Source organism: Andreprevotia lacus DSM 23236 (assembly GCF_900176275.1).
Classification (GTDB): Bacteria; Pseudomonadota; Gammaproteobacteria; order Burkholderiales; family Chitinibacteraceae; genus Andreprevotia; species Andreprevotia lacus.
This window is the reverse complement of the sequence record NZ_FWXD01000005.1, coordinates 1-211,542: the sequence shown is the minus strand read 5'-3', so window position 1 is coordinate 211,542 and position 211,542 is coordinate 1. Positions and strand designations below refer to the sequence as shown.

At 63.2% G+C, this 211,542-nt stretch carries 189 protein-coding genes, 2 other RNA genes and 2 riboswitches; of the genes, 70 read left to right on the top strand and 121 right to left on the bottom strand.

The genetic code is table 11. The features are described 5' to 3' along the window. The 7 genes from B9A19_RS06115 to B9A19_RS06085 form a co-directional block, all read right to left on the bottom strand. Window positions 1-2,960 (bottom strand): retention module-containing protein (locus B9A19_RS06115; protein ID WP_139798683.1); only part of this gene is annotated, 2,960 nt, incomplete at its 3' end. Between the two features lie 140 nt (window positions 2,961-3,100). Then, window positions 3,101-3,700, bottom strand: coding sequence for a response regulator transcription factor (locus tag B9A19_RS06110; protein WP_084089880.1), 600 nt, complete (start codon window positions 3,698-3,700; stop codon window positions 3,101-3,103). After that, window positions 3,697-5,115 carry an HlyD family type I secretion periplasmic adaptor subunit gene (locus tag B9A19_RS06105; RefSeq protein WP_308418220.1) on the bottom strand — a complete coding sequence of 473 codons (1,419 nt, stop codon included), beginning with the start codon at window positions 5,113-5,115 and terminating at the stop codon, window positions 3,697-3,699. Before B9A19_RS06105 ends, B9A19_RS06110 begins: the two co-directional genes overlap by 4 nt. A gap of 2 nt (window positions 5,116-5,117) precedes the next feature. Next, entirely contained in the window at window positions 5,118-7,265 is a 2,148-nt protein-coding gene (locus B9A19_RS06100; protein WP_245804285.1) for a type I secretion system permease/ATPase, read from the bottom strand. 674 nt (window positions 7,266-7,939) lie between these two features. Then, window positions 7,940-9,325 carry an FAD-binding oxidoreductase gene (locus B9A19_RS06095; protein ID WP_084089879.1) on the bottom strand — a complete coding sequence of 462 codons (1,386 nt, stop codon included), beginning with the start codon at window positions 9,323-9,325 and terminating at the stop codon, window positions 7,940-7,942. Between the two features lie 88 nt (window positions 9,326-9,413). Beyond that, complete coding sequence (locus B9A19_RS06090; protein ID WP_084089878.1) at window positions 9,414-10,355, bottom strand: homoserine kinase; 942 nt, start codon at window positions 10,353-10,355, stop codon at window positions 9,414-9,416. 379 nt (window positions 10,356-10,734) lie between these two features. After that, complete coding sequence (locus B9A19_RS06085; RefSeq protein WP_084089877.1) at window positions 10,735-11,082, bottom strand: DUF2782 domain-containing protein; 348 nt, start codon at window positions 11,080-11,082, stop codon at window positions 10,735-10,737. Window positions 11,083-11,242: 160 nt separating this feature from the next. Here B9A19_RS06085 and polA point away from each other — a divergent pair, with 160 nt between their 5' ends. The 6 genes from polA to B9A19_RS06055 all read left to right on the top strand — a co-directional run bounded on the left by polA (window position 11,243) and on the right by B9A19_RS06055 (window position 20,115). Beyond that, complete coding sequence (polA, locus tag B9A19_RS06080; protein ID WP_084089876.1) at window positions 11,243-14,026, top strand: DNA polymerase I; 2,784 nt, start codon at window positions 11,243-11,245, stop codon at window positions 14,024-14,026. Between the two features lie 285 nt (window positions 14,027-14,311). Next, entirely contained in the window at window positions 14,312-16,015 is a 1,704-nt protein-coding gene (locus tag B9A19_RS22500) for a type IV pilus assembly protein FimV (RefSeq protein ID WP_176216811.1), read from the top strand. Between the two features lie 143 nt (window positions 16,016-16,158). Next, window positions 16,159-17,100 (top strand): hydroxymethylbilane synthase, encoded by a 942-nt coding sequence (gene hemC, locus B9A19_RS06070; RefSeq protein WP_084089874.1) that lies wholly within the window; start codon window positions 16,159-16,161, stop codon window positions 17,098-17,100. A gap of 5 nt (window positions 17,101-17,105) precedes the next feature. Next, window positions 17,106-17,873 carry a uroporphyrinogen-III synthase gene (locus B9A19_RS06065; protein ID WP_084089873.1) on the top strand — a complete coding sequence of 256 codons (768 nt, stop codon included), beginning with the start codon at window positions 17,106-17,108 and terminating at the stop codon, window positions 17,871-17,873. Further along, complete coding sequence (locus B9A19_RS06060) at window positions 17,870-18,898, top strand: uroporphyrinogen-III C-methyltransferase (protein WP_084089872.1); 1,029 nt, start codon at window positions 17,870-17,872, stop codon at window positions 18,896-18,898. Before B9A19_RS06065 ends, B9A19_RS06060 begins: the two co-directional genes overlap by 4 nt. Then, complete coding sequence (locus tag B9A19_RS06055; protein ID WP_084089871.1) at window positions 18,895-20,115, top strand: heme biosynthesis HemY N-terminal domain-containing protein; 1,221 nt, start codon at window positions 18,895-18,897, stop codon at window positions 20,113-20,115. Before B9A19_RS06060 ends, B9A19_RS06055 begins: the two co-directional genes overlap by 4 nt. A 97-nt stretch (window positions 20,116-20,212) precedes the next feature. Here B9A19_RS06055 and B9A19_RS22495 read toward each other — a convergent pair whose 3' ends face one another. The 4 genes from B9A19_RS22495 to B9A19_RS06040 all read right to left on the bottom strand — a co-directional run bounded on the left by B9A19_RS22495 (window position 20,213) and on the right by B9A19_RS06040 (window position 23,832). Next, complete coding sequence (locus B9A19_RS22495; RefSeq protein WP_176216810.1) at window positions 20,213-20,380, bottom strand: hypothetical protein; 168 nt, start codon at window positions 20,378-20,380, stop codon at window positions 20,213-20,215. 208 nt (window positions 20,381-20,588) lie between these two features. Next, on the bottom strand, window positions 20,589-21,050 hold the full coding sequence (locus tag B9A19_RS06050; RefSeq protein ID WP_084089870.1) for a SixA phosphatase family protein: 462 nt from the start codon (window positions 21,048-21,050) through the stop codon (window positions 20,589-20,591). 301 nt (window positions 21,051-21,351) lie between these two features. Then, window positions 21,352-23,430: a polyphosphate kinase 1 gene (ppk1, locus tag B9A19_RS06045; protein WP_084089869.1), complete on the bottom strand. Its 2,079-nt coding sequence runs from the start codon at window positions 23,428-23,430 to the stop codon at window positions 21,352-21,354. Window positions 23,431-23,565: 135 nt separating this feature from the next. After that, complete coding sequence (locus B9A19_RS06040) at window positions 23,566-23,832, bottom strand: oxidative damage protection protein (RefSeq protein ID WP_084089868.1); 267 nt, start codon at window positions 23,830-23,832, stop codon at window positions 23,566-23,568. Window positions 23,833-24,250: 418 nt separating this feature from the next. On the opposite strand from B9A19_RS06040, the gene B9A19_RS23255 reads away from it, so the two are divergent. Then, window positions 24,251-26,758, top strand: a complete 2,508-nt coding sequence (locus tag B9A19_RS23255) for a pectate lyase-like domain-containing protein (protein ID WP_176216809.1) — start codon at window positions 24,251-24,253, stop codon at window positions 26,756-26,758. 818 nt (window positions 26,759-27,576) lie between these two features. Here the strand turns inward: B9A19_RS23255 and B9A19_RS06030 are convergent. The 3 genes from B9A19_RS06030 to B9A19_RS06020 all read right to left on the bottom strand — a co-directional run bounded on the left by B9A19_RS06030 (window position 27,577) and on the right by B9A19_RS06020 (window position 32,646). Continuing rightward, entirely contained in the window at window positions 27,577-28,266 is a 690-nt protein-coding gene (locus B9A19_RS06030) for a YiaD family glycine zipper/OmpA-like lipoprotein (protein ID WP_084089866.1), read from the bottom strand. A 102-nt stretch (window positions 28,267-28,368) separates the two neighbouring features. Next, the gene (locus tag B9A19_RS06025; RefSeq protein WP_176216808.1) at window positions 28,369-30,204 is read right to left on the bottom strand and encodes a M48 family metalloprotease; all 1,836 of its coding nucleotides are present in this window, start codon (window positions 30,202-30,204) and stop codon (window positions 28,369-28,371) included. Window positions 30,205-30,561: 357 nt separating this feature from the next. After that, window positions 30,562-32,646 carry a DUF4034 domain-containing protein gene (locus B9A19_RS06020; RefSeq protein ID WP_084089864.1) on the bottom strand — a complete coding sequence of 695 codons (2,085 nt, stop codon included), beginning with the start codon at window positions 32,644-32,646 and terminating at the stop codon, window positions 30,562-30,564. Window positions 32,647-33,141: 495 nt separating this feature from the next. Between B9A19_RS06020 and B9A19_RS06015 the strand changes: the two genes are divergently transcribed. Further along, window positions 33,142-35,310 carry an acyltransferase family protein gene (locus B9A19_RS06015; protein WP_176216807.1) on the top strand — a complete coding sequence of 723 codons (2,169 nt, stop codon included), beginning with the start codon at window positions 33,142-33,144 and terminating at the stop codon, window positions 35,308-35,310. A gap of 76 nt (window positions 35,311-35,386) precedes the next feature. Next, window positions 35,387-36,649, top strand: coding sequence for an endo-1,4-beta-xylanase (locus B9A19_RS06010; RefSeq protein ID WP_176216806.1), 1,263 nt, complete (start codon window positions 35,387-35,389; stop codon window positions 36,647-36,649). 264 nt (window positions 36,650-36,913) lie between these two features. On the opposite strand, the gene B9A19_RS06005 is transcribed toward B9A19_RS06010, so the two are convergent. The 9 genes from B9A19_RS06005 to ychF all read right to left on the bottom strand — a co-directional run bounded on the left by B9A19_RS06005 (window position 36,914) and on the right by ychF (window position 49,540). Beyond that, window positions 36,914-38,998: a DUF4034 domain-containing protein gene (locus B9A19_RS06005; RefSeq protein WP_084089861.1), complete on the bottom strand. Its 2,085-nt coding sequence runs from the start codon at window positions 38,996-38,998 to the stop codon at window positions 36,914-36,916. A 143-nt stretch (window positions 38,999-39,141) separates the two neighbouring features. Continuing rightward, a complete protein-coding gene (locus B9A19_RS06000) occupies window positions 39,142-39,690 on the bottom strand; it encodes an HD domain-containing protein (protein WP_084089860.1) in 549 nt (182 codons plus the stop codon). Window positions 39,691-39,734: 44 nt separating this feature from the next. Continuing rightward, complete coding sequence (locus B9A19_RS05995; RefSeq protein WP_084089859.1) at window positions 39,735-40,022, bottom strand: YciI family protein; 288 nt, start codon at window positions 40,020-40,022, stop codon at window positions 39,735-39,737. Between the two features lie 49 nt (window positions 40,023-40,071). Continuing rightward, on the bottom strand, window positions 40,072-40,656 hold the full coding sequence (locus B9A19_RS05990) for a TetR/AcrR family transcriptional regulator (protein WP_084089858.1): 585 nt from the start codon (window positions 40,654-40,656) through the stop codon (window positions 40,072-40,074). 381 nt (window positions 40,657-41,037) lie between these two features. Then, complete coding sequence (locus tag B9A19_RS05985) at window positions 41,038-42,207, bottom strand: restriction endonuclease subunit S (RefSeq protein WP_084089857.1); 1,170 nt, start codon at window positions 42,205-42,207, stop codon at window positions 41,038-41,040. Continuing rightward, entirely contained in the window at window positions 42,204-43,394 is a 1,191-nt protein-coding gene (locus tag B9A19_RS05980) for a PDDEXK nuclease domain-containing protein (protein ID WP_084089856.1), read from the bottom strand. Before B9A19_RS05980 ends, B9A19_RS05985 begins: the two co-directional genes overlap by 4 nt. Then, the gene (locus B9A19_RS05975) at window positions 43,391-45,223 is read right to left on the bottom strand and encodes a class I SAM-dependent DNA methyltransferase (RefSeq protein WP_084089855.1); all 1,833 of its coding nucleotides are present in this window, start codon (window positions 45,221-45,223) and stop codon (window positions 43,391-43,393) included. Before B9A19_RS05975 ends, B9A19_RS05980 begins: the two co-directional genes overlap by 4 nt. Before the next feature lie 15 nt (window positions 45,224-45,238). Beyond that, window positions 45,239-47,638, bottom strand: a complete 2,400-nt coding sequence (gene hsdR, locus B9A19_RS05970) for an EcoAI/FtnUII family type I restriction enzme subunit R (RefSeq protein WP_176216805.1) — start codon at window positions 47,636-47,638, stop codon at window positions 45,239-45,241. Between the two features lie 810 nt (window positions 47,639-48,448). Further along, complete coding sequence (gene ychF, locus B9A19_RS05965) at window positions 48,449-49,540, bottom strand: redox-regulated ATPase YchF (protein ID WP_084089852.1); 1,092 nt, start codon at window positions 49,538-49,540, stop codon at window positions 48,449-48,451. A 248-nt stretch (window positions 49,541-49,788) separates the two neighbouring features. Between ychF and B9A19_RS05960 the strand changes: the two genes are divergently transcribed. Further along, on the top strand, window positions 49,789-50,577 hold the full coding sequence (locus B9A19_RS05960) for a YdcF family protein (protein WP_084089850.1): 789 nt from the start codon (window positions 49,789-49,791) through the stop codon (window positions 50,575-50,577). A 210-nt stretch (window positions 50,578-50,787) separates the two neighbouring features. On the opposite strand, the gene B9A19_RS05955 is transcribed toward B9A19_RS05960, so the two are convergent. From B9A19_RS05955 to B9A19_RS05915, 9 genes are all read right to left on the bottom strand, one after another. Continuing rightward, window positions 50,788-51,297 (bottom strand): glycine cleavage system transcriptional repressor, encoded by a 510-nt coding sequence (locus B9A19_RS05955; RefSeq protein WP_084089848.1) that lies wholly within the window; start codon window positions 51,295-51,297, stop codon window positions 50,788-50,790. A 43-nt stretch (window positions 51,298-51,340) separates the two neighbouring features. Then, entirely contained in the window at window positions 51,341-51,730 is a 390-nt protein-coding gene (locus B9A19_RS05950) for a VOC family protein (protein WP_217806995.1), read from the bottom strand. 7 nt (window positions 51,731-51,737) lie between these two features. After that, window positions 51,738-52,694: a glutathione S-transferase family protein gene (locus B9A19_RS05945; RefSeq protein WP_176216804.1), complete on the bottom strand. Its 957-nt coding sequence runs from the start codon at window positions 52,692-52,694 to the stop codon at window positions 51,738-51,740. Continuing rightward, complete coding sequence (gene gcvP, locus B9A19_RS05940; RefSeq protein WP_084089845.1) at window positions 52,691-55,561, bottom strand: aminomethyl-transferring glycine dehydrogenase; 2,871 nt, start codon at window positions 55,559-55,561, stop codon at window positions 52,691-52,693. Before gcvP ends, B9A19_RS05945 begins: the two co-directional genes overlap by 4 nt. A 60-nt stretch (window positions 55,562-55,621) precedes the next feature. Further along, window positions 55,622-55,960: a hypothetical protein gene (locus B9A19_RS05935; RefSeq protein WP_084089844.1), complete on the bottom strand. Its 339-nt coding sequence runs from the start codon at window positions 55,958-55,960 to the stop codon at window positions 55,622-55,624. A gap of 4 nt (window positions 55,961-55,964) precedes the next feature. Then, complete coding sequence (gcvH, locus tag B9A19_RS05930; protein ID WP_084089842.1) at window positions 55,965-56,351, bottom strand: glycine cleavage system protein GcvH; 387 nt, start codon at window positions 56,349-56,351, stop codon at window positions 55,965-55,967. A 31-nt stretch (window positions 56,352-56,382) separates the two neighbouring features. Continuing rightward, window positions 56,383-57,468, bottom strand: a complete 1,086-nt coding sequence (gene gcvT, locus B9A19_RS05925) for a glycine cleavage system aminomethyltransferase GcvT (RefSeq protein ID WP_084089840.1) — start codon at window positions 57,466-57,468, stop codon at window positions 56,383-56,385. Between the two features lie 40 nt (window positions 57,469-57,508). After that, window positions 57,509-57,627: riboswitch (glycine riboswitch) on the bottom strand. A 6-nt stretch (window positions 57,628-57,633) separates the two neighbouring features. Then, window positions 57,634-57,734: riboswitch (glycine riboswitch) on the bottom strand. Window positions 57,735-57,989: 255 nt separating this feature from the next. Continuing rightward, window positions 57,990-58,991, bottom strand: a complete 1,002-nt coding sequence (locus tag B9A19_RS05920) for a sulfotransferase family protein (RefSeq protein ID WP_245804284.1) — start codon at window positions 58,989-58,991, stop codon at window positions 57,990-57,992. Then, window positions 58,988-59,800: an aspartyl/asparaginyl beta-hydroxylase domain-containing protein gene (locus tag B9A19_RS05915; protein WP_084089838.1), complete on the bottom strand. Its 813-nt coding sequence runs from the start codon at window positions 59,798-59,800 to the stop codon at window positions 58,988-58,990. Before B9A19_RS05915 ends, B9A19_RS05920 begins: the two co-directional genes overlap by 4 nt. A 146-nt stretch (window positions 59,801-59,946) precedes the next feature. Here B9A19_RS05915 and B9A19_RS05910 point away from each other — a divergent pair, with 146 nt between their 5' ends. From B9A19_RS05910 to B9A19_RS05900, 3 genes are all read left to right on the top strand, one after another. Further along, a complete protein-coding gene (locus tag B9A19_RS05910) occupies window positions 59,947-60,972 on the top strand; it encodes a threonine aldolase family protein (RefSeq protein ID WP_084089837.1) in 1,026 nt (341 codons plus the stop codon). Window positions 60,973-61,242: 270 nt separating this feature from the next. Beyond that, the gene (locus B9A19_RS05905) at window positions 61,243-62,175 is read left to right on the top strand and encodes a pseudouridine synthase (RefSeq protein ID WP_245804283.1); all 933 of its coding nucleotides are present in this window, start codon (window positions 61,243-61,245) and stop codon (window positions 62,173-62,175) included. 367 nt (window positions 62,176-62,542) lie between these two features. After that, window positions 62,543-64,213, top strand: coding sequence for a right-handed parallel beta-helix repeat-containing protein (locus B9A19_RS05900; protein WP_139798679.1), 1,671 nt, complete (start codon window positions 62,543-62,545; stop codon window positions 64,211-64,213). 312 nt (window positions 64,214-64,525) lie between these two features. Here B9A19_RS05900 and B9A19_RS05895 read toward each other — a convergent pair whose 3' ends face one another. After that, the gene (locus B9A19_RS05895) at window positions 64,526-66,160 is read right to left on the bottom strand and encodes a carbohydrate-binding protein (RefSeq protein WP_176216803.1); all 1,635 of its coding nucleotides are present in this window, start codon (window positions 66,158-66,160) and stop codon (window positions 64,526-64,528) included. Window positions 66,161-66,449: 289 nt separating this feature from the next. Between B9A19_RS05895 and B9A19_RS05890 the strand changes: the two genes are divergently transcribed. Further along, window positions 66,450-67,337, top strand: a complete 888-nt coding sequence (locus tag B9A19_RS05890; protein ID WP_084089831.1) for a helix-turn-helix transcriptional regulator — start codon at window positions 66,450-66,452, stop codon at window positions 67,335-67,337. Window positions 67,338-67,355: 18 nt separating this feature from the next. Here B9A19_RS05890 and B9A19_RS05885 read toward each other — a convergent pair whose 3' ends face one another. Both B9A19_RS05885 and glmU read right to left on the bottom strand, forming a co-directional pair. Beyond that, window positions 67,356-68,258 carry a 5'-nucleotidase gene (locus tag B9A19_RS05885; RefSeq protein ID WP_084089829.1) on the bottom strand — a complete coding sequence of 301 codons (903 nt, stop codon included), beginning with the start codon at window positions 68,256-68,258 and terminating at the stop codon, window positions 67,356-67,358. Between the two features lie 3 nt (window positions 68,259-68,261). Further along, window positions 68,262-69,635 carry a bifunctional UDP-N-acetylglucosamine diphosphorylase/glucosamine-1-phosphate N-acetyltransferase GlmU gene (glmU, locus tag B9A19_RS05880; protein WP_084089827.1) on the bottom strand — a complete coding sequence of 458 codons (1,374 nt, stop codon included), beginning with the start codon at window positions 69,633-69,635 and terminating at the stop codon, window positions 68,262-68,264. Window positions 69,636-70,009: 374 nt separating this feature from the next. On the opposite strand from glmU, the gene B9A19_RS05875 reads away from it, so the two are divergent. Next, window positions 70,010-71,377: an L-serine ammonia-lyase gene (locus B9A19_RS05875; protein WP_084089826.1), complete on the top strand. Its 1,368-nt coding sequence runs from the start codon at window positions 70,010-70,012 to the stop codon at window positions 71,375-71,377. Window positions 71,378-71,842: 465 nt separating this feature from the next. On the opposite strand, the gene B9A19_RS05870 is transcribed toward B9A19_RS05875, so the two are convergent. From B9A19_RS05870 to pyrE, 18 genes are all read right to left on the bottom strand, one after another. After that, window positions 71,843-72,289, bottom strand: a complete 447-nt coding sequence (locus B9A19_RS05870; RefSeq protein ID WP_084089824.1) for a DUF3828 domain-containing protein — start codon at window positions 72,287-72,289, stop codon at window positions 71,843-71,845. Further along, complete coding sequence (locus B9A19_RS05865; protein WP_084089822.1) at window positions 72,286-72,660, bottom strand: CHAP domain-containing protein; 375 nt, start codon at window positions 72,658-72,660, stop codon at window positions 72,286-72,288. Before B9A19_RS05865 ends, B9A19_RS05870 begins: the two co-directional genes overlap by 4 nt. Window positions 72,661-73,369: 709 nt before the next feature. Continuing rightward, window positions 73,370-73,792 carry a F0F1 ATP synthase subunit epsilon gene (locus tag B9A19_RS05860; RefSeq protein WP_245804282.1) on the bottom strand — a complete coding sequence of 141 codons (423 nt, stop codon included), beginning with the start codon at window positions 73,790-73,792 and terminating at the stop codon, window positions 73,370-73,372. Window positions 73,793-73,809: 17 nt separating this feature from the next. After that, on the bottom strand, window positions 73,810-75,189 hold the full coding sequence (gene atpD, locus B9A19_RS05855; protein ID WP_084089819.1) for a F0F1 ATP synthase subunit beta: 1,380 nt from the start codon (window positions 75,187-75,189) through the stop codon (window positions 73,810-73,812). Between the two features lie 39 nt (window positions 75,190-75,228). Beyond that, window positions 75,229-76,101, bottom strand: a complete 873-nt coding sequence (gene atpG / locus B9A19_RS05850) for a F0F1 ATP synthase subunit gamma (RefSeq protein ID WP_084089818.1) — start codon at window positions 76,099-76,101, stop codon at window positions 75,229-75,231. A gap of 27 nt (window positions 76,102-76,128) precedes the next feature. Next, entirely contained in the window at window positions 76,129-77,670 is a 1,542-nt protein-coding gene (atpA, locus tag B9A19_RS05845; RefSeq protein WP_084089816.1) for a F0F1 ATP synthase subunit alpha, read from the bottom strand. Window positions 77,671-77,679: 9 nt separating this feature from the next. After that, window positions 77,680-78,216, bottom strand: a complete 537-nt coding sequence (locus B9A19_RS05840; protein ID WP_084089814.1) for a F0F1 ATP synthase subunit delta — start codon at window positions 78,214-78,216, stop codon at window positions 77,680-77,682. A gap of 7 nt (window positions 78,217-78,223) precedes the next feature. After that, entirely contained in the window at window positions 78,224-78,694 is a 471-nt protein-coding gene (locus B9A19_RS05835) for a F0F1 ATP synthase subunit B (RefSeq protein ID WP_084089812.1), read from the bottom strand. A 35-nt stretch (window positions 78,695-78,729) separates the two neighbouring features. Beyond that, a complete protein-coding gene (gene atpE, locus B9A19_RS05830) occupies window positions 78,730-79,011 on the bottom strand; it encodes a F0F1 ATP synthase subunit C (RefSeq protein ID WP_035054841.1) in 282 nt (93 codons plus the stop codon). Between the two features lie 90 nt (window positions 79,012-79,101). Further along, entirely contained in the window at window positions 79,102-79,905 is an 804-nt protein-coding gene (gene atpB / locus B9A19_RS05825) for a F0F1 ATP synthase subunit A (RefSeq protein WP_084089811.1), read from the bottom strand. A gap of 2 nt (window positions 79,906-79,907) precedes the next feature. Next, window positions 79,908-80,279 carry an ATP synthase subunit I gene (locus tag B9A19_RS05820; RefSeq protein ID WP_084089809.1) on the bottom strand — a complete coding sequence of 124 codons (372 nt, stop codon included), beginning with the start codon at window positions 80,277-80,279 and terminating at the stop codon, window positions 79,908-79,910. Between the two features lie 433 nt (window positions 80,280-80,712). Next, the gene (locus tag B9A19_RS05815; RefSeq protein WP_084089808.1) at window positions 80,713-81,549 is read right to left on the bottom strand and encodes a ParB/RepB/Spo0J family partition protein; all 837 of its coding nucleotides are present in this window, start codon (window positions 81,547-81,549) and stop codon (window positions 80,713-80,715) included. A 74-nt stretch (window positions 81,550-81,623) separates the two neighbouring features. Further along, window positions 81,624-82,409: a ParA family protein gene (locus B9A19_RS05810; protein WP_084089806.1), complete on the bottom strand. Its 786-nt coding sequence runs from the start codon at window positions 82,407-82,409 to the stop codon at window positions 81,624-81,626. After that, a complete protein-coding gene (gene rsmG, locus B9A19_RS05805) occupies window positions 82,409-83,059 on the bottom strand; it encodes a 16S rRNA (guanine(527)-N(7))-methyltransferase RsmG (protein WP_084089804.1) in 651 nt (216 codons plus the stop codon). The genes B9A19_RS05810 and rsmG overlap by 1 nt, the downstream gene beginning before the upstream one ends. After that, window positions 83,060-84,979, bottom strand: coding sequence for a tRNA uridine-5-carboxymethylaminomethyl(34) synthesis enzyme MnmG (gene mnmG / locus B9A19_RS05800; RefSeq protein WP_084089802.1), 1,920 nt, complete (start codon window positions 84,977-84,979; stop codon window positions 83,060-83,062). Between the two features lie 306 nt (window positions 84,980-85,285). Beyond that, entirely contained in the window at window positions 85,286-86,056 is a 771-nt protein-coding gene (gene ppgK, locus B9A19_RS05795) for a polyphosphate--glucose phosphotransferase (RefSeq protein WP_084089800.1), read from the bottom strand. Between the two features lie 170 nt (window positions 86,057-86,226). Then, window positions 86,227-86,829: a DUF4124 domain-containing protein gene (locus B9A19_RS05790; RefSeq protein ID WP_084089799.1), complete on the bottom strand. Its 603-nt coding sequence runs from the start codon at window positions 86,827-86,829 to the stop codon at window positions 86,227-86,229. Between the two features lie 48 nt (window positions 86,830-86,877). After that, window positions 86,878-87,519 carry an orotate phosphoribosyltransferase gene (gene pyrE, locus B9A19_RS05785; RefSeq protein WP_084089798.1) on the bottom strand — a complete coding sequence of 214 codons (642 nt, stop codon included), beginning with the start codon at window positions 87,517-87,519 and terminating at the stop codon, window positions 86,878-86,880. A gap of 175 nt (window positions 87,520-87,694) precedes the next feature. Here pyrE and B9A19_RS05780 point away from each other — a divergent pair, with 175 nt between their 5' ends. Further along, window positions 87,695-88,468, top strand: a complete 774-nt coding sequence (locus tag B9A19_RS05780) for an exodeoxyribonuclease III (protein ID WP_084089796.1) — start codon at window positions 87,695-87,697, stop codon at window positions 88,466-88,468. A gap of 1,286 nt (window positions 88,469-89,754) precedes the next feature. On the opposite strand, the gene B9A19_RS05775 is transcribed toward B9A19_RS05780, so the two are convergent. Then, window positions 89,755-90,570 carry an inositol monophosphatase family protein gene (locus B9A19_RS05775; RefSeq protein ID WP_176216802.1) on the bottom strand — a complete coding sequence of 272 codons (816 nt, stop codon included), beginning with the start codon at window positions 90,568-90,570 and terminating at the stop codon, window positions 89,755-89,757. Window positions 90,571-90,665: 95 nt separating this feature from the next. Between B9A19_RS05775 and B9A19_RS05770 the strand changes: the two genes are divergently transcribed. After that, window positions 90,666-91,391 carry an AraC family transcriptional regulator gene (locus B9A19_RS05770; protein ID WP_217806994.1) on the top strand — a complete coding sequence of 242 codons (726 nt, stop codon included), beginning with the start codon at window positions 90,666-90,668 and terminating at the stop codon, window positions 91,389-91,391. 319 nt (window positions 91,392-91,710) lie between these two features. Here B9A19_RS05770 and glpK read toward each other — a convergent pair whose 3' ends face one another. Beyond that, window positions 91,711-93,210, bottom strand: coding sequence for a glycerol kinase GlpK (gene glpK / locus B9A19_RS05765; RefSeq protein WP_084089792.1), 1,500 nt, complete (start codon window positions 93,208-93,210; stop codon window positions 91,711-91,713). Further along, window positions 93,182-94,708 (bottom strand): glycerol-3-phosphate dehydrogenase, encoded by a 1,527-nt coding sequence (gene glpD / locus B9A19_RS05760; RefSeq protein ID WP_084089790.1) that lies wholly within the window; start codon window positions 94,706-94,708, stop codon window positions 93,182-93,184. The genes glpK and glpD overlap by 29 nt, the downstream gene beginning before the upstream one ends. Window positions 94,709-95,045: 337 nt before the next feature. On the opposite strand from glpD, the gene B9A19_RS05755 reads away from it, so the two are divergent. After that, entirely contained in the window at window positions 95,046-96,740 is a 1,695-nt protein-coding gene (locus tag B9A19_RS05755; RefSeq protein WP_084089788.1) for an AmpG family muropeptide MFS transporter, read from the top strand. Window positions 96,741-96,782: 42 nt separating this feature from the next. Here B9A19_RS05755 and B9A19_RS05750 read toward each other — a convergent pair whose 3' ends face one another. From B9A19_RS05750 to ylqF, 9 genes are all read right to left on the bottom strand, one after another. After that, a complete protein-coding gene (locus B9A19_RS05750; RefSeq protein WP_084089787.1) occupies window positions 96,783-97,442 on the bottom strand; it encodes a glutathione S-transferase family protein in 660 nt (219 codons plus the stop codon). Between the two features lie 134 nt (window positions 97,443-97,576). After that, window positions 97,577-98,467: a DMT family transporter gene (locus B9A19_RS05745; RefSeq protein WP_084089786.1), complete on the bottom strand. Its 891-nt coding sequence runs from the start codon at window positions 98,465-98,467 to the stop codon at window positions 97,577-97,579. Between the two features lie 298 nt (window positions 98,468-98,765). Beyond that, window positions 98,766-101,306, bottom strand: coding sequence for a phosphoenolpyruvate--protein phosphotransferase (gene ptsP / locus B9A19_RS05740; RefSeq protein ID WP_084089784.1), 2,541 nt, complete (start codon window positions 101,304-101,306; stop codon window positions 98,766-98,768). 137 nt (window positions 101,307-101,443) lie between these two features. Continuing rightward, the gene (locus B9A19_RS05735; protein WP_084089782.1) at window positions 101,444-102,046 is read right to left on the bottom strand and encodes a 5-formyltetrahydrofolate cyclo-ligase; all 603 of its coding nucleotides are present in this window, start codon (window positions 102,044-102,046) and stop codon (window positions 101,444-101,446) included. 303 nt (window positions 102,047-102,349) lie between these two features. Then, a non-coding RNA gene (ssrS, locus tag B9A19_RS05730) (6S RNA) lies at window positions 102,350-102,533 on the bottom strand. 35 nt (window positions 102,534-102,568) lie between these two features. After that, on the bottom strand, window positions 102,569-102,874 hold the full coding sequence (locus B9A19_RS05725) for a cell division protein ZapA (RefSeq protein ID WP_084089780.1): 306 nt from the start codon (window positions 102,872-102,874) through the stop codon (window positions 102,569-102,571). Beyond that, the gene (locus B9A19_RS05720; protein ID WP_084089778.1) at window positions 102,871-103,071 is read right to left on the bottom strand and encodes a hypothetical protein; all 201 of its coding nucleotides are present in this window, start codon (window positions 103,069-103,071) and stop codon (window positions 102,871-102,873) included. Before B9A19_RS05720 ends, B9A19_RS05725 begins: the two co-directional genes overlap by 4 nt. Window positions 103,072-103,110: 39 nt before the next feature. Then, window positions 103,111-103,992 carry a helical backbone metal receptor gene (locus tag B9A19_RS05715; protein WP_176216801.1) on the bottom strand — a complete coding sequence of 294 codons (882 nt, stop codon included), beginning with the start codon at window positions 103,990-103,992 and terminating at the stop codon, window positions 103,111-103,113. Beyond that, window positions 103,982-104,881 carry a ribosome biogenesis GTPase YlqF gene (gene ylqF, locus B9A19_RS05710; RefSeq protein WP_084089775.1) on the bottom strand — a complete coding sequence of 300 codons (900 nt, stop codon included), beginning with the start codon at window positions 104,879-104,881 and terminating at the stop codon, window positions 103,982-103,984. Before ylqF ends, B9A19_RS05715 begins: the two co-directional genes overlap by 11 nt. Window positions 104,882-105,044: 163 nt before the next feature. Between ylqF and B9A19_RS05705 the strand changes: the two genes are divergently transcribed. Continuing rightward, entirely contained in the window at window positions 105,045-105,710 is a 666-nt protein-coding gene (locus B9A19_RS05705) for a TlpA disulfide reductase family protein (protein WP_084089774.1), read from the top strand. 65 nt (window positions 105,711-105,775) lie between these two features. Here the strand turns inward: B9A19_RS05705 and B9A19_RS22490 are convergent, their stop codons facing one another. From B9A19_RS22490 to B9A19_RS05640, 13 genes are all read right to left on the bottom strand, one after another. Beyond that, window positions 105,776-106,096: an energy transducer TonB gene (locus B9A19_RS22490; protein ID WP_176216800.1), complete on the bottom strand. Its 321-nt coding sequence runs from the start codon at window positions 106,094-106,096 to the stop codon at window positions 105,776-105,778. A 310-nt stretch (window positions 106,097-106,406) separates the two neighbouring features. Beyond that, window positions 106,407-109,784 carry a pilus assembly protein gene (locus B9A19_RS05695; RefSeq protein ID WP_176216799.1) on the bottom strand — a complete coding sequence of 1,126 codons (3,378 nt, stop codon included), beginning with the start codon at window positions 109,782-109,784 and terminating at the stop codon, window positions 106,407-106,409. A 19-nt stretch (window positions 109,785-109,803) separates the two neighbouring features. Further along, window positions 109,804-110,457, bottom strand: coding sequence for a pilus assembly PilX family protein (locus B9A19_RS05690; RefSeq protein ID WP_139798677.1), 654 nt, complete (start codon window positions 110,455-110,457; stop codon window positions 109,804-109,806). 2 nt (window positions 110,458-110,459) lie between these two features. Continuing rightward, window positions 110,460-111,548, bottom strand: a complete 1,089-nt coding sequence (locus tag B9A19_RS05685; protein WP_084089768.1) for a PilW family protein — start codon at window positions 111,546-111,548, stop codon at window positions 110,460-110,462. An 8-nt stretch (window positions 111,549-111,556) separates the two neighbouring features. Then, window positions 111,557-111,985, bottom strand: coding sequence for a type IV pilus modification PilV family protein (locus B9A19_RS05680; protein WP_084089766.1), 429 nt, complete (start codon window positions 111,983-111,985; stop codon window positions 111,557-111,559). Window positions 111,986-111,998: 13 nt separating this feature from the next. Then, on the bottom strand, window positions 111,999-112,616 hold the full coding sequence (locus B9A19_RS05675) for a GspH/FimT family pseudopilin (RefSeq protein ID WP_084089892.1): 618 nt from the start codon (window positions 112,614-112,616) through the stop codon (window positions 111,999-112,001). Beyond that, a complete protein-coding gene (locus tag B9A19_RS05670) occupies window positions 112,610-113,053 on the bottom strand; it encodes a type IV pilin protein (RefSeq protein WP_084089764.1) in 444 nt (147 codons plus the stop codon). Before B9A19_RS05670 ends, B9A19_RS05675 begins: the two co-directional genes overlap by 7 nt. A 420-nt stretch (window positions 113,054-113,473) precedes the next feature. Continuing rightward, complete coding sequence (gene hemL / locus B9A19_RS05665) at window positions 113,474-114,751, bottom strand: glutamate-1-semialdehyde 2,1-aminomutase (RefSeq protein ID WP_084089763.1); 1,278 nt, start codon at window positions 114,749-114,751, stop codon at window positions 113,474-113,476. A 2-nt stretch (window positions 114,752-114,753) separates the two neighbouring features. Next, on the bottom strand, window positions 114,754-115,218 hold the full coding sequence (locus B9A19_RS05660; RefSeq protein WP_084089761.1) for a CYTH domain-containing protein: 465 nt from the start codon (window positions 115,216-115,218) through the stop codon (window positions 114,754-114,756). After that, window positions 115,218-116,354 carry a hypothetical protein gene (locus B9A19_RS05655; RefSeq protein WP_084089760.1) on the bottom strand — a complete coding sequence of 379 codons (1,137 nt, stop codon included), beginning with the start codon at window positions 116,352-116,354 and terminating at the stop codon, window positions 115,218-115,220. The genes B9A19_RS05660 and B9A19_RS05655 overlap by 1 nt, the downstream gene beginning before the upstream one ends. Next, window positions 116,351-116,773, bottom strand: coding sequence for a CopD family protein (locus B9A19_RS05650; RefSeq protein ID WP_084089758.1), 423 nt, complete (start codon window positions 116,771-116,773; stop codon window positions 116,351-116,353). The genes B9A19_RS05655 and B9A19_RS05650 overlap by 4 nt, the downstream gene beginning before the upstream one ends. Before the next feature lie 2 nt (window positions 116,774-116,775). Then, window positions 116,776-117,645 (bottom strand): M48 family metallopeptidase, encoded by an 870-nt coding sequence (locus B9A19_RS05645; protein ID WP_084089756.1) that lies wholly within the window; start codon window positions 117,643-117,645, stop codon window positions 116,776-116,778. 41 nt (window positions 117,646-117,686) lie between these two features. Continuing rightward, on the bottom strand, window positions 117,687-117,851 hold the full coding sequence (locus B9A19_RS05640; protein WP_084089754.1) for a rubredoxin: 165 nt from the start codon (window positions 117,849-117,851) through the stop codon (window positions 117,687-117,689). 66 nt (window positions 117,852-117,917) lie between these two features. Here B9A19_RS05640 and thiD point away from each other — a divergent pair, with 66 nt between their 5' ends. The 3 genes from thiD to B9A19_RS05625 are packed head-to-tail and all read left to right on the top strand — an operon-like array spanning window position 117,918 to window position 120,015. After that, window positions 117,918-118,817: a bifunctional hydroxymethylpyrimidine kinase/phosphomethylpyrimidine kinase gene (gene thiD, locus B9A19_RS05635; protein ID WP_084089753.1), complete on the top strand. Its 900-nt coding sequence runs from the start codon at window positions 117,918-117,920 to the stop codon at window positions 118,815-118,817. Next, window positions 118,817-119,443, top strand: a complete 627-nt coding sequence (gene thiE, locus B9A19_RS05630; RefSeq protein ID WP_084089751.1) for a thiamine phosphate synthase — start codon at window positions 118,817-118,819, stop codon at window positions 119,441-119,443. The genes thiD and thiE overlap by 1 nt, the downstream gene beginning before the upstream one ends. After that, window positions 119,440-120,015, top strand: coding sequence for a chloramphenicol phosphotransferase CPT family protein (locus B9A19_RS05625; protein ID WP_084089750.1), 576 nt, complete (start codon window positions 119,440-119,442; stop codon window positions 120,013-120,015). The genes thiE and B9A19_RS05625 overlap by 4 nt, the downstream gene beginning before the upstream one ends. A gap of 76 nt (window positions 120,016-120,091) precedes the next feature. On the opposite strand, the gene B9A19_RS22485 is transcribed toward B9A19_RS05625, so the two are convergent. Beyond that, a complete protein-coding gene (locus B9A19_RS22485; protein WP_176216798.1) occupies window positions 120,092-120,268 on the bottom strand; it encodes a hypothetical protein in 177 nt (58 codons plus the stop codon). Window positions 120,269-120,467: 199 nt separating this feature from the next. Here B9A19_RS22485 and B9A19_RS05615 point away from each other — a divergent pair, with 199 nt between their 5' ends. Beyond that, complete coding sequence (locus tag B9A19_RS05615; protein ID WP_084089747.1) at window positions 120,468-120,971, top strand: DUF1993 domain-containing protein; 504 nt, start codon at window positions 120,468-120,470, stop codon at window positions 120,969-120,971. A gap of 568 nt (window positions 120,972-121,539) precedes the next feature. Here the strand turns inward: B9A19_RS05615 and B9A19_RS05610 are convergent. The 3 genes from B9A19_RS05610 to B9A19_RS05600 all read right to left on the bottom strand — a co-directional run bounded on the left by B9A19_RS05610 (window position 121,540) and on the right by B9A19_RS05600 (window position 125,208). Continuing rightward, window positions 121,540-122,073 carry a M15 family metallopeptidase gene (locus tag B9A19_RS05610; protein WP_139798676.1) on the bottom strand — a complete coding sequence of 178 codons (534 nt, stop codon included), beginning with the start codon at window positions 122,071-122,073 and terminating at the stop codon, window positions 121,540-121,542. Window positions 122,074-122,254: 181 nt separating this feature from the next. Then, complete coding sequence (gene parC / locus B9A19_RS05605; protein WP_084089745.1) at window positions 122,255-124,654, bottom strand: DNA topoisomerase IV subunit A; 2,400 nt, start codon at window positions 124,652-124,654, stop codon at window positions 122,255-122,257. Window positions 124,655-124,659: 5 nt separating this feature from the next. After that, window positions 124,660-125,208 (bottom strand): nucleoside 2-deoxyribosyltransferase, encoded by a 549-nt coding sequence (locus B9A19_RS05600; RefSeq protein ID WP_245804281.1) that lies wholly within the window; start codon window positions 125,206-125,208, stop codon window positions 124,660-124,662. Here B9A19_RS05600 and B9A19_RS05595 point away from each other — a divergent pair. Continuing rightward, window positions 125,207-126,415, top strand: a complete 1,209-nt coding sequence (locus B9A19_RS05595) for a methyl-accepting chemotaxis protein (protein ID WP_084089744.1) — start codon at window positions 125,207-125,209, stop codon at window positions 126,413-126,415. The genes B9A19_RS05600 and B9A19_RS05595 overlap by 2 nt on opposite strands. Window positions 126,416-126,476: 61 nt before the next feature. Then, the gene (locus B9A19_RS05590; protein ID WP_084089742.1) at window positions 126,477-126,878 is read left to right on the top strand and encodes a hypothetical protein; all 402 of its coding nucleotides are present in this window, start codon (window positions 126,477-126,479) and stop codon (window positions 126,876-126,878) included. Between the two features lie 33 nt (window positions 126,879-126,911). On the opposite strand, the gene B9A19_RS05585 is transcribed toward B9A19_RS05590, so the two are convergent. Continuing rightward, the gene (locus tag B9A19_RS05585) at window positions 126,912-127,688 is read right to left on the bottom strand and encodes a substrate-binding periplasmic protein (RefSeq protein ID WP_176216797.1); all 777 of its coding nucleotides are present in this window, start codon (window positions 127,686-127,688) and stop codon (window positions 126,912-126,914) included. Between the two features lie 122 nt (window positions 127,689-127,810). Next, entirely contained in the window at window positions 127,811-129,079 is a 1,269-nt protein-coding gene (locus B9A19_RS05580) for a hypothetical protein (protein WP_084089738.1), read from the bottom strand. A 293-nt stretch (window positions 129,080-129,372) separates the two neighbouring features. Here B9A19_RS05580 and B9A19_RS05575 point away from each other — a divergent pair, with 293 nt between their 5' ends. The 3 genes from B9A19_RS05575 (at window position 129,373) to B9A19_RS22015 (ending at window position 131,738) form a co-directional block, all read left to right on the top strand. Further along, window positions 129,373-130,386, top strand: a complete 1,014-nt coding sequence (locus tag B9A19_RS05575) for a sulfate ABC transporter substrate-binding protein (protein WP_084089736.1) — start codon at window positions 129,373-129,375, stop codon at window positions 130,384-130,386. A gap of 12 nt (window positions 130,387-130,398) precedes the next feature. Then, window positions 130,399-131,193, top strand: coding sequence for a type IV pili methyl-accepting chemotaxis transducer N-terminal domain-containing protein (locus tag B9A19_RS05570; protein ID WP_084089735.1), 795 nt, complete (start codon window positions 130,399-130,401; stop codon window positions 131,191-131,193). 134 nt (window positions 131,194-131,327) lie between these two features. Next, window positions 131,328-131,738, top strand: a complete 411-nt coding sequence (locus B9A19_RS22015; protein ID WP_139798674.1) for a hypothetical protein — start codon at window positions 131,328-131,330, stop codon at window positions 131,736-131,738. Between the two features lie 52 nt (window positions 131,739-131,790). On the opposite strand, the gene B9A19_RS05565 is transcribed toward B9A19_RS22015, so the two are convergent. From B9A19_RS05565 to parE, 3 genes are all read right to left on the bottom strand, one after another. Further along, on the bottom strand, window positions 131,791-132,711 hold the full coding sequence (locus B9A19_RS05565; protein WP_084089733.1) for a phosphotransferase: 921 nt from the start codon (window positions 132,709-132,711) through the stop codon (window positions 131,791-131,793). A gap of 1,039 nt (window positions 132,712-133,750) precedes the next feature. Next, window positions 133,751-135,229 carry an AAA family ATPase gene (locus tag B9A19_RS05560; RefSeq protein ID WP_139798673.1) on the bottom strand — a complete coding sequence of 493 codons (1,479 nt, stop codon included), beginning with the start codon at window positions 135,227-135,229 and terminating at the stop codon, window positions 133,751-133,753. Further along, window positions 135,229-137,202, bottom strand: a complete 1,974-nt coding sequence (parE, locus tag B9A19_RS05555) for a DNA topoisomerase IV subunit B (protein WP_084089732.1) — start codon at window positions 137,200-137,202, stop codon at window positions 135,229-135,231. Before parE ends, B9A19_RS05560 begins: the two co-directional genes overlap by 1 nt. 198 nt (window positions 137,203-137,400) lie before the next feature. Between parE and B9A19_RS05550 the strand changes: the two genes are divergently transcribed. The 7 genes from B9A19_RS05550 to B9A19_RS05520 all read left to right on the top strand — a co-directional run bounded on the left by B9A19_RS05550 (window position 137,401) and on the right by B9A19_RS05520 (window position 143,685). Continuing rightward, window positions 137,401-138,759 carry a DUF2252 domain-containing protein gene (locus B9A19_RS05550; protein WP_084089730.1) on the top strand — a complete coding sequence of 453 codons (1,359 nt, stop codon included), beginning with the start codon at window positions 137,401-137,403 and terminating at the stop codon, window positions 138,757-138,759. A gap of 381 nt (window positions 138,760-139,140) precedes the next feature. Beyond that, window positions 139,141-139,539: a tautomerase family protein gene (locus B9A19_RS05545; RefSeq protein ID WP_084089888.1), complete on the top strand. Its 399-nt coding sequence runs from the start codon at window positions 139,141-139,143 to the stop codon at window positions 139,537-139,539. Between the two features lie 12 nt (window positions 139,540-139,551). Then, the gene (locus B9A19_RS05540; protein WP_084089729.1) at window positions 139,552-140,745 is read left to right on the top strand and encodes an MFS transporter; all 1,194 of its coding nucleotides are present in this window, start codon (window positions 139,552-139,554) and stop codon (window positions 140,743-140,745) included. Then, window positions 140,739-141,071: a cupin domain-containing protein gene (locus tag B9A19_RS05535; protein WP_084089727.1), complete on the top strand. Its 333-nt coding sequence runs from the start codon at window positions 140,739-140,741 to the stop codon at window positions 141,069-141,071. Before B9A19_RS05540 ends, B9A19_RS05535 begins: the two co-directional genes overlap by 7 nt. Window positions 141,072-141,241: 170 nt before the next feature. Next, window positions 141,242-142,210 carry a GlxA family transcriptional regulator gene (locus tag B9A19_RS05530; RefSeq protein WP_084089726.1) on the top strand — a complete coding sequence of 323 codons (969 nt, stop codon included), beginning with the start codon at window positions 141,242-141,244 and terminating at the stop codon, window positions 142,208-142,210. A gap of 284 nt (window positions 142,211-142,494) precedes the next feature. Further along, window positions 142,495-142,869, top strand: a complete 375-nt coding sequence (locus B9A19_RS05525; protein ID WP_084089724.1) for a globin family protein — start codon at window positions 142,495-142,497, stop codon at window positions 142,867-142,869. 114 nt (window positions 142,870-142,983) lie between these two features. Beyond that, on the top strand, window positions 142,984-143,685 hold the full coding sequence (locus B9A19_RS05520; RefSeq protein ID WP_084089722.1) for an aspartate/glutamate racemase family protein: 702 nt from the start codon (window positions 142,984-142,986) through the stop codon (window positions 143,683-143,685). A gap of 236 nt (window positions 143,686-143,921) precedes the next feature. On the opposite strand, the gene B9A19_RS22010 is transcribed toward B9A19_RS05520, so the two are convergent. From B9A19_RS22010 to B9A19_RS05515, 3 genes are all read right to left on the bottom strand, one after another. Further along, window positions 143,922-144,305 carry a hypothetical protein gene (locus tag B9A19_RS22010; RefSeq protein WP_139798672.1) on the bottom strand — a complete coding sequence of 128 codons (384 nt, stop codon included), beginning with the start codon at window positions 144,303-144,305 and terminating at the stop codon, window positions 143,922-143,924. 106 nt (window positions 144,306-144,411) lie between these two features. After that, a complete protein-coding gene (locus B9A19_RS22005) occupies window positions 144,412-145,290 on the bottom strand; it encodes a hypothetical protein (RefSeq protein ID WP_139798671.1) in 879 nt (292 codons plus the stop codon). A gap of 173 nt (window positions 145,291-145,463) precedes the next feature. Further along, window positions 145,464-146,954, bottom strand: coding sequence for a YifB family Mg chelatase-like AAA ATPase (locus B9A19_RS05515; RefSeq protein ID WP_084089721.1), 1,491 nt, complete (start codon window positions 146,952-146,954; stop codon window positions 145,464-145,466). 74 nt (window positions 146,955-147,028) lie between these two features. On the opposite strand from B9A19_RS05515, the gene B9A19_RS05510 reads away from it, so the two are divergent. The 3 genes from B9A19_RS05510 (at window position 147,029) to B9A19_RS05500 (ending at window position 149,475) form a co-directional block, all read left to right on the top strand. Further along, the gene (locus tag B9A19_RS05510; RefSeq protein ID WP_245804280.1) at window positions 147,029-148,066 is read left to right on the top strand and encodes a sensor histidine kinase; all 1,038 of its coding nucleotides are present in this window, start codon (window positions 147,029-147,031) and stop codon (window positions 148,064-148,066) included. Continuing rightward, window positions 148,032-148,787 (top strand): LytR/AlgR family response regulator transcription factor, encoded by a 756-nt coding sequence (locus B9A19_RS05505; RefSeq protein ID WP_084089719.1) that lies wholly within the window; start codon window positions 148,032-148,034, stop codon window positions 148,785-148,787. Before B9A19_RS05510 ends, B9A19_RS05505 begins: the two co-directional genes overlap by 35 nt. Window positions 148,788-149,025: 238 nt before the next feature. After that, on the top strand, window positions 149,026-149,475 hold the full coding sequence (locus B9A19_RS05500) for a DUF2721 domain-containing protein (RefSeq protein ID WP_084089718.1): 450 nt from the start codon (window positions 149,026-149,028) through the stop codon (window positions 149,473-149,475). A 72-nt stretch (window positions 149,476-149,547) separates the two neighbouring features. Here B9A19_RS05500 and rnpB read toward each other — a convergent pair. The 4 genes from rnpB to B9A19_RS05480 all read right to left on the bottom strand — a co-directional run bounded on the left by rnpB (window position 149,548) and on the right by B9A19_RS05480 (window position 151,765). Further along, an RNA gene (gene rnpB, locus B9A19_RS05495) (RNase P RNA component class A) lies at window positions 149,548-149,994 on the bottom strand. Between the two features lie 10 nt (window positions 149,995-150,004). Continuing rightward, window positions 150,005-150,505: a hypothetical protein gene (locus B9A19_RS05490; protein ID WP_084089716.1), complete on the bottom strand. Its 501-nt coding sequence runs from the start codon at window positions 150,503-150,505 to the stop codon at window positions 150,005-150,007. Next, window positions 150,502-151,536 (bottom strand): dihydroorotase, encoded by a 1,035-nt coding sequence (gene pyrC, locus B9A19_RS05485; RefSeq protein WP_084089714.1) that lies wholly within the window; start codon window positions 151,534-151,536, stop codon window positions 150,502-150,504. The genes B9A19_RS05490 and pyrC overlap by 4 nt, the downstream gene beginning before the upstream one ends. Before the next feature lies 1 nt (window position 151,537). Then, the gene (locus B9A19_RS05480) at window positions 151,538-151,765 is read right to left on the bottom strand and encodes a sulfurtransferase TusA family protein (protein WP_084089712.1); all 228 of its coding nucleotides are present in this window, start codon (window positions 151,763-151,765) and stop codon (window positions 151,538-151,540) included. Window positions 151,766-152,185: 420 nt separating this feature from the next. Here B9A19_RS05480 and B9A19_RS05475 point away from each other — a divergent pair, with 420 nt between their 5' ends. Genes B9A19_RS05475 through B9A19_RS05450 form a run of 6 tightly spaced genes read left to right on the top strand, consistent with a single transcriptional unit; the run spans window position 152,186 to window position 156,648 of the window. Next, window positions 152,186-152,452, top strand: coding sequence for a PepSY domain-containing protein (locus B9A19_RS05475; protein ID WP_084089710.1), 267 nt, complete (start codon window positions 152,186-152,188; stop codon window positions 152,450-152,452). Between the two features lie 50 nt (window positions 152,453-152,502). Then, on the top strand, window positions 152,503-153,027 hold the full coding sequence (locus B9A19_RS05470; RefSeq protein WP_084089708.1) for a cytochrome b/b6 domain-containing protein: 525 nt from the start codon (window positions 152,503-152,505) through the stop codon (window positions 153,025-153,027). Window positions 153,028-153,051: 24 nt separating this feature from the next. Then, complete coding sequence (locus tag B9A19_RS05465; RefSeq protein WP_084089707.1) at window positions 153,052-153,717, top strand: response regulator transcription factor; 666 nt, start codon at window positions 153,052-153,054, stop codon at window positions 153,715-153,717. Then, window positions 153,714-155,015 (top strand): ATP-binding protein, encoded by a 1,302-nt coding sequence (locus tag B9A19_RS05460; RefSeq protein ID WP_084089705.1) that lies wholly within the window; start codon window positions 153,714-153,716, stop codon window positions 155,013-155,015. Before B9A19_RS05465 ends, B9A19_RS05460 begins: the two co-directional genes overlap by 4 nt. After that, entirely contained in the window at window positions 154,990-156,024 is a 1,035-nt protein-coding gene (locus B9A19_RS05455; protein WP_084089704.1) for a cation diffusion facilitator family transporter, read from the top strand. The genes B9A19_RS05460 and B9A19_RS05455 overlap by 26 nt, the downstream gene beginning before the upstream one ends. A 36-nt stretch (window positions 156,025-156,060) precedes the next feature. Continuing rightward, entirely contained in the window at window positions 156,061-156,648 is a 588-nt protein-coding gene (locus B9A19_RS05450; protein WP_084089702.1) for a CNP1-like family protein, read from the top strand. Window positions 156,649-156,799: 151 nt separating this feature from the next. Here the strand turns inward: B9A19_RS05450 and B9A19_RS05445 are convergent, their stop codons facing one another. Then, window positions 156,800-157,687, bottom strand: a complete 888-nt coding sequence (locus B9A19_RS05445; protein WP_176216796.1) for a carcinine hydrolase/isopenicillin-N N-acyltransferase family protein — start codon at window positions 157,685-157,687, stop codon at window positions 156,800-156,802. Between the two features lie 970 nt (window positions 157,688-158,657). Here B9A19_RS05445 and B9A19_RS23250 point away from each other — a divergent pair. Beyond that, complete coding sequence (locus B9A19_RS23250; RefSeq protein ID WP_084089698.1) at window positions 158,658-161,378, top strand: amino acid adenylation domain-containing protein; 2,721 nt, start codon at window positions 158,658-158,660, stop codon at window positions 161,376-161,378. A 338-nt stretch (window positions 161,379-161,716) separates the two neighbouring features. On the opposite strand, the gene B9A19_RS05435 is transcribed toward B9A19_RS23250, so the two are convergent. Beyond that, window positions 161,717-162,490, bottom strand: coding sequence for an SDR family NAD(P)-dependent oxidoreductase (locus B9A19_RS05435; RefSeq protein WP_084089696.1), 774 nt, complete (start codon window positions 162,488-162,490; stop codon window positions 161,717-161,719). A 243-nt stretch (window positions 162,491-162,733) separates the two neighbouring features. Between B9A19_RS05435 and gcvA the strand changes: the two genes are divergently transcribed. Further along, window positions 162,734-163,645: a transcriptional regulator GcvA gene (gene gcvA, locus B9A19_RS05430; protein WP_084089695.1), complete on the top strand. Its 912-nt coding sequence runs from the start codon at window positions 162,734-162,736 to the stop codon at window positions 163,643-163,645. Between the two features lie 237 nt (window positions 163,646-163,882). Beyond that, window positions 163,883-164,188 (top strand): cupin domain-containing protein, encoded by a 306-nt coding sequence (locus B9A19_RS05425; RefSeq protein ID WP_084089693.1) that lies wholly within the window; start codon window positions 163,883-163,885, stop codon window positions 164,186-164,188. A 138-nt stretch (window positions 164,189-164,326) separates the two neighbouring features. Here the strand turns inward: B9A19_RS05425 and B9A19_RS05420 are convergent, their stop codons facing one another. Genes B9A19_RS05420 through B9A19_RS05410 form a run of 3 tightly spaced genes read right to left on the bottom strand, consistent with a single transcriptional unit; the run spans window position 164,327 to window position 166,735 of the window. Beyond that, on the bottom strand, window positions 164,327-165,061 hold the full coding sequence (locus B9A19_RS05420) for a LytR/AlgR family response regulator transcription factor (RefSeq protein WP_084089691.1): 735 nt from the start codon (window positions 165,059-165,061) through the stop codon (window positions 164,327-164,329). A gap of 1 nt (window position 165,062) precedes the next feature. Beyond that, entirely contained in the window at window positions 165,063-166,130 is a 1,068-nt protein-coding gene (locus B9A19_RS05415; RefSeq protein ID WP_084089689.1) for a sensor histidine kinase, read from the bottom strand. Beyond that, entirely contained in the window at window positions 166,127-166,735 is a 609-nt protein-coding gene (locus tag B9A19_RS05410) for a hypothetical protein (protein ID WP_084089687.1), read from the bottom strand. The genes B9A19_RS05415 and B9A19_RS05410 overlap by 4 nt, the downstream gene beginning before the upstream one ends. Before the next feature lie 159 nt (window positions 166,736-166,894). Between B9A19_RS05410 and B9A19_RS05405 the strand changes: the two genes are divergently transcribed. Then, window positions 166,895-167,722: a class I SAM-dependent methyltransferase gene (locus B9A19_RS05405; RefSeq protein ID WP_084089686.1), complete on the top strand. Its 828-nt coding sequence runs from the start codon at window positions 166,895-166,897 to the stop codon at window positions 167,720-167,722. A 156-nt stretch (window positions 167,723-167,878) separates the two neighbouring features. Here the strand turns inward: B9A19_RS05405 and B9A19_RS05400 are convergent, their stop codons facing one another. Next, complete coding sequence (locus tag B9A19_RS05400) at window positions 167,879-169,549, bottom strand: hypothetical protein (RefSeq protein ID WP_084089684.1); 1,671 nt, start codon at window positions 169,547-169,549, stop codon at window positions 167,879-167,881. Between the two features lie 341 nt (window positions 169,550-169,890). On the opposite strand from B9A19_RS05400, the gene B9A19_RS05395 reads away from it, so the two are divergent. Beyond that, the gene (locus B9A19_RS05395) at window positions 169,891-170,283 is read left to right on the top strand and encodes a DUF4124 domain-containing protein (protein ID WP_084089682.1); all 393 of its coding nucleotides are present in this window, start codon (window positions 169,891-169,893) and stop codon (window positions 170,281-170,283) included. A 200-nt stretch (window positions 170,284-170,483) separates the two neighbouring features. On the opposite strand, the gene B9A19_RS05390 is transcribed toward B9A19_RS05395, so the two are convergent. Then, window positions 170,484-171,560, bottom strand: coding sequence for an SGNH/GDSL hydrolase family protein (locus tag B9A19_RS05390; RefSeq protein WP_084089681.1), 1,077 nt, complete (start codon window positions 171,558-171,560; stop codon window positions 170,484-170,486). Between the two features lie 257 nt (window positions 171,561-171,817). Here B9A19_RS05390 and B9A19_RS05385 point away from each other — a divergent pair, with 257 nt between their 5' ends. Continuing rightward, a complete protein-coding gene (locus B9A19_RS05385) occupies window positions 171,818-173,095 on the top strand; it encodes a serine hydrolase domain-containing protein (protein ID WP_084089679.1) in 1,278 nt (425 codons plus the stop codon). Beyond that, a complete protein-coding gene (locus B9A19_RS05380) occupies window positions 173,092-173,964 on the top strand; it encodes a polysaccharide deacetylase family protein (protein WP_176216795.1) in 873 nt (290 codons plus the stop codon). Before B9A19_RS05385 ends, B9A19_RS05380 begins: the two co-directional genes overlap by 4 nt. Window positions 173,965-174,437: 473 nt before the next feature. Here the strand turns inward: B9A19_RS05380 and B9A19_RS05375 are convergent, their stop codons facing one another. Beyond that, on the bottom strand, window positions 174,438-175,361 hold the full coding sequence (locus B9A19_RS05375; protein WP_084089675.1) for a DMT family transporter: 924 nt from the start codon (window positions 175,359-175,361) through the stop codon (window positions 174,438-174,440). Between the two features lie 150 nt (window positions 175,362-175,511). On the opposite strand from B9A19_RS05375, the gene B9A19_RS05370 reads away from it, so the two are divergent. Together B9A19_RS05370 and B9A19_RS05365 are read left to right on the top strand one after the other, a co-directional pair. After that, complete coding sequence (locus B9A19_RS05370; RefSeq protein ID WP_176216794.1) at window positions 175,512-176,456, top strand: LysR family transcriptional regulator; 945 nt, start codon at window positions 175,512-175,514, stop codon at window positions 176,454-176,456. Window positions 176,457-176,479: 23 nt separating this feature from the next. Then, on the top strand, window positions 176,480-177,955 hold the full coding sequence (locus B9A19_RS05365; protein WP_084089671.1) for a GGDEF domain-containing protein: 1,476 nt from the start codon (window positions 176,480-176,482) through the stop codon (window positions 177,953-177,955). 368 nt (window positions 177,956-178,323) lie between these two features. Here B9A19_RS05365 and B9A19_RS05360 read toward each other — a convergent pair whose 3' ends face one another. From B9A19_RS05360 to B9A19_RS05345, 4 genes are all read right to left on the bottom strand, one after another. Next, window positions 178,324-178,617, bottom strand: a complete 294-nt coding sequence (locus tag B9A19_RS05360) for a helix-hairpin-helix domain-containing protein (RefSeq protein WP_084089668.1) — start codon at window positions 178,615-178,617, stop codon at window positions 178,324-178,326. A 280-nt stretch (window positions 178,618-178,897) separates the two neighbouring features. Next, complete coding sequence (locus B9A19_RS05355; RefSeq protein WP_139798669.1) at window positions 178,898-179,356, bottom strand: DUF6841 family protein; 459 nt, start codon at window positions 179,354-179,356, stop codon at window positions 178,898-178,900. A 146-nt stretch (window positions 179,357-179,502) separates the two neighbouring features. Continuing rightward, window positions 179,503-180,039: a YaeQ family protein gene (locus tag B9A19_RS05350; RefSeq protein ID WP_084089664.1), complete on the bottom strand. Its 537-nt coding sequence runs from the start codon at window positions 180,037-180,039 to the stop codon at window positions 179,503-179,505. Window positions 180,040-180,131: 92 nt separating this feature from the next. Beyond that, window positions 180,132-180,824 (bottom strand): acid phosphatase, encoded by a 693-nt coding sequence (locus B9A19_RS05345; RefSeq protein WP_084089661.1) that lies wholly within the window; start codon window positions 180,822-180,824, stop codon window positions 180,132-180,134. 165 nt (window positions 180,825-180,989) lie between these two features. Between B9A19_RS05345 and B9A19_RS05340 the strand changes: the two genes are divergently transcribed. The 3 genes from B9A19_RS05340 (at window position 180,990) to B9A19_RS21995 (ending at window position 182,384) form a co-directional block, all read left to right on the top strand. After that, window positions 180,990-181,412: a contact-dependent growth inhibition system immunity protein gene (locus tag B9A19_RS05340; protein WP_139798668.1), complete on the top strand. Its 423-nt coding sequence runs from the start codon at window positions 180,990-180,992 to the stop codon at window positions 181,410-181,412. A gap of 160 nt (window positions 181,413-181,572) precedes the next feature. After that, window positions 181,573-181,980 carry a hypothetical protein gene (locus B9A19_RS05335; protein ID WP_084089657.1) on the top strand — a complete coding sequence of 136 codons (408 nt, stop codon included), beginning with the start codon at window positions 181,573-181,575 and terminating at the stop codon, window positions 181,978-181,980. Between the two features lie 65 nt (window positions 181,981-182,045). Beyond that, window positions 182,046-182,384, top strand: a complete 339-nt coding sequence (locus tag B9A19_RS21995) for a hypothetical protein (RefSeq protein WP_139798667.1) — start codon at window positions 182,046-182,048, stop codon at window positions 182,382-182,384. Window positions 182,385-182,515: 131 nt separating this feature from the next. On the opposite strand, the gene B9A19_RS05330 is transcribed toward B9A19_RS21995, so the two are convergent. From B9A19_RS05330 to B9A19_RS05315, 4 genes are all read right to left on the bottom strand, one after another. Next, a complete protein-coding gene (locus B9A19_RS05330) occupies window positions 182,516-183,034 on the bottom strand; it encodes a hypothetical protein (protein WP_084089655.1) in 519 nt (172 codons plus the stop codon). Window positions 183,035-183,206: 172 nt separating this feature from the next. Beyond that, window positions 183,207-184,253, bottom strand: a complete 1,047-nt coding sequence (locus B9A19_RS05325) for an S-methyl thiohydantoin desulfurase domain-containing protein (protein WP_084089653.1) — start codon at window positions 184,251-184,253, stop codon at window positions 183,207-183,209. Continuing rightward, a complete protein-coding gene (locus B9A19_RS05320) occupies window positions 184,241-185,386 on the bottom strand; it encodes a hypothetical protein (protein WP_084089650.1) in 1,146 nt (381 codons plus the stop codon). The genes B9A19_RS05325 and B9A19_RS05320 overlap by 13 nt, the downstream gene beginning before the upstream one ends. A gap of 498 nt (window positions 185,387-185,884) precedes the next feature. After that, window positions 185,885-186,970: a DUF748 domain-containing protein gene (locus B9A19_RS05315; protein WP_176216793.1), complete on the bottom strand. Its 1,086-nt coding sequence runs from the start codon at window positions 186,968-186,970 to the stop codon at window positions 185,885-185,887. A gap of 243 nt (window positions 186,971-187,213) precedes the next feature. Between B9A19_RS05315 and sigJ the strand changes: the two genes are divergently transcribed. Beyond that, complete coding sequence (gene sigJ / locus B9A19_RS05310; RefSeq protein ID WP_245804279.1) at window positions 187,214-188,095, top strand: RNA polymerase sigma factor SigJ; 882 nt, start codon at window positions 187,214-187,216, stop codon at window positions 188,093-188,095. Window positions 188,096-188,282: 187 nt separating this feature from the next. On the opposite strand, the gene B9A19_RS05305 is transcribed toward sigJ, so the two are convergent. After that, window positions 188,283-189,215 (bottom strand): alpha/beta fold hydrolase, encoded by a 933-nt coding sequence (locus tag B9A19_RS05305; RefSeq protein ID WP_139798666.1) that lies wholly within the window; start codon window positions 189,213-189,215, stop codon window positions 188,283-188,285. A 101-nt stretch (window positions 189,216-189,316) separates the two neighbouring features. On the opposite strand from B9A19_RS05305, the gene B9A19_RS05300 reads away from it, so the two are divergent. Together B9A19_RS05300 and B9A19_RS05295 are read left to right on the top strand one after the other, a co-directional pair. After that, entirely contained in the window at window positions 189,317-190,240 is a 924-nt protein-coding gene (locus B9A19_RS05300) for a LysR family transcriptional regulator (protein WP_084089644.1), read from the top strand. Between the two features lie 459 nt (window positions 190,241-190,699). Further along, window positions 190,700-191,161 carry a carboxymuconolactone decarboxylase family protein gene (locus B9A19_RS05295; protein ID WP_084089641.1) on the top strand — a complete coding sequence of 154 codons (462 nt, stop codon included), beginning with the start codon at window positions 190,700-190,702 and terminating at the stop codon, window positions 191,159-191,161. Between the two features lie 235 nt (window positions 191,162-191,396). Here the strand turns inward: B9A19_RS05295 and B9A19_RS05290 are convergent, their stop codons facing one another. Both B9A19_RS05290 and B9A19_RS05285 read right to left on the bottom strand, forming a co-directional pair. Continuing rightward, on the bottom strand, window positions 191,397-192,677 hold the full coding sequence (locus tag B9A19_RS05290; RefSeq protein ID WP_084089639.1) for a DUF1615 domain-containing protein: 1,281 nt from the start codon (window positions 192,675-192,677) through the stop codon (window positions 191,397-191,399). A 93-nt stretch (window positions 192,678-192,770) separates the two neighbouring features. Beyond that, window positions 192,771-194,054, bottom strand: a complete 1,284-nt coding sequence (locus tag B9A19_RS05285; RefSeq protein WP_084089637.1) for a hypothetical protein — start codon at window positions 194,052-194,054, stop codon at window positions 192,771-192,773. Window positions 194,055-194,143: 89 nt separating this feature from the next. Between B9A19_RS05285 and creB the strand changes: the two genes are divergently transcribed. From creB to cysC, 4 genes are all read left to right on the top strand, one after another. After that, entirely contained in the window at window positions 194,144-194,854 is a 711-nt protein-coding gene (gene creB / locus B9A19_RS05280) for a two-component system response regulator CreB (RefSeq protein ID WP_084089634.1), read from the top strand. Further along, entirely contained in the window at window positions 194,854-196,275 is a 1,422-nt protein-coding gene (creC, locus tag B9A19_RS05275; RefSeq protein WP_084089631.1) for a two-component system sensor histidine kinase CreC, read from the top strand. The genes creB and creC overlap by 1 nt, the downstream gene beginning before the upstream one ends. Before the next feature lie 108 nt (window positions 196,276-196,383). Then, window positions 196,384-197,808 (top strand): cell envelope integrity protein CreD, encoded by a 1,425-nt coding sequence (gene creD, locus B9A19_RS05270; RefSeq protein ID WP_176216792.1) that lies wholly within the window; start codon window positions 196,384-196,386, stop codon window positions 197,806-197,808. Window positions 197,809-198,288: 480 nt separating this feature from the next. Next, window positions 198,289-198,900: an adenylyl-sulfate kinase gene (gene cysC, locus B9A19_RS05265; protein ID WP_084089625.1), complete on the top strand. Its 612-nt coding sequence runs from the start codon at window positions 198,289-198,291 to the stop codon at window positions 198,898-198,900. A 62-nt stretch (window positions 198,901-198,962) separates the two neighbouring features. On the opposite strand, the gene B9A19_RS05260 is transcribed toward cysC, so the two are convergent. Next, a complete protein-coding gene (locus B9A19_RS05260) occupies window positions 198,963-199,433 on the bottom strand; it encodes a CreA family protein (RefSeq protein WP_084089622.1) in 471 nt (156 codons plus the stop codon). Window positions 199,434-199,508: 75 nt separating this feature from the next. Then, complete coding sequence (locus B9A19_RS05255) at window positions 199,509-200,123, bottom strand: tetratricopeptide repeat protein (RefSeq protein ID WP_245804277.1); 615 nt, start codon at window positions 200,121-200,123, stop codon at window positions 199,509-199,511. 99 nt (window positions 200,124-200,222) lie between these two features. Between B9A19_RS05255 and B9A19_RS05250 the strand changes: the two genes are divergently transcribed. The 6 genes from B9A19_RS05250 to B9A19_RS05225 all read left to right on the top strand — a co-directional run bounded on the left by B9A19_RS05250 (window position 200,223) and on the right by B9A19_RS05225 (window position 206,021). Then, window positions 200,223-201,071: a helix-turn-helix transcriptional regulator gene (locus B9A19_RS05250; protein WP_084089619.1), complete on the top strand. Its 849-nt coding sequence runs from the start codon at window positions 200,223-200,225 to the stop codon at window positions 201,069-201,071. Window positions 201,072-201,544: 473 nt separating this feature from the next. Continuing rightward, on the top strand, window positions 201,545-202,105 hold the full coding sequence (locus tag B9A19_RS05245) for a YbhB/YbcL family Raf kinase inhibitor-like protein (protein WP_084089617.1): 561 nt from the start codon (window positions 201,545-201,547) through the stop codon (window positions 202,103-202,105). 238 nt (window positions 202,106-202,343) lie between these two features. Beyond that, window positions 202,344-202,991 (top strand): NADPH-dependent F420 reductase, encoded by a 648-nt coding sequence (locus B9A19_RS05240; protein WP_084089883.1) that lies wholly within the window; start codon window positions 202,344-202,346, stop codon window positions 202,989-202,991. A gap of 59 nt (window positions 202,992-203,050) precedes the next feature. Further along, the gene (locus B9A19_RS05235; RefSeq protein ID WP_176216791.1) at window positions 203,051-203,509 is read left to right on the top strand and encodes a nuclear transport factor 2 family protein; all 459 of its coding nucleotides are present in this window, start codon (window positions 203,051-203,053) and stop codon (window positions 203,507-203,509) included. A 640-nt stretch (window positions 203,510-204,149) separates the two neighbouring features. Further along, entirely contained in the window at window positions 204,150-204,710 is a 561-nt protein-coding gene (locus tag B9A19_RS05230) for a hypothetical protein (RefSeq protein ID WP_084089612.1), read from the top strand. A 15-nt stretch (window positions 204,711-204,725) separates the two neighbouring features. After that, on the top strand, window positions 204,726-206,021 hold the full coding sequence (locus B9A19_RS05225; protein WP_217806991.1) for a glycosyltransferase: 1,296 nt from the start codon (window positions 204,726-204,728) through the stop codon (window positions 206,019-206,021). Window positions 206,022-206,175: 154 nt separating this feature from the next. Here the strand turns inward: B9A19_RS05225 and B9A19_RS05220 are convergent, their stop codons facing one another. Continuing rightward, window positions 206,176-206,550 (bottom strand): hypothetical protein, encoded by a 375-nt coding sequence (locus B9A19_RS05220; RefSeq protein WP_217806990.1) that lies wholly within the window; start codon window positions 206,548-206,550, stop codon window positions 206,176-206,178. A gap of 217 nt (window positions 206,551-206,767) precedes the next feature. Here B9A19_RS05220 and B9A19_RS05215 point away from each other — a divergent pair, with 217 nt between their 5' ends. Further along, entirely contained in the window at window positions 206,768-207,037 is a 270-nt protein-coding gene (locus B9A19_RS05215; protein ID WP_139798665.1) for a hypothetical protein, read from the top strand. 402 nt (window positions 207,038-207,439) lie between these two features. Here B9A19_RS05215 and B9A19_RS05210 read toward each other — a convergent pair whose 3' ends face one another. The 5 genes from B9A19_RS05210 to queE all read right to left on the bottom strand — a co-directional run bounded on the left by B9A19_RS05210 (window position 207,440) and on the right by queE (window position 211,203). Then, window positions 207,440-207,631 (bottom strand): hypothetical protein, encoded by a 192-nt coding sequence (locus B9A19_RS05210; RefSeq protein WP_084089607.1) that lies wholly within the window; start codon window positions 207,629-207,631, stop codon window positions 207,440-207,442. A 100-nt stretch (window positions 207,632-207,731) separates the two neighbouring features. Then, on the bottom strand, window positions 207,732-207,926 hold the full coding sequence (locus B9A19_RS05205; protein WP_084089604.1) for a hypothetical protein: 195 nt from the start codon (window positions 207,924-207,926) through the stop codon (window positions 207,732-207,734). A 566-nt stretch (window positions 207,927-208,492) separates the two neighbouring features. Then, on the bottom strand, window positions 208,493-209,197 hold the full coding sequence (queC, locus tag B9A19_RS05200; protein WP_084089602.1) for a 7-cyano-7-deazaguanine synthase QueC: 705 nt from the start codon (window positions 209,195-209,197) through the stop codon (window positions 208,493-208,495). Beyond that, window positions 209,190-210,554 carry a chloride channel protein gene (locus B9A19_RS05195; RefSeq protein ID WP_084089599.1) on the bottom strand — a complete coding sequence of 455 codons (1,365 nt, stop codon included), beginning with the start codon at window positions 210,552-210,554 and terminating at the stop codon, window positions 209,190-209,192. Before B9A19_RS05195 ends, queC begins: the two co-directional genes overlap by 8 nt. A gap of 4 nt (window positions 210,555-210,558) precedes the next feature. Continuing rightward, on the bottom strand, window positions 210,559-211,203 hold the full coding sequence (queE, locus tag B9A19_RS05190; RefSeq protein ID WP_084089597.1) for a 7-carboxy-7-deazaguanine synthase QueE: 645 nt from the start codon (window positions 211,201-211,203) through the stop codon (window positions 210,559-210,561). Window positions 211,204-211,542 lie beyond the last annotated feature (339 nt).

Below are 211,542 nucleotides of genomic sequence, written 5' to 3'. Positions count from 1 at the left end.
CCGGCGGCGTCGACCGAGACCTGGCCGTGCGCCGGGTCGCTGCCCTTGGCGAAGGTCAGTGCATCGCCATCGACGTCGGTGGCTTGTACCTTGCCAGTAACCGGGGTGTCTTCCGGGGTGGTGACCGACTGGTTGGCACCAACCGGGTTGCCGTTGTTGTCGACAAAGACCGGGTCGTTGTTGGCCGAGATGTTGACGTTGACGGTGGCAGTCGAGGTGCCGCCGTGGCCGTCATCGACCGAGACGGTGAAGCTGTCCTTGCCGTTGTAGCCGTTGGCCGGGGTGTAGACGTAGCTGCCGTCAGCGTTGACGGTGACGCTGCCGTGCACCGGGTCGCTGCCCTTGGTGAAGGTCAGCTTGTCGCCATCGACGTCGGTGGCGGTGACAGTGCCGTTGACGGCGGTGTCCTGGTGGGTGGAGATGGTTTCATCCTTGCCCACCGGTGCATCGTTGACCGGGGTCACGCCGACATTGACGGTCAGCGTATCGGTGCCGCCCTTGCCGTCAGAGACGGTGACAGTGAAGCTGTCCGAACCGTTGTAATCCTTGTCCGGCGTGTAGGTCCAGTTACCGTTGCCATCGACATTGACCGAACCATGCGCCGGATCGCTGCCCTTGGCAAAGGTCAGTGCGTCGCCATCGGCGTCGGTCGCGGTCAGTTTGCCCGAGACCGGGGTGTCTTCCGGCGTGGTCACGCTGGTGCTGTCACCCAGCGGGCCATTGTTGTCGGTGAATACCGGGTTGTGGTTTTCTGCCGCATTCACTACCACGCTGACGGTAGCGGTCGAGGTGCCGCCGTGGCCGTCGCTGATGGTGTAGGTAAAGCTGTCCTTGCCGGTGAAACCGGGATTCGGCGTATAAATGGGGTTGCCGGTAATGCCATCGATGACCACCGAACCATTTGCGCCCTGGGTCACGCCGCTGACGTTCAGCTTGTCACCATCGGCATCGGTGTCATTGCTGCGCACCGCGATCGTCACGCTGCTGTCTTGCGTCACGCTGGCGTTGTCGTCGTGGGCGACCGGGTTGTGGTTGACCGGCGGTACTTCGCCGCCGTTGATGCCAACGTTGACGGTCAGCGTGGCCGTGCCGCCATGGCCATCACTCACGGTAACGGTAAAGCTGTCCTTGCCGGTGTACTCCTTGCCCGGGGTATAGGTCCAGTTACCGGCGGCATCGACGGTTACCTGGCCGTGCGCCGGATCGCTGCCCTTGGCAAACGTCAGCGCGTCGCCATCGACGTCAGTCGCTATGGCAGTACCGCTAACCGGGACGCCAACCTTGGTAGTAACGCTTTGGTCCTGGCCCACCGGTGCATCGTTCACCGGGGTCACACCGACATTGACGGTCAGGCTGGTCTGGCCGCCCTTGCCGTCGGATACGGTGACGGTAAAGCTGTCGCTGCCGTTGTAATCCTTGGCCGGGGTGTAGGTCCAGCTGCCATCGGTGCCGACAGTCACGCTGCCGTGGGCCGGGTTGCTGCCGGTGGTGAAAGTGAGCGTATCGCCATCAACGTCGGTGGCAGTCAGCTTGCCCGAAACCGGCGTGTCTTCCGGCGTGGTCACGCTCTGGTTCTGGCCGACCGGAGCGTCGTTGACCGGGGTCACCACGACGTTGACGGTGAGAGTGGTCGTGCCACCGTGGCCGTCGGCCACGTTGACGGTAAAGCTATCGTTGCCGTTGTAGTCCTTGGCCGGGGTATAGACATAGCTGCCGTCTGCATTGACGGTGACTGCGCCGTGGGCCGGGTCACTGGCCTTGCCGTAGGTCAGCGTGTCGCCGTCAACGTCGGTGGCAACCACCTTGCCGTTGAGCGCGGTGTCTTCCGGCGTGGTGACTTGCTGGTTCTGGCCGGTCGGTGCGTCGTTGACCGGCGTAACGTCGACATTGACGGTCAGGGTTGTGCTGCCGCCGTGGCCGTCGCTGACGGTAATGGTGAAGCTGTCCTTGCCGTTGTAATCCTTGCCCGGGGTATAGGTCCAGTTGCCGTCGGCGTTGACGGTGACCGAGCCGTGCGCCGGGTCGCTACCCTTGCCATAGCTGAGGGCGTCGCCATCGACGTCGGTAGCGACGACCTTGCCCGAGACCGGAGTGTCTTCCGGCGTGGTGGCATTCTGGTCCTGACCAACCGGGTTGCCGTTGCTGTCGACCAGCACCGGGTTATCGTTGACCGGCGTCACGGTGACATTGATGGTGACGGTATCGGTGCCGCCCTTGCCATCGCTGACCAAGACCACGAAGCTGTCCTGGCCGTTGTAATCCTTGCCCGGCGTGTAGGTCCAGTTGCCATCGCTGTTGATGACGACGGTGCCGTGCTGCGGGTTGGTGGTGGTGGAGAAGGTCAGCGGGTCATTGTCGATGTCGACCGCATTGAACTTGCCCTTGAACGGAGTATCTTCCGGCGTGCTCACGCGCTGGCTATCGCTCAGCGGCGCCTGCTTGTCGTCCAGCAGCTCGGGCGCGTGGTTGGTTTGTTCCGCGCGGGTTTGCTGGGTGGTTTCCTGGCTGACGATCGGCGTGCCGGACTGGAATTCGACCGAGCCGACTTCTTCGCTGATGCGGCCAAGACGGATGAAGGAGTGATCGCCATCACCGGCAGCACCACCGGCATTCAGGCCGGCGGCGGTGGCTTCGAGTTCCTGCGACAGGTCACCGCCCTTGGCGATGACGGTATCGATGGCGGCGCTGCTGGATACATTGCTCAGCGCGGCATCGGCCACAGCATGGGTTTCGACGGCCAGCACCTGGGCGTCGACCAGCACGGCGCGATCGGGGCCGATGGTTTGCTGTTCACCATTGGGCAGCAGCAATACCACTTCACCGTGGGCGGATGTAACCAGTACCTGGTCCTGAGCGATTTCCTGGCCCGCATGGACCGGAGTCAGCTTGCCGGTGGCGTCGCGGATGAAAGCTTGACCGTGGACGGAAACGAGCTTGGCATGAGCGGCGGGATGAGCCATCAGAAAATCCTCAGAGACCTGTTTTAGGGAGCCCTGAAGATAAGTTAGCTGACAAGACCAATCTACTGTACCGAAGTACAGTATGTGATGCACACAACCGTCAGAATTGCTTGATTACCAACAGATTTCAGCAGACCAGTTCAGTGCATGCCCTTCACGCGCAGCGCCAGTTGCAAGCGGTCTGCCACATGCAGTTTGCTGAAAAGGATTGTCAGATGTGCTTTCACCGTGCGCTCGGTGATATCGAGCTCGCGGGCAATTTCCTTGTTGGATGCGCCGCGTGCCACCAGCCGCGCCACTTCGGCCTCGCGCTCGGTCACCTTGGATTGCCAGTCGTGTGCCTCGTGCATGTCGTTGCGCGTGAGCGTCTGAATCAAACGCTGCATGACCAGTGGACCGATCCAGGCACCACCTTTGGAGACCACATCCAGGACCTGCGTCCAGAATTCGTTTGGCGCATAGGCATGACCATAGCCACGCGCGCCGGCCTGCAGCGCGTGCAGGTTTTCCAGATCGCTGGGCAGGCTGCTGGCCATGATGACCAGCCGCATCGCCGTCCACGCATGCCAGCGCGGGTCGGCAAGGCCGGGCAGGCCGGGCATGGCCAGATCGACCAGCACCAGCGGGCCGGCCTCGTCCAGCTCGTTGCCGACATGCACGGTATAGCCGGCCGCCGCCGTACGCCAGTGATCGGCCAGTACGGGGTCGGCGGTAATGAGGGTGAGCGGCGGATGGTTCATCGTTCGGTCAGGGCGTTGGCTTTGGCGCGCAGCACCGGTTTGAGCAGATAAGCCAGAATAGACCGCTTGCCGGTCAGGATATCGACCTCCGCCACCATGCCGGGGATGATCGGCAGCTTCTTTTCACCAATGAAGGACTGCGTCGTGCGCACGCGCACCACGAAGAAGGCATTGCCCTTGTCGTCGGTCACCGTGTCGGCCGAGATGTGCTCCAGCGTCGCTTCCAGCCCGCCGTAGGTGGCGAAGTCATAAGCGGTGAACTTCACCAGCGCCTTCTGGCCCGGACGCAGGAAGGCGATGTCGCGCGGCAGCACCTTGGCCTCCAGCAGCAGCGCGTCGTCGGACGGCACGATCTCGATCACGTCCTTGCCCGGCTGCACCACGCCGCCGACGGTGTTGAACATCAGCGTCTTGACCGTGCCCCGCACCGGCGAGCGGATGTCCGACTGCTTGACGCGGTCGGCCAGCCCTACGCTGCCTTCCGACAGGCTGCTCAGCTTGCCCAGCGTCTCGGACAACTCGACTCGTGCCAGATTGCGGAAATTCAGCTCGACTTCATTGATCTTGTTGCTGGCTTCCGCCATTGACGACTGGATGCGCGGCAATTGGGCATTGGCCGAATCACGCTCGCCACGGAACCGGGCAATATCGCGCTCCAGCCGCAGGATGTCGACATCCGACACCGCACCGCTCTTGAGCAAGGGTTTAGTGGCATCCAGTTCGCGCTGCGTGAGATCAAAGCTTTGCGCCGCCTGATCACGCCGCGCACGCACTTCGTTCATTTCCTGGCTGCGTTGCGCCAGTTGCTGGCGCGCCACGCCGACGCCGGCTTCAAGCTCGGCGCGCTTGGACAGGTAGAGTGATTGCTCTTGCGCCACCAGATCCGGCGCCTCGGCTTCGACGTCCGGTGGTGGCACAAAAGCCTTGCCGCTGGAAATGGCCTCCAGCCGCGCGGCCTTGGCCTTGAGCGACAGGTATTGGGCACGGTTTTCCTTCAGCGACGAGACAAAGCGCGTCGGGTCTATCTTGAGCAGCAACTGCCCCTTTTGCACCACCTCGCCTTCACGCACCAGGATCTGCTGCACGATGCCGCCATCCAGGCTTTGCACGATCTGCACCTGGCGCGACGGAATGACCTTGCCCTCGCCCTTGGTCACTTCATCGATGGGCGACAACCCGGCCCACACCAGCAAGGTGATCATGGCCAGCAGCGACAGCCAAACCATCAGGCGCGAGCCGCGCGGGTTGTGCTCGGCAATCGCCCAGTCGGCATCGCCGATGAAATCCTTTGCATCGACACCCTGGCCCTTGTCGGTGCGCATCAGCGTGTCCAGCGCCTTGTTGCTGCGACGGGTAAAACGGTCCAGCAAGGTGGGCGGGCGCTGGCGGGCAATGGTGACTTTCATGTTGTTCATGCTCAAGACCTCCGGCCCACACGGCCTTGCTGCAATGCTTCGACCACCACGGCCTTGGGGCCGTCGGCGACAATCGCGCCATCGTCAACGACGATGAGGCGGTCAACCAGATCAAGCATCGAGGTGCGGTGGGTCACCAGCAGCAGGGTCTTGCCGGGTATCAGTGCGCGCATGCGCCCTTTCAGTCTTTCCTCCGACATGTGGTCCATCGAGCTGGTTGGCTCGTCCAGCAGCAACATGGCCGGGTCGTTGAGCAAGGCGCGAGCAATGGCCACCGTCTGGCGCTGGCCGCCAGACAATGATTCACCGCGCTCGCCGATCATCATGTCGAAGCCGTGCGGATGCACGTCGGCAAATTCGTTGACGCCGGCGTTGTCGGCCGCAGCCAGCACCATGGCATCATCGGCATGCGGTGCGCCGATCACGATGTTCTCGCGCAGGCTGCCATAGAACAGGATGGGGTCTTGCGGCACATAGCCGATGGCGCGGCGCAGGTCGGCCGGATCGATCTGGCGGGTATCGACGCCATCGATCAGCACGGCGCCCTCTTCGGGCTGGTAAAGACCGAGGATCAATTTTTCCAGCGTGCTCTTGCCCGAGCCGATGCGGCCGATCACGCCAACGCGCTCACCCGGGTTGATGCGGAACGACACATCCTTGAGCACCGGCTGGCCGCCGTACGAGAACGACACGTGCTTGAACTCGATGGCGCCGCTGAAATGCTCGCGGTGCAGGAAGTTGCTGCCTTCCGGGCGTTCCACCGGCAAGTTCATGTACGACTCGATGCCGTTCAGCGCGGTACGCGCATTCTGGAACTGCATCATCAGGCCGGCCACCTGGCCGAACGGTGCCATGATGCGGCCGGACAGCATGGATGCGGCAATGATGCCGCCCATGGACAATTCCTTGTCTATCAGCAGATAAACGCCGGTAATCACCGTCACCACGTTGACCCACTGTGCAGCCGTGTTGGCAAAGTTGACCGTGCTGGACGACAGCAACTTGATCTTGGTGCCCATCTGCGCGATGTAGAGGGTGGATTCCTCCCACTTGCGCTGGAAACCGCTGCTGGCTTCAAGCGCCTTGACGGTCTCGATGCCGGCCACGCTTTCCACCAGCGTGGCATTGCGCTGGGCGGTGGCACGCTGCGTGGCCTCGACCAGCTCGTGCATCTTGCCCTGGGTGACCAGACTGAACAGCACCACCAGGAACATGCCGGCCAGCGGCGGCAACAGCAGCCAAGGCGACAGCCAGATCAGCACCAACAGGAACAGGAACACGAAGGGCAGGTCGATCACGGCGGTAATCGATGCCGAAGCGATGAAATCGCGCACCGATTCAAAACTGCGCAGGTTGGCGGCAAACGAGCCGACCGACTGCGGCCGGTTGGCCATCTTGATGCCCAGCACGCGCTCCATGATGAGCGCGGACAAGGTGATGTCGATGCGTTTGGACGCCACGTCGATGATGTGGCTGCGCACGGTGCGCATGCCAAAGTCGAAACTCATCACCAGCAGCGCGCCGATGGCCAGCACCCACAGCGTTTCCTGCGCGTGGTTGGGCACCACGCGGTCGTACACGTTCATCGAGAACAGCGGCAGGGTCAGCGCAAACAGGTTGATCAGCAGCGCGGCCAGCAATGCATCGCGATAGATGCGCCAGTTGCCGAACACCACGCTCCAGAACCAGTGCTTGGCACGCACCTTGCCCAGCTCGGGCGCACGGGCCTCGAAGCGGAAGCGCGGCCGTACGAACACGGCCACGCCGGTATATTGCAGTGCCAGCGTTTCAGCACTGACGATGTCGCTGGATTCGCCAGCATCGGACCAGCGCACGCGGGCGCGGCCATCGGGCAGCCATTCCAGCAGCAGGCAGGCCTGCTGGTCATCCAGCACCAGCAGCGCCGGCAGGCTGCGGTAATTGAGTTCATCCAGATTCTTGCGCACCAGCCGTGCGGCCAGCCCGGCGCGCGCAGCGGCGCGCGGCAACAAGGATGGCGTGAGCTTGTTGTTGACCAGCGGCAACCCGGCAGCCAGCGCCTGCGGGCTGGACGGGCGCCCATAGATGCGGGTCAGTTCGGACAGGCAGTCAAGCAGCGGGTCGGCATGCAGTGCATGCGGGTTGCCGGCCCATTCGGCGGTTTGCGTCACGTTGCGAAATCCAATCGTTCAAATATAATGATTTGCTGTAAAACTGAATCCAGCTGCAAGCATGCATTGTTGCACGCAACCGGGCTGGCGCCCACACTGCTGGCAGATTCTTGACGCCAGCTTGCGCAAACAAGCGGTATCGACGGGCCGGAATGCTTGCACGAAGGCAGGGAATCCGCCACCAGGCAAGCATACTATACCGACATTGTTGTGCATGTTACGCACACACAGAAGGTCCGGGTAAGCATTAAACTTACAATTTACCAGTGAGAATGCGCTGAATCGGCATATGGTGACAAATCACCCTGCCGTGCGCTTCCAGCATAGGCGGCAAAGCGGCAAGCGCTAGCGCAGATTGCGACAAGATTCGGTAAGCACCTGTCGCGCATGCTCACTTTTCATCTGTGGATAAACGCCCCAGAGGATATGGCAGGCTGCAGGGGCAGCTGTGACTCTCCCCTGCCCTCACTGCACGCGCAAGCGCCGCGCGCATTGCACGCGCCGCAGCCACCGCTCGCCGACAGAGTTCTGCAGCCGCCCGTAGAACCTGCCATGTCTCTGAATGCTTGATTTACAAAGACCTGATTCGTAGCACTGGCGAGCGTGGAATCGATCAGCGAGACCTGCTGCTCACCCTCAACAACCGATGACGGCCGAGGGGGTATAGCAAGCGCTCAGAGCACCTTGCCCGGATTCATGATGCCTAGCGGATCCAAGCTTTGCTTGATCGCGCGCATCAAGGTCATTTCCGCCGCCGAGCGGAACTGCGGCAGCAGATCGCGCTTGAGCTGACCGATGCCGTGCTCGGCGCTGATGGTGCCGTCGTAGCGCATCACGACCGCATAGACTGCGGCATTGACCTGTGGCTCGACGTCATAGGCGGCATCGCTCACGTCGTCGCGGAACAGGTTGTAGTGCAGGTTGCCATCACCCACATGACCGAAGGCCACGATATCGGCATCGGCATACAGCGCCTTGAGCGCAGCCTCGGCCTCGACCAGAAAGGCCGGGATGGACGAGATGGGCACGGCAATATCGTGCTTGATCGATACGCCACGGCGCTTTTGCGCCTCGGGTATCGCCTCGCGCCACGCCCAGTATGCGCCACGTTCTTCCTCGTTGGCCGCCAGCCTGGCGCCATCGCGCAGGCCCAAGGTGGTCAATGCATCGCCCAGCCGGGCGCGCAAAGCCTCGGCGGTACCGGCATCGGACAATTCCAGCAGCACGCACCACGGCGGCAGGGCGGCAAACGGCGCCGGCAGCTCGGGGCAGTGCTCGGCAATCAGTTCCCAGCAACGGCGCGAAATCAACTCGAACGAAGTCACGCGGTCGCCGGCGGTATGCTGCAGCTCGCGCAGCAACGCGATGGCGGCCTGGGCATCGGCAATCGGCACCAGTGCGGTGGCGATGGCGGTGGGCAGGCTGTCCAGCCGCAGCACTGCACGGGTGATGATGCCCAAGGTGCCTTCCGAGCCGATGAACAACTGCTTGAGGTCGTAACCGCTGCTGTCCTTGCGCAGGCCGCGCAGCGCCCCCAGTACTTCGCCATCGGGCAGCACCACTTCCAGCCCCAGCGTCAGCTCGCGCGTGTTGCCATAGTGCAGCACGTTCAGCCCGCCGGCATTGGTGCCCAGCGCGCCGCCCAGCCGCACCTTGCTGTCGACAGCCCAGTGCGCGGCCAGCAGGCGGCCAGCCTTGTGGGCGGCAGCACGGGCATCAGCCAGCGTGCAGCCGGCCTCGACGGTGATGGTGTTGTTGCCGGCATCGACCTCCAGCACGCGGTTCATGCGTGCCAGCGACACCACGACTGCGGTGGCCGAGCCATCCGGCGTGGCCGCGCCGCACAGGCTGGTGTTGCCGCCTTGCGGCACCACCGGCGTGCGGGTCTGGCTGCACCAGCGCAGCAGCGCGGCGACTTCATCGGTGCTGGCCGGCTGTACCACCGCCAACGCGCTGCCACGATAGCGCTTGCGCTGATCCAGCAGATAAGGCGCCATCGCCTCGCCGGTGAGGACGGCGTCCGCGCCGAGCAGATCACGCAATGCATCCAGACTGTTCATACCGTGTGTTCCTTTGTCGTTCACGTCGGCGATGATGCTGCAGGTGGGCCCGGGCTGCGTTGATACGGATCAACGCCGGCCACGCAGTTCAGCCCAGCCAGAAATCAGTACGCGCCTGATGTTTGCTCAACACGCGCTGGAAGTGGCCCGGGTCTTTGGCAAAGGTCAGCTCGCCGGCAGCCGGCTTGTGGAAATCAAGCAGGCGCGAAGCCCAGAAGCGCAGCGCCGCAGCGCGCAGCATCAACGGCCAGGCCGCTTTCTCTTCTACGGTGAGCGGGCGCACGCTTTGATACGCGGCGAGGAAGGCGCGCGCGCGTTGTGCGTCGATATCGCCGTCTTCGGTCACGCACCAGTCGTTCAGGGTGATGGCCACGTCGTACAGCAGCACGTCGTTGCAGGCGTAATAGAAATCGATGAAGCCACCGACCTTGTCGCCATCCAGCAGCGCGTTGTCGCGGAACAGGTCGGCATGCACGATGCCGGCCGGCAGGTGCGAGTAATCGGTTTGCGCCTGCAGCGCCAGTTGTTCGCGCAGTTGCTGCACTTCGGCAGCGGGCATCTGGTCGTAGACCGATTCGGCAGTGGCGGTCCACCAGGCCAGCCCGCGCGGGTTGTCCATGCGGCCGCTGTAGCTTTGCGCCGCCAGATGCATTTGCGCCAGCATCTCGCCCACTTGTGCACATTGCTGCGCGTTGGGGCTGTCGACCACGCGGCCGGGCAGGCAGTTGACCAGCAAGGTGGGCCGGCCATTGAGCGTATCGATGTATTGATCGTCGAAATTGGCAATCGGCGCCGCGCTGGCAATGCCGTGGTGCGCCAGATGCGCCAGCAGGTTGACGTAGAACGGCAGCTCTTCCGCCTGCAGCGTCTCGAACAGCGTCAGCACATAGCGGCCGTGCGTGGTGGTGACGAAGTAATTGGTATTGGTGATGCCGGCGGCAATGCCCTTCAACTCGACCAGCGTGCCGATGGCATAGCGCTTGAGAAAGGGCGCCAGATCTTCCGGCGTGACGGTGGTGAAAACGGACATGCGAAAACTCTGCTGGCTCTGCCGGGCGGCGGCGAGCCCGTATTGATCGAAAGTCTGTCATCAAAACACGGCTGGCGCGCGCAAACAACTGGAATGCACGCATAAGCGACGCAAAATCGTGACGAGAGGGATTTTGTACATCCAGTTCGGCCAAGGCTGCGGTGCGACTTGCCGCCTGCTGGTAAAGCGCTCCGGCCCATACGGGCCACTGACGAGCGCCAGCGAGGCTCCCTCGCGGCGGCGAGGGCGGGGGGTGTGGAATCAATTCAACGGGAGCCGCTGCAACGCTTTCCACCAAGATCAAGCACCCGGCCGTGCCGGGTGCTTGATGCAGGTCGATCCGAATCAAGCGGCCCCATGACCGCGCGGCGACCTGCGATCAAAACTCGAACAACACCCACTGCGGCACGATCAGCTCGGGGCTGCCCAGGCCGTCGGAACGGATGAAATTGCCCTTGCCTTCGCTGTCGATCAAATAATACGGCGCGCCGATCTTGGGCGTGACCTTGATCTTGTAAAGCCGGCCCTTGAGGCGGTATTCGGCAATGGTGGCATCGCCCTTTTCGATGATGCGGACTTCCGGCTCGGGCTGGTTGGGGTCGGTCGTACTGCCGGCCGGGATGGGCGGCGGCGGCGGCACGTCGGCCTTGTCGGCAGCGCGCAAGGGGCCGGCGAGCAGGCCCAAAGCCAGCAGGGTGGAAACGAGCGGAAGCAGGCGTTTTTTCATCTATGTCCCCGGCAAAGGCGCAGTGGCCAACAGCGCAAAGGCCGGCGGGCGCCGGCACTGGCGTGGTTTCATCCCCAGTATAGCAGCGCACCCCGGGCGCTCATGCCGAGTGTGGCAAAGTGGCGGATAATGGCGGCCAGCCCCCTCTACCGGAACCGCCATGCCCACCCTGCTGCTGATCGACGGCTCGTCTTACCTGTACCGCGCATTCCATGCCATTCGCGAGCTGTCCGCCCCCGATGGCACGCCGACCAATGCGCTGTATGGCGTGATCAACATGCTGAAAAAGCTGCGTACCACCACGCCGGCCGACCATATCGCCTGCGTCTGGGACGCCAAGGGCAAGACCTTTCGCGATGACATCTACGCCGACTACAAGGCCAACCGCCCGCCGATGCCGGACGAGCTGCGCGTGCAGATCGCCCCCATCCACGAGGCAGTGGCGGCCTTCGGCATCCCCATGCTGATGGTGGACGGCGTCGAGGCCGACGACGTGATCGGCACGCTGGCGCGCGATGCCGGCAGCAAGGGCTGGGAGGTCATCCTGTCCACCGGCGACAAGGACATGGCGCAGCTGGTGAATGCCACCGTGCGCATCGAAAACAGCATGACCGAAGAGGTGCTGGACGAAGCCGGCGTATTCGCCAAGTTCGGCGTACGGCCGGATCAGATCGTCGATTTCCTCACCCTCAAGGGTGATGCGGTGGACAACGTGCCGGGCGTGCCCAAGTGCGGCGACAAGACTGCCGCCAAATGGCTGGCCGAATACGACAACCTGGATGCACTGATCGCCAGTGCCGACAAGATCGGCGGCGTGGTGGGCCAGAACCTGCGCGACAGCCTGGGCTGGCTGCCGACCGCGCGCGAGCTGGTCACCATCAAATGCGACGTACCGCTGACTGCCGAACTGCCCAATGGCCTGTCCGACCTGCAACCGCAGGCCGAGGACTGGAACACGCTGCTGGCCATGTTCCGCCGTTACAACTTCCGCAGCTGGCAACGCGAGGCCGAAGCGCAACTGGGCAATGCAGCGATTGCCGTGGCCGCACCGTCGCCGGCCGGCAATGGCGACCTGTTTGGCAGCGAAGAAGAAGCCTCGCCGGCCACAGCAGCGGTCGCAACGCCCGTCGCAGCGGTGGAACGCCACTACGAAGCCATCCTGACCGATGCGCAGCTCGATGCCTGGCTGGCCAGATTGAACGCCGCCAGCGTAACCGCGCTGGATACCGAAACCACCAGCCTCGACCCCATGGCGGCGCGGCTGGTGGGCATGTCGTTCAGCACCGAGGCCGGCAGCGCCGCCTATCTGCCGCTGGCGCATCGCGGCACCGAGGCGCCGCAGCAACTGCCGTTCGACGCCACGCTGGAAAAACTGCGCCCGTGGCTGGAATCGGCCGAACACAAGAAGCTGGGCCACAACCTCAAGTATGACCAGCACGTGTTTGCCAACCACGGCATCACGCTGGCCGGCATTGCCGACGACTCGCTGCTGATGAGCTACGTGCTGGCCAGCCACGAGCGCCACAATATGGATGACCTGGCGGCGCGCGAGCTGGGCGAGACCACCATCAAGTATGAAGACGTGGCCGGCAAGGGCGCCAAGCAGATCGGCTTTGACGAAGTCGGCGTGGATACCGCCACTGCCTATGCCGCCGAGGATGCCGACATCACGCTGCGGCTGGCGCAATCGCTGGGCGCAAGGCTGGCACAGCAACCGTCGCTGCAGACGCTATATCGCGAGCTGGAGCTGCCGGTGCGCGACGTGCTGTTCCATATGGAACGCAACGGCATGCTGATCGACGCCGCGCGGTTGCAGGCGCAAAGCCACAGCATCGGCCTCAAGCTGCTGGAGCTGGAACAGCAGGCCTATGAGCTGGCTGGCCAGCCGTTCAACCTGGGCAGCCCCAAGCAGATCGGCGAAATCTTCTTTGAGCGCCTCGGCCTGCCGGTGATCAAGAAAACGCCCAAGGGCGCGCCATCCACCGACGAAGACGTGCTGTCCGAGCTGGCCAAGGACTACCCGTTGCCCAAGGTGCTGCTGGAGCACCGCAGCCTGGCCAAGCTCAAGTCCACCTATACCGACAAGCTGCCGCTGATGGTGAACCCGGCCACCGGACGCGTGCACACCAACTTCAACCAGGCCGTGGCCGCCACCGGCCGGCTGGCATCGAACGACCCCAATCTGCAGAACATCCCCATCCGCACTGCCGAAGGCCGCAAGATCCGCGAGGCCTTTATCGCGCCACCGGGCTGCAAGCTGATCTCGGCCGACTATTCGCAGATCGAGCTGCGCATCATGGCGCATCTGTCGGGCGATGCGGCCTTGCTCAAGGCGTTTGCCGAGGGCATGGACATTCACAAGGCCACCGCGTCCGAAGTCTTCGGCGTGGCGCCCGATCAGGTCAGCACCGAGCAGCGCCGCTACGCCAAGACCATCAACTTCGGCCTGATCTATGGCATGAGCGCCTTTGGCCTCGCTGCGCAGCTGGAAATCGACCGCGCGGCAGCCAAGACCTTCATCGACCGCTATTTCGCGCAGTTCCCCGGCGTGGCTGCGTATATGGAGCGCACCCGCGCGCAGGCGCGCGAACAGGGCTATGTGGAAACCGTGTTCGGCCGTCGCTTGTGGCTGCCGGAAATCAAGTCGGCCAACGCCGCACGCCGCGCCGGCGCCGAACGCGCCGCGATCAACGCGCCCATGCAGGGCACGGCGGCCGACCTGATCAAGCGCGCCATGATCGCCGTTGACAGCTGGCTGTTAAGCGACAGCTTACAAAGCAAGCTGGTGCTGCAGGTGCATGACGAACTGGTGCTGGAAGTGCCCGAGGCCGAGGTCGAGCTAGTGGCGCGCCTGCTGCCGCAGAAGATGGCCGCCGTGGCCGAACTGGCCGTGCCGCTCGTCGCCGAGACCGGCATAGGCAACAACTGGGACGAAGCGCATTGAGTTGATGAGCAAGGAAATCAGCACCGCAGCAGGCGGTCTGGGGGCCAGGGCCGCCCATGCGGCGGCGGCCGCCCGATAATACGCCGGCCACATTTTTCAAACCCTGGCCGATGGCTGGCGGCCGGCATGATCCCGCTGGCATTCACTGCAAACTTGTCTAGACTCGAAACCTGACACTGGCTGCAAAACGGGCATGCGCGCCCGGCTGCACAGGGGGTGGCGATGTCCGGAAAAACGTGCTTTGTGCTTCGACCTGTCGTTGCACTCCTGCTTGGGCCCTTGCTGGTGGCCAACGCGCATGCGCTTGGGCTGGGCGAGCTGCAATTGCGCTCCTATGTCGGCCAGCACTTGCGGGCCACCATTCCGTTCCGCCTCAGCGACACCGAAACCCTGTCGGACGATTGCATCACGATCAGCAACAGCAACGGCGATCTGCCGTCGATCGGGCCGGTAGAGCCACGCATACGTGGCAACAACATCGTGCTGGAAGGCAGCGAGAACATCAGCGAGCCCACCGGGGCCTTCAGCCTGCATATCAATTGTGGCCGGGTCATCTATGACCGCGATTTCGTCGTACTGCTCGACCCGCCGCCGGAAGTCGAACCCGCCATCGTCACCCCCATAGCCGAACGCCGCGCCCCCAGCGAGGAACGCCCGCCCGTTACCACAGCCGCAACGCCACCCAAGCGCAAGGCAAGCAAGGCCGTGCCGGTGGCCGATGCCACGCAAAAGCCGGCCAGCAAGCCAGTGCACCAGGGTGCCAGCGGCGCACGCCCGGCCCAGCCGGAACGCGATGTACTGCGCATCCAGGGCGACAGCCTGCCCCCGCTGACCTTGCCGGCCACCCCGGGCAGCCCGGAATACGCACGCGAGCTTGAACAGCGCGTTGCAACGCTGAAAACACTGCAAGGCAAGCTGGAAGCCGACATCGTTACGCTGCAAACCACGCTGGATGCCTTGAAAAAGCAGCAGGCGGCCAGCCCGGCGCAGGATCAGACCGCAGCCAGGGCAGCACTGCCTGCTGCCCAGGCCAACGCCAGCGCGCCGGTGGCAGCCCCCGCCATGTCGGCGGCACCGCAGCCCACTGCCGCAGCCGCGCCAGCCCCCACCGCCGTACCGGTACCGACGGCCGCGCCGGTACCTGTTCGATCCAGCCAGGGTGGCTTGCCGCTCTGGCCACTGGGCGTGCTGGCCGCAGCGCTGGCAGGCGCACTGTTCATGTGGTGGCGGCAGCGGCGCAATGACGCTGCCCTGGCCGCCGACCTGTATGCAGACACCATGATCGGCAAGCCGGTCAACCTCGGGGTAACCCTGCAGCGCAAGCTGACACAGGCATCGGGCTTCATCAACAGCCAGCTCAGCCCGACCGGCATCGAGGTCAAGGAAGCACAGCCCGACCTGGACGAACGCGCGCAGATGCTGTTGCTGCAGGGTGAAGTGACTGCCGCCATCGAGGAATTGCAGCGCGGCATTGCCGACGCGCCGGACGACGTGGAACGCTGGTTCCTGCTGTTCCGCATCTTCCGTCATCAAGGCATGAAAATCGACTATGCCCAGCTGGCACGCGACTTCAAGGTCAAGCACCCCGATGACGAAGACTGGGAACTGGTGCGCAACATCGGCCAGCGGCTTGACCCCGAAAACCCGCTGTATGCCCAGACCACGCCGGCCGCCGCCAGTCCGCTCGATTCCGCCGACCTGGAACTGATCGCGCCGCTGGCCGCCGCCGCAGCTGCGGTTCCGCGCGCCGGCCCCACGCCTTCGCAGCACGAGCCGGTGCTCGATTTCCTCAGCGACTCGGCAGGGCCGGTGGAACCCCGGCTGGACGAGGCGGCATTCAGCGCACCACCCCATATCGATCTGGAATTGCCTGATCTGGGCGGCGGTGGCGCTATCGACAAACCCGGCTCGCCCTCCCAGCCGGTGTTGCTGGACGAGATCGACTTCGACCCGCCGCGCGACAAGCCACACCGTGGCAAGAAACACTGACCGGCCCGGACTGGCTGCCACACCCCGCACGGCAGCGGGAACCCGGCCGGGTTCCTGATACCGGCGGCCATGAACATGCTGGTCCGGGGATTTACCGCGGGCTCTTCGGGTAAAATCATGTTTTTGCCGCGCGGATCCAGCCGATGTCCACCTCCACCCCGCCCCTGACCCGCCTTGTGATCGCCACACGTGAAAGCCCGCTGGCCTTGTGGCAGGCCCGCCATATCCAGGCGCGGCTGCAGAGCATGTATCCGCACATCACGGTCGAACTACTGGGCATGACCACCAAGGGCGACCAGATCCTCGACAAGACGCTGAACAAGATCGGTGGCAAAGGCCTGTTCGTGAAGGAGCTGGAAGAAGCGCTGGCCGACGGTCGCGCCGATCTGGCCGTGCACTCGATGAAGGACGTGCCCATGGTCTTGCCCGAGGGCTTTGCCATTGCCGCCATCGGCGAGCGCGAAGACCCGCGCGACGCCTTTGTCTCCAGCCGCTATGCCAGCGTGGCCGAGCTGCCCGAAGGCGCCGTGGTAGGCACTGCCAGCCTGCGGCGCGAGGCCCAGCTGCGCGCCCGCTATCCGCATCTGGTGATCAAGCCCCTGCGTGGCAACGTCGGCACCCGGCTGGCCAAGCTCGACGCCGGCGAATTCGACGCCATCATCCTCGCCGCAGCCGGCCTCAAGCGGCTGGGCTTTGGCGAGCGCATTGCCGCCTTGCTCAGCACCGAGGAAAGCCTGCCCGCGCCGGGCCAGGGCGCACTGGGGCTGGAAATCCGCGCCGACCGCGCCGATCTGGCCGCATTGCTGGCGCCATTCAACCACCCGGCCACGGCCGCTTGCGTGACCGCAGAGCGCGTGCTGTCGCGCCAGCTGGGCGGTTCATGCCAGATTCCGCTCGGCGCATTTGCCGAAGATGACGACGGCTTTCTGCGCCTGCGCGGGCTGGTGGCCAGCCCGGATGGCATGCAAGTGGTGGTGGCCGAGGCCAATGGCACGCACGCCGCAGCCGACGGGCTGGGCCGCCGTGTGGCCGACCTGTTGATGACCGAAGGCGCCGGCCACATCCTCAAGGCGCTGGCAGGCTGACAGGCATGACCGCACTGGCAGGCAAGCGCATCTGGGTAACCCGGCCTGCGGGGCAAGCCGCTGCGCTGCTGGCGCTGTTGCAAGCGCAAGGCGCACTGCCGCTGGCCCTGCCGCTGCTGGAAATCGTTCCGCCGACCGACCCGGCGCCACTGCAGCAGGCGCTGGCCAGGCTGGCCAGCTACGATCTGGCCGCTTTTGTCAGCCCGTCCGCGCTGGATGCCGTCTGCAGCAACTTGCCGCAAGGCTGGCCCACGCAGCTGACCGCTGCCGTGGTCGGCCCCGGCAGCGCACAGCGTGCACGTGAATATGGCATCGCGCACCTCATCACGCCTGCGGCACGCTACGACAGTGCCGGGCTGCTGGCCGAGCCGGCCATGACGGCCTTTGCCGGCCGCCGCATCGTGCTGTTTCGCGGCGAGCAAGGCCGCGAGCTGCTGGTGGACGGGCTGCGTGCACTGAGCGCCGATCTGGCCGTGGTGCCCGCATACCGCCGCCTGCCGCCCAAGCTGGACGAGTCGCAACTGGCCACCGAACTCGACGCCGGCTGCGACGGCATCATCATCAGCAGCTCGGAAGCCGCACAACATCTGTTCGCAGCGGTTGGAGCCGCCCTGCGCGAGCGGCTACAATCGATGCACTATTTTGCGCCGCACCCGCGTATCGTTGCGGCGCTTGCGCAGCAGGGCGTGCAGCGGATCACGCTGTGCCAGGCCGGCGATGCCGGCATCGTTGCCACCCTGCTCAGCCATTTTGCGGAACCGTACCCTCCATGACCCAAGAAGCTTCGCTCTCCGCCGCCCTCACCCCGCCCGCCGCACCGCCGCCGCGCAGAACGCCGCCGCTGCCGCTCATCCTGTCCGTGCTGGCGCTGGCCATTGCCGGCGGCCTGGCCTGGCAACAGCACCGCAGCAACAAGGAATTGAAGCAGGTGGTCAGCCAGCAGGAAGCACTGCTGCAAACCGCGCAGGGGCGCGAGCAGGCTGCGCAGGGCCAGCTGCAGGCCTTGCAGCGCGAGGTGGCCTTGCTGTCGGCCAAGCAGCTGGAGGCGCAGACACAACAGGCCACCTTGTCGGCCATGTATGACTCGGTGACGCGCACCGACAGCCAGCGCCTGTTGATCGAGGCCGAGCAGGCGCTGAGCTATGCCAGCCAGCAGCTGCAATTGTCCGGCCGCAGCGACGTGGCACTGACCACGCTGGCCGCGCTGGATGCCCAACTGCAATCGCTGAATCGCCCCGAGCTGATCAATGTGCGCAAGGCGGTGTCGCATGACTATGAGGCGCTCAAGTCGCTGCCGGTGATCGATACCGTCGGCATCGCCACCAAGCTCGACAGCCTGATCGACGAGCTGGACAAGTTGCCGCTGCATATCGATGCGCTGCGCGATCCGCACATGGCCGTCAATGCACCCGAAGAGGCCAATCTGCTGCAGCGGATCAGCACCGAAGCGTGGGGCGAACTCAAGCAGCTGGTGCAGATCCGCCGCATGGATCGCGTGGACAGCGTGCTGCTGACGCCCGAACAAGGCGTGCTGCTGCGCGAGAACATGAAGCTGCGCCTGCTGGATGCGCGCAGCGCCGTGGTCCAGCGCAATGCGCCGGCCTATCGCGCCGATCTGGCCGCCGTGGCCCAGTATCTGGGCCGCTATTTCGATACCCACGCGGCACAGACGCAACGTGCGCATCAGCTGGTCACCACGCTGGCGCAGGCCAATGTGGCGCTGCCGGTGCAGGATCTGGCAGCCAGTCTGCAGGCGGTACGCGCAGCCCGTGGCGCAGCCGAGAAGGTGAAGCCGTGAGGGTCGCACTCTGGTTGGTCGCCATTTTCGCGCTGGCAGTCGCTTGCTCGCTGTTTGCCAATTTCAACACCGGCTACGCACTGCTGTTCCTGCCGCCGTGGCGGGTGGAGCTGTCGCTCAATACCTTTATCGTGCTGTTGCTGGTTGTCGTCAGCCTGCTCTACCTGCTGATCCGGCTGGTGGCCGAGCTGAGCGGTCTGCCGGGCCGCGTGCGCCGCTACCGCGAGGCGCGCGCGCGTGATGCCTCGGTCAAGCTGGAGCGCGAAGCGCGCATCGCCTTCTTCGAGGGCCGCCACCAGCGCGCCGAGCGCCTGGCCGCCGATGCATTTGCCGCCTCGGGCCGGGACAAGGAAGCCTTTGCCGTCAACGGGCTGCTTGCGGCCCGCGCCGCGCATGCCATGCGTGACTTCGCCCGCCGCGACCAGCACTTTGCCAAGCTGCGCGAAACGCTGGGCCCGCAGCATCTGGCGTTGGCCATGACCATGGCCGAGCTGTATCTGGACGAGCGCCGCTATGCCGATGCCGATCTGGCACTGGCCGAGGTCAAGGCGATCTCGCCCAAGCTCACCGCCGGCCTCAAACTGGAACTGCGTTTGCGCCAGCGCGAAAACCGCCCCGATCTGGTGGCCAAGCTGGCCGAGCAACTGGAAAAAAGCGAAGCGCTGGATGCCGATCAGGCCCGCCGCATTCGCACCCAGGCCCATTTGAGTCTGCTGGCCGGCAAGCCGATGGCCGCAGGCGAGCTGAAAGCCTGGTGGAGCCGCTTGCCGAACGACGAGCGCAGCTCGCCACAGCTGGTGGCCGCCATTACGCAGGCACTGAGCGACCAGGGTGCGGACCAGACCGCGCGCGAAGTGCTGGAAGGCGCGCTGCAGCACGAATGGTCGAGCGAACTGGCCGGGCTGTATGGCCAGCTGGTGCTGGACGACGAAGGCCAGATCGCCCAGCTGCAGCTGGCCGAGCGCTGGCTGCAACAGCACCCGCGCGACCATGCGCTGCTGCTGACGCTGGGCAGGCTGTGCCGCCGCCGCTCGCTGTGGGGCAAGGCGCAAACCTATCTGGAAGCCAGCCTGTCGGTCCGCGCCACGGCCGTGGCTCACGTTGAACTGGCCGCCATGCTGGAAGGGCTGGAAAAGTTTGCCGACGCCAACCGGCACTATCGCGCCAGCTTGGCACTGTCACTGCCCGACGAAGCGGCCACGGCGCTCAGCGCCTGACCACAAGCACAGCACAAACAGCCCTCGCAGAGGGCTGTTTTGCTTTGGCGAGCAACAGGCTGACGATGAAGCCGGCCGGCCCGCTCAACCAAGCCAGTCAGTACGAGCTGGCGTAAACCGGCGCGTTGCTGGCATCGACGCTGGTGGCTTGCTCACTGCGCGGCAGCAGCCGGTTGATCCACGCAAACGGTGTTTGATGCTGATTGCGGGCCTGGAAATTCTTGCCCAGGTTCTTGGACAGACGGGGACGGATCACTCTTTTCATGGTGATTGCCTGCGGGTGTGGACTGCCCCGACTGTAGCGACGAAATATAACAAAAATACGACAAACTGCTGACAGCCTGCCGCTGGTCGAGGCTTGGCGCCGCTCACAAAAGCCAGCGTAGCGGTGCTGGCAAGGCACGCGAAACGCAGGCAGTACAAGGCGTACGGCCAGTGAGCGTAACGCCGCCAGCAGGGTTTTATAGCGGCGCTTAGTCGAGCTGCTCCGGCGCGATACAGGCCTTGAGCACGTAGTGCACCTGATGCTCGCGGACGCGGCGTTGCACCCACCAGATGGCGCCCTTGCGCGTGGCCCAGTCGCTTTCGCGGCCGGTCATCAGCAGGCTGGCCACGCGGCCCAGCGCGGGCTGGTGGCCCACCAGCACGGTCACGCGGCCATCACCATGCGGCCAGCGTGAGACCTCCAGATAGGCGGCAGTGGCCGCATTGGGGTTCATGCGCGTATCGATCTCGAAATTCTGCCCCAGCGCGCGAGCAGTCTGCTCGCAGCGCGCGGCGCCGCTGGAGACCACACGCACCTCCTTGCCCTTGAGCTGGCCGGCCAGCCAGCGTGCCATGCGCGCGGCCTGTTTGCGGCCTTTTTCGGTGAGCGGACGGCCAAGGTCGTCGAAGCCGTCCTCTGCTTCGGCATGGCGCCAGAGTATCAAATCCATGGATGCGTTCAGGTGTGATCGGTAACAAGGCAACGCCCGGCAAGACCGGGCGTTGGCGACGCAGGCATATTAGGACAGGATCATGCACCCTGCCAGCGCATTCGTCGGTTGGGGCTCACACTTTGGCGAGTCTGCAACATGCAGCCGCTACCGAGTGACGCTACGCTGTCTCGCGGCAACGAGGGCGGGGCATGGTCAAAACAAGGGAGCACCGCTGCTTCGCCCTAGAGACCGGCCAGAACCCGGCCCTGCCGGGGTCTTGATGCCGGTCGTCCAACAGGACGAAGGGGCAGGAAGGCGCTCAGCTGCGCTGCTTGGCCGCCAGTTCAGCCAGCAGGCTGGCCTGCGCCGAGCGCAGCTTGCCGCCGCGCGCGCTCTTGCGGCGGTAGCGGCCGTCCGACTGCATTTCCCATGCCTGCACGTTGTCCACCAGATAGGGGCGGATGCTTTCGCGCATCACGCGGCGCTTGAGCTTGGTGCTGAGGATGGGGAAGGCGATTTCGATGCGGCGGAACAGGTTGCGGCCCATCCAGTCGGCCGACGACAGATAGATGTTTTCCTCGCCATCGGCGTGGAAGTAGAACACGCGGTGGTGCTCAAGGAAGCGGCCAATGATGGAGCGCACGCGGATGTTTTCCGACAGGCCAGGTATGCCCGGCCGCAGCGCGCACACACCGCGCACGATCAGGTGCACGGTCACGCCGGCCTGGCTGGCTTCATACAGCTTTTCGATCACCGTCGGTTCCAGCAGCGCATTCATCTTGGCGATGATCACCGCCTTGCGGCCGGTGCGCGCAATGGCAATCTCGCGGTCGATGGCCTTGGTGATGTTCTGCTGCAGGGTGAACGGCGCCTGCCACAGCTGGTGGTGATCGCCAGCCAGACCGAGGCCGGTCAGCTGCATGAACACGTCGTTCACGTCGCTGGTGATTTCCTCGTTGGCGGTCAGGAGGCCAAAGTCGGTGTAGAAATTGGTGGTGCGCGGGTGATAGTTGCCGGTGCCCACATGCACATAGCGGCGCAGCTTGCCTTCCTCGCGCCGTACCAGCAGCAGCATCTTGGCGTGGGTCTTGTAGCCGTACACGCCGTAGACGACGTGCGCGCCGGCACGTTCGAGCTTGGCGGCCCAGTTGATGTTGGCTTCTTCGTCGAAGCGCGCCATCAGCTCGACCACCACGGTCACTTCCTTGCCGCGCCGTGCTGCTTCCAGCAGTGCGTCCATCAGCACCGAATCGCTGCCGGTGCGGTAGACGGTCATCTTGATCGCCACCACATTGGGGTCGCGCGCGGCCTGCTGCAGCAGGTCCACCACCGGGGTAAAGCTCTGGTAGGGATGATGCAGCAGGATGTCGCCGTGGCGGATGGCGGCAAACAGGTCGGACTGCTTGCGCAGCTCGAGCGGTACGCCGGGCATGAAGGGTTCGAACTTGAGATCGGGGCGGTCGACCTGGCCCGGCACGTCCATCAGGCGCACCAGGTTCACCGGCCCGTTGACGCGGTAAACGTCGATATTGGACAGGCCGAATTCTTCGCGCAGGAATTCCTGCAAGTGGGTCGGGCAGTTGTCGGCCAGCTCCAGCCGCACCGCATCGCCATAAGGACGCTGGCTCAGCTCGCCTTCCAGCGCGGCGCGCAGATCCTTGACGTCTTCATCGTCCACGCTGAGGTCGGAATCGCGCGTCAGGCGGAACTGGTAGCAACCCAGCGCGTTCATGCCGGCAAACAGCTCATCGACATGCGCATGCAGGATGGACGACAGGAACACGAAGCCGTGATCAACGCCGCTGATTTCCTGCGGCATTTTCACGAAGCGCGGCAAAATGCGCGGCGCCTGCACGATGGCAATGCCGGAGTTGCGGCCGAAGGCATCGCGCCCTTCCAGCTCGACGATGAAGTTGAGCGACTTGTTGAGCACACGCGGGAACGGGTGCGACGGGTCCAGCCCGATCGGCGTCAGTACCGGCATCAGCTCGCGGAAGAAGAAATCCTTCACCCAGGCGCGCTGCGCCTCGTTCCACACGCTGCGGCGCAGAAAGTGCACGCCCTCAGCGGCCATAGCCGGGAACATGGTGTCGCGCAGCAGGCGGTACTGGCGCTCGACCAGATCGTGCGCCTCTTTGGCAATCAGGTCGAACGCCTGTTGTGGCGTCATCCCTTCGGGCAGCAGACGCGTGGGGAACTGGCGGATGCTCTCCTTGAGCCACGCCATGCGCACCTCGAAGAATTCGTCCAGGTTGGACGACACGATGCACAGGAACTTCAGCCGCTCCAGCAGCGGGTTGTTCACGTCTTCGGCCTGCGCCAGCACGCGGCGGTTGAACTCGAGCAGACCGAGTTCACGGTTGAGCATCAGCTGGTTATCGGCAGGCTTGTAAGTCATGAACGAACTCTTTGCTAGAAACTGATCTGGAGAATACGCACAAACAATGCTGGCGGCACTGCATGGTTGGCCTTAGGGCGCGTCACCAACGGGCCCGCCCGGCTGCGTGCCGCTCTCGCCCGTCAGGCGCGGCGTTTATTGCGGTACGTAGCCCGCCACCTGATCGGCACCGCTGCCGAAGAAGTAGTTCTCCAGCTGCTGCTGCAGGTATTGGCGCGCGCGCGGGTCGGCCAGATTCAGCCGGTTTTCATTGATCAGCATGGTCTGGTGTTTGATCCAGGCGGCCCATGCCTCCTTGGAGACGCTATCGAACAGCTTTTTGCCCAGGGCACCCGGCAGCGGCGGGAAATCCAGACCCTCGGCCTCGCGGCCCAGTTTGACACATTGAACGGTACGGCTCATTGCAACGGCTCCAGCACGAATTAAATGACAAATATGTTACGCAAACATGACAAGCGGGCCGAAACCCGCTCGCGGGAATGCGTCATTGTACCCCGTTGCAGCTGCGCGCCGCGCATTTGCCTGCGGCGCGCCCGGCCACGTCTGTCAGCCGGTTCCCGCATGTCTCTGACATAGGGCATTCACCCTAAGGTGCCCATTTAAAGATTGACTTGCGATTTTGAAAGCGCTTTCATATCGCCTGCGCCGTAGTCCGTGTTCAACGTGATACGGCCCCGGAACCCGTTTGCCACGCCGGTGCCGGGCGGCACGGCGGGGTGGGACACAACACCCCGATCAGCCCTGCACAACCGGCCAACAGACAGGCTCACATCCGCAGCGCGGAATTCCAGTCAAAACCAACGAGATGGACGGAAACGCAATGAAACCCGTAACAATGTTGAACTATGCCGTGGTGGCACTGGCCAGCAGCCTGTCTGCCAGCGCCTTTGCCGCCGCGTGCGAGGCGCCGTGGTCGGCCTCGGCGGTCTACACCGCCGGCAACCGCGTGAGCTACAACGGCCACAGCTATCAGGCCAAGTGGTGGACGCAGGGCGACAACCCCAGCCTGTCCGGCCAGTGGGATGTGTGGCAAGACCTGGGCCTGTGCGGCACCGCCAGCCCCACCGCGGCCCCGGCGCCCACCCCCGTGCCGACCAAGGCACCGACGCCGCAACCCACAGTCGCCCCCACACCGGTGCCGACCCTCGCCCCCACAGCCGCACCGACCGTTGCGCCGACCCCGGCCACCGGCGGCAGCTATGGTGCAACGGCCAGCGCCAGCAGCGTGGCCTTCTATGTGAACAATGCCCCGTGGGCCGACCTGCACTACACCGTGAACGGCGTAAACCAGCAAAACGTGCGCATGACGGTGAACGGCAGCAACAACACCTATACTGTGACCGGCCTGAAAGCCGGTGACGTGGTGCGCTATTTCTTCACCATCGGCCAGGGCAGCGGCGCCAGCGATACCGCGTGGCAGCAGCTGACCATCGGCAACAGCACGCCGACGGCCACCCCGCAACCGACGGTGACCCCGACTGTGAAACCGACTTCAACACCGACGGCGGTGCCGACCAGCACCCCGACAGCGACCCCCAAGCCGACTGCGACCCCGGTGCCCACGACCGCGCCGAGCGCCACGCCCAAGCCGACCGCAACGCCGGTCCCGACCGCCGTGCCGACCGTCACGCCGACGCCGACCAAGGTGCCGACCCCCACCCCGACACCGGGCGCTGCGCCCGATTTTGGCCCCAACGTGTTCATCTTCGATCCGAGCACGCCGCAAAACGTGATCCAGGACAAGCTGAACAGCACCTTCACCCAGCAGGAAACCAACCAGTTCGGCACCGCGCGCTATGCCTTCCTGTTCAAGCCGGGCTCGTACAATGTCGATGCCAATCTGGGCTTCTATACCCAGGTGGCCGGTCTGGGCAAATCGCCGGACGACGTGACCCTGATCGGCGCCGTGCGCGTCGAGGCCAACTGGCTGCCGGATGAAAACGCCACGCAGAACTTCTGGCGCTCGGCCGAAAACCTGGCCGTGATCCCGACTGCCGCCGGCGCGCTGGATCGCTATGCGGTCTCGCAAGCCGCGCCGTTCCGCCGCATGCACGTCAAGGGCAACATGACGCTGTGCTCGCCCTACTGCGGCTGGTCCAGCGGCGGCTTCATTGCCGATACCGTGGTCGATGGCGACATCAATTCCGGCTCGCAACAACAATGGCTGTCGCGCAACGCGCAATACGGTTCGTGGACCGGCGGGGTGTGGAACATGGTGTTTGTGGGCGTGAACGGCGCACCGGCAGAAAACTGGCCGACCGCCCCCTATACCGTGGTCAACCAGACCCCGGTAGTACGCGAAAAGCCGTTCCTGACCATCGACAGCGCGGGCCATTACAGCGTGTTTGTGCCGACACTGAGCACCAACAGCCAGGGCACCACATGGTTCAACAAGACCCCGCAGGGTGAATCGATCTCGATCGACCAGTTCTACGTGGCCAAGGAAGGCGTGGACACCGCCACCACGCTGAATGCAGCGCTGGACGCCGGCAAGAACCTGTTGCTGACCCCGGGCGTGTATCACCTGAACCAGGCACTGCACGTAAACCGTGCCAACACCGTGGTGCTGGGGCTGGGTATTGCCACCTTGGTAGCCGATAGCGGCAACGACGCCATCGACGTGGCCGACGTGGACGGCGTGAAGCTCGCCGGCTTGTTGATCGATGCCGGCCCGACCAGCTCGCAAGTGCTGGTGCAGATCGGCCCGCGTGGCAGCAGCGCCAACCATGCCGCCAACCCGACCTCGCTGCATGACATCTTCTTCCGCGTTGGCGGTGCAGGTGTTGGTCGTGCCAACATCAACCTGGAGATCAACAGCAACAACGTGATCGGCGACAACTTCTGGGTATGGCGCGCCGACCACGGCGACGGCATCGGCTGGACGGTGAACACGTCCGACTATGGCGTGGTGGTAAACGGCAACGACGTGACCATCTACGGCCTGGCGGTCGAGCACTACCAGAAGTACCAGACCACGTGGAACGGCAACGGCGGCCGCGTGTACTTCTACCAGAGCGAAGCACCGTATGAAGTGGCGCTGCAGAGCGACTGGATGAGTGGCAGCAACAATGGCTATGCCTCGTACAAGGTGAGCAACAGCGTCACCAGCCACGAAGCATGGGGCACCGGGGTGTACAGCTTCTTCAACACCAACAATGCCATCAAGCTCACCAACGGGGTTGAAGCGCCGTACAACGCAGCGGTGAAGTTCCACCACCTGTCCAGCGTATCGCTGGGCGGCGTGGGCGAGATCACCCACGTGATCAACGGCACCGGACCGACGGCGGACAAAAACAACTTCGTTGCAACATTGCCGCAATATCCGTAAGCAACACTGCCGCCATTGCTGGCCGGTACTGCCTGGCTAAAGTCGCCAGCAACAAGAGCTCACCCTGTGAAGGGTGGGCTCTTTTCTTTGGTGGGTGGCGGCTACTGGCCCTGCTGCTCGGGGGCGCGGCAGGCGCTGCGGGTACCCCACGTGCTGTCAATTGACTTAGCGCCTGCGGCGCGGTGTTTGGGGCGGGAGTGCGTCCCGCATGCCGCCTCCCTTTTCTTGTCCCGCCAAGAAAAGGAAGCAAAAGAATGCGGCCCTACTTGCGCGCTACCCGCCTTTGCTCACGCAAAGTCAGGCAGTTCCCTGCGCTGCGCGCCAATCCCGGCGGGTCGGTAACTCGGCCCTTTGGGCCTCAAACATCCCTCCCCTTCATCCGGGCTTGGCTGTGCTGCTCGGCGCTTCAGAAGGGACCTGGGTGGTTTGCAACCTGCATCGGGATTGCAGGATTTTTGCAAAGTACGGGGGACCGTCGAATTTCAATGCTTGGCATTTCCAAGGCTGGTCACTACGGAGTACTCGTTTCCCTTCTGAAGCGCTGAGCAGCACAGCACGACGCGGGGTAGTCGGGAATCGCATGTTTGAGGCCTGCAAGGCCGAGTTCGATTCCCGCCGCGGCGGGCGAGCAGCGCAAGGCACTGCCTGGCTTTGCGCCAGCAAAGGCAGGTAGCGCATAGGCAGGGTCGCCCGGGATTGTTAAGGGGGTGGCGAGACGCCCCCTTGACCTGCCCGCCGGGCGGAACCGGCACCAAAACGCCGCGCCGCAGGCGCTAAATCTCATCACGACAGCTCACAAGCGCCAGCATCACGCACCATCAGCTTGCCGTCACCGGCATGATCCACAACTCCACCCGGCGGTTCATGGCCCGGCCGGCTTCGGTGTCGTTGCTGGCGCGCGGTTCCAGCTCGCCCTTGCCATAGCTGTCCAAGCGCACCGGGTTCACCTGGCGGCCGACGAAGTAATCCGATACCGCGCGGGCGCGCTGCTCGGACAATTGCTGGTTGTAGGCATCCTTGCCCACATTGTCGGTGTGGCCAATGATGGTGATGGCCGTCTTGCCATACTGGTTCACCACGCGGGCGATCTTGTCCAGCGTCGGCGTATAGCCGGCTTTGAGCATGGCCGAGTTGGTGTCGAAACCGGTGGTCGAGGTCATGCTGACCACCAGCGTATTGTCGCTGCGCTTTTGCAGTACGATCTCGCCCCGGCCGATTTCCGGCGCCAGCTGCTTTTGCAGATCCTTGGCCTGCTGGTCCATGTAATAACCGATGCCGGCGCCGGCCAGACCGCCACCCACCGCGCCAATCAACGCGCCCTTGCCGCGATTGCGGTGATTTACCGCCGCGCCCACCACGGCGCCGCCCACCGCGCCGATGATGGCGCCCATCTCGGTCTTGTTCAGGTCGCGCTTGTCGCCCAGATCATTGGTGGCGCAGGCGCCCAGCAGCAGCGACGCGGACAGGACAAGGCAGATCGCCTTGCGGGAAGGTGCAACAACAGCCATGACAACTCCGTAACAGGAACAATACATGGCGATTATCAACAGAGATGCACTGCGCCGGCACGGCACTAATCACAGGCAGGCTGTGAACACATCCACCTGCCGCTACAGTTTGGCGGCGTCCACGCAGGCAGCCAAGCGCACATCACCGGGCAGCAGATAATCCACCGCCAGTTTCAGATGGGTTTTGCCCAGTACCTCGGGCAGCAGGCGGTTGCAGGCCGCGCGGGTGGCTTCGATCTGGCCGGTGGCGTTGGCCACGGTGCGCAGCAGCCAGTCATCCCAGGCCTTGATCAGCAGCAACCACTCCGGCGCAGCGGCGTCTTCCGACTGGCGAAACAGCCACACCGCGTTGGCGCTGCGCAGCAGCAAGTCCAGGTCGTTGCGCACCTTGGCCAGCTCGGCCTGCCCCAGCCCGTGCGGATACAGCTCGGGCGACTCGGCGTAGACATACAGCGCCGCCAGCTCGCTGCGGCACCAGGTGGCCAGCGCCGTGTCGGTCAGGCGCAGCGCGCAGGCCAGCAGCTCGCACAGCGGGGTTTCGCGCTCGGCCTCGGGATCGGCCAGCACGATCTGCCAGCGCCGGCTGGCCGCAGCCCAGTCGCCCCGCTTGGCGGTCTGCTCGGCCAACAGGCGGTTCAGGCCGGCATGGCGCGCATCCAGCGCCAGCCCCTGCCGCAAGGCATCGACCCACTCAGCCGCGCCCTGCCCGCGCTGGTAAACAGCCAGCACAAACCAGTCATCGGCGTTCAGGCGCTGGATCTGCTGCCGCCGCCGCGTGGCGTGGTACTCCGCCGTGCGCGCGCCGGCCGCATCGGCGGCCTGCTGCCAGTAAGGCTCGGCCGCTTGCTGCCAGTGCTCATCCAGCCGCGCGGCCAGCGCCGGCAGCGCCTTGCCCAGCCAGACGGTGGCAGCCGGGCGGGCCGGCCATTGCCAGGGCCAGTCTGCCGGCAGTTGCCCGGGGTGCACACCGGCCATCTGCAGGCGCTCGAGCAAGACCGGGTGGGTATCGCCCTCGGCGGCAGGCTCTGCCAGCGCAGCATCCAGCCAGGCGCGCGCCTGCGCCTGATCAACCGGCAATGCATGTTGCGGCACGCTCAGCAGCATTTGATATGGCGTCACCGCGGCTATCCCTTGCCGGCCAGCACCGGCATACAGTGTCTGCCAATAGTTGCTTAGCGTGCGGTCCTGCACCGCCATCGCCAGATGCAAGCGCCCTGCCGCAGCGCCCCCCTGCTGGACGGCCCACTGGTCGGCCATGCGCTCGCACACGCGGGAAAAAGCCAGCCGGCGCAGCCACAGGCGTGGCACATACCAGCGCAGGAACAAACGCAGCGGCACGGTAAACATGGCGTGGTTCTGCCGGTGGATATCGGCCAGCCGCCGCCACCACTGCAAGCGCACATGGAACCACTGCGACCAGCGGCCATGCTCGCGCGCCAGATGCGCGCATTCATGCAACAGCATGGCGCGGCAGCATGGCTCGTCCAGCGCCAGCAGCACCGGCAGGCCGATGGTCAGCCGGCGCCGCTGCCGCCGCCCCTGCTGCACCAGACGGATGCTGGCATTCATGCGGCCATCCAGCGCGATCTGCGTGCCATGCCGCATGCCCAACCCTTGTTCGATCTCGCGCAGCACGCCAGCCAGCACCGGCACGCTGGCCGGGTCAACCAGCAGCTCGTCCGCTTCCTGCGTATCCGGCTCGGCGCGCCGCGCCTGCAGCAGCAAGCGCACATAGGCCACGCCCGGCCAGGAGACGGTAAACACCAGCACCCAGAACCACAACATGCCCCCCAGCCAGCCAGCCAGCAGCGGCAGGCTGAACAGCAGTACGATCACGCCATAGACCGCCACATCACCCAGCAGCAGCCAGCCCAGCATGCGGGCGCGCGGCTCGGCGCGGGCGTCATCGTGATCGGGGCTACGCGCTGCGTTGCTCATGGTTGCCTGCATGGAAGATTGGCCCGAGGCCGGCTAGCGCCTTGCGACTGCGAGTGGTGTGGAACACAGCAGGAGCGCGCCGCTGCATTCCCCTTCAACACTGGTGCGCGCCCGGCCTGGCCGGGGGCTTGATGCCGCACGCGCGCAGGTACAGGCAAAAAGAACACGCGGCACCCGGCAATGTCATTCCTGCCGCTGACGAGCACAGCGAGGCCCCCTCGCGGCGGCGAGGGCGGGGGGTGTGGATTAAAGCAGGGCAGCGCCGCTGTATCGCCCTTCAACACTGGTGCGCGCCCGGCCTGGCCGGGTGCTTGATGCCGCATGCGCGCAGGTACAGCCAAACAGAACACGCGGCGCTCAGTCATGCATGCCCGGCGGATAATGTTCCGGCGCCAGCCTGTTGTGGCGCAGCGCATTGCGCAGCGAGCCCAGCAAGGAGCCGCCGCCGTGCAGCTCGGCATGCAGCTTGATGATCCAGTGGTCATCAGGTGCCAGCTCGCGCGCGCGGGTAATCCAGGCCTTGGCCACATGCTGGCTCTGCGGCACGCTGCTGCCATCGCGATAGGCCTTGGCCAGATCGTACATGGCACAGGCGCGATCGTAGGCATCCAGCTCGTCGTCGAGCGCATAGGGCCGCAACACCTTGTTGACGGCATCCAGCTGCTCGTCGTGCCCACCGTGAGCAATCATCACCCGCGCGCCGCGCACCCCCCCCATGCCGAGGCCCTTGCGCGCCGCGCTGAAAAACAATTCCTTGCAACGTTCATAGTGCTCGGGCCGGCGCAGATCGTAGGCCGGTTGCACGGTCATCTGGTGTGCGAAGCTGTATTCCGCATTGGGTGCGCCCAGCTCGGCGCCACGTTGCAGCCAGCGCATCGCCTCTTGCTGGTTGCGATGGGGATGCGGCTTGTAAAACGGGACCACGGCCGCCGAGAGCACCGGCTCTTCATCCGGCTCGCGCTCGCGCAACAGGTTGTACAGGCAGGCACACGAAGTGGCGCAATCGCGCTCGGCCAGGCCGCGCGCGAGATAGAGCGCCTGCTCGTGATAGCCCGATTCCCACAGCAGCGTCTCAAGCGTATCGGTCTGCAATCCGTAGAGCTCTTCTGCGGTGCGCACGGCACAAGCAGCCAGGATGACCTCTGCCCTAGCCGGGTCTGCCGCTACCCCCCACATGCCGAAACGATAGGCCACCGCCGCCCAGCCCAGCAGCCCGGCATAGTCGTTATTGGCCACCGCCTGCTCGAACAGGGTGCGCATCAGCTCGGGCGGCCCCGCCAGCCGGTGGAGCAGACACTGGTAAAGAAAGTCATGGCCATTCCAGCTGTCGGATTCGAAGGCAATCTGCGCCGGGGTTTGCGCAAAAGCCTGCGCGTAGATTTCCACGGCTTTGGCAGGCTGATCGAGCGAGTAACCATGGAAATGGGCCCATAGCTCCAGCACGCTGCGGCGTTGCGCAGGCGGCAGCGGCATGGTCAGCCAGGGCTGGAATTCGGCCTGCCAGCGGCGGAGCTGCGATTCGGCACCGGGCGGGGGCAAGGTCCACTCGTGAAAGGCCGAGAAATAGTCATGCGCGCCCACCCAGCGCACCGCATTGCGCGCCGGCTCGCCCAGCCCGGCGCAGAGGGGGCCGTGGGCAAACTGCTCGATCTCTTCGTGGCTGCCACCGCTCCAGCGCGGCGTGCGGTAAAACGCATAGGTCGTGAGGATTTCCAGCCAGTCGGGCCGGGCACGCGTTGCCTGCTGTACCCAGTACAGACGGCCGTCTTTTGCATCGTGCTCGGCGCGCAGCGGCAAACCGGGCGGCAGCGCGGCGGGGACGTCATCCAGCGGCATCAGGCCCGATGGCATCAGATGGGTGCCGACGGCCTCTTGCCACTCTTCCTCGGTCCCCTCGGGGCGTGCATCCGGGTCGCTGCGGCCGGCAAACAGCGCCACCAGCCAGCCAGGCTCGGTAAAACGCGCGCTGAGCTCGTACATGTGCAGATAGACCATGGCCGCGCGCGGATTGCAGCGCATGGCTTCGCAGAAATGCACCACGGCATGTTCGGCCGCCACCGTTGCGGCCAGCCACTGCACCGCGCTTACCTCTTTGGCAAAGCCCCGGCCGCGAAACTGCCGCGCCCGGATGTGGGCGCACGCGCCCGACATCAGGTGCGCATGATAGGAGTCGGGATAGGCCTGCACCCACGCCTGCAAAAACGCCACCCGCTCCTGCCTGGGTACCACGGCACCATCGAACAGCGCTGGCTCGCGGCACAGCGGCACATAGGGGTGCTCGTCGGGGTTGGCCGCCTCCCACCAGCCCTGCTCCAGCAGGCGGTAAATCATTTCCACCCGGTGCACATCGCCCGCCGCCGCAAGGGTGCGCAAACGATCACGCAGCGCACGCACGCCGTGCGTTGCCAGCTGCTGGGCTTTGGAGGGCTGGGAAACGGACATGGGCGAACTCGCTTGTGGTTGGTCATCCTCTCTGGAGGCCTACCCTAAATGAGCTTTCTTTTACCTTGCAACCGCGACATCACCAACGGGGTGGAAGGGGGCTGTTTTGTTGCGAATCTGCACGGGGTCAACGCGGGTGGTGCGATATTTGGGGGCAAGAGTACCTGCCGACACACTGGAATGCCCCCGACTTTGCCGCCTGCTTAGATACCGTCACCTCGTCATTTCAGCGACATGACAGAAACCTGCCAAACAATCCTGTTGCACGTACCAACAGTTACATGCCGAATGCCTGTCGAAAATGCAGCATGACTGTTAAGATTTCCGACAATTTTCCCCAGGCTTTGACAACTGCAATGCAAATTGCGGCTTGGCAATCCCGGGTTTTGACGGATGTGCAGCTGCTGCACTTGCAGCGTGCGGGCCTTCGTCCCTCCGCGCCAGCCAGCCGGCGCAGCAACGGCGTACGGGATTTACCGCCCGGCCAGAGCCTCCATGATGAACAGCACCGAATACATCGCGCCGGGCAATGACGGCGGCACAGACATCCATGCCAGAAACCGCAACGCAGCCGGCCAGCGGGGCAGCCCGGCCACCAGCGCAAGTACGGCTGCACCGGCGCTCGGCGACGGGCATGCTGCGGCACACCCGGCATACCGGCCGGACATCGATGGCCTGCGCGCCGTGGCCGTGCTGGCCGTGGTCATTTTCCATGCCTTTCCGCGCTGGCTGGCCGGCGGCTATGTCGGCGTCGACATCTTTTTCGTCATTTCGGGCTTCCTGATCTCGTCCATCCTGTTTGGCAGCCTGCGGAACAACAGCTTCAGCTTTGTCGATTTTTACTCGCGCCGCGCACGCCGCATCTTTCCGGCACTGATCGTGATGCTGGTGACCGTAGCCCTGTCCGGCTGGTATGTGCTGACGCCGGACGAATTTGCCATGCTGGGCAAACACATCGCCGCCGGCTCTGGCTTTGTGGCCAACGTCGCGCTGTGGCTGGAAACGGGCTACTTCGACACGGCGGCCGACGCCAAGCCGCTGCTGCATCTTTGGTCGCTGGGCGTCGAGGAGCAGTTCTACATCGTCTGGCCGCTGCTGCTGTGGGCCGCGTGGCGTCGCCGCCTGAACCTGCTGGTGGTCGGCGCGGTCATTGCCACGACTTCGTTCGCGGCCAACGTATATGGCATTGCGCAGTATGCCGACGCGGTCTTCTACCTGCCGTTTACACGCTTCTGGGAGCTGCTGGGCGGCGCCGGCCTTGCCTACGCCGTCACGGTCAGGGGCCATGCCGATATCGGCCGGGCCTTTGCCGGGCAGCGCAGCGCCATGGCCGCACGGCATGCGTGCTCGCTGACGGGTGCCGCACTGCTGGCGCACACCATCTACACGCTGGACAAATCGCATGCCTTCCCCGGCTGGTGGGCCGTACCGCCGGTGCTGGGCGCCATGCTGCTGATCGCAGCCGGCCCGCAGGCCGTGGTCAACCGCTTTGTGCTGGGCAACCGTGTCATGGCAGGTATAGGCCTGATCAGCTATCCCCTCTATATCTGGCACTGGCCGCTGCTTGCCTTCGGCCGCATCCTTGCCGGCAATATGTCGAAAGAACTGCGCTTTGCGCTGATCGGGGCAGCATTCGTGCTGGCCTGGGCCACTTACCGCCTGGTGGAGCAACGCCTGCGCCGCCCGAACCCGCAAGCATCGCGCGAGCGCAATCGTGCCGCGCTGACCGGTCTGTATGCAGGCATGGCCGCGCTGTGCCTTGCCGGTCTGGCCATGTTTGGCGGCCTGCTGGGCGCACGCAGCACCACGCGCGATGTCGATGCCTTGCTCGCCGCGCAGTACGATTGGGACTTCCCCCCGCGCAACTTCAAGAAACTGGCCGCAACGGGGCCGAGCTTCTATACGCGCGCTGGCACCGACCCGCACTATGTCGTGTTCATTGGCGATTCCATCGTCGAGCAATACGCAGCGCGCGTCGACCGGCTACTGACCGAAAACCCGCGCCCGCAATATTCCGTCATCTTTGCCACCGGCCCCGGCTGCCCGGCCGTGCCCGGCGTGTTCCACATCGCGACGCACACGCACGCCGCCTGCCCGGGCGTGGCGGCCGGATCGTACGAGCTTGCCCACCGCGACGATGTGAAAGTCGTGGTCATCGGTGGCAACTGGGACAATTATCTGAACCCGCAGAATGCCGAGCTGATGTTCAAGTCGGGTGGGCGCCAGATTCCATTCGGCGAGCCGGGTGCCGTCGATGCCGCGTTTGCCGCACTGGAAAAGGAAGTGGCATCGCTCGCGCAGACCAAGCAGGTCTATCTGCTGCTCAATTCGCCCAAGGATGAGCGCTTCTCACCCAAAAGCATGCTGAACGGCTCACGCTGGACCACGCTGTCGCGCCGCCACGATACGCCCATGGTCGACATCAGCGCCTTCCAGCAAAAGAACGCGGCCATCTGGGCGCGCCTGCGCGACATTGCCACCCGCCATGGCGCCAGGGTGATAGACCCGATTGCCACACTATGCCGGGGCTCGATCTGCCCGGCCATGTCGAACGACGGCGAGCCACACTTCATGGACCATGAACACATGCGGCCGTTCTATGTGCGGGACAACGCGACTTACATCGATCAAACACTGGCTGTCGATTCGGCAAGTTTGCAATAAGTTAACTTGTCCCAAGCGGGGCGAGGCGCTAGTGTAGGACGCCGCTCATTTCCAGGTCGCCGATATGATCTACCTCATGAACCCGCGCCTCGCTCTGGCTGCACTTGCGCTGTCTGCAGGCATTGCACACGCTGCGCCCCAAGGGGAACGTCCCGTCTTTCTGGGCCAGCATATCCTCTATAACCGCACCTTTGACGGCCTGCAGGACAATCTGTTCGACGGTCTGCGCATCTGGGGGGCTGAAGGCACCACCTGGCGCGAAATCGAGCCACAGAAGGGCCAGTTCGATTTCAAGCGCTTCGACGAGCACGTTGCCGCTGCACAGGCGCGCCACTTGCCGCTGATGCACACGCTGGGCCAGACCCCGCTCTGGGCATCGGCACGGCCGGATGAACAGGGCAACACCGGCCCCGGCGCAGCGGCCGAGCCGGCAGACATGGAAGACTGGGCGCGCTACGTGCGCACAGTAGCCACGCGCTACAAGGGCAAGATATCGGCCTACGAGGTGATGAACGAGCCGCGCGTGCCCGAGGCAGTCAAAGTCTGGTCACCAGGCTTTTTCTCGGGCAGTGCTGCCAAGCTGGCGGAACTGACCAGAATCACCGCCACCGAAGTGCGCAGGATCGACCCGACTGCCAAGATTGTCTGCCCGAGCATGGACGGGTTCGACGGCCTGAAGCGCCTGGATGCCTTTCTGAAAACGGGTGCCGGCCAGTACTGCGACGTGATCGGCTTTCACTACTACCTGCCGCGCCAGACCGTGAAAGAACTACGCGACATGGTGGAAGAAACCAACCGCATCAAGGCCGGCTATGGCCTGGCCAAAACCCCGGTCTGGGATACGGAAACGGGCGTCATTGTCGCCGAGGCCGGCTACAACTTGCAGCCCAAATTCAAGGAAGGGCCACTCAGCAAGAGCTTCCAGAGCGACGATGCCGCACGTCTGGCCGCCAAGATGCTGGTCGTGTCGCACAACCTCGGCGTGGAACGAACCTACTGGTTTGCGCACGATACCTCGTGGATGGGCTCGACCATGGCAGACAAGCGCCAGAACCGCCTGAACAACTTCGGCCGGGCGCTGGCGGTGCTGCACGGCTGGCTGGGCGGCCGCTATCTGCGCAATTGCACCGATGCCGGCACGGCGATGTCCTGCGAGGTGTACGACGGCAAGAGCAAGCTAGGCGCCATCTACTGGGGCCCGGGCAAACCCTCGGCCGCCTGGAGCAAGGAGGGTTACAGCCGGATCGAATTCCTCGACGGCACCAGCACCACGCTGACCGGCTTCGACCCCGCAACGACGCTGCCACGCATGCCGGACGATGTTGTGTTGCTGCGCTGAGCGCAAGGGCCGGCAGCGGTCGGGGCGATATCGACGCCGGCCAGATCGCTGCCAGCTGCTGGGCTTTGGTGGGCTGGGAAACGGACATGGCAAGCTCGCTGGGGTAGTCGTTCTCTCTGGATACCTACCCTAAATGAGCTTTCTGACACCTTGCAACCACCGCATCGCCAACGGGGCAGAAGGGGGCGGTTTTGTTGCGAATCTGCACGCTACCGCCCCGTTGGCCCCGGGGTCATGCCTGGCCGCGCCTGGCGCAGGGATGGATCAGTCGTGCATGCCGGGCGGGTAGTGCTCTGCCGCCAGCTTGTCGCTGCCACGGAAGGCGCCAAACACCGACCCCAGCAGCGAACCGCCGCCGTGCAGCTCACCGTGCAATTCGCCGATCCAGCCATCATCGGGCGCCAGCTCCTGCGCGCGGGTAATCCATGCCTTGGCCGCATGCAGGCTCTTGGGCACGCCACGGCCATCGCGATAGGCCTTGGCCAGATCGGTCATGGCCCAGGCGCGTGCGCTGGTGCTTCGGTCGTCGTCCAGCGCGTATGGCCGCAGCAGCTTGGCAATCGCATCGCGCTGTTCGTCGGCATTGCCATGCGTCAGCATCACGCGGCCCAATTGCAGCCAACCCTGGTGCAAGCCCTTGTGGGCTGCATTCAGGAACAGGGTCTTGCAGCGTTCATACTGCTCCGGGCGGCTCAGGTCGTACTCCGGCTGCTCGGTCATGTGATAGGCAAAGTTGTATTCCGCCAGCGGTGCGCCCAACTCGGCCCCGCGCTCCAGCCAGCGCAATGCCTCATGCTGGTTGCGATAAGGCTGCGGCTGATAGAACGGCGCTGCGACAGCCGAGGATGGCACCGGGTCGTCATCCGCATCACGCACGCGCAGCAGGGTGTACAGATAGGCACACGACGACGCGCAATCACGCTGTGCCAGCCCGCGTGCCACACAAAGCGCCTGTTCGTGATAGCCGGCCTCCCACAGCAGGCCTTCCAGCGATTCTGTCGTCAACCCGTCGCTTTCGTCGGCGGTTTGCTGCGCGCTTGCATCCAGCAAGGCTTCGGCCCTGGCCGGGTCCGCTGCAACGCCCCACATGCCGAAACGGTATGCCACTGCGGCCCATGCCAGCAGCGCTGCGTAGTTGTTGTTGCCGGCCGCTTGCTCGAACAGCGCGCGCATGAATTCGGCCGGCGCCTCCTGGCGGTGGCGCAGAAACTGATAGATGAAGTCGTGGCCGTAGTTGCTGGAAGGGCCGAAAGCCAGATCCTGCGGGGTTTGCGAAAAGGCCTCGATGTAAATGCGTACCGCCTGCTCGGGCTGCTGCAGCGATTTGCCATGAAAGCATGCCCACAATTCCAGCATGTGGCGGCGGTGTGCGGGCGGCAGCGGCGTGGTCAGCCAGGGCTGGAACTGGGCATGCCACTGGCGGATCTGCGATTCAGCTCCCGGCTCAGGCAGCGCCCAATCGTGAAAGGCAGAGAAATAGTCATGTGCGCCCATCCAGCGCACCGCATTGCGCTCGGCTTCATTCAGGCCCGCACACAAGGGGCCGTGGGCAAACTGTTCGATCTCTTCGTGGCTGCCACCCCAGCGCGGCGTGCGGTAAAAGGCATAGCTGGTGACGATGCCCAGCCAGTTGGGGCGCGCCTGCGCCGCCTGCTGCACCCAGTACAACGCACCGTCGTCGGCATCATGTTCGGCACGCAGCGGCAATCCCCGCGGCAGCTCGGTGGTCACCACATCCAGCGGGATCAGGCCGGCCGGCTCGAACAATTCGGCCGCCGCCTGCCAGGTGGCTTCATCCGCCTCGGGGCGCGCATCCGGGTCGCTACTGCCGGCAAACAGTGCCACCAGCCAATCCGGCTCGGAAAAGCGCGAGGCGATCTCGTACATGTTCGCATAGGCGATGGCCGCACGCGGATTACAGCGCATGGCTTCGCAAAAATGCACCACGGCATGCTCGCAAGCTACGGCAGCGGCCAGCCACTGCGCATCGCTGACCTGCTGCGCCCAGTCACCACCGCGAAAATCCTGCGCACGTCTCAATGCATAAATACCCAGCATCAAGTGCGCGTGATACGACTCGGGGCAGGCCTGCACCCAGGCATGCAGAAAGGCCAGCCGCTGCGGCCCGGCCACTTGCCGGGTATCGAACAGCGCCCCCTCGGCACACACCGCTTCATAAGGACGATCATCCGGCTTGGCCGCCGCCCACCAGTCCTGCTCCAGCAACTGGTAAATCTTCTCGACGCGCTGCACGTCACCCGCCGCAGCCAGTACACGCAAACGGTCGCGCAACACCAGCAGCCCTTGATCGGCAAGTTGTTGAGCAACGGAGGGCTCGGAAACCAGCATGGCAAACTCACTTGTGGGTAGTCATTTTCACGGGATGCTTACCCTAATTGAGCTTTCCAATTCCTTGCAACAACAGCATGCTCAGCGGAGGATATAGGGGGCGTTCTGTTGCGAATCTGCACGCCTCCCCGGTTGCCCCGGGTTCATGCCTGACCGTAAGCAGCAATCTTGTCGGTCAGTCGCGCGGCCAGCGGGGTGCTGGCGTGGCCCAGCGCATCCAGAATGAGGCTCGCCTCGATGCGGTATTGCGCGATCTTCTCATCACTCCAGTAATACGGTGGGTGATAGAGATTGGTAATGCGGTCGGCGAGCTTTACCAGTGCGATCTCCCGGGGCTGCTGCAAAATGCGCTGCAAGCTGTCCGCCATCTGTTCCTGCTTGGTGGGCAACTGCTCATTCTTGGTCAAAGCCAGCACGCCGGCAGCCACGGCCGGGCCAAAGGTCTGCGCCAACTCCTCGACCGTTGCGGGCGTATCCTCAACCACGTCGTGCAACAGCGCGCACTGCAGCGCCAGATCGACATCCAGACCGCTGTCCTGCCCACAGCCCCACAGCACTTCGGCCGCCACACTGGCGATGTGGTTGATATAGGGAATGCGCTCATCCGGCCGGGTGCCGCCGTAAGTCTGCCCCATATGGTGCAAGGTGGCGAAATGCCACGCCTGCGCGTAGCGATCGATGCTCCAGTGCATGAGTGCCTCCTTGGCAATTTGAGGTGCGGCTCTTGCTATCCGGCTCAGGCGAGCAAGAAGGCCAATGGCTCGCTGGCGCGCGACGGCGCAATCTCGATGATTTTTGCGCCGACCACACCCTCGGCCACGAAAGGGTCTTGCGCCACGCGCTGTTCCAGCTCGGCCCGCGTCACACCGTGCGCCAGCACCGCACCACCCGCAGCAGGCAGGACGCTGCCCGACAACTGGAACACCCCGTCATCAAAGCCGCGCTGCAGCCACGCCTTGTGCCCTTCCATAAAGTGGGCTGCCTGGCTTTTGTTGGTAGCAAATTCGAGCAAAACAACAAACATGGGTACACCTCCAAACGGTGATGCAGGTGGTTGAAACGGAAAAATTTGCTCAAGACATGGCCAGTTGCACGTCCAGCCAGGCATGCATGGCGGCCACCTCGCGGCGGATGAAATCTTCATCGTGAAACGACTGCGCCAGTGCGGCAACGCCCTGGCTGCGCATCAACAGATGCATGGCCAGCGTATCGGCCTCTGCTCCTCGCCCTGCGGCATGGAACTGGCAGGCCAGCCAGTCACGGAACAGGGTATAGAGCTTGCTGGCATCGGCATGCGCCAGATGGCCAAGCTTGGCCAGCTCTGCGCACAGCGTGCCGACCGGGCAGCCGTAGCGCATGATCGGCTCGCGATTGGCAATCAGCAGGTTGATGAAACAGCGTATCCGCACGGCTGGCGCATCGTTATCAGCCGCCCAGCCAGCCAGCAGCGCTTGCGTACGCACCAGGCGGGATGCAATCACCGCCGCCAGAATGTCGTCCTTGGTCTTGAAGTGGTAATAGAAATTGCCGCGCGATATACCCACCGCAGCCGCAATGTCGGTGAACGACGCGTGCTCGAAACCGTGCTGATAAAACAGCGTATCCGCCGCAGCAATGATTTGCTCGCGCGTCGTCGCGCTATCCGGGGCAAGGCGCATGGCAATCCGTCCAGTTGATCAGTGAATCCATTGTGCGGATGCCCGCCAGGCGGCTGCCGAGGGTCATTCAGTTTTGCACGGCACTTAGGACAATCATCCTAATCATTCCCAGAATAGGACAATCATCCTAAAACAGTCAAGCAACGGCACTACACTCAAGGCGCACGTGGAAAATGACCACGGTGGCTGGCAAACAAAGAAAAAGCCCCGTCGAAACGGGGCTTTGGCGCTGAGACAGTGATGGCAACACCGACAACAATCACAAGTTACGCAGAACAAGCATGATACTGTTGGCCATTGCTGCAGCGCCCGCAGTCGGCCCCCTCACAAAGATATGTGGGTCATCGGCCATCGTCGAACAGCGCGTTTTGCAACGGCTGGTCAGGCATGGTCGGTCACTCCGGTCGAGAAAACGCGCTCCAGCGTCGCGGGTAGCAGTGCGGCATTGGCTTCGCGGATCGCTGAGTGTTTGGCCTTGAGGGTCTGTGCATGCTGGTAGATGGCGCGGAGTTCAAGCTGCTTGTCCATCGGGGGCACCGGCATCTCATAACTGAGGAAGGCGGTAGGCTGCAATCGACGGCGACGGGCATTCGTGCCGCCACTAATCTCCGCCAGTGTTGGCCAGACTTCCGGCGTGCGGAAGTAGATGTCGAGCACTTCGGGCAGCACGGCTTCAGTGTTGACCGTGAATACCGGAAACTCGGGTGACACCACCATGCCGTCGCACCCTGGCGGCACGACGCCCAACGCACCCTCCCAGGCCATCAGCTTGGGATAAATGAAATCGCCGGCACGAACGGTGGACAGCCGTTGATAGGCAAACTCGCTGCCCATCTTGATCGCACTGGGGAACACTCCTCGCCCGAAGGAGTAGACGCCCGCAAAACGGTACTGGGCTGTGCCGTCCACGGCCACATCTGGCTGTCGTTGCGAGACCAGCTCCGACATACGGCGCTTCACCGGCCGCTCGCCCTCGCGGCCAAATATGTAGCTGCGGATCAGACGCTCGGCATCGCGCTCAACGGCATCCAGATGCGCTTCGACCTGCCGGGCTTTCTCGGCCAGTGCGTCGAGGCGGGCGACGAGGGCTTGTTGTTCGGTCAACGGAGGGAGTGGGATTTCTAGATCGAAGAAGAACTGCTCCTTGAAGCGGTTGCGCGTGGTTGGCGTGCTACCTGTGCAGTTTTCCTCAACTTTCCGCCACACGTTTGGCAACTGGAACCATCTGGCCAAGTAACCCACATCAAGGCGTTCTTGATTGGTACGGAAAATGGGGAACTCGTTGGAGACAAAGCAGCCGTCCATTGCGTCTGTGATAACCCCAAACGCTCCGCGCCAAGCGAACAAACGGCTGTAGATGAAGTCGCCCGACTGAACCTGATTGAGACGCCCGGCCGATGTCTCTGCACCTGTGACTGTTTCGCGGATGAAAGGGCCATTTCCTTCGAGACGCACTCCAAGCAGGTGATAGGTTGCGTTGGGATCAACTCTCTCCATGCGGTCGATCTGCTCAAGCAAATCCCCGAGCTTCACCAAGGGCCACGCCTTCATACGTCCCCCTCCACATCGCCACCGCGCCCGGCCCGTCTTGCCTCCAGCTCCCGGCGCGTCTTGTCGAGTTCCTCGGCCAGCAGCTTTTCATCCGGCAGGACGGTCTGGTATTCCGCAGCCAGTACCTTGTTTGGCAGACCTTCCAGGGCGTAATGGGCTTCGTTGCTGCCCTTGCTTGCACACAGGATCAGGCCAACGGGTGGGTTCTCGCCCGGTTTCATCCAGTGCTCGCGGGCATAGTTCAGATACAAGTGCATCTGCCCTGCATCGGCATGGCTGAACTTGCCGATCTTGAGGTCGATGATCAGCAGGCACTTGAGTCGGCGGTGGAAGAACAGCAGGTCAACGCGGAACCAGGTGTCGTCCAGCCGCAGGCGGCGCTGACGGCCGACAAAGGCGAAGTCGTCGCCCAGTTCCAGCAGGAAGTCGGCCAGATGCTGAATCAGGGCGTCTTCCAGGTCGGACTCGGAATACTCGTCCCTGAGGTTGAGGAACTCCAGCACGAAGGGGTCTTTGATGGCTTGCTCGGGCGTGATGGCGTCGCCAGGCTCGGCCACTTCGCCCTTTTCCAGCATCGCCGCCTTGTTGTGCGACAGGGCGGTGCGTTCGTAAAACTGGCTGCCCACCTGGCGGTCGAGCTGGCGCACCGACCAGCCGCAACGCAGCGTCTCGGTTTCATAAAAGGCGCGGGCCTGCGGGTTCTTGACCGAGAGCAGGCGCACATAGGCCGACCACGGCAGCGGAAAGGCCTGTGCCAGCGCCGCCAGGTCGATGGATTGCCGAGGCGTGCCGGGCACAGGGCCCGCAGCCAAGTCGCCAGACAGCGTCTGGCGAATTTTGGGGGCTGGAGATTTTGCAGACAGTGTCTGCAAAATCTGGTCGGCTGGCCAAGCAAGGTAGAACGTGCGCATTTGGGCCAGATTGCGCCAGCCAAAGCCGCGCCCGAACTGGCGACTTAAATCGCCTCCAAGCCGCTTGATCATTGCCTCGCCATACCCGGCCCGCTCCTGCCCGCCCTGTTCGAACTCGACGATGCGCCGCCCGATTTCCCAGTAAGAGGCGGTCATCAGCGCATTGACGCTGCGTGCGGCGGCATGACGCGCCGCCTCCAGCAACGTGACGATGTCGGTGTGGACGGCGACGTAGTCGGCCTGATTCTGGGGCGTTGGCACGGTGGGTGCTGTCATGCCTGCACCTCGGCGACCAAGGCCTCAATCTCACCCAGCAGGCGCATGACCTCGGCCTCGTGGCTGCGCATGGCGGCAATCAGGTCTTTCGGGTCGGCGTGCTCCAGTCCGGCGCGGGCGTGCGGGTTCTTGATGTCCAGGTTGTAAATGGGCCAGTACAGGCTGTCACCTTCGGCCTGTGCCACCTTGGCTGATTGCTCATGGGCTTGCTGCTCGGCCTTCAAGGCGCGCAGTTGATCTTGCAGGGCTGCCTTGTTGCCATTCGTGGCCGCCTGAATGGTTTGCTCCAGCTCGCGGATGGGCTTGCCCAGGGCGATGGCGGCATTGCGCGCGGCCTCGGCTTTTTGCCAATGCGGCGTGGCGGCCTCGACGGCGGCTGCGCGCTTGGCGGCAAAGTCCACCTTCCAGGCCTGCGGGCCTTCCTCCCGGTTGTTCCACCACGATGTTGCCTGCGCGAATTCCTCGAACTGCAAGGGGGCCGTCTTGCTGTACTTCTTGCGGCCTTCCGGCAGCGGCAGCTCGTAATACCAGATGGTGTCGGTCGGGCCGCCACGCTCGAAGAACAGCAGGTTGGCCGGGATGTCGGTATAGGGCGCGAACACGCCCTGCGGCAGGCGCACGATGGTGTGCAGCCTGAATTCCTTGAGCATCTCCTCCTTGATGACGGCGCAGACGCCATCACCAAACAGGGTGCCATTGGGCACGACCACGGCGGCACGGCCGCCACGGGCAGCCGGTTTGCCGCCTGGCACCGGAGCACCGGCCACGCGCAGCTTGCGCATGACGTACTGCAGGAACAGCAGCGTGGTTTCCGCCGTCTGCATATTGGGTGGGAAGTTGGCTTTGATGCCGACCTCTTCCTCGCCGCCAAAGGGCGGGTTGGTAAGGATCACGTCCACGCGCTCGCCGTGGCCGATCTCGTTGATCCGCCGCTCCAGCGTGTTGCCATAGGCGATCTGCGGTGCTTCCAGGCCGTGCAGCAACAGGTTCATCTGCGCCAGCATGTAGGGTAGCGGCTTGGCTTCCTGCCCATACAGGGTGTCGCACTGCAAGGCGCGGCGCTGGTCTGGTGTGGCCACCTGTGGCGCGATATGGTCGTAGGCCTCGACCAGAAAGCCGCCCGTGCCACAAGCCGGATCAAGCACTGTTTCGTCCAAACGCGGATCAGTCACTTGCACCATAAAGCGCACGACCGGGCGCGGTGTGTAGAACTCGCCGGCATCGCCCGCTGCATCGCGCATCTCGCGCAGCATGGATTCGTACAGGTGCGAGAGGGTGTGGATTTCCTCGCTGGCCGAGAAATGGATGCCGTTGATCTTGTTGATGATGTCGCGCAGCAGGTAGCCACTGACCATGCGGTTCTGCACGCCCTTGAACACATTGGCGATGACTTCACGCTGGCTGCCTTTTTCGCCCTCACCCGCAAGACCACGCAAATAGGCGAACAGGCCCCTGCCGGCATTGCCGTCAGCGCGCACAGCGAATTCCTGGCTGATAAAGGCCAGCAGTTCATCACCGGAGATGCCGTCTTCTCTGGCCGCCCAGTCGCGCCAGCGGTAGGGCGCTTCGATGATGGGCTGATAGCGCTTGCCGTCGAGTTCGGCCTCTTCCTCGTGCACGATTTCGAGGTCGTCAAGGAACTTGAGGAACATTACCCAGGTCAGCAGCGGCAGGCGATCCACGTCGCCATTGAGCCCTTTGTCCTTGCGCAGAATCTTGCGGGCAGTGCCGATCAGCGCCGAGAGGTTTTCTCGGGTAGTGAGTGGCGCCTTGGCTTTGCGTGGTGCTCGCGTCTTTTTCTCGCCAGTTGGCGTGGTGGTCTTGGCCATTAAAGCTGGTTCTCGTTATTGGTAAAGCGCCGTCTGGAGCCGGGATATGGCGTCCTTCATGCCCCGCACGCCGCCGAAGTGGCGGGTGGCAATCTCGGAAGGACTGCCGAAACGGTCGAAGGGTTGCACCTTCATCAGCTCGGACAGCGCATTGAATTGCAGGATGCCGCGCTCGATGTAGCGGTCGAGCAGCAGCGTAAGGATTTCACGAGCGGTATCGCCGTGTTGGGCGAAAAGCTCTTGGGCTTGGCGCCTGGCCGCCTCGGCGCGCTGGCGACGGGTGAGCAGCGGCGCGTTCCAGGCTAAATGGCATAGCAGGTCGAATGGATCGGCGTCGGGCTGTTCACTACTGGAGGCCAGCTCTTCAAAGCTGATGCCGCGATCAGTCAACTCGCGCAACACCTCGGCGCGGGTGTCGGGGTTGGCCCAGGCCGATTGCAGCGCCTCGCGCGTGGGGTACAGGGTGCGGACGGCGCGGCCGGAGTATTCGGTGTACTTGACCACCTGCAGCTTCTTGCCATCGGTATCAAGGTCGTAGACCAGATGGCCAATGACTTCGACTTCGCCGCCGTCAACGTAGAACTTGCGTGGCTCGGCCGGTGGATCAGAGAGGATGTCGCCGCCCCCCGATTCGCCGTTCTGTTCCGGCTCCACCACGTACTCGGCTTCGGGCTCGGCAACGCCAGGAATTTCTTCTGCGACAGCCTCGACGACTTCGCCGGAATCATTGACGGTCACCTCTTCGATTCGCTCCGGGTCACCATCGAAATCCGGGTCGGCAAAGTGGTGGGTGGCCGTACCGGTGAAGTCGATGATGTTGAAGTATTCCTTGCCGTAATCGACCTTTAGTCGCGTGCCGCGACCAACAATCTGCTTGAACTCGGCGCGAGAGCCCACTACACGTGCCAGCACCACGTTTTTGACCATCTCGGCGTCAACGCCCGTGGTCAGCAACTGGGATGTGGTGAGGATAACGGGCGTGGGCTTATCCACGTCCTGGAAGTGCGATAAATGGGTGAGGCCAATCGCGCCCTCATCAGCAGTGACGCGGCAGACGTAGTCGGGATACTGCTTGACGAGGTCACTGTTCAGATTCACCAACTCCTGCCGCATCTCGGCCGCGTGTTCCTGATCGACGCAGAACACGAGGGTCTTGGCGAACCGGTCGGTGCCCTTGAGCAGATCGGTCAGGTGCTTGGCCATGGCCCGCGTACGGGAGCGTAAGGCCACTACGCGCTCGAAGTCCTTGGTCTGGTATTCCTCGTCGGGCACTTCGCGGCCGTAGCGGTCCAGTTCATCTTTGCTGGGGCGCCATCCGGCAGCATCGACCGTGGTGATGACGCGATGCACCCGATAGGGGGCGAGGAAGCCATCCTCGATGCCCTGGCGCAGGCTGTAGGTGTAAACCGGATTGCCGAAGTATTCGTAGCTGTCGCGGGATTCTTCGCGCAAGGGCGTGGCTGTCATGCCGAATTGCACAGCCGGCTCGAAGTAATCGAGCACGGCGCGCCAGGCGCTCTCATCGCGGCTGGAACCGCGATGGCATTCGTCGATGATGATCAGGTCGAAGAAGTCAGGGCGGTATTGCCGGAACACGTCAGCGCTGGCCGTGGTCAGCGCTTGGTAGATACCAAAATACATATCGCGGCTCTGGCTGGTGTCCCCGCCCGTAATCTTGTGCCGGGCATCGCCAAAGGGCGCGAACATCTTGGCCATCGGGTCATCCACCAGGATGTTGCGGTCGGCCAGGAACAGAATCTTGGGGCGGCGGTGCTCGCCGGTTCGGTTCCAGCGGCTGCTCCACAGCTTCCAGCAAATCTGGAAGGCGACGCAGGTCTTGCCTGTGCCGGTGGCCAGTGTGGCAAGGATGCGTTTCTGTCCGAGCAGGATCGACTCAATTACCCGGTGGATCGCAATCTGCTGGTAATAGCGGGGCACCTTGCCAGATACAAGATTGAACGGTTCCAGCAAGCAAGGGGCCGTCGATGCTGGCAATTGCGTCGCGGCGGCCAACCTGGCAAACAGCTCGTCGGGGGTGGCGTAGCGATCCACCTCGCGTTCGGTGCCGGTGGTGTAGTCGATCTCGATGATGCGGTGGCCGTTGGTGGCGTAGGCGAACTTGAGGCCGAGAATCTCGGCGTACTCGCGCGCCTGCTGAACGCCGGTTTCGGCAGGGAGGCCGATTTCCTTGGCTTCGACCACAGCCAGGGGGTAGTCACGGCGGTAGTACAGAAGGTAGTCAGCCCGCTTTTGCTTGCCGCGCCGTACCTTGCCGCCAGCGACGATGATCCGCCCATTGGTGAAGCTGCGCTGCTCCCCGATGGCGTGCGGTGCAGTACCCCAGCCAGCCTCCACCAAACGGGGAGTGACAAATTCGCGGCAGGTATCCGCTTCGGTGATCACGCCCTCTTGCATTGCCACCCCCTTCATCGCGTCGTTCTTCGGTTAATCAGCATTTTGAAACTGGTCGCCAGTGCAATCGGTTCGATCTCGCACATATTTTTCAGCGCCACCAGCCCGCAGCCTTCCATCGCTCGCAGTGCGCGCGACGGACTGGGCGCTTGCCAACCGGACAGCACTGCGGCCCTCGTAGTCATCGAAGGAAATCAAGCGGTTGGCACATCCTTGCCGGTTAGCGCCGCCCCGGTCACCGGGGCGGCGAATACCAGCGACGCAGCGCTTCAGATCAAGCGCCCTGATCGGCGTAACCAAATAAAGCGGGCATCTTATCAATGCGACACAACTGCAGCCAGGGCTTCACGGAAGACGCAGCCACGCGATTGCCCTGATGAATTACTTATTGCTTGCAAGCAATAAGAGCGGCTGACAAAACCCAGTGTAGCCGTGCTGGCAAGGCACGCGAAACGCAGCCAGTACAAGGCGTACGGCCAGTGAGCGTAACGCCGCCAGCAGGGTTTTGCTAGCCGCTCCAGGCAGTGACTTGCGGGTGGCTTCAACTGCCTCCCTTAACCTGGGCAGGGCGGAATCGCCTCCGACTCCGTAACGGCTCTGTTTGCCGCACAGCCGGTATTTCCATCGCCAAAGGTCGAGTCGTTTAACTTGCCTCAAGATAAAAGCCAGCCCCGGCTGCATTGCACCAGCAGCAGACTTCGGGGTAGCGAATGTGGTTGGGAAAGAAAAAGCCCCGTCTTCACGGGGCTGCGCATCGCTCTGGGTGCCACGTCTGCACGCTGGAATGCATACACCTGAACCGGTTTGCTTGAATCAGACGTTGAACAGGAAGTTCAGCACGTCGCCATCCTTCACCACGTATTCCTTGCCTTCGGCGCGCATCTTGCCGGCTTCCTTGGCGCCTTGTTCACCCTTGTACTGGATGAAGTCGTCGAAGCCGATGGTTTGTGCGCGGATGAAGCCGCGTTCGAAGTCGGTGTGGATCACGCCGGCCGCTTGCGGGGCGGTATCGCCGACGTGGATGGTCCAAGCGCGTACTTCCTTCACACCGGCGGTGAAGTAGGTCTGCAGGCCCAGCAACTGGAAGCCGGCGCGGATCAGGCGGTTCAGGCCCGGCTCTTCCAGGCCCAGTTCGGACAGGAATTCGATCTTGTCGGCGTCGTCCAGCTCGGCGATTTCCGATTCGATGGCGGCGCAGACGGCCACCACCGGTGCGCCTTCGGCCTGGGCGTGCGCGGTGACCTTGTCCAGCAGCGGGTTGTTCTGGAAGCCGTCTTCGGCCACGTTGGCCACGTACATGGCCGGCTTGATGGTGAGCAGGCACAGCGACTTGATCGCCAGCTTGTCGTCATCGGACAGCCCGGCCGAGCGCGCGGGCTTGCCTTCGTTCAGGTGCGGCAGCAGCTTTTCCAGCACCTTGATTTGCGCAATCGCGTCCTTGTCGCCCGACTTGGCCTTTTTGCCTTCGCGCTGGATGGCTTTTTCCACCGTGGCGAGGTCGGCCAGCGCCAGCTCGGTGCCGATCACGATGATGTCGTCGATCGGGTCGATGCGGCCGGCCACGTGGATGATGTTGTCGTCGTTGAAGCAGCGTACCACGTTGACGATGGCATCGGTCTCGCGGATGTTGGCGAGGAACTGGTTACCCAGGCCCTCACCCTTGGAAGCACCCGCCACCAGACCGGCGATGTCGACGAATTCGACGATGGCCGGCACGATTTTCTGCGGATTGATGATGCCGGCCAGCTGCTGCAGGCGCGCATCCGGCACTTCGACGATGCCGACATTGGGCTCGATGGTGCAGAACGGGTAGTTGGCGGCTTCGATGCCGGCCTTGGTCAAGGCGTTGAAAAGCGTGGACTTGCCGACGTTGGGCAGGCCGACGATGCCGCATTTGAGGCTCATGCTGTATTCCTGTTTGCAGGAGCAGCAACAGGCCGCCCCGGAAAAACGATGATTTTACCGTGACTTAGCGCCACCCACCAAGCCGGCCCCGGCGATTACGGGCCGGCAGGCGAAAAAGCGCGCGCACGCGGCATGGCGGCACGCACAACACGGCATGATTTCTGCCTGCACTGCAGGCAGTTTTGCCGCCGTGGCCTGCGCTGCGCATAATCGGCGGCTATCCAACTCCCTAGTGGCGGCCCCGGCACATGCAGCTTGGCAAGCAATCCCCGCGGCAATGGCTGCAAATACTGGCAGGCGCACTGCTTGCGCTGGATGGCCTGGCCTGGTGCCTGGCGGGCAAACTCAATGTCGGTACGCTGGTGCCCTTGTTCCTCGGGCTGGGACTGCTGTTACCCGTGTTGCTGGCCCGCCGCTGGCAGGGCTGGCTGCAGCGAGCCGTATGGCGCCAGCGTGCCTGGCAGGCGCTGGGCTGGCTCTTGCTGGCCTGGCTGATCACGCTGCTGGCGTTTTTCTGGCACCTGGCCCGACAGCAACTAGCCACCCCGGCGGTCGCGCCTTCCGCCATCATCGTATTGGGTTCGGGGCTCGATGGCGACCGGCCTTCGCCGATGCTGCAGGCACGCCTGAATCGGGCGCGGCAGCTGGCAGGGCAATATCCGCATGCGGTATTGGTGGTATCCGGCGGCCAAGGGCTGAGCGAAGCCGTGAGCGAGGCCGATGCGATGCGCACCGACTTGCTAGCGCATGGCATTGCCGACAGCCGCATCCTGCGCGAAGACCGCAGCACCAGCACCCAGGAAAACCTGCTGTTCAGCCATCGCGTGCTCGCCAGGCATGGCCACCAGCCCGATAGCGATGCCGTACTGGTGGTCAGCAGCGACTTCCACATGTGGCGCGCCGGGCGCATTGCCCAGCGCCAGGGTTTCGGCAACGTGATGACTGCCGGCGCGCCCACGCCGCTCGTTGCGCGCTACAACGCATGGCTGCGCGAGTATTTTGCGGTGGCCATCTCGTGGCTGCTGGGCGAATACTGAGCGCCTGCCGTATCGCCACTGGGTTGCAGCTGCCCGCCACATACAAAGACCCCGCCATGGCGGGGTCTTTGCTGTCCGGCGCTGTGTTCGGCGGCTTAGAGCCGCTAACAAAGCCCAGTGTAGCGATGCTGGCAAGGCACGCGAAACGCAGACAGTACAAGGCGTACGGCCAGTGAGCGTAACGCCGCCAGCAGGGTTTTGTAGCGGCTCTTAGTCCGCGCTGCCGAATTCGACGAACAGATCGTCGGATAGCGCTTCCAGATCGCGCTGCAGTGCATCCACATCGAAACCGGCGCGGGCGCGCAGCACGGCGCCGGCCTGGAACAGCGGCTCGCTCGACATCGGCGCGGGCACGACTTCGGTGCTGAGCTGGTCGACGTTCACGCCGTGGCGGGCCAGTACCTGCGTCACTTCCTTCACGATGCCGATGCGGTCGTGTGCGGTGACTGACAGCATCAGCTCGATCGGGTATTCCTCGGCCGCGCCGCCCTCAACCACCGCCACCTGCAGATCGGGCAGCTGTTGCAGCGCGGCTTCCAGCGCGGCGCGGTCGGCGCCGTTCAGCTCGATGCGCAGGATGCCGGCAAACTGGCCGGCCAGCCGGCTCATCGACGACTCCAGCCAGTTGGCCTTGTGCGCGGCGACGACTTCGGCCAGTTGCTCGACCAGACCGGGTTTGTCTGCGCCCAGCACGGTCAGCACGAGGGTAGTGATGGTCATGGCGGTTTCCTTTTTGTTTCTTGTGGGGGCCGGGCCGGCAGGCTCAAGCCGGGGTGTTGATGACGATCTCGATGGCATAGCCATCGGGGTCGGTAATGAATGCCGCGTAATAATGCGGGCCGTAATGCGCGCGCAGGCCGGGGGCGCCGTTGTCGCGGCCGCCATGCGCCAGCGCAGCGGCATGAAAGGCGTGCACATCATCACGCGTGCGGGCGGTAAAAGCCAGATGAAACCCCGCCCCCGGCGCAGCCGCACCGGCGCGCGCCTTGATGCAAAAGGCATCCTGCCCATCGACCAGGCCATAGCCCACCGCAGTGTCGCTCTCGAACACGCGGCGGTAGCCCACGGTGGCCAGCACCGCATCATAAAACGCCGCAGCGCGTGCCAGATCGCGCACACCAAAGGACAGATGATGCAGCAGGCCGCGTTGCATGGCTATGTCACCGGTACTGTGAAGAGGCCAGCGCAAGTCGTGCCTTATTGCGCCTGAGCGTGACCAGGTAATACCACGGGTGCAGCACCATGTTCCACGTCCACACCTTGTTCTGATCATTGCCGGCCAGAGCGCCGGCGGGCTGCAGCGGCAGGCTGCCGGCCACATCGCGCAGCTTGCGGCGCACCGGAGCACGGTGCTGGCGAGCGGCGGTAATGGCAGCCTGGTAGGGGAATTCCGCCTCGGCGCCCAGTTGGGCAAACACCTGCTGCTGGCGGGCAAACAGCCCCTGCAGGCCGGGGTGCTCGGCAAAGAACGGGACGATGAGCAGCGGCCGCAAATGCGTGGCCAGCGTGATGTCGGCAGCGGAAAACGCCTCGCCCACCACGAACTCGCGCCCGTCCAGCGCGGCAGCCAGATCGAGCAGATAGCGCTCCAGCCCCTCATACAGGCCGATGGCCTCGCTGCGGTGGAAGGCAAAGCGCTTGGTCAGCAAGATGCCAAGGACGTGGCCGGTGAGCCAGCGCAGGCCGGGCTTGGTGAACACGCCGCCGGCGATCTGACCCAGAAACAGCGAGGGCAGCACGGTGGGGCATTCAAGAATGAGCTGGGTATAGCCAAAGCGCCGCGCCGGCACGCCCAGCAGGGTATCGAACTCGATCAGCCGCTGCCGGATGGCGGCGCGGTTGGCCGCGTCACCGGGGTAGAGCAGCGGCGCATCCGGATAGCGCTGATCGAGGTAATCGAGAATGGGCGTCGATTCGAACACCACCGCGCCGGTGGCATCGTCGTGCACGGTGGGGAAGGCGTGGCGCGGCACGCGCTGGCCGCCGGCCACCGCATGGATGCCGGCCTTGCTGAACGCGTTATCGCCCACGCGCCGCCACGGCACGCCTTTATAGGCGAGGGCCAGCCGCACTTTTTCGCAATAGTGCGACCAGGCCAGCTCATACAGCGTAATCACGCCGCGTATTCATCCATCGGCACGCAGGCGCAGAACAGGTTTCGGTCGCCGTATACATCGTCGATACGGTTCACGCTCGGCCAGAACTTGTTGTCACGCACCCAGGCCAGCGGGAACACCGCCTGCTCGCGGCTGTAGGGACGATCCCAATCCGCGCCCATCACGTCCGCCTGCGTGTGCGGCGCGTTTTTCAGCGGGTTGGCGTCGGCCGGCCAGCTGCCGTCCTCCACCCTGGCGATTTCGGCACGGATGCTGATCAGGGCGTCGATGAAGCGATCCAGCTCGGCCTTGGATTCCGATTCGGTCGGCTCGATCATGATGGTGCCCGGCACCGGGAAGCTCATGGTCGGCGCGTGGAAGCCGTAGTCCATCAGGCGCTTGGCGATGTCCACTTCGCTCACGCCGGTGGCCGCCTTGATCGGGCGGATGTCGATGATGCACTCGTGCGCCACGCGGCCGCGCGTACCCGTGTACAGCACCGGGTAGTGGCCGGCCAGCTGGCTGGCGACATAGTTGGCGTTCAGCAGCGCCACCGACGTGGCCTGCTTGAGGCCGCTGCCACCCATCATGGCGACATACATCCACGAGATCGGCAGGATGGACGCCGAGCCATACGGCGCGGCCGACACCGCGCTCTGGCCCACGCTCTCGCCCGGCACCGCGCGCACGGCGTGGTTGGGGACGAACGGCGCCAGATGCGCCTTCAGGCCAATCGGGCCCATGCCCGGGCCGCCGCCGCCGTGCGGAATGCAGAAGGTCTTGTGCAGATTCATGTGGCTGACGTCGGCGCCGATGAAGCCCGGCGCGGTCAGGCCAACCTGCGCATTGAGGTTGGCGCCGTCCATATACACCTGGCCGCCAAAGCCGTGCACGATGTCGCAAATCTCGCGCACTGCTTCCTCGAACACGCCGTGCGTGGACGGGTAGGTGATCATCAGGCACGACAGCTCGGCCGCGTGCTTTTCAGCCTTGGCTTTGAGGTCGGCCACGTCGACGTTGCCGGCTTCGTCGCAATCGACCACCACCACCGACAGACCGATCATCTGTGCTGTCGCCGGGTTGGTGCCATGCGCCGACTTGGGGATCAGGCAGACGGTGCGGTGCGCATCGCCGCGCGACTCGTGATAGCGCTGGATGGCGACCAGACCGGCGTATTCGCCTTGCGCGCCCGAGTTGGGCTGCATGCAGACGGTATCGAAGCCGGTGATGATGCGCAGCCATTCGGCCAGCTCTTCAATCATCGCCACATAGCCGGTGGTTTGCTCGGCCGGCGCAAACGGGTGGATGCGGCCGAATTCAGGCCAGGTGATGGGGATCATCTCGCTGGTGGCGTTCAGCTTCATGGTGCACGAGCCGAGCGAGATCATCGAATGATTCAGCGCCAGGTCCTTGTTTTCCAGCCGCTTCATGTAGCGCAGCATTTCGTGCTCGGTGTGGTAGCTGTTGAACACCGGGTGAGTCAGGAAGGCGGAGGTGCGTTGCAGCGCAGCCGGGATCAGGCTGGCCGCATCTGCATCGAGTTTTTCGACATCGGCGCTGACGCCGAACACCTGCCACAGCGCAGCCACATCGGCGCGGGTGGTGGTTTCGTCGAACGACACCGCCACGGTGCCAGCAGCGACGCGGCGCACGTTGTAGCCGGCCACTTCAGCCTCGGCCACCAGCGCGGCGCTGTCGGCCACGGCGATGCGCACGGTGTCGAAGGCGCTGGCGTTCTGCACCGCCACACCGCCGTTCTTCAGGCCGGCGACGAAAATCGCCAGCAGGCGCGCGGTGCGCTGCGCAATGCGCGTCAGCCCCTGCGGGCCGTGGTACACCGCATACAGGCCGGCGATATTGGCCAGCAGCACCTGCGAAGTACAGATATTGGAGTTGGCCTTTTCGCGGCGGATGTGTTGCTCGCGCGTTTGCAGCGCCATGCGCAGCGCCGTCTTGCCACGTGCATCGACCGACACGCCGATGATGCGGCCCGGCACCGAGCGCTTGTGCTCGTCGCGCGTGGCAAAGAAGGCGGCGTGCGGGCCGCCAAAGCCCATGGGCACGCCAAAGCGCTGCGCCGAACCCAGCGCAATGTCCGCGCCCAGCTCGCCCGGCGATTTCAGCAGCACCAGCGCCAGCAGGTCAGTCGCAACGGCAACAACGGCGCCAGCCGCCTTGAGCGCGGCAATGGCCGGCGCCAGATCGCGCACTTCGCCATCATCGCCCGGGTATTGCAGCAGCGCGCCGAACACATCGGCGCCGGCTGCTTCGTCCAGGGTGCCGACACGCAGCTCGAAACCGAAACCGTGCGCGCGCGTTTTCAGCACGTCCAGCGTTTGCGGGAATACGGCAGCATCGACAAAGAACACGTTCGATTTGGACTTGGAAATGCGCCGCGCCATGGCCATGGCCTCGGCCGCTGCGGTGGCTTCATCCAGCAGCGATGCATTTGCCAGTTCCAGCCCGGTGAGGTCAATCACCATCTGCTGGTAATTCAGCAGCGACTCCAGCCGGCCCTGGGCGATTTCCGCCTGATACGGCGTGTAGGCGGTGTACCAGCCCGGGTTCTCCAGCACATTGCGCAGGATGACCTTGGGCGTGAGCGTGTCGTAGTAACCCTGCCCCAGCAAGGACGTGCGCACCACGTTCTTTTTGGCGTGCGCGGCGATGTCGGCCAGTGCATCCACCTCGCGGCGCGGCGCCGGCAGCGGCAGATCGGCCGGCAGGCGAATCGCGGCCGGCACGGTCTCGGCCACCAGCGCGTCGAGCGAGGCAACGTTCAGGGTTGCCAGCATCTGCTGCTGCGCGTTGGCGTCCGGGCCGATGTGGCGGCCGATGAATTCGTCGTGCTGTTCCAGCGCCAGCAGCGATTGAGGCAGGGAAGTCATGCGATATACCCGAAAAATAGCATTACGCTGATGGGCGGCCGCGCGGGGGCGCGGCCATCATCAGTAAGCAAAATACAAAACAAGGCCGCTAACGGCCCCAAACAGAAACAAACGACCCACCCAGCCATTGCCGGTGAGGGCCGGCCGGCCGGCATATGAACCGGTGCCGGTCAGCAGCCCCCATAACACGATGAGCGCGGCAAACAGCGTATCGAACAGCCAGCCACCGCTCAGCAAACCGGTCAGCGCAAAGCCGCCGCTGCTGAGCATCAGCAGGCGCGCCGCCAGCGGCGAGGTCATCCAGCTGGCCAGCGCGAACACCAGCAGTACGCCGTAGAACAGGCCGAACAGTGCACCGAGTACCGCGAAAATCAGCCGGTCCCGGAGCAGCCCGGCCATGGCATCAGGCGCCGATCAGATCCACGTAGCCGGCAGCATCCAGCGCGCCGGCCAGTGCGTCGGCATCCGCCGGGCGCACGCGGAAGAACCAGGCATCGCCATACGGCTCGGTGTTGGCCAGTTCCGGCTCGTTCACCAGCGCTTCGTTGATGGCAACGACTTCACCGGCAATGGGTGCGTATACGTCCGACGCGGCTTTCACCGACTCGACCACGCCGGCGGTATCGCCAGCGGCCAGTTGTGCGCCCAGTTGCGGCAGCTCGACAAAAACGATGTCGCCCAGCAGCGCTTGGGCGTGATCGGTAATGCCGATGGTGATGGTGCCGTCGTCTTCCAGACGCAGCCATTCGTGGGTATCGACGTATTTCAGTTCGGCGGGAACGTGGCTCATGTCTATCGTCCTTCTATGGAGGGTGAGTTTGTTATTCGAATACTTTCTGGCCGTTGCGCACGAACGGCATCTTGACGATGCGCGCCGGCTCGAGCTTGCTGCGGATATCGACCTGCACGATGCCGCTGGCCGCTGCGGGCACGCGCGCCATGGCAATCGACAGTTTGAGTGAGGGGCTGAAGGTGCCGCTGGTGATTTCGCCTTCGCCGGCATCGGTCTGCACGGTCTGGCCGGCGCGCAGCACGCCCTTACCTTCCAGCACCAGGCCGACTTGTTTGTAGGCCGGGCCAGCGGCCTTTTCCGCCGCGATCACGCTGCGGCCGATGAAATCGCGCTCTTCCGGCGCCCAGGCGATGGTCCAGCCCATGCCGGCCGCCAACGGCGATACGCCGTCGTCCATTTCGTGGCCGTAGAGATTCATGCCGGCCTCAAGGCGCAGCGTATCGCGCGCGCCCAGCCCGGTGGGGGCGACGCCGGCAGCCAGCAGCGCATTCCAGAATGCCACCGCCTCGCTACCCGGCAGCATGATTTCCAGGCCGTCTTCGCCGGTATAGCCGGTGCGGGCGACGAACCACTCACCGGCGGGCAAGCCCTGGAAGACCTTGAGGCTGTCGATCAGCGCGGCCAGCTCGGGCTTGGCGGCTTTCACCTTGGCAATGGCTTGCGGGCCCTGGATGGCCAGCATGGCGAGTTCAGGGCGCTCGGTGACGGTGACGTCGAAAGCGGCGGCTTGCTGGGTGATCCACGCGAGGTCTTTATCGCGCGTAGCGGCGTTGACCACCACGCGGTAATCCCACGCAGTCTTGTAGACAATGAGGTCGTCGATCACGCCACCGTCGGCATTGAGCATGCCCGAGTACAGCGCCTTGCCCTCGAAGCCGAGGCGGGCCACATCGTTGGCCAGCAGCTTTTGCAGAAAGGCGGTGGCTTGCGGGCCGGTGACATCGACCACGGTCATGTGCGAGACATCGAACACGCCGGCATCGCTGCGCACGGTGTCGTGCTCTTTCAGCTGCGAGCCATAGTGGATGGGCAGCTCCCAGCCGGCAAAATCGACGATCTTGCCGCCAGCGGCGACGTGGGCTTCAAACAGGGGGGTGCGTTGCGGGGCGCTCATTCCGGCTCACTCAAGTGTAGGGGTACTTTATCGGCACAACCTCACACCCTCTGTCCGCTGAACCTGAGATTTTCCGGCGCGCCAGTGATGTACACACAGCGTGGCCGTTAGCCCCTTCGGTGGGCGCGCGTGCGCGCGCCGCTCTCCAGATTGAACGGGGTCTCCCCCGATCTTGCAGTCCTTTTGCCTGAGCGATTGCGGGTGCATTTGCGCCTTCGGCGGCGGCGCGTGGCATGAAGCCGGCCGCTCTCTCCTGCAGAATGCCGCCATTATCGATGGGCGGGTGCTGCCTTGCAAGTCACGGGCTGGCCTCTTGTCTGCCGGCCCCCGGCTTGATCGCGTGCCCGCGCGCGGATCATGGCCACAAGGAACAGCGCAGATACGTGAAGCCACTGACGAGCGAAGCGAGGCCCCCTCGCGGCGGCGAAGGCAGGTGAAGTGGCATCAAATCAGGGAGCGCCGCCGTGTCACCCTCGACAGCCGGCCAGATCCCGGCTGTGCCGGGATCTTGCTGCCCTTGCTCACACGCTGACGGTTGAGGGGATAACCGGCGCTCTCAGGGCTTCGAGCGCCTGATACGCCGGCTGTGCATATTGCGCCACAGCAGCCAGCACCTCCGGCCCGGCTTCGCGCCGCTTGTCGTCGCCATCCGGGCTAAAGCCTTGCTCGGGCCGCTTGGCGTGTTGCCCGGCCCCCGCTGCAGCCAGCGCCAGATCGTCGGCATGCAGGTCGAACAGGCCGGCCAGCCGCCCGGTTACCGCGCCGGGCAGCTCGCTGTAGTTCACGGCAATGCCGCCGTGGGCGCGGCATTGCCGTTCGCCCTCGGCCAGTATCTGCCCGATGACCTGCGCTACGAACTCGGCACGCGTCAGGCCGGATACCTCGTCAAACGGCAAGGTCAGCGGTGACGCGCCCAGCATGCCCGGCACCACATGCACCCCGGGCTGGCGCAGTTGCGACACGACGATTTCCAGCGGATCGCGGTAGAGAAAAATCCATGGTGTGTCGGGAAACGCTGCGCGCAGCAGCGGCAGTTCAAAAATGTTCCAGGCATCGAGCTTGACCACCAGGCTGCGCTCGCCACCCCGGCGGCGCTGGCCGTAGCAGGCCAGCAGGCCACGCAGGCTGTCGCGTTGCCAGCGAGTGGCGACCGGATCGGTGTAGTGCGCACGCAGCAAGGTATCGAGCGGGGCAGGCTCGGACAGCACGGTGTGGCTCGCCAGCCGCGACAACATGCGCGCAATCAGCGTGGAGCCGCAGCGCGAGGCGTGAAAGACAAAGGCAGCGGGTGCGGTATCGGCGGGCTGCTCCGCCCATGCCGCCAGCACGTCCAGCGCGGTGTCGCGGCGAAACAGCTGGTTGAACGGCAGTTGCAACACGCTGTCGGTGCTGTTGTGGAAAAACGGCTCCTGCAGCGCATGGCGGTCAAAAAAAGCCCAGTCCAGCCGGTAACCTGCCGGCGAGGAGCGGGCCATGATAGGCAGCCAGCCGGCCAGATCAGCGGGGCGCAGCGCGGCCATCATGCGGATTGCACCATGTAGCGCTGCTGCCAGCGCTGCCGTTGCTGGCGCATGGCGGCCAGCACGTCATCGCGGCTGAACAGGTGCTGATGCTGCCGACCCAGCGCCAGCACGGTATCGATGAACGTATCGCGCTCACTGTGCGCCAGCAGGCTGGCACGCAGCGTGGCATCGGCCACCACCTGCTGCTGGAATGCCTGCAGCGCCAGGCTGCCGCGACTGGGCTGCAGCGCCGGCGTGGCAGGCGCACCGGCGGCAATCATGGCCTGCAGCGCGGGGCTGGGGCGGCAATCGACCACCAGATGGATGCGCACTTGCGTGCCGGGATTGTGCACGCGGTGCGGCCGCGACAAATCAAGGAACCAGCATTCGCCGGCCAGCATCGGCACCACCAGCCCGTCGAGCAGGAATTCGACGTCGGGGTGGCTGAGCAAGGGCAGATGCAGGCGCAGATCGCTGTCCGGGCTGCCCAGGTCGTAATCGCAATGCTCGCGTATGCACGCCCCCGGCCCCAGGCGCAGCAGGCGCGCGCTGCGTACTACGGCATCCAGCGGCGCCAGCGCGGCCGACCATGCCGGCTCGGCCTGATACAGCGCAGTGGGCACAGGCTCGCCCTGCCCCGGCGTCAGCCCGCCCTGCGCATCGGCCGGGGCGATCAGCGCCACGCCGCTCCAATCACCGCTGAAATACTCGGTATTGAAATGCGGCTGCCATGCAGCATCGGGAATACGCGCCAGCGCGGCCAGCATGGGCGCGGTATCGACGGCCAGCGGCAGGCGCGCGCACGGCGGCCGGGTGAAAACTTCTGCCATGGAATGGAAACTCGCTGTTCGGGCCCGGCAGCACACGCCGCCTGCTCACGCCGCATGGTAGCGCCTGCGCGGATCAGGATGATCCACAGTTTTGCCGGCGTTGCGCCTGCGCTACGCTGCATGCATTACGCACCCGAGGCTAGAGCATGGACTGGATCGACATCCGCAGCGACACCGTGACCCAACCCACCCCGGCCATGCGCGCGGCCATGGCCAGCGCCGAGGTGGGTGACGACGTGTATGGCGACGACCCGACCGTGCACGCGCTGGAAGCGCGTGCGGCCGAGCTGGTAGGCAAGCAGGCGGCGCTGTTCGTGCCCACCGGCACCTTCGGCAACCAGCTGGCGCTGTTCACGCATTGCCGGCACGGCGATGAAGTGATCGTAGGTGAGGACAGCCACATCGTCTGGCACGAAGTGGGCGCGGCGGCGGTGATTGCCGGCGTGAACCTGCGCCCGGTAGTCAGCTGGCTGGGCGAGCTGGACCCGGACGACATCCGCAGCCGCATCCGGCCCGATGGCGACATCCACCTGCCGCGCACCGGGCTGGTGTGCCTGGAAAACGCGCACGGCAACGGCCGCGCACTGCCGCTCGCGGGCATGCAGGCTTGCCATGCCGTTGCCAAGGCGGCCGGCCTGCCGGTGCATCTGGACGGCGCGCGGCTGTTCAACGCCGCTGCCGCACTGGATGTGGATGCGCGCGATATCGCCGCGTGTGCCGACAGCCTGATGTTCTGCCTGTCCAAGGGACTGGCGGCACCGATCGGCTCCATCCTGGCCGGGCCAGCCGACTTCATCGAAGTGGCGCGCAAGAAGCGCAAGCTGATGGGCGGCGGCTGGCGCCAAGCCGGCATGCTGGCTGCGGCCGGGCTGCTGGCGCTGGGCGAAATGCGCCAGCGGCTGGGCGAGGATCACGCCAACGCCAAAAAGCTGGCCGGCCTGCTGGAAGGGCAGCCGGGCATCACCGTGCGCCGCGATCAGCTCGATATCAATATGGTGTGGTTCGACGTGGCGCCCGGCGTGAACGTGGCCAAGTTGATGGCCGACCTGACCGCCGCCGGCATCAAGGCCAACCCGCCCGAGGACGGCGTGATGCGGCTGGTAACGCACTGGCAGATCGATACCGCCGCCGCCGAGCGCATTGCGGCGACGATCGCGCTGTCGCTACGCTGAGCGCCTGTTAGGCCCCCTCGGCCGTCATCTGTTGATAAACCGGCATCAAGCACCCGGCAAAGCCGGGTTCTCACCGGTTTCTGAAGGTGAAACAGCGGCTCTTCCTGATTGATTCCACGCCCCCCGCCCTCGTTTGCGCGAGGGAGCCTCGCCATGCTCGTCAGCAGCACGAGTCGGGCCTTTGTAATCAGATGGTTGGTACTGCCATCGCCTCTGCCCGCAGTGGAGAACGGGGTATAGTGCCGCCTTTACCCCGCCCCCGTATCCGCCGTGCCCAAGCCCAGCCACTGCCCCCTGCCGCAACGCGACGGCATCACGCCCAGCTATCTGGAGTTGCCTGCCGGCAGCTGGCCCAGCCTGCTGGCGTTTCTGGTGGCGCGCTTTCCGCACGTGGCCGAGGCCGCGTGGCTGGAGCGGCTGCAGCGTGGCGCGCTGGTCGACCCGGACGGCGTGCCATTTGCGCCGGACAGCCCCTACCGCGCCTATAGCCGCATCTGGTATTACCGCGAGGTTCCACGTGAAACGCCGGTGCCGTTCGAGGAATATGTCCTCTACCGGGATAATCAGCTGGTGGTGGCCGACAAGCCGCATTTCCTCGCCTGCATACCCGCTGGACGCCACTTGCAGGAAACGCTGCTGACGCGCCTGCGCATAAAACTGGACCTGCCCGATCTGGCTCCCATCCACCGGCTGGACCGCGAAACTGCCGGCATCATGCTGTTCTGCGCCGACCCGGCCTACCGCGGCGCGTATCAGAAGCTGTTTGCCGAGCGGCGGGTGGAAAAGGAATACGAGGCCATCGCGCCCTACCGCGCCGATCTGGCGCTGCCGCTGGTGCACCGCAGCCGGCTGGAGGAGCGGCCGGAAAACTTCACCATGTACGAGGCCGATGGCGAGCCGAACAGCGAAACGCGCATCAGCCTGATCGCGCAGCGCGGCGACTGGGCGCACTACCGGCTGCAGCCGCACACCGGCAAGAAACACCAGCTGCGCGCCCACCTGTGCGCGCTGGGCATCCCCATCCTGCACGACCCGTGGTACCCGCTGGCACTGCCCGACAAGGGCGACGACTTCAGCCGCCCGCTGCAATTGCTGGCGCGTTCCATCACATTCACTGACCCGGTCAGCGGCAAGGAGCACACCTTCCGCAGTGAACGGGTGTTGCGCTGGGCGGACGGCAGTAGCGCTCCATATTCTGGGTAAATTCAAGGCGTCGTGCACCTTGCCTGCCGACCGTGTTGAGTGAACGCGCCAGCTGCAGCACACAACTGATGCACCATTTAGCAGGCATACGCTGTGCGGCAGCAATGTCAGCATTCCGTCTGTAACTGACCGGAATAACGCTCAAAAATACCAAGAATTTATGATACTTTATGTAAGATTTTCTCTAATTTCGCTGTCTTTCCGAGAAAACTATCCACAAACTCGAAGCAATCAATCACTGCATGGCAAAGGTATGTTTATTCATATGCCTGAGTACTTCGGAACCAACTTCTGCATTCAGTACCCGCAAGCCAGTCAGCCGCAATACTTGTAAATTATTTCAATTTCACCGCAAACCAGGACCTTTATGAGTTACCTCAGAAAATTTTCCGGCTTATTGTTTTTCATCAGCGCCCTCGCACATGCCGACTGTAATGTCAGTAATGCGGCTTCCTGGTCGTCATGCCTGGGCGGCACGCCCTCGGGCGGTACGATCAGCCTGATTGCCGACATTTCCTGCACCGGCACCTCGTGCTGCGGGCCGTCGCAATCAGCGCTGGGGCAGATCAGCGGCAAATCCAATATCACCGTGCTGGGCAACGGACATTCGATCAGTCGCATCGGGCTGGAGTCGGTGTCGTGCAATGCCTTGCAGATTTCGTCGTCATCGAATATCAAGGTGTCCGATCTGGCCTTCAAGGAAGATGCCAATGTCCTCCGCTGCGACATCAACGGCAGCAACTGCCCGACCGCGTCGACCATCCGGGCGGATCAATCCAGCCAGGTCACCTTGCAAAAGGTCAGCGTATTCGACGCACCGCATTACGCCGTCACCTACAACGGGGTCAACGGCATCACCATCGATCAGTCGGCCTTCGACAATGCCGGCGTGCTCGGCGTGCTTGCCGGCCCGGCCGTTGGCAACGTCTATCAGGTCAGCGCCAATATCAACATCACCAATTCGGTGTTTACCAACACCGGAGCGAATGCACTGGTGCTGCACGCCACCAACACCAGCCATGTCACCTCGAACGTGTTTCTGAACAACCACCGGGAGGGAAAATACAGGCAGTGCGAAAGCGAAAATAAAAAATTCATGTGCAACGGCGGACAGATTCTGGTCTATGGCGTCAATGACTTGAATGAGAAACTCAACATATTTGAAGTCGTGGACAGCCTGGACACCACAATTGATCACAACATCATCGGTGATGGCTACTGCAGAAATTGCGAACAGGACAATCCGCGCGATGATTTGAAATCGGTATGGCCGATCGAGGTGGGTAAATACACCGCGCTGACTAACCAGTCTGCCGTGGTCAAAAACCTGACCATCACCGACAACATCATTTACAACCATGCTGGCTCGGCGGTGATGAAAAACTCGGGCAGCATTGCCGATACGCTGGTGATTGCGAACAACACCCTGTCGGGCCTGGCGCGGATCAAGACCAACAGCGCCGGCCAGACCGAAACCGTGCCCGGCGTGGTGTTCTATGTGCCGCAAGCACCCAACCAGCCCGACCGCTGCACCTCAGCCGCCATGCAGGTGCCCGGCGCCAATCTGTCGCGCTGCACCGCCACCTCCTGGGGTTACTCCGGCCAGGGCAATGTGCTGAGCCTGCCGCCGCGGCTTACCCATTCCGGCCTTGCAGACTGGAAGGTCTACCGCCTGGGCGGCGCGTATCACCATGAAGCACGCTATCGCAACGAAGACCCCGGCTATTCGCTGGAGTGGGTATTCCAGCTGCCGCTCCGGCCCAATCCCAAGCTGGCCGGCTATGGCATCGTGTATCGCTGTTTTTCCGGCACCTACCCGGATGACGACTTCATCACAAACTTGAGCCAATGCGAAAATTCAGGTGGCAAGCTTGACTCCGTGCTCGGCTTCAGCGTGAACGCCTCGGATGCAAATGCCACCCCTGTTTATCGCTGCCGCAATGGCGCCGACCACTTTGTGTCGTACAACGCACAATGCGAAGGCGTCAATTTCGAAAAACTGATCGGCTACAGCCTGCCTGCCAGCTACACACCTTAAGCAAATAAACGAACCTTCCGTACAACATGGAAGGTCGTGTAGCGAGTTTTTCAAACCCGGCGAAGAGAGGAAACGGATCAATCGGAAATACGCCAACATAACCCTTACCAAGAGCGATCGGCAGCTGGCCCCACCAAAGGGTTAATGTGGCGCCCCACCTGTAAATGAACCTGATGCCGCAAAAAAGGCCCACCGAGGTGGGCCATCAAGTCGGACACGACAATTACAAGGATGTGAGACTGCTGCCGGCGCAGCCATGCGCCGGCAGCGCCCCCACCCGGCCTGGAGAGTGGCCGAGCAGGGGAGTCGTACTTACTTCAGCTTCCAGAGCGTCGGCGTTGCGGCCGGGTTCCAGTTGGCGCCGACGTAGGCAGTGTGCGTTACCTGTGCCACATAGTCCTTGCCGCCGTAGCTGGCGCAGGTGCCTGCGGTGTAGGTATTGCCTTCAGCCCATGCTGCGCAGCCGCCCGGTACCGGGGTGACGGTCGGTGCGGGGGTGGCAGTCGGTACGCTGGTCGGCACCGGGGTTGCGGTCGGCTTCGGCGTCACGGTCGGGGCTGCTGTCGGCAGCGGGGTGGCCGTCGGGGCCGGTGTTGCTGTCGGCGCCGGATCACCACCGCACACGCCCAGGTCGGCCCACGGTTGACCATCGCCAGTGCTGCTGGACGGCACGTTGCCCTGTGTCCACCACTTGGCCTGGTAGTTGTGGCCGTTGTAGGCCACGGTAGCGCCGCCGTTATAGGCAGTGCTGCTGCTCCAGGTGGCGGCGCAGGTGGTGGTCGACGGCACCGGGGTGGCGGTCGGCTTCGGCGTCACGGTCGGGGCTGTGGTCGGCACCGGAGTCGTAGTGGGCTTGGGCGTGACAGTCGGTGTGCCGGTCGGAACCGGGGTAGCCGTCGGGGCCGGTGTAGCGGTCGGCTTCGGCGTGGCAGTGGGTGCCGGTGTGGCTGTCGGCACCGGGGTAGCCGGTGTGCCGGTCTTGGCCGCCTTGAAGGTCTGGTAGAACTGGTAGTCGGTCTGCGGGGTCAGCGAGAAATCATCCAGGCTGCCCGAGCCGCTGCGGTCACGCTGCAGCGCCCAGAACGACAGCAGGCCGATGTTGTACTGCTTGGCAAAGTTGGCAACTTGCGTGGCGTCGGCCGTGGTGAAGATTTCGGTCTGCACGTCGTTCTTGCCGATCATCGGCGTGATGCCGACCATGGCCCACAGTTCGGCGTCGCTCTTGGTGGTGTAAATGCCCTTGAGCTGGCTGAACAGCGAATTGGCAGCCTGCACTGCCAGATCGCCCATCTTCTTGCCGTTGGAGATCGATGCGCCGTAGTCCATGGTCATCACGTTGACCACGTCGGTGCGCACGCCGGCTGCCTGTGCGCCGCGCAGCAGGTTCAGGCCCTCACTGGTCAGCCCGGTCGGGTTGGTCGGCAGGGTGAACGAGATGTACAGGTCCGGATACTTGGCCTGCAGCGTCTTGATGGCTTCGTTACGCACGCTGTTGAGCGCAGTTTGCGACAGCTGGCTGCCTTCGATGTCGAAGTCCAGCGCACGCACGCCGGTGCGTTGCAGCAGGGCATCTACCAGTGTGGCCATTTGCGGGCCGGTACACTTGGCTTCCACATAGGTGCCGGCTGCGCCGCCGAACGAGATGATCAAACGACCACCTTGCTGCTGGAACGCGAGCACATCGCTGAGCATGTTGTCGACATCGTTGCTCAGGCTGCAACCGCTGTTGCCGGTGATGATGAACGCCAGGGTGGCGGCATCCAGACCGGCTTTCTGCTTGGCATCGACGAGGCTGGTGAACTTGTAGCTGCTTTCGCCGTAGCCCCAGGTGAAGAAATACGGGGCGGCTTCGGTAGCCAGGGAACCGACAGAGGCGAGGCCCATGGCGAGCGCGAGCGCGCCCATGCCAAGCCGCCGCAGGTTGCGGGACTGTGATTTGCGAGACATTACGTCTCCTCCTTCCATCATTTGGTTTTAGTATTGAGACCTGACGCGATCTGGCTGCGAGGGCCTGATCGGGGATCATGCGCTGCTCAAAATCCTCATGTACGCTAAGTACATTCCGGTTTCTGCGCTGCTCTTTACCCCGCTGAGGCCCCTCTCGCCGAGATCGTGGCTTGGGTCTGCGCCGGGGCTTTTTTGCCCCTTGGACTGACGCTGCGCCAAACTAGCCGATCGCCCGCTATTTAGGAATGTCCGCTTTGATTCTCGATTTGTCCTGATCTCATCTGATGCGATGAAATATCAACCCAACCGCCATCACGGCGTGGAATATCAGGAAGCGTTCGACATCGCGCCGGCCTCGCGCCAGCGCTATGTGGGCGCGCACGATTACGAGACGCTGTTCTACCGCAAGCTGGACGAGTTCGACGTGATCCTGGCCGGCGTGACCACCGCGCGCGAGTGCTTTGCCGTGCAGCGGCTGGGCGCACCGTTTCACACCGTATTGCTGTCGGCGCATGGCGAGGCCGAGGCGCTGGACGAGAACGGCTGGCAGACGATACGCCCGCATGATTTCGTGGTGCTGCCCAAGGGCGGGCTGCGTGGTTTCCGCCTGCATGGCGAGGTATGGCGCTTTGGCTGGTTCCTGCTGCGCGATACGCCGCGCTGGCATGCGCTCAACACCATGGGCAACGTGATTTATCCGGATCAACACACCGAGAGCATCTTCGACGCGCTCTCGCTGCTGTGCCGCGAGGTCGAGGCGGGCGGCGCGCACAACCCGTTTGCCACCGGCGCGCTGTCGCTCACCATGGGCATCTTGTCGCAATCGTTGGCCGCCGCGCTGGACAAGCCGCACATGGAGCGCCGGCTGCTGACCTTGTTCGACGCCGTGAAACAGGACTACAGCCGCGAATGGCGCGTGGACGAGCTGGCCGCGCGGCTGGGCGTCACGCCCGGTTACTTCCACAAGCTGTGCATCACCCATATGCGCATGGCGCCGTCGCAACTGTTGCTGAACCTGCGCATGGAAAAAGCGCTGCAACTGCTGATGAGCGGCGCCGGCAATGTCAGCGAAGTGGCAGCCCAACTGGGCTACCGCGAGGTGGCCAGTTTCTCGCGCCGTTTCCGCCGGCATTTCGGGCAGAACCCCAGCCAGGTGATGCAGCACGAGCCGGGGTGAGTGCCTGGCGCTCGCAGATCAACGGTTGGTCACCCCGTAATGCACCTGCCCGGTGGGGCCGACGCGTGCGCCCGATTCACAGTGGCCGGTCTGGTCGTCAAAAAAGAAATCCGGCTGGAATTCACGCAGGAAGGGGCCTTTTTCCAGCCCGCCAAGGAACATGGCCTCGTCCACCTCGATGTTCCAGCCCATCAAGGTGCGGATGGCGCGCTCGTGCGCCGGGGCGCTGCGGGCAGTGACCAGTGCGGTGCGGATTTTCATCGCCGGGTTGGCGGCGCTTTGCCGCTGCAGCCGGTGCAGTGCCTCCAGCAGCGGGCGGAATGGGCCGTCGGGCAGCGGCAGCGCGGCCTTGTCGTGTTCGTGCGCGTGGAAGGCCGGCAGGCCGTCGCGCTGGAACACCTGCTCGGCTTCATCCGAGAACAGCACCGCGTCGCCGTCGAAGGCGATGCGCACTTCGTCGGCGTGGGTTTCGGCCACCTGTACCGATTCGGGATAGACCCGAGCGGCCGGAAAACCGCGCTGTATGGCCTCGCGCACGTCGGCCTCGTTGGCCGACAGAAAGAGATTGGCCTTGAGCGGCGCCAGATAGTGATGCGCCGGGCGGCCACGCGTGAACACGCCGCGCTCCAGCTGCAGGCCGGCATGCTCGGCCGATTTGAACACGCGCAGCCCACTCATCGGGTCATTGCGTGACAGGATGACCACCTCGACCAGTTGCTCGCCGCCCTGGTTGAACGCCAGCAGCTTTTTCACCAGCGGATAGGCCACGCCGGGCTGGGCCGGCCGCTCCAGCAGCGACTGCTGCAGCGCCATGTAGGCAGTATCGTCGTTCTGCTCGAACACGCGGTTTTCCTGTTCGAAATCGAACAGCGCGCGCGAGCTGATTGCCACTACCAACTTGCCGTCTAGCGTGGCCGGCATGCTTCAGTCCTTTTTCTTGACCGGCCGTTGCCAGCCGTCGAGCGTGACCTGTTTGGCGCGCGCCAGCGTGAGCTTGCCGGCCGGCGCATCCTTGCTGATCACCGAGCCCGCACCGGTGGTGGCCTCTGTGCCGATGGTAACGGGCGCCACCAGCACGTTGTTGGAGCCGATGCGCACGCCGTCTTCGATCACGGTGCGGAATTTGTTCACGCCATCATAGTTGGCGGTGATGGTGCCAGCGCCGACATTCACGCCGCTGCCCATGGTGGTGTCGCCGATATACGTCAGGTGATTGACCTTGGAACCGGTGCCGATGGTGGATTTCTTTACTTCGACAAAATTGCCGATGTGCACGTCTGCCGCCAGCTCGGCGCCGGGGCGTAAGCGCGCATACGGGCCGATCAGCGCGCCGGGGCCAACTTGCGCGTCTTCCAGATGGCAGAACGGGTGGATGACCACGCCATCCGCAATCGTCACATCCTTCAGCACGCAGTTGGCACCGATCTGCACATTGTTGCCCAAGGCGACCTTGCCCTCGAACACGCAATTGACGTCGATCACCACATCCTTGCCGTGGCTCAGCGTGCCGCGCAAATCAAAGCGCGCCGGGTCGAGCAGGCCCACGCCAGCTGCCAGCAATGCATTGGCCTGCTCGCGCTGGTGGATGCGCTCCAGCACAGCCAGCTGCAGCTTGTTGTTGATGCCTTCGGCCTCCCAATGGTCTTTCGGGTGCACGGTGGCAACCGGCACGCCGTCGCGCACGGCCAGTGCGATCAGGTCGGTCGCGTAGTACTCGCCCTGCGCGTTGTCGTTTTTCAGCTCGCCCAGCCAGCCGGCCAGCCGCGCAGTCGGCAGCGCGAGGATGCCGGTGTTCATTTCGCGAATCGCCGCTTGTTCGGGCGTGCAGTCCTTCTGTTCGACGATGGCCTGCACCGCGCCGGCAGCATCACGCACGATGCGGCCATAGCCGGTGGCATCGTCGAGGATGTCGGTGAGGATGCCGAGCTTGCCGCCGGCACTGGCGTCCAGCAGCTGCTGCAGGGTGGCCAGGCGCGTCAGCGGTACATCGCCGTACAGCATCAGGGTGACATCGCCACCCACGTGCGGCATGGCCTGCGCCAGCGCGTGCCCGGTGCCCAGTTGCTGCGCCTGATGCGCCCAGGCCAGATCGGGCTGGCCGGCAAACGCCGCCTGCACCTGCTCGCCGCCGTGGCCGTGCACCACCACCAGTTTGCCGGCGCCGAGCTGGCGCGCGGTATCGAGCACATGGCCCAGCAGCGGCTTGCCGGCAATCGGGTGCAGCACCTTGGGCAGGCTGGAATACATGCGCTTGCCCTGACCGGCAGCGAGGACAACGACATTGAGCGTGGAGGACATGAGCTGACCGCAACAAAAGAGGAATGCGGGCATTGTAGCGAATGACGCGCTGCAGCAGTACGTGCAGCATCACGCGCAATCCCTGCCGCTGAGGGGCAATGGCGAGGCTCCCTCGCAGCGGCGCGGGCGGGGGTGTGGCATCAAGCAGCGTAGTGCCCGTGATTCGTTCATCACCGCAGGCAGGAGCCGGGCTTTGCCGGGGTCTTGATGCCGGTTCGCCGGCTAGCAGCGGTCAATGAAAAGCGGGCACTACAGGATGCTCCCGATCTGCGCGCACGCAAATTAAGCGTACACATCAATCATGACGCCACATTCGGCTGGCTTATCCGGCCTGCTGCGTGTGCCGGATCACAAGTCCGTCGGCGGGAGGCCGCATGCTCAGCGTATTCGATCTGTTCAAAATCGGCATCGGGCCGTCCAGCTCGCACACCGTCGGCCCCATGCTGGCCGCGCAGCGCTTTGCCGCCGGGCTGGCGCAGGCGGGCGTAATCGATCACGTCGCCAGGGTGCAGATCGAGCTGTATGGCTCTCTGGCCCTGACCGGGGCGGGCCACGGTACGGTGGAGGCGCTGCTGAACGGGCTGGAAGGCCAGCTGCCGCACAGCGTGGACCCGGCCACCATCCTGCCGCGCGCACGCGCGCTGATTGCCGGCGCCGATCTGTTGCTGGCCGGCACGCATGCGCTGCCGTTTGCCGCACGCAGCGATTGCCTGCTGCAGCGCCATCTGTTCCTGCCGCGCCACCCCAATGGCATGAAGTTTGCCGCCCACGCCGCCGATAGCAGTGTGCTGGCCAGCGACATCTATTACTCGGTCGGCGGCGGCTTCATCGTCAGCGATGCCGAGTTCGACCAGCCGCGCGCGGGCCGCAGCGAACCGCCGCTACCGTTCAACAACGCCGCCGAGCTGCTCGGCCATTGCCGCAGCCACCACCTGAGTATTGCGCAGGTGATGCTGGCCAACGAATGCCACTGGCAACCCGAGGCGGCGGTGCGCTCGCAACTGCTCGACATTGCCGCCGTGATGGCCGGCTGCGTGCGGCGCGGTTGCCGCAGCGAAGGCCAGCTGCCGGGGCCGTTCAAGGTACGCCGCCGCGCGCCGGGGCTGTACGCGCGCATGTATGAGCTCTTGGAAGCCGGCCGCAACGACGTGATGCTGTGGCCGCTGGTCTACGCGCTGGCGGTGTCGGAAGAGAACGCCAGCGGCGGCCGTGTGGTGACCGCGCCCACCAACGGCGCGGCCGGCATCGTGCCGGCAGTGCTGCAGTACTACTGCGATTTTGCACCGGACGCCAACGACAACGGCGTGGTCGACTTCCTGCTCACCGCTGCCGCCATCGGCATGCTGTACAAGCAAAATGCCTCGATCTCCGGCGCCGAAGTGGGCTGTCAGGGCGAAGTGGGCGTGGCCTGTTCGATGGCGGCCGGCGCCTATTGCGCAGTGCTGGGCGGCAGCCTGGCGCAAGTGGAAAACGCCGCCGAAATCGCCATGGAACACCACCTGGGCCTGACCTGCGACCCGGTCGGCGGCCTGGTGCAGGTGCCATGCATAGAGCGCAACGGCGTGGCGGCCGAAAAGGCGGTGAAGATCGCACAACTGGCGCTGCTGGAAAGCGGCGAGCATGTGGTTTCGCTCGATCAGGTGATCGCCACCATGTACCGCACCGGGCTGGATATGCAGCACAGCTACAAGGAAACGTCGCTGGCGGGGCTGGCAGTAACGATTGCGATGCCGGATTGTTGAGGTCGGTGGCACGCCGACCGGCGCGTTTTAATGCTGTTTGATGCAACGGCTGCGGTTGTTGGCTTCTGCCGTTGGGTGTTAGCGCCTTCGGCGCAGTATTTAGGGCGGGAGTGCGTCCCGCATGCCGCCTCCCTTTTCTTGTCCCGCCAAGAAAAGGAAGCAAAAGAATGCGGCCCTACTTCAGCGCCACTTGGCTACGCCAAGCGGTACCCTGCGCTGCGCGCCAATCCCGGCGGGTCGGTAACTCGGCCCTGCGGGCCTCAGACATCCCTCCCCTTCATCCGGGCCTGGCTGTGCTGCTCGGCGCTTCAGAAGGGATTTGGGCGGTTGGCCACCCGGCGTGCCAGAACAAAAAATCGCGGCTGCTCGTAGGGCGCAATAAGCAACGCGAATTGCGCCGCATGTGCTATCAGCACGGTTGCCGCTGCGAGGACTAGCCGCCGGGGCTATGGCGCCGAGTCAGGCCTATTTGGGTTGAGGTGCAACCACTTTGTCTATGCGCCAGCGACCTTTGGCATTAGTCAGAAAAACCTTTAGCCGCCATTTATCGACATTCCCAAGAGTGACGATGGCCGAAGCTCCTTGGTCCTTGATGGCGACATCCGTGACAGACACATGGGCCTGCCAGTCATCCATGACGTCCTGCGCCTTGGTGAAATAATCAACATCCAGAGCGCCCTTGGCATATTCCTTGGCAAGAACGGACATCCTTCGCTGAGAGACGTATTTCGCAAGATTGGCCCTGTCGCTGGCTATTGGTGCAACGCCATCATTCAGCCTGCCGAGGTACCAGGGATAGAAGGTGGTCAGCACAGTTTCCGGCCCCTGCCCCACCTGCTCGCTTGCGCAAGCAGTGAGCGCAAAGAAGAGCGCAAAAAGCAGGCCAAAGAGGGTTCTCACGGTGGTTTTCATTGCGCGGGGTATCGGTAGATTTCAAATGCCGGCATTTCTTTCCGGTATGTCTTGCCAGGATACAGACCGTGCAGCTGTTTGAAATCGGAAACCCATTGATGTCCATCATACATGGCCATATGCCCGGTTGGGTGACCGGTCGCGGGTTGAATAACGGCAACGTCCCCGGCCTCATAGGTGTCCTTAGCCGGCACTTGCACAAAACCGGCAGCGCCCAAGGCCAGCCCATAGTCCTTCGCGTAGTGCGTAGGCATCACATGGATGCCGCCAGCAAGAATTGCCCGCCTGACGAATGTTGCACAGTTACCAGTGCTCTTTGTCGCTGCATGCGAGTCCAGATGCTTTACTGCCTTGTCTATATCCCAAGCCATTTACTGACTTTGTCCCGTTCTGTTGTGAATCTCTTGTAATTTTACTAATGCAGTAAAAATTTTGTAGTGGTATTCGTCACAATTTAACCAGCAATAAGAAAGAAAGAAAGTCAACCGCCACAATCATTTCCGAACCGTCGAACCAGTGGGTGGAGGAGCCAACGAAGCTGGGGGCGACAGGGAGTGTTGAGGTTCAATTGATTCTGGACACCAACTAAGGTGATCTCGGCAACACATATCTGACCGGTACAAAGAAATACAAATGATCATCCGAGCTTGACCACTTGAATCGGCATGGCCCCCCCTTGCGGTAGCCATGGCACGAACGAATCAGTGAGCCGTCAGGGAGTTGCGTAGAGCCAAACTTCGTATCCCCACATTCTGGGCAAATCAGGTGCCCCGAAAATGCCAACTCTTCGGAAAGTTCAAGAGCACCGACCCTTCGAGCTGCCATAGCGACTCCAGCAATGGTTACATCAATCAACGTTAATTCTTCCCGCTGCACATGAACACCAAACGACCCCGCATATCGGGCGGGAAAGCAAGGCGCATTGCACCACATGCCAGGAACGCAGGGTAATTTCCTGCAAACGGTAAAGGTCAAACGAACTGGTGCCGCTGCGCTTGTTGCACCCGCCGCCACATCAGCCCCAAAAAAACAAAAGCAGCCCGAAGGCTGCTTCTGTTTTGTCGCTATGGGCAACAGGGCTTAGTGGCCGCGCTTCTTCAGCTTTTCCACCACGGCGAGTTTCGCCACGGCTTCCAGCAGTTCGGCTTGCGCCATCGCGAAGTCCATCGAACCAGTACGGTTCTTCAGGGCTTCTTCCGCCTTGGCCTTTGCTTCCTTGGCCTTGGCTTCGTCGATGTCGGCACCGCGAATCGCGGTATCGGCCAGCACGGTTACCACGTGCGGTTGCACTTCCAGCAGGCCGCCCGAAACGTAAAGGATTACGTCCGGATCGTTGCTATTGGCCGGCTTGATGCGCACTGCACCCGGACGAATCCGGCTGAGCAGCGGTGCGTGCCGCGGCAGGATGCCGATCTCGCCCTGGTCGGCAGGCGCCGAGATGAACTCGGCGGTGCCGGAGTAGATCAGCGCCTCGGCGCTTACCACGTCCACATGCATCGTCATGGCCATTCCCTATCCCCTTATTGCAAGGTCTTGGCTTTTTCGATCGCTTCTTCGATGCCGCCGACCATGTAGAAGGCCTGCTCCGGAAGGTGATCGTAATCGCCATTGAGAATGCCCTTGAAGCCCTTGAGGGTTTCCTTCAGCGGCACGTACTTGCCCGGCGAGCCGGTAAATACTTCTGCAACGTGGAACGGCTGCGACAGGAAACGCTGGATCTTACGCGCACGGGCCACGGACAGCTTGTCTTCAGGCGACAGTTCGTCCATACCCAGAATCGCGATGATGTCCTGCAGTTCCTTGTACTTTTGCAGTGTTTGCTGCACGCCACGAGCAACGGTGTAGTGCTCGTCGCCAACCACTTGCGGGTCCAGCTGACGCGAGGTCGAGTCGAGCGGGTCAACGGCCGGGTAGATACCCAGCGCGGCGATGTCACGCGACAGAACGACGGTTGCGTCCAAGTGGGCGAAGGTGGTCGCCGGGCTCGGGTCGGTCAAGTCATCCGCCGGCACGTATACGGCCTGGATCGAAGTGATCGAGCCGGTCTTGGTCGAAGTAATACGCTCTTGCAGGGCGCCCATTTCTTCGGCCAATGTCGGCTGGTAACCCACCGCGGACGGCATACGACCCAGCAGCGCGGACACTTCGGTACCGGCCAGGGTGTAACGGTAGATGTTGTCGACGAAGAACAGGATGTCACGGCCTTCGTCACGGAAGTGTTCCGCGATCGACAGGCCAGTCAGCGCAACGCGCAGACGGTTGCCCGGCGGCTCGTTCATCTGACCGTACACCATCGCTACCTTGTCGAGGACGTTGGAGTCCTTCATTTCGTGGTAGAAGTCGTTACCCTCACGAGTACGCTCACCCACGCCGGCAAACACGGACAGACCCGAGTGTGCCTTGGCGATGTTGTTGATCAGTTCCATCATGTTCACGGTCTTGCCCACACCGGCGCCGCCGAACAGACCAACCTTACCACCCTTGGCAAACGGGCAAACAAGGTCAATCACCTTGATACCGGTTTCCAGCAGGTCGACCGACTGGTTCAGTTCGTCGAACTTCGGGGCAGCCTGGTGAATGGCGCGACGGACTTCGGTTTGCACCGGGCCGGCTTCGTCAATCGGGTTGCCCAGCACGTCCATGATACGGCCGAGTGTTGCATTGCCGACCGGCACCGAAATCGGTGCGTGGGTATTGTTGACCAGCAGACCACGCTGCAGGCCATCAGTGGTGCCCATGGCAATCGAACGCACCACGCCGTCGCCGAGCTGTTGCTGGACTTCCAGCGTCAGATCGCGGTCGGCGAGCTTGAGTGCGTCATACACCTTGGGCAGGTTGTCGCGCGGAAATTCCACGTCGACCACCGGGCCAATGATTTGTACGATTTTCCCTTGGCTCATCTTAGGGTTCCTAATCAGTAAATTCGGGTTGGCGATCTGTTAAACCGCTGCAGCGCCCGCGCAGATTTCCGAAAGTTCTTTCGTAATCGCTGCCTGACGCGTCTTGTTGTACAGCAGTTGCAGATTGCCGATCACCTTGTCGGCGTTATCGGTTGCTGCCTTCATGGCCACCATGCGCGCTGCCTGTTCGGACGCGATGTTTTCCGCCACCGCCTGGTAAACCAGGGCTTCGAGGTAGCGACCCATCAGGTCGTCGATGACGGACTTGGCGTCCGGCTCGAACAGGTATTCCCAGTTGTATTCGTGCGACTGGGGCTTGGCGACGGCCTCGCTTGCCAGTGGCAACAACTGTTCCAGCACGGGTTCCTGCTTCATGGTGTTGACGAACTTGGTGTACACCAGGTGCACTTCGTCCACTTCGCCGGCCGTGAACGCGTCGACCATGACCTTGATGGGCCCGATCAACTGTTCGAGGTGCGGCGTGTCGCCAAGACCTGTCGCGTGCGACAGGACCTTGGCGCCATTGCGTGCCATGAAACCAAAACCCTTGTTGCCGATGGCGGTGACTGCAGTTTCCACACCGTTCTGGTCCCAGCCCTTCATCTTGTTCAGCGCCAGACGCAGCACGTTGGTGTTCAAGCCACCGCACAAGCCTTTGTCCGACGTGACAACGATGATGCCAACCCGTTTCACGGTGTCGCGACCGATGAGGAAAGGATGCTGGTAGTCCACCAGCGCCTGGGCCAGGTGCGCGGTCACCTTACGGATTTTTTCACCGTAGGGACGAGCCGCGCGCATGCGGTCCTGGGCCTTGCGCATTTTGGACGTTGCAACCATTTCCATGGCGCGGGTGATCTTCTGCGTGTTTTTGACGCTCTTGATCTTGGTCCGGATCTCTTTGCCGCCTGCCATGATTCGTTTCCTTTATCCGGTTCCGAATCAGTAGGCGTTGCCGGCCTTGAACGCGTCCACAGCCTTCAGGATGGTGGCTTCGTCTTCAGCAGCAAGGTCACCCTTGGCATCAACGCGGGCCAGCACATCGGCGTGGTTCGCCTTCAGGTCAGCAAGGAAAGCGGCTTCGAATGCCAGCGCGCGGTCAACCTTGACGTCGTCGTACTTGCCCTTGCCGATCAGCAGCAGGGTCACGGCGAGTTCGGCAACCTTCAGCGGGCTGTACTGGGCCTGCTTCATCAGCTCGGTCACCAGCTTGCCGCGTTCCAGCTGCTTGCGGGTGGCTTCGTCCAGGTCGGAAGCGAACTGCGCGAACGCAGCCAGTTCACGATACTGGGCGAGGGCCAGACGCACACCGCCGCCCAGCTTCTTGACGACCTTGGTCTGTGCAGCACCACCAACGCGCGATACCGAGATACCGGCGTTCATGGCCGGACGGATACCGGCGTTGAACAGGTCGGTTTCCAGGAAGATCTGGCCGTCGGTAATCGAGATCACGTTGGTCGGAACGAAGGCGGATACGTCACCGGCTTGCGTTTCGATGATCGGCAGCGCGGTCAGCGAGCCGGTCTTGCCGGTCACTTCGCCGTTGGTCAGCTTGCTGACTTCATCGGCGTTGATACGCGCAGCACGTTCCAGCAGACGCGAGTGCAGATAGAACACGTCACCCGGGTAAGCTTCACGGCCCGGCGGGCGACGCAGCAGCAGCGAGATCTGGCGATAAGCCACAGCTTGCTTGGACAGATCGTCATAAACGATCAGTGCGTCTTCACCGCGGTCGCGGAAGTATTCGCCCATGGTGCAACCGGAGTACGCAGCAATGTATTGCAGCGCAGCCGATTCGGATGCAGCAGCGGCCACCACGATGGTGTGGGCCAGTGCGCCGTGCTCTTCGAGCTTGCGAACCACGTTGGCGATCGAGGAAGCCTTCTGGCCAATGGCGACATAGATACATGTCACGCCAGTGCCCTTCTGGTTGATGATCGCGTCCAGCGCAACGGCAGTCTTGCCGGTCTGGCGGTCACCAATGATCAGCTCACGCTGGCCACGGCCAACCGGCACCATGGTGTCGATCGACTTGATACCGGTTTGCAGCGGCTGCGATACCGATTCACGCGCGATCACGCCCGGGGCGATCTTTTCGATCGGGCTGCTCTTGCTGGTGCCCAGCGGGCCCTTGCCGTCGATCGGCTGACCCAGCGCGTTCACCACGCGGCCAACCAGTTCCGGGCCGACCGGCACTTCGAGGATGCGGCCGGTACACTTGACTTCGTCGCCTTCGGAGATGTGGGTGTATTCACCCATCACCACGGCACCGATGGAGTCACGCTCGAGGTTGAGCGCCAGACCAAAGGTATTACCCGGGAACTCCAGCATTTCGCCCTGCATCACATCGGACAAGCCGTGGATGCGAACGATACCGTCGGTCACCGAAACCACGGTACCAGTGGTACGTGTTTCAGCGGCAGTCGACAGGTTCTGGATCCGGGCTTTAATCAGTTCACTGATTTCAGACGGATTGAGTTGCATTAAAATCTCCTAGCTCTTCAGGCTCGTCGCGAGCGCTGCCAGCTTGCCTTGCACGGATGCGTCGATCACCAGGTCACCGACCGTCACCTTGACGCCACCGATGAGTTCCGGATTGACCGTGACTTCCGCTGCAACCTTGCGGTTGAGTTGGGCAGACAGCGTGCTCGCCAGCGTATTCTTCTGGGCGTCGTCCAGCGGGAAGGCCGATTCGATCACGGCCTCAACCTCGCCTTCCTCGGCGGCTTTCAGGGTTTCAAACAGTTCGGAAACACCTGCGAGCGCTGCGAAGCGCCCGTTTTCCAGCACTACGGCGATGAAGTTCTTCACTTCTTCGCTGACATTGCCACCCAGCAGGTCGACCAGCAGTTGCTGAACCTGAGATGCGGAATACTTCGGATTGGCCACCACGTCCAGGGCGGTCTGATCCTGCGCGAGCAGGGACAGATTCGTCAGCACTTCGGACCACTGGCCCAGAGTGCCCGACGCTTTCGCCAGACGGAAAACAGCCTCGGCATAAGGTCTTGCGACGGTGATGAGTTCTGCCATGACTGTTTTACAGTTCCGCTTTGATGGATGCCAACAGATCGGCGTGCTTTGCAGCGTCGATCTCGCGCTTCAGGATCTTGGTCGCGCCATCAACCGCCAGCTGGCCGACCTGCTGACGCAGGGCTTCCTTGGCGTGTTGTACCTGGCTGTCGATCTCGGCCTGAGCGCCTTTGACCAGCCGCTCACCTTCTTCCTTGGCCGTGCTCTTCGCTTCTTCAACGAGTTGCGACGCGCGCTTCTCGGCTTGGGCAATGATTTCGGCCGCATGTTGCTTGGCTTCGCGCAGCTTGTCGGCGGAGGCCTTCTCAGCATTGGCCAAGTCTTGCTTGGCGCGGTCTGCTGCAGAGAGGCCGTCGGCGATACGACGAGCGCGTTCTTCCATCATGCCGGTCAGCGGAGGCCACACGAACTTCATCGTGAACAGCACCAGAGCCACGAACGTGATCATCTGGCCGATCAGGGACGAATTGAATTCCATGTGTTATTCCTCCTGGAAAGGGTTCGAAAGCAGGCTTAGTGAGCCGCTGCCAGAACCGCGCCCAGGAACGGGTTGTTGAAGGTGTACAGCATGGCAACACCAACGCCGATCATCGAGATGGCGTCGAGCAGACCGGCGATGATGAACAGCTTGGTTTGCAGAACCGGGATCATTTCCGGTTGACGAGCCGACGACTCCAGGAACTTGCCGCCCAGGATTGCGAAGCCCAGAGCAGTACCGATAGCAGCCAGACCGATGATGATCGCAGCAGCGATGACGGTGAAGCTTTGTACGGAAGCGATTTCAGCAACAGCCATTTCTAACTCCTAAAAGGAAGGTTGAGGTTGGTATAAAAAAGGGGAGAAATACACGTGCCAGACAGGCGTGGCCTGCCCGGCGCGATTCTTTTAGTGATCTTCTACCGCGAGGCTCAGGTAAACGATCGTCAGCATCATGAACACGAAGGCTTGCAGCGTCACCACCAGGATGTGGAAGATCGCCCACGGCGTGCCCAGCACCCAGTTGATCCACCACGGCAGCAGCGCAATCAGGATGAAAATCAGCTCGCCGGCATACATGTTGCCGAACAGACGCAGCGCGAGCGAAATCGGCTTGGCAGCGAGTTCGATCAGCTGGAAGGCGAAGTTGACCGGCAGCAGGATGATGACCATCGGCAGGCTTTCGGCGTGGAACGGCGCGGTGAACAGCTCCTTGATGTAGCCGATCGGGCCCTTGGCGGAGATCGAGAAGCCGATGATCAGCAGCATCACCGACAGCGACAGCGCGAAGGTCTGGTTCACGTCGGCAGTCGGTACCACGCGCAGGTAGACGTGTTCCGGCTCCATGCCGAAACCGTAGTGGCCGATCGCCTGGGCGATCATCGGCAGCAGGTCAACCGGCAGGAAGTCCATCGCGTTCATCAGGAACACCCAGCAGAAGATGGTCAGCGACAGCGGGCCGATCACCTTGGACTTGGCGTGGAAAGCATCCTTGATCTGGGCGTCGACCATTTCGACGATCAGCTCGACGAAATTCTGCAGCTTGCCCGGTACACCGCTGGTGGCCTTGCGGGCAACCAGTGCAAAGGTGCCTGCGAACAGGAACCCAAGGATCAGCGAGATCCAGAAGGTGTCGAGGTGGAAGCCACTTGCCGTATGGTTAAACGTCAGGTGATGCTGGATATATTCTGTTGCGCTATGTTCTGCAGCCATGGTCACTTTTTGCCGTCAAACTTGAAGAGAAGCCCGAACCAGTAGGCGCTGGCCGCTGCGAGGTAACCCCCGAACAACGCAAGCCAGACTACCTGCCGGTAAAAAACGAATACTGCAGCGAAGGCAGCGAGCGTAAAGCTCAGCTTGAACATCTCTGCAGCGAAATGCTGGCGCATCAGCGCCGCGGGTGGACCGAATTCCATGCGGTAGGCGATCCGCGCGTAAAGCTGCGCGCCTGCCACCGAAATCGCACCGCCGATTGCACTTGCAATCGCCGGGGCCCGACCCCATAACAGAAGTACCAGTACCGAAACTGCCAGCGTAATGATCGCGCCGAGGACTACGATGCCCCGGACTTGTGCTCTGCTGCTCATGGTCCGCCACCAGTAAAACCCCGCGATTATACGGAGGCGCTTGCGCCAGCGTCAATTTTACCAAGTGTAAGGTTGGTGCACGTTTAGCGTGCAGGAGCACTATTGCGGGGCAGTGACAATACGGGAAAAACCGCGCCATGCGCGGTTTTTTGTCATTTTGCTGCCACAAAACGCGATGCCGCTTGCTGTTTACCGTTGGTCGGGAATGCGTAGTATCAACAGCCTGACTACGTCGCGCCGCTGGGCTGCTTTCCCCGCACACCACCCTCATCAGTTGCGCGATGCCCGGCGCAGGGTGCAATGCGCAAAGCGAATTGCGCCGTATGCTCCGCTGAACGGCTCACGGCTGCGGCGCATTACGCTGCGCTAATGCGCCCTACTCGCTGTCGTTCGTCAGCGGCTACGCTCAAGTCCGCCGGGGCGGGCCGTGGTGCTACTTCAGCAACATCAACAAGCGATCAAGCTCGTCCAGGCTGGCATAGTCGATGCTGATGCGCCCGGCGCCCTTCTTGCCGGTCTTGATTGCTACGCTGGTGCCCAGGCGTTCCGATACTTCTTCTTCCAGCCGGCGCACGTCGGGGTCGACGCGTTTCTCGGCCTGCTGCACCGGACCTTGCAGCAGCTTTTTCACCAGCGCTTCGGCCTCGCGCACCGACAGGCCCTTGAGTGCGATGGTCTTGGCGGCATCAAGCTGCTTGAGCATGTCCAGCGGCAACAGCGCGCGGGCGTGGCCCATGTCGAGCTGGCCGGCCATCAGCATGTCGCGCACCGGCTCGGTCAGTTGCAGCAGGCGCAGCAGGTTGCTGACCGCCACGCGTGATTTGCCCACCGCCTGCGCGGCGGCTTCGTGCGTCATGCCGAATTCGTCGATCAGCCGTTGTAGACCCTGTGCTTCTTCGAGGGCGTTGAGGTCTTCGCGCTGGATGTTCTCGATCAGCGCCATGGCGGCAACGGCTTCGTCGGCCACTTCGCGCACCAGCGCCGGGATCTCGGAGAGGCCGGCCAGGATCGAAGCACGCCAGCGGCGTTCGCCGGCGATGATCTCGTAGCGCTCGACGCCATCGAGCGGGCGCACCAGCACCGGCTGCATCAGCCCCTGTGCCTTGATCGATTCGGCCAGCTCGGCCAGCGCGTCCTGATCGATGTGCGTGCGCGGCTGGTAACGGCCCGGCTGCAGTACGTCGACGGAAAGTTGTTGCAGGCTGTCGCCGGCATCGCCGATCAGGGCGTCGAGGCCACGACCGAGGCCCTTGAATTTTTTGCTGACCATGCGGTTCTCTACCACGAAGCAAGCGCAAACAGGCCCGCCCCTGGCGGGGTCGGGCTTATCCGTTCAGCCTTGCTTCAAACAGGTTGTACGGTTTCGACCGGATTATGCCGTGCCAGCATCTCTTCTGCGAGTTGCAGATAAGCCTGGGCACCTTTGGACGTCTTGTCGTAGGCCAGAATGGGGCGGCCATAGGACGGTGCTTCGGCCAGCCGCACATTGCGCGGAATGACGGTGTGATAGAGCTTGCTGGTGAAATGCTTGACCAGCTGATCGCTCACTTGCTGCGCCAAGGTCGAGCGCGGGTCGAACATGGTGCGCAGCAGGCCTTCGATTTCGATCTTGCGGTTCAGCCCCTGCTTGATGCGCTTGAGCGTATTCACCAGATCGGACAGGCCTTCCAGCGCGTAATACTCGCACTGCATCGGGATCATCACCGCATCGGCGGCCACCAGGCCGTTGAGCGTGAGCAGGTTGAGCGCGGGCGGGCAGTCGAGAATGACAAAATCATAGTCATCGGCATGGTGGGCCAGCGCATCCTTGAGGCGCGACTCGCGCGCATCGGCATCGACCAGCTCGACCTCGGCACCGGCCAGATCGCGGTTGGCGGGCAGGATGTCGAAGCCGCCCGATTCGGACACCTTGACCGCATCGGCGGCGGTCGATTCGCCGATCAGCACGCTGTAGATCGAGTGCGCCAGTCGTGCCTTGTCGACGCCGGCACCCATGGTGGCGTTGCCCTGCGGGTCGAGATCGACCAGCAGGACCTTCTTGCCCAGATGCGCCAGGCTGGCGGCGAGGTTGACCGCAGTGGTCGTCTTGCCGACGCCGCCTTTCTGGTTGGCAATGGCCAGTACGCGCATCAGCCGCGCACCACGTGCACCAGATGGCGCTCGGCATCGATGCCCGGCACGTTCAGCGTATCGACGCCGGTGACCTTGAGATCGGCCGGCAGCAACGCGATTTCTTCGTGCGGATACACGCCCTTGAGCGCAGCCCATTCGCCGTCGTCGGCCAGCAGGTGGCGGGTGAGCTTCACGAATTCGGCCAGATCGGAGAAGGCACGCGAGGTAATCACGTTGAACGGTGCCTCGGGCCGGTAGGCCTCGACACGCTCGGTGACCACGGTAACGTTGGCGAGCTTCAAGTCGACGATGGCCTGGCGCAGAAACGTGGTTTTCTTGTGGTTGGAATCGAGCAGCACCAGCTGCCAGTCCGGCCGCGCAATCGCCAGCGGAATGCCCGGCGTGCCAAAACCCGAACCCACGTCGAGGATGCGTGCGTTGTCGCCCGCCTTGAAGTGCTGCAGCGGCGCGAGCGAATCGAGCAGGTGGTGCGGCACCATGCGTTCCGGCTCGCGGATCGCGGTCAGGCTGTAGGTCTTGTTCCACTTGGCCAGCAGCTCGACATAGGCCAGCAGCGATTGCTGCTGCGCATCGGACAATGTCAGACCGAAGGCGGTCAGGCCAGCGGCCAGGGTTTGGGCAAGCGGGGCAACAGCAGCAACAGTCATTCAGGCAACCTTGGGGGTATTCGCCGCATCGGCGAGTTGTTTCTTCTTCAAATGCACCAGCAGCAAGGCAATGGCTGCCGGGGTAATGCCGGAAATGCGCCCGGCCTGGCCCAGCGTTTCGGGCCGGTGCTTGCCAAGCTTTTGCTGCACTTCCTTCGACAGACCGGACACCACGGTATAGTCGAAATCGGCCGGCAGCGGCACATCGTCGAGCGTATCGCGTTTTGCCGCTTCGTGCTGTTGCCGTTCGATGTAACCCTGATACTTGACCTGGATTTCCACCTGCTCGGCCACCAGCGGATCGGTCACGGCGGCTTCGCCCTCTTTGGGCTGGGCAGCGGCAATGGTCAGCAAGCTGGCGTAATCGACTTCGGGGCGGCGCAGCAGCTCGGCCAGATTGTATTCGCGTTCGATGGCCTTGCCGAACACCGGCAACGCCTCGGCCTCGCTGATCAGGCGCGGGTTCACCCAGGTGGACTTCAGCCGTTGCAACTCGGCCGCAACGGCATCGCGCTTGCGGCAGAACAGATCCCACTGCGCATCGCCCACCAGCCCCAGCTTGCGGCCGTGCTCGGTCAGGCGCAGGTCAGCGTTGTCCTCGCGCAGCTGCAGCCGGTATTCGGCGCGGCTGGTGAACATGCGATACGGCTCGGTCACGCCCAGCGTGGTGAGGTCGTCGACCAGCACGCCCAGATAGGCTTCATCGCGGCCCGGCATCCACGGCGCTTCGTCTCGCGCATACAGCGCGGCGTTCAGCCCGGCGAACAACCCTTGCGCGGCGGCTTCTTCATAGCCGGTGGTGCCGTTGATCTGGCCGGCAAAGAACAGGCCGTTGATGGCCTTGGATTCGAACGACTGCTTGAGCGCACGCGGGTCGAAGTAATCGTATTCAATGGCATAGCCGGGGCGCAGGATGCGGGCGTTTTCCAGCCCCGCAATTGATTGCACTGCAGCCAACTGGATATCGAACGGCAGGCTGGTCGAGATACCGTTGGGGTAGAACTCGTTGGTATCGAGGCCCTCCGGCTCCAGAAAAATCTGGTGGCTGTCCTTGTCGGCAAAGCGGTTGATCTTGTCTTCGATGCTCGGGCAGTAACGCGGGCCGACGCCCTCGATCTTGCCGGTGAACATGGGGCTGCGATCAAAACCGCTGCGGATGATGTCGTGTGTGCGCAGATTGGTATGCGCAATCCAGCACGGCAATTGCTGCGGGTGCATGGCGCGGTTGCCCAGCACCGAGAACACCGGTTCGGGCGTATCGCCCGGCTGGGCTTCCAGCACCGAGAAATCGATGGTGCGACCATCGATGCGAGGCGGCGTGCCGGTTTTCAGCCGGCCTACCGGCAACTGCAACTCGCGCAACCGTTGCGACAGCGTGAGCGAGGCCGGGTCGCCAGCGCGACCGCCGACATGGTTTTCCAGCCCGACGTGAATCTTGCCGCCGAGGAAGGTGCCGGCAGTCAGCACCACGGCCGAGGCCTCGAAGCGGATACCGATCTGCGTGACCGCACCGGTGACCTTGTCGCCATCCAGCGTCAGGTCGGCCACTTCCTGCTGGAACAGGTCGAGATTGGGCTGGTTTTCCAGCATGTGGCGGATGGCCGCCTTGTAGCGCACCCGGTCGGCTTGCGCGCGGGTGGCACGCACGGCCGGGCCCTTGCTGGCATTGAGCGTCTTGAACTGGATGCCGCTCATATCGGTGGCCAGCGCCATGGCGCCGCCGAGGGCGTCCACTTCCTTGACCAGATGGCCCTTGCCGATGCCGCCGATGGACGGGTTGCAGCTCATCTGGCCGAGGGTTTCGATATTGTGCGTCAGCAGCAGCGTCTTGCGGCCCATGCGCGCACTGGCGAGCGCCGCCTCGGTGCCGGCATGGCCGCCGCCGACGACGATGACGTCATAACGGGTGGGATAAAGCATGGGGTCGCGCTGCCTAAATGCAAATCAGGGCGAATATTCTACGGTAAAACAGTCACTTGCGCCATGAAGCGCGATCATGGGCCGATGAATTGAAAAAGCCCGCTGGCGCGGGCTGTGTGCATCTGGCCTTGCTTGATTCCGGTCAAACCAGACCGACAGCGCTGCAAGGTGCAATAGCGCAGCGTATTGCGCCACAGCCTTGCGCGCTCTGACCGGCAGGACCAACGTTGCCCATGCGGCGCAACGCGCTACGCTTGTTGCGCCCTACGCGGCTGCAGATAACCGCCATGTGGCAGAGCGAGGCGCTCACACCAGACCGACAGCGCGCCCGGCCGCCACGGCCGCACCCACGATGCCCGCATTGTTCTCCAGCACCGCAGCCACCACGGTGTAGCGCAGGCCCTTCATTTCCGGGATGAACTTGTCGGCCTTCTTGCTGATGCCGCCGCCGACAATGACCAGATCGGGCGAGAACAGCAGGTCCAGATGCTGCAGATAGGCGTTCAGGCGCGGGTTGTAGTCTTTCCACTTCAGGTCGAGATCGTCCTTGACCTTGCCCGAGCAGTATTTCTCGGCAATCGTGTCCTTGGGGAAAATCAGGTGGCCGAATTCGGTATTGCTGATCAGCACGCCGTCAACAATCAGCGCGCTGCCAATGCCGGTGCCCAGGGTAATCACGATGATCTTGCCCGGTTTGCCTTTGGCGGCGCCAAACAGCACTTCGGCGAGGCCCGCTGCATCGGCATCGTTGAGCAGCTTGACCGGCAGGCCGATGGCATCGGCGAGGATTTCTTCGGCCGGCGCGTTGATCCAGCTCTTGTCCACATTGGCGGCCGACAGCGTCTTGCCATTGGCAACGATGGCCGGGAAGGTGATGCCGATGGCGCCCTGCCAGGCAAACTGGTCCACCAGCTGCTTGACCACGCGGCCTACAGCCTCGGGCGTGGCCGGCTGCGGGGTATCGAGGCGCACGCGCTCGCCCAAGAGCTCGCCGGTTTCGATATTGACCGGCGCACCCTTGATGCCGGTACCGCCGATATCGATGCCGAGCACTGCCTTGATGTTGTTTTGCGTCATTGGACTTCCTCAGGAATCAACGGGCCGCTTGCCATCCAGAATGTGCATACCATGCAGCACAGCAACGACAGGGCCGAACGTGCGACAGTTTGCCGCCAGACCCCGCAAAGTCAAGCCGGGTGAAGACCTGATTTGCCGCAACAGGGCCGGACGGGTCGATGCAGCGGGGATCAATGTGCGTTGAGCGCCTTGAGTTCCACCAAGCGCTTTTTGTCATCCTCGGCGCGTTTTTTGATGTCCTCGATGTTGGCCAGCTTTTTCTTGCTGTCGGCATCGATGTCGTCGATTTCTTTCTGGATCACCGCACGATCGGCCTCCATGTCGGCCGGCAGCGGCTTGTTGCGCTTTTTCAAGGTATCTGCATTTTTGTTGATACGCGCCAGCTTGTCTTCGGCGGTCTGGCGGCGCAATTTGTTGGTCTGCAGTTGACCTTGCACAGCCTCGATCTGCCGATCACGCAGGATGTCGACTTCTTCAGGCTTGGAGAACGACTGCAGCAACGCGCGGTCGCGGCGCTGGATCTCTTTCTGCTTCGTTTCCTCGGCCTGCAGGCGTGCTTTTTCTTCTTCGGAGATTTTCTTCTCCGGCTCCTTGATCACGCGGCCGCGTGTATCGACCTCGGAAATGCCGCTTTTCGGATCGGTCTGCGGCGGCTTGTCGCTGTATTGCACCTTGCCGTTCTCATCTACCCAGCGGTACAGCTTGGCCTGCGCAGGCAGCGCCAGCAAGGCGGCGCACGTGACTGCAACGATCCCGATAAACCCGACGCGCATGATGTTTCCGTTTCCCTTGGTCAGCCCCGTCCTGCGGGGCCGTAGTCATTATTCGATGCCGTACTGGCTGCGGTAAGCTTTTACCTTATCCAGATTGTCGGCAAGTTGCGGCGAATCGGCAAGGTAACCGATCAAGTCCTTGAGCGTGGCAATCGGGATCACCGGAATGCCGAACTGCTGCTGCACTTCCTGCACCGCGCTCAATGCGCCCTGGCCGCGCTCCATGCGATCCAGCGCAATCAGCACGCCGGCCGGCTCTGCCCCGGCAGCGCGAATCATGTTTACCGATTCGCGCACGCTGGTGCCGGCCGAAATCACGTCGTCGATGATCAGCACGCGCCCCTTGAGCGGCGCCCCCACCAGCACGCCGCCTTCACCATGGTCCTTCGCTTCCTTGCGGTTGTACACGAAAGGCACGTTGTGGCCGGCTTCGGCCAGCTTCACCGCCGTGGCAGCCGCCAGCACGATGCCCTTGTAGGCCGGCCCGAACAGCACATCGAACTGCACGCCGGCAGCCAGTGCCGCCTGGGCATAGAAACGCGCCAGCTCGCCAACGGATGACCCGTCGCTGAACAGCCCGGCGTTGAAAAAATAGGGCGAGTTGCGGCCTGCCTTGGTGACAAAGTCACCAAACATAAGCACCTTTTGTGCCACGGCGAACTCGATGAACTCGCGACGGAAATCGGACATTGCACGGCTCCTGTACTGAATCTGGGCGGCTGCGCGGCGCAAAGGGGCGACGTTTTGCGCGCAGCACTGACAAAAAACAGCATATCACGCCCTGCAAGCCCCCTTGCCCGCCACGCTCGGCAGCGGCCGACGCACGCAGTACACTGCCGGCTGATCACACCTACCGGAGCTCGCCATGCGTATTGTCAGTGCCAACCTCAACGGCATCCGTTCTGCCGCCAACAAGGGTTTTCTGGAATGGCTGGCGCAATCGGGCGCCGACGTGGTGGCACTGCAGGAGCTCAAAGCGCAGGACGCCGACCTGACCGACGCCATGCGCGCGCCGGATGGCTACACCGGCTATTTCCACTGCGCCGAGAAAAAGGGCTACAGCGGCGTGGGCCTGTATTGCAAGCGCCAGCCCGACAACGTCATCGTCGGGCTGGGCATTGCCGAATTCGACGCCGAAGGCCGCTACATCGAGGCGCAGTGGGGCAATCTGTCGGTGATTTCGCTCTATCTGCCCTCCGGCTCGTCGGGCGAGGAGCGTCAGGCAGTGAAGTTTGCCTTCATGGACGCCTTCTGGCCGCATCTGGCGCAATTGGCCGCCAGCGGGCGCGACGTGGTGGTGCTGGGCGACTGGAACATCGCGCATAACGAGATCGACCTGAAAAACTGGAAGGGCAACCTGAAGAACTCGGGCTTTTTGCCCGAAGAGCGCGCGTGGATAGGCCGCGTGTTTGGCGAGCTCAAGCTGGTGGACGTGTGGCGCACGCTGTATGCCGACCAGCCCGGTTATACCTGGTGGAGCAACCGTGGCCAGGCCTATGCCAAGGATGTGGGCTGGCGCATTGATTACCACGTGGCCACGCCGGGCCTTGCGGCTACGGCGCAGTCGGCGTCGATCTACAAAGCGGAGAAGTTCTCGGATCATGCGCCGTTGATTGTGGATTATGGGTATACGGTGTGAGGTATCGGGTTTGGCTGCTGTTCGCTCAGATGGCTTACCCCATGTTTTAGCGCCTGCGGCGCGGTGTTTTAGGGCGGGAGTGCGTCCCGCATGCCGCCTTCCTTTTCTTGTCCCGCCAAGAAAAGGAAGCAAAAGAATGCGGCCCTACTAAAGCGCTACCCGGTTTTGCTAGCGCAAATCCGGGCAGTTCCCTGCGCTGCGCGGCGCTTCAGAAGGGACTAGGGTGGTTTACAACCTGCATCGGGATTGCGGGATTTTTGCAAAGTACGGGAGATCGTCGAATTTCAATGCTTGGCATTTCCAAGGCTGGTCACTACGGAGTGCCCATTCCCCTTCTGAAGCGCTGAGCAGCGCAGCACGACGCGGGGTAGTCGGGAATCGCATGTTTGAGGCCCGCAGGGCCGAGTTCGATTCCCGCCGCGGCGGGCGAGCAGCGCAAGGAATTCCATGGCAACGCCATGGAACGCTGAAGTAGGGGTCGCACGGGATTGTTAAGGGGGTGGCGAGACGCCCCCTTAACCTGCCCGCCGGGCGGAACCGGCATCCAAAACACCGCGCCGCAGGCGCTAACTTGATAGCCCGGAAAATACAGCGCAATTCGCTACCCTCATTGCGCTCTACGCCTCGTGCTCAATCCGGCGTAAACACCAACGCCGCCGCAACTGCCCGCTGCCACCCCGCATACAAGCGTTCCCGCTCGTCCCCACCCATTGCCGGTACAAAGCGCCGATCCAGCTGCCACTGCCACGCCAGGGCATCGCGGAAGGAACTCGCCCTGCGGGCTCAAACACCCTTCCCCTTGAATCCGGGTCTGGCTGTGCTGCTCGACGCTTTAGAAGGGAAATGGGCACTCCGTAGCCTCCAGGCCCGGTAACTCAAGCACCACAGTTCGTAGGGTGCAATAAGCAATTGCGCCGGATGCGCTATCTCCTGCAGTCGCTGATGACAGATTCAAGCTCCGAACTTTGGCGACATTCGCACCACGCATCCATTCCGCCGTACCACGGCAAATTGCAAACCACCACCCCAATCCCTTCTGAAGCGCCGAGCAGCACAGCCAAGCCCGGATCAAGGGGAGGGATGTTTGAGGCCCAAAGGGCCGAGTTATCGACCCGCCGGGATTGGCGCGCAGCGCAGGGTATTCCATGGCGAAGCCGTGGAACGCGTAAGTAGGGTCGCCCGGGATCGTCAAGGGGGTGGCGAGACGCCCCCTTGACCTGCCAGCCGGGCGGAACCGGCACCCAAAACACCGCGCCGCAGGCGCTAAAACCCATTGAGCGATAGCCTCAAACCGCCACAGCCCCCACCAACCCCGCCTGCAACAATGGCGTTGCCGCCAATATCCCCTCGCTGCCCCAATCCAGCCCGCCCCCATCCAGCCCCGTCACCAGCGCCCCCGCCTCGCGGGCGATCAGTACGCCGGGCAGCCAGTCATACAAATTGCTGCCCTGCTCCCAGTAAGCATGCAGCTGCCCGGCCGCCAGCTGGCACAGCGACAGCGAAGCCGGGCCCATCCAGCGCTGTGCCAGCACCTGCGGCACCACGGCGGCCAGGCGGCTGATGAAGGCATCCACTTCGTGCTGCGGGCGTGGCGGGTAATTGGGAAAGCTGGTGGCCAGCATGGCCAGCGCCAGATCGGCCTGCGCGGTGACCGCCAGCGGCGCGCCGTTGCCAGTAGCGCCGCCACCCGCTGCAGCGCGGTACACCATGCGCTGCGCAGGCTGATACACCCAGGCCAGCAGCGGCTGGCCATCCACCAGCAAGGTCAAGGTCGTGGTCCATAGCGGCAGGCCGTGCAGGTATTGCACCGCGCCGTCGATGGCATCGAACAGCCAGTAGGCCGGGTAGGCCGCCTGCAGCTGCTGCGGGCGTATGCCCGGCTGCGCCAGCGGCAAGGCCGGATCGAATGCAGCCAGTAGCGGGGCAAGCTCGGCATACGCCCATGCGCTGGCGTCATCCAGCGTTTGCCTGAGCGTGGCAGCGTCGCCGCTGGCGCGCGCCGGTTGCCGCTGCAACAGCGCATCGCCAATACGGCGCAACGCTGGGTCGAGGTGCTCAAGCAGCTGGGCCGGCGTCATGCCGGCGGGGCAAGGGAATTGCATGGCTGTCTCCAGTCGGGTGAACGAGCGGACAGTCTGTGCGCATGGCCGATGGCCTGCTAACGATATACTGCTCATCAATCATTCAAACGGGCCAAATGATGGAATTGCTTGCCACGCGTGCCATTACGGATGGCAAGGAGCTGCACGACCAAGCGCACCGCCATGCCGAGGGGCAGCTGTTTTGCGTGCAGTCCGGCGTGGTCAGCGTGCAGACCGATGCCGGCCGCTGGGTGTTGCCGCCCGGCTGCCTGGGCTGGGTGCCACCTTGGCAATCGCACGCCGCCACCAGTCACGGTGCATTGCAGGCCTGCAGCCATTACTTTGGCGAAGCCGGTGCACGCGCCAGCATGCCGGCCGTGCTGACCGTGGTACGCAACACCCCGTTGCTGCAGGCGCTGCTGGTCGAGCTGCCGCCCGCCGGTGCAGCACGCAGCCACTATCTGCAGACCTTTGCCCATGCCTTTGGCTGCCAGCCACCGCTGGCCGGCTTCCTGCCCATGCCGGCCCACCCACGGCTGCAGGCACTCGCGACCACCTTGCTGCAACAACCGGCCGACAGCGCCGATCTGGACGGCTGGGCGCAGCGCTGCGGCATGTCGCGCCGCACGCTCACGCGCCGTTTTGCGCAGGAAACCGGCTGGAGCCTGGGTCAGTGGCGGCAGCAGATGCGGCTGCAATGCGCACTGGCGCAACTGGCGCGCGGCCTGCCGGTGACCACCGTGGCGCTCGATTGCGGTTATCAGAGCGTGAGCGCATTCATTGCCCTGTTCCGCGAACATTTCGGCGTAACGCCGGGGGTGTGGCAGGCGGGAGGCCGGTGAGCGATGTGACTAGGGCCTGTTAACACTTATTTCACGCTTGCGTTCGGGGTAGTTCGGGATGGAGCGCAAGGCGCAGAACGCGCCGCGGTACGGGTACCGCAAGCGGTTTGCAACGCAGCGAACCGCCCGAAATACCCCGAACCCGCAGGGCTGGGCCGCAAAGAGGCCATCTACGGCGTTACGCGCCTTGGCAATAACCGGTTATTGCCGCGTTGCGTGCCTTGTAGCTGACCTCTTTGCGGCCCAGCGCAAGCGCGAAATAAGTGTTAACAGGCCCTAGGGGCGAGCGGGCGCTGGCCATGCCAGCCCTGCACGGCGATCAATCCGGCGTAAACACCAACGCCGCCTGCACGGCCCGCTGCCAGCCGGCATACAGACGCTCACGCTCATCCGCATCCATCGCCGGTTCAAAGCGCCGATCCAGCTGCCATTGCCGCGCCAATTCGTCACGACCAGACCAGAACCCCACCGCCAGCCCGGCCAGGCTGGCTGCGCCCAGCGCCGTGGTTTCCGCCACGCGGGGGCGCAGCAGCGGCACGTTCAGGATGTCGCTCTGGAATTGCGCCAGCAGGTTGTTGGCAATCGCGCCGCCGTCGGCGCGCAGCTCGGTGAGCGCAATGCCGGCGTCGGCCTGCATGGCGGCCAGTACGTCGCGCGTCTGGTAGGCCATGCACTCCAGCGCGGCGCGTGCCAGCTGGCCCTTGCCAGTGCCACGCGTCATGCCGAACAGCGCAGCGCGCACGTCGCTGCGCCAGTACGGCGCGCCGAGTCCGACAAAGGCCGGCACCAGATACACGCCGCCGTTGTCCGGCACCGAGGCGGCCAGTGCTTCGCTGTCGGCCGCGTGGTCGAGCAGGCCCAGACCGTCGCGCAGCCACTGGATGGCCGAGCCGGCGACGAACACGCTGCCTTCCAGTGCGTAGTCGACCTGGCCATCCAGCCCCCAGGCAATGGTGGTCAGCAGGCCGTGCTGTGAATCAACCGCCTTGCTGCCGGTGTGCATCAGCATGAAGCAGCCGGTGCCATAGGTGTTCTTGGCCATGCCGGGCGTAAAACAGCCCTGGCCGAACAGGGCAGCCTGCTGGTCGCCGGCGATGGCCGCCAGCGGCGCGGCGTGGCCGAACAGGTATTCGGGGCGGATGTGGCCATAGACCTCGCTGCTGCCACGCACCTCGGGCAGCAGCGCGCGCGGGATGCCGAACAGGCGCAGCAGTTCGTCGTCCCATTGCAGCGTGTGGATGTTGAACAGCAGGGTGCGCGACGCATTGCTGTAGTCGGTCACGTGCACCTTGCCGCCGGATAACTTCCACACCAGCCAGGTGTCGATGGTGCCGCACAGCAGCTCGCCAAGTTCGGCGCGTTCGCGCGCCCCCGGCACCTGTTCCAGCAGCCACTGCAGCTTGCTGGCGGAAAAATACGCATCCAGCCGCAGGCCGGTGCGCGCGTGCACGTACGGCTCGTGGCCGGCGGCCTTGAGTGCGTTGCAGATCGACACCGTCTGGCGTGATTGCCAGACGATGGCATGGTGGATGGGCCGGCCGCTGGCCTTGTCCCAGATCAGCACCGTTTCGCGCTGGTTGGTGATGCCGATGGCGGCCACCTGCGCTGCATCGATGTGGCCGCGCTGCAGCGCCTCGGTCAGGGTCAGCAGCACGCTGGTGAAAATCTCTTCGGCGTCGTGCTCCACCCAGCCCGGTTGTGGAAAATGCTGGGTGAACTCGCGCTGTGCCTGCGCCACCACCGCGCCGGCATGGTCGAACACCATGCTGCGCGTGCTGGTAGTGCCCTGATCAATCGCAATGATGTACTGCGTGTCCAAGCGTGCTCCCCTGTGGCCGTGCCAGATAACGCTGCAGGCGGGCAATGCCGTCGGCCGGCATGGTCAGCCCCAGCTTGCTGCGCCGCCACAGGATATCGTCCACGGTCGTGGCCCATTCGCAGCGGCGCAGGTAATCCACCTCGCGCGCATGCAAGCCGGCACCGAAATGCTCGCCCAGATCGGCCAGGCTGGCAGCATCGCCGATCAGGCAGCGCGCCCACGCACCGTAGCTGTAAACCCAGCGTGCCGCCACCTCGTCGGGCAACCACGGGTAGGCGATGCAGAATTCGGCCAGCCAGTGCGCCGGGTCGCCCAGCTCGCCGCCGGGCAGTGCATCGCCGTGCGCAGTCCACGCCGGCTTGCTGCAGCCCAGCAGCGGCGCAAGCTGGTTGACCGCCTGCTCGGCCAGCTTGCGATAGGTGGTGAGCTTGCCGCCCCATACATTGAGCAAGGGTGCAGCGGCAGTATCAAGCTGCAGCCGGTAATCGCGGCTGAGTGCAGTGGCCTCGCCCGCGCCGCCCAGCAGCGGGCGCACGCCGCTGTAGCGCCACACCACGTCGGCCGGCGTGATGGACTGGCGGAATTGCGCATTCACCGCTGCGCACAGGTAATCCACCTCGGCGTCGTCGGCAGCCACGCTGGCCGGGTCGCCGGTAAAATCGCTTTCGGTGGTGCCGATCAGCGTGTAATCGCGCTGCCACGGGATGACGAACACGATGCGCCGGTCCGGCTGTTGCAGCACATAAGCACGGTCGTGCTCGTACAGGCGCGGCACGACGATGTGGCTGCCCCGCACCAGCCGCAGCGGCGCGGCGGGCTGGCCGATCTGGCCCAGCAAGCACGCGGCCCACGGCCCGGCAGCGTTAACCAGCGCACGCGCGCTGACCAGCTGCGATGCGTCGCCCTCGCGCTGCAAGCGCACCTGCCAGTGATCGCCGTGCCGTTGCGCCGCCACGCAGCGCGTGCGCGGCAATATCTCCGCGCCCCGGCTGGCGGCATCGACCGCGTTGGCGATCACCAGCCGTGCATCGTCCACCGTGGCATCACCATATTCGTACGCGCTGCCGGCCGGGTGGCCCAGCACCGCACCGGCCGGATGGCGATGCAGATCGATGGCATGCGAGGCTGCAAACGCGCCATGGCCGCCCACGCCGGCCAACGTACCAAGGTAATCATAGGCAAACAGCCCCAGCCGGATTTGCCATGCCGGACGCAAGCCCGGCTGCGGCAGCAGCACGAAGCGCTGCGGGCGGATCAGGTGCGGTGCCAGCCGCAGCAGCACGCTGCGTTCGGCCAGCGCCTTGGCCACCAGCGCAAACTCGCCGTGCTCGAGATAGCGCAGCCCGCCGTGGATCAGCTTGCTGCTGGCGCCCGAGGTATGCGCAGCCAGATCGTGCTGCTCGCACAACAGTACCGACAAGCCGCGCCCCGCCGCATCGCGCGCGATGCCTGCGCCATTGATGCCGCCGCCAACGATGAGGAGATCGACCCGTTCCACGTGTCATGCCTTCTGGAATCTGCCCGCCGCTGCTTGCCATCAACCTGCATCAAGTCCCCGGCAAAGCCGGGCCCTCACTGGCTGCAGCAAACGAAACACCGGCATCTGTCCCTGTTCCATTCCACACCCCCCGCCCTCGCCGCCGCGAGGGAGCCTCGCTGTGCTCGTCGCCGGCATGACTACAAGCATCAGCAATGCCTGCCTTCATCATGGCACACCCCGGCGCAGCCTGATGGTGCGGTGATACACTCGCCGGCACCGTTCAACGCCGCATTGCACCACTCATCATGATGATCCGCCGCACCTTTCGCCCCACCCGCAACCGGAGCCAGCAAGCATGAGCTGGTCGCGCTATTTCGCCGCTTTCGGCAACCGCCGCATGGCGGCCATCCTGTTGCTGGGCTTCACCTCGGGCCTGCCGCTGGCGCTCACCGGGCAGGCGATGCAATCGTGGCTGACCAGCGACGGGCTCGACCTCAAGACCATCGGTCTCTTGGCGCTGGTGGGCATGCCCTACACCTACAAGTTCTTGTGGGCGCCGCTGATGGATCGCTACGAGCCGCCGCTGTTCGGCCGCCGCAAGGGCTGGCTGCTGCTGACGCAGGCGGCGCTGGCGATCTTGCTGCTGGCCATGGCCACCTTGCAGCCGGCGCTGCACACGGGGCTGTTCGCGCTGTTTGCGGTGGGGGTGGCGTTTTTCTCGGCCTCGCAGGATGTGATGGTCGATGCCTATCGCGTCGACGTCAGCCATGACGAAGAACGCGGTGCGGCCGCTGCCATCGGCGTGTTCGGCTATCGGCTGGCCATGCTCACCTCGGGCGGCGTGGCCTTTGTCACTGCCGAAGTGATCGGCTGGGGGCGTACCTATGCCGCGCTCGGCGTGCTGATGGCCGGGCTGGCCGTGACCACCGTGCTGCTGGCGCCGCGCCTCGCGTATCGCGACAACCATTCGGCCGGGCAATTCGGCCGTTTTGCCGGCACCCTGCTGCTGATGGCTGCCGCTGCCGTGCTGGCGGCTTGGCTGCGCCAGGACGTGTGGGCCCCGCTGACGGCGATTGCCGCCGCACTGGCGGTCAACGCCCTGCTGGGCCGCCGGCTCTTCAGTGAATGGCAACACCTGAACGGCTTTCTGGCCATGCTGCTGGGCGCGTGGCTGGGCTTCATGCTGGGCCAGCATGGCCTGATCACGCTGGGCGCACTGGCTGGCTGGGCCGACTTTACGCCGGACAGCAAAAACAACTGGATCGGCCTCGCCTTCGTGCTGGTCGAAATCGGCGCGGCGGTGCCGCTGGCGCTGTATGGCGCGCGGCTGGCGCGCTTTGCGCTGCTGATCACGCCCATGCAGCAGTATTTCCGCCGCGAGCATGCGTGGGCCTTCTTGCTGCTGATCGTGCTGTACAAGCTGGGCGACGCGTTTGCCGGCGTGCTGAGCGTGGCCTTCCTGCAAAAGGGCGTCGGTTTCTCGCTGGGCGAAATCGGCGTGGTGAACAAGATCGTCGGCATGATTGCCACCATCGCCGGCGGCATCATCGGCGGGCTGCTGATGGTGCGGCTCAAGTTGTTCCGCGCGCTGCTGGTGTTTGGCGTGCTGCAGAACATTTCCAACATTGGCTACTGGCTGCTGGCGGTGTACGGCAAGGGCTGGCTGGGCAGCTTCCACCTGCCGCTGCCGCCCGAGGTGCTGAAGATTTTCCTGTCCGGCAAGACCGGCGCGGGCTGGGATGGCAGCCTCGATGTGCTGCTGGCAGTGTCGATCTCGCTGGAAAACATTACCGGCGGCATGGGTACTGCCGCGCTGGTGGCCTTCCTGATGGCGCTATGCAACCGTGAAGCCAGCGCCACCCACTATGCGCTGCTGTCGGCACTGGCTGCGGTAGGCCGCGTGTATGTGGGGCCGACTTCGGGCTATCTGGTGGCGTCGCTGGGCTGGCCGAGCTTCTTTGTGCTGTCGATACTGGCCGGCCTGCCGGCGTTGCTCTTGCTGTGGCGATTGCGCGGGCCGGTGGCGCGGCTGGAGGCCGCTTCAGGATGAAAAACAGCGGGCAGATGCCCGCTGTTTTTTTGCTGTGCTCGATCAGGCTACGCGCTTGCCCAGCACGCCACCCTTGCCCTTGATGAAGGCCACCAGCTTGTCGGCATAACCCGGCTGCACGGCGTCCTGCACGCTGCGGCGGTTCAGCAATGCGTCCTTCCAGCTGGCCACCTTGGGGCGGCTATCGAACCAGCCGGTTTCACCCAGCGATTCGAGCACCGGGAAGTAGCGGAAGAAGGGGCCGAAGGCAGCATCGACCAGGCTGAACGGTGCACCGGCAAAGAAGGGGCCGTCCTGCAGGATGGCTTCCAGGCGGTCGAGCTTGGTGTCCAGGTCGGCACGCGCAGCGGCAAAGGCTTTGTCGTCGGCCGCAGTATAGAAATTCCACAGCGACACCAGCCCGGCCGACGCGAACTCGATCCACGCGCGGTGCTTGGCGCGGGTGAGCGGGTCTTCGGGGTGCAGGCGCGGGGCATTGGTTTCGTCGAGGTATTCGGCAATCACCGCCGACTCGAACAAGACCTCGTTGCCCACCTGCAGCACCGGCACCCGGCCCAGCGGCGACATTTGCAGGAACCAGTCGGGCTTGTTGGCAAGGTCGATATAGGTGCGCTCGAACGGCACGTTCTTTTCCAGCATGGTGATGACGGCGCGCTGGACGTAGGGGCAGAGATCAAAGCTGATCAGATGGGGCGTGGACATGGCGGCTCTCCGGTTAAGGTAGCCTTAAGGTAGGGTCAGACTGACCGATTGCAAAGGGTGCAATATGGAACGCAGTGTTCCATGGATGAGTGCAAACGGACAGGCGCGATGGCCGGGATTCCCTTGGTGCCGTCCTAAGCCTTGCGGCGCAAGACCGCTGGCGAAAACCCCGTCACCAGACCCGTCCCCAGCAACACCAGCAATGCCCCCGCCAGCGTGTTGAGCCCGACCGACTCATCCAGCAGCATCACCCCCCACAGCACGCCGAAGACCGGAATCAAAAACGTCACCGTCAGCGCCGATGCCGGGCCGATGTCGCTGATCAGGCGGAAATACAGCAAGTAGGCCACGCCAGTGCAGAAAATCGCCAGCAACGACACGGCTGCCAATGCCTGCGGGGCGATGCTGCTGAACGGCTGCACGGTGGGCACCAGCAGCAGGCAGGGCAGCAGTGCCAGGCTGGCGCCCCACATGCTGCCATGCGCCACATTGAACGAGGCCATGCCCTGCATGTAGCGTTTGCTGTAGGCGCTGGCAAAGCCGTAGCACAGGGTGGCGGTCAGGCAGGCGGCAATGGCCAGCCCAGCGCCGGGCTTGGCGGTGATGCGGTCAAAGCCGACCAGCGTGGCGACGCCGATCACGCCCAGCGCCAGCCCCAGCCATGCCTTGCGGGTCGGAATCACCCGCAACCACAGCGCGGCCACCAGGGTGCCCCAGAACGGCGCAGTGGCGTTGAGGATGGACATCAGCGATGCCGACAGGGTGCGCGCGGCAAAGGCGTAGCACAGAAAGGGCAGCGCCGAGGTGAACAGGCCCGAGATGAAGTAGTGGCGCACATTGCCGCGCAGCGGCAGTGGCTGCCTGCGCCAGCCGGCAATCAGCAGCAGAAAGGCGGCGGCAATGCTCACGCGCAGGCCAATCAGCCAGACCGGCCCGAACGCCGGCACCGCCACGCGCATGAACAGGAAAGATGCGCCCCACAGCGCGGCAAGGACAAACAGGCGGACAAGGCTGGCAGCGGTCATGGTGCAATCCGTAACGGCGGTAGTGCAGCTTGGCCCATCCCGGCCACTTGTGACAGCCCGGTTCTTGCTGATTGACAGCGGCCATGCCACAGGCATGGCTCACCGATGCCTGAAATTCCGTGTCGGACCGCGATTCATCCGCAAGCCACCAACGAGCACAGCGAGGCTCCCTCGCGGCGGCGAGGGCGGGGGGTGTGGAATCGGAGCGCCGCTGTTTCACCAGCCTCAACAAGCAAGAACCCGGCTTGGCCGGGTTCTTGATGCCGTTTGCTCAACAGCAAGCAGGTGCGTCAGGCGCTCAGCCTTCAGCCAGCTTGCTCAGGCGTGCACGTACCTCGGCGGCGGTGCCCATTTGCAGCACTTCGGCGGCGACCTTTTCACAGTCTGCCTTGTTGAGCTTGCGCACCAGCGCCTTGATGGCCGGGATGCTGGGCACGCTGACCGACAGCTCGTCGACGCCCATGCCGATCAGCGCCGGCACCGCCTGCGGATCGGAGGCGATGCCGCCGCACACGCCCACCCACTTGCCGTGCTTGTGCGCACCCTGCACGGTGAGGGCAATCAGGTTGAGCACGCCCGGGTGCAGCGCATCGGCCTGCTTGGCCAGCTTGGGGTGGCCACGGTCCATCGCCAGCGTGTATTGGGTGAGGTCGTTGGTGCCGATGGAGAAGAAATCGGCCTCACGCGCAAATTGCTCGGCCAGGATGGCAGTGGCCGGCACTTCGACCATGATGCCGACCTTCACCTCGGCGTTGATGCCCAGCGCAGCTTTTTCTTCCAGCACGATGGCCTTGGCGGCGCGCAGTTCTTCCAGATTGGCAATCATCGGGAACATGATGTGCAGCTTGGAGAACGGCGCGGCGCGCAAGATGGCGCGGACTTGCGTGCGCAGGATGTCCGGCTCGGCCAGACACAGGCGGATGCCGCGCACGCCGAGGAAGGGGTTTTCTTCCGGCGGCATGGGCAGGTAGGGCAGCGGTTTGTCGCCGCCCACATCCAGCGTGCGGATCACCAGCGTGCGGCTGGTGCCCAGCGCCTTGGCGATGTCGCCGTAGATTTGTGTCTGTTCCTGCTCGCTCGGCGCGTCGTTGCGATCCAGGTAGAGGAATTCGCTGCGCAGCAGGCCCACACCTTCGCCGCCCAGCTCGACGCCCTGGCGGGCTTCATCCAGACCACCGATATTGGCCACCACCTCGATATGCTGGCCGTCGGTCGTCACCGGCGGCAGATGCGCGGCGGCGAGTTCTTCGGCGCGCTTCTTGGCCAGGCGTGCCTGCTTGTCGCGGATCACGGCCATTTCGGTATCGGTCGGGTTCAGGCGCAAGGTGCCCTTGCTGCCATTGAGGATGACTGTGGTGCCATTAGCCAGTTTTACCGCAGCTTCATCGATACCGCAAATGGCCGGGATATTGAGCGAGCGCGCCAGAATGGCCACGTGGCTGGTGGCGCCGCCACCGGTGGTGGCAAAGCCGAGCACACGCGAGCGATCAAGGCTGGCGGTTTCGGACGGGGTAAGGTCTTCGGCAATCAGGATGGCATTGGCCGGCAACTCGATGCGCGCTTCGGCCACGCCGACGATGAGGCGCAGCACGCGCTGGCCCACGTCGCGGATGTCGTTGGCGCGGCCGGCCAGCACTTCGTTCTTCAGTTGCGACAGCTTTTCGGCATAGCGGGTATAGGCGGCGCGCCAGGCAAAGGCGGCGCTCTTGCCGCTGCCGAGGCCGGCAATGGCCAGCTCGATCAGTTCGGGGTCGGCCAGCAGTTCCTTGTGGGCGGCAAAAATCTCGGCCTTGCTGGCATCGCTGATTTCGCCCTTGAGGATTTCCAGCTGCTTGCCGGCCTCGCGCAGTGCGGCGTCGAAACGGCGGCGCTCGATCTGCGGGTTTTCGCCGATCTCGGCCACCTGGATATCCACCTGCTTGAGCTGGAACACCTGGCCAACCGCCAGACCCGGCGAGGCCGATACGCCAACGAGGGTGTTGGGATCATCCGACTTGGGCTTGGCTGCCACCGGGCGCAGCGTATCGAGCGGCGCCGGTCTGTGGCGCGCCTTGACTGCTGCGCCGACGTCTTCGCCACTGCCACTCAGCAACAGGTCGGCCAAGGTCTTGATCACGGCCGGGGCATCGACACCGCTGGCCTTGACGAACACCTGATCGCCGTACTGCACCTCAAGACCCATGATGCCCACCACCGATTTGGCATTGGCTTCGTCACCGTTGCGCACCAGCTTGATGTCGGATTTGAAGGTTTTGGCCGCGTTGGCCAATACCGCCGCCGGCCGCGCATGCAGGCCGGTGGGGTTGGGAATGCGGATCAGGCCGGAAACAGCTTCACCGGCCGGCTTGGCGGCTGCAGCACCGGCCGGTTCGGCCAGTTGCAGCGTCAGCGCCACGCTCTTGCCCGCCTGGACGAAATTGCTGGCCGGCTCGTAGCGTGCCACGCGGTCGCCATTGGTGATGATGATTTCGGTAAGTAGGCTGCGCGCGTGCTTGGCCACGTAGGTGGCATCGAATTCGATCAGCACCTGGCCAGCTTCGACGCGATCACCGACGCGCACCAGCGCCTTGAAGCCTTCGCCCTTGAGCATGACGGTATCAAGGCCGATGTGCAGCAGCACTTCGATGCCGTCGTCGGTCTTGACCGTGACGGCGTGGCTGGCCGAATGCAGCTGGCTGATGGTGCCGGCGGCGGGGGCCAGCAACTGGTTGGAGATCGGATCGATGGCCAGGCCATCACCGACCATTTTCTGCGCAAAGACCGGATCGGGCACCTGATCAAGTGGAACCACGACGCCCGACAGGGGGGCGAGCAACTCAATTGTGGGGGAACCCGACATGACGACATCTCCGCTAACGATTTAATCAAGAGTGTATGCGTTCATGAACCGGCGTTCAGTGACTTTATTGCGTTTGTCATGGCGCAAGTGTCACGTTAGCACCATGTTGCTGTGGCAGGACAGTCGGCGTATATGCATCAGCGTGCGCGACGACGACAAATTCCCCGCTCGGTCAGCACGGCATCGAGCTGTACATCCCACGGATCGACCGGCAGGGCGTCGACTTGCTGGCACTGGTAGGCCAGCCCGATCAGCCGGGGCCGGATGCGATGACCGCGGAATGCAAACGTGTTGTCGTAGTAGCCGCCCCCCTGGCCCATGCGGCGCAGATCGCGGTCAAAACCCAGCAGGGGTACGAACACCAGATCAAGCTGCGTTGCCCTCAGCAACTGTTGCTGCCGCCCGGTCTGCGGCTCGGGTATCGCGTAGCGACCCAGGCGCCAGCCGGCTTGTTCGTCCAGCGCGGCAAAGCGCAGCTGCCGTCCATGTTGCGGCGTGACCGGCAGATAAACCCGGCAACCGCGCCGCCGCGCCAGCGCAATCAACGCCCCGGCATCAATCTCGCTGCCCACCGCCATATACGCCGCCACGCGCAGACCCGGCCTGAGCCAGCGCCGCGCCAGCCGCGCCAATACCCGCGCCGCCCGCACCCGCAACGCCGCAGGCACCGCCTTGCGCCGCTGCCGCAACTGGCTGCGCAACAGGGATTTGTCGTTGGAGAGGGCAGATGGGATTGGCATGGAGTTCAGTGATAGCGCCGCTTCATGTACAAGTCCAGTCGCTCGGTCACCAGCAAGCGCGGGGCTTCATGTTCGACAAGGCGCAAAAACATTTCATGCGCCCGGTGCCCTAATTCACAAAAGCCCGATCCGTGCCAGCAACGAGCGACAGCGAGGCTCCTTCGCGGCGGCGAAGGCGGGGGATGTGGATTAAAACAGGACAAGCCGCTGTTTCGCTCTCGAAAACCGGTGAGAGCCCGGCTTTGCCGGGTTCTTGATGCCTGTCCGTCAACAGGACAGGTCGCAAAAACCCAAGGCTTGGGGGGCTTTCCCGCAGGTGTCGTCCGGCTCGCATCCTGAACCCTGAGGTTCAAGTGGCTGCCTGCCGTTTGCCATCAGGTGCGTTCGACTAGGGAACGCTCACAACAGGCGAATTTTCGTGGCTGGCAGCCGGGTAGCAATTTATCGGTTCAAGGAATCTGAGCCGTGACGAGCACCGCAGGAAAGCAGACGGTAGGCCAACCCGGCTATGCAGGGGCAAGCTCAGAAAAGCTCGCTTTGTTCCTGCAAGGCCGCATCGGCAACTTGATTGATGCGGTCAATTCTACGCTTGTATGCGGCAATGTCAAAACCGCCTGCATCGACATGCAGGTATTCATGCGCGATATTGAGCGCCGCCATGATGGCAATCTTCTCGATGCCGATCACTTTGCCGCTGCCGCGTATCTCGTGCATTTTCTCGTCGAGCAGGGCCACGGCCTGCAGCAGCGTGGTTTCCTCCTCGACCGGGCAGGCCACGCGGAATTCGCGGCCCATGATGGTGACGTCGAGCTGCTTGATCTCGCTCATGCTTCATCCTCCGGCAGGCGCGACAGGATGGCGGCAACACGTTCTTTTGCGCCATCCACCTTGCCCTTGAGCTGCTGGTTTTCCTGCTGCAGCGCCAGCAGTTGCTGGCGCAGGGTGTGATTGTCGCTGCGCAGCTGCTGACACAAGCGCGCCAGCGCACCTACCTTGTCTTCCAGTGCGGAGAATTCAGCATCCATGGCCGGTATGAATCGAAGTGAACCCGCTGCGATTCTATGTCATTTTGCCGGCTTCGGCTGTGTGAACACTTGGCGTGCCGCATCGATGCGATCACACAAGAGCTGCACACCCTGCACCAGCCGTGGCCCGGGGCGCACCAGCCTGTCGTCGGCAATGCCGTACAGCTGGCCTTTCTGCACCGCTGGCAGCGCGGCATGGCGTCGCCAACCGGCAAGGCCGTCCACCTTGCCGGTGGCCACCAGCAGCTGTGGCGCAAATGCCAACACGGCCTCGGCACTGGCTTGCGGTACGGTCACGCCGGCAGCGGCATAGGCATTCACCCCGCCGCAGTCCTTGATGGCCTGACCGAGAAAGGTCAGGTCGGAAATCGTCAGCAAGGGCTGGGCGTTGACCTGCATGAACACGCGCACCGGCGCTGCGCCGCGATAACGCGCCTTGAGTGCTGCGTAATCGGCCTGCAGTTTGCCGGCCTGCGCGCGCGCCGCGTCGTCCGCCCCCAGCAGTTTGCCCAGCCGCAACAGGTTGTCGGCGACGTCGGCCGGGGTTTGCGGTTTGCTGTAGAACACCGGGATGCCCAGCCTGGCCAGCGGCTGCAGCGAACGCTGCATGGCCGTGCCTTCCCAGGCAATCACGAGATCTGGCTTGAGTGCAACGATGGCCTCGACATTGACGGTGTCGAAGCGGCCGATCTTGGGCAGCCCGGCCACCGCAGGCGGGTAATTGCTGGCGGCATCAATGCCCACCAGCCGCTGCAGCGCCAGCGCGGCCACCAGCTCGGTGGCATGCGGCGTAAGCGCCACCACGCGTTGCGCCGGCTGTGCCAGCTGCACGGTGTTGCCCAGATCATCCTTGACCGACAGCGTGGCCGCCTGCACGGCCCCCGCCAGCAACAGCAATACCGCTGCCAGCTTATTCCGCATCGGATTCCGCATCTTCTTCCGGTTCGTCGCCCAGCGGCACCAGGTTGTCGAGGTCGGCCGGCGTTTCCAGCGTGATGCGGCCCAGCGTGCCACTGCGGAAATCGGTGAGGATGAGATCGGCGGTCTTCTGGGAATCGACGCGCCCGCCACCCAGTACCGCGCCGCGCTTGCGGCCGATAAGCTGGAACAGCGCTTCGAGTTCCACATCCAGGCTGTCGAGCTTGTAGCGCTGCTTGAGCAGCTCGGGGTAGCGTTGCGTCAGCGTTTCGATCGCAAACCAGGCCACATCTTCCTCGCTGTAGGCATTGCGGCCGACCGAACCGGCCAGCGCCAGCCGGTAACCGAATTCTTCGTATTCGATCTTGGGCCACAGCAAGCCCGGCGTGTCGTACACGATGGTGCCGTCGGAGAGATCGATACGCTGGATATGCTGGGTAACGCCCGGCGTATCAGCCACCTTGGCCACCTTGCGATTGAGCAGGATGTTCATCAAGGTGGACTTGCCCACATTGGGTATGCCCAGGATGAGGATGCGCACCGGCTTCACCCCACCAGTGCGGTGCGGCACGATCTTGCGGCACAGATCGGGGATGCGTTTGACCGCTGCAGCCTTGTCGCCTTCACCCAGCAGGATGGCCTCGGTGCCAGGCTGGGCGCGGAACCATTCCAGCCAGACCTTGTTGAGTGCAGGATCGGCGAGGTCGGCTTTGTTGAGAATCTTGAGCACAGGGCGCTGACGATGCAAACGCAGCTGCTTGAGCATGGGATTGCTGCTGGATGCCGGGGCACGGGCGTCGACGATCTCGATCACCATGTCGACCTTGGCCATCGTTTCCATGACCTGCTTGCGGGCCGCATTCATGTGCCCGGGGAACCATTGGATGGCCATCGATGGCTCCTTCTCAACGTCGAAAAAGCGACGGATTATACCTGAATCTGCAAACTCGCAATGAAATCAACAGCTTGTGCTGTGAACAACTTGCGAACACTTTTGGGAGCAACGGCAATCCGGCAAGAAGGCAAATTTTGCCCAACAACTTGCCCACAGGCTCATGGCCGATGCTGCACCGGGTTTGTCTTGCAGCAAGATCATGAAAAAACAGCGGAAAATGACTTATCCACAAGTCAGGGCCGGCCTTATTAACTGTTTTTATCTTTTCCTTCTTTACATAGAATATGGAAGAAAACCTGTTCTGTACTTCCTGCACACACCTGACATGCCAAAAAAATCCCTGCTGATCTCCTTTCTGACCATCCTGCTGCTGTTGCTGACCCTGTTCACCTTCATGAACACCAGCAAAGCCATGCCTGCATTCAGTGGCAACACACAGCAAGGCAATGCATTCAACAGCAGCACGCTGCAAGGCAAAGTCACCCTGATCAACTTCTGGGCAACGAGTTGCACCGGTTGTGTACGTGAAGTACCGGCATTGATTCAATTGCAAAACGATTTGAATAAAACCGGTTTCCAGGTAATCGGTATTGCTCTGAACTATGATGAACCGGCATATATTGCAAAATTCGTCGATAAATTCGGCGTCAATTACCCGGTTATCCATGACAACACGGGCAGCATTGCTGATGGGTTCGGCAAGGTAACATTGGCTCCGACGTCCTTTCTTATTGATTCAAAAGGAAAAATCATCAAAAAGTATGTCGGTGAGGTAGATATCGCAGTGCTCAAAAAGGAAATTTCCGGTCTACAGAAGAACAGCTGATTTCTAGCGCTACAGGCAATAAAAAATCCAGCTGATTACGCTGGATTTTTTCTGTAAAACACAAATCATGATTTGCCATTCTGATAACGGATTTCTATCAATATCCGGCTTTTGACCGGCTGATTTTCCTTGAGTCCCGGTGAAAAAACGGCCCGCTTGAACTGGTCGATGGCTGCTTGCACGATCACTTGCGGCAGTGTGCTTTCCCGTACGGCAACCTCGTCTACATAACCCAGTTCGTTCACGTACAGCACCAATTGCGCCGCGCCGGTCACATCGCGCCACTCTGCCTGGTCGGGCAGGTCTATGTTTTGCTGCGGCATGGGTGCAAAGGTGAGGCTGTTGCGCGGCAGATAAGCGTCGTGCGGATCGCCTGGCAGTGCCATGAACCAGTCCGGCGGGCGTGGCTTGCCGCTTTGCTGCGGCGTGGCCGGCTGTGGGGCAGGCCTGGCCACAGGCGGTGGAGGAACCGGTGCTGCAGGCTGCTGATGGCTGGCAGAGGGCAAATAGACCTGCACAGGCTTGCTCGCGACAGCCTTGGCGGGGGGGGGGACCACACGCGTCGGTGCGAGCGCCAGCACGGCCATGTGCAGCGCCAGCGAACAGAGTATGGCTGTGAATAAATTAAGTAGTTGAACCCGCATGGCATAAAAAAGAGCCTGGCAAACGCCAGGCTCTTATCTTGGTACAGTTTGCTCAGTTCACCAATTCACGCCACGAGATCCGGCGTGAATCCCCGGCAGCTGCTGGGATGGCCGGCACGCTTTCTGCCTTCACGCAGCCGGTGGTGCAGGTGGTGATGTTGACCAGTTTGTCGCCCACTTTCACCAGTGTCTGACCGGCAATCAGCGAATCGGTATCCAGACGGGTACCAATGATGTTGTTGTCACTGGTTGACAGGCTGGAACCGGTCATTATGTCGACAAAGTATTTGTTTGCATAACCGCCGCCTGCCACGCAAGTCGAGCTGCCTGGCACGTTGCCGATCACCGACAGGATATTGAATTGTTGCTGCATTTCAATATTCGAGCGCTCGCCGGTGGCAAGGAAGTCAAAATACCAGCCCATCTTGCTGCTCCAGTCCACTGGATTCTGGGTCACGGTCAATACCGATTTGCCGCCGATGGTTGCATTGGTCAGCGTCTGGCTGACGACATCCGAGCGTGAACGGAAATTGCCCAGGCTGGTGCTGCCCAGCGTGTCCTTGATCCCGTATACGCTCTGCTGCGCAGTGCTGGTCAGGTCGCTCTGACCCATATATTTGCCGGTGGCCACCATGACAAAGTTGTAATCGCTACCACCATAAGTTCCTTTTGCCACTCTGGGGCGTGTTGTGATGGGTTGCGGGGTGCTGCTGATGCTCAGATTGGCCAGCAGCATGGCTTCTTTGCCACTTGGGGCGATGATGTCGTTGATATCGAAACGCCAGACATTGCCCAGCAGATCGCCGCCGTAGACACGTTGGGCAGTGTTGTCGGTCTGGCTGTCGACCCAGGCTTCGATTTTTACCATGCCACTCGGGCTGCCGCTGGTGCCGGCCGGTGTGCTGCCGCTGGTGTAGGTCTGGATATCGCCACCGGTAACTTTGGCGCCGGTCGCGGCGTTGACGATAAACAGGTGACCATTGCCGTCGGCATTGTTGTAGCCACCGCTGACCATGACTACCCAGGTGCCATCACGCAGCTTGGCAATGACGGGATTGCCATAGCTGTAGCCCAGATTGGTATCGGAAAACTCCCACAGTGCTTTCGGGGCAGTCGGGTCGGTAATGTCGAGTGCATAGTAGGATCTGCCGCCCTTGCCGAGGCCGCCCACCAGAATGGTGTGCCATGCGCTGCCAAAATAGACGTCGCCGACGACAGGTGAGCCATCAACAAAATACTGGTGATTGCTGGGGTAGTCGGTGGCGGCCAGCTTGTACAGATTGGGCATCACGGCGGTGGGGATATAGGCCCAGCGCTCGTTGCCGTTGCTGGCATTGAAGGCGTGCAGCATGCCGTCGTTGGCTGCGGCATAGACCGTGCCGGCACGGCTTGCTTGTGCGGTGATGTAGTCCGAGTATCCGGTATCGCCATACGGCAGCTTGGGTTTGCCGGCAAATGCCGGGCTGGCATTGACGATATCACCCAGACGGTGAGTGCGCGGGCGATATAGTTCGTCTTTGCCGGCCACTCCGCCCTCGTAGCTGTATTGGCCGCGCAGATATTTCACCATATTGTCGCCCGAATTGGCGATGGTCTGGTTGGCTGAGCTCATGCCGGTGCATTGGGTCAGTTTGTATGGCGACACGCATACATTGCTGAAATAGGCTTTTTTGGTGGCGTCCAGATTGGCGTAGGTAAAGCTGTTGAGCTTGCTGGTCTGGGTGCTGTCAAAGAAATAGATGGTGCGGCTGTCGGTGCCATCGCCGGCGAGCGGGTCCAGCTGGGCTTGCGCCGACCAGACATAGGTGCCTGGAATGGGAAAGCCATTGGCGTCATTTGTTAATGCAACTGCCCCTGTCGTGGGATCGACGGTGGAGGAGAGAACATCGCCATACCATTCCTGTGTGCGATAGCTTGCCACATAGGCAAAGTTGTCACCTTGTACCGGTTCCAGATTGGATGTGGCCGCCGCCGATGAGGAGCCCGTTTGTGCATTGATCTTGGCCAGCGCATCGTTGAGCGAAGTAGCCAGCTCATTGGCGTTGTTGGCGCTGTAGTAGTGGCCGTGACCGTTGACCGCGGCATGCCACAGGTCATCGATGCGGGCATAGGTTGTATTGCTGATCGGGTCTCCCCAGAATTTTGTGCCCTGGAGGATTTTCAGATAATCACCCTGTGCAGGGGTATCGTAGCCATCGACATAGGTCAGATTGCCGTTCAGGCCCAGACCGATGGTATAGGTGTACATGCGCTGCGTATCGTACTTGGTATCGCGCGAGTCCGAGCAAACCGAAACGCCGGTGACGCTGCCGGTGCAATTGCCCTGCGCTGATGTGCGCAAGTCGGTGTTGTAGTAGTACGCGGCGATGTCGGCCAGCGAATTTGATACGCCCGTGGTATCGCGGGCATTGAGCTTGTCGTTGTAAGGGACATCCAGGCCGCTGTCCTGATTGCCTACCCAGTTTGTGCCATCCAGTTTGTAGCCTCTGCGGGCACCTGTTTCGTCAGCGGTATTCCAGTAGCCGTCGGTGGAGAGAATGGTAAAGTTTTTCTGGCAGGCATACTGCATCGGGTCATAGGTCTGATTCGCCAGTTTTTTTGCATAGTAGCGACCAGCAATCGACAATGCGCCGCGCAGTGGGGTAGAGCTTCCTGGCGCGGTGCTGAACATTGTGCTGTAGAACGTACTCTTTTGCGTGCTGTCGAAATCAGCTACATTGAGGAAATCGGTCGGATCATTGGCGTGGATGGTGGTAAAACCAACGCGGAACTTGTTATCCAGTGGCTGGAACGCAAACGATGCCGCAGCCCGGGCAAAATAGATGCGCTTGCGGTAGTAGGAATACCAGTTGGCGTAATTGAGTTTCTGCGCGGCGGTGCTGAGCGAGGTGACTGGCGTGTACTTGCTGTCGTCATCGCAAACATTCGCGGCACTGCCGTTATCCGTTGCGTAATAGAAAGCCGGCCCGGTGTGATAGGTGCAACGGCGGGTACAGCTTGGATTGTCCAGTACCTGATTCGGTGTCGTGGGCAGATTGGCTGTATTTGACAGGTCGACCGTACCCGCCGTGGTATCGTAGCCGTTCACATAGGCGCGGGTGAAGCTTGTTGGCGAGCTGGCATTCAGATTGGCACCCGTTGAGGTGACTGGTACGGCGTAGGTTGTATTGGGATCATAGAAAATATGGTTGTATCCCGAATAGCCATAGCAGTAGCCCGTGGTCTCCAGCCCATCGGGCAGCACGGTATCATCCATACTGCCCGAATCATCAAGTATGAACAGGATGTTGGGTTTGGCGGCCACCGTGCCCGTCGAGGCGATCGGCTGATCGGAAATATCGGTAAGGGCTGCCAGTGCGCCGGTGCTGATGGCTGAAAGCGCCAGCAATGCGGCAGCGATGCGGGTCAGCTGGTAGGGATTGGTTTTCATCATGTGCTCCATCAACCACTTACATGTGCATCAACGTTTCGGTGTAACTGACCGTATTGCGTGCGCCCTTGGCGCGCACGATGATCCGGTAGTAGGGACCGCTGAACGACAGGTTGAAGCTGTATTCGTTGTAACTTATTGAATTGCGCGCCTGGTTGTTGGCAGACGACGAAGTGCCCGGCCGGCTGCACATCTGGTTGGTGGCGTTTACGCTGCCGGTTAGTGTGCACTGCCGGGAAATCAGGTAGCTGACCGTGGTGCCGTCCGACGTGGTGGTGGTGGACACCGGGTCTATGCAAGTACCGGAGTAGCCATTGCAGTTGTTGTTGTCCCAGTCGACCATCACGCGGCCGGTCTTGGTCGAGTTGCCGGTCGGGTCCAGGTCGGCCAGATAGGTGGCGTAGTAGCCGGCGGCTGTGTTGTTGCTGTCCAGCGTGGTGCCGGTGGCATTGGTCTGCAGCCAGCTGACGGCATCTTCGGCTGCATGATCGGCAGCGACGACTGCTGCCTGTTTGAAGCTGAGGTTGCCGATGACCAGCGTGCCACTGTCGACAGACTTGACCAGGGCGATGGCAGCCAGCGTCATCACCACCAGCGCGATCAGGGCCAGAAACAGCGCGATGCCTTGCTGTGTGCGCATGCTGCGCAAGGTAAGGGGGCCGTTGGACATCATGGTCATTGGCTCCAGATCATGTTGCGCAGGGGAACGACGGTTTCGGCAACCTTGTAGCGGTAGTGTTGCCAGTCGGTGCCGCTGGGCATGGTGAAGGTGCACTTGCTGCTGCTGCTGCTCCAGTTGGCATCGCCGCTATCTGCGCAATCCCAGCTGGGGGCCGTGCTGGTCACCACATTCTTGTCCCACTGGCTGTTGCGCGACAGCACGGCCAGCCGCACAGCACGGATTTGCAGCCAGGCGGCTGCGGTGGCCGGCGTGCTGTTGTTCCAGGCATCGACGGTGTTGTCGCCGTTGGTATCCTTGCCGTACTTGGCCTGCATGTTGACCACTTGCGAGAACACTTCACTGGTGGTGGCCGCAGCGCCGGATAGATCGCGGGTATCCATTTTCAGCGTACCGGTGGTCTGATCAAGGTAATAAGTGTGATCGACCAGCTGACCGATATCGACGAAATAGTCGTTGGCCTTGTAGCCCCCGCTGGGAAAGATGTTGGTGGATGCGTCGTTATATGGCGCCGAGCTGGTGGCAACGTGCGAGATGTTGCCGTTGGTGCTGTTCTTGCCGTCTTGCGTGGCCTGGATCACCGAACACCAGGTGCTGCTGCTGACGGGGGTTGGAATGAATACCACCAGGTCACCATTATTGATGCCACCCGGGAAGAAGCTTTTGAACGTGCTGGATGACAAGGAGTCGGGCATGTCGTCGCGCAGCTGGACGGGCATGGCAGCGGCGGCGGCAGTGCCGCTGAAAATGCGTATGCTGTCCGACGCACCGCTGGCGCCATCGGTGATGACCACCGGGCTGTTGAAGGCCAGCGTGTTGGTTGTGCCGCCGTAGCGTGCCTTGATGTTGCAGCCCACCATGGACTGGTTGCTGGTCAAGCCGTAACCGGCACCGCGCAGTTCGCGTTCCAGCGTGTACAAGGCCAGCGAACTGGTGGTCTGGGCATCGGAGCCGCCGGTGGTGGTGCGTTTCTGGCCTTCGGATGATGAAAATACCTGCATCACCACCAGCGTGCTCAAAAGCCCGAGGGTAATGCCGACCATCAGTTCGACGATGGTGAAGCCGGTCTGCTTGCGCGTGTGCATGGCGGTACTCACTGCTTGATCAGCGAGGTGGAGGTGACGAACTTGTGCTGTACGTCGCTGGGCGGTGTCCACAACACGGTGATGATCACATCGCTCTTGGTGACCGCGCCCGTGGTGGTATTGGTGACGGCAACGGTGGCCGAACCGTTGACGAGATTGGCTGCCACCTTGTTCACCCAGTCGGTGCGCGGCTGATAAGTACCGCCGCTGGTAGTGTCATACTTGGCCAGGTTGGCAGTATCACCCCACATGCGGCCGATCAGTTCGGAGCTGAGAAAAGAGGCATCGGCGCGATACTTCGATGCACTGGCATCGCGCATCATCACCCCCTGAAGCGCCACAACCGACAGCACGCCGATCGAAAAGATCAGGATGGCGACGAGGGCCTCGAGGATGGTGGAACCTTGTTGATTGCGGATGGAAATGGTTGCATTCATGGTCTTGCTCCGTTCAGTACAGGCAACGGCGTGAATCGGTGCTGGCAGTGACGGATGGATCACACATGCGGATCAGCCCGCCGGTACCGATTTCGATGCGCATGGGACGGTCATCGCTGGACGCGTTGTTCAGTGCGATGTTGATTTGCGTGTATTGATTGCTGCCGCTGATACGCTGACCCAAACCATTGAAGGTGACGCGGTCGGCACCTGAAGTCGGTTGCGAGGTCAGCACGGTGTTGAGGCTGCCCTCGCCGGCAGCGTGCTTGTCCACCGTCATCGGATCGGTGCTGTCCGACACGGTGATATCGCATTTGCCGGTCGGATCATTGACACTGACCATCCACGAGGGCCCGGTGGCACTGGTGGTACAGCTGCTGTCGAGGTTTTTGGGATCGGTGCTGCTGACCAGCCAGAAACTGACATTGCGGTTCTGCCGCAGCGCAGCGGTGCGCGCCAGTTGCAGGCCGTTCTGGATCGATTCGGCCGCATTGCGGATTTGCGTGTTGCGGATCATGGTCGAGACCGACGGTGCTGCAAATGCAAACAGCAATCCGAGTATGGCAATGGCGATGGCCAACTCGACCATCGTGAAGCCACGGGTATGGCGCAGGTTCATATGGTTCAACATTCGTTACCCTTCAGCATCCAGCAGGTTTTCGACGAAGTCGTACCCTTGAACAGCGTGGTCTTCTTGTTGTTGTCCTGGTCGAGTGTGTAGGTAAAACCGGCAGTTTGCTTGCCGGTCACGCCGGTGGCCGTAATGGTGTAGCTCGTGCTGCCTGCGGTGCAGGTGTAGCTGAAATTCTGCGAGGTGGAGGTCATGCTCACGCCACAGGTAGTACCACTGCCCGAATTGAACTGGCGGTTGTCCTGGTAATACTGTTCGATACGCAGGCGCGACGCAGCCAGCTCGGTCGGCGCTTCCACCAGCTTGCCGCGGCGCACGTATTCGCTGTAGGCCGGAAAGGCAATCGCGGCAAGAATGGCCACGACCGAAATGGCCACCATCAGTTCAATCAAGGTGAACCCGGCCTGTGCGGTCGCGTTGTTGTCCAGCTTAGCCATTGTCATCTCTTCCTTGTTTTGATCTTGCCGATTGCCATGCAGGCGCTTTCAGGCGGTCGGGCTGATCAAGCCAAATCTAATATTAGGTTGCAATGATAAACTAATATTTTCGTGGCTCAAGCCCGCTCCTCGGTGAGATGAGCGGTTACTTCACGCTATATCACCAGCCCCACAATCTCTTGGTTCAATGGATAAAAGTGGATTTTCGCAGGACAAGCGTTTGGCTGATTTATAATTTAAATCAGTATTACGTTGAATGAAATAATGAGTTTTATGTAGCAGATGCTGCAAATGCACATTCCATATGGCATGTAACAAAGGTGTGCATGAAATACGCCCCAAGATGGGGCGTATCCATGTAAGAAAAAAGCCCGCTGCTCAGTAAGAGCAACGGGCCTGTTTTTTTCGGTAAAGCGTTTTTTAACGCACGAGCAGCGCTTTGGCGGCACTTTCCACCGTTTGTCGCAGATCAACGGTCGTATGCGAAAACGAGACAAAGCCCGCTTCGAAGGCCGACGGTGCCAGATAAACGCCTTCTTCCAGCATGGCGTGGAAGAAACGGTTGAAGGCAGCCCGGTCGGATGCCATTACATCGGCATAGGATGCCGGCGGTTCGGCGCTGAAATACACGCCGAACATGCCGCCCACAGCACGCGCGCAGAATGCCACGCCGGCCTGGCGCGCGGCATCGGTCAGACCATCGCACAGCAGCTGCGTATTGGCAGCCAGCTGTGCATAAAAGCCGGGCTGACGCAGGATGTTCAAGGTGGCCATGCCGGCCGCCACGGCCACCGGGTTGCCCGACAAAGTGCCGGCCTGGTATACCGGGCCCAGCGGCGCCAGCTTGTTCATCACGTCGGCACGGCCGCCGAATGCGGCCAGCGGCATGCCCCCGCCCACCACTTTGCCGAGGCAAGTCAGATCCGGCGTGATGCCGTGCAGGCCCTGCGCGCAGCCGAGGCCGACGCGGAACCCGGTCATCACTTCGTCGTAAATCAGCAGTGCGCCATGGTCTTGCGTGAGCTGGCGCATGGCGGCGACAAACTCGGCGCTGGCCGGCACCAGGTTCATATTGCCCGCCACCGGCTCGACGATGAGCGCGGCAATCTGGCTGCCCTGCTCGGCAAACACGGCCTGCAGCGCGGCCACGTCGTTATACGGCAGCACGATGGTATCGGCTGCCACCGCAGCCGGCACGCCGGCCGACGATGGATTGCCGAACGTGAGCAGGCCCGAGCCCGCCTTCACCAGCAGGCTGTCGGCGTGACCGTGATAGCAGCCCTCGAACTTGATCAGCTTGTCGCGGCCGGTAAAACCGCGCGCCAAGCGGATCGCGCTCATGGTCGCCTCGGTGCCGCTGGAAACCAGCCGCACTTGCTGCATGGATGGCAACAGCTCGCACAACAGGTCGGCCAGATCGATTTCTGCCTCGGTCGGTGCGCCAAAGCTCAGGCCGTTGCGTGCGGCGCGCTCGACCGCCTCGATCACCGCCGGGTGGGCATGGCCAAGAATCAGCGGGCCCCACGAGCCGACGTAATCGATATAGCGCTTGCCGTCGGCATCCCACACATAGGCGCCCTCGCCCTTGCTGAAAAAGCGCGGCGTGCCGCCGACCGAGCCAAAAGCGCGCACCGGCGAATTGACGCCGCCGGGAATATGCTGGCGGGCGCGTTCAAAAAGCTGTTCGTTCTTGCTCATGTTCAGGACCACTGCGTGTAGGGGTGATTGGACAGCGCACTATTGTAATAGCGCGCATCGCCAGAGACTTCGTTACCCAGCCATTCCGGCTTGGCAAACGTGGTGTCGACCGCGGGCAGCTCGATTTCGGCCACGATCAAACCGGCGTTATCGCCATGAAATTCATCGATTTCCCACAAAAAACCGCCAAATTCGACCAGATGGCGGGTTTTGTCGAGCACGTTGGGGCACAGCGCCAGCATGGCTTCGGCGTCTGCCAGCGGCACCTCGTATTCAAACTCGGCGCGCGCAATGCCCTCGTTCTTGCCCTTGATGGTGAGAAAACCCTGGCTGCCCTTGATGCGCACGCGCACGGTGCGCGCCGGATCGGTATTCAGATAGCCCTGCGCAATGCGCGTGGCCTTGTGGGCAAGGCTGCGCCAGTCATCGCTGGCGAGCAGGAATTTGCGTTCGATTTCGGTGGCCATCAGGGCGTATTTTCCAGTTGTTTGGCAAGTTCCGCTGCCATCCGCTGTGTATTGCTCAATCGATCCGCGTATGAGGTCGGATCAAACATATCGCAAACCATGAATTTGCCGATGGGATTGATAGGCTGCAAATAGTCGCTTGCTGAACATGCATGTTTGGCCGAACGTAGTTGATCGGCATAGACGGCACGCATGCGGTTCAGTGTGGCATGTTGTTGATAAAACCCTTTGAAGAGCAGGCGACCAAGCCAGCTTGGTATTGCTTGGTCATCGGCCTCATTGATGGTTTGGCGGCTATCAGCATCTGCCTTGATCTTGAGCAGATTGGCAGCCAGAAAATACTCGCCACGCATGGCATGCGCCATCAAGTCAGTTGTAGATCGTTGGCTGCGGGCCTTGAGCAGTGCCAGCAACGCCGGACGTTGGCCGGCAAGCTGGGCGGGATAATGCGCCAGCAATTCTTTGGTCACAATGGTGGCCTGCTGCAATTGGGCTGTTGCCACCATCAGACTGATGAGCGAATAGCTGCCCTGCTCTGCTTTGATCCAGAAGGAGAGATGCTTGAGCAAGTGATCAGCTGCGTTTTGCTTGCTGGCCGCGATGTCGAGCGCGGTTTGGGCCAGATATAGCTTTGCACTGGCCATTGCTGGCCCATATCCCGGTGTGGGCAATGTATCCATGGAAACCAGCTTTTCTTCAAAGCCGGAATACGCAATCAGTGCTTCATAGCGTTTGAGCAATGGCTGATTGTTGGCCACTGCCTGTTGATAGTCGCTGGCATGGCTCAGCATATAATCAAGGCAGGGTCCGTTCTTGATAGGGCATTTCGGTGGGGTGCCGATGACTTTCAGCGCCTCGCCAGCGCTCTGGTCTTGTTCAAGCTGAAGTTTGCCTTCAGCATGCGGATTGGCGCTGCCGCTGGCAAAACCATACAGATAGTAGTAACCGTTGTTACCGGCATCGTGATCGACGCCGGGTGCTTGCAGCCATACTTGGGTTTCCGGTGCGAGAGGCTCGTCAAACTGGTTGATGCCAGCCGCAAGCAGTACCGCCGCTACGATAAACAACAGCAGCAGACCAATCAGGCGGCCCGCATGCTTTGCTGTATTGATCAGTGCTCGGGCGGCGCTCTTCAAAACGGCTTGACCACCACCAGAATCACGATGGCAAACAGCGCCAGCACCGGTACCTCGTTGAACACGCGATACCACACGTGGCTGTGCCGGTTCTGGCCGTTGGCAAAGTCGCGGTAAATCTTCCAGCACCAGCCGTGATAGCCGGCCAGCAGCCCCACCAGGGTGAGCTTGGCATGCATCCAGCGCCAGCCGTCGCCGTCGGCAAAGCCGTAGTACGACCACAGCCAGATGCCGAAGGCGATGGCCAGCACGGCCAGCGGGGTCATGAAGCGCAGCAGCTTGTGTTCCATCATGGTCAGGCGCTGCCGCGTGGCGGCGTCGTCAACCATGGCGTGGTTGACGAACAGCCGTGGCAGGTAGAACAAGCCGGCAAACCAGCTCACCACAAAGATGATGTGCAGCGCCTTGACCCACAGCATGCTTATTTCTTCTTCTTGGTGGTCGGGGCCGGCTGGGCTGCTGCCAGCTGCTTGCTTGCGGCATCGTACAGCGGCTGCACGTCGGCAATCTTGGCCTGCAGATCGCGGATGCGCGTGGCGTCGGACGGGTGGGTGGAGAGGAATTCCGGCGGCTTGCCCTGGCTGGCGGCGGCCATTTTCTGCCACAGCGTGATGGCGGCCTGCGGCTTGTAGCCGGCGCGTGCTGCCAGCTCCAGCCCCATCATGTCGGCCTCGGATTCATGCGTGCGGCTGTTGGGCAGACTGTAGCCCACCTGGATCAGCTGATCGGCCACGCCGGCGTAATCATCGTACTTGCCGCCGGTAATCAGCGAAATACCCTGCATGGCCAGCTGCTTGTTATAGGCCTCGCTCATGCGCTCGCGGCTGTGCTCGCGCAGCGCGTGGCTGATTTCGTGCCCCATGATCTGGGCGATTTCATCATCGGTGAGCTTGAGCTGGGTGATGATGCCCGAGTAGAACATGATCTTGCCGCCGGCCATGCAATAGGCGTTCAGCTCGTTGCTGGTTTCGACGTTCACTTCCCAGTTCCACTTCACCGCATCGGGGCGGAAGGTGGCGGTTTGCGGGATGATGCGGTTGGCAATGGCGCGCACGCGGGCGGTCATGGCGGTGTTGCTGTTCAGTACGCCTTGCGCCTTGGCCTTGCTCAGGGTGTCGTTGTACGACGCGACCGACATCTTTTCGACATCCTGCTCGCTGAGCAGGGTGCTCATGTTCTGCTTGCGCGTTACGCCGGTGGCGCCGCTATTGGTGGTGCTGACGCTCTGGCAACCGGCAAAGGCCAGCGTGAGCGCAATGGCGACACCGGTCGCCGACAAAAACTTCTTCATCCACAACTCCGTCATCAGATGGGCTGATTGCAGCGGCCCGATTAGATCTCGACCATTTCGAAATCGTCCTTGCGCGCGCCGCAATCCGGACAGGTCCAGTTGATTGGCACGTCATCCCACTGCGTGCCTGGGGCAATGCCATCCTGCGGGATGCCTTCGGCTTCGTCGTAAATGAAGCCGCAAATCAAACACATGTACTTTTTCATTCGGATCGCATTCCTGGCTGGTTTAGAATCGGAATTCTACTCCAAACCCCATCATTTCTTGCCGGCATGAATCCCACTCCCCCACTCGTACTTGTGTTTGCCGGTAATGATCCATCCGGCGGCACGGGCCTGACGGCAGATATCCTCACCCTGGCGTCGCTGGGTTGCCACGCGCTGCCCGTGGTGACCGCCATTGCCGTGCAGGACAGCGCCGGCCTGCAGGAATTCCAGCCGGTCGAACCGGACTGGCTGGAAGACCAGGCACGGCTGATTCTGGAAGACATGCGCATCGATGCCATCAAGGTCGGCATGGTCGGCAGCGTGGAAAACCTGACCGTGATTGCCGAGATCGCCTCTGATTATCCGGACATCCCCTTGATTCTGGAGCCGGTGCTTTCCACCAGCAACGACAGCGACGAATTCTCCACCGACGAGCTGGTGGGTGCGCTGCGCGAACTGCTGCTGCCGCACACCCTTATCGTTACCCCAAACAGCGTGGAGGCGCGCCGGCTGGGCAGCGACGATGCCGACGAGCAAGTCGAGCTGCCGCTGGATGCCGCCGCGCAACGCCTGCTCAACTGCGGCTGCGAATATGTATTGATTACCGGCACGCACGAAAACACGCCCAAGGTCAGCAATACGCTGTTCAGCGGCAATGGTCGCGTGCGTGCCGATAGCTGGGAACGGCTGCCCGGCAGCTTCCACGGCGCCGGCTGTACGCTGGCCGCCGCCATTGCCGGTGCCATTGCCAGCGGCGTGGAGCTGAGCCAGGCGGTGCGCGATGCGCAGGAATACACCTGGCAGACGCTGAGCAACGGCTTCCGCCCCGGCATGGGCCAGATCATTCCGGACCGCATGTTCTGGGCGCGCCCCAGCGATGAAGACCTGGCTGCCGCAGTCGACGAGGCCGCTGCCGGCGACGATGCACAGCCGGACGATGACGGCAGCAAGGGCACGGTACAGTGATGCACGGCCTGTATGCCATTACGCCCGACTGGGCCGACAGCAAGCGTCTGCTGGCGGCGTGCGATGCAGCGCTGCGTGGCGGTGCCACCATCCTGCAATACCGCAACAAACTGGCTACACCGGCGCAGGCGCTGGAGCAGGCCAGCGCGCTGCGGGCACTGACCAGCAATCACGGCGCCAGCCTGATCATCAACGATGATCTTGCACTGGCGCTAGCCGTCGATGCCGACGGTGTGCACCTGGGCGGCGATGATGGCGATCTGGCCGCTGCGCGTGCGCAGTTGCCGGCCGGAAAAATTCTCGGTGCATCGTGCTACAACCAGCTGGCGCTGGCGCAGCAAGCTGTGGCGGCCGGTGCCGATTACGTGGCATTTGGCGCGGTGTTTGCATCCGGCACCAAGCCGTTGGCGGTGCGTGCCGAGCTGACCTTGTTTGCGCAGGCGCGCGCGCTGGGCGTGCCGGCGGTGGCCATCGGCGGTATCGACACCGCCAATGCCGCACAGGTGGTTGAGGCCGGTGCTGATTGCATAGCGGTAATCGGTGCGCTGTTTGGCGCTGATGATATTGAAGCGCGTGCACGGCAGCTGGCCGGCATGTTTCACGTGAAACAACTGGAGCGAGCATGAGTTTGCCGCAGGTGATCATCCTTAATGGCAACAGCTCGTCCGGCAAGACCTCGCTGGCGCACGCGCTGCAGGAAAAGTTGCCCGAGCAATATCTGAACTTCAGCATCGACAGCGTGCTGTATGCGCTGCCGCCCAGCGATCTGCACAAGATGCAGCGTGGCGAAGTCATCGAGCGCAGCGGTTATCACTGGCCATCGCTGGTGCGTGGTTATCACTACGCACTACCCGGCCTGCTGCAAGCCGGGCTCAAACTCATCATCGACAATGCGTGGTGTGATATTGAAGAGAAGCGCGAATTGCTGACCGAGCTGGCTGGCTATCACCAGGCACTGATCGGCGTGCATTGCTCACTTGAAGTCGCCTTGGCACGCGAGCAGCAACGCGGCGACCGCGCAGCAGGCCTCGCCGCCTGGGAACACCCGCGCGTGCACGAGCGGATGATTTACGATTTTGAAGTGAACAGCGATGACAGCACGCCAGCGCAATCGGCCGATGCGATTGCGGCCTGGTTGTTGCAACAGCCGTCGTTGAGCGGCGCGATGGAAACGCTGGATGCCTTGAATCTGGGCTGAGCGCGTTGCTCCACCGGCAACCCGGCCTTGCCGGATTCGTGCTGCAGGTGGGGAAGCCTGACTGCGGGGCAGATGCCTAGAAACGGACTTTGCGTTTGCGGTTGAGCAAGCGTTCACGCAGTTGTTCGATGGCGGGCATGCTGTCTGCACGTGCCAGTTCTTTTTCGCCCTGCACCCCTACGGCATACAAGCCGTAGCGCAGGGTTTGTGGTGAAGTTGTGGTGCTCCACACGGGATGGATGGCCAAACGCATATTGTTATCCTCCGGAGCGTAATATCGGAAGCGGTTCACAATCTTTGCTTGCTGCAAGCTTGAACAATTTCCGCACGCCCTGATTTCAATATCGGGTCGTTTCTGACAAAAGATCAAGCCGCCCGTCGGCGAAACCCGGTGCCATATCGTTTGAACCGGGTATGCCCCATCCCTCTGCCCCCTATCAGGAGTTGCAACGATGAGTCTGTCCCACCACCAGATCGCCCTGCCCACCTACATCCGCATGCTGGGCAATCTGTCTGCCTTCATCGACAAGGCACTGGAATTCTGTAGCGCCGGCAAGATCGACGAAACCGTGCTGCTGCAAACCCGCCTCTACCCCAATATGCTGCCGTTGGTGAAGCAGTTCCAGATTGCCACCGACCAGGCCAAGGGCTCGATCGCGCGGCTGTCGGGCATTGCTGCGCCCAAATTTGCCGATGACGAAACCACCTTCGCGCAATTGAAGGCACGCATTGCCACCACGCTGGACTACCTGAACGGCATTCCGGCCGATGCGCTGGGCGAGGTCAAGGGCAAGGAAGTCGTGCTGCCGTGGATGCAGGACCACCCGCTGGAAGGCGAGTTCTATCTGCTGCACTTTGCCATCCCGAATGTGTATTTCCATGTCTCGACCACCTACGCCATCCTGCGCCATGTGGGCGTGCCGCTGGGCAAGAATGACTTCATTGGCGAGCTTTGAGGGGAGTGCCTTTGGGTTCCGGCAAAAGATCGTAGCTGATCGACTGTCACGAAGAACCCGGCCAAGCCGGGTTCCAGCGGCTAGTGGCGAGTGAGACAGCGGTGCTCTCCTGTTTGACACCCCCGCCCTCGCCGTCGCGAGCGAGCCTCGTTGAGGCTCGTCAGTGGCATGGAACACGCATCGTAAAATCGGCACCAACAGGTGCCGTTTTCAATTGCTCAGCCGCGTAGGGCGCATTAGCGTAGCGTAATGCGCCGTAGCCGTTGCATTGGACGTGGCGCAACGCGCTGCGCTTGTTGCACCCTACGCGTCAGTGGTGCTTTACCAAGCGCCCGGCACGGCCGGGCATCCTGTGCAATTGTGAACGGTAGGCCAGCTCGCCCCTTGTGTGATCCCGCACCACTCTCCCCGTCGTGGAGGAGCAATCAGTGAGCCCAACCCGCGTAGGGCGCATTAGCGTAGCGTAATGCGCCGTAGCCGTTGCATTGGAAGTGGCGCAACGCGCTGCGCTTGTTGCACCCTACGCGCCGGCATGCAAAACGGCACCATCTGGTGCCGTTTCTTATTGCTACGCCCGATAACACCAATGCCACGGCTCGTAGACATAGCCGTAGCAATTACCCTCGGGGAAGGACAGCGTAAAGCCGAAACGGGCTGCATGGGCATTCAGCCATACAAAGGCATTGGTCTCTGCAAAGCCGATCTCGGCCACCGGGCCGCCCGGGGTGTAAATATCCACCGCGCGCCCGGTGTGGTGTTCGCTGCAACCGGGTGGCGCCAGCACCTGCAGGATGGCGTCAATGGTATTGCCGTTGTCGAGCTTGCGGCGGATCAGCTCGGCCTGCCGCGCGCTGCTGCGATAGGCCGAGGCAATGCGCAGCACGATGTCCTCACCAGCTGCCGCAGCCTGCATGGCCTGCCACGCTTGCGCAGCAGCCGGAGTGAGTTGCCACACGCGCCCGTCGTCGCCGGTTTCGGCATCGACCAGCGTTTCGGCCTCGTCGAACACCAACAGGCGCTTGGCGGTGAGGATGTCCGGGGCGATGCCCAGCTCATCCCACACCGCCTGCAGCTCGGATGGTAGACGCGTGAATTGATACACGGCGTTCAATCTGTGCCACTGACGAGCATCAGCGAGGCTCCCTTGCGGCGGCAAGGGTGGGGGGAATGGAATGGCACAGGGAGGGCCGGTGTTGCGCTTGCCAGTGCCGGCAAGAACCCGGCTTGGCCGGGTTCTTGATGCCGATGAAACATGACTAACGGTTGTGTATACACACAGGCACTCAAAATCCCGGGAACTTCAACCCGGCGTTGATCGGCTTGCCCTTGCGGGCGCGCTTGCCGACATAGGGCGCCATTTCGTTGGCGTCCAGCTTCAGCTCGGTGCTCTTGCCGCCGCGGCCGGTGCCGGTGAGGCGCAGCGTTTCGCCGTCGCAGACGGTGATGGCGGCCAGTGTGTCCTTGTCGTCCAGCGCCATGGTTTGCACGCCCTTGCCGCCGCCGGCCAGTTGCTTGAACTCGGCCAGCGGGAACAGATGCAGCTTGCCGGCCTTGGACAGGCACGCCACCAGCGATGTTTCACGTGAAACAAAGCTGGAAATCTTCAGCAGCGTTTCACCTGCCTCGACGGTGATGAAGGCCTTGCCGGCCTTCTGGCGCGACAGCAGGTTGTCGAACTGGCAGACAAAGCCATAGCCCGCCGAGTTGGCAATCACCAGCTTGTCGCTGCCCTGCCCGGTCAGCATTTGCACGATACGCGTCTTGGCCACCAGCTCGATCAGGGTGGTGACCGGCACGCCGTCGCCACGCCCGCCCGGCACTACCGCTGCCTGGATGGTGTAAACGCGACCATCGCTGCCTACCAGCGCCACCTGGTCTACGGTGCGGCATTCAATCACCGAATGCAGCGCATCACCGTCCTTGAAGCCGAGATTCTGCACATCGATGCCATGGCCCTGGCGTGAGCGCAGCCAGCCCTTTTCCGACAGGATCAGCGTGGTTGGCTCGTCCACCACCGCGACCTCGACCGAGGCACGCTCGGCTTCTTCCACCAGCGTGCGGCGCGGGTCGGCAAACTTTTTCCGGTCGGCTTCGATTTCCTTGATGATCAGCTTGGTCATCGCGCCACGGTTGGCCAGCAGGTGTTCCAGCTCTTCCTTCTCGCCACGCAGCTCGGCCAGCTCCTGCTCGATCTTGATGCCTTCCAGCCGCGCCAGCTGGCGCAGGCGGATTTCGAGGATGTCTTCGGCTTGCCGGTCAGACAGGTTGAAGCGTGCGATCAGCGCCGGCTTGGGCTCGTCGCTCTCGCGGATGATGCGGATCACTTCGTCGATATTCAGGAAGACGATGTGGCGGCCTTCCAGAATGTGGATGCGGTCGTTCACCTGACCCAGGCGGTGCTCGGTACGGCGCGTGACGGTATCGAAACGGAACGACACCCACTCGGCCAGCAGCGCCTTGAGCGACTTCTGCCCCGGCCGGCCATCGCGGCCTATCATCACGAAGTTGAGCGACAGGCCGGTTTCCAGCGAGGTATGCGCCAGCAGCAGATTCATCAGCTCGTCGGGGTTCTGGCGCGACGACTTGGGTTCGAACACCAGTCGCACGGCCTGCTCGCGGCCCGATTCATCGCGCACGCGATCGAGCACCGACAGGATCAGTTGCTTGGTTTGTTGCTGTTCTTGCGTGAGCGCCTTCTTGCCCTTCTTGACCTTGGGGTTGGTCAGCTCTTCGATTTCTTCCAGCACCTTTTGGCTGGAAGCACCCTGCGGCAGCTCGGTCACCACCATTTGCCACTGGCCGCGCGCCAGGTCTTCTTTCTCCCAGCGGGCGCGTACTTTCAGGCTGCCACGGCCGGTTTCATAGGCGTTCTGGATATCGCGGCGCGCCGAAATGATCTGCCCACCGCCCGGCAGATCCGGCCCCTGGATGTATTGCATCAGGCCGGCGGTATCCAGCTCGGGGTTCTTGATCAGCGCCACGGCGGCGTCGGCCACTTCGCCCAGATTGTGCGATGGCATTTCGGTGGCCATGCCGACCGCAATGCCCGATGCGCCGTTGAGCAAGAGCATGGGCAGGCGGGCCGGCAGCAGCACCGGTTCTTCAAACGCGCCATCGTAGTTGGGGATGAAATCGGCCGTGCCCATCTTGAGCTCGGACAGCAGCAGCTCGGCAATCGGCGTCAGCCGTGCTTCGGTGTAGCGCATGGCGGCGGCGCCGTCGCCATCACGGCTGCCGAAGTTGCCCTGCCCGTCGATCAGCGGATAGCGCAGCGAGAAATCCTGCGCAATGCGCACCAGCGCGTCGTAGGCCGACTGGTCGCCGTGCGGGTGGTACTTACCCAGCACTTCACCGACGATACGTGCCGACTTCACCGGCTTGGCCGACGACACCAGCCCCAGCTCGTGCATGGTGAACAGCACGCGGCGCTGCACCGGCTTCTGGCCGTCTTCCACCTGCGGCAGGGCGCGGCTCTTTACCACGCTCATCGCGTATTCGAGGTAGCTCTTTTCGGCATACAGGCCGAGCTGCACCGATTCGCCATCGTCCGGCGCGGTGGCCGATGCCTGGGCAGCCACAAAGCGGCCACCGCCGCCCTGCCCTGCCGCCGGCTCGGGCGCGGCGTCTTCGGCGTTGTTGTCTTCGGGGCTGTCGAGTTCGAGCAGGTCTTGATCTTGGCTCATTGCATTCACTTCAAAAGGCTAGCTGCAGATTGTAGCGAGCCGGATGTTTCACGTGAAACCTTATCGAGTTCCAGCAGTGCAGATTCCGGCTCGTCGGCATACACCACACCTGCGGCAGCTTGCCACAGCATCAGGTTGAGCGGTGCGCCAAAGTCCTCCACCTGCAGCCCGTCGGCATCGGTGGCGGCGCCGATGCGGCTGCGCATATCCTGCCCGGCCAGCGCCGCCGGCAGCCACAGCCACACCGGCTTGCCCAGCGCATGCGCATAGCCGATCTCGAAGGCGGTACCGCTGTCCGGCTCGCTGCCGCTGCGGAACGCCCGCACGTCGGCCAGCACCGCATCGGCCGCGTGGATCAGCGCGCAGTTGCCGGCAAATATCTGCTGCGCCTGTTCGGCCTTGCTGGCCGCGCTGATGGCGTTATCCAGCGGGTATAGACCCTGCCAGCCATGTGCCTGGCAGGCCGCCTGCAGGCGTGCACCCCATGCCACGGCATCGGCGCGGAATACGCCCGGCCCGGCCAGATACAGCGTGCGGATAAACTCGGTTGTCATGGATTTCCACCGGCAAGAAGGGGCAGGCATCCACTATACTGACACGCAGAAAAACGGCCAGCAGGGTTTTGTTGGCAGGGCCAAGCGGGAGGAGCGCGTGTCGCGCAACCAGAAAGATCATCGCCAGTCACTTGAAGCTCAGCTGCGTGAGCTGCAGGACGAAGTCGGCCGCCTGCAGGCGCAGGTGGCGCGGCACGACCGCGATACGCACTTCCTGGAAATGCTGGACCGCCAGCTCAACGCCCACCTCATGCTGGTGAACAACCAGTATCGCGCCGTGTTTGCCCAGCTCAGCCAGAGCGATGCCAGCTTTGCGCAACTGCAGCTCAGCCAGACCGGCGTGCAGCAGGCCTTTGCCGGCGAGCTGGCCGCCGCCCGGCAAACTGGTGAGCTGGCGCAGGCCGGCGCCGCGCAGGTGCACGAGCTGGCGCAGCAACTGCTGGCGCTGGCACAGACCGCACAGCAATCGGCCCACGCCATCGACGAGCTGGATGGCCGCTCTGCCGCCATCGTCAATTTCGTTGAAGTGATCCAGAGCATTGCCAAGCAGACCAATCTGCTGGCGCTCAACGCCGCCATCGAGGCTGCCCGCGCCGGCGAAGCCGGCCGGGGCTTTGCCGTGGTGGCCGATGAAGTGCGCAAGCTGGCCGAGAACACCAACAGCGCCGCCGGCGAAATTTCCGCCATCATCGCCGCCATCCGCGACGGCACGCAGGCTGCGCGCGCCACCATGCAAACGCTGGCCGAAGCCGCCGGCCAGCACGGCGAGGCCGGCGAGCATGCCGCCAGCAGCGTGGCTGCCGTGGGCGACAGCGCCGCGCAACTGCAGGCCAGCCTGCAACGGCACGACGTGCTGCAGCGGGTAGAGCTGGGCAAGCAGGAAGTACAGCGCTTCAAATCCCGCGTTTACCTGCGCCTGCTGGGCGACGGCGATCTGGGCAGCGAAGCTGCGTTGACCGCACTGGCGCAAGGCGAATTCGGTGCCTGGCTGGCCGACCCCGACATCAAGGCCCGCGTGGGCAAACTGCGCAGCTTTGCCGCACTGGGCAAGGCACTGCAAGCCACCGGCCGCGCCGCCAGCGACGCCATCCGCGCGTTCGAAAACCGCTCGCTCGATGCCGCCGGTGTGGCGGTAGGTCAGATGGAGAGCGCCAGTCAGGAGGCGCTGGCGGCGTATGAGGGGCTGGCTGGGGAGTTGGCGGGGTGACTGCCAAAAGCCGTATATCCAGCAGCGCTGCAGGTCAAAACTTTACGCTGGGTACGAACTGATGAGTACCGAATCCGTATCCACACAGCTGGTGGATCAGCGCGTGCGTAACCGCATCATCGAATACCTTGCGATGCTCGCCACCCATGAAAGCGACCCGCTGGCATGGGACCTCGCCGAAACAATCAATCAGTGGGAGGACTGGGTGCACTCCCCTGCTGGTGAAGATCAGTTTCTTTGCCCGACCTACTCGCCAGACGAATGCGCGCACCTTGTGGCTGTCGACAAGGCATGGTCGGCATTTGCCGATGCGACGCCGGTATTGCTTGGAGATGATGCGGCCGAAATGCAGCGGCCGGAGTGGCGGGTGCTGGTGCTGGCGGCCTGCGCTGCGCTGGAGGTAATGATGCAGCGGGGCCGCTTGCCGGAAGATCACCAAGCGCACGGCAGCGTCGGGGCTTGAGGCTGGCCCTTGTACTTGCTATGGCTGTGGCCATCAATTCACCGGCCCCCGCCGGCCCGCCAACGCAATCCCGTGTTTTTTCGCCAGCCTGGCCAGCGTGCCGTCGTCGCGCAGTTTGCGCAGGCCGTCGTTGAAGGCGGCGACCAAGAGCGGGTAATCCGGCACGTTTCGGGAAAAGCCCACATACAGCGCATTGGTCTGCACCGGTGGCTGCAGCGCGGTGATTTGCGGGTAATAGTCGGGGTAGCTGGTGCGCAGGATATAGGTGGTGACGTCTTCCGGCCCCACGATCAGGTCGACGCGCGCTGCCATCAGCATCTTGATGCACATTTCGCGGTTGCTGACCTGCTCCTTGTGCAGCATCCTGGCTTCGTCGAATTCCTTGCCGTGCGCCGCGCCGCGTACCACACAGATTTTGTATTTCTCCAGGTCTTCCAGCGAGCGGTAGCTGATGGCGCTGTCCTTGCGCGCAAACAGTACGTCCTGCACCGAGGTGACCGGGTCGGAAAAGGCCAGGAATTCCTCGCGCTCGCTGGTGTGGTATGCCCCCAGCAAGGCGGTGGCTTCGCCCGTCTTCACCAGCAACAATGCGCGCGCCCAGGGTACGAATTTAACGTCAAGCTTGTAGCCGGACCGGGCCAGCGCCTCTTGCGTCAGCTCCACCAGAAAGCCCTGCTGCGGCAGATCCGGGCCCATATAGGGCTGCCATGGCTCGGCGACGGCCGTGACCCGGAGTTCGGCACGGGCCGTTACGGGTGGCAGCAGCGCCGCCATCAGCAGCATCATCCATCCGACTAGCCGGCCGTTCATGCCACCTCCACAAGGGCATTGCGTTGCCATTATAGGTGGCTGGAGCCGCTGGTCATTGCCGGTGTGGCCGGCTGCGCTGTTGCGCTTGTCCGGGCCAGGGCTTTGCAATCACCTCGGCACAACTAGCAGCCCTGCGCCTGTTCGCTTTGCAGCCGGCGGAAGTGGGCCTCGGTATCGTCAAAGAGCCAGTAGCGGGTAAAGCTGTTGTTGTAGTGCGGCTGGTGCTCGATCTTCACACCGATCTTGCCGTCGATCAGGCCCACGGACAGCGCAAACTGGCCGTCATCCGGCGGCGCGGCCTGCATCAGCACCTGGCTTTTGCCGCGAAATGTCACCCGCACCAGCACGCTGCCGTCCCAGCTGAAATCGCTTGTTGTCGATACGGCTTCATTCTGGGTGCGCGGCAGGTGTTCAAGGGTGACGCGTATGGTTTCGCCATTGAGCTTGAACTGGCGATCCGTGAGCACTTTGGGCAGTGGTTCGGCGGCGGCATCAGGCAGCAACAGCCGCCAGGCCTGGTCGCCGAGCGAGAAATTGCCCATGCCGACGAATTTGATCGGCCCCGGCACGGGCCGGCTTTTGTGCCACTGCATGATATTGCTGCCTGGCTCGACCCCGGACGAGAAGTAGCTGGCCGGATGATCCGGATCGTAATAGGCGGTTGCCAGCATGGGTGATACCACCAGCACATAGTCGGCCTCGCCGGTCACCCAGGTGCGCCGGACCAGCGCATCGGGTTGACCATCGTTGTTCATGTCGCCCAGCCAGAGCAGTTCCTGCCTGGCAAAGGCCATGCCGTTGGCGGGCGGCAGCAGCAGTGTGGGTTTGGCGCTCGGTGCATCCGGGGTGGCGGTGACTCGCAGCGAGCCGGCCAGCAATTTGCCGTCGGGCCGTTTTTTGTGAGCAACTGCAAAGTGCCATGTGCGCCCTGCCAGCTCGCCGCTGGCTGCCCAGCCCTCGCGCAGCGTATCGGGCGCGACGCTGCCGGCAAACTGGCCGGTTGGCAGTGGCGCCGCTTTCCCGGTTTCCTGTTCCACCCGCAGCAGCAGCAACGCATCCGGCGGGGATTTCACCGTCAAGCCGCCTGGCTTGGGCGGGCGCTGCAGTGGCTTGCCGGCCAGCAACTGGTCTGCCCGCTTGCCCGAGACCTGCAACGTGTCCGACGGCACGGCTGACTCGGCTGGCGTCACGTTCAGCACACCGTCTGTGATGGACAGCGCATACCAGCCAGTCAGCGCATGCTTGTCGTTCTGCGCTGCCGCAGCCAGCGTGCTGCCGGGCAGCGCCAGCTGCAGTGATCCGTCTGCAGCCTGGCTGCTTTGTGCAGCCAGGGTGGCAAGCAGCAGCCCGCAACAGGTGGCCCGTAAAACATGGCGGTGCAGATAAGGCATGTTGTTTCCTGATGGATGGCGCGCTGTGGGTACTGAACCCCGCTGGCAAGCCGGTCACTGCCCCGGTTGATCGGTTTGGGCTTGCTTCATGATACTGGCGTTTTTTCCGGCCGCTACGTGCAATAGTTGGCACTGAGGTCATCCCGATGGCCAGCAAGCTGGCCAGCCGGTGGTGTGGATGGCTGCTCATCTTTTATAACCAATGGATAAATGCAATAAATGTATCAATCTTTTTGGATATATAAATCGCTGGGCATAATTGCGCACTTTTCTTCCTTTCGTGGATTTGTGCGATGTCTTACCAACTGAATGGCTTGTTTGCAGCGGGATTGATCGTCAGCGTACTGGGTGCGGGCGTGGCGCATGCCGATACCACCTTGCTCAATGTCTCGTATGACCCCACGCGCGATCTGTATCAGGACATCGACAAGGCCTTTGCCGCCAAGTGGAAGAAAGACACCGGCGAAACCGTCACCATCAAGCAATCGCACGGTGGCTCGGGCAAGCAATCGCTGGCGGTGATAGATGGCTCGCAGCAGGCCGATGTGGTCACGCTGGGGCTGGCGCCGGATATCGACGATATCGCCGCCAGAACAAAGCTGCTGCCGGCGCACTGGCAGCAGCGCTTGCCGCTCAACAGCACGCCGTATTTCTCCACCGTGGTGTTTCTGGTGCGTAAGGGCAACCCCAAGGCCATCAAGGATTGGGGCGATCTGATCAAGCCGGGTGTGCAGGTTGTCACCCCCAACCCGAAAACATCGGCCGGTGGGCGCTGGAACTACCTGGCCGGCTGGGCATGGGCGCTGAAGCAGCCGGGCGGCTCGCAGCAAAAGGCCCGCGCCTATATCACCGAGCTGTACAAGCATGCGCCGGTGCTTGATTCGGGCGCGCGTGGTTCCACCACCACCTTTGTCGAACGGGGCCTGGGTGATGTGCTGCTGGCGTGGGAGAACGAAGCCCTGCTGGCGCTCAAGGAACTGGGGCCGGACGAATACGAAATCATCACGCCGCGCAGCAGCATTCTGGCCGAACCGCCCGTGGCGCTGGTGGACCGCAATGCCGATCAGCACGGCACCCGCAAGGTGGCCGAGGCCTACCTCAAGTTCCTCTACACCCCTGCTGCGCAAGACATCATCGGCCAGAACTACTACCGCCCTACCGAGCCGCGCGCTGCCGCAAAGTACGCCAGGCAATACACCAGGGTGGCGCTGTTCACGGTGAAGGATGTGTTCGGCAGCTGGCCGCAAGCCGTTGCCACCCACTTTGCCGATGGTGCGCTGTTCGATCAGATCCACCCTGCCAAATAAGCGGGCCGGATCATGACGCACACTTTGCAAGCACGCGGCCGGCAGCGGCCGCTGCGCCAGGCCTTTGCCGCCCTGCTGGGCGCGCTGGCACTGGCCGTCGTGGCCGCACCGGCACAAGCCAAGGCCATCAGCGCGCAAGACATCAACAACGCCGCCCAGCTGCGCATGCTGGCGCAGCGCACGGCCAAGCTATCGCTGCAGATACGGCTGGGCGTGCGCAGCAGTGACGCCACCGCCAAGCTGTCGGACAGCGTGCGCCAGTTTGATACGCTGCTGGGCCAGCTCAGCCGCATCAGCGGCGACAACAAGCAACTGGCGCGCTCGCTCGATGCCGTGGCCTACAACTGGGACGTGCTGAAAACCCAGCTGATGAGCCGCGACCCGGACAAGATCAATCAGGCGAGCGAAGAGCTCACCATGACCATACTGCGTGCCTCGCGCACCCTGGAGGGTGAAGCCGGCAAGAGCAGCGGCCGGCTGGTATCGCTGGCCGTACAGCAAAACACGCTGTCGCAACGCATGGCCAAGCTGTATTTCCTCAAGCAGCTGGGCCGCCAGACCCAGCCCGAAGTGGAAGTCACCCGCGTACGCTTTGGCACCGCCTTCCAGCAACTGGTTGCCGCGCCGGAGAACACCCACTACTCACTCGGCCTGCTGGCGCTGGCCAAAGACCAGTGGTTTTTCTATGAACAGGCGCTGAAAGCACCGCAGAGCAACAGCGCGGTGTATCTGGAAAACGTCGCCACCACCTCCGAGCGCATCAGCGAGACCATGGACGGGGTGATTGCGCAGTACAGCAAGTTGTGAGGGGGATTCTACGGCCAGCTTTTCAGGCAGCAAGGCGGTCTTTTCGCTGCGGCGATCAGCAACGTCCAGAGTAAGATGCTGCCAAGTGAATCACGGTTGGGCATCATCCCTTTTGCCGTCATGCTGGTGTGTACATGTCTGAACGAGCCATCGCATATCCCTTTGTCCCAAAGTCCACCCGGCCGCTCAAGCGCGGTCAGTTCTGGTCGATTCCGCTGGCATCCGGGCTGTTCGGTGCGGGCTGCGTGGTAGGCCGGGAGTCAGGTGAAGGTAAACCAAGCCGGCGATCGTTTGTTGCCGGTGTGGTTTGCTGGCTTGGCACTCGTGAGCCAACCGCAGCAGATCTTGAGGGCCTTCCTCTGCTCCGCTTTGCATTCGCCCATCTCAAAGTGATCACGGAGTCAGGCGGTCTCATCCTTGGCGAGGCAAATCTGCAGTTTGGCGAGGCGCCGGAGGCAGCTGAGGCTTTGTCGCTATCGACATGGGGCTATGGCGTTCCCCGAGTCCTTGCAGAAAAGCTGGCGATGAATGCCGTTACGCAGTGACGACCCAAGCGGTGGCCTAGTCGTGGTGTTTGTGGGTTGCTCCGTGGACCACTTACTTTTCCAATAACGCGCACGCGCCGCGCGCCACTGCATACGCCGCCAGCTTGCGTTCGAACCACGCGCTGTCGCGCCAGCCGGTGAGTTCGGCGTGCTTGATGTCGTCCCACAGGCTGAACAGGTAGCGGCGTGCTTCCCAGCCGGGGGCGCAGGGGTTTTGCGCCAGGTAGTGGTCGAGCAGATTGAAGTCGGCGCGGGCGTCGGGCAGGTGGAACAAATCAAGCTCGCGGTGCGCGTAGCGTGCGCCGGCCGGGTCGATCACTGCGTTCAGCCGCCAGCTTTGCGGGTCGACCATGTAGTTGGCGGCGTGGCCGTCGTCGTGGATGAAGCACGGCGCATCGTCGGCCAGCGGGGCGAGCAGCGGGTCGAGGTCGTCCAGCGTGGCGAACAGCGCGGCTTTCTGCGCGGCGTCGAAGCCGTCTGCGCTGCGCAGGAAATCACAGCGCGCTTCCAGATCGGCGCGGTAACTGGCGGCAAACGTGGGGTATTCGTTGCCCAGCAGGTCCTGGAACATCCTGCTGCCTTGCGCGTGCCAGTGCTGCTGCAGCGCGACGATGTCGGCGATCAGCCCGTCGGCGTGTTCCAGCGGCGTATCGCAGGCGTTCACGCCGGCAATGTGGCTCATCACGAAGGCATCCCAGCCGCCCACGGCGGCCGGCTCGAAATGCAGGATGTCGGGTACGGCGATGTGGGCCGGAGTCATGCTGCGCAGCAGGCGGGTGGCGCGGTATTCGCGCTCGGCAAAGCCGTGGATGCGAAAACGCTTCACCACGCGCAGCGTGCTGTCGGCCAGTTGCACGATGCAGACCTGGCCGTAAAAGCCGTTGAACACCTGTTGCACCACCGGGCGCTCGCCAAACCAGACGAGGGCGCGCTGATGCAGCCAGTCAAAAATGGGTGGATCGAGTTCCGGCATGGCGGGTGTGTGCGGGCGTTGGCGACCTTGCCACTTTAAGTGCCCTGCCACCAGTGTGGAATGTCCTGCATTAGCATTCGCTTTGTCGGGAAATCACCTGACGCGATTGCAAATGCTGGCTACGCCGGGTTTTTCCAGCGGCTTCCCTCGGCCTACGCCGCGTAGGGCGACAACAAGCGTAGCGCGTTGCGCCGTATAGGTATGGTGCGTAGCGGATCATAGGCCGCAAGTTGCGGCGCAATTCGCCAGGCTCATTGCGCCCTACGGTGCGGTGCTTTGTGCGCCCTGCCAGCGTCGTCGTTGCGCTGCGTTTTTTCAGCGGCTTCCCCCGGCCTCGCTGCGTAGGGCGACCACAAGCGCAGCGCGTTGCGCCGTATGGGTTGGTGCGTAGCGGATCATTGGCTGCAAGGCTGTGCGGCGCAATTCGCCGGGCTCATTGCGCCCTACGGTGCGGTGCTTTGTGCGCCTTGCCAGCGTCGTCGCTGCGCTGCGTTTTTTCAGCGGCTTCCCGGTCTCGCCGCGTAGGGCGACAACAAGCGCAGCGCGTTGCGCCGTATGAATGTGGCGCGTGGCGGATCATTGGCTGCAAGGCTGTGCGGCGCAATTCGCCAGGCTCATTGCGCCCTACGGTGCTGACGCCATTTGCAAATGCAGGCTGCACTTTGTCTGCATCGTATTGCCGGGTTTTTCCTGCTGCTTTCTCGGCTTCGCCGCGTAGGGCGACAACAAGCGCAGCGTGTTGCGCAGTATAGGTATGGTGCGTAGCGGATCATAGGCCGCAAGTTGCGGCGCAATTCGCCAGGCTCATTGCGCCCTGCGGTGCGGTGCGGTGCTTTGTGCGCCTTGCCAGCGTCGTCGTTGCGCTGCGTTTTTTCAGCGGCTTTCCCCGGCCTCGCTGCGTAGGGCGACAACAAGCGCAGCGCGTTGCGCCGTATGAATGTGGCGCGTGGCGCCGTATAGGTATGGTGCGTGGCGGAGCATAGGCCGCAAGCTGCGGCGCAATTCGCCGGGCTCATTGCGCCCTACGGAACTGGCGCTGCTAAGCCGGTATGGTCCGCTCGCTTGCCCACGCGCGCAGCATGGCCAGGTCTTCGGCGCGCAGTACCGAGAGCGGCCGGGTGTTTTTCAGCGCCAGCAGCAGGTCGTCCTGCGCCAGCGGGCGGGTGGCGGCGTGGGCTTCCAGCATGGCGGCGCGCACGGCGGCTTCGATTTCGGCGCCGGAGAAACCCGCGCAAGCAGCCAGCAGCGTGTCCAGCTCGAAGCTGTCGGGGTTTTGCTTGCGGCGTTGCAGGTGGCTGCGCAGGATGGCGCGGCGGGCCGGTTCGTCGGGCAGGTCGACGAAGAAGATTTCGTCAAAGCGGCCACGGCGCAGCAGCTCGGGCGGCAGCACGCGCACATCGTTGGCGGTGGCCACCACAAAGGTGTCGGCCTTGCGCTCGTTCATCCAGGTGAGCAAGGTGCCCAGTACGCGGCGTGATACGCCGCCGTCCGCCTCGCCACCGGCATCGCCGGCCAGACCCTTCTCGATTTCATCCACCCACAGCACGCACGGCGCCATCTGTTCGGCGGTTTTCAGCGCCTGGCGCAGGTTGCGCTCGGTTTCGCCGTGGAATTTGTCGTACAGCGCGCCGATATCCAGCCGCAGCAAGGGCAGGCCCCAGCTGCCAGCCACCGCCTTGGCGGCCAGGCTCTTGCCGCTGCCCTGCACGCCCAGCAGCATCAGCCCCTTGGGCGCTTCGATGCCCTCGGCCGGGTGCAAGAAGGCGTTGCGGCGCAGCGCCAGCCATTGCTTGAGGTTGAGAAAGCCGCCCAGCTCGTCCAGCCGGCTATCGGGGAACTCGAACTGCAGGCAGTTGTGGCCGATCAGCTTCTGTTTCTGCTGCAGGATGGGGGTGAGGTCGTCTTGCGTGAGCATGCCGTCGTTGTGCAGCGCGTGGCGCACCAGCCGGCGGGCCACGTCCATCGGCGTGCCGGCCAGGTATTGCACCATCAGCTTGTAGGCCACTTCGTCGGCGCGCGGCGTGGTGCCGTGCTCGCGCTGGTACAGCAGCGCCTCGCTGGAGATCAGTTGCTTGATCTCGGCCGAATCGGGCACCGGCGGGGCGAAATTGGCGGTCATGCTGGCCAGCTCGGGCGGGAGCTGGTCAAAGCTGGGGGCAACCAGCACCAGCATACGGCTGTGTTGTTCGTTCTCTTGCGCCACTTCGCGCAGCTGGCGCAGGGTGATCGCGTCGCCCAGATAGGGATGCGGGTCGAGGAACACCAGAATGCCGCTGCGCCGGTTGGTATCGATGCTGCGCAGTGCGGCATCCAGCGGCATGGTGTCGTATTCCACGCTGCCGCGCACGCCCTGGCGCAGGCCGTCGGCCGCGCTCCACACCGACAGGGTGAGCCGTTCCAGATTGGTGAACTGCTCGATCAGTTCGAGTGTGGCCAGCTCCTGCGTGGTTTCCACCAGCACGATGGGGTAGCGGCAATCCCACAACAGGCGCAGTTTGCGCAGCGGTTCGTTCTGCACTACAGGTCGGCCTCGACTTCATTGCCGCGCGCTTCCAGCCAGGCGCGGCGGCTGCTGGCTTCGCCCTTGCCCATCAGCATGTTCATCAGTTCGCGCGTGTTGCCGCTGACGTCAGCGGGAATGCCCACGCGCAGCACGCGGCGGGTATCGGGGTTCATGGTGGTCTCGAACAGTTGCTCGGCGTTCATTTCCCCCAGGCCCTTGAAGCGCGAAATGCTCCAGGCACCCTCGCGGATTTTCTCGGCGCGCAGCTTGTCGAGGATGGCGGTCAGCTCGCCCTCGTCCAGCGCATAGAACTTGCGCGGCGGCTTGGCCTTGCCACTGCCGGCCACATCGACGCGATACAGCGGCGGCTGCGCCACGAACACATGGCCCTGCGCGATCAGGCCGGGGAAATGGCGATAGAACAAGGTGAGCAGCAGCACCTGGATGTGCGAGCCATCCACGTCGGCATCGGACATGATGATGAGCTTGCCATAGCGCAGGCCGGACAAATCGGGCGTGTCGTTTGGCCCGTGCGGGTCTACGCCCAGTGCCACCGCGATGTCGTGCACTTCGTTGTTGGCGAAGATCTGGTCCTTGTCGACTTCCCAGGTATTGAGCACCTTGCCGCGCAGCGGCAGGATCGCCTGGAAATCCTTGTCGCGCCCCAGCTTGGCCGAGCCGCCGGCCGAATCGCCCTCGACCAGGAACAGCTCGCAGCGCTCGCCCTCGTCGCTGGCGCAGTCGGTCAGCTTGCCCGGCAGCACTGCCACGCCGGACGATTTTTTCTTTTCCACCTTGGTGGCGTTCTTCTGCCGCGATTGCGCGGCGCGGATCGCCAGCTCGGCCAGCTTCTTGCCCAGCTCGACGTGCTCGTTCAGCCACAGCTCGAACGGCGCCTTGACCATGGTGGACACCAGCTTGAGGCCGTCACGGCTGGTCAGCTTGTCCTTGGTCTGGCCCTGGAATTGCGGATCGAGCACCTTGGCGCTGAGCACGAAAGAGCAGCGGCCGAACAGGTCTTCGGGCAGCAGCTTCACACCCTTGGGCAACAGGCTGTGGAATTCGATAAAGGTTTTTACGGCCTGAAACACGCCATCGCGCAGGCCCGATTCATGCGTGCCGCCGGCCGGCGTGGGGATCAGGTTCACATACGATTCACGGTTGACGAGGCCGTCTTCGGTCCAGCTCAGCGCCCAGGCGCAGCCCTCGCCCTTCGAGAACGTTTCGTCGATGCCGTCGATGTATTTCTCGCCGGTCAGGATGGGGGTGATGGGCGTATAGCCGGCAATCTGCTCCGCCAGATAGCCGGTCAGCCCGTCCGGGTAATTCCATTCCTTGTGGATGAACTCGCCATTGGCGGTTTCCACATCCAGCGTGACCACCAGGCCCGGCAGCAGCACGGCCTTGGATTTGAGCAGGTGCTCAAGCTCTCCTTGCGGAATGGTCGGGCTGTCGAAGTATTTCGGGTCCGGCCGCACGGTGACAATGGTGCCGGTATCTTTCTTGGCCACACTGCCGACGCTGCTCAGCGGCTCGCGCACTTCGCCGTCGGCAAACACGATGCGGCTGTGCTCGCCGTCGCGCTTGACCTCGACTTGCAGCAAGGTGGACAGCGCATTGGTGACCGAGACGCCAACGCCGTGCAGACCACCCGAGAACGCATAGGCGCCGCCGTCTTTCTTGTCGAACTTGCCGCCGGCATGCAGCTGGGTGAACACGACCTGCACCGTCGGCACGCCTTCTTCGGGGTGGATGCCGACCGGAATGCCACGGCCGTTGTCGACCACCTTCATGCTCTGGTCGCGATACAGCGTCACGGCGATGGATTTGGCAAATCCGCCCAGTGCTTCGTCGGCGGCGTTGTCGATGACTTCCTGGCAGATGTGCAGCGGGTTGTCGGTGCGGGTATACATGCCCGGCCGATGGCGGACGGGGTCCAGCCCCTTCAGGACCTTGACGGCTGATTCGTCGTAACGCGGTGTGCTCATTGTTTCACGTGAAACGGGTGTAGGTCGGGGCAAGGATAGCACAGTGCCAGTGGGCCATTTACCGCCGCTGTAGTACGCAATGCTGTTGTCATGGTGATGTCTTCGCCATGTCATCCAGCCGGGGCTTAATGCCGGCTTTTACTTCAATCCGCATATACGAATGTTCTAACTAAGCGGATCAATCCTGGAGCTTGAGCAATGAATTTCCACCGTACCCTGATCGCAGCACTTTGCCTGGCTACCTTGCCGGCCGCCTTTGCCGCCACTTCGCGCCCGAGCTGGGTCACCACGCAGATCTACAACTACAACCACCCGTACGCCGCGCAAAACAGTGCCGATCTGGCCACCAAGATGAGCAAGATGAACGGCAGCGCGTTCTACTTCTATCGCGGCACCGATCACATCTTCATGACCGACATGACCACCCTGCCGGCATCAAGCTACACCACCAGCACCACCGCTTATACCTGGCTGGGGGGAGATACCCATCTGGCCAACGTCGGTTCGCAGCGCGACAGCAGCGGTAAATCAGTATTCACCGTCAGCGATTTCGACGAAGGCTATCTGGGCCAATACGTGTGGGATCTGCGCCGCATGGCCACCAGCGTGGTGCTGGCCGGTCGCGAAAACGGTATTTCGGACAGCAACATCACTACCGCCATTAATACGCTGGTGGGCGCCTATGTCGACAAGATGAGCGCCTTCAAGGGCAATGACGACGAAAAGACCTTCCAGCTCTCCAGTAGCAACACCACCAGCTATGTGCAGACCAATATCAAGGATGCCGACGGCAATACCCGCGCCGATCTGCTGTCCAAGTACACCAGCGTGAGCGGCAGCACGCGCAAGTTCCAGAACAAGTCCGATCTGGTGGCCGTTACCAGCGGCACCTACAACATGATTGCCGGCGCCATGTCGTCGTACATCGCATCGATTTCGGCCAGCAAGCAGTACGCTGCCAGCTATTACACCGTGAAGGACATCCACCAGAAGCTGGGTTCGGGCACCGGCAGCCTGGGCCGCATGCGTTATTACATCCTGATCGAAGGCCCGAGCAGCAGCACCAGCGATGACGTGATCCTGGAAGTGAAGCAGGAAACCACCAGCGCTGTTGCCATCGCGCTGCCGGGCCAGCTGCCGTCGTCTGCCTACGCTGGCAACGAGGCCAACCGCGTGGCCCGCACCGGCAAGGCACAGCTGATCAATGCCGATGTGCTGATCGGCTCGGCCTTCATCAACAGCCTGCCGTACTACTTCCACGAAAAATCGCCGTTCCAGGAAGACTTCGACTACACGCAGCTGTCGTCCAGCAGCAAGCTGAACACTGCCATGACCTATGTGGGCCAAGCCTTGGCCAGCGCACACGCCCTGGCTGACAAGGACTACGACAGCACCGTGGTGCCCTACGGCATCGATGCCGAAATCACCAACGCCGTCACCAGCAAGAGCGGCCTGCAGGCCGAGATCGTGTCGTTTGCCTTCGGCTATGCCGATCAGGTGAATCTGGACTGGCAGTCGTTCAAGTCGGCTTATTCGGCGGGTACCCCGCTGTACTGAGCGCCTGTTGCACGCGGCAACCCACTGCTGTGAATTGAACTGCATCAAGAACCCGGCCAGGCCGGGTTCCCGGCTGTTTTCGAGGGTGATGCAACGGCGCTCCCCGCTTGATTCCACGCCCCCCGCCCTCGCCGCCGCGAGGGAGCCTCGCTCCCGCTCGTCAGTGGCGCGGTTGCCGGGGCCGGATGCGCGTGCTCTGTCGCATTCTGCGCAATAGCGCCTCCCGATATCGCATTACGCCGTCCTCTTGGGCAGTGCTTCGGCACTGCCCTTTTTTTCATGGTCTTGGCAGAAATTGACGTTATATTGGCATTCATGCCAAAACGCTGCGTGCGATAGTGAAGCAACTCCGGCATGTGCCGGCTCCCGCAGGAGAACACCATGCCCTATCTGAACCTGAAACTGAGCGTTGCCCCGTCGCCGCAAACCAGCCAGCGCGCCGCCGATATCCTCACCGATCTCACCCACGCCATCCTGGGCAAGAAGCGCGAGCTGACCGCCATTGCCATCGAGTATGTACCGCCGACGCAATGGTTTGTCGGCGCGCAGGCGCTGCAGGGGCAGGCGGCGTCGTTCTATCTGGATATCAAGGTGACCGCCGGCACCAATACCAAGGATGAAAAGGCACAATACGTGCGTGAAGTATTTGCAGCGTTCGAGCGCGAGTTCGGCCCGCTGCAACCGGCCAGCTATGTGGTGGTCGACGATGTGCCGGCCGATACCTGGGGCTGGCAGGGCAAAACGCAGGAATACCGCTATGTACAAGCACTGCCGCTGTAAACGGAGACCGACATGAACATTGCCCAACGCAATATCCGCATCCTGGCGCTGTGCCAGGGTTTGTTCGTGGCGGCGATCTCGATCGACCTCACGCTCACCGGCCTCGCCGGCTACACCTTGGCCAGCGACAAGGCCTATGCCACCCTGCCCTTTGCGCTGATCACCTTTGCCAACATGCTGACCGCGCTGGTGTCGCCACACTGGCAGCAAAAAGTGGGCCGCCGGCTGGGTTTTGCTACCGGTTCGGCCATCGGCGCCGTGGGGGCGGGGCTGTCGGTGCTGGCCATGTACCAGCAGGCGTTCTGGCTGTTCTGCATCGGCACCGCCTGCATCGGCGTGTTCCAGGCTTTTGCCGGTTATTACCGGCTGGCCGCAGCCGATAACGTTACGCCCGAGGCCAAAAGCCGCGCCATTGCCACGGTGCTGACCGGCGGTGTGATTGCCGCTGTGTGTGGGCCGTGGCTGGCCAAGCTCTCGCAAGGCTGGGTGCCACATGTGGCGTTTGCCGGCGCCTATGCCCTGGCCAGCTTGTTCGGCATTGTCTCGCTGGCCTTGCTGCTGCTGTTTTACCGCGATGCCGCCAGCCAGAGCGCTGCGCAGGCCGATACCCGCCCGCCGCGCCCGCTGGGCGAGATCGTGCGCCAGCCCGTGTTCATGGCCGCGCTGGCCAACAATGTGGTCGCCTATACGCTGATGGTCTGCATCATGACTGCCACGCCGCTGGCGATGATTGCCTGCGGCTTTGGTGTGAATGACGGGGCCGGCGTCATCCAGTGGCACATGCTGGGCATGTTTGCGCCGTCGTTTTTCTCGGGCTGGCTGATCCAGCGCTTCGGTCCGGCCGCCGTATCGATAACCGGCGCGCTGCTGACTGCCGCCTGCGCGCTGATCGGCCAGACCTCGAACACACTGCCCTATTTCTATGCTGCCTTGCTGCTGCTGGGCCTGGGCTGGAACTTCATGTTCGTGGCCGGCACCACCCTGCTCACCCAGTCCTACCGCCCGAGCGAGCGCGCCAAGACGCAAAGCGGTGCCGAGTTCACCACCGGTGCGTTTGCCGCCACCGCCTCGTTCGCCGCCGCACCGCTGGTGCAGCATCTGGGCTGGGGCATGCTCAACCGTTTGCTGCTGCCGCTGTTGGTGGTGCCGGTGCTGGCCACGCTGTTCTGGCAGTTCGGTGCACGCCGCCGGGCGCTGGCATGCTGAGCCCCGCAGTCCGCACTGTACGCGCGGCCAGCTTTACCGCCGACCGCGCTTGGGGCGCGCTTGATCTGGCCCGTATTGCCGGCGCCAGCGTGCGCCTGCACTGGACCGATGCGCCCTACCACTGGCACGTGAACAGCGGCGACGAAGTGTTTGCCGTGCTCGATGGCGTGGTCGACATGCACTACCGCATCGGCGCCGAGGAGCAAAGAGTGCGCCTGCAGGCGGGCGACGTGTTCTGTGCCGCGGCTGGCGCGGCGCATGTGGCGTATCCGCAGGGGCAGGCGCGCATTCTGGTGGTGGAGAGCTTGCATGATGCGGATGCCTGAGCGGCGCCACCTGCGAGCGGCAGCGAGGCTCCCTCGCGCAAACGAGGGCGGGGGGTGTGGAATCGAACAGGTTGAGCCGCCGGTTCACCTGCCAAAACGGGTGAGCGCCCGGCTATGCCGGGTGCTTGATGCCGCATGAACCACAACAAACGTCGATATAAAGGCAGGCGATGAGCCGACTGATCGTATTCGTGCTGTACGACGCGGTAAACGTGCTCGACGTAGCCGGGCCGGTCGAGGTGTTCTCGCAACCGTGCCGCAACCGCCCCGCCGGCAGCGCCGAGCCTTACCGCATCGTGCTGGTGTCAGAGCATGGCGGCGCGGTGCGTACCTCGGCCGGCGTACAAATGCAGACCGAGCCGCTGGCGATGCTGGCCGGCGCGGCCATCGATACGCTGATCGTGCCCGGCGGTATCGAGGCCTATCCGGCGCTGTTGCCCATCGCCGCCATGGCCGCACAGCTGGCGCCGCAGGCACGGCGTATTGCCTCGGTGTGCACGGGGGCGGTGATCCTCGCCCATGCCGGGCTGCTGGCCGGCCGGCGCGCCACCACGCACTGGCGCTATGTGCAGCAGCTGCGCGATGCCGACGCCAGCGTACAGATCGAGGCCAACGCGCTCTACGTGCAGGATGGGCCGCTGTGGACCTCGGCCGGCATCTCGGCCGGCATCGATCTGGCGCTGGGGCTGATCGAGGCCGATCTGGGCCACAACGCGGTGATGGCCGTGGCGCGGCAGATGGTGGTGTTCATCAAGCGGCCGGGCGGGCAATCGCAGTTTTCGGCGCCGCTGGCCGCACAAAGCGCCGATGCGCAATTTGCCGACCTGCACGCGTGGATGGCCGCGCACCTGAATCAGGATCTGCGGGTAGAGGTGCTGGCCGAACAGGCGCACATGAGCCCGCGCAGCTTTGCCCGCCACTACACCGCCCGCACCGGCAACACGCCCGCCCGTGCGGTGGAGCTGATGCGGCTGGAGGCCGCCAGCCAGCTGGTGCTGGAGAGCGATCTGCCGCTCAAGCGCATCGCCGCGCAATGCGGCTTTGGCGACGAACAGACCCTGCGCCGCGTATTCCAGCGCCAGCTGGATGCCACGCCGCAGGAATACCGCGAGCGTTTCGGGGCGCGAAGCCCGGCTTAGCGTCGCCAACAAAGCCGTGCTGGCAGCGCTATGCACACCGGCAGTACGGTCTGCGTATCGCATGCCTTGCCGGCACCGCTGCGCCGGGTTTTGTTGGCGGAGCTTGCCGATTTTGTATGGTGCAGATAAAGCTGCATCAAGCGAAAGCAGGCAGATACATCAATTACCCCCGCACAAACCTGTCCATTGTTACGCCGTTTTGAATGTACAGCGCGGTACTAGTTACGCAACCCCTCTTCTTTGCTCCGGTCTATTTGGCATCTTTGTCTTTTCCGGAGCCTACGATGATGGAACGCCTTGCCCAAGCCATCGGTCTGCCCGCGCTGCAGGCCGTCATCGACGATTTCATTGCCGCGCTGCGCCAGCACCCGATGTTTGCCGCCGCCATGAGCGGTGTCGGCCAGCTGGAGCGGCTGCGTCACAAGCTGGTGTCCTTCTGGGCCGCCGTGCTGGATGGCGAAAGCTATCGCGTATCCAGCGCCTCGTTTGCCTCGCTGTTTGCCGGCACGCGTGCCGAATGGCGCGCCGCCTATGCGCTGTTCGCCCGTGCCATCCAGCGCCACGTGCCCGGCTATCTGGCCCGGCTGTGGCAACAGCGGCTGGATTGGTTCGGGCAGTCGTTGCCGCTGCAAGCTGCGCCGGTAGGTGTGCCGGCCTGACGTTGCCGGTGGCATGCACCCGCCTGTACGGGCGGGTTTGCTGGCCGACTGCGCATTACTCCCCTGCTGGCCGCAGTGCTATCGTCATGCCGTGACCCAAGCGCGAGGCGCAGCATGAAAACCATCGGCCTGATCGGCGGCATGAGCTGGGAATCCACCGTGCCCTACTACCGGCAGATCAACGAGGCGGTAAAGGCCCGGCTGGGTGGCCTGTATTCGGCGCGCATCGTGCTCTACAGCGTCGATTTCCACCAGATCGAGCAACTGCAGCGCAGCGGCGACTGGGATACGGCCGGTGCCCTGCTGGCGCAAGCCGCCAGCGCGCTGCAGGCGGCGGGGGCCGAGCTGCTGGTGCTGTGTACCAACACCATGCACAAGGTCGCCCCGGCGATTGAAGCCGCGGTGCACATCCCCCTGCTGCACATTGCCGACCCCACTGCCGCGGCCATCCGCAACGCCGGCCTCGGCAAAGTGGGCTTGCTGGGTACGCGCTTCACCATGGAGCAGGCCTTCTACGTGGAACGACTGCGCCAGCAGCACGGCCTGCAAGTCATCGTGCCCGACGTGGCACAGCGCGAAGAGATACACCGCATCATTTACGACGAGCTGTGCCTGGGGCAGATCAATCCTGCATCACGCGAGGTGTATCGCCACATCATGGCCGATCTGGTCGCCGCCGGCGCGCAGGCCATCATCCTCGGCTGCACCGAAATCGGCCTGCTGGTGGGGGCGGACGACGCCAGCGTGCCGCTGTTCGATACCACGGCATTGCATGCGGCCGGTGCGGTGGAGCTGGCGCTGGCGGGCGGGCAATGAGCACAACCCGTCTGTGAAAAAAGCGGTGCGCAGCTTGCCCCCGAAGCAGCCGGGCAATGTGGCCTGTGCAGGCGCCTGCTATGCCGCGACTATTTGCGTGCTGTGCTGTTCTCTCGGCAAAGGTAGCCGCTGTGTATTGATTGCTTCAGTGATCTGCAGGTGGCACTGAAATGAAAAACGGGGTGTGGCCGATGGTTTAATCGAGAACATGTAAAACGAATTTGTATTTTTTGCATTTAAAATGCACGTGACTTTTTATCTGGCACACATGAGCCGATATAGTTAGTGGTTTTTGTGCCAATCATCATCTGAAATGTATAACCTAATGAAGACCTATCAACTGAGATTTTTTCGACGATATTACTCGGTGCCACAAGATGAAACGTCACTTCATCGCCAGTAAATACTGCGGATACTGCATTTTTCGCAAACCCAGGAACAAACGGCTCCCCCGATATCTGCTTATAGCTGACGGTATTTGTTTGTTCATCCAGTGACAACAGCGCCACATTATTCCTGCCCCCATCTGCGCTACTCTCACACCGCAAGAAAACAGGCGTAGCCAAACAATTTCCGGCAAATATCGAAGTAATCAGCGCTATTTTCAATTTAATCTTCATGGTTTTTCCTATGTGTCACCGTAGAAGCTAGTGGCCAGGACTTGAATTTTTCATGGATTAAGAGGAAGAAAATGAAAAATACAAAATCGAATTATTAACCATTTGGTTAAATCGTATTGTAGTATCGAATAAGAGCTTCCGCTCGTTGTTTGCCATATTGGCTTCCGGTTACAGAATTGAAATGGCGGCTAAATTCTTGTGCAAGCTCACGTTGATTAAGAGGCATATAATTTTTTAGTTCTTTTTTCCATATGTGAAAAAGCCTGACAACCTCATATGACCCTATGTAGGATGGCCCTAAATGATTATCGGCTAATTGAGATACTGTATGAGCTAAATCAAGAAATTCTTTAATTTTCTCATTTGAAATTTTAGGAAGAGGTTGAACAAAGCTGCTTTCAGAAAAGCGCATTTTTGTAATATCTCGGCCAAAAGAATGGCCTGCATCGTTTCTTAATTTGCGAAGTTGATCTAATTTTTTTACTTGATTTGCATAGGGGCATGATCCAAAAAGGCGAGTGTAAGCGCTAATTCGTGCACTCCAATCTCCGCGAACCAGATGCTCTGCATGACTATAAAAATCATATGTATTATTCAATTTCAAAAGGGTGGTGCCATCAACTTGAGCGGAGCCCCCGAAAATTAATGCTGGACGTGATTCCAGAGCAGCAGTAGCAACTTGCGCAATATATGTTTCTAGGTAGCCACAAATTGCTATGACTGCCGCCATCTGCGCCCATTGATTAAATTCTGAATAATTATCAGCCCAATCCCCAAGTGTATCAGCTAGGCGTTGAGGATTGTCTGGTAAGCTAAAAATTTTCGTAGCCGAATCCGTTCGGCTGTATGGGCGTGTTGAGGCATAGGCAAATTTCAATGTAGCTTGGTTTGCCCAATAAATGTCGTTAAAATGAGTGTGGTGTCTTTTAAAAAGACGCCACGCTAACGTGTACTCAGAAAAAGTAGCATCTCTATTAAATTTCATAATTGGTTATGTATAATAATTGAGATTATTATTGATCCTGTTAAAAAGAAAATGAAGATATGAAGAACATATGCTCATTTTTTGTATTTTGCATCGATTATTATCTTACCGGATAGCTGCAGAATTACGGAACACGCGGTTACTTACACAGCAAACGGCGGCTGTTCACCCCCTCACAACGCCCGCCGATACTGTATCGCCTCGGCAATGTGCCGGCTCAGTATCGTGCTGCTGCCTGCCAGGTCGGCGATGGTGCGCGCTACTTTCAGTACGCGGTGATAGGCGCGGGCGGATAGACCCAGTTTGTTGAGCGCATTCTGCAGCAGCAGCCGGCCGGCGTCGTCGGGCTGGCAGTGCAGGTCGATGTCGGCGCTGCCCAGTGCGGCGTTGGGCTTTTGCTGGCGTGCCAGCGCCCTGCCGTGGGCAGCAATGGCGCGGGCGCGCACGGTGGGGCTGGGTTCGCCGTCGGCGGCGGCCAGCAGGGCGGTGTCGGGCAGCGCCGGTACTTCCACCAAGAGGTCGATGCGGTCCAGAAACGGGCCGGACAGCTTGCCGCGATAGCGCGCCACCTGGTCGGGTGTGCAGCGGCAGGGTTTGCCGTGGTGGCCCAGATAGCCGCAGGGGCATGGGTTCATCGCGGCCACCAGCTGAAAGCGCGCTGGGAATTCAACGGCACGCGCCGCGCGGCTGATCAGGATGCTGCCGGTTTCCAGCGGCTCGCGCAGCACTTCCAGCACGCGGCGATCAAACTCGGTCAATTCATCCAGAAACAGCACGCCGTGGTGCGCGAGCGAGATTTCGCCGGGCTGCGGCACCGCGCCGCCGCCCACCAGCGCCACGCCGGATGCCGTGTGGTGCGGATTTCTAAAAGGGCGCTGGCCAAAGCGCGCCATGTCAAAGCCGCCGTGCGACAGCGATTGCACATTGGCCACATCCAGCGCTTCGTTGATGCCCAGCGGTGGCAGCAGGCCGGGCAGGCGCTGCGCCAGCATGGATTTGCCGGTGCCGGGCGGGCCAACCAGCAAGATGGAATGCTGCCCGGCGGCGGCGATTTCCAGCGCACGTTTGGCCTGCAGCTGGCCGCGTACCTCGCGCAGATCGGGGTAGACGGGTTCCGCTGGTGGCGGCGCTGCCGGCGGGGCGTGCAAGGGTTCGTTGCCGGCCAGATAGCGGCACACGGCCAGCAGGTGGTCGGCGGCGAGTACTTTGGCATCGGGGTAGAGCGCTGCCTCGGCCGCGCTGGTGGCGGGCAGGATCAAACTGCGGTTGGCGGTGCAGGCGGCACGCCCCAGCGCCAGCCCGCCGCGCACCGGGCGCAAGTCACCCGCCAGGCCCAGCTCGCCGGCAAATTCGAGCGCATTCAGCTGCTCGGCCGGCAACTGCCCGCTGGCGGCCAGGATGCCGATGGCAATCGGCAGGTCGAACTGGCCCGATGATTTGGGCAGGTCGGCCGGGGCCAGGTTGACGGTAATCTTGCGCGCGGGGAATTCAAACCCCGCCATCAGCAGCGCGGCGCGCACGCGGTCGCGGCTTTCTTTCACCTCGGCTTCGGGCAGGCCGACGAGGTTGACCGCCGGCAAACCGTTGGCCAGATGGACTTCAACGGCAACCGGCAAGGCATTCAGGCCGACCAGCGCGCGGCTGTGGACGATGGCGAGTGACATGGAATCATTCAAAGCGGTGACGGCTTGTTTATAGTGTAGCTACCGTTCATCCGCTCAACTGACAAGCAAACGCCGTGAACCGCCCCGCCGTCGATGACGAACTGCCCGATTTCCGCAACCTGGGCGTGCTGCTGCACGCACTGGTGTACGCGCACGTGCTGCTGGTGATGCATGTGCTGACGTCGTTGCCGGCCTGGCACGGCTGGGCCGAGCGCCTGACCGAGGCCTCGCTGTGGCTGGAGCTGACCCTGCTGCCCTCGCTGGCGCTGCTGTCCGGTCTTAGCCCGCAGCTGCTGCGGCTGCCGTTCCGGCTGGGCGTGCCGGTGGTGTGTGCGCTGGTGCTGGTGTGCAATGCGCTGGCCAACCAGTTGCTCAAGCCGTTCGAGCCTGCCCAGCATGCGCGGCTGGCGGGCGAGCTGATCTGTCTGCTGGCCACCCTGGGCTTTCTGGGCATTTTGCGGCTGCGCCAGCGCGCTTTGTCGCCCAGATTGTCCGAGGCACGGCTGTCGGCACTGCAGGCGCGCATCCGGCCGCATTTCTTTTTCAACAGCCTGAATGCGGTGCTGTCGCTGATTCGCAGCGAGCCGGCCAAGGCCGAGCAGGCGCTGCTGGATATCTCCGATCTGTTCCGTGTGGTGATGCAGGACAACCGGCATCTGTCGCGCCTGGCGCGCGAGGTGGAGCTGGCCGAGCACTATGTGAATATCGAGACCCTGCGGCTGGGCGACAGGCTGAAAGTGGAGTGGCACACCGAGAAAATGCCGGCTGATGCCGCCGTGCCACCGCTGATGTTGCAGCCACTGATTGAAAACGCGGTCTACTATGGAATCGAGCCCGCACTGGAACCGGGGCCGATCCAGGTGAATATCTTCCGCATGCGCAACGATGTGCATATCGACGTGAAGAATCCGCCGCCTCCGCCCGGCTATGTGCGCACGCACAAGGGCAATGGCATGGCGCTCGACAATATCCGCGAGCGCCTGCTGTTGCATTTCGACGCTGAAGCCAGCCTAACCACGCAGGCAACCAGCGACTATTATCAAGTACATATCGTGGTTCCCTACCGGGAGATTCCGCATGACGACACCGCTGCGCCTTTTTCTCGTCGATGACGAGCTGCCAGCGCTAAAACGCCTGCAAGACGTGCTGGCCGACTGCGTCGACCTTTGCCCGCACGACATCGTGGGTACGGCCACCAATGGCATTTCCGCGCTCAGCCAGCTGGCCGAGGCCGATGCCGACGCGGCCATCATCGACATCCAGATGCCGCAAATGAGCGGCATCGAGCTGGCGCGCGAGCTGCAACACCTGTCCCAGCCGCCAGCCGTGATCTTTGCCACCGCGTTCGAGGAATACGGCGTGGCCGCCTTCGAGGTGCGCGCGGTCGATTACCTGCTCAAGCCCATCCGCAAGGAGCGGCTGCTGGAAGCGCTGGCCCGCGTGCGCGATGCGCGCAGCGCCAAGCGCGAGGCCGCGCCATTGCACAATGCACGCAGCCATTTCAGCGTGACCGAGCGCGGCCGCGTGCACCTGATTCCGGTGTCCGAGGCGCGCTACCTGAAGGCCGAGCAGAAATACATCACCCTGCGCACGCGTGAGCGTGAATACCTGCTGGAAGATTCGTTGACGCGGCTGGAAGAAGAATTCGGCAGCCGCTTTTTGCGCATCCATCGCAACTGCCTGGTGTGCACCGAATCCTTGCTGGGTTTCGAGAAACTGCCGGTGGCCGGTGGCGAAACGCACTGGGCGGCGGTGATCAAGGACATCCCGGAAAAACTGGCGGTGAGCCGCCGCCAGCAGCATGTGATCAAGGACTTCAAGAAACACGTATAGCAGCGCCACCAGCAAAACCCTGCTGGCGGTGTTGCACTCGCTTGCCGTACCACTTGTACTGTCTGCGCTGCGTGCGCCTTGCCAGCACCGCTGCGCCGGGTTTTGCTGGTGGCGCTTGCCCGGATCACGTGATCGGGGGCAAAAACAGCCCAAAGGGTATTTTTATGGGTATCTGGGTGTGTATCCGGGCAACGGGCGCTGTTAGCATGGCGCCCGTTTCCATCTACAGGAGGCTGCCATGCCTGCGGACCCGCAATTCGGCCTCAGCACCCCGTCGCTGCTGTTTCCGGCCATTTCGCTGCTGATGCTGGCGTATACCAACCGTTTTCTGGCGCTGTCCACCATCATCCGCCAGCTGTATGACATGCACCGCAGCGATCCGCATGAAAAGCTGCTGCGTCAGCTCGGCAACCTCAAGCAGCGCGTGGCACTGATCCGCGGCATGCAGGCTGCCGGCGTGCTCAGCCTGCTGTGCTGCATCGTGTCGATGATCCTGGTGTTTGCCAACCAGCCGGCCAACGGCTATCTGGTGTTCGGCGCCAGCCTCTTGCTGATGGTGATTTCGCTGCTGCTGTGCCTGGCCGAGGTAATGATTTCGGACGCTGCGCTCAACATCCTGCTCAAGGACATTGCCGACGACCTGAACCGCGACAATGACGGCAAGGGCTATACCAGCCACCGCAACTGACCCGGCAGTTCACTTGGCGTGTGCCGGAAAGAAAAAAGACGCACTCCGTGGAGTGCGTCTTTTTGCATGGGGCTGCGAAGCAAGCCTGTAAGCCGGGTTCTGTGCGCTTGGCGAACCTCACGCGACCGTCATTCCTCTAGGCACACCGTTGCCGGTGCACTCGTGCAACCTACCCGCAGGCTCGACGGGCCGTTTCAACGCCTGCTGCTTGGTCTTGCTCCGGATGGGGTTTAGCCTGCCAGTCCTGTCGCCAGTCCTGCGGTGCGCTCTTACCGTCCCTGAGGGGGACTCCCTGACGGGAACACCTTTTCACCCTTGCCTGTGCGCCATCCCGCACGCTTCAATCGTGCGTTCAACTGGGCCCGCCCTTGCGGGTGGGACATCGCCATCGGCGGTTCAGCTCTCTGTTCCACTTTCCGTCGGCTCACGCCGCCCGGCCGTTAGCCGGCATCCTGCCCTGTGGAGCCCGGACTTTCCTCCCCCCCATTCGCATGGGGCAGCGACGATCCGGCTTGCTTCGCAGCGGCGATTATCCCGCCTCGGGGGGCTGTTCGGCAAACGGTAACTGGCTGAGCGTGGATAATTGCCGGGCCAGCGCCTGTGCCTGCGCAATGCCCTGGTGGCTGGCACGGTAGTGGGCAAAGGCAAAACGGCGGCCGTTTTCACCCTCGAACAGCACCCACACGCTGTCCTTGCCCAGCCGGTTTGGCTCTTGCTCAAGGCGGATCTGCCGGAAGTCTGCCAGCGCATGGCGCTCGCGCTTGAGTGTCAGCAGCCCCAGCAAGGTCCAGCGCCGCTCCAGCTGCGTGCCGTCGCAGCCCTGCTCGGCCGGCACCGCCCAGATCGCGGCGGCCAGGCCGATCATGCTGTACCAGCTCACACCATAAAAGCTGTGCGCCAGCGATGCGCCGGACAGCAGCGGCCAGCCCCACCACGCGGCCAGCAGCAGCAGTGCCGCAGTCAGCCACCACAGCGGGCGGAATGCGCCGATGAAGACGATCTCCGGCGCACGGCCGGCGTTGCCGCTCAAAGCAGCTTCCAGCCCAGCGTTTCACCTGCGCGCAGCGGCACCACGTTGTGCTCGCCAAACGGGTAGGACGCCGGCACGGTCCAGTCTTCCTTCACCAGGGTGACGGTGCCGCTATTGCGCGGCAGACGATAGAAATCCGGGCCGTTGAAGCTGGCAAAGGCTTCCAGCTTGTCCAGCGCGCCAGCCGCGTCAAAGGCTTCGGCATAGAAGGCCAGCGCAGCGTGCGCCGAATAGATGCCGGCGCAGCCACAGGCGGCTTCCTTGGTGTGCAGTGCATGCGGCGCGCTGTCGGTGCCGAGGAAGAACTTGGTGCTGCCCGACGTGGCCGCAGCCACCAGTGCCTGGCGGTGTTCTTCGCGCTTCAGTACCGGCAGGCAGTAGTGATGCGGGCGGATGCCACCCTGGAACAGCGCATTGCGGTTCATCAGCAGGTGTTGCGGCGTGATGGTGGCACCCACGTTGGCGCCGGCCTCGGCCACGAACTGCGCAGCTTGCTTGGTGGTGATGTGCTCGAACACCACGCGCAGTGTCGGCAGGCGTTGCAGCAGTGGCGCCATCACTTGATCGATGAAGGCGGCTTCGCGGTCGAACACGTCCACCGCCGGATCGGTCACTTCGCCGTGCACCAGGAAAGGCAGGCCGATTTCGGCCATTTTTTCCAATGTCGGCATCACGCCGTCGAGGCCGGCCACGCCGGCTTCCGAATTGGTGGTGGCGCCGGCCGGGTAGAGCTTCACCGCGTGCACAAAGCCGCTGTTCTTGGCCTTGACCACCTCATCCGGCGTGAGGTTGCCGGTGAGATAAAGCGTCATCAGCGGCTGGAAATCGCTGCCGGCCGGCAAGGCTGCCAGGATGCGCTCGCGGTAGGCGGCGGCCATCTCGACGGTGGAGACCGGCGGCTTGAGATTGGGCATCACGATGGCGCGGGCAAACTCGCGCGCGGTGTGCGGCAGCACCGAGGCCATCAGCGCGCCATCGCGCAGGTGCAGGTGCCAGTCGTCCGGGCGGGTAATCGTCAGTTGGGTGGTCATGTCAGCGCTTGCGAATCAGGAAATGGAATTTGGTGTCGGCGGCGGTCGCTTCCACCAGCTCGTTGCCGGTCTGGCGGCAGAAGGCGGCGAAGTCGGTCGGCGTGGCCGGGTCGGTGCAGGTCACGGCCAGCAGGGTGCCGCTGGCCAGCGGCGCCAGCGCCTTCTTGGTGCGCAGGATGGGCAGTGGGCAATTCAGGCCGGAAAGGTCGATGGAGAGATCGGCAGTCATGGGCAATACGGTTCGACAGAACAAGCCGCCATTGTACTCCCAAGCGGCCGCGCCGCCCTGCGGCTCACGAGCGCCCGCGTAAAGCCGGTTACTTGATGCCGGTTTATCCAGATGATAGCCGAAGGTGCAAACAGGGGGTCCAGCCTGTTGCTTACCTAAGCGCTTGATTTTCAAAGACCCGATTCGTGCCACTGGCGAGCGTAGCGAGGCTCCCTCGCGGCGGCGAGGGCGGGGGGCGTGGAATCAACCAGGGAGCGCCGTTGCTTCACTCTCAAAAACGGGTCAGAACCCGGCTTTGCCGGGGTCTTGATGATGGTGATCCACAGATGACGCCTGAGGGAGAACAGGCGCTTAAGTCTGGCTTAACCCGCAGGCGTTCCAATGGCGGCGAGTTCTTCCCCACCCCCAAGGAGTATTGCCATGCGTACCCTGATTGTTGCCGCCCTGTTCGCCATTGCCAGCCCGCTGACCCTGGCCGCCGCCAACTGCCCCGCACACCCGAAAGCCGAGTGGCTCAAGCCCGACGACGCGAAAAAGCAGATCGAAGCGCAGGGCTACAAGATCCGCACCTTCAAGACCTCGGGCAACTGTTATGAAATCTACGGCCACGACAAGGCCGGCAAGAAGGCCGAGGTGTATTTCGATGCCAAGACGCTGGCCATCGTGAAGCAGGAAATCGGCGATTGATCTGATGGTCACGACGGGCCGGCCTGGCCCGTCCCTTCCGGGAGCTAACCATGTCCACCACCACACTGCGTGTCTGGGACCCATTGGTGCGCAGCAGTCACTGGCTGCTGGCGCTGCTGGTGTTCAACAATTTCCTCAATGAAGAAGGGCACCGGCTGCATCGCTATAGCGGCTATGCGGCCATCGCGCTGATCGTGCTGCGCGTGCTGTGGGGTTTCGTCGGCACCCGCCATGCCCGCTTCAGCGACTGGTTTCCCACCCCGGCACGGCTGTTGGCCTATCTGCGTGCGCTGCGCGCCGGCAATGCGCCGCGCCATCTGGGCCACAATCCGGCCGGCGCGGTCATGATGCTGGCGCTGTGGCTGCTGGTGCTGGCGCTGGTGTGCACCGGCTGGCTGCTGACCACTGATGCCTGGTATGGCACCGAATGGCTGCAGGATCTGCATGGCGGCATTGCCTATACCCTGCTGGGCGCAGTGGCCATCCATGTGGGCGCTGCCGTGCTGGCCAGCCGCAAACATGGCGAGAACCTGATTGCCAGCATGGTTCACGGCCGCAAACGCGCCGATAATTGAGCCACACCCGACACGGAATCCTGCATGCGTATCCTGTTGCTTGAAGATGACCCCCTGCTGGGCGACGGCGTGCGCGAAGGGCTGATCGATGCCGGCTTCTCCGTAGACTGGCTGCACGACGGCAAGGCCGGCCGCACGGCCTTGCAGGCCGAGCGCGGCTTCGACGCGCTGGTGCTTGATCTGGGCCTGCCCGGCCTGCCGGGGCTGGAAGTACTGCGCTGGTTACGCGGCGACCCCCATTACGCGCGCCTGCCGGTGCTGGTGCTCACCGCGCGCGACCAGATCAGCGACCGCATCGACGGGCTGGATGCCGGCGCCGACGATTACCTGGTCAAACCGTTTGCACTGGGCGAGCTCGTGGCCCGGCTGCACGCCATTCTGCGCCGTGCGCAGGGCCGCGCGGTCAACCTGCTGCAATGGCGCGCGCTGGCCTTCGACCCCGCCCACCTCAGTGCTACCTTGCGTGGTGAGCCACTGGCGCTGACCGCGATGGAGGCGCGCGTGCTGCAGCAGCTGTTGCAGGCGCAGCCGCACTATCTGTCGCGCGAGCAGTTTGAAGCGCGCCTGTACGGCTGGACGCAGGAGAGCGAGGGCAATGCGCTCGATGTGCACCTGTCGCACCTGCGGCGCAAGCTGGGCGCCGATGCCATAGAAAATGCCCGTGGCCTGGGCTGGCGGCTGGCGCCATGAAGCGCTGGACTGCCTCGCTGCTCGGCCGGCTGGGTCTCGGTCTGGGTATCAGTATTTTGCTGGCCTGGAGCGTGCTGGCCGGCAGCCTGTACTGGCTGATGCGGCACGAGCTGGGCGAGCTGCAGGACGACCATCTGGTCGAAATGGCGCAGTTGCTGATCGATACCGATACCCGTGCGCTGCCTGGTGATGCGCGCCATCCGGTGCTGTTCAGCGTGCGCGCGGCAGACGGCCGCTTGCTGGCCGGATCGGCGCTGCTGCAGCGTCCGGCTGCGCAGCAGCGCTTGAGCACGCAATGGCTGGACGGCCGCGTCTGGCGCGTGCGCTGGCAGCCGGCCGGTGACCGCGAGGTACTGGTGGCGCAGCCGCTGACCTTGCGCGACGGCGTGGCGGCCGAAGTCACCAGCCACATGGCGCTACCCGTGCTGTGTTCCTTGCTGGCGCTGCTGGTACTGGTGTTGGTGGTGGTCTGGCGCAGCCTGCGGCCGTTGCGCGCGTTTGCCGCCGAAGTGGCGCAGCGCGACCCGGACAATCTGCTGCCGCTGCAGACCGACGTGCCCAGCGAGGTGCATCCGCTGCGCGCGGCCATCAACGATTTGCTGGCGCGGGTGGGCAGCTCGATCGAGCGCGAGCGGCGCTTTACCGCCGATGCCTCGCACGAGCTGCGCACGCCGCTGGCCGCCATACAGGTGCAACTGGAGGTGGCACGCAGCTCGCCACGTGCCGAGGCGCGCGAACGGGCGCTGCAGCAGGCGATGCTGGCCGGAGAACGGGCCACCCACCTGCTGGGCCAGCTGCTGGCGCTGGCGCGGCTGGATGCCGGTCAGGTGCACGCGCGCTGCGTGGTGCTGGATGTACCCGCATTGCTGCAACAGGCGGCCGGCATGATCAGCCCGCCGGCCCGCATCGATTGCGCAGCGGCGCTGCCCGAACGCTGTGGCGACCCTGATCTGCTGCTGATTGCCTTGCGCAATCTGCTCGACAATGCCCGCCGCTATGGCGGCGCGACATGCAATGTGCTGCTGCAGGCCGATGCTGACAGCATCCGCGTCGAGGATGACGGCCCCGGTGTCGAGGCCGTGCTGCTGTCGCGCCTGGGTGAACGTTTCTACCGCCCCGACGGCCAGCGCGAGCCCGGCTCCGGGCTGGGGCTGTCCATCGTGGCGCGCGTGGCCGAAGTGCACGGTGCGCACCTTGATTTTTATCGCAGCGCCGGCGGCGGCCTTGGCGTTGCTTTGCGATTCAACCCTTACGACAAGGAGGACGCCCGACATGGCGCATTCCCACCCCACGCATGATCACGGCCACAAGCATGATCACCACGACCACGATGGCCACAAGCATGATGATCACGATCATGCGGCCCATGGCCATGGGCACGCAGGCCACAGCCACGCGCATGGCCATGACCACGGCAATACCAGCCGCAACCGGCTGCTGCTGGCGCTGATTGTGACCGCCGGCTTTGCGCTGGTCGAGCTGATCGGCGGCTGGTGGACCGGCTCGCTGGCGCTGATTTCCGATGCCGGCCACATGATGACCGATACCGCTGCGCTGGGGCTGGCGCTGCTGGCCAACATCATCGGCAACCGGCCGGCCGATGCAAAGCAATCCTACGGCTATGCGCGTGCCGAGCTGATCGGTGCGCTGGTCAACAGCCTCGCGATGATCGCGCTGGTGGTATGGATCTGCGTCGAGGCCGTCATCCGCTTGCGCAGCCCGTCCCCGGTCAACGGCATGGGCGTGATGGTGATTGCGGTGATCGGCCTCCTGGTCAATGTGGTGTCGGCGTGGGCGCTGTCGCACGATCATGGCGACCTCAACAGCCGTGCCGCGCTGATGCACGTGATGGGCGATCTGCTTGGCTCGGTGGCCGCCATCGCGGCTGGCGCGGTGATCTGGTACACCGGCTGGCTGCCGATCGACCCCATTCTGTCGGTGGCGGTATCGCTGCTCATCCTGCGCTCCACCTGGCAGATTTTGCGCCAGTCCACGCATGAATTGATGGATGGCGTGCCCGGCCACCTGAACCTGAACGAAATCGGCCAGGCGCTGGCGGCCGAACCGGGCGTGGTGCAGGTGCATGACCTGCACGTATGGAATCTGGGCCGCTCGCGCGTGGCGCTGTCGGCACATCTGGTGATCGCCAACGGCAGTTTGTGGCCGCCGCAACGGCTGCGGCTGGCTGCCATGCTGAAAAAGCGCTTCGGCATCGGCCATGTGACTTTGCAGCCCGATTGGCCCTACCAGCCCGGTGGCGTGCGTATTATTCCCATCCAGCCCACTGCACCTGATCACCACCACTGACGTGGTAGCATCTCGCCATTCGGATCGGAGCATGCAATGAAGACAAGCAAACTTGCGGTGTTGCTGACGCTTGCTTTATCGCTGGCAGCGCAGGCCGGCGAGATGGGTACCCGCCCGCAGGGCAAGGACAGCGGCGATAGCGGCAGCCTGCTGGGCAAAATCTGGGAGCCGGACAAGCCACGCCCTGCCCCTGAGGAGCAACCGTTCGACGTGCCCGCCCTGTCCAGCCTGCAAAACTGGAAGACCTTCAAGGCCGATTATGTCTCGCGCGAAACGCGCTTCGAGATTGCCACCGACTCGCTCACCGTGGGCGAGCAAGACAATATCGTGCGTTTTGCCGTGGCCATTACCCCCAAGGGCAGCCAGCTGCGCAATGTGCGTTTCGAGGGCATAGACTGCGAAACACAGCAGTACCGCGTTTACCAGTACGGTAGCGCCGATGGCAGCTGGCAAAAATCCAGCCAGCCCTGGAAGGTGATCACCAAGAATACGCTGAACGTGTTCGAAGGTGCGCTGTACGAGGAAGTGTGCGGCCTGTCCGGCCCCAACAAGCTGGAGCAGTCGATCGCCAACCTTGGCGGCAAGCCGACCGACAGACTGCGCGGCAGCAGCAACCCGAAATAAAATCCGGCAGCTTCGCCACCTGCGCCTGCCGTACTTGCCAACATGATCAGCACCCGGTTGTCGCGGGTGCTTGCTGCAGGCTCATCCACAGATTGGAGCGCTTGCAGGCATGGCGACCATGCCGGTCGGCCGGGGGGGATGCGCGTCGCGCTCAATGCGCCGCCGGCTCTGCGTCCGCGCTTGCCCGGGCCTCCGGACCGCCCAGCAGTACGCCTGCGCTCTGGTTCCAGAAGTTGCTGTCCAGCGTCCAGTCCTTGCTCTGTTGGGGCCGGCCGGGGTTGGCCAGCACCAGGTGCAGGTGCGGGGCCGCTTGGGTGGGCAGGGCGATTTGCCAGCCGGCCAGCGTATGGTCGCGCCACAGGCTGTTGTCGGGGCCGTCGTGGTGGTCGGCGCTGATGTGGGTGAACTCTGCCAGCGTATGCGGCTGTTGCGCCTGGGCCAGCAGCGTTTGCACCCGCGCCAGCCGCACTGCACTGCTGGTGCCGATTTTCTGACCATTGTTCAGCACGGCTGGGTCGGTGTAGTGGTTGGTGTGCGCCTGCGTGCCGTTCTGCGTGCGCTGGAGGGTGTAGCGGCCATCCTGACCGACTTCCACCTGCATCAGCCCCTTGCTGTCGGCCAGCAGGAAGAAATCGGGTTTGACACCAGTGAACAGCTCGTCGGCATGGGCTTGTACCTCGTCCAGCGTGCGGTACTGGCGCAAAATCGGCGACACGAGCGGGTGGCTGGCCACCACCGCATCGCGCACGGTTTTGGGCAGGCTGCTGGCCTCGGCGCAGACGATGCTCAGCCCCGCTTCGTTCACGCCGGCCTTGATGCCCGGCTCGCTGCCGTTGTCGGCATACAGGCCCACATAGCGCAGCCCCCTGGCCGGGCGCACCAGCCGCAGCGATTGCACATGATCGGGCAGCCAGTCGCGGTTCTTGGCCAGCAAGGTGCCCTCGGCACTGGCGCTGCCGGCAGCGCCCCAGAGCGTGCATGGATAAGCCGGGGCCGCCAGCGCGGCGGTGACAAGGGCAAGCAGCAGAGCATGGCGCATGATGACCTTCGGCGGATAGGCAGCGATAGCAGATATCACGCAACCATGCCGGGTCTGGTTGACATGCGTATTGCAGCAGCCTTGCCCGGCATGAACGCGGTGCTGCGCTGGTTGGCGCGCCGCTGCCAATAGGCGGCCCGGCGGCGTGGGCAGCCTGCGGGGCATGGCATTGATCCGGGCATTCAGGGCGCAGCCCGTAGGGTGCAATAGCGCAGCGTATTGCGCCGCATGCCTGCTTCATCGCCAGCCACGGCACGGGATGGCCGGGTTTACGATACGGCGCAATGCGCGATGCTTATTGCGCCCTACGCACTGGTTAACATGTGTATTGCAGCAGCCTTGCCCGGCATGAACGCGGTGCTGCGCTGGTTGGCGCGCCGCTGCCAATAGGCGGCCCGGCGGCGTGGGCAGCCTGCGGGGCATGGCATTGATCCGGGCATTCAGGGCGCAGCCCGTAGGGTGCAATAGCGCAGCGTATTGCGCCGCATGCCTGCTTCATCGCCAGCCACGGCACGGGATGGCCGGGTTTACGATACGGCGCAATGCGCGATGCTTATTGCGCCCTACGCACTGGTTAACATGTGTATTGCAGCAGCCTTGCCCGGCATGAACGCGGTGCTGCGCTGAAGGGCGCAATCACGCGGCACAGTGCGCCGCCCTAGCTCCCCAAACCGGCATCAATTACAGATATTACCGGTATGTATTAATCTTAAAGAAAGCTTAACCAACGCTTTGCTACACTGCGCCCCGCGGTGGTGCACCGGCCCGACAGGGGCGCGGGGCATGTCTCGCTGGCGAGCGCATCGGCTGGCCATGCCGCACGGCATTCATCCAGAGCCACCAACAACACCCAGTGCAATGGCCCCGGCAAGGCACGCGAAACGCAGGCAGTGCAGCATGCACGGCAAGTGCGCGTAACGCGGCCAGCAGGGGGTGTTGAGGGCTCCAACTGTGCAGCCCGGAGTAGACGATGACCCATGATGTGGATGTCCTGTTCGCGCCCCCGCAAGATCAAGACCGCAAGCCACCCGCGCCGGCCTGGCCGCAGCCGCTGTGCCTGCACCGGGCATTCGAGGCCCGCGCGGCGCAAGCGCCGCAGGCGGTGGCGCTGCGGCTGGGCGCGGCCACGCTCAGCTATGGCGAGCTCAATGCCCGCGCCAACCGGCTGGCGCGCCATTTGCGCACGCTGGGCGTAGGCCCCGATGTGCTGGTGGCGCTGTGCGCGGCGCGCAGTTTCGAGCTGCTGGTGGGCATGCTGGCCATCCTCAAGGCCGGTGGCGCCTATGTGCCGCTCGATCCGGCCTATCCGTCCGAGCGCTTGCAGACCATCCTGGCCGACAGCGCGCCTGCCGTGCTGCTGCACGATGACGATGGCCAGGCCGCGCTGGCCGGCCAAGCGCTGGCGCTGCCCGGCGTGCACTTGCAGCACGATGCCGGCCTGTGGGCCATGCAGGCGGCGCACCCGCTGTCGGTGGAGGAATGCAGCGTGGGCCCGCAGCATCTGGCCTATGTGATTTACACCTCGGGCTCGACCGGCCAGCCCAAGGGCGTGATGGTGGAGCACCGCCAGGTGCTGCGGCTGTTTGCCAGCACGCAGCACTGGTTCGGCTTTGGCCCGCGCGATGTGTGGGCGCTGTGCCATTCATGCGCGTTCGATTTTTCGGTGTGGGAGATCTGGGGGGCGCTGCGCTACGGCGGCGAGCTGCTGATCGTGCCGCTGGACGTGGTGCGCTCGCCGCGCGATTGCTACGCGCTGCTGTGCCAGGCCGGCGTGACGGTGCTGAACCAGACGCCCAGCGCCTTTGCCCTGCTGAGCGATGCACAGGCAGACCAGCCGCAGCCGCACCGCTTGCGCTGGGTGATCTTTGGCGGCGAGGCGCTGACGCCGCACCGGCTCAAGCCGTGGTATGCGCGCAGCCTGAACACTGCCACCACGCTGATCAATATGTATGGCATTACCGAAACCACCGTGCACGTCACCTGGCGGCGGCTGTCGCCGGCCGACACCGAGGCCAATGTCAGCCCCATCGGCGAGCGTATCCCCGATTTGCGGCTCTACGTGCTGGATCAGCACCGCCGGCCGGTGCCGGATCATGTTGAAGGCGAGTTGTATGTGGGCGGCGCGGGCGTGGCGCGCGGCTATCTGCACCGGCCCGAGCTGACCGCAGAACGCTTTCTGGATAGCCCCTTCGTGGCTGGCGACCGGCTCTACAAAACCGGCGATCTGGTGCGCCGGCAGGCCGATGGCAGCCTGATCTACTGCGGGCGCAATGATTTCCAGGTGAAGATCCGCGGCTTTCGCATCGAGCTGGGCGAGATCGAAACCGCGCTGGCGCGCGCCGCCGGCGTGGCCGAAGCCGTGGTGCTGGCGCGCGAAGACGTGCCGGGCGATCTGCGCCTGGTGGCCTATTACCGCGGCGATGCGCAGCCCGATGCACTGCGCGCCCACGCCACGCAAGCGCTGCCCGCCTATATGGTGCCGGCCGCTTATGTACAGCTGGCCGCCTTGCCGCTTACCCCCAATGGCAAGCTCGATCGCAAGGCGCTGCCCGCGCCGGATGATGCCGCCTGCGCTCGCAGCGCCTACGTGGCCCCGCTGGGCGAGGCCGAAACGCAGCTGGCGCAGCTATGGGCCGAGGTACTGGGGCTGCAGCAGGTGGGCCGTTTCGACGATTTCTTCCTGCTGGGCGGCCATTCGCTGCTGGCCGTCACGCTGATGGCGCGCATCAAGGCCGAATCCGGCGTGGACGTGCCGCTGCTGGCCATTTTCCAGCACACCACCCTGCACGCCTTTGCCGTCGAAGTCGCGCGGCTGTGGCACGGCGCGCAGCAAGGCAGCGATCACCTGGTGCCGGTGCGGCCGGGCAGCCATGCGGTGCAGCTGTTCTTTGTGCACGAGGGCAGCGGCACCGTGGCCTATGCCATGGATATCGCCCGGCACTTGCCGCCCGGCCTGCCGGTGCAGGCGCTGCTGCCGCTGGGCACCTTTGCCGGCGAAACGCCGCTATACAGCGTGCCCGACATGGCGTGTCGCTATGTGGCGCAAATCCGCGCCGCGCAGCCTGCCGGCCCCTATCAGCTGGCCGGCTGGTGCGGCGGCGGGCCGATTGCCTACGAAATGGCACAGCAGCTGCATGCAGCTGGCCAGACCGTCAGCCTGCTGGCCATGATCGACGTGATCCTGCCCGACCCCGAGCCGGCAGCATCGGCCCCGCCGACCGGGCCGGAAACCGCCGCGCGCATCGCTACGCTCGAGCGTGAACTGGCGCTCGATTTCATCCTGGCCGAGCTGCCCGGGCTGCCGGCCGACGAGGTCAGCGCACTGGCCGCCCTGCCCGATCTTGATACGCTGCTGGCGCAGTTTCTGGCGCTCAAATCCGGCACGGCCGCGCTGGGCGAGGAAATTGACCGCTACCGGCGCATGGTGGCGGTGTACGCCGCCATCAGCCACGCGCGGCAGGTCTACCGCCCGTCTCCCAGCCGCGTGCCGGTGCAGCTGCTGGCCACGCGCAGCAGCCTGCGCGAGTGCCCGCAACCCGATCTGGGCTGGCACGCACTGGCAGAAGGGCAGCTCACCACCACCATCCTGCCCGGCGATCACTTCTCCATCATCCAGCCGCCACATGTGCGGCAGCTGGCGCTGGTGCTGCTGCAGGCGCGTGCAGCGGGGCTGGCAAGGTATCGGCAGTGAGGCAAGTATCCATGCATGATCCTCGCTGCCCGGCCTAGGGCCTGTTAACACTTATTTCACGCTTGCGTTCGGGGTAGTTCGGGATGGAGCGCAAGGCGCAGAGCGTGCCGCGGTACGGGTACCGCAAGCGGTTTGCAACGCAGCGAACCGCCCGAAATACCCCGAACCCGCAGGGCTGGGCCGCAAAGAGGCCATCTACGGCGTTACGCGCCTTGGCAATAACCGGTTATTGCCTGCGTTGCGTGCCTTGTAGCTGACCTCTTTGCGGCCCAGCGCAAGCGCGAAATAAGTGTTAACAGGCCCTAGCTGACTGGTGAGGCTGCAGCACTGCTGCCCCCTCAATTGCGCCCGGCCATCACCCCGCCATCCACATCCCAGATCGCGCCGGTCACCCAGCCCGCCTGTTCCGACAGCAAAAAGACGATCACGCTGGCCACATCCTGCGGCGTGCCCACGCGACCGATGGGGTGGAAGCCGTTGAAGCCCTGCAGTGCGTCGTGCACTTCATCCTTGGGGATGAAGCCCTCGTAAATCGGCGTGTGCACCACGGCCGGCGATACCGCGTTGACGCGGATGCCGTTGGGCGCCAGCTCCATGGCCAGATGCCGGGTGAACGCGTGCAGCCCGGCCTTGGCCATCGAATAGGCCGATGATGGCGTGGCGGCAATGGCCTGCTGTGCCCACATCGAGCCGATATTGACGATGGCGCCGGGGCGGCCGGCGGCTACCAGCCTGGCGGCCACGCGCTGGGTGATGAAGAAGCAGGCGCGGTTGAGCTGCATGTAGCGGTCGTAATCCGCCGCCTCGTGCTGCAGAAAGGGCTTGGGGAAAAACACGCCGGCCGCATTCACCAGCAGATCGATATCGGCATGCTGCGTATCGAGCGCATCCAGCACTTGCTTCAGCCCGGCCTCGCTGGCCAGATCGGCCGTCAGCGCCCACACCGGGCCCGACGCGGCCAGCGCCTGGCGCGCGGCCTCGGCCTTGCCGGGCCGCTGGCCCACGATCACCACGCTGCCGCCCTGCGCCAACACCATGCGCGCCGTCTCCAGCCCCATGCCGCTGCTGCCGCCCACCACCAGCAGTTTTTTACCCTTGAACTGATTGCTCATCGTCTGTACCCCGTTTGGCCCGTTGCACGGGCATGGTCAAAAATGCGCGGCCTTGATCGCGCCGCACGCTGCTGCAGCCGGCAACATGGCAAGAAAAACTTGCCATTATGCGCAGGCGTGCCGACCCGACCATTTCGGGTCGACCTGTGATCAGGTTGCAGCTTTGATGCAGATTTTTCGCCACTACCCGCGTACCGGCAAACGAGATAAAGTGTTCAATAAGCAAAGAAAATCTTTATTGAAATGAAATCACCGGTGCACCTGAATGCGCTGCGCGCCTTCGAGGCCAGCGCACGCCACCAAAGCTTTGCCGCAGCAGCACAAGAGCTGCACGTGACCCCCGCCGCCGTGGGGCAGCTGGTGCGCACGCTGGAAGACTGGCTGGGCGCGCCGCTGTTCGTGCGCAGCAGCAGCGGCCGGGTGCGGCTGCAGCCCACGGCCACGGCCGAACGCGCGCTGCCGGAGATCCGCGCCGGGCTGGATCGGCTGGCGCTGGGGCTGGAACGGCTGCGCGAAGGATCGGCCAGTGGCGTGCTCACGGTGACGGTCAGCCCGGCCTTTGCCGCCAAGTGGCTGCTACCGCGCATCGAGCGCTTTCAGGCGGCATGGCCCGATACCGATGTGCGGCTGGATACCAGCCTGAAGCCGGTCGATTTCGTGGCGCAGCGCATCGATGCCGGCGTGCGCTATGGCGCCGGCCACTGGCCCGGGCTGGCGGCCGACAAACTGCTGGAGGAAGAAATCTACCCGGTGTGCGCACCGGGCTGGCTGCAGCAGCATCCGGCATTGCAACACCCGGCCGATCTGGCCGGCGAGGCATTGATCCACGATCTGTCGCTGGCCGGGCACGCCGGCTACCCGTCCTGGGCGAACTGGCTGGCCCACGCCGGCGCAAGCGAGGTGCCCACCACGCGCGGCATGCAGATCAACAACGCCGCCGCCGTGCTGCAAGCCGCCATCGACGGTCAGGGCGTGGCGCTGGCGCGCAGCGTGATGGCGCGCGACGACCTCGCCAGCGGCCGTCTGCTGCGCCTCTTTCCCACCATTCACTACGCGTCGCCGCTGGCCTACTACATCGTTTACCGCCCCGAATGCGCCACCCTGCCCAGGCTGGCGGCGTTTCGGGATTGGCTGCTGGTTGAGGCGGCAGGGTGACGGCAGGTGCCGGGCGCAGCCTTGTTGCTGCGTGGCGCTATCGCCAGCACGGCGAGCGACATCATCAATACATCGCCCATGGGCACACAACTGCACCCCGGTTTCGTAGATGAATTCGCTATTGAACCTCCGTTTTATGCAAGATATTGCGATGTTTTCCGCATGGAAACGCCGTTTTCAGCTTGGCGCCCAAGACCGCCCGGCCATAGCCCTGCACCACCCGCCAAGGAGCCCCGCATGATCCGCAACCTGCTGCACCCCTTGCCCGACGCCAGCCAGGTCGAGGTATTCGAGACCCTGCTGCAACTGCCACAGCTGCGCGTGGAGCGCATCGTGTCGGACGGGCAGGTATCGGCCGACTGGTATGACCAGGACGAAACCGAATGGGTGCTGCTGCTGGCGGGCGCAGCACGGCTGCTGTTTGAGGGAGATGCCGCAGACACCGTGCTAGCCCCCGGCGATTGCGTGCTGATTGAACCGCACCGCCGCCACAAGGTGACGTATAGCGCGCCGGGCACGGTGTGGCTGGCGGTGTGGGCGTAGCACCCCTGTCAAAACCCTGCTGGCTGTGTTGCGCTCGCTTGCCTTACGTTTTGTACTGTCAGCGCTTCGCGCGCCTTGCCAGCACCGTTGCACCGGGTTTTGCCATTGATGCCAGCTGCTGTCGGTGCCCAGCCTGCGTCACATCTGCCGGAAGCGCGCCTGATAGCGCTGGCTGACGCTGAGTTTTTCCGGGTGATCACGCAGGTGCACGGTCATTTCGCCTAGCTCGATGCGTTGCACGGCGGCGATCTGGTTGGCGGCAACCAGGGTGCTGCGGCTGAGCTGCCAGAATTGCTCGCCGTCCAGCAGCTCGGCCAGCGTCTTGATCGGCAGGCGGATGCAGACCTCCTGCGTGCGCGTCAGCACGCGGGTGTATTTGGCATTGGCCTGAAAGAACAGCACGTCTTCCACCGGAATCAGGTGCAGCGTATTGCCGGCCGATGCCTGTATCCAGCGCAGCGGCGTGCGTTGTGGCTGCAGTGCGTCGGCCATGGCGGCGGCTTGGCCCGGTACGGCGGCAGTGCGGCTTTTCAGCCTTTGCACGGTGCGCGCCAGCCGCACGGCATCGGCCGGCTTGAGTACGTAATCCACCGCGCCGGCCTCGAAGGCGGCCACGGCGTATTCGTCGTAGGCGGTCACGAACACGATCTGCACGGCATCGCCGGCCAGCCGGGCCACGTCGAGGCCGGTCAACCCCGGCATGCGGATATCCAGAAAGGCAATGTCGGGCTGTGCGGCGTGCAGCGCTTCCAGCGCGCTGAAGCCGTCGTCGGCTTCGGCCACGATAGCGGCCTCGGGCCACAGCGCCTGCAGGCAGGTTTTAAGCTGCGCGCGCAGCAGGGGTTCGTCGTCGGCAAGCAGGATGCGCGGCATGTCAGGGCGAAGGCGGCAGCGGGATGGTGATGCAGGCGATGGTATCGCCCCGGCCGCCGGTATGGGCATCGGCCTGCAGGCTGAAGCGGGCGGCAACGCCGTGCAGCTTGTGCAGCCGCTCGCGCAGATTGCCCAGTCCGTTGCCGTCGTGCACGGTGGCGGGCAGGCCGGCGCCGTTGTCGCGCACGGTCAGCTGCAGTGCTTCGCCATCCACTTCGGCGGTAATGGCGATATGCACCGGGCCGGGCTTGGGTTCGATGCCATGCTGCACGGCGTTTTCCACCACGCTCATCAGCACGGCAGGTGGAAACGGCAAGTCGGCAGCGGCGGCACTGGCGTGCACGGCAAAGCTGAAGCGGCTGCCCAGCCGGATACGCATGATCTCCAGATAATGGCTGGCCAGCGCCAGCTCTTGCGCCACGGTGGAGCTGCTGGCGCGCAGGCCGGGCAGCGCTGCGCGCAGATAGGCAATCATGTGTGTGGTGAGCGCGCCGGCCTGCGCCGGTTCGGTGGCGATCAGCTGCTGTACGCTGGCCAGGGTGTTGTAGAGGAAATGCGGCTCGATCTGCGCCTGCAGGGCGCGCAGCTCCTGCTCCAGCAAGCGGCGCTCGGTGCGGGCTTGCTCATCGGCGCGCCATTGGGCCTCTTGTGCCAATTGCGCGCGGCGTTGTTGCCTCAGCTGCTGCAGTAACAAGGCCAGTGCGAGCAAGAGCGGGCAGGCCAGCGCAGCAGCATCAGGTAACAGGCGCAACGGTGCGTTGGCTACCCAGTGCCGATAAGCCAGCCAGCCGACTACGCTACCCGCCAGCACGGCAGGCAGCAGGCAGGCCAGCGCGCCGGGCAAGGAGAATCCCGGCCGCCAGCGGGCACGCAGCACCAGGGCCAGATCGCCGGCGGCATGGCCGGACAGGCACAGCACGAAGCCGGCCTGCCAGCCGGTGCGCAAGGGCCGCGGCAGCAGTTGCGCGGCCAGCAGCAGGCCGGCGCACAGGGCCAGCCCGCCCAGCCAGCGCAGAAGCGTGTGCGGTGCCGGTTGGGCAGTCGCCAACGGGAGGATGTGGCCGCTCACAGCGTGGGCTCGTCTGGCGCGAGGGTTTCCACGCTGCCATCCGGTTTCAAATAGATGGAAGGCTTGCCGGCCATGGTCTGCGGGGTGTGCCTGTCGATCACCTCGAACGCCAGCTGGTCCATCCAGATCCTCCCCTTGCCGGCCAGCAGCAGGCCAAAGTGCAGGCTTTCGGCATCGGCCGGGATGTCGAGTATCACGTCCCAGCGCTGCCAGTCGTTGCTGTTCTTCAGGCCCCGGTTGGCCATGTTGTCAAAAGCCACCGTTTTGCCCTGCTGGTTGTTGGCGCGCAGCCACAGCCCGCCCCAGCCCAGCACGTCTTCGGTCTTGAGCATGGCGCTGAAGCGTACGCGCTTGCCCGCGTAGTTGCGCGCGGTAATGGTCTGCTGCAGATCACCCCAGCCCTTGCTGATATCGCCATCGAGGTATTGCAGGCTGGGGGCACCCTGCGCGCTCAGCGCGGTTTTCATGTCCAGTTTGCCGGCATAGCTGGTGCCGCCGAATGATTCGAGCTGCCAGTGTGGCGGCAGCGGCGTATCGGTCTGGCTGGACCAGGCGGCGACGGCAAACGCCATGGTGGCGGCGGCAAGAATGGCTTTCAGTTGCATGCTTGATCTCCCTGAGTGGATGCAGGGCCAGTATTGCCGGCGGCATCATGCCATGCGACGAGCGTGCGATGCATCCCGCCGCTGGCGGGACGAACATGGGATAATTCGCGATGAGTGCCCGGTGCTTCACCACGGGCCGCAACCGCAAGAACCAGAACCATGACCGAAAAATACGATATCCGCCCCGAGCAATCGGTGGAGCTGCTCAAGGCGCTGCACATTCTCACGCGTGACGGCAAGCTCAACCAGGACAGCCGGCGCAAGCTCAAGCAGGTGTATCACCTGTTCAACTTCATCGAGCCGCTGCTGCAGGATGCGCTGCAGGCGCACCCCGAGATCAGCCTGGTGGACCACGGCGCGGGCAAGTCGTATCTGGGCTTCATCCTGTATGACCTGTTCTTCAAGGCCAACGCGCCGGCCGGCAGCATCTACGGCATCGAAACACGTGAAGAACTGGTACAGCACTCCAAAGAGCTGGCGGGCCGCTGCGGCTTTGGCGGCATGCAGTTTCTCAACCTGTCGGTGGCCGATTCGATCAGCTCGGCCGCGCTGCCGCCGCAGGTGGATATTGTGACCGCGCTGCACGCCTGCAATACCGCCACCGACGATGCGATCCGCTTTGCGCTGGAAAAACGCGCCCGCCACATCGTGCTGGTGCCCTGCTGCCAGGCGGAGGTAGCCAGCGTGCTGCGCAAGAACAAGCAGCAGGCACTGAAAAGCCCGCTGGCGGAAATCTGGCGTCACCCCATCCACACGCGCGAGTTTGGTAGCCAGATCACCAACGTGCTGCGCTGCCTGCAGCTGGAAGCACACGGCTACCAGGTGACGGTCACCGAGCTGGTCGGCTGGGAGCACTCGATGAAAAACGAGCTGATCGTGGCCAGCTATAAAAACCTGCCGCGCCGCAAACCGGCCGAGCGCCTGACCGCCGTGCTGGGCGAGCTGGGCCTGCAGGAGCTGGGCGAGCGGTTTTATACCAGCCCATAGCCATTGCAGGTGGCGACTGCAGCATGCAAAACCCGGCTTAGGCCGGGTTTTGTGTATTTGGGAAATTCAGGGACATGCCTGGTATTGATGCACTGCTCGAAACGTGCCCTGCAAAAGGCAAGACGTGACCGTGAACTTCGTGATGATTCTGAGCTGCTACCTCAGGCCTATCATGGCATTTGGAACCTGCAGCAGCCAACGAGACTCGCCCTTTCCATTTTTTCTGAAAACATAGATGTCCACTTCATTTTCTTCCCATTTGATCTCTGCAATATCTGGTCGCGCTGGAGCTGTGCTGTCGCGCCCATTGACCTGAATGATCCCTTGCCATTGCATTTCTCCATCCAGAGCGTATCGAACAAGATGAATGCCATTCGGGCGCCCGAAGACGGCGACAAAACCATTGGGCGATGCGCCAATATGTGGATTTAACCACTGGCCTTCAAACTTCAAATTCCCAAGAGAAAGTAGCTCCCCAGCCTTGTAGTCGATCAGTTCCGTGCCGACGTCGGCGAATCCCGTACTTTCTGCTTTTTTGTAAGCGAATTCCCAATCCTTTCCCCATGGATAGGTGTTATTAGGCCCGGCCGGACCCTCAACCTCATCGACTTTTATCTCTGGCCAAATGATGGATTTGACACCCAAATCAACCAATTCTGGTTCGATCTTTCGCGTTACCAGCGATAATGACTGCCGCGTATTCTGCGGCACGCCGCGTAACGCATTGGTGAGTGTAAAATAAGGTTGGCGACAACTGACTGCACCATATTGGGCGATTTTCCATTCAATATCGGCCCCTCCGCCTTGCCGAGCCGGGCTGTGTGGTAGGTCGGAAGAAATCAGTGCCGCCAGAACATGGCCTGATGCCTGCTCCAAAAGAGACCAGCGAATAAAACCCGTCTTATCACCCGCAGGAAGTGCTTTGATTGCATGCGATGCCAGGGATTTCTGGTCTGGCACCATCCTGAGGCAAGCGCCAGGTGCAAAGGGGGCGCGGGGGGACCCGTCCAATATATGGAGGGTTGAAGTTTCGCACAGGGGATCACCATTCCTGGATAGCTCAAATCGAACATATTTTTTATTTGAATCCAGTTCGATATTATTACGGTCGTCTCCATCGAATATCATCACCCCCCATTTTTCCTTTTTACTGTTCCAGATTTTTATTTGGCCTGCCTTCAGTTCGACAAATCGAACGCCTTGGCCTCCAAGCAGGCTCTCAAGTGCATTTTTATTAATCATGTTTGCATCGAGCAACAAGCTATCGACGATATATTCATTGGCCACAGTGGAAATTTCTTTGCTGCACTGCGCAATTGCAAGCTCGCGCTGCTTGCCCTGCGCTTTGCTTTCAATCTCTTCGGGAGAGAGTGGCGGTGTGGCCAACATTGCTCTCAATACGATCACGGCCGAAAGGCAAGCCAGCGTGATGCCCACCATGTGCCATTTCCCGCTCGGCTTGCCACCAGATTCGTCCTGTGCATCGACACGCGTTGCCTGTGCAGTACGGACATCAACAACAGTGAAGGCAGCCCAGAAGGGGGCGAGTACAAATGCAACTCGACACGCAAGGAAAAGTCCGCGATTCCCACCTCCATACGGGATTGCCGAGAGGATGGAGAGCACAAGAAAAACAAGGAAGATGGCACCACCCAAAAGGATGCGCTTGAGCGCAGAGATGATTACCTCAGAAACCGACTTGGTTCCAACTTTCTCCGGATCAAGCAGTCTATAGGCGATGGCTGCAAAAATTCCGCCAAAGAAACCGATCACAGGCATTCCAGACAAGTGTCCGAAAAACAGGTAATCGATCTGGGAAAAATTCATATGTGTCGCTCAATTAAACATGAAGAGGTGCTGGAGCCAAAAAGCACACATCACCGTGCATAGGCTGATTCTTTGGTCAGTGCATTACTGATAACCAGACGACCCAAAAATCAACCTCAAACAAATACAAGGGAGGATGCTGTTTTGCCACTTTAGTATTGAATAGCCGGTCTGACCACTCGATCCCCAAGAGCGATTGCGCCAGTTGCTGCACCGCTACGCAGTGACCTCCAGCACGTCCAGCCAACCGCCCGGCAGCCCCTCCTGTCATCAAAATTCAATGGCATGACCCCGCACTTTTTATTATCTTGCTCTTAGCCATTGTTGGCCTGGAGATACCCATGCGCTTCCCCCTCGCCCTGCTGGCCGTGCTGTGTTGTGCGCTGGCCTTGTTTGCCGGTTCGGCCCAGGCGGCCGGTTACAAGTGCAAGGACAAGGCCGGCAATGTCACCTTTACCGATCAGCCGTGCGAGAGCATGCAGCAGTCGGGCAAGAAATTTACCGAGCGCGGGGCAGGCTATTCGAGCCTGACCGAGGCGGAGAAGGCCGATTTCTTTCGTGGCTTCATCCCGGCCTGCCGCACCGACATCATGACCAAGCTGCGCATGGATGCGAATCAGGCCGAGGCGCTGTGCCAGTGCATGGGCGGCGAGCTGGTGAACACCACCAAGTACGAGCAGCTCAAGGAGGTGGCCACCCGCCACGTGATGCCGGCAGCGTTGCAGGATGCGTAGAAAGCGGCAGCGGATGTGTGCACGCAGAAGCTGGACAAAACGCTGAAGAAAAACGGCGAAAAGGGCGAAAAGAAAGTCGGGGCGTAATCAGGCGTGCGCTGCGCCTTGCGCAAACCGGCCGCCATTGCAGGTGAATAGCCGCTGGATGGCTGCCATCCAGAACCCGGCCAAGGCCGGGTTCTTTGCGTTTGGGCTGGCGCTCAGTTGTAAATCTTCAGTCCATCAATCGCCTCTTCCAGCGTCGCGGCCATGTTGCGATGGTCGTTCAAGTCCGGGTGCCACTGGCAGGCGGTGAGCTTGAGGTCGTTGTATTCCACACCGCTGATGCGGCTGTCACCCGCTGCGCGGGCTTCGTCCACCAGTTGCTTGATCAGCGGGCGCAGTGCGTCGTCCGGCCACAGGTAGTGTGCAGTGGCGATGATCTGCGCATCGCCGTAGCGCTGGCGCACGCTGGCCACCAGCTCCTTGAAGCCGGTTTTATAGGCGGCGGTCAGGCTGTCTCTGGTCCATTTCTCGCTGCCCTTGATGGCGGCCGAAAAGTCGTTGGTGCCAAGGCCAATCACCACCACTTGCGGCTTCCAGCCCGGCACGGCGGCCTTGCTGGCGGCGTCGTTCTGCAGCAGGCGCGGGTAGAAGGTGCGGTAGTTGCGGTCGGGCAGGTTGCCGTCCCAGTTGCGGTTCATGCCCATGCCGGACATGGCGTTGATCTGCCAGTCTGCGCCGTAGTGCCGCGCCACCTGCACGGCAAAGCCCTGGGTGATGTCGGTGGTGTCGCGCACCTTGTCCCAGCTGCATTCGCGCACGTCAGACAGGCTGGCCAGCGCGGCCGTCCACGAATCGCCGATGAATTCGATCTGCCGCCTGGCGGGCGCGGGGGCGGGCAGCCAGTGGCCGCCGTCGAGCGCAAAGCCGCTCACCGTGCCGGGCACCTCGGGCGATTCGGTGCGCTTGATCAGTTGCAGCGTGTGTGCGCCGGCCGGCAGATCACGTAGCCAGATGGTGCGCTCGCCGCGCGCCGGCATGATGGTTTTGGCGGGTTTGCCATCGATTTCGGCCACATAGCTGTTCATGCCGTCGTCGATCTTGAAGCCGATGGCGCTGCCGTCAAAGCGCGTGGTCAGCACCGTGCCGGGCCAGGTGGCGCGCCAGCTGTCCTTGCCTGCTTCAACGCGGCCGCTGCTTTGCACCTGCGCGTGCTTGAGCGCGGGCGCGGAGGCCGGGTCGGCGGCGTGGGCCAGGCCGCCGAGCATTGCCAGCGCCAGTAAAGTCTTGTGCATGTCTGTCCCCTCGTTATTGTGTTGCGATGATGCCGTACGCGCCGGGGCGGCTCCAGTGCGGCGGCGGCGGGCGGCGTTTTTGCGCAACCGGACGGGGCATGCCGCCGGCGCATGCCATGCAATAGCCGTGCAGGATCAAGGCCTTGGCGCGGCCATTCGCCGGGCGCATGGTGGTGTTGCCGCAGGTGCATGCACATCGCGCCTTGCGGGCGGGTTTTCTGCGCTAAGCTGCGGGCATCTCACGTTTTCCTGCCGCCATGAGCCAAGCGCTGCACGACTACCTTGCTGCCTGCACCCGCCTCGACGCCTTCAACGGCGCGGTGGCGGTGCGCGTGCACGGCCAGCTGCTGGCGCAGGCGGCCGCCGGCGTGGCCGATGCAGCCAGTGGCCGGCGCAATACCCCGGCGACGCCGTTTCGCATTGCCTCGCTCAGCAAGAGCTTTACCGCCGCTGCCGTGCTCAAGCTGGCGCAACAAGGCGCACTGGCGCTGGATGCGCCGATCACCGATACCCTGCGCGACTGGCCGCAACTGGCCGGCATCAGCGTGCGGCAGTTGCTGCAGCATTGCAGCGGGCTGGGCAATTTCACCGCGCTGCCCGATTACTGGCCCACGCGCATGCAGCAACCGCACACGCCGCCGCAGTTGATCGATGCCGTACTGGCCGCGCAGCCGCTGCTGCCGGCCGGCGAGGTACGCTACAGCAATACCGGCTATGCCTTGCTGGCGCTGCTGGTCGAGCGCAGCAGCGGCCAGCCGTTTGCCGACTATTTGCGCAACGCGTTCTGGCAGCCGCTGGGCCTGCACGCCACACAGTGCGAGATCGCCGCGCCGCAGCGCGAGCGAGCCTTGGGCCATCATCTGTCACCAGGGCTGGATGCCGCCATGCCGGTGGACATGAGTGTGATGTATGGCGCAGGCAGCCTGTCTGCCACGGTGGCTGACCTCACGCGCTGGGCGTGGGCGCTGGCCAGTGGCCAGGTGCTGGATGCCGCGCACACCGCCGCCATGTTCGCGCACGTGCCGGGCAATGCCTGCATGGGCTGGTGGCGCGACGATGGTGTGTATGCCGGCCAGGAACGCCGCGTCTGGGGCCATCTGGGCGACGTGAATGGCTATACCGCCGCATCACTGCTGCTGCCGGATGAAGGCATCAGCGTGGTGGTGCTGGGCAATATCGGCTTTGTGCCGCAACTGCCCTTGGCGCGCCAACTGGCCGCGCTGGCGCTGGGCGAGCCCGCAACCTTGCCGCAAGCCCCCCTCGCTGCCATGCCGCAGCCATGGGGCGATGGCGAATACCGCGCTACCGACGGCGCCACAGCCGTGCTGGCCGGCGATCTGCTCACGCTGGTGCGCGACTACGGCGTGCCTTGCACGCAGCGCCTGCTGCCCACCGCGCATGGCGCCGACACACAGCACTGGCGCGCCGCGCAGCTGCCCGAACAATATCTGCTGCAGCGCCACGGCAACGCCGTGCAGCTGCAGAGCAGCAACGCACGCGGCGAAACGCGCGTGTTTACGCGGGTGGCCGCATGAGCGCCCGCCAGCCCGACGAGGAGTCCACCATGATCCGCCGTACCCTGTTGTCTGCATTTCTGCCATTGGCCTTGCTGGCGCCGTTCGCTCACGGTGAAAGCGCCTCAGCCCCCGCATCCGCCCCGGTCGCTGCCGTGCCGGCGGGCGAGAAAGCGGTGCAGAAAGTGCGCTCGGCCTATCTGGATGGCTGGGATCAGGTACCGCTGCAGGTGCTGGAAGCCCAGGCCGCCAAGTATCGCGGCACCTACTATCTGGAAGGGCTGCACAACACCAAGCGCATCGCACTCACCTTTGATGACGGCCCCAGCGGCTATACGCGCAGCCTGCTCAAGGTGCTGGCCAAGCATGAGGTCAAGGCCACTTTCTTCGAGCTGGGCGAGCACGTGGCCAGCAACCCGGACGACGCGCGCGCCGTGCTGGCCGCCGGCCATACCATTGCCAACCACAGCTACGACCACCCCTATCTGAACAAGCTGGGCAACGAGCAGGTGTGGGACAAGCAGCTGCTGCGCGCCGAGCAGGTGTTCAAAGACAAGCTGGGCATACGCCCGGCGCTGATGCGCCCGCCCTATGGCGCGCTGACCGATGAGCAAGTCGCCGCCATCGGCGCGCGCGGCTACAAGGCCATTTTGTGGTCGGTGGATACGCAAGACTGGTTCCACGCGCTGCACCTGGGCGCCGATGAAGCCATTTACCGCAGCGTGCTGAGCTACGTTCATCCAGAAGCCATCGTGCTGATGCATGATGGTGGCGGCAAGCGTTCGGGCACCGTCGAGGCGGTGGACCGCATGATCCCCGAGCTGAAAAAGCAGGGCTATGAATTTGTGACCGTAGACCAGTTGATCGGCGTCAAACCGTACCTCGACTGATCATGAAAGATTTCGATTGAGCACACGACCGGTCGCAAGACCGGAAAAGAAAGTGCCTGCCGTGAACGACAAAGCGCCCTTCGGGGCGCTTTGTCGTTGGTGCCGCCTTAACAGCCCCACCAGTCGCAGGGTGCTGAGCACAGCGAATTGCGCCATCCTGCACCGGCCACCACCCACTGCGGCGCAATTCGCGTTGCTCATTGCGCCCTGCGCGGCCGCATTACGCTCACTTGCCTTGCGGTTTGTGCTGCCTGCGCTTCGCCTGCCTTGCCAGCACCGCTGCGCCAGGTTTTGTTACAGGCGCAGTGTCTGCCGTAGGGTGCAATGAGCACAGCGAATTGCGCCATCCTGCACCAGCCACCACCCACTACGGCGCAATTCGCGTTGCTCATTGCGCCCTACGCGGCTGCCGTGAACGACAAAGCGCCCTTCGGGGCGCTTTGTCGTTGGTGGACGCAATCTAGCTAAAAAGATCACGCCTGCCGCGCAGCACACCCCGTCGGCAAGGTCGCTACCGCCGGGCGCGGCTTGGTCGAGGCGTAGATCACGCCGCCGATCACCAGCGCTGCGCCGGCCAGTTGTGCGCCGGTCACGGCCTGCCCCATCACCACGCCCATCAGGGTGGCAAAAATGGGCACCAGGTTCATGAACAGCGCGGCCTTGGCCGGGCCGATCTTGCTCACGCTGTCGTTCCACCACTGGTAGGCCAGCACCGAACCGCCTATGCTCATGATCAGCACCGCGATGATGGCGCCCAGCGGCGGCACGTGCAGCAGATCGCCGGTTACGCTTTGCGCAAAGCTCGCCATCAGCACGCCGCCCATGGCAATGGTGGCGGTGGTGATCTGCAGCGGCGCCAGGCCCTTGATGAAGCGGCGCGGAATCACCGAATAGACGGCCCAGCCCACGGCGGCCAGCAGCACCAGCAAATCACCCGGGGTGAACGACAGCGCCAGCAGCGCATGCAGCGAGCCATGGCTGACCACGGTGGCCACGCCGGCCAGCCCCAGCAGCAGGCCCACGATCTGCCGGCCGCTGATATGCTCGCGCATCAGCAGCGCGGCAAACAGCGTGGTGATGGCCGGGTTGAGCGCCACGATCAGCGCGCCATTCACCGGCGAGGTCAGCCGCAGGCCGTAAAACAGTGCGATGTTGAAGCCGCAGATGCCGATGGTGGCCATGGCCAGCAAGGGCCACAAGTTGCGCCGCATGCCGGCCCAGTTGATCTTTTCGCGCCAGTGCAGCAGCGGCAGCAGCAGCGCGCCGGCCAGCAGAAAGCGCCAGCCACCCACGGCCAGCGGCGACATGTAGGCAACGGCATATTTGCCCAGGTGGAACATGGCGGCCCAGAAAAATGCCGCAAGGGCGAGTTTGAACCAGGTAAGGGGAGTGCCCATGGTATTTACTCCAGTGAGAACCTGCGTGCGGTCTGGCTGTGGAGGCCTGATCGAAGCCCCTCGCTCAACCGTTACCCCGGGTGGAGGTATGACCACGCATGGCGGTTTGTCGTGTAGCGATTATAATTTTCCAAAAACGGTACGGAGTTGGTGAGTTTGGAAAATCAATTTCCACAATTGGAAAATGCCAGCACGCTGGACTGGAACGACCTCAAGTTCTTTCTGGCCGTGGCGCGCGGCGGCGGGCTGACGCCGGCGGCGCAGGCGCTGCGCACCAGTGCCTCGACCGTATCGCGCCATATCGACAGCATGGAAACGCGGCTGGGCGCGCGGCTGTTTCTGCGCCAGCAACGCGGCTATCTGCTCACCGATCAGGGCGGCGCGCTGTTCGAGCAAGTGGCCGAGGTCGAGCGCGCCATGCTGGCGCTGGAGCGCAGCGGCAGCGCGATTGGCGACGGCGCCTGCGGCCGGGTGCGCTTTGCCACGTCCGAAACGCTGGCGCACCAGCTGATCGCGCCCAATCTGGTCGAGCTGGTGCGCGCCCACCCCCAGCTGCAGGTCGAGCTGATCGTGGGGCGCAATCTGGCCGATCTGGGCCGGCGCGAGGCCGATCTGGCGCTGCGCATCGTCGGCAGCCCCGAGCGCGAGCACGATCCGGACTACATCGCGCATGCACTGGGCGGCATGCCGTTTGCGCTGTATGCCGCGCCGGCGCTGCTGCAAGGCGTGGATGACTGGCGCAAGCTGCCGCACATCGCCTGGGATGCCCAATGGGCCACCAGCCGGCCAGTGGGGCAGTGGCTGGCGCGCACCTTTGACGGACGCGAGCCGATACTGCGCACCAACAGCATTACCGCAAAATACATGGCGGCACGCTCGGGGCTGGGCGTGGTGTCCTTGCCGTGCTTTTTTGGCGATGTACAGACCGGCTTGCAGAAGCTGGCGCCGCTGGGCATCGATTTTCTACCGCAGCTATGGCTGGTGTACCACCGCGACCTGAAAGCCAGCCGCCGCGTGCAGGTGGTGCGCGAATTCGTCGAGCGGCTGGTGCAGCAGCATATTCTCGCGCCGGCTGCCGGGCAGGCGGCACAATGAGGCCCATCGTGGAGAAACCGCCCATGCCGCTGCGCGTAAAACTCATCCTGTCGCTGCTGCTCACCAGCCTCTTGGCCGTGCTGGCCGTGGGCGGCGTGGCCTATCAGCAGCTGCAGCGCAAATTCGACCGCAGCGCCGCCGAGCAGGCGTTTGCCGGCTTTCGCGCCGACGTGATCGCCTATATCGGCCAATATGGCTCGTGGCAGGCCGCCAGTGCGCGCGAATCCTTTCGCGATTTTGCCCGCCGCCATCAAGGCAGCCACACGCCGCCACCGGGCAGCGGGGAACAGCCCGGTCCGGATGCTGCGGGCGATGCCGGGCGCAGCCCGGCGGAGCGAGAGGACGCCGCACGCGGCCCGCAACAGGGGCGTGGCCCCGACAACGGCGACGGACCCGGGCGCCGTCCGGAACAGCGGGATGGCCCCGGGCATGGCCCGGACGACGCCCCGCCACCGGGTGAACGCCCACCGCCGCCAGACGGACGCCCGGCGCATGACGGCCCGCCCCCCGGCCAGCGCCCGCCCCCGCCACATGGCGGCGACGATGCCCCCACCTTCCGCTTTGTGCTGTTCGATGCCGACGGCCGCGCGCTGCTGCCCACGCCGCCTTACCGGGTGGGCGAGCAACTGCCCGACGATGCCCGCTCCGACGCACAAGCCATCACCGGCAACGACGGCCAGCTGCTGGCCTATGCGCTGCCCAATGGCCAGGCCACGCTATCGCGCGCCGATCGGGAGTTCCTGTCTGCCCTGCGCCAGGCGCTGCTGGTGGGTGCGCTGGCCGCCATCGTCGTCGCTGTGGCGCTGGGCCTGTTGCTGAGCAATGCGCTCAGCGGTGCGCTGCGCCGGTTGACCGTGGCCAGCCGCGCCCTCGCCGACGGCCAGCTGGGCGTGCAAGTGGATGTGCAAACGCGCGACGAAGTGGGTGAGCTGGCGCACGCCTTCAACCGCATGAGCCGCGAGCTGGCCGCATCGCACGCCACCATCGCGCAGCAGGCCGAGCAACTGCGCGAGCTGAGCGTGCGCGATCCGCTCACACTGCTGTTCAACCGCCGCCACTTCGACGAACAAGCCACACGCCTGCTGGCGCAAGCCGCCCGCAGCAGCCGTCCGGTGGCGCTGGTAATGGCCGATCTGGATCACTTCAAGCAGATCAACGACGCACATTCGCACGCCGTGGGCGATGCCGTGCTCAAGACCGTTGCCCAGCTGCTGCAAGACCACACCCGCAGCGGCGACCTGCTGGCGCGCTACGGCGGCGAGGAATTCGTGCTGGCCTTCCCCGACACCGGGCTATCCGACGCGCTGGCGCTGTGCGACAAACTGCGCGCGCTGATCGAGCGCCACCCCTGGGCCAACCTGCACCCCGACCTGACAGTCACCATGAGCCTGGGCGTGGCAATTGCCACCAGCGGCGAAACAGCCGAACAGGCGCTCAAGCGCGCCGACGCGCAGCTTTACGCCGCCAAGGCGGCGGGGCGGAACCGGGTGTGTGCGTGACGGACGACGCGCGAAGGGCATGGCCGTAGGGCGCCAATGAGCGCAGCGAATTGCGCCGCATGCATGCACCGGCCACCAGCCAATACGGCGCATTGCGCTCACGCTTATTGCACCCTACCCGCTAACGATAACCATGCGCCCGGACGTGGCGTGCCACCAGCGGCGAAACAGCCGAACAGGCGCTCAAGCGCGCCGACGCGCAGCTTTACGCCGCCAAGGCGGCGGGGCGGAACCGGGTGTGTGCGTGACGGACGACGCGCGAAGGGCATGGCCGTAGGGCGCCAATGAGCGCAGCGAATTGCGCCGCATGCATGCACCGGCCACCAGCCAATACGGCGCAATGCGCTACGCTTATTGCGCCCTACCCGCTACACCTTGCGCGCCGCCTGCAGCCGCTTGCGCTCCGCCGTGTAATCCCACCAAGGCCTTGCCGGGGCGCCCTGCATGAAGTCGATGGCGGCCATGAAGGTATCGATCACGCATGGGTCATGCTGCGCGCCGGTGGCGACGCACAGCCGCAGGTGCAGCGCGAAGGCATCTTGCCCGACCAGCTGCGCCGGTTGCGTGATGCCCAGCAGCTGCAAATCGGCCGCCATGGCCTTGCCGATATTGGGCAGGTCTTGCAGTTGCCGGACTTGATCGCGTGTTTGGGCTTTGGGCATGCTTGGCTCCGGGCGATGGCCACACTCGCAGGGTGCAATAAGCGTAGCGCATTGCGCCACCGGCTCGCGCTTGCCGCTTCGGCCCATACGGCGCAATACGCTGCGCTCGCGCCCTGCGCGCTGTTCACGCCCTGGGCTTCGGGCATGGTTGGCTCCGGGCAACGGGCAGGCTCGTAGGGTGCAATAAGCGTAGCGCATTGCACCACCGGTTTGCGCTTGCCGCTTCGGCCCATACGGTGCAATACGCTACGCTCGCGCTCTACGCGCTATGTGCAGGCCTTCAAGCATCGAGCCGCGCTTCCTCATAGGCGGTGCACAGCCGCACCAACCAGCCGTGCTCGCCCCTGAGCAGATTGTAGCCGGTGTGGAATTGCCACGGCGGCAGGTCACCCTCGCGGGTGATGTGCCACGCCACATCCAGTACCGCATGATCCGGCCCTTGCGGCCACCAATGCGCAACGGTGTAGCTGGCAGCAACGTAGCCGCCGTCGCGGTACAGCGTGCACAGCGCGGCCATGTTCGCCGTTATGGCTGCGGCATCGGTCCAGTGCGTGTAGCTGCTGCCGTGCGCGATGGCCGAGGGCACGGCGTAGAGCGCGGCAATTGCCGCACCGTCCAGTGCGTTGAAAGCCGCGCAATAGCGGGCAACGAAGTCGGCGAGATCGGCCGGCATGGCCTTGCCGATGTTGGGCAGGTCTTGCAGCTGCTGCGCCTGTTCACGCGCTTGTGCTTTGAGCATGGTGTGTTCCGGTGATGAGCGGCGCATTGCGTAGGGCGTCAATGAGCATAGCGAATTGCGCCACATGCATGCACCAGCCACCTGCAACTACGGCGCAATACGCTACGCTCGCGCCCTACTCATCGCCAATACAGCCGGCAGCGCACTCATTTCACCGTGGTCAGCTCGACCAGGAGATTGGTGTTGTCATTCGACAGCCACAGTTGCCCGTCCTGGATGGTGGCTTGCAGCTGCATGGTGCGCTCGGCCATCGCGCCCAGCGCGGTCAGCGTCTCCGGGGCGATGCTGACCACGTGCAGGTGATCAAAGCGGATCATCTGGCCCTTGATGCCGTCCCACCACATTTCGGCCTGGCGGCCGCCGTAGCTGTACAGCCAGACTTCGGCCGCGCGGTTGCAGGCTTTGCGCAGGCGTTTTTCGTCTGGCAGGCCCAGCTCGATCCACAGCTCGATCTCGTCGACCAGATTCTTTTGCCAGATGGTGGCGTCGTCTTCATCGCTGATGCCACGGCCGAACTCCAGCGTTTCGGATGCGTGGCGGGCAAAGGCCAGCACGCGCAGCATCATGCGCTCGTCGGTTTCGGACGGATGGCGCGCAATGGTCAGCGAGTGCGATGCGTAATAGCCGCGATCCATATCGGTGATATTGAGATCGGCCTTGAAAATGGTGGCTTTGAGGGCCATGGGCAGCTCGGTAGCAATAAAAAAGCCGCCCAGTTTAACCGGGCGGCTGGCTTATGGCTGCAAGTGCTTGAATTTAAAAGTGCGAACCGTGCTCACAGACCAAGGGCTGCGCGCAACTCAGCCCGGGCCGGTGCGTATTCAGCCTGGAAATCCGGGCGGGCAAACAGGTTTTGTGCGATCAGCGCGCCGGCCACACGGCCCATTTGCGTATCCGAGCGATAGTGGATGCCGGCCACGATGCGGTTCTCGGCATAGCCTGCAGCACGGGCGAACAATGCGGCGCGCTTCTCCGGCACCATGTCGGCCAGCACGGTGGCCATCAGGTAGCCCACCGTGGCGTGGCCCGACGGCCACGAGCCCGAGCTGGTCAGCTTGACGACGGGCTTGATGTCCTTGGACAGCAGATGCGGGCGCGGGCGCTTCCACACATCCTTGGCCGGATCGACCACGGCGCCTTCGGTCTCGACCACGCGGGCGAAGAAGGCATTGAGCTTGGGCAGATTGGCCGCCGTGAACTTGGGGCCGAGCACATCGGCAAAGCGCCAGACATCCTCGGTGGCATCGGCCTTGGCAGCGGCTTCTTGCTCGGCCGTGCGGCTGGCCTGAATGCTGAGCACCTCGGCAATCTCGGCCTTGGTCTGCGCCGAATCATTGGCCGGCGGCGGCGGCAGGAAGCGGGTGAGGTCTACTTCCTTGTTCGAGATATAAGGCAGCGGATCGGCAGCGTGCGCGCTGACAAAACCGAACGAGGCAAACAGGGCAAAAGCGGCAAGTGTATGGCGCATGGGGTAACCGTCCAGATGAGGGATGCGGCATGCTAGGTTGGGGGTGTTGCAGATGGATGACAAGTTACAAACGTCTGGAGGTTTGTTGCGGGGGCGGCCCTTGCGTTTTGCGCGGCAGGCCGTTTCAATGACGCGCATGCACGCCCCTGTCCCTGGTGAGAAGGAATGACCGACCGGAGTAAATCAATCGCACAGCTGGAAGGAAATGACTGGGGCGATCCTGGCGATGCATCACCCTTGTTTCGGCGCGTATTTGCACTGCGCAACAAGCCCATCAGGGATTTTGATGCCGAGGATGCCAGGGTCATGATCGGGCAGGATGTGGGACTGGCACAGCTGATCCCGGTTGCGCTTGAGTTTCTGACCAAGAATCCGTACTGCGCCGGCATGCACTACCCCGGCGATTTGCTGATCAACGTCTTGCGTGCCGACCCGGCGTTTTTTCGCCAACACCGTAGCATGCGGTGTCAGCTTGAAGAGATCATCGACAGGGCAAAAACAAATCTGGATCAGCTGAGCGAAGCAGACAAAGCATGCCTGATCGATGCGCTTGCCGATGCGCTGAAGACATTTGCTCAAAGCGAATAAAGCAGCCAGCCGTAGGGCGCAATAAATGCAGTGCATTGCGCCGTAACAGCCACCAGCCTTGCTCGGCGCAATGCGCTGCGCTTGTTGCGCCCGACTTGCGCCTTGAGAATTGCAAGCATGAAAACGCCCTTCGAACAGCAGCCCACACTGGGACCAAAAAATGAGCTCCAATTCATTCCTTGTAAATGACTACCATGAATTGATCGCGCTGCAGCGCGTCTTTCGAGAGGCCAAGTTTTGCTTCGAGGCAAGTGATCCGGAGATTTCTGCCAGCCCGATTGTTGCCAGATTGTTCGATCGTTTGCTCGATACGCTCATTGAAGTCGACGTTACCCGGAAAGGTGATATCGCACGCAAGCGGTGGGCAGACTGGCTGAGCATGCATCCGGCTCGCGAAGAGTGGCAGGTCTCGGTCCGCCGGGCGGCCGAGGAACACGACTGGGATCACTGGTCTGAGGATGAACGTATCAGCTATGCAAGAACATTGCTGTCGCCATTTATCCTGGCGCAAGACTTGATTGAACTATTTATCGAAGAAGTCAGTACTGCACGGCATACTGAAGAATAGCGATATTCTTGGCTCATGCAATTCAGTCCGCATGCCGCAGCGCTTGCCAATGATGCGAGAACGAAATGATTTATACCCGCTGGATGGTTTTGCTGATTTTTCTCACCGGATGTTCAAGCCAGCAATCTTTGCGGCGGGATGTTTTACTGGCAACGCCAATTGGCACAAAATTGGTAGATGTGCTGAATTTCTGCAAAAATGCAAAAATTGATTGCAGACCAAACTACCAAGCTGGATATTTGAATCAGGATGCGGGCAGTGTGGTCGGGGTGAAATCTGTTTACGGCATTTTAAAGAGGCAAGACTTGTACCTCGTACACCTCTCGTCCGAGGTAAACTGGGGATTCGACAAGGATGGAAAATTGATCGACGTGTGGGTGTGGAATACAGCAGATTCTCTCTAAGCGTATAAAGGACAGCCAGCAGGGCGCAATAGCGCAGCATATTGCGCCGCAGGCAATCCCCTGCGCTGCACCCGGCTGCGCTCAATCCGCGGCGCAAGGCACTGTGCTTGTTGCTGTCGATTTGCAAAGCTTTAATTCAGGATTTTATCAAATTCTTTGAACAGGCGTGCTTGCGAATATTCTGGATTTACCTCCAGAATATTCGCAAGCAAATTCAAGGAAAATCTTTTAATTTCATCAAGCAACTCGTCCAATGAAACCAGCGCAATCTTCTGCACCAGCCTTGATTGTTCCAGTTTTTCATGCAGAAAAAAACTGCTTTTGTCATCAATTGAAATTTCAGAAACTTCCACCATGTTACCAATCAGTTCAAACTGAATGTAGGTAGATATCGTATCGATATCAATAAATGCGGCGTAGCGTCCTTTTTGAAGGGCTGCGAATACTTTACCCAACGATTCGAGGATATCCGATATCACAAACCAGCCAGACTCATCGGCCGTGATTTCGCCATCCGGAATATACCCGTACTTGCCATACTCGCCCGAAACAAGAAAGTAGCCACTGATAAATAGGTGATCAGCTGCAGCGTGAGGCTGCTTTAGGCTCTCGTACTGCCCTTCAGGAATGCGGCAGGCAATGGAAAACATGTTCCGGGGTCCTGGTTATTTAAAATTTTCTGGTACAAGCGGAGCGCGCTAGTGCAGCATATTGCACCTTAACAGCCACCGGCCTTGCTCGGCGATGCGCCGCTTAAAACGCGCGGCGCAATTCGCCATGCTCATTGCACCCTACGCCTGTTGCGCCCCACCGCCCATCACATCAAGCCAAAACCGCCCGCGCCGCAGCCGCATGCACCTTGAATATCCGGTCCCACTCGGCCACGCATTCGGTTGATACCGGGCAGGAGGGCGGGATGCTCAGGATGAACAGCTCCTCGCCCACCAGGCCCGGCAGTTCGATGGTGCGTATGCCACGGCCGTGGCGGTCGACGATGGCGATGATTTGCGGCGCGCGCACCAGGCGCTGGCCGTCGCAATCGACAAACAAAAACTCATTGACGATGCCCAGCTCGAAGCGGCCGATGCGTATGGTCTTTACATTGAAATCCTTGTCGTCGTTCGAGTAATCCTGCACGTCGGCCAGTACGCCGGCGCCGACGAAGCTGCCGCGCGTAAAGGCCAGGATGTCGTCGATCGGGTTGCGGCTGCCTATGCTTTTGCCCAGCTGTATGGTCTGCGTGACGCTGTGCGGGTAGAGCATGCGCGTTTGCCGGGTGAGGAACAGCGCGGCGGCCACGCCGGCTGATTTGGCAAGGTTGCGGTAGGTCAGCTCCAGCTCGCGCGCGGCTTCGAAGCCCCAGGCGTCGCCCTTGATGCCGCGTTCTTTTTCCTTCAAGCCCTCGGCGGTATTTTCCAGCACGATATAGGACGATTTCAGCGAGATGCCCTGCTCGACGGCAAAGGTGAGCGGAATGGACGGAATCGCGGTATAGCCGACGTAATCACCGTCGATCATGGGTTTGTCGAGCATGCTGCACACGTAGAGCGCGCGATCCATCTGCGAGCGATTGATCTCGATTGGCGGCAGGCCATGCAGGCTGGCCAGCGATACGCCCTCGTTGCCCAGCAGCATGTCCAGCGCTTGCCGGCAGTAGTCGCCCCAGTCTTGCTGCGTGCCGGTGGCGCCGATTTTCACCACCGAGGCCATGTAGCCGCGCATTTCGTCCGGCGCGATCAACCAGGGGATGTCGCTCTGGCTGCCATTCAGAATGGCGCTCATGAAGGGAATGGCGCTGCCGCTGCCCCTGGCCACGATATTGGCGCCTTTTTCATAGTAAACCAGATCGTCTTTGCTCAAGCGTTGCATGTTGCTGCTCCTGCTTCGGCCCAATGCACGCCCTGTGCGCTGATTTGCGCGTGCATCGAGTCCGAAAGTGATTGATAGGCGCTGGACAGCAGCTGCTGGCGCGTTGCTGCCGCGTCACCGCCCATTGCACCGTTGCTTTGTTGCTGAAGGGCGGCGGCGTGGCCGCTGGCGATGAGGGCGTCCAGAAAGGTGTATTTGCCCTGGCGCGTTGCCGGGGTAGTAGCTGTGTGCTGCAAGGGGCCGTGATAATCGAAGCCGCTTTTCCAGATCAGCGGGAACATGGGTTGATCCAGCGCCTGGAACAGTTGCCCCACCAGATCGTTGTATTCCGAGGTACCGCCGGTGACGAACAGATCGACCCCGAGCGAGGCAATGGCATACATGCGTGGAATGGCGCGCAGCGACAGGAATTGCCACTCGCCCGCCGGCACCGGCTGATGGCAGCGCAAACAGCTGGCCGCGTCATCGGTGGCAATGTGCACCCGCCCGTGGCAACCGCCCAGGTGCAGACCCCAGTATTCGCGGCTGCCAGCCGGCATGCAGCCCAGTTCGCGCAGCGTGGCGCGCACCGGCTCGCTAAAGAGCGCCTGCAGCGCGCCGCTGGCGTGCAGCTCGTCTTCCCACGCGCCCAGATCGGCAAACAGGATGTTGCTTACGCCCAATCGTTGCAGAATGGCAAACAGCTGCCTTTGCCCGTATTCGGCGATATTGCCGGCCTGTGCGGCGCATTCGGCAATCAGGGTGGCAATATCATCCAGCCCGATCAGGCCATGCGGCAGAGCGGCAGGATCAATTGCTTCGGCATATAGCTTGCGCATCTGGGCGCTGGCAGCGGCTGATTCGGCAGAGATGACGCCAAACTTCAATGGCAATTGCTTGAGCTTTTTCGCATTGATATCGTCGAAAAAGATACGGCTGGCAAATTCGCCTTGTGGATTGGGTGTGGCGCTGGGAAACAGCCAGGACGTCAATTTGTCGGCCTTGCTGATCACGTCGCGATCTTCCAGCAAAAATACCGGCGTATAGCCGTTTTGCTTGGCCAGCAGCGACATGATGATGATTTTCTGGATGGTGGCAGGCCTGATTTCCACACCCAGTTGCTCGCCGGCGATCACCAGCGGCTTGATGGCCATGGTTGCCTCGAATCCTGCCGGCAAAGCCAGCCCGTATTTATGGTGCGTGGCACGTATATGAGGAATCAGTGATGAAATGCTTTTCTTGCAGTGGCTGCTTGTTTTGATTTGTTCAAGCGGAACAATGCTTGCGCTTTGCAGCAATGACATGAACAGGGTCCTTGTTGGTCTCCTTGATTCACCGATGTATGTAAAAGCCGCTACCAAACCTGTTGGCAGCTCAAAATCGGGACCAAACCCGGCATTTTACGGGGAGGACTATTTCAATTAGTGAAATATGTCAGGATTGAAACCATTAAAGGTGCTGATGCACAACAGAACAATACTTTGCTTACGGATTGTCGCGCGACCACTCCGCGTCAATGAAGGGTAAACAAGTCGACCGGCCAGTAGGGTGCAATAGCGCAGCGTATTGCGCCGTAGGCAGTTCTGCGGCCAACTACGGCGCAATTCGCCATGCTCATTGCGCCCTACGACGTTGCGGCTGTCCTTACGCCCTCACTGCCCAAACAACTTCCCTATCGTGCGCCCGATGCCGCCGGCCATGCCCTTGATGCTGATGCCCAGCCCTTCAGCCAGGCCCACGCTGATGCGGCGGGTCATGTTTTCGTTGAGCGAGAAGCGCGGGTCGTCCAGGTTGCCGTCCAGTGTGAACTTGAGCGCGATCTTGCCCTGCTGGTCTTTCATGCCGTTGACCACCATACCGCGTGGCAGGCCCATGAAGGTGCCCCACAAGCCGTCGCGGTTGCTTAGTTCCAGATTGCGCAAGGTGATGGTGCCCGGTGCGTGCAGGTGGCGCTTGGTAATGGTTGATTTCAGGTCCAGATCAAGGCTGCCGGTTTTCACGCCGGTTTCGGATGCCTTGATCAAATAGGGCTGCAGCGCCACCAGATCGACGCCACGCAGGGTGGTGGTGAGGGCGCTGTCCTGGTTGGCAAAGCTCATCCAGCCGGCGATATCCACCTTGCCGTCGCGCTGCACGCCCTTGAGGGTGGCGCTGGCTTTCAGGTGGCTCTGCTTGTCCAGCGCGGGCAGGCGCAGATCGTCCAGCGCGATGTCGGTGTTTTGCAGTTGCAGCCGGTGCGCCGGCTTGCGGATGGTGCTGTCGTAAAAATCCACCGCGCCATCCTGCAGCACGATGTGCTCGATGGTCACGCTGACCGATTGCGGCGCCGATGCCGCGCCGGTGGCGGTCCTGGCGCGCTCCAGCAGGCTGGGCAGCAGCCGCACCTTGCCGTTGGCGGTGCGCCAGATCGACAGATAAGCGCCCTCGATGCTGATCTTGCGCACATGCACATTGGCCGACAGTAGCGCGCGCAGATCGGGCTCGACCACGATGCGGCTGGCGCGCAGTGCGTCGGCAGCCGGCCAGCCGGCAGGCGCCTTGATGCGCAGCTGGCTGAGCGTGATGGCAGACCAGCCCAGATCGACGGCGCCGATTTCGCTGTCGCTGCCCAGCGTGGCCACCACCTGATCGCGCAGGGTTTGCGCAGCATAATGCAGCGCGGCAAAGGCCCCGAGCGTGAGGATGAGGACGACGCCCAGCAGCCACAGCAGGATGCGGGTAAAGCGGGAAGATTTCATGGACGGCACAGGGGTATTTGCCGCGACAATAGCAAGCGTGAGCCATGGCTGCAAAGTGGCTGCCGGCGGTGATGTCACAAAATTGCCCGCTGCATCGTCTAGCATGCCAAGCCCCCAACAAAAACCGACGGGCTGCGTTACGCTCGCTGGCCGTACGGTTTGTACTGTCTGCGTTTCGCACGCCTTGCCAGCCCTGCTGCGCCCGGTATTGCTTGTGGCGCTGCCCAGCCTGAGGAGACCCGCTTGAACCTGCCCCGCGATCCGTTCGATCTGCACCGCGCCCGCCTGTTTGGCCTGGCCTACCGCATGCTGGGCACGCGCGCCGATGCCGAAGACGTGGTGCAGGACGCCTATCTGCGCTGGCACGATGCCTCGCAACACGCCGTGGCCACGCCCGAAGCCTGGCTGGTCACCGTCACCACGCGGCTGGCGATAGACCGGCTGCGCGTGCTCAAGCGCGAACGCAGCAGCTATGTGGGCCCCTGGCTGCCCGACCCGCTGCTGACCGAAACCCTGGCCGACTGCGCCCCTTCGCCCGAATGGGCGCTGGAACTGCGTGGCGACGTGGGGCTGGCCTTCATGACCGTGCTGGAGCGGCTGGGGCCGGAAGAACGCGCAGCGTTTCTGCTGCGCGAAGTGCTCGATTGCGACTACGACGAAATCGCCACCATCCTTGGCAAAAAGCTGCCTGCGGTGCGCCAGCTCGTCTCCCGCGCGCGCAAGCGGCTGGACGACGCCACGCCGCGCCACACGGTGGAACGCGCTACGCACATCCGCCTGCTCGATGCCTTTGCCGACGCCGCCTTGCGTGGCGACCACGCCGCCCTGCAGGCGCTGTTTACCGACGATGTGGTGCTCACTTCGGACGGCGGCGGCAAGGTCTACGCCACCCTGCGCCCGCTGCACGGCGCCGAGCGGCTGGCGCGGCTGTACCGGGCCGTGGCCGCCAACCGCACGGGCACTGCGCACTACCGCCATGCGCAGATCAATGGCGAACCGGCGCTGCTGCGCTATCTCGATGGCCGCATCGACTCGGCCATCGTCTTCGTGATCAGGGATGAGCGCATCGCCGCAATGTACAACGTGCGCAATCCGGACAAGCTGGCGGCGCTGCAGGGCGCTTGAACTTTAGAGTCGCGAAAACCCTGCTGGCTGCGTTAATCACTGGCCGTGCGGCCGGATTTTGTCTGTGTTTCGCGTGCCTTGCCAGCACCGCTGCACTGGGCCTTAATAAACGCTTCGAATAGGCACGGCGGTCCGTACTTGAACCACCGTGCCTGATCTCCATACCGTACCGTCAGGTGCACGGTCTTTACTTCCCAGCCGGCAAGCCCGCCAGAAACCGCCGCATATGCGCGGCGATGGCCGGGGTTTCTTCGTCCAGCGCGAAATGGCCGGTATCCAGCAGGTGGATTTCTGCCTGCTTCACATCCTTGCCATAGGCCAGCGCGCCGGCGGCGGTGAACAGCGGGTCGTTCTTGCCCCAGACCACCAGCGTGGGCGGTTGCCGTTCGCGCAGATAGGCTTGCCAGGCCGGGTAGAGCGCCAGATTGGTGTGATAGTCGGCAATCAAACGCATCTGGATCTCGCGGTTGGCCGGGTTTTGCAGTCCCCACAGTGCGGTGGTCCAGCCCTCTGGCCCAACGCGCTGCGGCTGGCGCAGGCCGGTGCGGTACATGAACTGCACGCCCTCGGCGCTGGTAATGCCCTCCAGCGCCGGGCGCGTTTGCGCGTTCAGCCCGGCGGCGGTGCTGCTGATGTTGTGGCGGATTTCGTCCGACAGGCCGGCGTCATAGGCATTGGCGTTCTGCACGACCAGTGCGCTGATCCACTCGGGGTGCTGGCTGGCCATGCGCAGCCCCACCGGGCCGCCGAAATCCTGCATGTAAAGCGCGAAGCGGTTCAGGCCCTTGAGCTCGACAAAGCGCGTCATCACCCGGGTGAGGTTGTCGAAGGTGGGCTTGAACGCCACGTCCTTGCCGATCTGGGTGTGGCCGGCGCCAGGATAATCGGGGGCGATCAGGTGGTATTGATCGGCCAGCGCATCGATCAGCCCGGCATACATTTGCGACGACGACGGAAAGCCGTGCAGCAGCAGCACGGTGGGCGCATTCGGGTTGCCGGCCTCGCGGTAGAACACCTGGATGCCATCGACATCCAGCGTGCGGTATTCAACCACGGGGGCGGCCAGGGCAGGGGCCAGGGCGGCGGTGAGGGCTACGGCGGCAAGGGCTTGGGCAGTCATGTCGTTCTCCTTGGGGTACATGACGCCAGAATAGGCTTGCACATTGGGCGTGATAAGCCGTACAAACATGCAATAACTGTCCACTTAAAGTGCGCAATTGCATGGCCAATCTTGCTGCAATCAACCTCAACCGCCTGCTGGTGTTCGTCACCGTGGTCGAGGCCGGCTCGATCACCGCCGCCGCCACGCGGTTGGGGCTGGCCAAGACCATGGTCAGCGCGCATATCCAGCGGCTGGAGCACGAAGTGGGCGTCAGCCTGTTGCTGCGCACCACGCGCCGGCTGGGGCTGACCGAGGCGGGCGAGGCGTTTTATGACGCCAGCCGGCGCATCGTGCGCGAGATCGAAGCCGCCGTGGATGATGCCGCGCAAGAGGGCAGCACCTTGCGCGGCAGCCTGCGCATCACCGCACCCATCGACTACGGCGCCGCCGTGATTGCACCTGTGTGCGTGGCGCTGCGCCAGCGCCACCCGGAGCTTAAAATCGAGCTGCTGGCGGGCGACCGCATGTTCGATCTGGTCGGTGAAGGCATCGACGTGGCGATACGGCTGGGCGTATTGCCTGATTCCAACCACCAGGCGGTGCGTATCGGCGGTTTCGACCACGTGCTGGTGGCCAGCCCGGCGCTGCTGCAGGCCCGGCCTGCGCTGCAACAGCTGGCCGATCTGGCCGACTGGCCATTCATTGCGCTATCGGTATTGCCGCAGCCACTGAGCTGGACCTTTACGCGCGGCGATGCGCAGCACACGCAGCGCTTTGCGGCCGGCTTCGGCGCCAACACCGCCTATGGCGTGCGCGCCGCCGCGCTGGCCGGCGGCGGGCTGGCCATGCTGCCGGACTTTGCCGTGCGCGACGATCTGGCCACTGGCCGGCTGCAGCCCGTGCTGCCGCAATGGCAGCTGCCGCGCGGCGGCATCTACGCCGTCTTCCCCGCCGCCCGTCACCGGCCACGCAAGGTGCAGGTGCTGGTGGAGGCGCTGCGGGAACAGGTGACGGCTGAGGCCGGAAATACCGCGCTGACGTAGTGCTGGCGTAGGGTGCAATGAGCGCGGCGAATTGCGCCGTATCTGTGGGTCATCACACACGAGGACAGTGGCAGGCATATCCAACGGCTATCGGCGCGAAGCCACCAGTCTGTGCGGCGCAATGCGCGTTGCTTATTGCGCCCTACCCATCACCGCCTGTTGCCGATCAGAACACCGTCGTGCCATCGCGCCGGCGCAGGGCGCAATAGCACAGCGTATTGCGCCGTATCTGCTGGCCATCACACACGGGGAAGAAAAATCGCCCGGATTGTCACAAGTGTTCGGCGTGCATCGTCTTATGGATGAAGAGCCACACACAAAACCCAGCGCAGCGGTGCTGGCAAGGCACGCGAAACGCAGACAGTACAACGCTGTACGGCAAGTGAGCGTAACGCAGCCCGCAGGGTTTTGTGTGTGGCTCCAAAGCAGCATGTTGCTGCGCCAACCAAGGACCCCGCCATGAGCACCGAAGCCCGTCTTTCCCACCGCACCCTCGCCCCGCAAGCCCTTGCCGGTCTGGTGCAGACCAGCACCGCCGCCAAAGAAGTGCTGGGCGGCCAGCTGACCGAGCTGATCTACCTGCGCATCTCGCAAATCAACGGCTGCGCCTATTGCATCGACATGCACGCACGCGATCTGCTCAAGGGCGGCGAGGATTTCCAGCGCATCAACAGCCTGGTGAGCTGGCGCGAAGTCGATTTCTACAGCGAGCGAGAACGCGCCGCGCTGAACTGGGCCGAAGCACTGGCCCGCATCGACAGCGCCCACGCTGCCGAAGCCGACTTTGCCGCGCTGCGCGATCATTTCAGCGATGTCGAAATCGTGGCGCTGACCTATGCCGCAGCCGTGATCAGCGCCTTCAACCGCGTGGGCGTGGGCATGCAATTGCCGGTGAAGCGTGCGCCGCTGACGGCGCAGTGAGCGCTGGCGGCGTCCCATGCGGCGCAATTCGCCAAGCTCATTGCGCCCTACTCGACCGCCTGCTTCCGGGCCGAGGATGGTCGTGCCAGCGTAGCTGGCGTAGGGTGCAATAGCGCAGCGTATTGCGCCGTAGCATTTGCGTCGCCAAGCTGGAGGCATTCTTGGTGTCGCATGCGGCGCAACGTGCTGCGCTTGTTGCGCCCTGCGACCTCGACGACCTCGATTCAACGCAGGCTCATTTCCCCCGCGCCAAACAAGCCTGATACCGCCCATCCACCCGCTCGGCAAACCATGCGGTGGTGAGCTTGCGGGTGATCTTGGGGCTGATCAGGCGGATTTCCGGCAGCACGGCGCGCGGCAGGGGTTTGCCGTTTTTCTCGGCCAGCGTGAATACCTTGCGGTACAGCTCGCTCTGGCCGAAGGGCGACAGCTTTTCAGTCAGCAGGTCGCGGCGGATGGCGTCGCGGCTCATGCCCAACGGGCCGGCAATGCTGAACAGGGCTTGCTCCACATCGCTGGGCTTGCTGCTGGGTGCGCCGTTCACATAGCTGAGCAAGTCACCGTCCAGATCGATCTTCTGCCCGCTGGCCTTGGCCAGTGCAGCCTGGAAGGCGGCATTGCGGCTGGCGTAACGGCCGGCGTTGAAGTCGGCAAAGCGGTACACCATGTCGCTGTACGGCGCAGGGTATTGCAGCAGGATGGCAATGCCGAAGTAGGTGCCGCCCCGGCGGGTGAACACGGTGTCGCGCACGCTGCGGGTGAGTTTGTACGGGTAGGGCCAGGCGCGCACGTGCGCCTCGGCAAATTCCACGCTCACCTGCATCGGCCCGCCGGTGCGGATGGGGTTGTTCATGTTCATCGACAGGCCCAGCCGCGCCGCGTCATTGGCCAGGTCTTCGAAAATGGCGTTCATTTCGCGCTCGGTGCGCAGGTTGTCGATGCGGCTCTTGTAGCTCTGCCCGTTGGGCGAGGTCTTGAGCAATGCAGTCTGCACCGCAATCAGCGGGATATGTTTGGCCCCCGCTTTCTCACCGATCTTGTCCCACACGATCTTGGGCAGGCCCGGCACGGTCGGGTCGCCCTGCCACGATGATTCCTGCTCGATCACCGCATTGGCCGCGCAGAAATACTCGGCCGTGTAGGGGATTTTCAGCGCGGTGAAGGCATCGAAAATATCGTCGGCCCAGCCTTGCCGATCCGGCATCCTGGCCGGCAGCAGCTTGAGCAACAGCGCCTTGCCCTGCGCCGCCGTCAACGCCGGCACCGGGGTGGCCTGCGGTTGCGGCGTGGGGGTGGGCACCGATTCGACTGCGCTGGCCACCGGCGCGGCCTCGCTGTCTTCCGGGTAGAGGTCGTTCAGCACATTGGGCAGCGGCTGCACCGCCTCACTGCTGCTGGCCGCGCTGGCCGGCTGATCCGCCGCCATGCCGGCGGACGCCGCGCTCAACAGCGCCAGTGCACCCAGCGCGAGCGGCGCCAGCTTGAAAGGCAGGAGGTGGGAGCGGGTGGCAGGCATGGGTAGTTCCGGTACGCGGCAAAGCCGCGAGGGTAGGCGATGCCGATGACACTGGCAATCGTAGTAGTACCGGTGCTGCGGCGTGTGTGCCGCCTAGATGGGGCCGGCGGCAACGGCCTGTTGCAGCTTGGCATCCAGCGTGGGCAGCAGGGCTGCGGCCCAGTCGGCCAGTTCCTGCGGGTCGTAGAAGTGGAAATCGGGCTGCACTGCGCCCGGGTAGCGTTGATTTGCATGGCGCTCGAAATCCAGCACGGTCGACTCATGCATGGTTTTTTCAAACCCGGCCGGGAATTCCAGCCGCTTGATCTTGCACCGTGCAACCTCGTTCAGCTGCAGGAAGGCGGCGAATTCCGCGTCGGTGTAACTGGAAAAGAAATGCAGCGATTGCTTCGGCGTCGTGTCCTTGAACTGTGGCTCGCCACACAGGTAGAAGCTGGCGCTGAACGAACCGCCACCCCATTTGCTCCAGCCACAGCTGCCGGGGTGGAATAAAACGACCAGCCATTGCGTGCCTTGTGGTCTGATCCACCGGGACGTACTGCCCTTGATGCGCGTGAAGTTGAGCGCAGTCATGGGCGCACGTATGAGTGCATCCCAGTCCTTGTGAAAACTGGCCGCAGGGTAAGGAGTGCCGAGCGGTTGCAGCGCATTCGAGACGGATATCGGTGACTCAACCAGTGTTTGCAGCAGTTTTTCGACCGAGCCCTGCATGTGCGCAATATAGCGCCGCTCGGCAGCACCGCTCGCGGGAATCAAGGACAGAGTGGCAGAGATGGTCTGCAACAACGCTTGAGCCTGGGTTTGGGCGCTGAAACGGTGATCGGCCAGCCAAGCCAGGATGGCCTTGAACGGGATGTCCGGCTCGGCTGCATAAGCGGCCGCCCAGCGCAGCAGCGCGCGCTTCATCGTGTTCAGGATGCCGAGTGCTTCGGTATCACGCAGTACTGCTTTGCGCCGGGTGGCAGCCACCAGCAACCCGTTGTAGCAAAACGTGAGATACACCAGCGCCTGCCGCAGCAACTTGGGAGAATGGGGGCTGCCGGTAAAGTCCGCGTCGTAGATAAGTGAATTGCTGCGCATATCCAGCAGGTCTGTGAGCTGGGCATGGGCGAAAAAGGTCAGGCTGACGACTTGCGCCAGCGTGGTTTCGTCTATTGACTTGAGCAACTCACGCGCCAGCTTTTCCCATGCATTGAAATCGCCACGGTAGCGCCATTCGCTGGCGGAAAAATGCCAGTCGGCGGGCTGGATATTGCCCAGCATCCGCTCCACCAGCTGCATGGTGGGCTCGGGCAAACCGCGTTTGCGCAGCGCCGCCACCAGCCCGGCCAGTACATCGTGCCATTCGTTAAAGTCGGCTGCCTGCTGCTGGGCCATCGGTCGCGCTCTCGGGGTGAGTTGGTGTGCCAAGTCTGGCATCATGGGCCGGTCATTTATAACCTGCATCGCCCGCCGGGGTCATCTTGATGTCCAACCCGCCCGCCATCCTCTTGCTCGAAGACGAAGCCGCCATTGCCGACACCTTGCAGTTTGCGCTGCAGCGCGAGGGCATGCAGGTGCAGTGGGTGAGTCTGGTATCGCAGGCCGAGGCGTTGCTGGCGGCGGGGGGCTTTGATCTGGCGGTGTTCGATATCGGCCTGCCCGATGGCAGCGGGCTGGAGCTGTTGCGGCGCTTGCGGCGCAGTTCGGAGCTGCCGGTACTGCTGCTCACCGCGCGGGCAGACGAGGTGGACCGCATCGTGGGGCTGGAGCTGGGGGCGGATGATTATGTGGTGAAGCCGTTCAGCCCGCGCGAGGTAGCGGCGCGGGTCAAGACCATCCTCAAGCGGGTGCGGCCGGCCGCGCCAGCTGCAGTGTCTGCCGTGACAGGGGAGGCCAGTACGGCCGGTGCGCGTTTCGAGCATGATGTGGCCGGGCGGCGTATCAGTTATCAGGGGCGGCGGCTGGCGCTGACGCCGGCCGAATACAATGTGCTGGCGCTGCTGCTGGCGCAGCCGGGCCGCGTGTACAGCCGCGCGCAATTGCTCGATGCGCTGGGCGAAGCGGCCGAGGACAGCTTCGAGCGCACCATAGACAGCCATATCAAGACCTTGCGCGCCAAGCTGCGCGAGATCACGCCAGCGGCCGACCCGATCGAGACGCATCGCGGCTTTGGCTATGCGCTGAGTGCGCCGTAATGCGCTTCAGCCTGCGTATTTTCCTCGGGTACTTCCTGTTTGCCGGGCTCACCGGCTGGTATGTACTGACGCTGGTGCGCGACGAGATCAAGCCTGCGGTGCGCCAGTCGGCCGAGGAAGTGATGATAGACACCAGCAACCTGCTGGCCGAGATGATACGCGCCGATTTCGTGGCCGGCCGGCTGGATCAGGGGCGCTTTTCTGCGGCGATTGCCGCCTATCTGCAGCGTGCGCCGCACGCCAGCGTGTGGGGGCAAGACAAGACCAAGCTGGATCTGCGCGTGTATGTGACCGACGCGCACGGCATCGTGCGGCTCGATTCCAGCGGCGCGGCCGTGGGCATGGATTATTCGCAGTGGCGCGATGTGTATCTCACCTTGCGCGGCCAGTATGGCGCACGCACCAGCGCGGTGAGCGCGTATGACCCCGAATCGACGGTGATGTATGTCGCCGCGCCCATCATCGACCAGGGGCACATCGTGGGCGTGCTCACCGTGGCCAAGCCCAATACCGCCATGCAACCGTATATCGATCGCGCGCGCGACAAGCTGTGGCGCGCCGGGCTGCTGCTGATGCTGGTGGCGCTGCTGGCCGGCGCGGTGTTCTCGTGGTGGTTGTCGCGCGGCATTGCGCGGCTGACCGCGTTTGCCCACGAGGTGCGCGACGGCAAGCCCGCCCCGGTGCCGGCCTTTGCCGCCAACCGCGAGCTGCGCCAGCTGGCGGCGGCGCTGGGCGAAATGCGCGACCGGCTGGAGGGCAAGCGCTATGTGGAGGAATACGTGCATGCGCTCACCCACGAGCTGAAATCGCCGCTGGCCGGCATACGCGGCTCGGCCGAGCTGCTGGCCGACCCGCTGGACGACGCCAGCCACGCGCGCTTTGTTGGCCACATCCAGTCCGAAGTGGCGCGCATGCAGGCCATCGTTGACCGCTTGCTCGATCTGGCCCGGCTGGAGGCACGCCATACCTTGAGCGAGACCGAGCCGGTGCCGCTGGCCACGCTGGCGCACACCGTGCTGGCGGCGCTGACGCCGCAACTGCAGCAACGCCGCGTGACGGTGGAGATCGCGCCGGATGCGCAAGTCACGGGCGAGCGCTTCTTGCTGGAGCAGGCGCTGCGCAACCTGCTGCAAAACGCCTGCGACTTCACGCCGGACGGCGGCGAGATTCGCATCACCGCTGCGCTGCACGAGCGCGGCTGGCAGCTGTCGGTATGGAACGACGGCCCGGCCATCCCCGACTACGCGCTGCCGCGCTTGTTCGAGCGCTTTTACTCGCTGCCGGGGCCGGCGCGCCAGCACAAGGGCACCGGGCTGGGGCTGGCGCTGACGCGCACCATTGCCGAACTGCATGGCGGCAGCGTGGCGCTGGATAACGCACCAGGCGGCGGGGTACGGGCGACCTTGTCTTTGCCGGCCTGATCCTGGCGCGCACCCTCCCCACACACGCTCCATCAATCCCCCACCGTTTCTCCATATCCCGTCGGCATCGTGGCGATGTCCGGGGTGATCCCGCAAAGGAGAAGCAAAATGAAAAATGCATTGGCGTTCAAACTGTTTGCCATCGGGGTGCTGGTGCTCATCCTGATGGCGGCGCTATCGATGGTGCGCTCGCTGGTGTACGAGCGACAGCAACGCGCGCAATCGGTAGTGGCCGAAATCGCCGACCATACCGCGCACGCGCAAACGCTGACCGGGCCGTTTCTGGTGGTGCCCTACTGGGTGACCGAGTGGACACTGACCGAGCGCACCGAGAACGGCAAGGCGGTGAAGGAATGGACCGCCGGCCCGGAAACCGCGCAGCGCCTGATCGTGCAGCCCGATCAGCTCGATGTGAATGGCAAGCTGCAGGTGAACATGCTCAAGCGCGGCATTTTTCAGGCGCCAGTGTACAAATCCGGCCTCAAGCTCACCGGCCGCTTTACCTTGCCGGGGCGTGCCGATATCGAGCGGCGCGGCGAGGTGGACGGCAAGCGCTATGCCTATGCCTGGGGCCAGCCGTTTCTGACCGTGGGCGTGACCGACGTGCGTGGTCTCGGCACCATCGCCGGCCAGCTGGGCGGGCAAAAGCTGGCCTTTCTGCCCGGCAGCAAGCAGGCCTGGCTGGGCAGCGGCGTGAATGCGCCCTTGCAGGGTGGCACGCAGGAAACGCCGCAAGCGGTCGATTTTGCGCTGGACATGGGCTTGTCGGGCACCGAAACGCTCAACATCACCCCGGTGGCCAAGGCCAACCGCCTGGCGCTGAGCGGCGACTGGGCGCACCCGAGCTTTGTCGGCCCGCTGGCCCCGGCCGAGCGCAACACCACCGACAACAGCTTCAGCGCTACCTGGCAGGCCAATGACTGGGCCACCGGCCTGACCGACGAAAAGCTGGCGCGCTGCGCCGCTGCCGACAAGGAGTGCGAGCAACTGGGCGTGGGCAGCTTTGGCGTGCGCATGCTGGACCCGGTAGACCGCTATGCGCTGGTTGAGCGCACGGTGAAGTATGCCGAGCTGTTCCTGCTGCTGACCTTTGGCGCTTTCTTCCTGACCGAAGTGCTCAAGCGCCTGCGCGTGCACCCGGTGCAATACGGTCTGGTGGGCTTTGCGCTGGCGCTGTTCTTCATGCTTACGCTGTCGCTGTCCGAGCATCTGCCGTTTGCCGCCGCCTACTGGCTGGCAGCCGGCGCATCCATTGCGCTGCTGGGCTACTACATCAGCCACGTGATGGCCGGCTGGCAACGCGGCCTGAGTTTCTCGGCCCTGCTGGCCGCCTTGTATGGCGTGCTGTTCGGCATCCTGCAGTCTGAGGACATGGCGCTGCTGATGGGCTCGCTGGTGCTGTTCGGCCTGCTGGCAGTGGTGATGGTGATTACCCGCAAGGTGAACTGGTATGGCCTGAGCCGCAGCACGGATGACGGCGATGCAGACCCGGCCAACCCGCACGAGCCGGTGCCGCTGGGGATGCAGCGCTGAGCACCCGCTCTGCCCACTTGCGGTACCTGGCACCGGTTGCCGAGACTGAAACAGCGGTGCTCCCTGATTGATGCCACGCCCCCGCCCCGCGCGGGGGCCTCGCTTTCGCTCATCAGTGGTGCGCAGCCCGCGCAGGGCGCAAAGCGCTCCGCTTGCTACGCCCTGCGGGTTGTTTGATTCCACGGCCCCGCCGCCGCTATACAATCCGGACAACCAAGCGCGCAATGCACCGAGAGCCGCTAACAAAACCCTGCTGGCGGCATTATGCTCACTGGCCGTACTCCCCTTGTATTGCCTGCGCTTCGCGTGCCTTGCCTGCGCCGCTACACTGGGTTTTGTTAGCGGCTCGGAACGTATTTCCCGGCCTCGTCTCGGCTAACCTGCTGTGTGTGCCGCAGGAGTCAGGGTTGACCATCAACGGGTTCCGGAGGGTGGCCGACCCCCATGAATGGTGGCTGACGCCGACAACGCCGACGGGCAATGAGGTCCATGCAAAATAATCTGACCGAGGTTGCACACAAGCCAACCACCGCCGACCGACAGGCGCATTACGGCCACAGCGGTGCGGTGCTGTGGTTGACCGGGCTGTCGGCCTCCGGCAAATCCAGCCTGGCCATGGCGCTGGAACAAGCACTCATGGTGCGCGGGTATTCCTGCTACGTGCTCGACGGCGACAACCTGCGGCGCGGCTTGAATGCCAACCTTGGCTTCAGCCCGCAAGACCGCAGCGAAAACATCCGCCGTGTGGGTGAAGTTGCAGCGCTGTTCGCCGACGCGGGCCTGATCTGCATCACGGCGTTCATTTCGCCCTATCGCGCAGACCGTGAACGGGCGCGGCAATGTTGCCGCTTGCCCTTCCACGAAATTCACATCGCAGCGGATCTGGCCACCTGCGAAAGGCGCGATCCCAAAGGGCTGTACAAGCAGGCGCGCGCTGGCTCGATTACTGAATTCACGGGGATCAGCGCACCCTATGAAGCGCCGCTGCAAGCAGATTGCGTGATCGAAACCGGGACCGAGCCGCTGCCGCAGAGCCTGGCGAAACTGCTGAACCATGTGTTGATTCATTTACCGCTCGAGCGCGGCAACTGAACAAGGCAGCGCATGTGCGGCGCAACGCGCCAGACGCATTGCGCCCTGCACCACAGCCCCTGTCACTTCACCGGTATCTTCTGATCCAGCACCGGCACGGCAGTTACGGCGTTGTCGGGGCTGCCGTCGATCAGTTTGTCGGAATAAGTGAGGTAGATCAGTGCATTGCGCTTGGGGTCGACCATGCGCACCACGCGCACGTGCTTGAACACGAATGACGCCCCCACGCTGAATACTTCCTCGTTGGCCGGCAACGGGTGGGTGAACTTGAGCGGCGCAATCTGCCGGCACGCTACCGAGAAACGCGACGGGTCCCTGGCCAGCCCCACCATGCCTTTCAGCCCGCCTTTTTTGGCGCGCGAGATATAGCAGGCCACGCCCTGCACGGCCGGGTCGTCGAAGGCTTCGACCACCACCTTGTGGTCGGGGCCCAACAGCTGGAAGGCGGTATCGACCGAGCCGATTTCTTCGGCATGGGCCAGACCACAGGCCAGCAACACGGCGGCAGCGGCAATGGCGGATACGATTTTCATGGCGGATTCCCGTGGTTGATGAGGGCAAGCTGGGGGCGACGTGCGCAGGCATCAAGCTGCAGCAGCTGGATGGCTTCAGTGCGCCAGCGCCTGCCCGCGCAGCCGCGCCACCGGGTCGCCCTGCAGCGCGGCGGCGGCGTACCAGTAGCGTGCCAGCGCCAGATTGCGCGGTGCGCCGTCGCCGCGTTCATACAGCGTGGCAAGGATATATTGCGCGGCCATGTCGCCGCCCTCGGCCGCGCTGCGATACCAGCGTGCGGCCAGCACCATGTCGTGCGGCGCACCCCGGCCCAGAAAATACTGCGTGGCCAGGCTGACTTGCGCATCGCGGTGCCCCTGCCGCGCCGCGCGCTCGAACCAGCGCGTGGCCTCGGCTTGATCGCGCGGTGCGCCGTCGCCGTTTTCATACTGCAGGCCCAGCGCGTATTGCGCCTGCGCCAGTCCGGCACGCGCGGCGATATCCAGCCAGTAACGCGCCGCAACGGCATTGGCCGGCATGCCCTGGCCGCTGCGCAACATCATCGCGTAGTTGAAGGCGGCCAGACGGTCGCCACTGCCGGCTTCCAGCCGGTAGAGCTGCGCCGCACGCACGTAATCGCCGCGCTCATAGGCCTGCCACGCGCCGCTGGCGAGCGCCGGGCCGGCCAGTGTGGCCAGCAGCACGGCACGGACGATATGCATTGCACGCATGGCGGCCTCGCTTGGAAGTAAAAGACGGGTTGTGTAGTCTGGTCGCATCTGCCTGCGGTGATGTGACAGCCCGGCCTTCAATTCTTTCAGTGTAAATCCATGCACGCGGCCCTACTCGATTCCCTGCTGCAAGCCGGCCATCTGGCCGAGCGCAGTTTCTCCGGCGGTGCGGCGCTGTTCCGCTTTCACCGCCAGGTGCGCGTGCAACGCACACCGTATTTCATTCCCTGCCTGGTGGCGGTGCTGGCCGGCGAAAAGCGGCTGGTGTTTCGCGGCGCCGAGCACGTGTGCCGCGCCGGCGACTGGATCGCCGTGCCGGCCGGCAGCGAGCTGGGCTTTACCAATGTGCCCGACCCGCAGCGCGGCTATTTCGCCGCGCTGGTGATTTGCGGCAGCAGCGCCTTGCTGCAGGGCTTTCAGCAGCGCTATGCCGATGTGCTGCCGCAGCAGATCGATGCCACGCCGGTATTCACCCCGGACGACAACTGCCGCAAGGCGCTGCACGACTACGCGGCGCAGATCATGCTGCCCAGTGTCTCGAAGCTGGATCACGCACTGATCGAGCACCGTTGGGAAGCACTGTGGCTGGCCATGGCGCGCCAGGGCGTGGCGCGCGAGCTGCTGCTGGCCGAGCCCGGTGGCTGGCGCGAGCGCGTGACCTGGATCGTGGCGGGCGACCCGGCGCAGGATTGGCGCATCGACGCGGTGGCGCGCCAGCTCAACACCAGCGAGGCCACCTTGCGCCGCCGGCTGGTGAATGAAGATACCTCGTTCAGCGACATCCTCAACGCCGCCCGCATGGATCGCGCGCTGGGTATGGTGATGCACGGCGGCGCAGCCATTGCGCGCATTGCCGAGGCCTGCGGCTATCAATCACCGTCGCGCTTTACCGAGGCCTTCCGCGCGCGCTTCGGGCTGACGCCGACGGCGCTGCGGGCGAGTTTCTGATCGGCCCGTTGCGGTTGCGCCCACCGTCATCAAGCCCCCGGCACCGCCGGGTGCGCAACGGTTTTTGAAAACGAAACAGCGCCCTTCGCCCTGCTTCATTCCACACCCCCGCCCTCGCCGCCGCGCCTTTTTCCCGATTGAGCGTTACTTGCGCATGTGTCGGCATCAAGCTCCGGGCATAGCCCGGCGCTCGCGTTGTTGGGCAAATGGAACACCGGCGCTTGCTGATTTATCCCACACCCCCCGCCCTCGCCGCCGCGAGGGAGCCTCGCTGATGCTCGTCAGTGGCGTGCGCCCACCCTTGCCAAACCTGCTGCTGTGGCTGCCAACACCCTTTGCATTCGGCAGTACCTCAGTCGAGGCGCGCCACCGCACACATTGAGCGCCAACAGCGCAACACTGCGCGCCAGCGGCGATTGCCCGCCGCGCGGCGCGGTTAGATTTGCACCGTCCACCCCACGGAGCAAAACACCATGCGCAATCTCGTCTCTTCCCTGCTGTGCAGCGCCGCTTTCGGCCTGAGCCTGGCTGCCGCGCACGCGGCCGAATTCAGCGTGACCAGCACCGATGTACCCGCCGGCAGCAAGCTGGGGCAAAAGCAGGTGGCCTATGGCGATGGCTGCCGCGGGCAGAACCTGTCTCCCGATCTGGGCTGGCAGAACGCACCGGCTGGCACCAAAAGCTTTGCGGTGGTGGTGCATGATCCGGATGCCCCCATGCAGGGCGGCTGGTGGCACTGGGTGGTGTACAACCTGCCCGCCAGCGTGAGCAGCCTGAAAAGCGGCGCCGGCGACTATCAGGGCAACGGCCTGCCGCCCGGCGCGGTGCAGGGCAAGACCAGTGCCGGCAGCCAGTATTGGGGTGGCGCCTGCCCGCCGGCCGGCGACAAGCCGCACCGCTACAACTTCACCATTTACGCGCTCAAGGTCGAGCAACTGGCGGCCAAGCCAGACGACAGCCCGGAGCGCCTGAGCAAAGCGATTGCGCAGCAGGCGCTGGCCTCGGCCACGTTCACCGCCACTTATGCGCGCTGATTCACAACAAAAGCCTGCGGCAAGCTAGCGGATCAAGAAAGCCTCGTGTATACCCTAGCGTTTGATACGCCGGCGTATGACGCCAGCCACCACCGGGCCCACGCCCGGCGGCGCGCTGGCGCGCAGGGTTGATCAGAGCGTCGGCGCAGCTGCCCGGCACATAAAACATCACAGGCAGCGCCTGCCCGCGATGCCGGCCACAGCGCCGGCCGCAGGCAGGCGCGTGAAGGAGCAAGGCATGAAAGTAGGCGTACTGGGATCGGGCGACGTCGCCACCATACTGGCAGCCGGTTTTCACCGGCACGGCCATGAAGTCAGGCTGGGCACGCGTGATCCGGCGCGGCTGGCCGGCTGGGTGGCCGAGCACCCGGGCAGCAGCGTGGGCGATTTTGCCGATGCGGCCACCTTTGGCGAGGTGGTGGTGCTGGCCGTCAAGGGCAGCGTGGCACTCGATGCGCTGGCGCTGGCCGGTGCATCCAACCTGGCCGGCAAGACCGTGATCGACGTGACCAACCCGATTTCCGACGCCCCGCCGGTCAACGGCGTGCTGCGTTTCTACACCGACCTGAACCGCTCGCAGCTGGAAATCCTGCAGCATGCGTTTCCCGAGGCGAATTTCGTCAAGGCATTCAACTCGGTGGGCGGCCCGGTCATGGTCAACCCGCAGTTTGCCGAAGGCCTGCCCACCATGTTCATCTGTGGCAACGATGGTCACGCCAAGCAGACGGTGAGCGGCCTGCTTACCCAGTTTGGCTGGGATGCGCAGGACCTGGGCCACGTTGAAGCCGCGCGTGCCATCGAGCCGCTGTGCATGCTGTGGTGCATACCGGGCTTTCTGGATGGCCAATGGAACCATGCCTTCAAGCTGGTGCGGCCTGCGGCCTGACCGGCCCCTGCGGGCAGCGCCTTGCGTTGCCCGACAATCACCCACGCGAGAACCCGAGCATGAGCGATCTGGCATCCCTGCTGGCCAAGAGCCGCATTAGCGATGTGATTACCGAGCTGTTCAACGCCACCGACCGGCGCGACTGGCCGGCCGTGCACGCCGTGCTGGCCGATCAGGTCTTGCTGGACATGGCCTCGGTGGGCGGCGGCGCGCCGGGGCAGCAAACCCCGCAGCAGATTACCGCTGCATGGCAGGGCGGCCTCAAGCACCTGATCGCCGTGCATCATCAAATCGGCAACCTGCGCATCAGCGTGCAGGGCGACGAGGCACAGGCGTTTTGCTACGGCACCGCCAGCCACTACCTGCCCAACCCCAGCGGACAGAACACCCGTACCTTTGTCGGCAGCTATGATCTGGCGCTGATCCGGCAGGATGGCGACTGGCGCATCAGCGCCTTCCGCTTCAATCTCAAGTATCTGGATGGCAACCCGGCGCTGGAGAAAAGTGCAGGGCTGTGAGCGCCTGCTTGCCCCCTCGACCGTCATTGGTAGCTAAACCGGCATCAAGCACCCGGCCAAGCCGGGTTCTCACCGGTGTCTGAAGGTGAAGCAGCGGCGCTCCCCTGTTTCATTCCACGCCCCCCGCCCTCGCCGCCGCGAGGGAGCCTCGCCCCGCTCGCCAGCGGCACGAGCTAGGCCTTTGCAGTTCAAGCACTTGAGTACATGGCCGCCTCTCCGAGCCTGTTTGCCCCCTCGACCGTCATGTGTAGATCAACCGGCATCAAGCACCCGGCCAAGCCGGGTTCTCACCGGGGTCTGAAGGTGAAGCAGCGGTGCTCCCCTGTCTTTATTCCACGCCCCCCGCCCTCGCCGCCGCGAGGGAGCCTCGCCCTGCTTGTCAGTAGCCAGGTGGCCGGCAGCTTGTCATGCAACGGCACAGCTGCAGTGTCGTGCTGCCCTTACTACACATTTTTGCGTGTAGTGATTACGGGCGCATCGTCCACATCGCTTATAAGCCAACATATTGCTTTTGAAGGGGTTTTATAAAAACATACCATCTGTCCCGGCTTGGCGACATGGCCATGACGGGCCGCATGACTTGCAGCTATTACGTACTTTTGCGCTAAGATGCGGCCAGCTATCAGAACGGCACGCCCCCATGAGCTCGACCACCACCCCGGCCCGCACGCGGATTTCCGTCACCACCAGTTTTGGCGCGGCGCTGGAGCGCTGCCGGCAGGAGATTGCCGACCAGCGCCAGCAGAACCCCGCCTACGAGGCAATGTTCATCGACCGGGTGAACCGCGCCAATGACTATGCCCACCAGCTGGGCTGGCCGGATGAAACCGTGGTGCACCTGCGTCGCAAGGTGCCGTCGATCAGCAGCATCTGGATGCTGGCCATGCTGGACCACCTGCGCCGCTACGGCCCGGTGATGTCGCCCTTCATGGCGCACTCGGCCCGGCTGGCGCGCCCCGCCGCCGGCAGCGACCGCGCCAACCGCATCGAATACGACACCACCGCCCCGCACGCCGCGATCGAGATCACCCGGCAGCTGATCCACGATACGCGGCAAAAATCCGGCTACGAGGTGAGCAATGTGGAAATCTTCGAGGCATTGCTGTGCCAGTGGATCAGCCGCAACGGCATGGCTCACCTGCTGCCCGACGACATGCGCCAGCCCGCGGTGATGGGCATTCTGCTGGATGATGCGATTTAGCCGCAGCATGACGTCGTGACCGACACCCGCAAGAGCGCCCCGCTCGTCATCATCGCCGCCAGCGGCACGGCGGGCGACATGCTGCCTTTCATTGCGCTGGGCCAGGGCCTGCTGGCGCGCGGGCATCAGGTCTTGATGTTCACGCCCTGCGTGCATGCAGCACTGGTGCAGGCGGCCGGCATACCCTGCCACAGCCACGGCAGCAATGCCGAATGGCAGGCGCTGCTGGACAATCCCGACCTGTGGCACGAGCGCAAAGGCTGGGGCGTGATCTGGCAGGGGCTGACGCCGCATCTGCATGCGCTGCACCAGCTGGTGCAGACCCTCCCGGCCGACCAGCCCTGCGTCATGCTCAGCCACCCGCTGCTGGTGCCCATGGCCGTGCTGGCCCGGGCCACCCGGCCGGATTTGCGCATCGTGTGCGCATATCTGGCGCCATCCAATCTGTGCAGCAGCCATGACCTGCTCACCGCTGGCTCGCTGCGCATACCGCGCTGGCTGCCGCTGCGCTGGCGGCAGGCGCTGTGGCGGTTGATCCATGTACGCTGGATCAACCCGACCACGCTGCCCGGCCTCAATGCCGCCCGCAATGCGCGCGGGCTGCCGCCGGTGGCGCATTTTTTCGACCATATGCTGGGCGCGCCCGATGCATCGCTGGGCCTGTTTCCGCACTGGTTTGCCGCGGCCCAGCCCGATTGGCCGGCCGGCTTTATCGAGGGAGATTTCGTCAGCCCGGCCGGAATCAGCCCGCCCGCGTTATCGCCCGAGCTGGCGCAGTTCCTGGCTGCCGGCACGCCGCCCATCGTGTTCACCCCCGGCACCGGCCACCGCCATGCCGCGCGCTATTTCCAGGCGGCCGCACAGGCGCTGGCGCGATTGGGGCGGCGCGGCCTGTTTATCACCCCGCATGCAGCGCAAGTACCCGCCGCCCTGCCACCCGGCGTACTGTGGCAAAGCCATGTGCCGTTTGGCACGCTGCTGCCGCAGGTGGCTGCGGTGGTGCACCACGGCGGCATCGGCACCACTGCCGCCGCGTTGCGCGCCGGCAAGCCGCAACTGATCGTGCCCTTTGCCTATGATCAATTCGACAACGGCCTGCGCGCCCAAGGTCTGGGCGTGGCCGAGGTGCTGCTGGCCCGGCGGCTCTCTGCCCGGCGCATGCAGCGACAACTGGCCCGCCTGCTGGCCTCGCCCGAAGTCGATCGGGCATGCCGCGCCGTGGCGCAGCAGATGGCCGACGAAGCCGGGCCGGAGCGGGTGCTGGATCAGCTTGAAGCCGCGTTGTGCGGCATGCACGCTCGCCCAGCCTGATCAGGCAGCCTGCATGGCTGCTGGCTGCCGCGCAGCACTCGGAGCCGCTGGCAAAACCCGGCGTAGCGGCGCGGGCAAGGCATGTGAAACGCAGACAGTACAAGGCGTACGGCCAGTGAGCGTAACGCCGCCAGCGTGGTTTTGTCAGCGGCGCTCAATAGCAACGGGTCGTGTTGCCGTAAGTGGTGCAAACCTGCCCGTCGCCCTTGTAGAGCGTGTTGCCCACCCGGCGATCCACGCTGCCGTCCGAATTGTAAGTATTGTTGCCGATCCGGGTTGAAGTCGACCCGTCGCTATAGACGGTCGTGTTGCCATAGCGGTGAGCGGCGCTGCCATCCGAACCATAGGCACTGTTGCCGATTCGCGTTGCGGATTGTCCGTTCGAGTCGTAGATGGTGTTGCCGCTAACGTTATAACTGGTTCCGTCATCGCAGAAAATATAAGACCCGCTGCGGGTACAGCTGCGTGCCTGGGCGGCTGCCGATGCAGCCAGCATTGCAGCAACGGTGACAATGACAATAGTCTTCATGGCGATCATTTTTCCAGGATGTTGTTCTTCACAAGTTTACAGTTGATTACATTTCACCAACAATATTACATGGAAAACGATACAGTCCGCCCACGCCGGCGGGCAACTGCCATATCGAGAGAACCGGGCAATCCGTCTTGCCCCGGGCGCACCCGGCAAAGATCGGGCGGCACTACCAAGTGCAGTGTTTGGGCCAACACCGGGCCGGAGGCGGTAAATGAATGAAAAATTGCGATTCATGCAAATCTGCCTGATTTTGTTCACTGCGCTTGTCGTGGTTTTTCGCCTGCTCATGGCCAGATCTGCACCTGACCTGATATCCCGGGGGCTGGCTTGGTCCTTTCACGGCATGATGCTGGGTTGCCTGGGCGGATTCTGGGCGATTTTTCTGATGCAAATAGAACTTGGCGCCACAATTGTATTGATTGGCTGCTTATTGGTGGTCGCAGGTTTCTTGAAGGTCTGGCTTGCAAAAAAGAACAATTAAACCCAACGCACGCGCCCCCATGAGCATGCCCGGCCGCGACAATCCAAATTATGCACCGGGTGCACCCGGCCGCAATTATCTGGAAAGCAAAGACAACTGAGCTGCGTTTGGCAGGTTGACTGGTTTGCCGAAATAGGAAAAAACAGATTTATTGCGAAAAAGCAGGCAGGGAATTCTGCATGGGCCGCTGCCTGCCGGAAAGGCAGGGTCGCGCCTGAAAAGCGCAGGAAAGGCGCCATGCATATGGCAGAAAGCGTGATTCGAATCCGGATTACGGAAAATGGCAAGGATATCGGGCAGGATATGGCCTGCAGGGCAAGCCGGTATCCGGATACGGCTACCGCAAGCCGGCAGGATATGAAACCCCTATCCTGCCAGCCAAAGCTTTAATGGTGCGAACTATCAGTTCTTCATGCAGGCCACAAAATAGAAGTTGTTCCAGCCCTGGCGCACGCCATTGTATTGCGAACCCGGCCACACGGCGTCGCAATACGACTGGCCACCGCCCGAAGTCACTTCATAGTAACGCGTTTCAGCAAAAGCATTCGACATCATGCCGCACAACAACAGACCCAGAGCAATGAATTTTTTCATGGCGATTTCCCTTGGATAAAAATGATGTGATTCAAATGGCGAGCAGGCAGCAGCAGACGCAATTTGATTGCGCCAATGACAAGCCCGTTGATGCGTGTGATTATTTCTTGCAGGCTACGTAGTAATAAGGGCCAGAGCCCTGACGCACGCCAAAGTATTCCGAACCCGGCCATACCCAATCGCAATACGATTGGCCGCCGCCGGTATAAACCTGGTAGTAGCGGATTTCCATTGCAGATGCATTCGACATCAGACCGCACAACAGCAACAAACCCAGAGCAAAACACTTTTTCATGGTGATTCCCGGTGGATGAATATGATGTGATTCGAGTGACGAACAAATTACAGACAAAACGGTTTGATTAACAATCAAGTCATTGCGCACTCAATTGACAATCAGTTTGGCACGGTAATTGGCTGCAGATTGTTTGTCAATTTGCCTACAATCCGGCGTGGGCAGGTGTTGCGGCGCGTGCACGCAAGCCGGAGCTGCGCTGCGGACAGCCCGGCTGGAACCCCGGGCTGGCCCTGCCTTGTGCCTGATATTCAGGGCGAGACAACGCGCGGTGCCAGCGCCGCGCTGGCAGATCATTTGGCCCGTTCTGCAGCAGGAACGGACTGATCATCTTTGCGCTGTTTTGCCTCGGCATAAGCATCGACACACTGTCAGCTGCCGGGGAAGCCGGTGTTGCCGGGCTTGCCCGCAGCCAGCATGGCGCTGGTGATGCCGCTGGCACGGTGGAGGGGCATGCAGCTGTTGGTGCCCCATAGGGCAGGGTGCAAGGCGCTGGCCACCGTGCTGTGCCTGCCTGGCGTGCGGCGAATGGTGAGTGCCGCAGCCGGCAGGGTTTTGCTGGCAGCTCAGACCGCGCGATAGCGCGTCGGGTCTTTGATGCCGGCATCGTCAAACCCGGCGCGGCGCAGGCGGCAAGCGTCGCACACGCCGCAGGCGCGGCCTTCGTCGTCGGCTTGATAGCAGGTGGTGGTCAGGCTGTAGTCCACGCCCAGTGCCGTGCCGGTTTCGATGATCTCGGCCTTGGTCAGGCGGATCAGCGGGGTGTGGATGGTGAGCGATGCGCCCTCGACGCCTACCTTGGTGGCCAGCCGGCCCATGGCCTGGAAGGCGGAGATGTATTCGGGGCGGCAGTCGGGGTAGCCCGAGTAATCGACCGCGTTCACGCCGATATAGATGTCATCCGCTTTCAGCACCTCGGCCCACGCCAGCGCGAACGACAGCATGATGGTATTGCGCGCCGGCACATAGGTAACGGGAATTTCGTCCTCGTGCACGCCGTCTTCCGGCACGGCGATGCTGGCATCGGTGAGGGCAGAGCCGCCAAATGCCGCCAGATCGATGCGGGCAATGCGGTGCTCGGCCGCGCCCAGCGCAGCGGCCACGCGTGCGGCGGCTTTCAGTTCGGCATTGTGGCGCTGGCCGTAGTCAAAGCTCAGGCAGTAGGGGGTAAAGCCCTTGTTTTTGGCAATGGCGAGGCAGGTGGCCGAATCCAGCCCGCCCGAGAGCAGGATGACGGCGGGTTTGCCGTTGGCGTGGTTCAGGTCAGTCATGGTGTTTTCCTTGATAGCCGAACGGCGCCAGCGTGCGGGCAGCCAGTTCAGAATATAGATGGGTATTGAACAGACGTGCGACGCGGGCGGCAATCATGCTGGCGGCCAGAATGGAGATCACCATGGCGTGGCCATCGGTCATTTCCATCACGATCACGGCGGCGGTGAGCGGCGCGCGGGTGACGGCGGCCAGCATGCCCACCATGCCGATCGCCATCAGCTTGGTGTGCAGGTCGTCGGCAAACAGCGGGGCCAGCCAGCTGGCGGCAGCAGCGCCCAGCGACAGCGATGGCGCAAACACGCCACCCGGCAGGCCCAGCAAAAAGGTGGTGAGCAGGCCGGCAAACTTCACCGGTAAAAAGTACCACGGCAGTGGCGTGCCGCTGGCAATGGCCGCGCTGGTTTCGGGCCCGCCGCTGCCAAAGATCGGCGCCAGCAGGCCCAGCGCGGCCACGATGAGCGCACTGATGATCACGTACTGGTAAGGTCGGCGCAGCCGCCAGGCCAGCACCGCGCCCGGTAGCCAGCGCTGCGGGTGCACGCACAGCCACGACAGCAGGCCGCCGATCAGGCCGGTCAGGATGGCGATGGGGATGAGCGGAATGAAGATGGTGTAGGCAAACGGCGGCACCTTGAGGTGGCCGAACACGGTGTAGTTGCCCAGAAAGGCCAGCGACACCACGCCGGCCAGGATGACCGCGCCGATCAGCTTGCCGCTGGTGCGCTCCTCCACCGAGCGGGTCAGCTCTTCAAACGCGAACACGATGCCGGCCAGCGGCGTGTTGAATGCGGCGGCAATGCCGGCCGCGCCGCCGGTCACCATGAGCTGGCGGTGGAAAGACACCGATTGATCGCTCAGCCAGCGGCGGCAGCTATACATGATGCTGGCGCCGATCTGCACCGTCGGCCCCTCGCGCCCCATCACGAAGCCGCTGCCTATGCCCAGCACGATGGCGCCGAACTTGGCGATGACCACGCGCGGGTTTAGGAAGTGGCTGGCAATGTCGCTGCGCTCGGCCGCGTTGATCGAGGCAACGGTTTGCGGAATGCCGGCGCTCTCGGCACCCTGGCCGTAGCGCGTCATCAACAGGCGGATGAGTACGCCGCCCAGCGGCAGGCTGATGAAGGGCCACCACCACCAGTGCGCATGCAGGCGGGCAAAGCCCTCGAACGCCCACTCGGCCGATTTGGCCAGCGCCACCGAGACCAGGCCGACCAGCGCTGCGCCCAGCCACACCACCAGGTTGTCGCGGCTGCGCGCAGACAGCGTATCGAACAGATGCAGCGCCCGGTGCCGCCAGGCAGCCAGCCGCGTTGGTGCCTGTGCTGCGGCTGCGTCGTCGTGTTGCTGATCCATGCGCTTACACCCCCGGTTTTTCACCCCACAGGATCTTATGCAACTGTACTTGCATGCGCACTGGTAATCCGTCGGCCAGCACCCATTGCGCCAGCTCGGCCGGCGGCAGGGTTTCCCACACCGGCGAGAACAGCACCGGCGCCAGCTCGGTCAGCGCCTTGTCGCGCAGCAGATCGCGCGCCCATTCATAGTCGGCGCGGTCGCACAGCACGAACTTGATTTCATCGCCGGGGCGGATGGCAGCGAGGTTTTCCCAGCGCATCTTGGCCAGCTCGCCCGAGCCGGGCGTCTTGATGTCGACAATGCGTGAAATGCGCGGGTCAACCTCATCGATGGCAATGGCGCCGCTGGTTTCCAGGCTCACGTCAAAGCCTTCGTCAGCCAGCCGCTTGAGGAAGGCCAGGCTGTATTTTTGCGCCAGCGGCTCGCCGCCGGTCACGCACACGGTGTTGGTGGGATGCTTGCGGATTTCGGCGATGATTTCGTCGAAGCTCACCGTCTTGCCGCCGTGGAAGGCATAGGCGCTGTCGCAATAGCCACAGCGCAGCGGACAGCCGGTAAGGCGGACAAACACGGTAGGGCGGCCCATGCGGCTGGTCTCGCCCTGCAGGGAGAAGAAAATCTCCGTGATTCTCAGGGTATCGTTCACAACAGTACTCCGGCCGGATGCACACTCCGGCACTTTGGCGCCGTTAACAAAACCCTGCTGGCAGCGTTGCGCTCACTTGCCGTACGTTTGTACTGTCTGCGTTTCGCGCGTCTTGCCAGCACCGTTGCACTGGGTTTTGTTAACGGCTCCGGTTTCGTGGAGCCGGCCGTTACATCACGGCCGGTACATCACGTTTCCATTCCGGATAGATAGTCCGGCGGAAACGAAAACGGCGCAGGGGATAAAGCCTGCGCCAGACTAGGGCCTGTTAACACTTATTTCGCGCTTGCGCTGGGCCGCAAAGAGGTCAGCTACAAGGCACGCAACGCAGGCAATAAC

Excerpts from the sequence above, each read along its gene's own strand:
- B9A19_RS06110 (WP_084089880.1), bottom strand. The coding sequence starts at position 3,700 with ATGAACCATCCGCCGCTCACCCTCATTACCGCCGACCCCGTACTGGCC.
- B9A19_RS06105 (WP_308418220.1), bottom strand. The coding sequence starts at position 5,115 with ATGAACAACATGAAAGTCACCATTGCCCGCCAGCGCCCGCCCACCTTG.
- B9A19_RS06095 (WP_084089879.1), bottom strand. The coding sequence starts at position 9,325 with ATGAACAGTCTGGATGCATTGCGTGATCTGCTCGGCGCGGACGCCGTC.
- B9A19_RS06090 (WP_084089878.1), bottom strand. The coding sequence starts at position 10,355 with ATGTCCGTTTTCACCACCGTCACGCCGGAAGATCTGGCGCCCTTTCTC.
- B9A19_RS06085 (WP_084089877.1), bottom strand. The coding sequence starts at position 11,082 with ATGAAAAAACGCCTGCTTCCGCTCGTTTCCACCCTGCTGGCTTTGGGC.
- polA (WP_084089876.1), top strand. The coding sequence starts at position 11,243 with ATGCCCACCCTGCTGCTGATCGACGGCTCGTCTTACCTGTACCGCGCA.
- hemC (WP_084089874.1), top strand. The coding sequence starts at position 16,159 with ATGTCCACCTCCACCCCGCCCCTGACCCGCCTTGTGATCGCCACACGT.
- B9A19_RS06065 (WP_084089873.1), top strand. The coding sequence starts at position 17,106 with ATGACCGCACTGGCAGGCAAGCGCATCTGGGTAACCCGGCCTGCGGGG.
- B9A19_RS06060 (WP_084089872.1), top strand. The coding sequence starts at position 17,870 with ATGACCCAAGAAGCTTCGCTCTCCGCCGCCCTCACCCCGCCCGCCGCA.
- B9A19_RS22495 (WP_176216810.1), bottom strand. The coding sequence starts at position 20,380 with ATGAAAAGAGTGATCCGTCCCCGTCTGTCCAAGAACCTGGGCAAGAAT.
- B9A19_RS06050 (WP_084089870.1), bottom strand. The coding sequence starts at position 21,050 with ATGGATTTGATACTCTGGCGCCATGCCGAAGCAGAGGACGGCTTCGAC.
- ppk1 (WP_084089869.1), bottom strand. The coding sequence starts at position 23,430 with ATGACTTACAAGCCTGCCGATAACCAGCTGATGCTCAACCGTGAACTC.
- B9A19_RS06040 (WP_084089868.1), bottom strand. The coding sequence starts at position 23,832 with ATGAGCCGTACCGTTCAATGTGTCAAACTGGGCCGCGAGGCCGAGGGT.
- B9A19_RS23255 (WP_176216809.1), top strand. The coding sequence starts at position 24,251 with ATGAAACCCGTAACAATGTTGAACTATGCCGTGGTGGCACTGGCCAGC.
- B9A19_RS06030 (WP_084089866.1), bottom strand. The coding sequence starts at position 28,266 with ATGGCTGTTGTTGCACCTTCCCGCAAGGCGATCTGCCTTGTCCTGTCC.
- B9A19_RS06025 (WP_176216808.1), bottom strand. The coding sequence starts at position 30,204 with ATGAGCAACGCAGCGCGTAGCCCCGATCACGATGACGCCCGCGCCGAG.
- B9A19_RS06020 (WP_084089864.1), bottom strand. The coding sequence starts at position 32,646 with ATGTCCGTTTCCCAGCCCTCCAAAGCCCAGCAGCTGGCAACGCACGGC.
- B9A19_RS06015 (WP_176216807.1), top strand. The coding sequence starts at position 33,142 with ATGATGAACAGCACCGAATACATCGCGCCGGGCAATGACGGCGGCACA.
- B9A19_RS06010 (WP_176216806.1), top strand. The coding sequence starts at position 35,387 with ATGAACCCGCGCCTCGCTCTGGCTGCACTTGCGCTGTCTGCAGGCATT.
- B9A19_RS06005 (WP_084089861.1), bottom strand. The coding sequence starts at position 38,998 with ATGCTGGTTTCCGAGCCCTCCGTTGCTCAACAACTTGCCGATCAAGGG.
- B9A19_RS06000 (WP_084089860.1), bottom strand. The coding sequence starts at position 39,690 with ATGCACTGGAGCATCGATCGCTACGCGCAGGCGTGGCATTTCGCCACC.
- B9A19_RS05995 (WP_084089859.1), bottom strand. The coding sequence starts at position 40,022 with ATGTTTGTTGTTTTGCTCGAATTTGCTACCAACAAAAGCCAGGCAGCC.
- B9A19_RS05990 (WP_084089858.1), bottom strand. The coding sequence starts at position 40,656 with ATGCGCCTTGCCCCGGATAGCGCGACGACGCGCGAGCAAATCATTGCT.
- B9A19_RS05985 (WP_084089857.1), bottom strand. The coding sequence starts at position 42,207 with ATGAAGGCGTGGCCCTTGGTGAAGCTCGGGGATTTGCTTGAGCAGATC.
- B9A19_RS05980 (WP_084089856.1), bottom strand. The coding sequence starts at position 43,394 with ATGACAGCACCCACCGTGCCAACGCCCCAGAATCAGGCCGACTACGTC.
- B9A19_RS05975 (WP_084089855.1), bottom strand. The coding sequence starts at position 45,223 with ATGGCCAAGACCACCACGCCAACTGGCGAGAAAAAGACGCGAGCACCA.
- hsdR (WP_176216805.1), bottom strand. The coding sequence starts at position 47,638 with ATGCAAGAGGGCGTGATCACCGAAGCGGATACCTGCCGCGAATTTGTC.
- ychF (WP_084089852.1), bottom strand. The coding sequence starts at position 49,540 with ATGAGCCTCAAATGCGGCATCGTCGGCCTGCCCAACGTCGGCAAGTCC.
- B9A19_RS05960 (WP_084089850.1), top strand. The coding sequence starts at position 49,789 with ATGCAGCTTGGCAAGCAATCCCCGCGGCAATGGCTGCAAATACTGGCA.
- B9A19_RS05955 (WP_084089848.1), bottom strand. The coding sequence starts at position 51,297 with ATGACCATCACTACCCTCGTGCTGACCGTGCTGGGCGCAGACAAACCC.
- B9A19_RS05950 (WP_217806995.1), bottom strand. The coding sequence starts at position 51,730 with ATGCAACGCGGCCTGCTGCATCATCTGTCCTTTGGTGTGCGCGATCTG.
- gcvP (WP_084089845.1), bottom strand. The coding sequence starts at position 55,561 with ATGACTTCCCTGCCTCAATCGCTGCTGGCGCTGGAACAGCACGACGAA.
- B9A19_RS05935 (WP_084089844.1), bottom strand. The coding sequence starts at position 55,960 with ATGGCCGGGCTGCTCCGGGACCGGCTGATTTTCGCGGTACTCGGTGCA.
- gcvH (WP_084089842.1), bottom strand. The coding sequence starts at position 56,351 with ATGAGCCACGTTCCCGCCGAACTGAAATACGTCGATACCCACGAATGG.
- gcvT (WP_084089840.1), bottom strand. The coding sequence starts at position 57,468 with ATGAGCGCCCCGCAACGCACCCCCCTGTTTGAAGCCCACGTCGCCGCT.
- B9A19_RS05920 (WP_245804284.1), bottom strand. The coding sequence starts at position 58,991 with ATGATGGCCGCGCTGCGCCCCGCTGATCTGGCCGGCTGGCTGCCTATC.
- B9A19_RS05915 (WP_084089838.1), bottom strand. The coding sequence starts at position 59,800 with ATGGCAGAAGTTTTCACCCGGCCGCCGTGCGCGCGCCTGCCGCTGGCC.
- B9A19_RS05910 (WP_084089837.1), top strand. The coding sequence starts at position 59,947 with ATGGACTGGATCGACATCCGCAGCGACACCGTGACCCAACCCACCCCG.
- B9A19_RS05900 (WP_139798679.1), top strand. The coding sequence starts at position 62,543 with ATGAGTTACCTCAGAAAATTTTCCGGCTTATTGTTTTTCATCAGCGCC.
- B9A19_RS05895 (WP_176216803.1), bottom strand. The coding sequence starts at position 66,160 with ATGTCTCGCAAATCACAGTCCCGCAACCTGCGGCGGCTTGGCATGGGC.
- B9A19_RS05890 (WP_084089831.1), top strand. The coding sequence starts at position 66,450 with ATGAAATATCAACCCAACCGCCATCACGGCGTGGAATATCAGGAAGCG.
- B9A19_RS05885 (WP_084089829.1), bottom strand. The coding sequence starts at position 68,258 with ATGCCGGCCACGCTAGACGGCAAGTTGGTAGTGGCAATCAGCTCGCGC.
- glmU (WP_084089827.1), bottom strand. The coding sequence starts at position 69,635 with ATGTCCTCCACGCTCAATGTCGTTGTCCTCGCTGCCGGTCAGGGCAAG.
- B9A19_RS05875 (WP_084089826.1), top strand. The coding sequence starts at position 70,010 with ATGCTCAGCGTATTCGATCTGTTCAAAATCGGCATCGGGCCGTCCAGC.
- B9A19_RS05870 (WP_084089824.1), bottom strand. The coding sequence starts at position 72,289 with ATGAAAACCACCGTGAGAACCCTCTTTGGCCTGCTTTTTGCGCTCTTC.
- B9A19_RS05865 (WP_084089822.1), bottom strand. The coding sequence starts at position 72,660 with ATGGCTTGGGATATAGACAAGGCAGTAAAGCATCTGGACTCGCATGCA.
- B9A19_RS05860 (WP_245804282.1), bottom strand. The coding sequence starts at position 73,792 with ATGACGATGCATGTGGACGTGGTAAGCGCCGAGGCGCTGATCTACTCC.
- atpD (WP_084089819.1), bottom strand. The coding sequence starts at position 75,189 with ATGAGCCAAGGGAAAATCGTACAAATCATTGGCCCGGTGGTCGACGTG.
- atpG (WP_084089818.1), bottom strand. The coding sequence starts at position 76,101 with ATGGCAGGCGGCAAAGAGATCCGGACCAAGATCAAGAGCGTCAAAAAC.
- atpA (WP_084089816.1), bottom strand. The coding sequence starts at position 77,670 with ATGCAACTCAATCCGTCTGAAATCAGTGAACTGATTAAAGCCCGGATC.
- B9A19_RS05840 (WP_084089814.1), bottom strand. The coding sequence starts at position 78,216 with ATGGCAGAACTCATCACCGTCGCAAGACCTTATGCCGAGGCTGTTTTC.
- B9A19_RS05835 (WP_084089812.1), bottom strand. The coding sequence starts at position 78,694 with ATGGAATTCAATTCGTCCCTGATCGGCCAGATGATCACGTTCGTGGCT.
- atpE (WP_035054841.1), bottom strand. The coding sequence starts at position 79,011 with ATGGCTGTTGCTGAAATCGCTTCCGTACAAAGCTTCACCGTCATCGCT.
- atpB (WP_084089811.1), bottom strand. The coding sequence starts at position 79,905 with ATGGCTGCAGAACATAGCGCAACAGAATATATCCAGCATCACCTGACG.
- B9A19_RS05820 (WP_084089809.1), bottom strand. The coding sequence starts at position 80,279 with ATGAGCAGCAGAGCACAAGTCCGGGGCATCGTAGTCCTCGGCGCGATC.
- B9A19_RS05815 (WP_084089808.1), bottom strand. The coding sequence starts at position 81,549 with ATGGTCAGCAAAAAATTCAAGGGCCTCGGTCGTGGCCTCGACGCCCTG.
- B9A19_RS05810 (WP_084089806.1), bottom strand. The coding sequence starts at position 82,409 with ATGCGCGTACTGGCCATTGCCAACCAGAAAGGCGGCGTCGGCAAGACG.
- rsmG (WP_084089804.1), bottom strand. The coding sequence starts at position 83,059 with ATGACTGTTGCTGCTGTTGCCCCGCTTGCCCAAACCCTGGCCGCTGGC.
- mnmG (WP_084089802.1), bottom strand. The coding sequence starts at position 84,979 with ATGCTTTATCCCACCCGTTATGACGTCATCGTCGTCGGCGGCGGCCAT.
- ppgK (WP_084089800.1), bottom strand. The coding sequence starts at position 86,056 with ATGACGCAAAACAACATCAAGGCAGTGCTCGGCATCGATATCGGCGGT.
- B9A19_RS05790 (WP_084089799.1), bottom strand. The coding sequence starts at position 86,829 with ATGCGCGTCGGGTTTATCGGGATCGTTGCAGTCACGTGCGCCGCCTTG.
- pyrE (WP_084089798.1), bottom strand. The coding sequence starts at position 87,519 with ATGTCCGATTTCCGTCGCGAGTTCATCGAGTTCGCCGTGGCACAAAAG.
- B9A19_RS05780 (WP_084089796.1), top strand. The coding sequence starts at position 87,695 with ATGCGTATTGTCAGTGCCAACCTCAACGGCATCCGTTCTGCCGCCAAC.
- B9A19_RS05775 (WP_176216802.1), bottom strand. The coding sequence starts at position 90,570 with ATGCAATTCCCTTGCCCCGCCGGCATGACGCCGGCCCAGCTGCTTGAG.
- B9A19_RS05770 (WP_217806994.1), top strand. The coding sequence starts at position 90,666 with ATGATGGAATTGCTTGCCACGCGTGCCATTACGGATGGCAAGGAGCTG.
- B9A19_RS05755 (WP_084089788.1), top strand. The coding sequence starts at position 95,046 with ATGAGCTGGTCGCGCTATTTCGCCGCTTTCGGCAACCGCCGCATGGCG.
- B9A19_RS05750 (WP_084089787.1), bottom strand. The coding sequence starts at position 97,442 with ATGTCCACGCCCCATCTGATCAGCTTTGATCTCTGCCCCTACGTCCAG.
- B9A19_RS05745 (WP_084089786.1), bottom strand. The coding sequence starts at position 98,467 with ATGACCGCTGCCAGCCTTGTCCGCCTGTTTGTCCTTGCCGCGCTGTGG.
- ptsP (WP_084089784.1), bottom strand. The coding sequence starts at position 101,306 with ATGTCGGGTTCCCCCACAATTGAGTTGCTCGCCCCCCTGTCGGGCGTC.
- B9A19_RS05735 (WP_084089782.1), bottom strand. The coding sequence starts at position 102,046 with ATGCCAATCCCATCTGCCCTCTCCAACGACAAATCCCTGTTGCGCAGC.
- B9A19_RS05725 (WP_084089780.1), bottom strand. The coding sequence starts at position 102,874 with ATGAGCGAGATCAAGCAGCTCGACGTCACCATCATGGGCCGCGAATTC.
- B9A19_RS05720 (WP_084089778.1), bottom strand. The coding sequence starts at position 103,071 with ATGGATGCTGAATTCTCCGCACTGGAAGACAAGGTAGGTGCGCTGGCG.
- B9A19_RS05715 (WP_176216801.1), bottom strand. The coding sequence starts at position 103,992 with ATGCGGAATAAGCTGGCAGCGGTATTGCTGTTGCTGGCGGGGGCCGTG.
- ylqF (WP_084089775.1), bottom strand. The coding sequence starts at position 104,881 with ATGGCCATCCAATGGTTCCCCGGGCACATGAATGCGGCCCGCAAGCAG.
- B9A19_RS05705 (WP_084089774.1), top strand. The coding sequence starts at position 105,045 with ATGGCCGATGCTGCACCGGGTTTGTCTTGCAGCAAGATCATGAAAAAA.
- B9A19_RS22490 (WP_176216800.1), bottom strand. The coding sequence starts at position 106,096 with ATGGCACTGCCAGGCGATCCGCACGACGCTTATCTGCCGCGCAACAGC.
- B9A19_RS05695 (WP_176216799.1), bottom strand. The coding sequence starts at position 109,784 with ATGAAAACCAATCCCTACCAGCTGACCCGCATCGCTGCCGCATTGCTG.
- B9A19_RS05690 (WP_139798677.1), bottom strand. The coding sequence starts at position 110,457 with ATGATGTCCAACGGCCCCCTTACCTTGCGCAGCATGCGCACACAGCAA.
- B9A19_RS05685 (WP_084089768.1), bottom strand. The coding sequence starts at position 111,548 with ATGCACACGCGCAAGCAGACCGGCTTCACCATCGTCGAACTGATGGTC.
- B9A19_RS05680 (WP_084089766.1), bottom strand. The coding sequence starts at position 111,985 with ATGAATGCAACCATTTCCATCCGCAATCAACAAGGTTCCACCATCCTC.
- B9A19_RS05675 (WP_084089892.1), bottom strand. The coding sequence starts at position 112,616 with ATGTTGAACCATATGAACCTGCGCCATACCCGTGGCTTCACGATGGTC.
- B9A19_RS05670 (WP_084089764.1), bottom strand. The coding sequence starts at position 113,053 with ATGGCTAAGCTGGACAACAACGCGACCGCACAGGCCGGGTTCACCTTG.
- hemL (WP_084089763.1), bottom strand. The coding sequence starts at position 114,751 with ATGAGCAAGAACGAACAGCTTTTTGAACGCGCCCGCCAGCATATTCCC.
- B9A19_RS05660 (WP_084089761.1), bottom strand. The coding sequence starts at position 115,218 with ATGGCCACCGAAATCGAACGCAAATTCCTGCTCGCCAGCGATGACTGG.
- B9A19_RS05650 (WP_084089758.1), bottom strand. The coding sequence starts at position 116,773 with ATGCTGTGGGTCAAGGCGCTGCACATCATCTTTGTGGTGAGCTGGTTT.
- B9A19_RS05645 (WP_084089756.1), bottom strand. The coding sequence starts at position 117,645 with ATGAAGAAGTTTTTGTCGGCGACCGGTGTCGCCATTGCGCTCACGCTG.
- B9A19_RS05640 (WP_084089754.1), bottom strand. The coding sequence starts at position 117,851 with ATGAAAAAGTACATGTGTTTGATTTGCGGCTTCATTTACGACGAAGCC.
- thiD (WP_084089753.1), top strand. The coding sequence starts at position 117,918 with ATGAATCCCACTCCCCCACTCGTACTTGTGTTTGCCGGTAATGATCCA.
- thiE (WP_084089751.1), top strand. The coding sequence starts at position 118,817 with ATGCACGGCCTGTATGCCATTACGCCCGACTGGGCCGACAGCAAGCGT.
- B9A19_RS05625 (WP_084089750.1), top strand. The coding sequence starts at position 119,440 with ATGAGTTTGCCGCAGGTGATCATCCTTAATGGCAACAGCTCGTCCGGC.
- B9A19_RS22485 (WP_176216798.1), bottom strand. The coding sequence starts at position 120,268 with ATGCGTTTGGCCATCCATCCCGTGTGGAGCACCACAACTTCACCACAA.
- B9A19_RS05615 (WP_084089747.1), top strand. The coding sequence starts at position 120,468 with ATGAGTCTGTCCCACCACCAGATCGCCCTGCCCACCTACATCCGCATG.
- parC (WP_084089745.1), bottom strand. The coding sequence starts at position 124,654 with ATGAGCCAAGATCAAGACCTGCTCGAACTCGACAGCCCCGAAGACAAC.
- B9A19_RS05595 (WP_084089744.1), top strand. The coding sequence starts at position 125,207 with ATGGATTTCCACCGGCAAGAAGGGGCAGGCATCCACTATACTGACACG.
- B9A19_RS05600 (WP_245804281.1), bottom strand. The coding sequence starts at position 125,208 with ATGACAACCGAGTTTATCCGCACGCTGTATCTGGCCGGGCCGGGCGTA.
- B9A19_RS05590 (WP_084089742.1), top strand. The coding sequence starts at position 126,477 with ATGAGTACCGAATCCGTATCCACACAGCTGGTGGATCAGCGCGTGCGT.
- B9A19_RS05585 (WP_176216797.1), bottom strand. The coding sequence starts at position 127,688 with ATGAACGGCCGGCTAGTCGGATGGATGATGCTGCTGATGGCGGCGCTG.
- B9A19_RS05580 (WP_084089738.1), bottom strand. The coding sequence starts at position 129,079 with ATGCCTTATCTGCACCGCCATGTTTTACGGGCCACCTGTTGCGGGCTG.
- B9A19_RS05575 (WP_084089736.1), top strand. The coding sequence starts at position 129,373 with ATGTCTTACCAACTGAATGGCTTGTTTGCAGCGGGATTGATCGTCAGC.
- B9A19_RS05570 (WP_084089735.1), top strand. The coding sequence starts at position 130,399 with ATGACGCACACTTTGCAAGCACGCGGCCGGCAGCGGCCGCTGCGCCAG.
- B9A19_RS22015 (WP_139798674.1), top strand. The coding sequence starts at position 131,328 with ATGTCTGAACGAGCCATCGCATATCCCTTTGTCCCAAAGTCCACCCGG.
- B9A19_RS05565 (WP_084089733.1), bottom strand. The coding sequence starts at position 132,711 with ATGCCGGAACTCGATCCACCCATTTTTGACTGGCTGCATCAGCGCGCC.
- parE (WP_084089732.1), bottom strand. The coding sequence starts at position 137,202 with ATGAGCACACCGCGTTACGACGAATCAGCCGTCAAGGTCCTGAAGGGG.
- B9A19_RS05550 (WP_084089730.1), top strand. The coding sequence starts at position 137,401 with ATGAATTTCCACCGTACCCTGATCGCAGCACTTTGCCTGGCTACCTTG.
- B9A19_RS05545 (WP_084089888.1), top strand. The coding sequence starts at position 139,141 with ATGCCCTATCTGAACCTGAAACTGAGCGTTGCCCCGTCGCCGCAAACC.
- B9A19_RS05540 (WP_084089729.1), top strand. The coding sequence starts at position 139,552 with ATGAACATTGCCCAACGCAATATCCGCATCCTGGCGCTGTGCCAGGGT.
- B9A19_RS05535 (WP_084089727.1), top strand. The coding sequence starts at position 140,739 with ATGCTGAGCCCCGCAGTCCGCACTGTACGCGCGGCCAGCTTTACCGCC.
- B9A19_RS05530 (WP_084089726.1), top strand. The coding sequence starts at position 141,242 with ATGAGCCGACTGATCGTATTCGTGCTGTACGACGCGGTAAACGTGCTC.
- B9A19_RS05525 (WP_084089724.1), top strand. The coding sequence starts at position 142,495 with ATGATGGAACGCCTTGCCCAAGCCATCGGTCTGCCCGCGCTGCAGGCC.
- B9A19_RS05520 (WP_084089722.1), top strand. The coding sequence starts at position 142,984 with ATGAAAACCATCGGCCTGATCGGCGGCATGAGCTGGGAATCCACCGTG.
- B9A19_RS22010 (WP_139798672.1), bottom strand. The coding sequence starts at position 144,305 with ATGAAGATTAAATTGAAAATAGCGCTGATTACTTCGATATTTGCCGGA.
- B9A19_RS22005 (WP_139798671.1), bottom strand. The coding sequence starts at position 145,290 with ATGAAATTTAATAGAGATGCTACTTTTTCTGAGTACACGTTAGCGTGG.
- B9A19_RS05515 (WP_084089721.1), bottom strand. The coding sequence starts at position 146,954 with ATGTCACTCGCCATCGTCCACAGCCGCGCGCTGGTCGGCCTGAATGCC.
- B9A19_RS05505 (WP_084089719.1), top strand. The coding sequence starts at position 148,032 with ATGACGACACCGCTGCGCCTTTTTCTCGTCGATGACGAGCTGCCAGCG.
- B9A19_RS05500 (WP_084089718.1), top strand. The coding sequence starts at position 149,026 with ATGCCTGCGGACCCGCAATTCGGCCTCAGCACCCCGTCGCTGCTGTTT.
- pyrC (WP_084089714.1), bottom strand. The coding sequence starts at position 151,536 with ATGACCACCCAACTGACGATTACCCGCCCGGACGACTGGCACCTGCAC.
- B9A19_RS05480 (WP_084089712.1), bottom strand. The coding sequence starts at position 151,765 with ATGACTGCCGATCTCTCCATCGACCTTTCCGGCCTGAATTGCCCACTG.
- B9A19_RS05475 (WP_084089710.1), top strand. The coding sequence starts at position 152,186 with ATGCGTACCCTGATTGTTGCCGCCCTGTTCGCCATTGCCAGCCCGCTG.
- B9A19_RS05470 (WP_084089708.1), top strand. The coding sequence starts at position 152,503 with ATGTCCACCACCACACTGCGTGTCTGGGACCCATTGGTGCGCAGCAGT.
- B9A19_RS05465 (WP_084089707.1), top strand. The coding sequence starts at position 153,052 with ATGCGTATCCTGTTGCTTGAAGATGACCCCCTGCTGGGCGACGGCGTG.
- B9A19_RS05460 (WP_084089705.1), top strand. The coding sequence starts at position 153,714 with ATGAAGCGCTGGACTGCCTCGCTGCTCGGCCGGCTGGGTCTCGGTCTG.
- B9A19_RS05455 (WP_084089704.1), top strand. The coding sequence starts at position 154,990 with ATGGCGCATTCCCACCCCACGCATGATCACGGCCACAAGCATGATCAC.
- B9A19_RS05450 (WP_084089702.1), top strand. The coding sequence starts at position 156,061 with ATGAAGACAAGCAAACTTGCGGTGTTGCTGACGCTTGCTTTATCGCTG.
- B9A19_RS05445 (WP_176216796.1), bottom strand. The coding sequence starts at position 157,687 with ATGCGCCATGCTCTGCTGCTTGCCCTTGTCACCGCCGCGCTGGCGGCC.
- B9A19_RS23250 (WP_084089698.1), top strand. The coding sequence starts at position 158,658 with ATGACCCATGATGTGGATGTCCTGTTCGCGCCCCCGCAAGATCAAGAC.
- B9A19_RS05435 (WP_084089696.1), bottom strand. The coding sequence starts at position 162,490 with ATGAGCAATCAGTTCAAGGGTAAAAAACTGCTGGTGGTGGGCGGCAGC.
- gcvA (WP_084089695.1), top strand. The coding sequence starts at position 162,734 with ATGAAATCACCGGTGCACCTGAATGCGCTGCGCGCCTTCGAGGCCAGC.
- B9A19_RS05425 (WP_084089693.1), top strand. The coding sequence starts at position 163,883 with ATGATCCGCAACCTGCTGCACCCCTTGCCCGACGCCAGCCAGGTCGAG.
- B9A19_RS05420 (WP_084089691.1), bottom strand. The coding sequence starts at position 165,061 with ATGCCGCGCATCCTGCTTGCCGACGACGAACCCCTGCTGCGCGCGCAG.
- B9A19_RS05410 (WP_084089687.1), bottom strand. The coding sequence starts at position 166,735 with ATGCAACTGAAAGCCATTCTTGCCGCCGCCACCATGGCGTTTGCCGTC.
- B9A19_RS05405 (WP_084089686.1), top strand. The coding sequence starts at position 166,895 with ATGACCGAAAAATACGATATCCGCCCCGAGCAATCGGTGGAGCTGCTC.
- B9A19_RS05400 (WP_084089684.1), bottom strand. The coding sequence starts at position 169,549 with ATGAATTTTTCCCAGATCGATTACCTGTTTTTCGGACACTTGTCTGGA.
- B9A19_RS05395 (WP_084089682.1), top strand. The coding sequence starts at position 169,891 with ATGCGCTTCCCCCTCGCCCTGCTGGCCGTGCTGTGTTGTGCGCTGGCC.
- B9A19_RS05390 (WP_084089681.1), bottom strand. The coding sequence starts at position 171,560 with ATGCACAAGACTTTACTGGCGCTGGCAATGCTCGGCGGCCTGGCCCAC.
- B9A19_RS05385 (WP_084089679.1), top strand. The coding sequence starts at position 171,818 with ATGAGCCAAGCGCTGCACGACTACCTTGCTGCCTGCACCCGCCTCGAC.
- B9A19_RS05380 (WP_176216795.1), top strand. The coding sequence starts at position 173,092 with ATGAGCGCCCGCCAGCCCGACGAGGAGTCCACCATGATCCGCCGTACC.
- B9A19_RS05375 (WP_084089675.1), bottom strand. The coding sequence starts at position 175,361 with ATGGGCACTCCCCTTACCTGGTTCAAACTCGCCCTTGCGGCATTTTTC.
- B9A19_RS05365 (WP_084089671.1), top strand. The coding sequence starts at position 176,480 with ATGCCGCTGCGCGTAAAACTCATCCTGTCGCTGCTGCTCACCAGCCTC.
- B9A19_RS05360 (WP_084089668.1), bottom strand. The coding sequence starts at position 178,617 with ATGCCCAAAGCCCAAACACGCGATCAAGTCCGGCAACTGCAAGACCTG.
- B9A19_RS05355 (WP_139798669.1), bottom strand. The coding sequence starts at position 179,356 with ATGCTCAAAGCACAAGCGCGTGAACAGGCGCAGCAGCTGCAAGACCTG.
- B9A19_RS05350 (WP_084089664.1), bottom strand. The coding sequence starts at position 180,039 with ATGGCCCTCAAAGCCACCATTTTCAAGGCCGATCTCAATATCACCGAT.
- B9A19_RS05345 (WP_084089661.1), bottom strand. The coding sequence starts at position 180,824 with ATGCGCCATACACTTGCCGCTTTTGCCCTGTTTGCCTCGTTCGGTTTT.
- B9A19_RS05340 (WP_139798668.1), top strand. The coding sequence starts at position 180,990 with ATGACCGACCGGAGTAAATCAATCGCACAGCTGGAAGGAAATGACTGG.
- B9A19_RS05335 (WP_084089657.1), top strand. The coding sequence starts at position 181,573 with ATGAGCTCCAATTCATTCCTTGTAAATGACTACCATGAATTGATCGCG.
- B9A19_RS21995 (WP_139798667.1), top strand. The coding sequence starts at position 182,046 with ATGATTTATACCCGCTGGATGGTTTTGCTGATTTTTCTCACCGGATGT.
- B9A19_RS05330 (WP_084089655.1), bottom strand. The coding sequence starts at position 183,034 with ATGTTTTCCATTGCCTGCCGCATTCCTGAAGGGCAGTACGAGAGCCTA.
- B9A19_RS05325 (WP_084089653.1), bottom strand. The coding sequence starts at position 184,253 with ATGCAACGCTTGAGCAAAGACGATCTGGTTTACTATGAAAAAGGCGCC.
- B9A19_RS05320 (WP_084089650.1), bottom strand. The coding sequence starts at position 185,386 with ATGGCCATCAAGCCGCTGGTGATCGCCGGCGAGCAACTGGGTGTGGAA.
- B9A19_RS05315 (WP_176216793.1), bottom strand. The coding sequence starts at position 186,970 with ATGAAATCTTCCCGCTTTACCCGCATCCTGCTGTGGCTGCTGGGCGTC.
- B9A19_RS05305 (WP_139798666.1), bottom strand. The coding sequence starts at position 189,215 with ATGACTGCCCAAGCCCTTGCCGCCGTAGCCCTCACCGCCGCCCTGGCC.
- B9A19_RS05300 (WP_084089644.1), top strand. The coding sequence starts at position 189,317 with ATGGCCAATCTTGCTGCAATCAACCTCAACCGCCTGCTGGTGTTCGTC.
- B9A19_RS05295 (WP_084089641.1), top strand. The coding sequence starts at position 190,700 with ATGAGCACCGAAGCCCGTCTTTCCCACCGCACCCTCGCCCCGCAAGCC.
- B9A19_RS05290 (WP_084089639.1), bottom strand. The coding sequence starts at position 192,677 with ATGCCTGCCACCCGCTCCCACCTCCTGCCTTTCAAGCTGGCGCCGCTC.
- B9A19_RS05285 (WP_084089637.1), bottom strand. The coding sequence starts at position 194,054 with ATGGCCCAGCAGCAGGCAGCCGACTTTAACGAATGGCACGATGTACTG.
- creB (WP_084089634.1), top strand. The coding sequence starts at position 194,144 with ATGTCCAACCCGCCCGCCATCCTCTTGCTCGAAGACGAAGCCGCCATT.
- creC (WP_084089631.1), top strand. The coding sequence starts at position 194,854 with ATGCGCTTCAGCCTGCGTATTTTCCTCGGGTACTTCCTGTTTGCCGGG.
- creD (WP_176216792.1), top strand. The coding sequence starts at position 196,384 with ATGAAAAATGCATTGGCGTTCAAACTGTTTGCCATCGGGGTGCTGGTG.
- cysC (WP_084089625.1), top strand. The coding sequence starts at position 198,289 with ATGAGGTCCATGCAAAATAATCTGACCGAGGTTGCACACAAGCCAACC.
- B9A19_RS05260 (WP_084089622.1), bottom strand. The coding sequence starts at position 199,433 with ATGAAAATCGTATCCGCCATTGCCGCTGCCGCCGTGTTGCTGGCCTGT.
- B9A19_RS05255 (WP_245804277.1), bottom strand. The coding sequence starts at position 200,123 with ATGCGTGCAATGCATATCGTCCGTGCCGTGCTGCTGGCCACACTGGCC.
- B9A19_RS05250 (WP_084089619.1), top strand. The coding sequence starts at position 200,223 with ATGCACGCGGCCCTACTCGATTCCCTGCTGCAAGCCGGCCATCTGGCC.
- B9A19_RS05245 (WP_084089617.1), top strand. The coding sequence starts at position 201,545 with ATGCGCAATCTCGTCTCTTCCCTGCTGTGCAGCGCCGCTTTCGGCCTG.
- B9A19_RS05240 (WP_084089883.1), top strand. The coding sequence starts at position 202,344 with ATGAAAGTAGGCGTACTGGGATCGGGCGACGTCGCCACCATACTGGCA.
- B9A19_RS05235 (WP_176216791.1), top strand. The coding sequence starts at position 203,051 with ATGAGCGATCTGGCATCCCTGCTGGCCAAGAGCCGCATTAGCGATGTG.
- B9A19_RS05230 (WP_084089612.1), top strand. The coding sequence starts at position 204,150 with ATGAGCTCGACCACCACCCCGGCCCGCACGCGGATTTCCGTCACCACC.
- B9A19_RS05220 (WP_217806990.1), bottom strand. The coding sequence starts at position 206,550 with ATGAAGACTATTGTCATTGTCACCGTTGCTGCAATGCTGGCTGCATCG.
- B9A19_RS05215 (WP_139798665.1), top strand. The coding sequence starts at position 206,768 with ATGAATGAAAAATTGCGATTCATGCAAATCTGCCTGATTTTGTTCACT.
- B9A19_RS05210 (WP_084089607.1), bottom strand. The coding sequence starts at position 207,631 with ATGAAAAAATTCATTGCTCTGGGTCTGTTGTTGTGCGGCATGATGTCG.
- B9A19_RS05205 (WP_084089604.1), bottom strand. The coding sequence starts at position 207,926 with ATGAAAAAGTGTTTTGCTCTGGGTTTGTTGCTGTTGTGCGGTCTGATG.
- queC (WP_084089602.1), bottom strand. The coding sequence starts at position 209,197 with ATGACTGACCTGAACCACGCCAACGGCAAACCCGCCGTCATCCTGCTC.
- B9A19_RS05195 (WP_084089599.1), bottom strand. The coding sequence starts at position 210,554 with ATGGATCAGCAACACGACGACGCAGCCGCAGCACAGGCACCAACGCGG.